The organism is Pseudomonas sp. FFPRI_1, from assembly GCF_055384485.1.
Map to the genome: position 1 here is coordinate 6,330,350 of NZ_AP029168.1, position 222,678 is coordinate 6,553,027.

A 222,678-nucleotide genomic window follows, 5' to 3' on the forward strand; every position below is an offset into this window, starting at 1 on the left:
CAGATCGCCGTTGTGCAGTACTGGCACACCGGAAATGTTGTGCATGCTGGTCAGTTCCAGCAGGTCACGCACGGTGGCGTCGGCTTCGATGGTGATGGGGTCTTTGACCACACCGGCTTCGAAACGCTTGACCTTGCGCACTTCGGCAGCCTGCTGCTCGATGGTCATGTTCTTGTGGATGATGCCGATGCCGCCTTCCTGAGCCATGGCAATGGCCAGACGGGCTTCAGTGACGGTGTCCATGGCGGCGGAAACCAGTGGAATATTCAGCTCGATGCCACGGGTCAAACGGGTCTTTAGACTGACTTCATTGGGCAGTACTTCGGAATAACCGGGCACTAGGAGAATGTCGTCGAAGGTGAGGGCTTCTTGGCTGATACGCAGCATCGCGGGGGCTCCCGGGCGGGAAAATGGAAGCGCGCCATTATACTCAGACACCTACCCGGGCTCAATGTAAAACTCTGCCTAATCGCGCTTGAGTGATAGATGGATATCTCACTGCTATCTATAGCAGTCCACTTGCCAGCGAAATGCGCGCCTGAGGCCACTGCTCGGGGGCTTTCGCCGACACACCAGCTCCTAGAGTTCGACCTTGACCCAACTCACCGGCTGATCCAGCCAGTCGGCGAACTCATCGATAAAGCTCTGCTTGAAGCCCGCCTCAGCCCAGTTGTTGAAGATGAACCCCAAGTTGGAAAAACCACACGCCTGCAGGAACAGAAACCCATTGATGTCGTCTTCATGACCGCATTCGGGACAGGTGAAGTTGTCGGTACGTCCTGGCATCCAGTCTTCCAGGCTCTCGAACAGCGCTTCGCCCACTTCCTGGCGGCACTCGGCGCAACCGGCCTCTTCAAGAAAGCCTTTGGCCGGGGTATAGATGCAGCGCTTGGTGATGATCTCCAGGCCATTGATCGGCTCGCCAAAAGGCAGCGCCTCCGGGCGCAGCACCACGTCCCGGGCACCGGCGGCAATGGCATGCCCCATGCGATTGCCGGTACGTCCGCAGGTGCTCAGGGTTTCCTCGACGATGTTCTTGCGCACCAGCCAACGCACAATGGCCCGAGCCCGGGGCTCGTGCACCGGCAAGGTGGAAATTTTCGGGACGAGGATGCTTTGCGAATTCATGGATAGGCCTGAAACCTGTGGGGACAGTACGAACGCTTTCGCCGGCAAGCGGGCGCCTACAGTCAATTGTAGGAGCCGGCTTGCCGGCGAATGGATTTAAAAGGCCCGCAGCTTAATCCCTGAACCTCACAGGTCAAGTGCTCAGGTAGCGCCCGATCAAGGCAACACCACTGGCCAGCACCAACCAGGTCACCAGGCGCACGAAAGCTTCCCGAGACAGCCTCATGGTCAAGCGCCGCCCCACCCACAACCCCAGCGCCATCGCCGGCAACAGGCACACCGCCAACAGCAACAGCGGTAGCTCGGCATAAACCCCAGCCAGGGCGAACAAGCTCAGGCGCACCACGGTGCTGCAACTGATCAAGGCACTCTGGGTGGCTCGCGCCGGGTCCTTGGGCAAACGGCTGTTCAGGTAAATGGCATATAGAAAGCCGCCACTGCCGAACAAGGCGCCAAACATCCCGCCGACAATCCCCATGGGCACCGACCACCCCACTGCCAAGCGGGTGGGACGCGCCTTAACCCACAAGCTGTAAACGGCGTAAGCGCTGATGAACAGCCCCATTAACAGCAACAACAGGTCGGACTTGAGGTTGAGCAGAAAGATCACCCCCAAGGTACAACCCAGCGCCATGCACGGCAGCAAGCGCAACAGCTCGGGCTTGGCCACGTCCTTGCGCGACGGCAGCAGGTTGCCGAAAGCGGCGACGAAATCCAGCAATACCAGCAGTGGCACTATCTTCGACAACGGCATGAACAGAATCAGGACAGGCCCGGCCACCAGTGCCGTGCCGAAACCGGCAATGCCAAACACGATATAGGCCAACACGATGCCCAGGCCGATTGCCAGCCAAGCGCCGGCTCCGAAAGACCACTGGTTCAAGCCTTCGATAAACACACTCATCAGCGCGACATCCTCGATCCAATACGCGATGACTTTAGCCAGCCGCGAGCCTTGCGACTAATATCGTCAAAGCCGTCAACTCATCTCAAAAAGGCATACCTAGTGATTTCGACCCGCCAACTGCGCTACTTCGTGGAGATCGCCGAGTGCGGCAGTTTCAGTGCAGCCGCAGAACGCTTGTTCGTCGCCCAGTCAGCCCTCAGCCGGCAGATCAAGGAACTGGAAAGCCAACTGCAAACCCCACTGTTCGAGCGCACCGCGCGCCTGCCCCGGTTGACTGCTGCCGGTGAGGCGTTTTTCCCCAAGGCGCGCAACCTGCTGAACGAGTTGCACAAGGCCAGTGAGCAGGCGACCCAGGTCGGCCAGGGGCAACTGGGCACCTTGCGCCTCAGCCACTCCAGCACCGTGCCCATGAGCGGCCGCCTGCTCAGCGGCATCAGCGAATACCTGCAGCGCTGCCCCGGGGCCTCGATGGACATCGCCAAGCTTTCTTCCGAGGCGCAATTGGCCGACCTTGCCGAGGGCCGTCTGGATGTCGGCCTGCTGCGCCTGCCGGTTCTGCGCCAACGAGAAGGGGTACAGATCGTGCCGCTGTTCAACGAACCCCTGCTGCTGGCAGTGCCACCGAAACATCCACTGGCACTGGACCCACCGCCCGGGGGGGTCGACCTGTCCCGGCTCAGGGAAGAAGCCTTTATCTCGATCCCGCACCCACAACGGGGCGGCTTGAGCTACCTGTCTGCGGAGCTGTGCATGCGCCAGGGATTCTTTCCCAAGGCCGCACGGGTGATGTCGCGCAAGACCACCCAATTGCAGTTGATCCAGGCCGGCTTCGGTATCGCTCTGCTGCCCGAGTCGATGCAGGACATCGCTCCGCCCAGCATCCGCTTCCTGCCCCTGGCCGACGGTGATTGCCAGAGCACTGTGGCGCTTGCCTGCCGGCAGGACCCGACGCCGCTGGTGGCACAGTTCGTCGAGCATTTCTGCAATGCCCTGTAGCCAGCGCAACAGCTCAGGAACCTGGTACCGGGCGTGCACGCTCTTGGCCTCACAGAGCCATTTCACCCGAGCCAGCGACGAGGGCGGCGGCCACAAGCTTTTACCAATTTGCGTTGTTCCATTCAGAGACAGGCCTTTAAACTGCGCCCCATGATTAAAGATCCCTTTGCACGACTCGGCCTGGATCGCGAGGTCCTCACCGTCACCCAGCTCAACGGCCGCGCCCGGGTGCTGCTCGAGGACGTGTTCAGCAATATCTGGGTCGAAGGCGAGATCTCCAACCTCGCCCGCCCGGCTTCCGGCCATGTGTACTTCACCCTCAAGGACAGCGGCGCCCAGGTACGCTGTGCGCTGTTCCGACAGAACGCCGCGCGGGTCCGCCAGGCGCTGAAGGACGGCCTGGCGGTCAAGGTCCGGGGCAAGGTCTCGCTGTTCGAGGGCCGCGGCGACTATCAGCTGATTCTCGACACTGTGGAGCCCGCCGGTGACGGCGCCCTGCGTCTGGCCTTCGACGCACTGAAGGAAAAGCTCAGCGCCGAAGGGCTGTTCAGTGCCGAACGCAAAGTACCGTTACCGGCCCATCCGCAACGCATCGGCATTATCAGCTCGCCCACCGGCGCGGTGATCCGCGACATCATCAGCGTATTCCGCCGCCGGGCGCCCCAGGTCTGCCTGACCCTGATTCCCACTGCGGTACAAGGCCGCGAGGCCACGGCACAGATCGTCCGCGCCTTGCAACGGGCCGATGCCCGGGGCTTCGATGCCTTGATCCTGGCCCGAGGTGGCGGCTCTCTGGAGGACCTCTGGTGCTTCAACGAAGAAGCCGTGGCCCGTGCCGTGGATGCGTGCGTGACGCCTATCGTCAGTGCGGTCGGGCACGAAACCGACGTCTCCATCAGTGATTTCGTCGCCGACGTCCGCGCACCTACGCCCTCCGCCGCTGCCGAATTGCTGGCCCCGGATTCCAGCGACCTGCAACGCCGGGTCGACAGCCTGCATCGGCGCCTGGTCATGCGCATCCGTGATCGGTTGATGCGCGAGCGCCTGCGCCTGGATGGCCTGGCCCGGCGCCTGCGCCATCCCGGTGAGCGACTGCGCCAGCAAGCACAACGCCTGGATGATCTGGACATGCGCCTGCGCCGGGCTTTCGAGCGCAACCTGAACACCCGCCGCGAACGCCTGATCCGTCTGGAAACCCGCCTCGGCGCCCAGCATCCGGGACGACAGCTGGCGTTGCTGCGCCAACGCCTCGACAGCCTCGCCGAGCGCTTGCCCCGAGCCATGGGCGAAGGTTTGAAAGCCCGACGCATGCAGTTGCAGGCACAGATGCAGACCCTGCACGTGGTCAGCCCCCTGGCCACCCTGGGCCGGGGTTACAGCATTCTGCTGGATGACCGTGGCCAGGCCATCCGCTCGGCCGGGCAGACCCGCAACGGTCAACGCCTCACCGCGCGCCTGGGCGAAGGCGAGCTGCAAGTCCGGGTCGAAGACAACCACCTGACGCCTGTCACCCTTTCTCTACTGGATTGATCCATGCCACGTTTTCTCTGTTCCCTGCTGTTGCTGTGCCTGGCCTGCAACGCCAATGCCGACAGCTACATCACCCGCCAACTGAACAAACCCGTGCCCGGGGGCGTAGCGGTCGTGGATCTGGGCAGCGCCGCCCAGGCACCCAAGGCCAGCTACCTGGGCAAGCCGGTACTGGTGGTGAAAGAACAGAACAACTGGCTGGCGATTGTCGGCATTCCCTTGACGGTCAAGCCCGGAGCCCAGCAGATCAGCGCTGGGGCGCGCAACCTCGGCTTCACGGTCGGCAACAAGAAGTACCCCGAACAGCGCATCACCCTGAAGAACCAGCGCCAGGTCAACCCGAACCCGGCCGACCTCAAGCGCATCGACGGTGAACTGGCAGAGCAACTGCGCGCCTATCGCAGTTTCAGCGCCAACACGCCCAGCAACCTGCTGTTGGACAAGCCGGTGAACGGCCCGCTGTCGAGCAAGTTCGGGGTGCGTCGCTTCTTCAATGGAGAAGAGCGCAACCCTCATTCAGGCCTGGACTTCGCCGTGCCGGCAGGCACCCCGATCAAGACTCCGGCCGCAGGCAAGGTGATCCTGACCGGCAACTACTTCTTCAACGGCAACACCGTGTTCGTCGATCATGGCCAAGGTTTCATCAGCATGTTCTGCCATATGTCGAAGATCGACGTGAAGGTCGGTCAGTCCCTGGCTCGCGGCGCCGTGGTAGGCAAGGTGGGCTCCACCGGACGCGCCACCGGCCCCCACATGCACTGGAACGTCAGCCTGAATGATGCACGGGTCGATCCGGCGATCTTCATCGGTGCCTTTCAGCCCTGACCCGCCGGCACCCGCCCCTCAATAAGCCCCTCACCGACAGGTCGCCCGGGTAGGTCTTGGCTACCTCCCGGCTCTTGACGGGATTGCGCAGGCCATCACGACTGCGCAATCGCTGATATTCTTTCGGGTAATACCCAGCATAAAATCTCGATATGGTTTCCATTTCGAGTATTCCTCTCAATTTTTTTCGACTGCTTGCCATCTCCGACCTCAGTGGTTAGGGTTGAGCACATGAAAACCTCTCACACCCTCATTCAGCGTCGTCAACACCGGAGCCTCTGCCTCGTCAGCGCACGACTGCCAGGCTGAATCGCGGTGCCTCATCCCCCTGCGTCAACACCTCACTCTTGACACACCGGCAGGCCGCCTCTTTTCGGCCCGGACAATAAGGATTTCTCCATGACCATGCTCAAAGACCCCTCGTCCAAGTACCGCGCGTTCCCGACCATCAACTTGCCGGACCGGACCTGGCCGTCGAAAACCATCACCAGCGCGCCGATCTGGTGCAGCTCGGACTTGCGTGATGGCAACCAGTCGCTGATCGAACCAATGGACGCGGTGAAGAAGCTGCGCTTCTGGAAAACCCTGGTCGCCGTGGGCGTGAAAGAAATCGAGGCCTCGTTCCCAGCCGCCTCACAGACCGACTTCGACTTCGTGCGCACCTTGATCGAAGAAGGCCACATCCCGGACGACACCACCATCCAGGTGTTGACCCAGGCCCGTGAAGACCTGATTGCCCGTACCTTCGAATCCCTGCGCGGGGCGAAGAAAGCCATCGTGCACCTGTACAACGCCACCAGCCCGTCGTTCCGTCGCATTGTCTTCAACCAGGACAAGGCCGGTGTGAAAGAGATCGCGGTGAATGCGGCCAAGCTGTTCGTCAAATACGCCGCCCAGCAGCCGGAAACCCAGTGGCAGTTCGAGTACTCGCCAGAAACCTTCAGCGCCACGGAGCTGGAGTTCGCCAAGGAAGTCTGCGACGCCGTGGTGGAAGTCTGGAACGCCACGCCGGCCAACAAGGTGATCCTCAACTTGCCGGCCACCGTTGAAGTGGCAACACCGAACATCTACGCCGACCAGATCGAGTGGTTCTGCCGCAACATCAACCGTCGTGACAGCGTGCTCATCAGCCTGCACACCCACAACGACCGTGGCACCGGCGTGGCCGCCACCGAACTGGGCCTGATGGCCGGTGCCGACCGTGTCGAAGGCTGCCTGTTCGGCAACGGCGAGCGTACCGGCAACGTCGACCTGGTCACCGTGGCCTTGAACCTCTACACCCAGGGGGTGAATCCGGAACTGGATTTCTCCGACATCGACGGTGTGCGCAAAGTCGTGGAAGAGTGCAACCAGATTGCCGTGCATCCGCGTCACCCTTATGTCGGCGACCTGGTCCACACCGCCTTCTCCGGCTCCCACCAGGATGCGATCCGCAAGGGCTTTGCCCAGCAGAAATCCGATGGCCTCTGGGAAGTACCGTACCTGCCGATCGACCCGGCCGACATCGGCCGCAGCTATGAGGCGGTGATCCGCGTCAACAGCCAGTCGGGCAAGGGCGGTATCGCCTACCTGCTGGAACAGGAATACGGCATCAGCTTGCCGCGCCGCATGCAAATCGAATTCAGCCAGGTCGTACAGCGCGAAACCGATCGCCTGGGCCTGGAGATGACTGCCCAGCAGATTCACGCCTTGCTCCACAGCGAGTACTTGCAGGCCAACACCCCGTACGCGCTGGTCAGCCATCGCCTGCAGGAAGAAAACGGCCACAGCGCCGTGGAAGTGGAAGTCTCGAGCAAGGGCCAGGGCGAGACCAACCTGCATTGGCGCGGCAAGGGCAACGGTGCTTTGGAAGCCCTGGTGGCCGGCCTGCCGATCCCGGTGGAGATCATGGACTACAACGAACACGCCATCGGCGCCGGGACCAACGCCAAGGCGGCGGCCTACATCGAACTGCGGGTCAATGGTGAGCGTGCTGTGCACGGCGTGGGCATCGACGAAAACATCACCACCGCCAGCTTCAAGGCTCTGTTCAGCGCCCTGAACCGCTCCCTGAGCGAACAGGAAGCCAAAGCAGCCTAACGGCAACGGTGCAAAAAAAGGCCCCGAGGTGTGAACACCTCGGGGCCTTTTTGCATTCAAGCTATAAGCGCTGCGATTGGCTTGCAGCTAGCAACCTGCCGCTCACCTCTGCCCTTCAAGCATGTACATCGACGCTGAACATCGCCTGCAACAGGGCCGCCTGCAACACCTGCAAAGTGGTGCTGGTGGTGGTGATCTGTGCCTGCATCTCCATCACTTGCTGGGCTTTCTGCTCATCAGTGGCTTGCTGGCCCTTCTCGATACTCGCCAATTGCTGCTGTTGTTGGGCGAGGAGTTTCTGGGTCTGCTCGATCTGCTTTTGCAGCGCCTTGACCGGGTCGCCTCCGGACTTCACCGCATCGATACTGGCGTCTGCTGAGTTGACGCGCAGCTCCTTGCTGTCCTTGTCCTTGCTCTCGCTCACCGGCGCCAGCGGACTGCTGTCGGTGTCGTCGGCAGCTGCGGTAGCGGCTTTCGACGTGGCAAGCGGATAAGGGTTGATGGCAACGGCGTTGATGGTGGTCATCGGATATTCCTCCTGAACTGTTTGTCCTATCGGCCCTCAACGCCAGACCTTGATATGGCTGAACTGTAAAAAAGTGTAGGGGGTCGCGGCCGCTCTCAAGTGAACATGAAGGTATCGGCGTCAAGGTTGGCCGGGAAACGAGCCCTGTAAGCCGCCAACTCTCCCGCATTCAGGCACACCTGGAAAACACCATCCGCCTCTCCGGCGCTGAGCAGGGTTTCCCCCTGGAAATCCAGTACCTGGCTGTCACCGGTATAGGCAAAGCCCTTGCCATCGGTCCCTACCCGATTCACCGCCGCGACGTAGCACAGGTTTTCAATGGCCCGGGCCGGCAGCAGACGATTCCAGTGCAGGCGCCGGGCGCCTGGCCAATTGGCGGTGTACAGCAACAGGTCAGTGTCCTGGGCGTCACGGCTCCACACCGGGAAACGCAGGTCGTAGCAGATCAACGGACGAATACGCCAGCCCTTGAGCTCGAACTGAACCTGGCGCTCGCCCGGTGTGTAGTGGTTATGTTCGCCAGCCATGCGAAACAGATGACGCTTGTCGTAGTGCCAGACTTCACCGTCGGGGCGGGCCCACAGCAGACGGTTGCGATGGCTGCCATCCGCCGCCTGGATGATCACGCTACCGGTGATCACCGCATCGAACTTCTTCGCCTGGATCCGCAGCCATTTGCTGGTAGGGCCATTCTCCGGCTCTGCCAGGGTCGCGGATTCCATGGAGAACCCGGTGGTGAACATTTCTGGGAGGATCATCAGATCGGCCCCACGAGACTGCTCCAGCAACTGCTCGAAATGCTCGAAGTTGGCCTGGCGATCGTGCCAGGCCAGGGTGGTCTGAATCAGTGCCAGATTCAGATCGGGTAGTGCACTCAGATCACGCATAGTTTCTCCGCTGCCTGACGCAACGTCTCCTCGCGCTTGGCAAAACACAGGCGTACCAGGCGCTGTCCCTCGGGCGGGTGCTGATAGAACACCGACACCGGGATTGCCGCCACGCCATGTTCACGGGTCATCCAGATCGCCATGTCGACGTCATTCAGGTCCGGACGAATCCGCGAATAGTCCACCAGTTGAAAGTAAGTGCCGGCCACCCGGGTGAAACTGAAGCGTGAAGCGCTCAAAAGGTCGCAGAACAGGTCACGCTTGGCCTGGTAAAAACCAGGCAACTCCTCGACATGCTCCGGGTGCTCGGCCATGAAGTCGGCCAGAGCGTACTGCAAAGGGGTCACTCCGCAGAAGCTGACATATTGATGCACCTTGCGCAGCTCCGCGCTCAGGGCGGGCGGCGCCACCACGTAGCCGGTCTTCCACCCGGTGACGTGGTAGGTCTTGCCAAAGGAGCTGACCACGAAAGCCTTCTGGTACAGCTCTTCATGGGCCAGCAGGCTGACATGGGCCACACCGTCGAACACCAGGTGTTCGTAGACTTCGTCACTGACCAGGTAGATGTCGCGATCACGGATCAGGGCGGCCAACTGGTCCAGCTCGGCACGGCTGATCAGGGCTCCACTGGGGTTGTGCGGGGCATTGAGGATGATCATCCGCGTGCGCGGACTCAGGGCGTCACCGAGTTTCTGCCAATCGATGGCAAAGCCCTGCCCTGCCAACGGCACATGCACACAACGCCCACCGGCCAGCTCCACCGACGGCTCATAGCTGTCGTAACTGGGGTCGAACACAATGACTTCGTCACCGCGCTGGATCACCGCCTGGATGGCACAGAAGATGGCCTGGGTCGCACCGGGGGTGATGGTCACCTCAGCGTCCGCATCAACCTGGACGCCATAGCTGCGGGCGATTTTCGCGGCGACCTGCTGGCGCAGTGCCGGTAAACCGGTCATGGGTGCGTACTGGTTATGGCCATTGGCGGTATGCCAGCCAAGCGCATCACGCAGGGCTTGCGGGCCATCGAAATCAGGAAAGCCCTGGGACAGGTTGAGCGCTCCGGTTTCCACCGCGAGCTGGGACATTTGCGTGAAGATGGTGGTGCCGACATTCGGCAACTTACTGATGATCATGAGGATTCCCTGCTGAGCAGTCCGCACTACGGCGGCGCGGAGGTCCCCGAGAATAGCCCAAACGCCAGGCATGAAAAAGGGCGCCCGGGGGCGCCCTCTTATCCACACAAACCCGCTAGGAACTGGCTTGCCAGCAAAGCACTGAAGCAGATCCAGCGCTTCGCCAGCACGCCGGCCCCAAGCCGATCAGCGCTTGTCGCGGCGCTTCTTGTCGGCCTTCTTGTGGTGCGACATCAAGCGACGCTTCTTGTTGACCTGGCGGTCGGTCAGGGTGTTCTTGTTGCCTTCGTACGGGTTGTCGCCGCCCTTGAACTCGATGCGGATCGGCGTACCCACCAGCTTCAGCACCCGGCGGTAGGTGTTCTCCAGGTAGCGCACATAGGACTTGGGCACCTTCTCCACCTGGTTGCCGTGAATCACGATCAGCGGCGGGTTGGCCCCACCCAAGTGGGCGTAGCGTAGTTTGATCCGACGGTTGTTGACCATCGGCGGCGCATGCTCGCCCACGGCGTCTTCGAGGATCTGCGTCAGGCGGCTGGTCGGCCAGCGGGTGACCGCCGACTTGAAGGAGTTCTGCACCGACTGGTAGAGGTTGCCCACGCCGGTACCGTGCAGTGCCGAGATGAAGTGGATGTCGGCGAAGTCGACGAAGAATAACCGGCGTTGCAGCTCGGTCTTCACGTAGTCGCGCTCGCTCGGCTGCATGCCGTCCCACTTGTTCAGGGCAATCACCAGGGCCCGGCCGGCTTCCAGGGCAAAGCCCAGCAGGTTCAGGTCGTGATCCACCACGCCTTCCCGGGCGTCCATGACGAAGATCACCACGTTGGCATCCTTGATCGCCTGCAGGGTCTTGACCACCGAGAACTTTTCGACTTCCTCGTGGATCTTGCCGCGCTTGCGCACACCGGCGGTGTCGATCAGCGTGTACTTCTCGTCGTTACGCTCGAACGGGATGTAGATGCTGTCGCGGGTCGTACCGGGCTGGTCATAGACGATCACCCGGTCTTCACCGAGCATGCGGTTGACCAGGGTCGACTTGCCGACGTTCGGACGGCCGATGATGGCGATCTTGATCCCGTCCTTTTCGCTCGGGCCCGGAATGCGCTTGGCTTCCTCGCCTTCGGCAACGATCTCTTCTTCACCTTCTTCCGGCTCGTCGGCGTCATCCTTGGGGAATTCGCGCAGGGCGATTTCCAGCATCTGGGTGATGCCACGACCGTGGGCACCGGCGATCGGGATCGCGTCGCCCATGCCCAGCGGGGCGAACTCGGCGCGAGCCATGTCCGGGTCGATGTTGTCGACCTTGTTGGCCACCACGTAGGAAGTCTTGTTACGTTTGCGCAGGTGTTCGCCGATCATCTGGTCGGCTGCGGTAAAGCCGGCCTTGGCGTCTACCAGGAACAACACCACATCGGCTTCTTCAATGGCCAGCAGCGACTGCTCGGCCATCTTCTCGTCCATGCCATGCTCGTCACCGGAGATACCGCCGGTGTCGATGAGAATATAGGTACGCCCTTGCCACTTGGCCTCACCGTATTGGCGATCACGGGTCAGACCGGACAGGTCGCCGACGATGGCGTCGCGAGTCCGAGTCAGGCGGTTGAACAAGGTGGACTTGCCGACGTTAGGTCGGCCCACCAGGGCGATTACGGGAACCATGCGGCTCTCCACTGCGTTAATTGCGAAAATACAAAAGCCGCTGCGAGGCAGCGGCTGGTGCTCGGGGCAGCACCTTGAAGTGCTGCGAACCTTGTCGAGACAAGGCCGCTTGGGGAATCAACCCCAAGCATAGTCAAAGCCTTACTTGATGGTCAGGGCGACCAGTTTGCCGCTGTTGCCATACACGTAGATCATGTCACCCACCACCAGCGGACGGGCCCGCAGGCCATCGCTGTCGATGCGCTCACGACCGACGAAACGACCATCGACCTGGCTCAGCAGGTGCAGATAACCTTCCAGGTCACCCACGGCCACGTAGCTGGAGAAGACTTCCGGTGCCGACAGTTGACGGCGAGCCAGGGAATCATTGCTCCACAAGGCGGTGGTCGAACGCTCGTCCACGCCTTCCACGGTGCCCGAGGACAGGCTCACGTAGACGCTGCCGAAACCCTGGGCCACACCGGCGTAGCTGGAAGCATCACGCTGCCACAGTGGACGACCGCTCTCCAGGTCCAGGGCCACGACACGCCCCTGGTAGCTGGCGACATACAAGGTACCACCGGACAGCAGCAGACCACCGTCGATGTCCACCACCCGATCCAGCTCGGAACGGCCTTGCGGAATCGCTACACGCTGCTCCCACACTGGCACGCCGTTGCGGATATCCAGCGCCACCACCTTGCCGGTGGAGAGACCGGCCAGGGCCAGACGATTGGTCGCCAGCGGTGCACTGGTGCCCCGCAGGGTCAGGACCGCCGGAGTGCTGTCGTAGAGCCAGAGCTGGTTACCAGTGCTGGCATCCAGGCCAATCACCCGATCATCCTGAGTCTGCACCACCACCACGTCACCGTTGGTGGCCGGCGGAGCCAGCACTTCACTGGTGACGCGGGCACGCCATTTCTCTTCGCCGCTGGAGGCGTCGAGGGCAACCACTTCGCCCTTCAGGGTGCCAATCATGACCAGCCCGTAACCCACGCCAACGGCGCCGGAAACAGGCAGCTCGAGATCTTTCTTCCATTTGACGTCGCCATTCATGCGGTCCATGGAAACCACCACACCGGTGACATCGGCCGCGTAGATGGTGTCACCATCGATGGCCGGGACCAGCATGTTGTAGGTTTCGCCCTGACCGTCACCGATCGAACGGCTCCACTGCTTCTGCAGGACCACTTCCTCTTTGAAGTCGACCAGCTCAGCCGGTGGCAGTTCTTTCTTGCTGTTGCTGCTGCAACCCGCGGCCAACAAGGCCAGAGCCAGCAATGCTGCATGTTTCCAACGGATCACGTCATGCATCCCCTTTGGCCAGGTCGTCCAGCTTGATTTGTAAGCCACCAACCGCCGCTTCATCCGACAGCGCCGCCTTGGCTTTTTGGTATGCAGCATGGGCCTCATCCACACGGCCCAGCTGGACCAGCAGATCACCCTTGAGCTCTTCACGGGTTGCCAGGAAGGCCTTGTCGGCATCGCCGTCCAGCAGCTTCAGGGCTTCATCGGCCTTGTTCTGCGCCGCCAGCACCTGAGCCAGACGCTGACGCGCCACTTCACCCAAGGTTGCGTTTGCCGGCTTGTCAGCCACGGCTTTGAGCTGCGCCGCAGCGTCGTCCAGCTTGCCAGTGTCCACGGCCACCTTGGCCACGAACAGGCTACCGTACTGGGCGTAGGCAGTGCCGCCGAACTCGCTGTTGAGCTTGCCCGCCAGGTCCGCGACACGCGCGGCATCCGGCTTGCCATCCGGCGTCAGGGTAGTTTCCAGCAGTTGCTGATAGAGCACCGAAGCGCCTTGCGACTGGTTGTTCTGATACTTGTGCCAGGCTTGCCAGCCGAACACGATAACCAGGGCCAGCAGGCCGCCAGTCACCAGGGGTTTGCCGTTACGCTGCCACCAGTCTTTCAATTCCGCCAGCTGTTCATCTTCGGTACTCGACACCCCAATACTCCTTATTCGCTAAATCGGCTGTTTGACAGCTTCAACCCTGCACGACGCAGGTGGCCAGGTGCGCAGCGAGCGCATCCCAGGCAATGCTTTGTTGTTCGCCCTGGCCACGCAGGGGTTTGAAACCTACCACTTGCTGGGCCAGTTCGTCGTCACCGAGGATCAGTGCGTACAGTGCACCGCTCTTGTCGGCCTTCTTGAATTGGCTCTTGAAGCTGCCAGCGCCGGCGTTGATTTGCAGGCGCAGGTTCGGCAATTGATCACGAACACGTTCGCTGAGGGCCAATGCGGCCAGCTCGGCGGCCTCACCGAAGGCACACAGGTACACGTCCACCTGGCGGGAAATCTCTTCCGGGACCTGCTCCAGGGTTTCCAGCAGCAGGACCAGGCGCTCGATACCCATGGCGAAACCAACGCCCGGGGTCGGCTTGCCGCCCATTTGCTCGACCAGACCGTCGTAACGGCCACCGGCACACACGGTGCCCTGGGCTCCGAGCTTGTCGGTGACCCACTCGAATACCGTCTTGCTGTAGTAGTCCAGGCCGCGAACCAGCTTGGGATTGATCACGTACGGAATACCCGCGGCGTCCAGGCGAGCCTTCAGGCCCTCGAAGTGCACGCGGGACTCTTCATCGAGATAGTCGGCCAGCTTCGGCGCATCCACCAGCACGGCTTGGGTTTCGGGGTGCTTGGTATCGAGCACTCGCAGCGGGTTGGTCTTCAAACGACGCTGGCTGTCTTCATCCAGCTGGTCCAGGCGGGCGGAGAGGAACTCCACCAGCGCCTCGCGATAGCGCGCGCGCGCTTCACTGGTGCCCAGGCTGTTGAGTTCGAGCTTGACTGCATCACGGATGCCCAGCTCGCCCCACAGGCGCCAGGTCAGCACGATCAGTTCGGCATCGATGTCGGGACCGTCGAGGTTGAACACCTCGCAACCGATCTGGTGGAACTGGCGATAGCGGCCCTTCTGCGGGCGCTCGTGGCGGAACATCGGGCCGATGTACCAGAGCTTCTGCACCTGGCCACCGCCCGTGATGCCGTGCTCCAGGGCTGCCCGTACGCAGGCCGCGGTGCCTTCCGGACGCAGGGTCAGGGAATCGCCGTTGCGGTCCTCGAAGGTGTACATCTCTTTTTCGACGATGTCGGTCACTTCACCGATGGAGCGCTTGAACAGCTCGGTGAACTCGACGATCGGCATGCGGATCTGCTTGTAACCGTAGTTATCCAGCAGGCGCGCCACGGTGCCCTCGAAATAGCGCCACAGGGGCGTCTGCTCGGGCAGGATGTCATTCATGCCACGAATGGCTTGCAGAGACTTGCTCACAAAAAATCCTTAATACGTTCGGTTAGCCGCGAGCGATCAGCGCTGCGTCGGCTTCGACCTTTTCGGCCGCCTTCTGCCGGATCAGCCTTTCGAGCTCTTCCACCAGATTGTCATTGGTCAGTTTCTGCGCTGGCTTGCCGTCAATGTAGATCAGGTTCGGCGTGCCGCCGGTCAGTCCGATGTGGGCCTCTTTGGCTTCACCCGGGCCGTTGACCACGCAACCGATCACCGCGACATCCATCGGTACCAGCAGGTCTTCAAGGCGCCCTTCCAGTTCGTTCATGGTTTTCACCACATCGAAATTCTGCCGCGAACAGCTCGGGCAGGCGATGAAGTTGATGCCACGGGAACGCAGGTGCAGGGACTTGAGAATGTCGTAGCCGACCTTCACTTCCTCGACCGGGTCGGCCGCCAACGAGATGCGAATAGTATCGCCAATCCCTTCGGCCAGCAGCATACCGAGGCCGACGGCGGATTTCACCGTGCCTGAACGCAATCCGCCGGCTTCAGTGATGCCCAGGTGCAGGGGCTGGATGATTTCCTTGGCCAGCAAACGGTAGGCTTCGACCGCCATGAACACGTCCGAGGCCTTCACGCTGACCTTGAAGTCCTTGAAATTAAGGCGCTCCAGGTGCTCCACGTGACGCAGCGCCGACTCGACCAGTGCGGCAGGGGTCGGTTCGCCGTATTTTTTCTGCAGGTCCTTTTCCAGGGAACCGGCGTTGACCCCGATGCGGATCGGGATCCCGCGATCACGGGCCGCATCCACCACCGCACGCACCCGGTCTTCACGACCGATGTTGCCCGGGTTGATGCGCAGGCAATCGACACCCAGCTCGGCCACACGCAGGGCGATCTTGTAGTCGAAGTGAATGTCGGCCACCAGCGGCACCTTGACCTGCTGCTTGATCCGGCCGAACGCCTCGGCGGCGTCCATGTCCGGCACCGATACCCGCACGATGTCGACGCCGGCTGCTTCCAGGCGGTTGATCTGGGCCACGGTGGCGGCCACATCGTTGGTGTCGCTGTTGGTCATGCTCTGCACCGCGATCGGGGCATCGCCGCCGACCGGTACCGAGCCGACCCAGATTTTGCGGGACTCGCGACGCTTGATTGGAGATTCACCGTGCATGACTTATTGACCTAACTTCAGGCGAGCAGTCTCGCCACTGGTGAACGGGGCGATATCCACCGCCTGCCCGTTGTACGTGATTTGTGCGCCACGGGCGTAGCCCAGACGCACGGCAAAAGGTGGCTTGCCGCTGACATCGACGACTTCGCCCTTGCGCTTGAGGGCGCTGAGCAGAATCTTGCCGTTGCCGTCAGTCACCTGGGTCCAGCAATCGGCGCTGAACTGGATCTGTACCTGGGCTGCGCCCGCTACAGGAGCGACGGTGGCCGAGTTGGCCGCAGCATTCGCCGCAGGAGCAGGTACCTGGGCCGCAGGCGCCACCGGAGCGGCGGCCACAGGCGCGGTCATCGCAGTGCCATGGGCAGGAGCCGCGGGTACCACAGGCGCTACAGCGGGAGCCGGAGCGGGTGCAGCAGGCGTCGCCGGGATGGCCGGCGCCTCGGCAGCTGCCTGCTCTTCGGCCTGAGCGGCGTTGGCCTGGGCTTCACTCTGGCCTTCGGCGACGGCCTGGTCTTCAGGCTCGTCGATCGGATGAATCTGCGTAGTACCGTCGGCGCCCTCAACCTCGACGTGCTCAGGAGTCAGCGACATCGGTTCCTTGCCTCGCTGGGAGGACTGATCCTGCCACCAGATGAAGCCGCCACCGACCACCGCCACCAGCAGCAGCAAGCTGACGATGCGCAGGATGGTGTGGGAGACGCGAACCGGCTCTTCGATACGGCCCAGGGCGTGAACGTTGCTGCCCTGGGAGTCGGTACCGGTGTACTGGTCGAATTCCTGGACCAATACCGCCTGGTCCATGCCCAGCAACTTGGCATAGGCACGGATATAGCCACGGGAAAAGGTATGCCCCGGCAGCTTGTCGAAGGCGCCGGCTTCCAGGTTGCTCAGGGAGCTCACCGTGAGATTGAGCTTGTGGGCCACTTCAGCCAGCGACCAACCATTGCTTTCGCGGGCCTGACGCAGGGTCTCTCCGGGGTTTACGCGAGTCACTGCTTGAACTTCGGGATGCGCCGCTTTCATCATTGCTCCGACAGGTATTGCTGATATTCCGGCGTACCGGGATAAAGTCGTTTTAGTTGCAGACCGTAACTGGCGGCCTTGTCGCGATCTTCGAACACCGTTGCCAGGCGAACACCGAGCAATAGACTACGTGCATTTTGCTCGCCGAGCAGGCTAAAACGATCGTAATAATCACGCGCGGGCACATAATGCCTGTCTTCGTAAGACAACTCAGCCATTTCCAGCAACGCGCGGGGCTGTTGGTGATTCAGACGCAGGGCTTTTTCCAGTTGCAACTGGGCCAGCTCACGCTGGCCCAGCTTCGAAGCGGTCATCCCGAGGCTTTCAAAGACCCGGGAACGTTCGGGGTACAGAGTATCAGCAGCGGCTTGCTCAAAACGCTGATAGGCCTCTTTGTAACGTTTTTCTTCGAACAGGAAGCTGCCGTAATTATTGAGGATCCGCGCACTGTCCGGACGCGCCGCCAGGGCCTGGCGAAAATGCTCGTCGGCCAGCGCCGGCTCCCTCTCGGCCTGGAACACCAGCGCCAGGGCAGCGTTGGCATCGGCATCGGCCGGGGCCAGTTCCAGGGCCTTTTTCAACGGCACCTTGGCCCGCTCGCTCATGCCCTGCTGCAGGTAGCCCAGGCCCAACTGCACATAAGCCTCACGCGCTTCGTCACGCCCCTTGCTGGTGCTCATCGGGTTGGCATCACCCGAAAGAACACAGCCAGCACCTAGGCTGGCAACAAGCAGGAGCAGCGCGAAGCGCAAGATCATGGAGATCCTCTCTCAGGTACGGGTCGCGGCGCTTTGCGGCATATCGGCGTCGGCGCTCAACTCGCGCACCGCGATATAGCGTTCGCTGCGACGGGTGCGGTCCAGCACCTGCCCTACCAGCTGACCACAAGCGGCATCGATGTCTTCACCGCGAGTGGTGCGCACGGTGACATTGAAACCGGCGTGATGCAGTTGGTCCTGGAAACGCCGGATGGCGTTGTTGCTTGGGCGCTCGTATCCGGAATGCGGGAACGGGTTGAAGGGGATCAGGTTGATCTTGCAAGGAATGTCCTTGAGCAACTCGATCATTTCGACCGCATGTTCCAGCTTGTCGTTGATGTCCTTGAGCAAGGTGTACTCGATGGTCAGCACGCGCTTTTCGCCCAGGGAGGACATGTAGCGCTGGCAGGACTCGAGCAGCATCTTCAACGGGTACTTCTTGTTGATCGGTACCAGTTGGTTGCGCAGCGCATCGTTGGGGGCGTGCAGGGACAACGCCAGGGAGACGTCGATGTGCTTGGCCAGCTCATCGATCATCGGCACCACGCCGGAGGTCGACAGGGTCACTCGGCGCTTGGAGATGCCGTAGCCCAGGTCGTCCATCATCAGGTGCATGGCCGCGATGACGTTGTCGAAGTTCAGCAGCGGCTCACCCATGCCCATCATCACCACGTTGGTGATGGCACGGTCGACGGTCGCCGGGACGCTGCCAAAGGATTTGTTGGCAATCCACACCTGGCCGATGACTTCGGCGGCGGTGAGGTTGCTATTGAAGCCTTGCTTGCCGGTGGAGCAGAAACTGCAGTCCAGGGCACAGCCTGCCTGGGACGAAACGCACAGAGTGCCGCGTTTGCCCTGGGGGATGTAAACGGTCTCGACGCAGCTGCCGGACGCCACGCGCACCACCCACTTACGGGTGCCATCGCTGGAGATGTCCTCGCTGACCACTTCCGGACCGCGAATCTCGGCAACAGCCTTGAGCTTCTCGCGCAAGGCCTTGCCGACATTCGTCATGGCGTCGAAATCATCGACGCCAAAGTGGTGAATCCATTTCATTACCTGACCGGCACGGAAACGCTTCTCCCCGATTGAGTCGAAGAATTTCTCCATTTCCGGTTGAGTCAGACCCAACAGGTTAGTTTTGCCGATCGATGCAGTCATGATTCACCCCTCACTCGCAAGCCTTACTCAGCGAGCGGTTACTTCAGTTGCGGCGAAGAAGTAAGCGATTTCGCGAGCAGCGGCAGCTTCGGAGTCCGAACCGTGAACGGCGTTGGCGTCGATGGACTCGGCGAAATCAGCACGGATGGTGCCAGCAGCAGCTTCTTTAGGGTTGGTAGCGCCCATCAGCTCACGGTTGCGAGCGATGGCGTTTTCGCCTTCCAGAACCTGAACAACAACAGGACCCGAAGTCATGAAGGCAACCAGTTCGCCGAAGAAGCCACGCTCGCTGTGCTCAGCGTAGAAGCCTTCAGCTTCAGCCTTGGACAGTTGCTTCATTTTCGAAGCTACAACGCGCAGGCCGGCTTCTTCGAAACGGGAAACGATCTTGCCGATAACGTTTTTTGCAACAGCGTCAGGCTTGATGATGGAGAAAGTGCGTTGAACAGCCATGGTGTAACTCCAGAAACGGTGATTAAAGCGAAAAATTAAACCCGCGAATTATACGCGGGTTTATAGGGATTGCCTAACTGCGTAGCCCGCGGATTCAGTCAGTTTCGTCGATCCAGGCAGCCTGAATTGCTTCAAGAACCTTCTCGCCTCCGCGAGCCGGATCGTCGCTGAACTCCGGCAGCGCCAGAACCCATTGGTGCAGATCGACAAAGTTCACATAACGCGGATCCACATCCGGCTTGGAATCAGCCAGCTGGATCGCGATTTCCAGTACATCAACCCACTTGAGGCTCATGCCAGTTCCTTGAAATCAGTGCGGCGCTTCGGCTGCATGGTTGAGCGAGTATTTGGGAATCTCGACGGTCAAATCTTCATCACCGACGATCGCCTGGCACGACAGGCGCGATTGCGCTTCCAGGCCCCAGGCCTTGTCCAGCAAGTCTTCTTCCAGCTCGTCAGCCTCGTTCAGCGAGTCGAAGCCTTCACGGATGATGCAGTGGCAGGTGGTACAGGCGCAGACGCCACCACAGGCACTCTCGATCTCGATGTGGTTGTCATGGGCGACGTCGAGTACCGAAACGCCGGGCTCGACCTCTACAACCAGGCCGTCCGGACAAAACACGGCATGTGGCAGAAAAATGATCTGCGGCATCAGTTATTCCTCGATTTCATTCAGGTTGCGCCCCGCCAACGCGGCTTTCACCGTCGAATCCAGGCGGCGGGCAGCAAAGGCGTCGGTCACTTGCGACAGACGCTTGGTCTGCTGCTCGATGGCATAACCATCGGTGCCACGCATCAATTCACTCAGTTCCTGCATCTGCAGCTCGATGACCATGCGCTCCTCGGCATCCAGCAGACGGTCACCGTCAGCGTCCAGGGCACCCTGAACCGCCTCGATCAGACGCTGGGCGTCGACCTGCTGCTCACGCAGCACGCGAGCCACCTTGTCGTCGCCGGCATACTGGAAGGAGTCCTTGAGCATCTTGGCGATCTCGCCATCAGTCAGGCCGTAGGACGGCTTGACCTGGATACTGGCCTCGACTCCCGAGCCCAGCTCCCGCGCGGAAACGCTGAGCAGGCCATCGGCGTCGACCTGGAAGGTCACACGAATCTTCGCCGCACCGGCCACCATCGGCGGAATGCCACGCAATTCGAAGCGCGCCAGGGAGCGACAGTCACTGATCAGTTCGCGCTCACCCTGCAGCACATGAATCATCATGGCCGACTGGCCATCTTTGTAGGTGGTGAAATCCTGGGCACGGGCCACCGGGATCGTGGTGTTGCGCGGGATCACCTTCTCCATCAGGCCACCCATGGTTTCCAGCCCCAGGGACAGCGGAATCACGTCCAGCAGCAGCAACTCGCCGCCTTCGCGCTTGTTGCCGGCCAGGGTATCGGCCTGGATCGCAGCCCCAATGGCCACCACTTGATCCGGATCGATTTCAGTCAGCGGCTGGCGACCGAACATCTCGGCAACGGCTTCGCGCACCCGCGGAACCCGGGTCGAACCACCGACCATGACCACGGCCCGCACTTCGTCGAGCTCGACATTGGAATCACGCACGGCGCGACGGCAAGCCTTGAGGCTACGGGCCACCATGGGTTCGATCAGCGCATCGAAGGTTGCGCGGGTCAGCGCTGCGCGCCAACTGCCGTACACCACTTCCACCGAATCGACGCTGGTCAGGGCTTCCTTGGCCGCACAGGCGGTTTGCAGCAGATTGCGCTGAGCGCCCGGATCCAGGTCGGCAGACAAGCCCGCGCCCTCAATGATCCAGTTGGCGATCGCATGGTCGAAATCGTCGCCACCCAGCGCGGTGTCGCCGCCGGTGGCCAGCACTTCGAACACGCCACCGGTCAGGCGCAGAATGGAAATATCGAACGTACCGCCACCCAGGTCATAGATCGCCACCACGCCTTCGGCGTGCTGATCCAGACCATAGGCCACAGCAGCCGCGGTCGGCTCGTTGAGCAGGCGCAGCACATTGAGGCCAGCCAGCTTGGCCGCATCCTTGGTAGCTTGACGCTGTGCATCATCGAAATAGGCCGGAACAGTGATCACCGCACCGACCAACTCGCCACCCAGGGTCGCCTCGGCTCGCTGACGCAGCACCTTGAGCACTTCGGCAGAGACTTCCACCGGGCTTTTTGGTCCCTGGATCGTCTCGATGAACGGCATGTGAGACTCGCCATCGACAAAGCGGTAGGGGAGCTGCTCACCCAACTGCTTGACGTCGGACAGGCCACGCCCCATCAGGCGCTTGACCGAGAGCACGGTATTCAGAGGGTCGGTAGGGGCCGCCAGGCGGGCAGATTCGCCGACCTCGACGTGATCGGCGTGATAGCGCACGGCAGACGGCAGGATCACCTGCCCCTGGGCGTCGGCCAGCGGTTCGGAAAGACCACTGCGCAAGGCAGCGACCAGCGAATTGGTAGTGCCCAAGTCGATCCCCACAGCCAGGCGGCGCTGGTGCGGTTGAGGACTTTGGCCGGGTTCGGCGATCTGCAGTAGGGCCATGCTTATCTGGACTTATCTGTATATCAGGCGTGCGACCGGAGCGGCACTGGGTTAATCGTCGAGGCGCTCTTCTAACTGGCGCACTTCGTAGGTGAGCTTGTCGAGGAACTGCATGCGTCGCATCAGGCGCTCGGCCTGCTCACGTTGCGCTGCATCATCCCAACAGGCTGCGAAGCTTTCGTTCAGTTCATCCTGGGCTACCTTGAGCCGGCGCTTGAAGGCCGCCACTCCAGCCAGGTCGGCGCTGTCCTGCAGGTCTTCGAGCTCTTCGCGCCATTGCATCTGCTGCAGAAGAAACTCCGGATCATGCACCGTGACTTCCAGCGGCAACTCGCCACCTTTCAAAGCCAACAGGTAACGGGCGCGCTTGGGCGGGCTCTTGAGGGTCTGGTAAGCCTCGTTGAGGCTCGCCGACTGCTCCAGGGCCAGACGCTGCTCGCGCTCGGAAGCATCGGCAAAACGGTCTGGATGAACCCCACGCGCCAACTCACGGTAGCGCGCGGCCAACTGCTCGAGATCCAGGCGGAAGCTCGGTTGCAGCTCAAATAAAGCGAAATGACAAGGAGTACCCACAAGAAGCCTCAGATGTTGAAGCTTTCGCCGCAGCCACATTCACCGCGCACGTTGGGGTTGTTGAACTTGAAGCCTTCGTTCAACCCTTCCTTGACGAAATCAAGCTCGGTGCCGTCCAGATAGGTCAGGCTTTTCGGGTCGATGATCACTTTCTCGCCGTGACTCTCGAACACCTGATCGTCCTCGCCGACCTCGTCGACGAACTCCAGCACATAGGCAAGGCCGGAACAGCCTGTGGTGCGAACACCCAGACGAATCCCATCACCCTTGCCGCGCCCATTGAGGGAGCGTCGCACGTGTTGAGCAGCCGCTTCTGTCATGCTGATAGCCATCGTGACTCCTTACTTGTCGCCAAATCTGTGAAAGCCGATCGATCAGATCAGGCCTTTCTTCTGCTTGTAGTCGCGAACGGCGGCCTTGATGGCGTCTTCGGCGAGTACCGAGCAGTGGATCTTCACTGGAGGCAGGGCCAGCTCTTCAGCCAGCTGGGTGTTCTTGATGGTTTCGGCCTCGTCCAGGGTCTTGCCCTTCATCCACTCGGTGGCGAGGGAGCTGGAGGCGATTGCCGAACCGCAACCATAGGTCTTGAACTTGGCGTCTTCGATGATGCCCTGCTCGTTGACCTTGATCTGCAGGCGCATGACGTCGCCGCACGCCGGAGCGCCGACCATGCCGGTGCCGACATCAGGGTCTTCCGCGTTCATCTTGCCGACGTTGCGCGGGTTCTCGTAGTGGTCGATGACCTTTTCGCTGTAAGCCATGATTCTTAATCCTCACTCATCAGAGAGTCGCTCTGGGGTTCTGCAAATCGCCGTTATCGGTACGCTCTACAGAACCCTGTGCGGCGACTTATATTCAGTGTGCCGCCCACTCGATCTTCGAGATATCGACGCCATCTTTGTACATGTCCCACAGCGGCGACAGAGCGCGCAGCTTGGTAACGGCTTCGCAGACTTTCTGCGCCGCGTAATCGATTTCTTCTTCAGTGGTGAAGCGGCCGAAGGTGAAGCGGATCGAGCTGTGGGCCAGTTCATCGTTGCGACCCAAGGCACGCAGGACGTACGAAGGCTCAAGCGAAGCCGAAGTACAGGCCGAACCGGAAGACACCGCCAGGTCCTTGAGGGCCATGATCAGCGACTCGCCTTCAACGTAGTTGAAGCTCAGGTTCAGGTTGTGCGGTACACGGGCGGTCATGCTGCCGTTGATGTACAGCTCTTCCAGGTGCTCGACCTGCTTGTAGAAGCGATCGCTCAGGGCCTTGATGCGTGCATTTTCGGCGACCATGTCTTCCTTGGCGACGCGGAAGGCTTCGCCCATGCCGACAATCTGGTGAGTGGCCAGGGTGCCGGAACGCATGCCGCGTTCATGGCCGCCACCGTGCATGGTGGCTTCCAGGCGCACACGAGGCTTGCGGCTGACGTACAGCGCGCCAATGCCTTTAGGGCCGTAGGTCTTGTGGGCAGAGAAGGACATCAGGTCGACTTTCAGGGCCTGCAGGTCGATTTCGACCTTGCCGGTGGACTGAGCGCCGTCGACGTGGAACAGGATGCCCTTGGAGCGGGTCAGCTCGCCGATGGCGGCGATGTCGTTGACGGTACCGATTTCGTTGTTCACGTGCATGATCGACACCAGGATGGTGTCGTCACGCAGGGCAGCTTCCACCATGGCCGGGGTGATCAGGCCGTCTTCGCCGGGCTCGATGTAGGTCACTTCGAAGCCTTCACGCTCGAGTTGGCGCATGGTGTCCAGGACAGCCTTGTGCTCGATCTTCGAGGTGATCAGGTGCTTGCCCTTGGTGTGGTAGAAATGCGCGACACCCTTGATGGCCAGGTTGTCGGACTCGGTAGCACCTGAGGTCCAGACGATTTCACGCGGGTCGGCGTTGACCAGGTCAGCCACTTGGCGACGGGCGTTTTCCACCGACTCTTCGGCCTTCCAGCCAAACACGTGGGAGCGGGACGCCGGGTTACCGAAGTTTCCGTCGACCAGCAGGCATTCACTCATCTTTTGCGCAACACGCGGATCGACCGGTGTGGTCGCTGAGTAATCAAGGTAAATCGGCAATTTCATGGACTCTCTCCTAAATCAGGCTGGCTGGCGTGCCGCTAGCTCTTTGGCTGTCATTCGACGGCGGACGCTTCAATCTTGTCCAGGCGCGGCGCCTTGCCATTACAACGGCGCTGGTCCTGACGCTGGGCTACTTCTTGCACCTCACGGCGAGTCACAAGGTCAGCCAAGCTGATACCGCTTAGAAATTCGTGGATCTGCAGGCTCAAGTCGCACCACAGGTGATGGGTCAGGCAGGTGTCGCCGGCGTGACAGTCACCCAGCCCCTGGCATTTGGTGGCGTCGACCGATTCGTTCACCGCATCGATCACCTGGGCTACCTGGATCCCCTGCATGTCGCGGGAAAGCTGATAGCCACCACCAGGCCCCCGCACGCTGGACACCAGATTGCTGCGGCGCAGCTTGGCGAAAAGCTGTTCGAGATAAGACAGGGAAATGCCTTGGCGCTCAGAGATATCGGCCAGGGAGACCGGGCCATGTTGTGCGTGCAACGCCAGATCGAGCATGGCGGTCACCGCGTATCGGCCTTTAGTAGTCAGTCGCATGGACAAGTACCACGGAGTTTCGGAATGGAGGCGAGTATGCAATACCCGAGTAATCGAGTCAACTATAAGACCAACTACTTTAGTCGGGTTTACCCGCAAAAGAGCGCGCGAATCATAGCAAAGTCTGCGACGTAATGGCACAGCGGATGGCAATAACTGACCTACGGACAGCTTGCTCCAGCAAGCCGCCTCCCCTACCAAGGAGCCGGCTGCCGGATATCAACCGACCTGACTGTCGCCCTTGCCCTTGACCTCGGCAAAGTCCTCTTCGCGCAGTACAGGCAGATCCTTGGCACAGTAATCGCTGCCCAGATCCTTCAGCGCGCCACACATATCTTCAAGACGACCATCGACCGCCTGCAGATGATCCAGTAGCTGGCCAATGGCCCGAGCGACCGGATCCGGCATGTCCTCGCTGACGCCGTAGGCATCGAAACCGAGCTTTTCCGCCATCGCCTTGCGCTTGGCTTCCTGCTCGTCGTTGGACTTCATGATGATCCGCCCCGGAATCCCGACCACCGTGGCGCCGGCCGGCACCGCCTTGGTCACCACGGCATTGGAGCCAACCTTGGCCCCCGCCCCCACCGTGAAGGGCCCCAGCACCTTGGCGCCAGCCCCCACCACCACACCATCCTCCAGGGTCGGATGGCGCTTGCCCTTGTTCCAACTGGTACCGCCCAGGGTCACCCCCTGGTAGAGGGTGACGTCATCACCAATCTCGGCAGTCTCGCCAATGACGATGCCCATGCCGTGATCAATAAAGAAACGACGCCCCACCTTGGCCCCAGGATGAATCTCGATCCCGGTCAACCAGCGCCCGAAGTTCGACACCAGGCGCGCCAGCCACTTCCAACCCATGCCCCACAGGGCACCGGACAGACGATGAATCCAGATCGCATGCATGCCCGGGTAGCAGGTCAGCACCTCGAAGGCATTGCGCGCCGCCGGGTCACGATGGAAAACGCTTTGGATATCTTCACGCAGACGCTCGAACATCATTGATCCTTCCGCTTCTGCAGCTCCCCACGGGCCGCTTTCTGGGTTTCCGTGAGGATGCCACGCAATATATTCATTTCCGCCCGGCTGACCGAGCTGCGACCGTACAACCGACGCAAGCGCGCCATCAAGTGCCGCGGCTTTTCGGGATCGAGGAAGTCGATGGCCACCAGAGTCTGCTGCAGGTGCTCGTAGAACCGCTCCAGCTCATCCATGGTGGCCAGCTCTTCGCTGCGTGGCGAAGCCACTTCGTCCTTCTCTACCTTGCTCGGCCGGCCCTGGGCTGCCAGCCAGGACATGCGCACCTCATAGGTCAACACCTGCACCGCCGTCGCCAGGTTCAGCGAGCTGAACGCCGGGTCCGAGGGGATATGCACATGGAAATGACATCGCTGCAGCTCATCATTGGTCAGGCCGGAATCTTCACGACCGAACACCAGGGCGATCTGCGCGCCCTGCCCGGCCTCCTCCACCACTTTCAACCCTGACTCACGGGGATCGAGCAGTGGCCAGGGAATCCGTCGATCGCGGGCACTGGTGCCGAACACCAGGGTACAGCCTGCCAACGCCTCTTCCAGCGTGGCCACGACCTGGGCGCTTTCCAGGATATCGGTAGCACCGGAAGCCCGCGCATCCGCCTCATGGGAGGGGAACACCCGCGGTTCCACCAGCACCAGCCGCGACAAGCCCATGTTCTTCATGGCACGCGCAGCCCCGCCGATATTGCCCGGATGACTGGTATTGACCAGGACGACACGAATGTTCTGCAGCAAGGGAGGCGCTCTCGGACACAGGAAAGGGGAGCAAATCTTACAGAACGGACACCACTCACGCCTTAAAAATAACCGCCAGAGGATTCCGGCACTTTATATAGAGGCGCTCCAGCACCCTTACAAACACTGCCGCTCAAGGAGCGCCGCACAGCGGATCGATGCAATCAAAGCGAACGCCGTCCTTCATCTGCAAAAGTTTTCTGCTAGAATGCTCGGCTTTCTTTAACAACCTTAGGTGACCTATCCATGCAGCCAATGCTGAATATCGCGCTGCGCGCCGCCCGCAGCGCCAGTGAATTGATTTTCCGCTCCATCGAGCGCCTGGATACCATCAAGGTCGACGAAAAAGACGCCAAAGACTACGTATCCGAAGTTGATCGCGCTGCCGAGCAGAAGATCATCGACGCGCTGCGCAAGGCCTACCCGACCCACGGCATTCTCGGTGAAGAAACCGGCCTGCACGCGGGCAGCGGCGAAGGCGAAGACTACCTGTGGATCATCGACCCACTGGATGGCACCACCAACTTCCTGCGCGGCATCCCGCACTTTGCCGTGAGCATCGCCTGCAAATACCGTGGCCGCCTGGAACACGCCGTGGTCCTGGACCCAGTGCGCCAGGAAGAATTCACCGCCAGCCGTGGCCGGGGCGCCCAGCTGAACGGTCGTCGCCTGCGCGTCAGCGGTCGCACCAGCCTGGACGGCGCCCTGCTGGGCACCGGCTTCCCGTTCCGTGACGACCAGATGGACAACCTCGACAACTACCTGGGCATGTTCCGCGCCCTGGTCGGCCAGACCGCCGGCATCCGCCGCGCCGGCGCTGCCAGCCTGGACCTGGCCTACGTGGCCGCCGGTCGTTTCGATGCATTCTGGGAGTCGGGCCTGTCCGAATGGGACATGGCCGCAGGCGCCCTGCTGATCCAAGAAGCCGGCGGCCTGGTGAGCGACTTCACCGGCGGTCACGACTTCCTGGAAAAAGGCCACGTAGTTGCAGGCAACACCAAATGCTTCAAGGCGGTACTGACCGCCATCCAGCCGCACCTGCCGGCCTCGCTGAAGCGCTAAGCAGCAGCGACAAAAAAAGCACCTCACGGGTGCTTTTTTTATGCCTGGGGATTGCCCCGCCTCTGAGCAACCTCAAAAAAGGCTGTCCCCAGCAAAAAAGCCGCCCTGAGGGGCGGCTTTTCATGCACATCGGGCTTATTGACCCGGCTGATTCTGGTTCTGACCGAGGATCAGGCGACCCTCCTTATCCACCGGAATCTGATTGCCCGGATCGCGATCCATACGCACCTGGCCCTGCTTGCCACCCAGGTCGTACTTCACGTCGTAACCCACGATCTTGTCGCTGATGTCATTGACCGTGTTACAGCGAGTCTGGGTCGTGGTGTAGGTATCACGCTCCTGCATGCCTTCCTGCACCTTGTTACCCGCATAACCACCACCTACAGCACCGGCCACAGTGGCAATCTTCTTGCCATTGCCATTACCGATCATGCTGCCCAGCAGACCGCCGCCCACCGCACCGGCCACGGTCCCCAGGATCTGATGCTCATCCTTGACCGGACGCTGGCGGGTCACGGCGACATCCTTGCAGACTTCCCGCGGCGTCTTGATCTGTTGTTTCACCGGCTGCACAGCCAGCACTTGCGCATACTCAGGGCCGCTTTTAACCAGGCTGTAGGTGGCAACAGCACCCCCGGCGGTGACACCGACAGCACCCAATACCGCACCAACCAGCAACGACTTGTTCACGTGAACCTCCTGACCATACATGCGGGTCAAAGCCCGCGCTTCTCCCAGCCTTGGAGCAAAAAAAAAGGCGCGAGTTCAACACTCGCGCCTTTTTTACTGACAGCCGGAAGAGATCAGATCCTCAAGGACGGTCGTCCACTTCCTTCTCGGTATTGGCCGGAGGAATCAGGTCTTCACTGTTCAGGTTCAGCCAGATCAGCACCACGTTGGCGATGTAGATCGACGAGTAGGTACCCGCCAGAACACCGACGAACAGGGCGATAGAGAACCCCCACAGGTTGTCGCCACCAAAGAACAGCAGCGCAATGATCGCCAGCAAGGTGGAAATCGAGGTCGCCATGGTCCGCAGCAGGGTCTGGGTAGTCGAGATGTTGATGTTCTCGATCAGGCTGGCCTTGCGCAGCACACGGAAGTTCTCACGCACCCGGTCGAATACCACGATGGTGTCGTTGAGCGAGTAGCCGATGATCGCCAGCACCGCCGCCAGCACCGTCAGGTCGAAGGTGATCTGGAAGAACGACAGGATACCCACGGTCACGATCACGTCGTGGATCAGCGAGACAATCGCACCGACCGCGAACTTCCACTGGAAGCGGAACGCCAGGTAGATGAGGATGCCGCCCAGGGCCATGAGCATGCCGAGGCCGCCCTGGTCGCGCAGCTCTTCACCCACTTGCGGGCCGACGAACTCGACGCGCTTGACCTGCGCCGGGTTGTCGCCGCCGACCTTCTGCAACGCAGCCGCCACCTGATGGCCCAGCTGCGGGTCTTCGCCCGGCATCCGCACCAGCAGGTCGGTGGTTGCACCGAAGCTCTGCACGATGGCTTCGTGATAACCGGCGTCGTTCAGTTGCGAACGCACCTTCATCACATCCGCCGGACGCTCGTAGGTCAGCTCGATGAGCGTACCGCCGGTAAAGTCCAGACCATAGTTCAAGCCCTTATGGAACCAGCTGAACAACGCCAGGACGGTAAGGAGCACAGTGACGCCGAACGCAACGTTGCGCACGCCCATGAAGTTAATAGTACGTAACATGGCAGCCCCTTAAATCCACAACTTCTTGAAGTCACGACCGCCGAAGATCAGGTTGACCATCGCGCGGGTCAGCCAGATGGCCGTGAACATCGAGGTAAAGATCCCGAGGGACATGGTCACTGCAAAACCCTTGACCGGGCCGGTGCCCATGGCAAAGAGGATGCCACCCACCAGCAACGTGGTCAGGTTGGAGTCCAGAATCGCAGTGAATGCCCGGCCGAAGCCTTCGTTGATTGCCCGCTGCACGGTCATGCCAGCGGCGATTTCCTCACGTATCCGCGAGAAGATCAGCACGTTGGCGTCCACCGCCATACCCATGGTCAGCACGATACCGGCGATACCCGGCAGGGTCAGCGTAGCCCCCAGCAAGGACATCAGGGCCAGCAGCAGGACCATGTTCAATGCCAGCGCCACGGTGGCGATGAGGCCGAAGAAGCGGTAGATGGCAATGATGAACAGCGACACGAACAGCATGCCCCACAGGGAAGCATCGATACCCTTGGTGATGTTGTCAGCACCCAGGCTTGGACCGATTGTGCGCTCTTCAGCGAAGTACATCGGTGCCGCCAGACCACCGGCACGCAGCAGCAGCGCCAGCTCGGAGGACTCGCCCTGGCCGTTCAGGCCGGTGATGCGGAACTGGCTGCCCAGTGGCGACTGGATGGTCGCCAGGCTGATGATTTTCTTCTCTTCCTTGAAGGTCTGCACCGCCACGTCTTTCTCGACGCCGTCCACCATTTGCTTGGTGTAGGTGGTGGTCGGCTTCTGCTCGATGAAGATCACCGCCATGCTGCGACCGACGTTGGTCCGGGTCGAACGGTTCATCAGCTCGCCACCGTGACCATCCAGCTTGATGTTCACCTGGGGACGGCCGTGCTCGTCGTAACCGGCCTGGGCATCGGTCACCTGGTCACCGGTGATGATCAGGCCACGCTCGATCTGCGCAGGAGGACGGTTGCCCTCACGGAATTCGAAGGACTCGGAAGTCGCCTTGGAAGCACCCGGCTCGGCGGCCAGACGGAATTCCAGGTTGGCGGTCTTGCCCAGGATCCGCTTGGCTTCAGCGGTGTCCTGCACGCCTGGCAGTTCAACCACGATGCGGTTGGCGCCCTGGCGCTGAACCAGAGGCTCGGCTACACCCAGCTCGTTGACCCGGTTACGCACGGTGGTCAAGTTCTGCTTGATGGAGTATTCGCGGATTTCCGCCAGCTTGGCCGGGGTCATCGCCAGACGCAGCACCGGTTGGCCATTGAGGTCGGCCGGTACGATGTCGAAATCATTGAAGTTCTTGCGGATCAGCGAACGGGCCTGTTCACGGCTGTCTTCGTCGCTGAAGCCCAGCTGGATGGCACCATTGAGCTGCGGCAGGCTGCGATAGCGCAGGCGCTCTTTGCGCAGCAGGCTCTTGACATCGCCTTCATAGACTTTCAGGCGGGCGTCGAGGGCTTTGTCCATGTCCACTTCCAGCAGGAAGTGCACACCACCGGACAAGTCCAGACCCAGTTTCATCGGGTGCGCACCGAGGTTGCGCAGCCATTGCGGGGTGGTTTGCGCCAGGTTCAACGCCACCACATAGTCATCGCCCAGCGCCTTGCGCACTACATCCTTGGCCGGAAGCTGGTCTTCCTTGTTGATCAAGCGCAGCAGGCCGCCCTTGCCGTTGGCGGCAATGGAAGCAGCCTTGACGTTGATGCCGGCGTCGGTGAGCGCTTTGCTCGCACGATCCAGATCCGCCTGAGTGACCTGCAACGCGGTACTCGCGCCGCTGACCTGAATGGCCGGATCATCAGGGTATAGATTGGGAGCGGAATAAATAAAACCGATCGCCAGCACCGCCAGGATCAGTAGGTACTTCCACAGAGGATATTTGTTCAGCATCACGCCGCCCGTTTATGACGCGGGGCGCCTTGCGCGCCCCGTCGATTGGTAAAAGATGAAACTTAGATGGCTTTCAGCGTGCCTTTTGGCAGCGTGGCAGCGATCGCGCCCTTCTGGAACTTCAGTTCAACGGAGTCCGACACTTCCAGTACCACGAAGTCGTCGGTCACTTTGTTGATCTTGCCGGCGATACCACCGGTGGTCACAACTTCGTCGCCTTTTTGCAGGCTGCCCAGCAGGTTCTTCTGCTCTTTGGCGCGCTTGGCCTGTGGACGCCAGATCATCAGGTAGAAGATGACCAGGAAGCCGACCAGGAAAATCCACTCGAAACCAGTGCCAGCAGGACCGGCAGCAGCAGGTGCAGCGGCGTCCGCATACGCGGCAGGGATCAAAAAGCTCATATAACACTCCGATAATTTCAGAATTAGTGTCTTAACGTCTTTAGAACTTATTCTAAAGGCGGCACGGGTAACCCGCGTTTGGCATAGAAGGAATCGACAAAGGCGGCCAATGTACCTTGTTGAATAGCCTCGCGCAAACCAGCCATAAGACGCTGGTAATGGCGCAAATTATGGATGGTATTGAGCATACTCCCGAGCATTTCCCCGCACTTGTCCAAGTGATGCAGATAGGCACGGGAGAAGTTCTGGCAGGTATAGCAATCACAAGTCGGATCCAGCGGCGAATCATCATGGCGATGGAACGCGTTACGGATCTTCAGCACGCCGGTATCGATGAACAGATGCCCATTGCGGGCATTGCGGGTTGGCATCACGCAATCGAACATGTCCACACCGCGGCGCACACCCTCAACCAGATCCTCTGGCTTGCCAACTCCCATAAGGTAACGAGGTTTGTCGGCCGGCATCTGGCCTGGCAGGTAGTCCAGGACCTTGATCATTTCATGCTTGGGCTCGCCCACCGACAGGCCGCCGATGGCCAGGCCGTCGAAGCCGATCTTGTCCAGGCCTTCCAGGGAACGCATGCGCAGATCCTGGTGCATGCCACCCTGAACGATACCGAACAGCGCCGCCGTGTTGTCGCCATGGGCGTTCTTCGAGCGCTGGGCCCAACGCAGGGACAGCTCCATGGAGATCCGCGCCACGTCTTCATCGGCCGGGTACGGGGTGCATTCATCGAAGATCATCACGATGTCCGAACCCAGGTCGCGCTGCACTTGCATCGACTCTTCCGGGCCCATGAACACCTTGGCGCCATCCACCGGCGAGGCGAAGGTCACCCCCTCTTCCTTGATCTTGCGCATGGCTCCCAGGCTGAACACCTGGAAACCGCCGGAGTCGGTAAGAATCGGGCCGTTCCACTGCATGAAGTCATGCAGGTCGCCGTGCTTCTTGATCACTTCGGTGCCCGGACGCAGCCACAGGTGGAAGGTGTTGCCGAGGATGATCTCGGCGCCCGTGGCGACGATATCCCGCGGCAGCATGCCCTTGACCGTGCCGTAGGTGCCCACCGGCATGAAGGCCGGGGTTTCCACCGTACCGCGGGGGAAGGTCAGGCGACCGCGACGAGCCTTGCCATCAGTGGCCAGCAGCTCGAACGACATACGACAGGTGCGACTCATACAGTTTCCTCTGGGGCCGATTCCCGGGGACCGGTGGGCGCCGGATTACGGGTGATGAACATCGCATCACCGTAGCTGAAAAAGCGGTATCCATTTTCCACCGCGGCGCGATAGGCGGCCATGGTCTCGGGATAACCGGCGAACGCCGAAACCAGCATCAACAGCGTGGACTCCGGCAAGTGGAAGTTGGTCACCAGGGCATCGACCACATGGAAGGGCCGCCCTGGGTAGATAAAGATATCGGTGTCGCCGCTGAACGGCTTGAGCACGCCATCGCGGGCCGCGCTTTCCAGAGAGCGCACGCTGGTGGTGCCCACCGCCACTACCCGGCCACCACGGGCCCGGCACGCGGCCACGGCATCCACCACGTCCTGGCCGACTTCCAGCCATTCGTTGTGCATATGGTGGTCTTCGATGCGCTCCACCCGCACTGGCTGGAAGGTTCCGGCACCGACGTGCAGGGTCACGAAAGCGGTCTCGACGCCCTTGGCAGCGATCGCCTCCAGCAGCGGCTGGTCGAAATGCAGGCCGGCGGTCGGCGCTGCCACCGCGCCCAGGCGCTGGGCGTACACGGTCTGATAGCGCTCGCGATCCGCGCCTTCGTCCGGGCGGTCTATATAAGGAGGCAACGGCATATGCCCGACCCGGTCCAGCAGCGGCAGCACCTCTTCGGCAAAACCCAGCTCGAACAGGGTGTCGTGGCGGGCCAGCATCTCGGCCTCGCCGCCGCCCTCGATGAGGATCTTCGACCCCGGCTTGGGCGACTTGCTGGAGCGCACATGGGCCAGCACGCGATGGCTGTCCAGCACCCGCTCGATGAGGATTTCCAGCTTGCCGCCGGAGGCCTTCTGGCCGAACAGACGGGCCGGAATCACCCGGGTATTGTTGAACACCATCAAATCGCCCGGGCGCAAATGCTCAAGCAAATCAGTGAATTGACGGTGGGCCAAGGCGCCGGTTGGCCCATCCAGGGTCAACAGACGGCTGCCGCGACGCTCGGCCAATGGGTGGCGGGCGATCAGCGAATCAGGAAGCTCGAAGGTAAAGTCAGCAACGCGCATGATGGGGTTCGTCTAGCAGGGCCGGAAAGTTTAGCGGAATAAGTAAAAATTGACCATGAAAGCCGATTGACCAACGGTAACCGCCTCTCTATACTTCGCCGCCATTGAGCCCTGATGGCGGAATTGGTAGACGCGGCGGATTCAAAATCCGTTTTCGCAAGAAGTGGGAGTTCGAGTCTCCCTCGGGGCACCAAACATGAAAAAAGACCTTGAATTTCAAGGTCTTTTTTTTCGTCCGCAGAAAAGTGCCGGCACCACGCCCCACTCCAGGCCTGGCCGCTCCCCCTCCTGATCAGTCGTACAGATCTTCCGCGTAATACTCGTAGTTATCAGCATTCTCCACCGCGTCGCTCGGACGATTGGCTGCCAGGTTCTGCGCGCCAGCCACGCCATAGCCGCCGGCAATATCGTCCGTATGGCCAATGGAGTGGGTCAGCTCATGCACCACGCTGCCCGCCTGGGTGTCAAACCCCACCCGCGGCGGCAAGGCAAAGAACGCGGTACAGAACCAGGCCTCCACGTCCCCGCGGACATTGACGAAGGTGGCCGCGATATCCCCAGCCGCATCGCATGGATCATTCGGGTTGACCCGGCAATAAGCGGTCAGGGTGCTGCCGCTGTTGAGCTTGAAGCGCACGCCGTCGAGCACCGCACGCACTCGCTGGTAGCGGTCCTGATTGAAGGTGCCGAACCAGGTCCGGTAGGCCAGGTTCTGATTGTTGCGAAAGGCCGCCTCATTGTTGTTGACCTGGTTGTAGGCATTGCTCGACCAGGTGGTGGCGACGGCCACGGCATTGCTCACAGCGGTGCGATCGGCCTGGGTGGCGCAGGACCCGTCAAACGCCACATTGATCGCCAGCGCCGATTGCGCCAGCGCGCCCAGCCCCAGCAGCAACAGCAGGCTTTGCAGCCGAAGCGCCAGGCGGCGGGTTGAACGGACAACAGTATCAGTATCCATATTCAGCATCCTTCCATGCAGGTTCCGAGGAATGTCGCTCCCCCTGCCAGGGGCGACACCTGCATTGGAGTCCCGAGTTCTCCGGCACATCAGCAGGAATTGCTTCCGTGGCCAGGGCCCTGGAGCCCGCGCGCCCGATACAAGCTTCTCTCGGGCACAACCTTGACGGAGGTCAAAGACCCGACGTTTGAGGGCCATACACTTGTAAACGAACATTTGAACAAGACGCATAGGCCCTCCTTATATGAGTGAAGAATCCACCCTCCGCCCCCAACCCAAAGCCTTGCCGGAGGCCACCACCAGCCCCACCAAGAGCACCCCGCGCAAACCTGCAACACCCCGTCCGCGCCGCTCACGTACCGCCAAGGCGGCCCCGGTAAAGGCCGCCGAAGCCGAGATCAGCGCCATCAGCCAGAAACCCATGGCCCTGCAAGTGGCCAGCGCGCCCCGCGGCTCCAACGAAGACAGCGTGTCGGCCGTGCTGCCGGGCAACTACCCGTACCGCAGCCGGATGCGCCGCGCCGAATACGAAAAAGCCAAGAACGAATTGCAGATCGAACTGCTCAAGGTGCAAAGCTGGGTCAAGGAAACCGGCCAGCGCATCGTGGTGCTGTTCGAAGGCCGTGACGCCGCCGGCAAGGGCGGCACCATCAAGCGCTTCATGGAGCACCTCAACCCTCGCGGCGCGCGGATCGTGGCCCTGGAAAAACCCTCGGAACAGGAAAAGGGCCAGTGGTACTTCCAGCGCTACATCCAGCACCTGCCCACTGCCGGGGAAATGGTCTTCTTCGACCGCTCCTGGTACAACCGCGCCGGGGTGGAACGGGTGATGGAGTTCTGCTCGCCCCTGCAATACCTGGAGTTCATGCGCCAGACCCCAGAGCTGGAACGCATGCTGTGCAACAGCGGCATCCTGATGTTCAAGTTCTGGTTCTCGGTGAACCGGGAAGAGCAGCTGCGACGCTTCATCTCCCGTCGGGACGACCCGCTCAAGCACTGGAAGCTCTCGCCCATCGACATCAAGTCCCTGGACAAGTGGGACGAGTACACCGCCGCCAAGCAGGCGATGTTCTTCCACACCGACACCGCCGATGCGCCGTGGACGGTGATCAAGTCCGACGACAAGAAACGCGCACGGATCAACTGCATCCGGCACTTCCTGCACGAGCTGGACTACCCGGGCAAGGACTTGAAAGTCGCCCATGCACCGGACCCGCTGCTGGTGGGCCGCGCTTCGCGGGTGGTGGAAGAGGATGATCGGACCCAGGCCCAGGCCGCGGCCGATGCCGGGGCGACGAGGCTGGCCTTGTCCGCCTGATTTACCGGCAAAAAAAACTGCGCGCAGGCCAGGCGGGTCTACGCGCAGAAAGTGGAGCGGAACAATAGCTTTGGCCGGGGCCTCAGGCGGCCTCGGTCACTGGTGCGACCTTCTCCGGCGGCTTGATCGAGCCGATGTACACCGCAAAGATGGTCAACAGCGCGCCGCTGATCTGCATCACCGAGCTGGCCTTGCCGAGGAACGCCACGTCGACGAAGTAGGTGATCACCGGCTCCAGCAGCAGGATCAACCCCGCCAGCCCGAGGCTGATGGCGCCGATGGAACGGTTGACCAGCAACCAGCCGACAAACTGCACCATCACCCCATAGATGATCAGCATCACCAGGGTCTGGCCGTCGACGATCGCCAGGCTTTCACCCATGGCCAGGGCGTACACCAGCAGCACCAGCGCAGCCCACAGGCTCAGGTTGAGCATCTGTGCGATTTTGTCACCTCCGCCATCAGGCAACTGCGTGTTGACCTTGAGGAAGTACACACAGATGGCATAGGCCAGGCCCGACAGCACACCGTACACCACGCCCTTGATGCCTATCGCACTGGTCATTTCCGGCAGCAGCAACAGGTACAGGCCGACAAACGCCAGGGTGATGGAGATCAGGAAGTAGATCGACGGCTTCTCCTTGAGCAGGTACAGGCCCAGCAGGGTCATGAAGAACACCTGGCAGTTGGTCAGGATCGAGCCGATGCCCGGGCCGACGATGTAGATGCTCTGGTGCCAGAGCACCAGGTCGATGGCCAGGAACACCCCGGCCAGGGCCGTGTACAGCTGCGCCTTGGTGCTCTTGAGCAGCACCGGGATACGCCGCACCTTGAGCAGCAGGAAGAACAGGATCGAAGCAAACAGCATCCGGTAGAAGCCGGCACCGCCGGCACCGATGTTGGCAAAGGCCACGGCCAGCGCCGACAGGCTGAGCATCAGCCCGCCGATGGTCAGCTCGATGATGGCGCGGTTGGTATTAGTCGACATGCGCGACTCCATTAATGAACACCAGAGGATCGACGTCCTGGACCGGGTCACTCAAGGTGCCCTGCTCCAGCACTTGTTGCATGGCATCGAAGATGCTCGCCAGACCGGCCTGCAGCGTTTCACTGCTGATGGTCAGCGCCGGCATCAGCTTGAGCACCTGGTCCACCGGGCCGCAGCGCTCGATGATCAGGCGCCGGGCGAAACAGGCACGCATCACCCCGGCGGCCAGGGCCGGGTCATGGAACTCGATCCCGTAGAACAACCCACGCCCGCGCACATCCTTGATGTGCCCGCCAAAGCGCTCAGTGACCTCGCTTAACCATTCCTTGAGCTGCGCCTCGTTGGCCTGGATGTGCTTGACCAGGCGGTCATCGCTCCAGAACTCCTGCACCGTCTTGGTGGCGGCGACAAACGCCAGGCTGTTGCCGCGGAAGGTGCCGTTGTCCTCGCCGGGGGCCCACTGATCCAGCTCCGGGCGATGCAGCAACAGAGCGAACGGCAGGCCATAGCCGCTGAGGGACTTGGACAGGCAGACCATGTCCGGGGTGATGCCCGAGGGCTCGAAGCTGAAGAAGGTCCCGGTACGGCCACAGCCGGCCTGGATGTCATCGACGATCAGCAGAATGCCGTGCTCGGCGGTCAGTTGGCGCAGGCGCTGCAGGAACTCTGCCGAGGCCACGTTGATTCCGCCTTCACCCTGGATGGTTTCCAGGATCACCGCCGCCGGAATGTCCATCCCCGAGCTGTTGTCCTTGAGCAGGCGCTCGAAGTACTCGATGGAATCGAGCCCCGAAAGGTAGCTATCGAAGGGCAGGCGAAACACATAAGGGTCGACCCCGGGCTGGCGGTTGTCGCGATTGCCGGTCAGGCCCAGGGAGGTGTTGGACATCCCGTGGAAACCGTTGGTGAACGCCACGATGTGTCGGCGCCCGGTGATCTTGCGCGCCAGCTTGACCGCCGACTCCACCACGCTGGTGCCGGTGGGCGAGGTGAACTGCATTTTGTAGGACAGAGCCCGTGGCGCCAGGATGATCTTGCGGAAGTTGTAGATGAACTCCTGCTTGGCCCGGCTGTGCATGTCCAGGGCGGCCTGGATGCCGTCCCGTTGCAGGTAGTCGATGACCGCGGCCTTGACCGCCTTGGGATTGTGCCCGTAGTTCACCGACCCGGCACAGCTGAGGAAGTCGATGTAGGCCTGGCCTTTCAGGTCATAGAGGTAACTGCCCTGGGCCTGGTCGAAGACCACCGGAAAACTGCGGCAATAGCTGCGCGCCGAGGATTCCACATCAGCAAATACGCCCAACTCATCCATTTCTGAAATATCCATTACTGCCTGCTCACATAAAGGGGTCGAGGTTCAGGATTCGAGGTGACTGTGGTTCAGGCGATCTTTTCCGCCGCCTGGGCCAGGCCCAGTTGCTGGTTCAGCGAGTTGAAGATCTCCCTTGAGCGCAGCGACAGCAGGCTGAAAGAGCCGGCGTCACCGTAGCCATGGGAGGATTCGCACAGGCCATTGAGGTACAGCGCCGGCAAGTGACTGCCCTTGGCCGCTGCCAGGCTGTAGTCACGGCCGATGCGGATCACGCCCTGGGCATCGCAGTCCAGGTGCTCGGCCAGGTCCTTGAGGATCGCCGGGTAGCGCTCCTCCTGAGGGCCGGTGCCGAGGTTGCGGAAACCGGTGGCCAGGACAATGGCGTCCAGCCCGCCCAGTTCCTCGGTGATCTGGGTATGGGTGTTGAGCAGCGTCAGGCGATAGCCCTCGCCCTCCGGCGTACAGCCCTGGATATCGTTGAGGCCCTTGATGACCACCCGCTCACGGCCCTGCAACTTGTCCTCATACATGCCCACGTAGAGTTCCTTGATCACGTCGGCATCGGCAGCGGAGTAGTTGGTGTAGTGCAAGTGGCGGTTGATGTTCTTCTTCGCCTCGGCGGAGCTGTTGTAGTACTGGTCGACAAAGGATGGGAAGTACACGTGCTCGCTGAACTGGCTGGTGTCCTTGAGGCGGAAACCGTAGCCGCGCTGCAGGTTGACGATTTCCAGGGTCGGGTAGGTGTGGCGCAGGTGCAGGATGATCTCGATGGCGCTCTGGCTGCCGCCGACCACCGCCACGCGCTTGAGCTCGCCCTTTTGCGCCAGCTGGGCCAGGCGCCCCAGGTACTGGGTGAGGTGGAACACCCGGTCCGGTGCGGCGTTGGCGAACACCTGCGGAATCACCGGGGTACGGCCCGGGGCCAGGACCACGGCACGCGCCTGGTACTGCACACCGGCCTGGGTGGTGATGGTGTAGAGGTTGCTGAGCGGGTCGACCTGGATCTGCGCCACGCTCTGGTTGTAGGCCACGTCCCGGGCGAAGAACCCGGCCACCCAGCGCACGTACTCGGCGAACTCGCTGCGCAGCGGGAACTCCAGGCCCAGGTTCAGGTGTTCGAACAGGCGATCGTTTTCGAACAGGAAATTGGTGAAGGTGTAGCGGCTGCGCGGGTTGCGCGGGGTCACCAGGTCGCGGCTCGGGTGATTCTGGATATCACTGCCGGACAGCATCATCTCCGGCTGCCATTGAGTGCTCGGGTGACGTTCGAGAAACAGCCGGGTTCCGGCAAACTCCATTTCTTCCATGGCGATGGCCAGGGCGATGTTCGCCGGGCCAAAACCAATGCCAATCACGTCGTAGATTTGCCCGTCACGGCCAACATCCTTGGCAGTCACTTTATGAACACTCATAAACTCCCCTCCCTGAAACAAAAGTCAGACTCGAAAAAGCAGAAAAAACACCAGGGTCTTTTCTGCCTTCAGTCAAAGATTCATTAATTTTTAGTTAGCGTTATTCGTTATAAGTAACTGGCTCTTTTCAAACTTCCGCTGCGGCCAACTTCAGCCACTTCTGCACGGGCGGATAAGCCAGAACTTGTTCGACATAAGCTTGCAGTTGCGCCGGTACTGCCACGCCATAACGGCGGAAGCGGAACACCACCGGTACGAACATCGCATCGACAATGCCGAAGTCGCCGCACAGGAACTGCTTGGAGCCGCTGGCCTGGCGCAGGTTGTTCCAGATGGCGAAGATCCGCTGGATCTCTTCCTGGGTATCGGCGGTCAGCGGCTCGGGGGTATCGCCAGTGTTCAAGCCGAAGGACATCTGCGTGCGCAGGTTGACGAAACCCGAGTGCATCTCGGCCGCAGCGGCGCGGGCCTGAGCCTTGACCAACGGGTCCTGGGGCCACAGGTTGGCCGACGGATAGGCCCCGGCAACGTACTCGCAGATGGCCAGACTGTCGTTGATCACCACCTTGTCCAGCAGCAGCGCCGGCACCTTGCCCGAGGGCGAATGGCGCAGGATCTGCTGACGGGTATCGTCCTGTTCCAGCTTGACCTGAATGGTCTCGAAGGAAACGTCTGCCGTTACAAGAACCAGCCATGCACGCAATGACCATGAAGACTTTTTGTAATCGCCAATAACTAGTTTTGTAGGCATCACTTTCCCTAGCTTGCGTAATGAAATGGGTGCTAAATTTAGCGGCTCTGTTTTCCACCGTATTGCACAAAACTGGACAAACTCATGGATGAGCACGGACGCGGTAAAGTCCCCCAGAAAGACAAGAACTTCGTTCAGTTCTGGCGAATACCCGAAGGCGATTGCGAGTTGTTGTCCGCGCGTTACAGCAACCAGTCTTTCGGCAGGCACTCCCATGATCGTTATGCAGTCGGGGTTATAAGCAGCGGGGTGGAAAAACTGTTTTATCGCGGTGACTACTACTTGGGCAGTGCCGGTAGCGTGGTCACCATCACCCCTGGGGAAATTCATGACGGCTTGCCCGGGCATGACCAGGGCTGGATGTACCGCATGCTTTACCTGGACCCTGGCTGGGTCAACCGCACGATCTTCCAGGGACGCTTCGGCGCCGAGCACATCCATCTGTTCCAGAGTGCGTTGAACCTGGATCCGGGTTTTGCCCTGACATTCCTCCAGCAGCACCAGATCATCGAGAACTCCCCGCCCAGCCTGGAGCGCGAATCCATCCTCCTGGACCTGGTGACCCAGCTTTTCGAGCGCAGCGGCGCGCCCATTGCCGCCATTGCCAGCGCCGAACGCAGCGCGATCAAGTTCATCAAGAAAAAACTCGAAGACGAATACGCCCGGCACATTCCCCTGGAGGAACTGGCGCAGCTGGTGGACATGGACCCGCTGTACCTGATCCGCGTGTTCAAGAAGACCGTGGGCGTGTCGCCCCACAGCTATCAGATCCAGAAACGCGTGGCCCAGGTGCAGAACCTGCTGCGCACCGGATCCAGCCTGGCCGAAGCGTCCTTCAGCTGTGGCTTTTTCGACCAGAGCCACATGACCCGCGCCTTCAAGAAGGTGGTGGGCATCACCCCTGGCAGCTTCCGCAACAGCCGCGCCTGAATCGCGCGCCCCGCCTCCCCCTTTGAGCCTCAACCCAAGGACCGCTTCATGCCTACCGTTGCAACCCCGGAACTCACCCAACTGCCCGCTGGCGCCGTGGCTTTTCCCGACGCCCGTGACCTGTTCGTCGCCGACCAGCAGGAACTGGCCGAACACCTGCTGCCGCTGCTGTCCATCGATGCCAGCCTGATCAATCCCGAATGGTCCGGGCGCCTGCACCTGCTGAGCCCCATCGAACCGTCCGAAGGGTTGGTGGGGCAGCTGACGGAAAACTGCGGCTTCGACACCGAGCTGCTCAAGACCAACTGGATCGGCCTGAAGCTCGAAGACGGCCGCTACCGCCTGTGCGGCGACCCACGCTACTTCTTCCTGCACCCGGACAATGCCCAACTGCCCGAGCCACCCTACAACGGGCGCGCCGATCTGCAGCGCCATTACGCCGAAGAACGCGCGGCCTATCAGGCAGCGCGCCAGCGCTATCAGGAACGCGGTTACCTGAGCTGGGCGCAGGATGCCGAGCAGCGCCTGACCTTTATCGATGAGATGGGTGGCGTGGCCGAAGGCTACGGCAACTGGGTGGAAACCGTGGAGTTCCCCATGGACATCGTCGAAGCCACCGACGACAGCGGCGACATCGATATCTGGCCCCTGAGCCCGGCGGGCCGGCGTTTCCAGCACGCCCTCAGCGTGCCGGCCAGCCACTACGGCATCAGCGGCGCCGACCTGATCGTGATGTTCTACGAGCCCGTGGAAGGGCTGGTGCTGTTCTGCTTCGACTGGTCCTGAGGCCAGGCTCCTGCTGAACCCCGCCTTGGCCGTTGCCGGCGGGGTCTACAGCGGCAACTCCACCCGGGCCTCCAGCCCCCCGCCTGCGCGGTTGAACAGGCGCAACTCACCGCCATGCTCACGCACGATCGCCCGAGCCGATGACAGCCCCAGGCCCACACCGCCTGTGCTCTTGTTGCGTGAGCTCTCCAGGCGGAAGAACGGCGTGAACACCTGTTCCAATGCCTGCGATGGAATGCCCGGTCCACGATCCAGCACCCGCACCCGCAGTTGATCCGGGCCCTGCTCCAGCAGGATCACCGGCTCGGCACCGTACTTGAGTGCGTTATCCAGCAGGTTGGTCATCACCCGCTTCAGTCCCAGGGGCCGGCCGCAATACACCAGGCGCGGCGGGCCGCTGAAAACGATCGGAATCGACTGGTCGCGGTAGTCGTCCACCAGGGTCTGCAGCAGCTCCGCCAGATCGAACTGCGTGGCCTGCTCCAGCCGCGCATCATCGCGAAAGAACTCCAGGGCCGAGTTGATCATCGCCTGCATCTCGTCGACATCGCGAAACAGCCGTTGCTGCTGATCCTCGTCCTCGATGAACTCCCCGCGCAGGCGCATGCGGGTCAAGGGTGTGCGCAGGTCATGGGAAATCGCCGCGAGCATCTGCGTGCGGTCCTTGATGAAGTGCTGCAACTGCGCCTGCATGGCGTTGAAGGCGAGGATCGCCTGGCGGATTTCATGGGGCCCCACCGGTTCGATGGGCGGTGCGCGAAAGTCCACGGCAAAGCGTCGGGCTCCCTGGGCGAACTGCTGCAGCGGCTTGGCCAGGCGCCGGGTGGCGATCAACGCCACCAGACCGGTGGAGATCAGCACCAGGACAATCACGATCAGGTTGCGCGTGCCTTCCTCCAGCCCCCAACTGCGGGAAGCCGAGGAAAACATCAGCCAGGACTGATCGGTCAATTGCACCAGCAACGCGTAACGCCCGTCTGGGCCCGGCCAGTCGCTGGGCTGGTAGGCCTCGATGTGCCGCATGGGGGGTTGCAGCAAGGCACGAATGGCCTCCGATCCAGTGCCGTATTCCGGATCGTCCACCGGCGGCAGATAGAGCCCCTGGCGCTCCTGCTGCCAGGTGACGCCCAGGCGCTCGCTGCTGACCGCCGCCGCCAGCCGCGGGCGCTGCGCCGGCTCCGAGGCCTCGATCATGTGCACGATGGCGGAAGATTTTTCCAGCAGCCCGGTTTCCGCCAGCGGCGGATAGGCCCAGACCCCGGCCAACTGCACGAACAGCGCGTTGAAGGCCAGGGCGGTGAGCATCGCCATGATGATGGTCAGGGCGATCCAGCGCGCCACCGTGTCCCGCAGGCGGTAGCGCCACAAGGGCCTGATCAGTTTCATTGACGGCTCACGCTGGGGGTGAACAGGTAGCCGCCATTGCGCACGGTGCGAATCATCGCCGGGCGCTTGGTGTCGAACTCCAGCTTGCGCCGCAGGCGGCTGACCTGCACATCGATGCTGCGATCGAAGGCGTCATGGGCCTGGCCACGAGCCAGGTCGAGCAACTGCTCGCGGGTGAGGATGCGCTGCGGGTGCTCGACAAACACCAGCAGCAGGTCGAACTCCCCCGCCGACAACGGAATCATCACCTGGTCCGGGGAGCGCAATTCGCGGCGGGTCAGGTCCAGTTGCCAGTCGGCAAAGCGAATCAGCGGCCTGGGCAGCTCGCCGCTCACCGGCCGGTTTTCACCCGCACGGCGCAGCACTGCCCGTACCCGCGCCAGCAGCTCACGGGCATCGAACGGCTTGCTCAGGTAATCGTCGGCGCCCATCTCCAGGCCCACCACCCGGTCGCTCAACTCGCCCATGGCGGTCAGCATGATCACCGGTGTGGCGTAGCGCTGGCGCAAGCGCTGGCACAGGGTCAGGCCGTTGTCGCCGGGAAGCATCAGGTCAAGGATGATCAAGTCCGGCGCTTCGCGCTCCATGGCCGCCCACAGTGAAGCACCATCAGTGGCCACCGTGACCTGATAGCCCTGTTGGACAAAAAATTTCTTCAGCAGCGCGAGGACTTCAAGGTCGTCGTCCACGATCAAAAGACTGCTCACCAGAGGCATCACTTAAGAGGTTCAGGACAGGTTATTCAAAACCATTCGACGCACCCCGTCATTTATTTCAATACCGCAACAAACCTTCAACCACGCAATAAAGAGGAAATCTTTGCGCAAAATGCGCATGCCAGCATCGGCCTCCCCCTTTGGAGCCCTGCCGTTCATGCCCGTCCTCAACCGTCGCGCCGCCCTTGTCCGTCACACTGCCCTGCTGCTGAGTGCAGCCTATCTGGCGGGCTGCAGCAGCCCTCCCCCGCGCGAGGCCAGCCTCTGTGCCCCGGTCAGCGATGCGGTGCACGACCCGGCGCAATCCTTCAACCGCAGCGTGTTCGCCTTCAACCGCACCGTCGACGACTACGCCCTGGCCCCGGTTGCACGCGGCTACCGCCACCTGCCGGACTTCATGCAACAGGGCGTACACAACTTCGCGAGCAACTTCGGCGAGCCCAAGGTCTTCATCAACGATGTGCTGCAAGGTAATGCGCAGCGCTCGGTCAACACCCTCGGGCGCTTTGCCCTCAATACCACGGTGGGCGTGCTGGGGTTGATCAACGTGTCCGACCCGGCGGGCATCCCGCGCCACACCTCCGACTTCGGCCAGACCTTCGGCGTCTGGGGTATCGGCGACGGCCCCATCGTCGAACTGCCGCTGCTGGGCAACGGCAACAGCCGTGACTCGGTGGGCAAGGTGCTGAACCTGGTGGTCGACCCGTTCGGCGACCACAGCGACACCCTGCGCACCCTGAACACCGTGGCCCTGGTCGGCGGCACCATCGATGGCCGCGCCACCCTGCTGCCGCTCACCGACAGTTTGCAGCAACTGCCCGACTACTACGGCGCGATGCGCAGCGTCATTGCCGAACACCGCGCGGCCTTCGTGCGTGAAGGCCAGTTGGGCCTCACCGAACCCGCCAAACACCACTGCGAGGGCTCCACCCATGATGACTTCTGAACACCCGGCGCTGATCCTGCTGCAACGCGTGGCCAAACAGGGCGACAACGCCCTGCACTGCCGCGAAGTCAGCCTGCAGTTGTCGATCGATCAGCAGCACCTGATCCTCAGCCGCTACACCGAACGCTACAGCCCCGAAGGCCGGCACTGGGTGGAGCGCAAGCACCGGGTCAGTGTGACGGAGCTGATGCGCTGGGTAATCGAGCAGGGAGAACCGCAGGCACTGGTGCAGAGTACAGAACCGCGAAAGGCAATGGCCTAGGGATCAGCGTATCCAGGACGCCACCTGAATCCTGGCTTTCGAGCGGATAACTCTGAAAAAGCCAACGATGAATCTGACCTGTATTGTTTTACAAAAATGCAGCGCCATGTCCTTTCTGTCACTCATTTCGGTGACCTGCCAAAGGAGATTCACAATGACTGCAATCACAGCAAAAGTGGGTGAAAAATGCCCACAAGGTGGTACCTGGCATCCTGTTGGCAATACCCGCGACACCCGCTCGATCGGCGTTAATAACATCATGCCTCCCACGCCTAATGGTGAAGCCCACTGGGTACTGCAAAAGGCCACTGGCGATCATTGATATCGAGTAGCTCCATCATGCTTTGCGCGCAAGCCCTCCCCCCAGTTTCTGGCGGAGGGCTTTTTACCTGGCGAGGAATGTCCCGGTACGACGCGTCATTGCACGGGCACTCAATGCACCGTCGCCCCGGCCACCAGTTCCAGACCGCCGTTGATGACGAACTGCACACCCATGCCCACCAGCAGAAAACCCACGACCCTGGAGATCGCATCGATCCCCGATTCGCCGAGCACCTTCATGATCTGCCCCGAGCAGCGCAGGGCCACCCAGAAGATCAGCGCCGTCAACAGGGTCACGGTGACCACCGCACCGTGGATCACCCAGGGAATTTCACCGTAGGTCGATTGCAGGGTCGAGGCCGAACTGACAATCAAGGCAATGGTCCCGGGCCCGGCGGTGCCCGGCAGAGCCAGGGGCACGAAGGACAGGTCGCGGTAGTTGGGCAGGACCTTGTCCTGGTCCGACAGCAGGTCATGCTGCAGTGCGGTTTCATCAAGGTTGTTCTTGGGGAACAGCATGGTGAAGCCCAGGTAGGTCACGATCAGCCCACCGGCAATCCGCAACCCGGGAATGGAGATGCCGAACACCTTCATCACCAGGCTGCCACCGTAGAAACTCACCAGCATGATCAGCGCGACATACAGGCTGGCCTTGAAGATCTGCCGGTTGCGCTCTGCCACCGACAGGCTGGAACCGAGCCCCAGCAGCAGGGAAATGCTGGTCAGCGGGTTGGCCACCGGCAACACGGCCACCAGGCCGATTGCCACGTTATGCAGGTACTCATTCATCAACACACCCCAAGGCTCATGACGATCGAGCGCAGGTCGCCGTCGTCGTTCCAGTGTTTGCCCGTGCCCCTGCCGGACCTTGCAGGCGCAGCCGCAAGGCAGTCAGGACACGGCTGCGTTGCCGAATCCTAACTGAGACATTCTGTCGCATTGTTGCAAAAGCGGAGAAAGACTCTCACAAATCGTTAGCTAGCTAACGAAAAAACCGATTGTTAGACTCAGCGCCACGGCCTGACCACTGGCGCAAAGTATCAGGCTAGAGCCATTCCTGCGGTACTGCGAGGAAACCGGTGCAAACCGCTCCTGCATGCCCGAAGGGGCGACAGACCACCCACAACGCTCCACTGATGGCATGAGGAACACCATGGAACCTGGCAGCTATCAATTGACCATGAGCGTGCTCATGACCCCGGACAAGGCCAACTTCTCCGGCAATGTCCATGGCGGCGCCCTGCTCAAGATGCTCGACGAAGTGGCCTTTGCCTGCGCCAAGCGCTATGCCGGGCGCTACGTGGTGACCCTCTCGGTGGACCAGGTGATGTTCCGCGAACCGATCCGCATCGGCGAACTGGTGACCTTCCTCGCCTCGGTCAACTACACCGGACGCAGCTCCATGGAAGTCGGGCTCAAGGTGATGACCGAGAACATCCACGAACGCAGCGTGCGCCACACCAACAGCTGCTACTTCACCATGGTCGCGGTGGATGAAAACGGCACGCCGGTGCCGGTTCGCCCATTGACCCCGGAAACCGCCGTGGAAAAACGCCGCCATGCCAAGGCCCAGCAGCGGCGCCTGCAACGCCAGGAACTGCAGGCCCGCTACGACGCCCTGAAAACCCTTCCCGCCTGACATCCGCACCCGCCTGCGCGCCGCAGCCGCTCTGAACATGGCCCACCCACGCCACCGTGATAAGGAAACCCTGCATGAAACTGTCGTTATTGAGCCGTTACTCATGCTTCACCCTGTGCATTGTCCTGGCCCTCGGCGGCCTGCTGCTGGCCTCGCGTGTTCCCGGTTGGTGGCCGCTGACCCTGGTGGCCACCGCCCTCAGCCTGCTGGGCCTGTATGACCTGCGCCAGACCCGGCACGCGGTGCGCCGCAACTACCCAGTGATCGGCAACATCCGCTACCTGGTGGAACGGGTGCGCCCGGAGCTGCGCCAGTACCTGCTCGAAGGCGATGACGAACAACTGCCCTTTTCCCGCACCCAGCGTTCCCTGGTGTATGCCCGGGCCAAGAACCAGAGCGCGGAAAAAGCCTTCGGCACCCTGCGCGACGTGTACCAGACCGGCTTCGAATTCATCGGCCACTCCATGACCCCGGCCGAACCGCGCGACCCCATGGAGTTTCGCATCACCGTCGGCGGCCCGCAGTGCAGCCAGCCCTACAGCGCTTCGATCTTCAATATCTCGGCGATGAGCTTCGGCGCCCTCAGCGCCAACGCCATCCGCGCCCTGAACAAGGGCGCCAAGCTCGGCGGCTTCGCCCACGACACCGGCGAAGGCAGTATCAGCCCCTACCACCGCGAGCACGCCGGCGACCTGATCTGGGAACTGGGCAGCGGCTACTTCGGCTGCCGTGATGAGCAGGGGCGGTTTGATCCCGAACGCTTCACCACCCAGGCCCAGAGCCCCCAGGTGCGGATGATCGAGATCAAGCTCAGCCAGGGTGCCAAGCCCGGCCACGGCGGGATTCTGCCCAAGCACAAGGTCACCGCCGAAATCGCCAGCACCCGCGGCGTATCCATGGACCAGGACTGTGTCTCGCCGGCTCGCCACAGCGAGTTCTCCACGCCCTTGGAACTGCTGCGCTTCGTCGCCCGGCTGCGCGAACTGTCCAGCGGCAAGCCGGTGGGCTTCAAGTTGTGCCTGGGCCAGCCCTGGGAATTCATGGCCATCGCCAAGGCCATGCTGCAGAGCGGGATCCTGCCGGACTTCATCGTGGTCGACGGCAGCGAAGGCGGTACCGGCGCCGCGCCCCGCGAATTCAGCGACAACATCGGCATGCCCCTGCGCGAAGGCTTGCTGTTTGTCCACAACACCCTGGTGGGCCTGAACCTGCGGGACAAGATTCGCCTGGGGGCCAGCGGCAAGATCATCAGCGCCTTCGACATCGCTGCGGTGCTGGCCCTGGGCGCCGACTGGGCCAACTCGGCGCGTGGCTTCATGTTCGCGGTGGGCTGCATCCAGTCGCAGTCCTGCCACACCAACAAATGCCCCACCGGGGTAGCCACCCAGGACCCGCTGCGCCAACAGGCGCTGGTGGTGCCGGACAAGGCGGCGCGGGTCTACAACTTCCACCGCAACACCCTGATCGCCCTCTCGGAAATGATCGCCGCCGCCGGCCTGCAGCACCCTTGGCAACTGAATGCCGAACACCTGGTACGGCGAGTGAGCGATACCCAAGTGCGCCTCTACTCCCAGACCCACGTGTTCCTCAAGGCCGGTGAACTGCTCAACGGCCGCTGCAGCAGCGAGTTTTACCTGCGCATGTGGGCAACAGCCCAGGCCGAAAGCTTCGAAGCCGCGCGGCCGGAGCAGCAACGGCAATTGCTGATTGAACCTGCAGAGACTGAAGTGGCGTGAGAGGTCGCGGTCACCAGTGCGGGCAGCGTTGTGTTCAGGATCAGGAGCCCCGGTCCGATTGGATCGGGACTTCTTATTGATGCCGGGAAAGTACCGACGAAGCGGCGGACGCGGCCGACTAGATCGGCTTATCCGCCTCATAAGCGTGAAGGCCCCAAAGAGCCCTCAGGCCTATCACCTCAAGATCGACAAGCTGCCTCGTCTGGCCACTCGCCCAGGCACAGATCGTCCACCACCGCCTTGCCCATCTCGCTGAAATAATGTGCCGCCCAGGCGTAGCGATCGTCCCGCTCCAGAGCGGCCTCCCGCGCCAGATGCTTGGCCTGGAACAGCAACTGCGACACCTGTTCCAAGGCATCACGCAGCGGCACATCCGGATTGACCCGGAACAGCGAATGCCCGGTTTCGCCACAAGGGGCGAAGGCGACATGGCCGAGGGTCTTGATGGTCATTGCGCACCTCCGGCGTGGGCCTGGGTGCAAGGGCGAATGGGGTGAAGATATTGAGTTGAAACGTCCATGCGACTAACTCCTATACCTGATGAAGAGCTGCCACATTCGTTTCCAAGCGAAAGGGTGGCAGCTGTACGCAGGTTGGAAAACCGGGGGTATAGGACCCGGCAGGACCGAAGTCCTCCCGCGCACAGCCGCCATGACACGAAAAACTGCAGGCAAAAAAATAGCGCCTGCAATCGTGATCTGGGCGCTTATGCGCCTATACCTATGCGGGTTTCCAAGCCCGGTCGCTGAGTTTGCAGCGACTGACAAAGAGTAGGGATATATTTGTGTCTACGCAATAGTTTCTAGACCTAATTAATGTCATAAAAATTCAATCCTATCTAAACAAATCAAATTACAAAACCCACATCTGAAATGTGGCTCTCTATATCATCAACCACAACCAACTTAAACTCATAATTCCGCTCAAGACGATCACGAAAAGTCAAGTTCAAAGGCGTCAGCCTCGAATAAATAAACTTATACTCCCCTTCACCCAAGCAAGGTAGTTTTATGCTTTTAAGAGCAAAACTATTTTCATCATCAAGAACTTGCGGCGGCGCCATTAAATACTTAAAGAAATTCGCCTGCATTTCATCAAATGAAGTGTAGAGCTCAAACCAAGCCAAATGCCTAGTTCGCCCGCCAGTGTTAATTGAAAACATAGGAAACTCATTGCTATCAAAATAACGCTCTATAATTTTTTCATCTACGACTGGTACATCAAGAATCGGAAAGCCTGAATGTATCTTATTACTACCAATCACAACTGGCAAAAACTCATACTCTTGACCAGCGTCAAAAGACCAACCTAAAGACTCAAATACAGCCTCTATATTGCTTTCAAAAAACAGAGCCTTTCTTTTAGCCTGTTCTGCCGCACCCTTTAATATACCTAATGTCCGATAATAGGATATTGGTGAATCAGTAGTAACTATAGACTTAGCCTCACCAACCAGTATTACCCTACCAATCCTGAGCAATACATCAATTTCTTCCTCTTGACCACCACGCAACTTTATACGCTTCGAAACAGCCTTATCTTTATCCAGAACCAACTTATTACCAAATAAGCTTTCATTAATTCCCTCAAGTGCGCTTTCTTCAAAAGCTGCACCTTTCTCTTGCAAATCCACATTCAATTCAACTAACCAGTGCTCTACAACTCTAGTCAATACAGGATGAGAAAGGGCACTAATCAAAAGACACAACTCATTATTTCCAGTCTCAACTATTGGATGACACCACAAATCATTACCAGAGTGCTTGTATGCAAAAAAATTAATTATTTTTCGACACTTCAAAAAACTAAATTTTGTTGTTTTTTGCAGAGCAATCAACAAATCCTGTTTATTCACTCTGACACAAAATTCTTGGAGTTTGCTTGAATTAAAAAAGCTGTCATCTTTCGGAAATCTCTCCATATATTGATGACTAAGTAAAACCAAGACCCTAAAAACTTCCAACGCTTCAGATATAGAGAAACCAGCCTCATGCTCAACATCGAGAAATTTTTTTGGAAATTCGTCAAAAAGAAGCAAAGATGTAGCTTTAAATTTTGAATTCATCGCCTGCAGACGTTCAGAGGCTTTCCCAACCGCCTTTACTGAGAAATTCTTTTTCCTCCCACTACCAGACAATTCCGCATAAAACCCACTTTTATAAAACTCAGCAACCCCAAGAGAAGACAGCATAGCTCCAGCATGGGCGCTCAAACGAATCTTTCTAATTTGAGAGACTTCATGCGCCACTTCATCACGACTAGAAGTCTGTCGAACCTCATAAATTTTATTCGCCTCATCCACCACTAAAAACTCAAACCCACCCCACAATAAAGCTTGCCAATACGCTTCATACATACCATATAACTGGGAGAGATAAACCTCTCTTTCTATAAATTCAAGTATATTCTTTGGCTCCTCCCCTACCGGCACTTCCCTTCCTAAATTAATTCTACCAACACACGAGGAAATCGCCTTCTCCAACCCATCTACCACGCCATGCGCCACTTCATCCAAGGTAATTTCATTACCCATCTTATTATTATCAACAGTCAAACTAAATAAATTAGCAGCCTTATCAATCTTTAAGGCTTTAATCCTATTCAAAACAGCAACATCGCGATTAGACAGAGAAAATAAAAGCTCTAGGTATTTTTTATTGTCAACTCTTGGAAAATGCTTTTTATACAACTCACCTAGAGCAACTCTAATCCCTCCTAAAACCTCATGAAAAACTCTCCCTGCCAAATAGAAACTTTTATCTTCATCAGTCTCCTCATTCACCTCCACCCAAGCACTATCCCACTTACCTAGGTCAAACTTTCGATGAGTAGGAGAAAAGACCCTACCCTTTCTAACCTCTTCTTTAAACATCCGAGTCATAAAATAGCTCCACAATAATAAAAACCACCACCAACAAAAAATAATTAAAACATAAAAACCAGTCGACAGCATTACAACAAAGACACCTCACCGCCCCTCCACCCGCCAATTTTCACCTAGTCAATGGTGAACTATAGCTAAATAAAAAATTTTCAAATCAGTGAACTCTATATTCTAGCTTTACTGGCAGGTCATACATCACCACACGCCAAACACCCCACCTCCACCGAATACACCCGAAACGTTAACGCCGCCGGCAGTGTCACCCCAGCAATCAACGGTCCGATTCCGGCTCCGAAATCCCGTCACACCGCATTAGCCGCCAAGACCCTGACCCGCCCTGGGTCGGGATGACGCTGCATCACCACCAACGGCAATTCAGCACCAGGGCACCACCCACCATCAGCCAGTGCCAACCCAATCTAGGCCTCGCAGGTCAGCAGGGCGAAGATGCAACATCCGTGTCGCACCTCAATGTTTCGCAGCGATGCCATCCAGCGGGCTGAGACATAGCGCAGGGCCAGCAGCACACCAGAATCGCATTACCCGCATCAGTCGTTCGGCCAGCAGTAATGAACAGGTCCTCAGATAAGGACCACACCGCCACACTGTCGGGCTTTTGAAAGCTCCGAGGCGAGCGGACCAGCGGCCGCTTGATCATCCCTTGCCCGAACTGCACAAATACTACGCGGCCAGCAATACCGCGCCCGAGGCTCAAGTATTTATCGAGTGGATGCTGACGCAGATTCAGCAGGATGGTGTGGATAACCTGGCGCAGCTAACTCGTAGATAAAAATACCGCCACGGATTTTCAACTCAGCCACTCAGAGTGGCAGCCTCGTAAACCTCATCACTGCGCCAGGCACCCACGCACAGGATCAAGAAGATCTCAGTGCCAGTAATGCGGTAGAGGACTCGTCTCCCTCAGCCGCTCCCAATCATCCAAGGTATTGTTCTACTTCGGGTTGAAACAGCAGGTTCCACTTCCTTGTAATTACCTACTTGAAACGAGCCTCCATGCCTTCAAGGCTCACGGTATCCCTCTTACCCAAGGTGGACAGACGCTCAATGGCCAAGCGTTCGGCGCGAAGGTCTTTGAGTTCGTCTTTCAGGGCTTGGTAGGCGTCAACACCAAGCAGCACAGCCGCCGGTTCGTTGTCCTTGAAAATCACCAGATGCGTGACCGCTCCGCTGGTGACCTCCTACTATTTCGCGCTGAAACCGCGAGCCATTGCGCTGGCAGACACGGCCTGCTCTGCGCGATCTAGAAGTGCGCTCATGGGTTTAATGCCTCGCTTGAGTAGTCAGGTATCAACGGGGTCGTTCGGATTCAGGAACGACTGATAAAAGAGCACTTCAAATAAACGTAACTTCATGGCTAAAACAATACGTACAACCTGACTATGACAAACGGTCGCCTCCAAACGCTGCGGGCCTGCGCCGAATCTGCCCTTCTGGGGGTTGAGCGCAAATGACGGCCAAGACCAATAAACAATCGGATACAAAAGCCCTGATCCAATGCTCACCGCCGACATTTCTTCAACATCGACCGCGCTACTATTGCGCCCCTTTCGAACCGCTAGAGTCCCCATTGCACATGCGCCTGACCACACCCGATGCCGCCCTGCCCCCTGTTCTCGCCGGTCCGCTGCTGCGCCGCCTGGAACCGACGCGGCTGGTGTTGTGGCTGGTGGGCTCGCGGCCGTTGGCGCTGACTCTGCGGCTGCAGCCTGCCGCTAGCCCGGCGCTGGACATCCCCCTCGACAGCCAGCAGTGCCAGGTCATCCCCGTGGGGCTGCAGGCCTTTGTCCACCTGATCGACGTGCCCCTGGACCACGCCCTGCCCCAGGACGTGGCGATTGCCTATGACCTGCTGCTCAGCGAGGCCGATGGGCGTGCCTGCGCCATGGCCGAGTGGGCGACACACCTGCTGTACAACGGCAAGCGCCAGCCCGAGTTCGTGCTCCATAGCCGTATCGACAACCTGCTCCACGGTTCCTGCCGCAAGCCTCATCACCCGGCCAATGACGGCCTGCTCTGCGCCGACCGCCTGCTGGCGCAAACCGCCGAGCCTACGGCCCGCCCGGCATTGCTGATGATGAGCGGCGACCAGGTGTATGCCGATGACGTGGCCGGGCCGATGCTGCGGGCGATTCATGCCTTGATCGAGCGCCTGGGCCTGTTCGACGAACACCTGGAAGGCGCGGTGGTGGACAACAGCGCCGCGCTCTATCGGCATCGCGCCAGCTACTACCAGCGCGCCGAATTGCTCCCGGCCCTCAAGAGCAACGAAACCCTGCGCGAGCGGTTTTTTGGCGGGGTGAAAAAACCGATCTTCACCAGCAGCAATGCCGACAACCACCTGGTGACCTTCGCCGAAGTGCTGGCCATGTATCTGCTGGTCTGGTCGCCGCTGCCCTGGACCCTGATCACCCCCACACCGCCGCGACTGTCGCCGGAACAACAGGCACGCTACCGCAAGGAACAAGGGCATATCGACGCCTTCGTCAGCGGCCTGGAAGGCGTGGCCCGGGTCTGCGCGCACCTGTCATGCCTGATGATCTTCGACGACCACGACATCACCGATGACTGGAACCTCAGTGCCCAATGGGAGGAAACCGCCTACGGCCATCCGTTTTCCAAGCGCATCATCGGCAACGCCCTGCTGGCCTACCTGCTGTGCCAGGGCTGGGGCAACAACCCGGATGCCTTCGGCCCGCTGCTGGAACAGACCCGGGCCTTGAGCGCCACCGCGCACCACCGACAACAACTGGACTGCCGCGCCCAGGATGAATTGATCGACCAGCTACTGCGCTTCCAGCAATGGCACTACGTACTGCCCAGCACCCCGGCGCTGGTGGTACTGGACACCCGCACCCGACGCTGGCGCAGCGAGTTCAACCTGTCCCAGCCCTCGGGGCTGCTGGACTGGGAAGCCCTGAGCGAGTTGCAGCACGAACTGCTGGACCATCCCTCGGCGATCATCGTCTCCCCGGCGCCGATCTTCGGCGTCAAGCTGATCGAGACGGTGCAGAAAGTCTTCAGCTGGTGCGGCTACCCACTGCTGGTGGACGCGGAAAACTGGATGGCCCACCGCGGCTCGGCCCAGGTGATCCTGAATATTTTCCGCCACTCACGCACCCCGGGCAGCTACGTGATTCTCTCCGGCGATGTGCACTATTCCTTCGTCTACGAAGTACTGATCCGCCATCGCCAGGGCGGCCCGCGGATTTGGCAGATCACCAGCAGCGGCATCAAGAACGAGTTTCCCGCGGCGCTGCTGGAATGGTTCGACCGCCTCAACCGCTGGCTCTACTCGCCACGTTCGCCATTGAACTGGTTCACCAAGCGCCGGCGCATGAAGGTGATCCCCCATGTGCCCGAGCACGCGGAGGCCGGGGAGCGATTGTGGAACTCGGCGGGAATCGGTCAGGTGTTTTTCAACCCGCAGGGCCAACCGGAAGCGATCTACCAACACAATGCCAATGGCACCCAGCCGACGCGGATGATTGCCCCGAGATAGAATCCACGGTCACCGGCAATCAGGAAGATGAGCCCATGGCAAAGCAACCGCTGTTTCGCAAGGTCAACACTCGAACCCGAGGCGTATGGCACAAGCTTCACCCGCCCTACGCCCGGCAGCGCCACAGCAAATCCCTGGCCGCCAGCGAACACCTGCGCGCCAGCATGCACTCGGGAAAGCACCTGGGGCTGGACTACACGCCACTGTTTCGCTTTCTGCTGAGCCGGGTAGGCCAACCGTGGGATGCCGTATTCAGCGAAGCAAAAAGCCGACTGGATCGGGAGGATCCGATTTTCTGGCTGGTCGCCCTGCATGAGCACCAACAGAAGGACTATGTGAGGATCGGCGGCTACAGTTTCTTCAGCGGCTTGTACGTCGATGCCCAGGGCCGACTGCAGAAGGTCGACCCCGATCTGCACGCAGCGACCATGAGTCCTGATTGCCGCTGCTGCACCCATACCTTGAATGGGATCCCGTTCGGCCAACCCTGTTAGCCTCCTCAAGGAGCCCAGCCCGCCATGCCTTGCAGCCCGATCACTGGGCAACAGCTTGCCGATATCCGCTACGCGCTGTCGGACGCCTTTGTCGATAACGCGGTGGACTACGCCCATATTGCCCGGCAAACCCAGGCCTACGACCGGGCGCTAGTGCAGCGCATCCTGTACGACGAAGTGGCGCCGGTGTGCTATGGCAACCTGATGGCGGTGATCCCGGAGGTCTGGATGGGCTTCGATCGCGACTCGTTGCTGGAAGACATCGAGCAGCGCCTGGAGCGCCGACGCAACAGCCGTGTGCAAGCGTTGCGCGACCGTCTGTTCATCCGCTGGATCCGCTTTCGTGGCGCCTATATCTGGGAGCAGATCTGCCGGCACTACGAGCGCTGAACAGCTTACCTTGAGTCGTTCAACCGGGCATCGGCGGAACAGTAGTCACTGGGCTTGAGGCCCACCTGCCCCGGCTGCATTCGTCCCTGGTCGTCGATCTTGCGCAGCAGCGCCGTGCACATGCCGTCCTGGAGAAACACCATCTGATAGGTAGCGCCAGGCTCAGGGATGAAGGTCACGCTCTGTTCGCACACGGCCCTGTAGTCCCGGTTCATTCCCGGCTCGGTGTTGTAGAACTGGAAAGCAAAGGGACGATTGGCCGGGAGCCGCAGTTCGTTGGCGCCAAAACCCTCCTGGCGACGCATGCGGTCGGTCTCGGCCGTCATCGCAATGCCCAGGTTGCGAAAGTTGGGGTTAGCGATGCCTCGGTGAGGCCTGACCATCAGCCCCGAGCCGGGCTTGCGCCAGTCGATGCAGTCGCTGTCGGGCACGCCACGCACCAGCCCCTGGGCAACGATACGGATAAGCGCGGTATCCGCAGCAGCGGCCGGCCCCCGGTAACTCACGGCGGTGGCCTTGAGAGTCGAGAAGTAGGTGCAACCACCCAGCCCCAGGGTCAGGCCCAGCAACAAAAGCGAGTGAAACCTCATGATTCATCCTTGATGGGTCGACTGCGAAGGGAGTCGGGGCAATGCAAAAAATGGCAATCTTACAGCAGCCCAACAGGACGACCGGAGATTTTTCTCCACCCCTTTACCCAGCTCGCAAGGAGCACTGATGCAAACCGACTGGCAGCAAATCCGCGACATGATGAACACGGTGATCGACAGCTGCGAACAGATCGAAAGCGCCGGCTATGGCGAGGCATATCGCTCGGCCAGGGTCTCGATCGACGGGCGCGACTATTCAGTCCATGAGTTCCTGATCAGCGCCTGGACCCTGCCGGAAAACATTCGCTACCAGATCATCCAGGAACGCCACGATCAGGGCGCCTCACTGCCCTATGTACCCGAGTCTGCACGGGCGCTGGTGGCCATGGCCCAGGCCTGCGCCGAGTTGATCGGTGCCGGTGAGAAGGCACCAGCGCAACAGGCGATCAAGGGGATGAACCATTGGTACCGCCAGTACGCCGTCCCCCATATCAGGTCGGCGCTCGAGCAGGCAAAAAACACGGCGCCTGATCACTGGCAGCCTGGGCTCGCTCTACCTTCATAACCCCAGGCCATGTTTCCGACAGCCAGCTCCCAAGAACCTTTTCAGGTCCTTGGGAGCGGTGAACGCCGGGCTCGCTCACGCCGCCGACAGTGGCTAGCGGCGGCAGTGAAGCCCCTCAGTAGCGCGCATCCACCGGACGCCCGCCGTTAGGCCAGTCCTTGACCTTGTCGGGGAAGTCCGGACGCGGTTGGTGGGAGAAGTACTCGGCCACATCCAGGGCTTCCTGGTCCGAGAGGCCGCCCTGGCCCAGGGGGAATTTTTCGTGGAAGCCAATGGGCATGTTGCGTTTGACGAAGGCTGCCGCGGTGTAGGTGCGGGCCATGCCGGCGCCGATGTTGAACGACTGGTCACCCCACAGCGGCGGGAAGATCAGGCTGCCGTCGGCGCGCTTGAGGCCTTCGCCATCGGCACCGTGGCACACCGCGCATTGCTTGGCGTACACCTGCTTGCCGTTGTCGGCATTGGGCTTGAGGGCCGGGTCGATCTTGCCCACGCCGCGTCCGGCGACCTTGTCTTCGGGGCGGGTGTTCATCTTCATCCACTCGAAGTAGGCGACCATGGCTTGCATGTCGGCACCGTTCACCGGCAGCGGCTTGCCGTGCATGGAGCGGCGGAAGCAGCCGTTGATGCGCTCTTCCAGGGTGATGGTCTCGCCCGCCCGCGGCGCGTAGCCGGGGAAGAACGCCGAGACACCGACAAAGGGTGAGCCGTCGGCCACGGTGCCGGCATTGAGGTGGCAGCTGGTGCAATTCAGCGAGTTGCCGACGTTGTCCGGCAGCAGGGCCTTGGTCTCCAGGTGCAGGCGCATGCCGCGCACCACCTGTTCGGCGTTCGGCGCGGCCAGCAGGTTGGCCAGGCGCGGGGTTTCGAACAGGGTGCTTTCCACTTGCGGGCTCAGCTGCGCACGCATTTTCTTCACCTGCGCGGCAGTGATGGCCGAACCGTTGTTGCCCCAGCTGCTGCGCACAAAACTGAGGATCTCGGCGATCTCGCCATCCGCCAGTTGGGCGAAGCCGGGCATGGTGTAGACCCGTGGATGGGCAGCGGTCTGAGCGGTCTGCCAGCCGGTCAGGGTAATGTGCAGCAACGAGGTCGGGTTGGCCGAGGCCACGCTGGGGTTGCCCGCCAGGGACGGGAACATCTGCGGCACACCGGCACCGTCCTGGCGATGGCAGTCGGAGCAGAACTGCGCATAACCCAGGCCGCCACGGGAGGTGAACAGGTTGTTCGGTGGCGCCGCCGGGGTCAGGGCCACGGCGGGCATGGGCAGGTCATCCTTGCCCGCCGGCAGCGACTTGAGATAGGCGGCGATGGCGGTCAGGTCGGCATCGGTGAAGTGCTGGGTGCTGTGGTGGATCACATCGGCCATGTTGCCGGACACCGTGGCAAAGCGGTTCTGCCCGGTCTTGAGCAGTTGTACCGTGTCTTCCACAGTCCACAGGTTACGCAGGCTCAGGGCCCGCCACTCTTCCACGGTCTCGCCGGCCAGGTAGTGCTGACCGCCGGACTCGGTGTCGCTCATGGCCTTCTCCTGGAAGGCAATGCCCCGCGGGGTATGGCAGGAGCCACAGTGGCCCAGGCCCTGGACCAGGTAGGCACCGCGATTGAGCTGCTCATCCTTGTTCGGGTCGGCCTTGAACGGCTGCTTGTCGACGAACACCAGGTTCCAGAACCACAGGCCCCAGCGCTGGTTGAAGGGGAACCCCATGTCGGCTTCCAGGTTGCCCTGGGCCACGGGCTCCACGCCGTGCATCAGGTAGGCGTAGAGCGCGCGCATGTCTTCTTCGGTCATCTTGGCGTAGGACGGATACGGCATGGCCGGGTACAAATGGCTGCCGTTCGGGGTCACGCCTTCACGCATCGCACGATCGAATGCGTCGAAGCTGTAGTTGCCGATACCGGTGTCCTTATCCGGCGTGATGTTGCTGGAGTAGATGGTGCCCATGGGCGTCTTCAACTCCAGACCGCCGGCCATGGTGGCTCCACCCTTGGCGGTGTGACAGGCAATGCAGTCGCCGAGCTGGGCCACGTACTGGCCACGCTGGATCAAGTCGGAATCAGGGCTGGCAGTTGCCGGGGTCGGCTCACTGCCTTGGGCGGGATGTATGCAAAGCAACGCGGCGCCCAGCAGGCACAGGCGGGACAGAGATAAAGCCATCAGGTTATTCCTTTAAAATCCGCCTGGGGTGGTCCCCTCGGCCGATGTCCACAAAGGTTTTTATTAATTGTCTCGGGCCTTCACGGTGCAGGCCCGGGCCCCGATACCTTGTGAGTTCGAGGCTGCTTCCCTTGTAGCGGATTTTTCTGAAAAGCCCGTTGATATGGATCATGGCCCTGTGGGCAATGTCCTGTATGTCGGGTTCTGCGACACTTTTACTCGGTACTCTCCACCCCCAGCCCCGCCGCTTGCCAGTCGCTGAATCCATCGTCCAGCCGACGCACCTTGAAGCCCTTGGTGCGCAGCAAGGCCGCGGCATGCTGCGACAGCACGCAATAGGGCCCGCGGCAGTACGCCACCAGCTCCTGGCCGGCAGGCAGTTCCGCCAGGCGCTGCTCGAGTTCCTCCACGGGAATGTTGATCGCCCCCGGCAAATGCCCCCGGGCGAACTCTTCAGGCGCACGCACGTCCAGCAGGGTCATGCCGCCCTCTTGCAGACGCTGACGCAGCTCATCCCGGGAAATGCCTTCCAGTCGCGTCGGTTGCTGCGCGCTGTCGGCCAGCAGTTCACGGATCTGCCCGTGGTTGTGGTCGACGTACTGGCGCAAGGCACCGAGCAGCGGCGCCAGCGGGCCCTGGGCCAGGCTGTAGAGCACGCGCTTGCCATCCCGCCGGGTCTGCACAAAGCCACCTCGGCGCAGTTGCTGCAAGTGCTGGGACGTATTGGCCACTGAAAGACCTGAGGCCTCCACCAGGCGCTCCACCGGCTGCTCACCGCGAGCGATGTGCTCCAGCAGGATCAAGCGGTGATGGTGCCCGAGAATACGTGCCAGCTCGGCCATGTCGGCCAGGGGCAATTGAGGGGACAGCGAATCGCTCATTGACAGCTCCTGCTGATTTATTGATCATTCAATCATTAAATTGAATGAAAGCTTAACACGGCAATACACTCAACAGAACCGCAGTGCATCACACTTGAAGGAGTTCTTATGCAAGACCTCATGAGGTTGATTTTACCGGCCGTGCTGATCGGCGCCGGTGCCACCCTGATCCTCGACCTTTGGACACTGTTTCTGGCGCGAGCCTTGAACATCCCCGGGCTCAACTGGGCCATGGTCGGACGCTGGATCGGCCATTTTCCCAAGGGACAGTTCAGGCACCAGAACATCGCCGCAGCCGCACCGGTGGCAGGGGAAAAAGCCTTGGGCTGGCTGGCCCACTACCTGATCGGCGTAATCTTTGCGGCACTGTTGCTGCTGATCTGTGGCCCTGGCTGGGCCCACCAGCCGACGTTGGCTCCGGCCCTGATCATTGGCGTACTGACGGTAGCGGCGCCGTTCTTGCTGATGCAACCGGGCATGGGCCTGGGGGTAGCCGCGAGCAACACGCCCAAGCCCCATACCGCCCGGCTGCGCAGCCTGCTGTCCCATTCGGTGTTCGGGCTGGGACTGTATGGCGCAGGAATGTTCTGGGCGTGGCTGCTGGGGCAGACTGTATGACTTCGGCGCAATGAGACCACGCGTTCAAATACGCAGGAAGTGATCAGCTGCCGAAGCGGGCAAACTGCCCCATTGTCTACGCTGGGTGCCGATGACATGACCTCGCTCCATGGTTCTACCTCCCGATGAATATCCTGGGCACTTGTGCCTGCGGATGGAATCAGAGTTCTTTGTCGCATCATTGTCGCGCTGCTTGCGTTCGCGCCCAGTCCAGAAGGCCCTGCCCATGCTCGAACACCTCGACCTCAACGCGCTGATCGCCGCCTACGGCTACTGGGTGATCTTCATCGGTTGCCTGCTGGAGGGCGAAACCGTATTGATCCTCGGCGGCATGGCCGCGCACCAGGGCGCCCTGCAGTGGGCTCAAGTGGTGGGCTGGGCCACCCTCGGCGGAATCCTCGGTGACCAGTTGCTGTTCTGGACCGGGCGCTATTGCGGCGCGCGCCTGCTGCCCCGGCTCAAGCGCCATCAGGCAGCCATCGAACGGGTCCAGGGGCTGATCCAGCGCTACCCCTCGACCTCGGTGTTCGCCGTGCGCTTTCTCTACGGCATGCGCCTGGTGGGCCCGATGGTGATCGGTGCCAGTGGCCTGGCGCCCTGGCGCTTTGCTTTGCTCAATGTGCTGGGCGCTGCGGTCTGGGCGAGCCTGTTCGTCGGCGCCGGGTACTGGGCCGGTGAGGCCTTGCAGCAGTTGTTCGGCGACCTGAAGCCCTATCGCCTGCCGATCGTGATCGCGGTGGTGACGCTGGTGGCTGTGGCCGCACTGATCCGCCATTGGCGGGCCCGGCGCAAGGCGCCCCCGTCACAGGGGCACTGAGTCGCACTCGGCCGGTGCTTGCCGGGCTGCACATCGGGAATTTTCATACTGACCCGGCGACTTTATTTCGTTTGTCGCCAGCCTGCCGGGCCGGCTTAGATAGGCGCTCGTTTCCGGCAGACAGAGCCCGTCCCCATGAACCACGAGAACATCAGCCGCTCGATCTCCACCGTTCACCCGATCTGCCTCAGCCACGGCCGCAATGCCGAAGTCTGGGACAGCGACGGCAAGCGCTATATCGACTTTGTCGGCGGCATCGGCGTGCTCAATCTCGGGCACTGTCACCCGCGCATCGTCGCCGCGATCCAGGAACAGGCAACCCGCCTCACCCACTACGCCTTCAATGCCGCGCCCCACGCTCCCTACATCGAATTCATGCAACGCCTGGCGGCCTTCATCCCGGTCAGCTACCCGGTCAGCGGCATGCTCACCAACAGCGGCGCCGAGGCTGCGGAGAATGCCCTGAAGATCGTCCGCGGCGCCACCGGGCGCAGTGCCGTGGTCGCCTTTGACGGCGGCTTCCACGGTCGCACCCTGGCCACCCTCAACCTCAACGGCAAGGTCGCGCCCTACAAGCAGAAGGTCGGTGTCTTGCCCGGCCCGGTGTACCACCTGCCCTACCCCAGTGCCGACAACGGGGTCAGCTGCGACGAAGCCTTGAAGGCCATGCAACGGTTGTTCAGCGTGGAGATCGATGTCGAGGAGGTGGCCTGCTTCATCCTCGAACCGGTGCAGGGCGAAGGCGGTTTCCTGGCCCTGGACGCCTCGTTCGCCCGGGCCTTGCGCCAGTTCTGCGATGCGCATGGAATCCTGTTGATCGCCGACGAGATCCAGTCCGGCTTCGGTCGTACCGGACAGCGCTTCGCCTTCTCGCGACTGGGCATCGAGCCGGACCTGATCCTGCTGGGCAAGAGCATTGGCGGCGGGGTGCCGCTGGGCGCCGTGGTTGGTCGCAAGGCCCTGCTCGACGTGTTGCCCAAGGGTGGCCTGGGCGGCACCTATTCGGGCAATCCGATGGCCTGCGCGGCCGCCCTGGCGACCCTGGAAGAGATGACCGACGAGCACCTGCAACAGTGGGGCGAGCTTCAGGAGCGGATGATTGTCGAGCGTTATCAGGCGTGGAAAGAGCGCGGACTCACAGCTGCTCTCGGCCGCCTGACCGGGGTCGGCGCCATGCGCGGCATCGAGTTGGTGAATGCCCAGGGCGAACCGGCACCGGAACACCTCGGCAGCCTGCTGAACAGCGCCCGGGAAGCCGGCCTGCTGCTGATGCCCAGCGGCAAGTCGCGGCATATCATTCGCCTGCTCGCCCCCCTGACCACCGAGCCTGAGGTGTTCGAAGAGGGGTTGGATATTCTGCAGGAGTGCCTGGCGCGCCTGTGACCCCAGGCACGCCGGAAGGGACGGCTAGAACAGATAGCCCATGTAGACGGCTGCACCACCGCCCGCCTGTACGCCGGCATTCATGCCGGCCATCACCAGTGCGCCCTTGGCCGAGCGCAGCAGTTGCTCGTTGACCCGGGACGACGCAAAGGCCGAAGCCAGCGGGTTGCTACTGAGGGCTACCGACAGCGCCAACAGCTTGGGGTCCAGGCCGAACAGCAGGGCCGTGGCCGAACCGCCCACCACCAGCCCGGCTCCGACTTCGGTGTACAGGCAAGGACCGGTAACGTCGTCTTCGGTCAGGTCGCGGCTGACCAGGGCATCGCTGACAAACACCTTGCCAGTGCTGGGAAAGGCCTCAGCCGCGCCGGCGCCAGCAACGCTCTTGCCCTTGACCTGGATATTGACCTTGCCGAAACGCGGCAAGCGCGCGCCAAAACCGACGCCCACGCCCAGGCCGCCATAGCGATAGCTGATGTCCTTGCCCTGGGGCGAGCGCAGGATGATCGAACCGCCGCTGCCGGCCACCAGGGCCACGGTCAAGCCACCGCCGCTGGCGGTCTGGTACAGCCATTTACTTTCGTTGACCGGAATCGGAATGCTCAGGGTCATGGTTCAAAGTCCTTTTGCGCGTTGCGAGGTTCGCCCACGCTGGCTGATGACACCCAGCAGGCCGGCGATGGTGAATATCAGGCCGATGAAACCCAGGACGCCCGAGGTGCCCCAGAGTGCCGCCGGATCATCGATGATGGCGCTGTTGGCCGGTTGCTGGGGCAGGTAGTACACCCGCACCGGCTGGTCCTTCTGATAGCCGAAGATAAAGCCGCCCTGAGGGTAGGAAATCTTCTCGCCAGTGCCGGTGGTAAAGGCGATCTCGGGGTGCGAGCCTCCGGCGTTCAGGTCGCTGACGATGCCGTCGGCGGTCTGCGCGCTGGCGAGGAATTCGCGGCGGTCGAGGCTGAGGTTGACGGCGATGACCAGCAGGCCGATGCCGATCAGGGCGAACAGCAGGCCCTGGAAGACCTTGCCGAGGCGTGACGGGGTGGAGTTAGCCATGGGCTGTCTCGATATTCGTCCGTGAAAGAGGGAGGCCACGATAGCAAGAAACCTCCGCCTGGAAAAACCATTGCCAGGGTGTGGATACCCGTCGGCAACAGCGTTCAGGTCCCCCATGACTGCCGGCAAGCGCCTGTTGAAGCACGTGCGGGTCAATCACTAGACGGGCGATACCTTGGTGAGATTTGTCTGCCATAGTCGACGGAAGTTCCTAAACCAGTGCCGGATTCAGCTGTTTTTTTCAGCACACACTGGGGAGGGCCACAGGCGAACAGCGTGCAGCAGCACAAACAATCCACACAACTACTGTTGACCCGGGCCCAGGGGCGATGGATAAGATTGCCCCGCACAAAACACACCGCAAGGACGCTGCATGACCGACCTCCCCCCTTCCGAGCAATGGCCCCCTGCCGGCTGCCCGCCCCTGGCCTGGCCGGCTCTGCCCGATCAGGCCGCACGACTGAGTTGGTATCTGGCGGTGATCGGCGCCTATGGCGCCTTGTGGGAAGGCCACGTCAACGAGCCGCAATTGACCCCTGTCAGCGAAGCGGCCTTGTTGGCACTGGAGCAGCGCCTGGGCTGTCGGTTGCCGGCGTCACTGCGCGACTACCACCGGCAACTGGGGGTCCTGTCCCTGGCGGAAACCCTGTGCAGCGTCGAACCCGGCAGCGTTGCGATCCAGCCACTGCTGGAGGCCTACCCCGGGATTGTCGATATCTCCGGGATCGACCTGGACCTGCCACTGGCTCGACGGTTGATCGCATTCGGCGACTACCTGGGCAACGGCAACCTGTTCTGCTTTGAACGGGATAGCGGCGCGGTCTACTACTTCGACCACGACACGGGCATAGCGCTGACACGCTTCTTCGAGTCTCCCGAAGACTACCTGGACGCGTTGATGCTGCTGACACTGGGCGAGGTCTACGACGACGATGACGGCGTCGAGGCGCTGATCAGCCAGCGCTATGGCGAGGAGCTGATACGCAAGTGGCGCTATTGAACGCGCATCAGTAGCCTCTTTTCTGAAGCTCCTGCTCCCGCATCCTCTCGCAGGCGCCTGCGTCACCCTTGGCGGTATTGATGTTGATGCAGGGGCCTGCCCATCCACTTACGGCCACCGCCGCGACCACCACGACAGCCAGCACGACCCCAACAGCCACGATCACCACCACGTCCCCCACCGAGGAATGGGCAGCCTCGACCTTGCCCGGCGAACCTGGCTCAGCCTCCGGGGCTTGGCTTTGCATGGTGGCCCACAGGGTATAGCGCAAGGCCTCAGCCTCCGAACCTGGCCCTCCCATACGCTGGCAGGCCTGCAACGCCTGGTCGACGTAGACATCGCCCTCTTGGCGCGGCGCGCCGTCAGCACGCGCCTGCCGGGCATTGAACTCATCGATCAGGGTCTTGAGTTGCATTTCGTCTGCCTGCTGGGCAGCCAGGCACTCGCTCTGGGTGTCGAACCGCCGGCTGGTTCTGCTCAGCGCCTCCAGCCATTGGCCGGCATCCAGGTAGAAGCCGAACTGACTGCCATCCGGCAAGACCTGCTGATACAGCCTGAGGCTGCCGTCAAAATGCTTTCCGGTGTAGCTCAGCCGCCGCATCTGCTCCTCGGGCAGCGGTTGATTGAGGGGATAGCCATACACCTGAGGCCCGGTGACTGTCGGTCTGGGTTTGACCGGCGTCGCGGTACAACCGTCGAGCAATGAAACCACCATCACCAGACTCAAGACACTGCACAGCATCCTTTGCATGAAATGCCCCGGGCACGGCGGACGGCTCAACAGCCAGGCGCGAGATTACGCCTTGTTCCTGTCGCTGTTTCGGCCACCTGGGGCAAAGCCTTAGCGCCCGGTTTTCACCAATACCGGCTGCTGCTGATATCGCTCTGGAAACAGCTGTTTGAGGTGCGCGACCTTGGGCAGGTCGTTGATCACGATGTAGGGATAAGTGGGGTGTTCAGTTAGAAAGTCCTGGTGATAATCCTCTGCCGGGTAAAACGTCTGGCCAGTTTCCAGACGGGTGACAATGGGTTTGTCGAACCCGTGGGCCGCATCCAGCTGGGCGATATAGGCCTGGGCCACCCGCTGTTGCTCGGCCGATTGAGGGAACAGCGCCGAGCGATACTGGGTGCCGCTGTCCGGCCCCTGGCGGTTGAGCTCGGTGGGGTTGTGGGCCACCGAGAAATAGATCTGCAGCAAACTGCCGTAGCTGACCTGGGCCGGATCGAAGGTCACCTGCACCGATTCGGCATGGCCAGTGTCACCGTCGCTGACCCGCTCGTATTGCGCGGTGTCTGCCGAACCTCCGGCGTAACCTGAAACCGCGCGCTGCACACCCTTGACGTGGGCGAACACGCCTTGCACGCCCCAGAAACAGCCTCCGGCAAACACCGCCGTTTCACTGCTGGCCTGATTGGTTTCATCCAGCACCGGAGGGGCGAGCGCCACGGCCTCTTCGGAGCCGCCGAAGGAGAAAGCCTGGCTCTGCCCTGCTCCGCCCAGCGCCATCAATGTCATCAGTACCGCCCAGAAACGCTTCATGCCTGCGTGCTCCTGTTGTCGCTGTCGCAGGTTCTGGGGGCGCCCGGATATCCAGGCCCGCGAGGGTTTCGCGGTGAGTCCGGACGCCACCAGCCTGCCTGGCTCTAGGGTTTTTCAACCAAAGGTAAAGGCGTAAGCCGCCACGCCCGGGTCGAGAAATTCGATGCTGAAGCTGTGATCGGTGATGTCCCCCGACTGACGCACCAGTTGATACAAACGTTGCTCGGTGACCTGGCCGCTGCCGTCGGGAGCCACATCCACACCGTGGGCCGGGCCCGGCGCCTGGCCATCGATCAGCACCTTGAAGCGCACCGGCTTGCCATCGGCCCCCGGCCCCAGCACCAGGTGCAGGTCACGGGCATGGAAGCGATACACCACCGCAGCTCCCGGCGCTGTGGCGAGGGCGCTCTCGGCCCCGACCTTCCATTGCCCACGCAGGCCCCAGTCGTTCAACGCCAGATCACGGGGTACGCTGTACGCGGCCACGGTGTCCGGGGCCAGGCTGGCCTGGGGCACGAAATTCTCCGCGCGTTGGTAACCCAGGTAGGTTTCCGGCGATTGCACCTCGCCCATGTCCGCCGCCTGTTGCACACCCTGGGCGTCGGCCTGGATCAGGCCGCCGGCCACCTTGGCATTGCCGGCCTCGCGCAGCAGTTGCTGGATCACCCGCTCCGACTCGGCGTACTGCCCCTCGCCGAAGTGGTGATAGCGAATCCGCCCCTGGGCATCGGCGAAGTAGTGCGCCGGCCAGTACTGATTGTTGAAGGCGCGCCAGATCCGGTAGTCATTGTCGATCGCCACCGGGTAACTGATGCCCAGGTCCTCCATGGCCTTGGTGACATTGGCCACGTCCCGTTCGAAGGCGAACTCCGGTGCGTGCACGCCGATCACCACCAGCCCCTGGTCGCGGTACTTCTCGGCCCAGGCCTTGACGTAGGGCAGGCTGCGCAGGCAATTGATGCAGGAGTAGGTCCAGAAATCCACCAGCACCACCTTGCCCTTGAGTGCCTCGGCGCTCAGGGGCGGCGAGTTCAACCATTGCACCGCGCCGTCCAGGGCTGGTAGTTGGCCTTGCACCGGTAACTGCGAAGCTCCCGCGGCCCTGTTCATCGCGCCGCCAGCCGCCAGCATTGCGGCATCTGGCTGATCGGCGGCAGGCAGGTTCTGCGCCACCATCGCTCCACCCTGGTCTTGTGGAGCACCCAGCAGGCGCCCCACCAGGGCCTGCTCCAGGCCACCGGTGGACGCCGTGGAGACTCGCGCCAGAATTCCCGTGTCCCAGCCCATGGCAATCGCCACCACGCCCACCAGCATCGCCGCCCCCAGGCCCTTGCGCAGCCATTCACCGGCGCCGAGGGAACGCTTCATGGCGGTCAATAGCTTGCCGCCCAGCAGCAGGGCCACGGCCAGCGAGGTAGCAGCCCCGGCGGCGTAGGCCAGAAGCAGCAGGCTGGTACCGATGTTGGCCCCCTGCAGCGCGGCGCCGGTCAGCAGCAAGCCGAGAATCGGCCCGGCGCAGGGTGCCCACAGCAGGCCCGTGGCGACGCCGATCAATAACAAAGCGCCGGGCCGCGGCCGTGGGTCGTGGCCGGCAGCCTCCGACAGCCTTGCGCCCATGGCCACCAGGGGCCGGGTCAGCCTTTCGGCCAGCCGCGGCAGCAGCAGCGTCAGCGCGAATAGCGCAACGAACAGCAACGCGAGCCAGCGACCGTACTGATTGACTCGCACCACCCAGCCGCCGCCCACTGCCGCCAGGGTGGCGACCACGGCAAAGGTCAGGGCCATCCCCAGCAGCAGCGGCAAGCCACTGCGCAAAAACGGCTGCCCGGTGCGAGCGAAGACAAAGGGCAATACCGGCAGAATGCACGGGCTGAGAATGGTCAGTACACCGCCCAGATAAGCGAGTAGCAGTAGCCACATGACGTCGTCCTTAAGTAATTGAAAAACAAGCCTGGGACCCGGCCTCAGGCCGCTTGCGCGATGAAGTTCATGGCCAGCCCGTTCATGCAGTAGCGCAGGCCGGTGGGCGCCGGGCCATCGTCGAACACATGCCCCAGGTGGCCGCAACAGCGCCGGCAATGCACCTCAGTGCGCTGCAGGCCGAAGGCCCGGTCGGAACGCTCGGCCACCGCGTGTTCCAGGGGGGCCCAGAAACTCGGCCAGCCGGTGTGGCTGTCGAACTTGTTGGCAGATGGAAACAACGCTAGCTGGCAACCGGCACAACTGAAGGTGCCGGCGCGATGCTCATCGTTCAGCGGGCTGCTGTAGGCCCGTTCGGTGCCTTGCTTGCGCAGTACCTGGTACTGCTCGGCGCTGAGCAGGTCGCGCCACTCGCGGTCGCTGTGGCTGACCTCGAAGGCCTCCTCGGCAACCGCCGGCTCGATCAGCGAGGCATCGCCCCCCAGGCGTGGCAGAACCTCAAGGGCCAGGGCGGCAAACCCGAGGCTGCCCCCTGCCAGCAGAAACTGTCGCCGTGTGAACATCAGCGTCTCCCGAAATCGACGTCGTGGGTTTGAACAGAGCCTAAGCTTCGGGTGATCGCCAAATCCTCACGCGCAGTTAAACAATTCGTGATAACTGGCCGCGGTAAAACACCGCACAATGCGCCCATTGCCCCCTGTGAGGCCGAGTGTCGATGGAACAAGCCAAACGCGTGCTGGTGGTCGAGGACGACCAGCACATTGCCGACCTGATCGCCCTGCACCTGCGGGACGAGCAACTGGATGTGGTGCACAGCGCCGACGGCAACGAAGGCCTGCGCCTGCTGGAACAGGGCGGCTGGGATGCGCTGATCCTCGACCTGATGCTGCCCGGGGTCGACGGCCTGGAGATCTGCCGCCGGGCCCGGGCCATGGCCCGCTATACGCCGATCATCATCACCAGCGCGCGCTCCAGCGAGATGCACCGCATCCTCGGCCTGGAGCTGGGGGCCGACGACTACCTGGCCAAGCCGTTCTCCGTGCTCGAGCTGGTCGCCCGGGTCAAGGCCCTGCTGCGCCGGGTCGACGCCCTGGCGCGCAACCTGAAGCTGGACAGCGGCAGCCTGGACATCGACGGTCTGGCCATCGATCCCCTGACCCGCGACGTCGCCCTTGAGGGACGGCGCCTGGAACTCACGCCGCGGGAGTTCGACCTGCTGTACTTCTTCGCCCGCCAGCCGGGCAAGGTGTTCTCGCGCATGGACCTGCTCAACGCCGTATGGGGCTACAACCACGAAGGCTACGAGCACACGGTCAACACCCACATCAATCGCCTGCGGGCCAAGATCGAGCACGACCCGACGCAACCGGCGCGGATCCTCACGGTCTGGGGCCGCGGCTACAAGTTCGCCGTCCAGGAGCCGGCATGAGGCTGACCCTGACCCAGCGCCTGTCCCTGGTGTTCGCCCTGCTGTTGCTGGTGTGCTGCTCCACCTCGGCCTGGCTGCAGGTACGCGCCAGCCGCATGCACGAACTGGAAGTGGTGCAGGGCCTGTCCCGGGACCTGGCGGCGCACATTGCCCAGGACACCCAATTGATGGACGCCAACGGCCTGATGCCCAACGCCCTGCGGGAGCTGTTCAGCCAGCTGATGCTGGTCAACCCCAGTGTCGAGGTGTACCTGCTCGATCCCCAGGGGCGGATCGTCGGCAACGCCGCCCCGGCCGGGCGTCTGCGCCGCCAGCAGGTGGACCTGGCCCCGGTACAGCGCCTGCTCAAGGGCGACCCGTTGCCGATCCTCGGCGACGACCCGCGCAGCCCGGACGGACGCAAGGTGTTCAGCGCAGCGCCCTTGATGGTGGGCGGCCAGCAGGCCGGCTACCTGTACGTGGTGCTGCTCAGTGAAGCGCACGACCGCTTCGCCGAGCGTGGCGCCACCAGCGCGGCGCTGAACATTGCCCTGTGGTCCATCGCCCTGGTGGCCCTGCTGTGCCTGATCGCCGGCCTGACCGCCTTTGCCCTGATCACCCGGCCATTGCGCACCCTCACCGAGCGGGTCAGCGGTTTCGATATCGACGGTGCCCCGGCCATCGATGATCCGCTCCCGACACAGACCCTGACCGAGGCGCCAAAAGACAGCAGCAGCCACGACGAGATCGCCGTGCTCGACGCCACCTTCCGCCAGATGCAGGCCCGCCTCAATCAGCAATGGCGCTCCCTGACCCGCCAGGACCAGGAGCGCCGGGAACTGGTGGCGAATATTTCCCACGACCTGCGCACGCCACTGTCGTCGCTGCACGGCTACCTGGAAACCCTATCGCTCAAGGACGCCAGCCTGAGCCCCGAAGAGCGCCGGCGCTACCTGGGCATCGCCCTCGACCAGAGCCGCAAGGTCAGTGGCCTGGCCCAGGCGCTGCTGGAGCTGGTACGCCTGGAGCATGGTTTCGTCGAGCCGGTGCTCGAGAGGTTTTCCCTGAGCGACCTGGTGCAGGACATCTTCCAGAAATTCGAACTGGGGGCCGAAGCGCGGCAGGTGCGGCTCAAGGCGCAATTCGCCCCGGGGGCCTGGGGCGTGTGCGCCGACCTCGGGCTGATCGAGCGCGTGTTGACCAATCTGTTCGACAACGCCCTGCGCCATGTCCCCGCCGGAGGCGAGATCGACATCAGCCTGCAGGCGGATGGTTCCCAGGTGCTGGTGATCGTCAGCGACAACGGCCCGGGCATTGCCCCGGAGCTGCGGGAGGGACTGTTCCTGCGGCCATTCACTATCGGTGGTGCGCGCCGCGACGGCGGCCTCGGGTTGCGCATCGTGCACCGTATCCTGCAACTGCACGGGGTGACCATCGAGCTACTGGATGTGCCCGGGCGCGGCGCGAGCTTTCGCTTTGCCTTGCCGCAGGATCTGCCTACGGCCAAGGCCTGGGCCGGACAATCCCGGGGCAATCCGGCCCATTCCGGCACAACCTGAGTGGCACCTGAAGGCGACCGAACATGGCGATGTATCGACCGATACCCGCCATCGTGCGCCGGTCCGCGCCGACCCTGAAGGGCCGCGTTCAGGATTGCCCTCCGCTGCCCTGCACCGCTGTTTACCGATAACCGCCCGGGCGTACACTGGCCGCCCGCTTTGTCGCCGAACAAGGATGCTCCATGCTGCGCCCTGCCCTGTCTGCCACCCTGCTGCTGATCGCCTTGCCCACCGTTGCCGCACCGGCCAAGGTCGAACGCCGCTGCGGCTGGTTCGAAAACCCGACGCCCGCCAACGCCACCCTCACCGATCGCGACGGCACCTGGGAAATCGCCAGCCAGGGCGGTTACCAGGCCCAGGGCGACTGGCCGGCGTTCAATGGCCAGCAGTGGGTCCAGACCCACAATCATTATGGCTACGGCTGTGCCTGCATCACCGCCAGCGCCAACCGCAAGACCGCACGCCTGGACAACCTGACCCAGGCCAAGGTACAGCCGCTGGCGACCTGTCGTGCCGATCCACGGCTGGAAGAACCGGCACACCCGGCGGCCAGCTTGCCGCCGTTGCCCAAAGGTTCTCCCTGGTATCAGGGCCAGGGCTTCGGCCTGCACTATCCCAAGGGCTGGAAGCTGAGCAAGAGCGAGCACTGCATCACCCTGGATCACCCCAAGAAACCCCGGATCGAGGAGTACACCCTGCACCTGTGCCGGCACCAGGACAGCCTGGAGCAGGCCGCCGACAGCCTGGTGTTCTATCAGGATCACGGGGTATGGATGCGCAGTGCCGGAAAGAGCCCGCCAAGCCCGGTTCAGACCCTGGACGGCCCAGGCTGGCAGGGCCTGGTGGCCTACCAGAGCTGCGGCGTGGGCGATGCACTGACCGGCTACCACGCCGCAGGGGGCAATTGCCTGATGGCGCTCATCTATGACCAACGCAACCAGGTGGTGATCGAGAGCGCCGGGGTCTACCAGGACTTCACCACCCTGCACGGGATCATCGGCTCGATTCGCTTCGATGCCGATTCCGCCGCGCCGCAGGACTAAGGCACGGCCGCGAGCCGATACAGGCTCTGTGCATGGGACAGCTGCAGGCCGCAGTGCTGCAGATTGCGCCGGCTCTGGGAACTGGCCAGGGCCGTGGCCGCCACCTGCTGGCAACCCCAGGCCCGGGCCTGGTGGATGCGCTGGGCAATCAGCAGGCGGTGGTAACCCCGACCACGGGCAGCCTTGCTGGTGAAGGCCGTGCCCAGGTACGCCACGCCATTGCTGGCGGCGAACAGGGCCGCGCCAGCAACCGCCACACCCTGCTCGCGGAGCAGATACAGCGCCGCTCGCGAATCCTCCAGCAACGCCCCGAACGCCGCCTGGTTGAGCTGCCGGGCTTCGTGGTTCTTGGCGAAGCCTTCACCGTGCAGCCGGGCAAAGTCCCCCAGGGTTGCGGCCGTCACCAGTTCGATCTCGCCAGGCACAACACTGCCGGGAAGGCTGTCGAGCGACGCAGTCATTTGCACATGGGTCCAGCCCCTGAGCTTGCACAGCGGTTGCCCCGCCAGTTCCAGGGTGTCGGGAACCTTGGTAGAGGCGCCGATCAGCGCCACAACCGGGGAATATGCCGCGTACTGGCCCAGAAGTGCCGCCAGCGCCGCACCATCCTGCACGCCATCACCCTGTACTCGATTCAACATCGGGCTGTTGCTGGCACCCAGCACGAAGGCACCGCAACGGTCGCTGCCACTGAGCAGGGCCCGATAGGGGTTGCCCGGCAGCGCTGCCAACCCGGCCACCCGGGAACGCAAGTATTGCTGTTCGGCGAACTCGATCGCCTGGGCATTGCGGTGTTGCATGTCGATCCACTCCTTGGGCAAAAGACTCAGCGCGCTCCGGCCGGTGTTTCATTGACCCAGGGCACCCGCACCTGCTCGGCAATCGCCTCGGCCTGGGCCTGCAGCAGCTCGAGCCGGGTGCGACGGCCGAAGAGCCCGGTGAAATGCAGCAACAGGCGCCCGGCAAAGCCCAGGGCATCGCCGCGACGACGGGGAATCAGGTGCAGGTGGGCGTGGGGAATGTGCTGGTTGGTGGCCCGACCGTCGTTGACCAGCAGGTGAGTACCTTCGATGCCGTAGCCGGCACGGCGTTGCGCGGCCACCAGGCCGTCGTACACCTGGTACAGGTGCTGGCGGACGAAGCCGGGCAACTGATCGAGTTTTTCCACATGGGACTGGGGAATCAGCAGAACATGGCCCTCCCCCAGCGGATGCACGTCCATGAAGGCCATGCAGTGTTCGTCGCGGTAGACCACCGCGGCTGGCAGGGCTCCAGCAATAATCTGGCAGAAAATGCAGCTCATCCTTGAATCCTCGAGTGGCAAGGTCGGTCCTGACGGGCGCCGCCAATGTAACCTACCTTGCCCCTTGAGCGAGTCTTCGGATCAGTCCAGGGCCAGATAGGCTCCGGCGTCGACCTCGATCATCACCGGCTGCCGGGTCTCCTGCAGGGTCAGCAGCAGGTCCTGCAACTGTGCCGGCGAATCAGCGCGGTGGTGCGCCACATGGCAACTGCGCGCCAGGGCCTGGAAGTCCGGAGTGAGGATGTCCACCCCCAGCGGCTCGATGTCCCGGGCCAGCATGTAGTCGCGGATCTCGCCGTAGCACTGGTTGTTCCACACCAGCAGGATCACCCCGATCTGTGCCTCGCGGGCCGCGATCAGCTCGCCACTGGTGAACTGCAGCCCACCGTCGCCCACCAGGGCCACCACCGGACGCTCGGGCCGCGCCAGCTTGGCGCCCATGGCGGCCGGCAAACCATAGCCCAGGGTGCCGTAGCCGCTGCCGGCGTTGAACCAGCTGGCCGGCGCCGGGGCCTGGTAGCCGCTGGCGCCCTGATACACCGGCTGGGTCGAGTCCCCCACCAGGATCGGCGTGTCGAGGGTGTCGCGCAGCAGGTCCAGCAGGCCCTGCAAGCCGTGCTGCTTGGGGCTCCAGCCCGCGCGTTCGGCCTGGTTTACCCGCTGCACGCTGTCCACTGCCCAACGCCCGCGAGAACTGGCTGGCGGGGCTTTTTCCAGCAGGGCCTGCAAGCCTTCCCGGGCATCGCCCACCAGGCCGACATGGGCCCGCTGCACGCCCATGACCTGCATCGGGTCGATGTCCAGGCGAATCAATGAGCCCTTGAAGCGCAATGGCCCCAGACCAAAGAAGTCGTAGTCGGTTTCCCCCAGTTCGGTGCCTACGGCCAGCACCACATCGGCTTCGTCGATCAGTGCCCGGCCATGGCTCGAAGACTGTACCCCGTCCAGCAGCAGCGGGTGGCCGCAGGGCAGCAGGCCGCGGGCGTTGGTGGTCAGGGCCACCGGTGCCTGCAGGCGCTCGGCCAGTTGGCGCAGCACTTCGGCGCAGCCCCGGGCGCCACCACCGGCCAGAATCAGCGGGCGGTGGGCACTGTTGAGCAGGACCGCCGCCGCCTCGATCGAGACGCCTGCCGGTGCCGGTGCACCGGGCAGGCTGCGGGGCATCAGGTTAAGGCTGTCGGCCGGCATTTCCAGCACGTCCAGGGGGATCTCGATATGCACCGGCCGCGGTCGTGCGCATTTGAACACGGCAAAGGCCCGAGCCAGGAGTTCCGGCAGCTCGGCTGGCGCCTGCAGGGTGTGACTGAAGGCACAGACCCCGGCCACCATCGCCCGTTGATCCGGCAGCTCATGCAGATGGCCGTGGCCCAGGCGCAGGTGCTCGCGCCGGTTCACGGTGGAGATCACCAGCATCGGCACCGAATCGGCGTAGGCCTGGCCCATGGCGGTGAGGATATTGGTCATGCCTGGGCCGGTGATGATGAAGCACACACCGGGCTTGCCACTGGCACGGGCATAGCCGTCGGCCATGAATCCCGCGCCCTGTTCATGCCGCGGGCTGACGTGCCGCAGGCGGCTGCCATGCAACCCGCGATACAGCTCAACCGTGTGCACGCCGGGAATCCCGAACACCGTGTCCACGCCATAACCTTCCAGCAAACGAACCAGCGACTGCGCACAGGTGGTCATCGACTACTCCTCTTGTTCTTATAGGCGGACGACACCCTGCGCCCGGCTGATGTCGAGGGACATTAGTCGCTGCACCCAGGCTGCAACAATCGAAATAAATCGCGGCCATTGCTCAATAAAATTCACGCTTTGCCGTTGCGCCGCGGCTCCGGGTGGAGCCGGGTGATGCCCTGCAGCTGGGACTTGACCCATTCGCTGAAGGCCTGCACCACCGGGCGCTCCGCCTTGAGCAGGTCCGTCACCAGGTAGTAGCCGCGGTTGGACTCGATCTCGGTGCCGAAGGGCTGCACCAGTTGCCCCCTGGCCAGGGCCTCGCCACTGATCAGGTTGTCGCCCATGGCGATGCCCTGGCCGGCGATGCACGCCGACTGCACGAAGTGCGCATCGGCAAACACGATGCCCCGCCGCACCTCCACATTCGGTGCCCCGGCAGCGGCCAGCCAGACCCGCCAATCGGAGTAGTCGATCATGTGCAGCAGCAAGGCATGATCCAGGCTGTCGAGGGTCTTCAGGCCCCCCATGGCATTCACCAGGCTCGGGCTGCACACCGGGAAATAGCGCAGAGAGACGATCTTCTGCACGTGCTGGTTGGGCCAGTCGCCCATGCCGTAGGCAACGAACAGGTCGACGCTGCTGTCGCTGGTATCGCCGGGGCTGCGGGGCGACACCAGTTGCAGTTCCACCTGGGGATACAGCGCCTGGAATTCGGCGATGTGGGTGCACAGCCAGTAGGTGGCGAACCCCGGCGGACTGCTGATGCACAGGCGCCCGCTGACCTGCTGGCCATCGGAGCGCTGGCCGGCCTCGAGGATGTTGGCCAGCAGCAGGTGGATGTCCCGGGCGTAGCGTTCACCCTGGTAGGTGATGCGAATGCTGCGCCCCATGCGCTCGGTCAGGGCGAACCCCAGGGTCTGTTCCAGGCTCTTGATCTGGTGGCTGATGGCGCTGGGGGTCAGGTTCAGCTCGTTGGCGGCGTCGGCGACACTGCCCAGGCGCGCCACCGCGTCCAGTGCACGCAGCGCTGTCATGGAGGGATAACGCATACCGATCACGCCTCGACTACAAAAAACAGGTGGCAGCACCATAGCCGCAATCGGCGTCCGGCAATAGCCTCGCCTGTCGCTGAGAAAAAACCTCATTGCTGAAAAAAATTACCGGGTCCGGCTAAAAATGCTCGATTGACCCCACGCCTGTGATGGCTAATTCTCGACCCCTACCCTGTGCCGGGTCTTGCCCGGCCATCGCACAATAACAAGAGGGTCGACCCTTGCAATCGCAGCCCAACTCCATCAATCCCGTGGTGGCGATCGACGATCTGCACAAGAGCTACGCCGATCACCACGTACTCAAGGGCATTGCCCTGCGCGCCAACGAAGGCGAAGTGGTGTCGCTGATCGGCTCCAGCGGCTCGGGCAAAAGTACCCTGCTGCGCTGCATCAATCTGCTGGAGATTCCCTGCAGCGGCAGCCTGCGCATCAATGGCGAGGAAGTGCGCCTGAAGACCGACCGCGCCGGCAACCCGCAGGTCGCCGACCCGGCCCAGGTCGCACGCCTGCGCACCCAACTGAGCATGGTGTTCCAGAGCTTCAACCTGTGGCCCCACCGCACCGTGCTGGAAAACGTCATCGAGGCCCCGGTGTATGTCCTTGGCGAAGACCGCAAGGACGCCATCGCCCATGCCGAGCACCTGCTGGAAAAAGTCGGCCTGGCCAACAAGCGCGACACCTTCCCGTCCTTCCTCTCCGGCGGCCAGCAACAGCGGGTGGCCATTGCCCGGGCCCTGGCCATGCGCCCTCGGGTGCTACTGATGGACGAGCCGACCTCGGCCCTGGACCCGGAACTGGTGGGCGAAGTGCTCAAGGTCATCCAGGGCATCGCCGAAGAAGGCCGTACCATGATCCTGGTGACCCACGAAATGGCCTTCGCCCGCGACGTGTCGAGCAAGGTGATGTTCCTTCACCAGGGCCTGGTGGAAGAAGAAGGGCCCCCCCAGCAAGTGTTCCTCAACCCGGTCAGCGAGCGCTGCCGGCAATTCGTCATGGCTCAGGAAAACCGCGTCTGACGTTTCGCTTCAATCCTTGAAAACAACAACTTCGATAAAGGGTAAAGCCATGAAAAACCTGCTCAAGGTGCTTGCCACCGGTTGCCTGTTCAGTGCCCTGGCCAGCCACGCCGTGGCCGCCGACAAGATTGTCTTCGGCATCGCCCTGGAACCCTACCCGCCGTTCTCGATGAAAAGCGGCGGCGGTGCCTGGAGCGGCTTCGAACCCGAACTGATCAAGGCCCTGTGCGAACGCATGCAGGCCGACTGTCCGCTCAAGGAGGTGGCCTGGGACGGCCTGATCCCGGCGCTGCAGTCGAGCCAGATCGACGCCATCCTCAACTCCTTGAGCATCACCGAGGAACGCCAGAAGGTCATCGATTTCTCCGCCCCCTACTACCAGACCCCGGCCATGTGGGTGGCCGACCAGAGCCTGGAACTGACGCCCACCCCCGAAGGCCTCAAGGGCAAGCTGATCGGTGTGCAGGGCTCGACGTCCAACGCCACCTTCGCCAAGGCCTACTACGGCAAGACCTCGACCCTGCGCTACTACACCACCCAGGACGACATGCTCGCCGACCTGCAGAGCGGACGCATCGACGTGATGCTGGCCGATGCCCTGACCATCGAGCCGATCCTCAAGACCGCAGCCGGCGCCGGCCTGGCGGACAAGGGCCTGGCGCCCAAGGACCCGCTGTTCGGTTCCGGCATCGGCGTCGGCCTGCGCAAGGGCGACAGCGCCCTGCAACAGCGGATCGACACCGCCCTGGCCGCGCTCAAGGCCGACGGCACCTACGACAAGATCCGCAGCCGCTACTTCAGCGTCGACATCTCTGCCAACTAAGCCGTCCGGCCGGCCCGTTGCGACGGGCCGCCGGCGTTGACTGGATACGTCATGATTTCTCTGTCCGACCTTTCCCAACTGTTCGTCGCCGACGGTTGGCTCGGCGCCCTGGCCCAGGGTGCGCTGGTGTCCCTGCAGATTTCCGCCGGGGCTTTCGTCCTGGGCCTGGGCATCGGCCTGCTGGTGGCGATGATCAAGCTCAAGGGCCCGCGCTGGCTGGTGAAGCTGGCCAACGTCTACACCACCCTGTATCGGGCCATGCCCGAGTTGCTCTTGATCCTGCTGCTGTACTACGCCGGCACCGACCTGCTGAACATGGCCATGGCGGCCATGGACCGGCCAAGCGTCACGGTCAACGGCTTCATCGCCGCAGTGCTGGTGCTGGGCATCGTCCAGGGCGCCTATTCGGCGGAGATCATCCGCGGCGCGATCCAGGCCATTCCCCATGGCCAGATCGAAGCGGCCCGGGCCTACGGCATCGAGCGCTGGCTGCTGGTGCGGCGCATCCTGCTGCCGAGCATGTTGCCCTACGCCATGGCCGGGCTGTCGAACCTGTGGCTGGTGCTGGTCAAGGACAGTGCGCTGATCAGCATCGTCGGCTACAGCGAACTGCTCTCGGTGGGCAAGCAGGCGGCCGGTTCCACCAAGCATTACCTGGTGTTCTACCTGGCGGTCGCGGCCTTCTACTTCGTCATCACCCTGGTGTCCGGCAGCGTGTTCCGCGTGCTCGAACGACGCACCAACCGCTGGCTGCCCCAGCACTAGGAGGCTCGGATGGATTTTTCCTGGATCAACGGTTTCTCCAACGAACTGCTTCGCGGCCTGGGCATCACTCTCAAGCTGCTGGCCTTGAGCGGCGCCTGCGGCTTTGCCCTGGCGGTGGTGGTGGGCCTTGGGCGGGTATCGCGCAACCCGCTGATCCGCGCGCCCATGCAGTTCTACATCAGCGTATTTCGCGGCACGCCGCTGCTGGTGCAGATCTACATCCTCTATTACGGGGTCGGCAGCCTGTTCGCCGCCTACCCGCCGATCCGCGGCAGCTTCCTCTGGCCCTACCTGCGCGAGGGCTTCTGGTACGTGGCCCTGGCGCTGACCCTGAGTGTCGGTGCCTATGTCGGTGAAGTGCTGCGCGGTGGTTTGCGTGCGGTGCCCAAGGGCGAGCTCGAAGCCGCCCGCGCCTACGGCATGGGCTACTGGCTGACCCTGCGCCGGGTCTGGCTGCCCCGGGCCCTGGAACTGGTGCGCCCGACCCTGGTGGGGGAATGCGTCTTGCTGCTCAAGGCCACGGCCCTGGCCTCCACCGTGGCGGTCACCGACCTGCTCGGGGCTGCCAACCTGGTGCGGGCCCAGACCCTGAAAGTCTACGAGCCGCTGCTGGCGGTCGCGGTCATCTACATCATCCTGGCCTTTGTCATCGAACACCTGTGTGCGCGCCTGGGCCAACCCTCGCCCAGCCGAGCTCCCCAGCGCCAGGCCTGAACCCATTGATTACCCGGGCGGTGACGCCCGTGAGGAGAACAGCATGCGTTACTCACCCTTCGTTCAGCGCATCAGCGGCGAATCCGTCAGCGCCTGGGATATCCATTACGCGGCCATCGATGCCCGGGGTCGCGGCGAGGACGTGATCGTCCTCAGCGTCGGTGACCCGGACTTCGCCACCGACGCCCGCATCAGCGATGCCGCCAGCGCCGCCCTGGAACAAGGCGACACCCATTACACCCACGTGCTCGGCCGGCCGGCACTGCGCGAGGCCATCGCCGCCAAGCAGCGACGCCTGCTGGGCATCGACGTCAGCGCCGACAACGTGGCCCTGGTGGCCGGGGCGCAGAACGGTTTGTTCGCCACCGCCCTGTGCCTGTTCAGCAGTGGCGACGAAGTGCTGGTGCCCGAGCCCATGTACCTGACCTACGAGGCGTGCATGCACGCCTCGGGTGCGAGGATCGCCTGCGTCGAGCAACCGGCCGCCAACGGCTTTCGCCTGACCGTGGCGGCCCTGGAAGCCGCGCTCACCGACAAGAGCCGCGGCATCGCCCTGGCCACCCCGTGCAACCCCACCGGCAACGTCTACAGCCGCGAAGAGCTGGAAGCCGTGGCCGAAGTGGCACGCAAGCACGACCTGTGGGTGATCTCCGATGAGGTCTACGGCCAGCTGACCTATGACCGCGAACACCTGAGCATCGCCTCGCTGCCGGGCATGGCCGAACGCACGGTGATCCTCAACAGCCTGTCCAAGACCCACGCCATGACCGGCTGGCGCGTTGGCTGGGTGATTGCCCCCCCGGCCCTGGTCGGGCACCTGGACAACCTGCTGCTGTGCATGCTCTACGGCCTGCCGGGGTTCATCCAGGAAGCCGCGCTCAAGGCCCTGGAACTGGACGAGGAAGTGGTGGGCAGCGCCCGCGAGGTCTATCGCCGCCGGCGCGACCTGGTGGTGGCCGGCCTCAAGCAGGTGACGCTGCTGGACTGCCGCGTGCCCGAAGCCGGGATGTTCATGCTGGTGGACGTGCGCCGCACCGGGCTGTCGAGCATGGACTTTGCCTGGCAGCTGTTCCGCGCCACCGGGGTCTCGGTGCTCGACGCCCAGGCCTTTGGCGCCAGTGCCGAAGGCTTTGTACGGATTTCCTTCACCGTTGCCGACGAAGTGTTGAAGGACGCTTGCCAACGCATTGCCAGCTTTGTCGAAACCCTGGGTGCACAACGCTGAACAACCGCTCGATGGTGGCCAGGGCGCGTGCTCCCGCTCGACCGCGACGCGGGCCTGGAGGCTCGCTCGTCAACGTCGAGGCCTGTGGGGGGCTATGCCCCCCAGCGCGAGCCCGCGCCCTCGCCACTGGGCATTTGCCACAACGATCTCGTCATGCCCCATGACAACACCCTTGCAACTGAGCTTGTCGCCCATTTTTTTGCCCACCTTTGAAGGGCCCCCTGCTTGAGAGGTTGACCCCCGTGACCGCTTCCGACCAATTCAATTCCACCCATAGCGCCGTCGATCAATATGCCGAACTGGTGCTGCACAACGGCCGGATGTATACCCTGGATCCGGCTCAGCCCTGGGCCGAGGCCGTGGCCATCCGCCAGGGCAAGCTGATCGCGGTCGGCAGCCTCGCGTCCCTGGCCTCGCTGATCGGTCCCCACACCCGTCAGCATGATCTGGACGGGGCCTTCTGCATGCCCGGCCTGCACGACATGCACACCCACCCGGACCTGGCCCTGGCGCCGCGCTATGCCGACGACCTGGACGTGGGGATCGAGGACCCGACCCCGGAACAGTTGGCGGCGGCGATCCACGCCTATGCCGACAGCCACCCGGGCGATGGCTGGATCTACGGCCAATACTGGGTGCGCTACACCTTCCGCGAAGCCGGCCTGACCCCGGGCCGCGAGTGGCTCGACAGCGTCATGCCGGACCGCCCGGTGGCCCTGCTGGACCGCATGTGGGGCACCATGATGGTCAACTCCAAGGCCCTGGAACTGGCTGGCATCGACCGCCACACCAGCGACCCGCGCAACGGCTACCTGGAGCGTGACGAACTGAGCGGCGAGCCCAACGGCCTGCTGATCGACGGCGCCTACGCTCTGATCCACGCCGCCATGCCGCCGACCCCGGTGGCGGTGCTGCGCCGCGCCTATCGCGATGGCGTGCACTTCCAGACCTCTCGCGGGGTCACGGCGACCAAGTACGTGCACGTCTGCGAAAACCGCCTGCAGGCCCTCAAGGAACTGGACGATGCCGGTGAGCTGACCCTGCGGGTGGAAGCCGCCATCAGTTGGCAGGACGATATCTTCCCGGTGCGCCGGCGCTGGGAGCTGCTCAGTGGCGAACGGCATTTCTATCGCAGCGCACGCCTGAACGCCAACGCGGTGAAGTTCCACTTCGACGGCACCGTGGAGCCCAAGTCCTCCTACCTGCTGACCCCCTGGCCCGAAGAGTCGAGCTGGCGCGGCAAGCTCAACCTGACCCCGGAACACATCACCGACATGGTGGTGGACATGGACAAGCGCGGCCTGCGGGTGATCGCCCACTGCACCGGCGACGGCGCCTCCGACGTGTTCCTCGACGCCGTGGCCGAGGCTCGGCGGCGCAATGGCAACAGCGGCATTCGTCACCAGTGCGCCCACAGCACCCTGCTGCACCCGGGCAACCTCAAGCGTTTCCAGAGCCTGGACGTGATCGCCGAATTCTCCCCGGCCGCCTGGTACCCGACGCCCTTCGCCAGCGGCGCACGCTCGGGTTACGGCCAGGAGCGCCTGAAGCGCATCTACGACTTCAAGGGCGTGCTGGCCGCCGGTGGCATCGCAGTGTTCGGCACCGACTGGCCGGTGGCGTCCATCGACCCCTGGCTGGCCCTGGAAACCATGGTCACCCGGCAGAACCCGTGGAACCAGGAACCCGACACCTTCGGCGACCCCATCAGCCTGGAACAGGCGCTGCAAGTGGCGACCCTCAATGGCGCCCACGCCATGGGCCTGGAACACCTGACCGGCAGCCTGGAAGCCGGCAAGTCGGCGGACCTGATCGTCCTTGACCGCGACCTGTTCGCTCAAGCCTCACGCAACTACATCCACCACACCCAGGTGCAACTGACCTTCGTCGAAGGGCAACTGGTCTACGACCGCCAGGGCACCTTCAGCGACACCCCGCTTGAAGCAGTGTGGCAAGGCCTGCCACCGGTGATCGAGGGCAAGGAACAATGAACAGCACCCCGAGCATTCCGGTCACCGTGGTCGCAGGCTTTCTCGGCGCCGGCAAGACCACCCTGCTCAATCGCATGGTGCAGCGCGCCGACAGTGGCCGGTTGGCGGTGATCGTCAACGACTTCGGCGAGCTGAACATCGATGCGGCGATCATCGCCGAGGTCACCGACGCGGTGTACAGCCTGCAGAACGGCTGCATCTGCTGCACCGTGCAGGAAGACCTGCTGGCGCAACTGGTGAGCCTGTCCAAGCTGCGCCCGGCCCTGGAGCGGATCGTCATCGAGTGCAGCGGCGTCTCCGACCCGCAGCGCATCGTGCAGACCATCGGCTACCCGCAGTTGCGCAACCGCCTGCACCTGGACGCGGTGATCACCCTGGTGGACGCCAGCGGCTACCAGGCCCTGGAAGGGGAAATGGCCCGGCTGTCACGGGCCCAGGTGGCCTGCGCCGACTGGGTGCTGCTGAACAAGGCCGACCTGGTCAGCCCGGAGCAGTTGCAGAGTATCCGTGCCAGCCTTGGTGGTCGCGCGCCGGTGTTCGACACGGTGCAGGCCGAACTGCCGGCAGAGCTGTTGCTGGCACCACCGGTGCGCTCCACCGAGGTGCTGTTCAAGGCCCTGCCCCAGGCCCACGACGAGCTGTTTGAAAGCTGGGTCTGGAAGAGTTCGCGCCCCTTGCAGCCCAAGGCGCTGCGGGACTGGCTGGGGCAACTGCCGGCCGACCTGCTGCGCCTCAAGGGCCTGGTGCGCCTGGAAGGCAACGAGCAGCCCTATTGGTTGCAGCACGTGGGCAACCGCAGCCAGTTCACCCTGGCCACCGGACAAGCCACCGAGCATGCCGCGCAACTGGTGTTCATCGCTCGCCGGGGCAGCGACCTGCGCCAGGAACTGGAAGCGGGAGTCGCCGATACCCAAGCGCTGTAAGCGGCAAGCGGCATGCGGTGACTACAGGGCGCTTCACGGGGCTGCCGGCGAAGCGCACTATAGGTCGCCATTTTTTTGCTGAAGCAAGGACGCCGCAGATGCTGGATATCCTCCAAGGCACGCCCCTGTGGGTGTATGCCGTCTTCGCCCTGGTCTGCTATTACGGCCTGCGCGCCCTGTCCACCACTCGCGAAAGCCGCCGCTCGCTGCTGCTGACGCCGGTGATCCTGCTGGTCTGGTCGCTGTGCTCAGTGAGCCTTGGCGACTACCCATGGCTGGCGCTGGGGGCCTGGGCCAGCGGTGCTGCATTGGGCAGCCTGCTGGCCATGCTGCTGTTCTCCAACGCCGGGGTCCTGCTGGAGTCGGGCGGCGAGGCGCTTCTGGTCCCCGGAACCCTGAAGATCCTCGGCATCTCGTTGCTGTTCTTCGCCGTGAAATACTGGATCGGCTACCAGAGCGCCGTGCATCCCGAGCACGCCAGCAGCATCCAGATGCTGGGGATCAGCGGCGCCGCCGCGGGCTTTACCGTTGGTCTGTTCTGCGGCCGGGCGCTCAAGCTGTACCGCCACTTCCTGCAACTCCAGCTCAAGGCCTGAAAGCCCCACGGCCGCGCCCTTCAGTCAGAGGGGAATCTTCATCGCGATTGCCGGTCTGTAGGGACGGTCCGGCAGCACCGGCGCTTGGTCCGTGACAATAGCGCCCGGGTCCAATAGATTAGGCGCCCCCCGAAAATCCCCCCGGGCTTTTCGCGCCTCAAACCCGTTAAACCAAGTAGTGGATGTTCCATGCCTGATTCCAAGCCCGAAGAATCCGTCGTCGCCTTGTCCAACAAGACCGAATACGAAAACGCCATTCATCTTTCCCAGCACGTGTCCCAGGCCAAGACCATCAGCGAGATGGTGCTCGACGCCTTTCACTCCTCGAAAGAAAGTGACCAGATTCGCGAACTGCGCGCTGCAATTCGCCAGGCCCACGACCGCTTCGACGACGACACCGCCTATGAACTCATGGGCCAGCTCAAGCAATTGAAGGATGCCGAGGCCGCTGACCTCACCGCCCTCGAAGACCTGAGCAAGAAATTCCCCATCAGCCGGATCCTCTCCAGCTACAAAGACGACCCGGACTTCCAGGAGCTGGTCTACGGCCTGGCGCTGAAAGTGCTGAACCAGACCCACCAGGCCATCAGCAACCCGAGCGGTGGCAAGGGCAAGGCCTCGCGCCCGAAGAAAGAAATGGAAGTGTTCGCCATCAGCAAGGACGGCATCAGCGTCACCCTGCCGATGCGCCCGCGCTCCAAGGCCAACGTCGACCGCGAAGCCTTCGAGTTCCTGGGTTTCAGCTTTGTTGGCGAAGGTGACGAGGCCGAGCTGGAAAGCGAGATCTTTGTCGACAACAACGGCAGCGAACAGCCGGCGACCCGCAAGAACATCGTGACGGCAATCCAGCAACAGACCGCGTTCGAAGGCTACAGCGTCGCTCAACAGTAAGCCTGTTCTCCGCCGACAGCCCCATCACCCGCCCCGCACTTCACTCCGAAGTCGGGGCTGACCCGCCCCTCAACTGTCCCTGTAGTCGGCAATGGGATAGATCGCGCACAAGGCTTCGACCTGTCGCCGGAACTGCTCCTGCAGCCCGGGCTCCAGGCTGTACTTCTGTTCGCTCAGAGGGGTCACCTTGTCGAGAATCCGGCACAGCAGGTCCACCACCTGGCGACACCCCTGGGGATCGAAGTAGCGCTGGGCAATGGATCCTGTGCCGATACACAGGCCATTGGCGACAAATGACGAGCGAGTCTCTCCCTGCGCGCGCTTTTTGCTCACGATGATGCCGCACTGTTCCAGGGCCGATTCGGCAATGGAGCCGGTGATGCCCCCGCGCAGGCGAAGCAGGATCGAGTGGTTGTCCGTGCCCCCTCCCACCACTTCGTAATCCTGGGCCATGAACGCCTTGGCCATTTCATCTGCGGTGCTACGAATCCGTCCCATGTAGGCATCGAACGCCGGAGACATGGCGTAGCCCAGCGCCGCCGCCTTGGCCGCGATCATGTTGACCGCCGGTGCGCCCTGCATCCCGGGGAAGACGGCTTGATCGAGAATGCGGCGAAAGGTCGACCTCAGCCCGGGCACCTTGGTGTCGGCGTCCCGGCCGGACAGGATCAGGCCACCGCGTGGCCCCGCGAGCTGCTTGTGGGTACAGACCGTGGTGACGTGCGCCAGGTCGATCGGGCTCGGGTGTCGCCCGGTGGCCACCAGCCCGGCGATATGGGAGATGTCCGCGAGCAGGATGGCCCCGGCTTCGTCGGCAATCGCGCGAAACCGCTGGAAGTCCAGGACCTGCGAATAGGCCGTTGCCCCACAGATGATGATGCGCGGACGATGGGCCAGCGCCAGATGGCGCACCTCTTCGTAGTCGATCAGGCCCTGGGCCGTGGTGCCGTAGCGGATCGCCTTGTAGTTGGCCCCGGTGAAGGCCACGGGGCTGCCATGGGTGAGGTGGCCGCCATGATCGAGGGCCATTCCGAGCAGCGTATCCCCAGGCTCGAGCAAGGCGCACAGCACCTGGTAATTGGCGTTCGAGGCCGAGTGCGATTGCACTCCGGCGTATTGGGCAGCGAACAGCGTCTTCGCCCGGCGAATCGCCAACGCCTCGACCCGATCGACGTTCTCGCACCCGGCCTGGTGACGCCGGCCCGGGGCCCCTTCTGCCGTGATGTTGACCAGCGCCGAGGCTGACACGGCCAGGCTCCGGGGGTTGGCCGCGCAGGATGACGAAACCAAGGACAGGGTGCGGTGTTGACGCGTGACCTCAGCGTCGAGGATGTCCGCAAGTTCCGCGTCTTGTGCTTGCAGATCCGCCAGGCCGCGTCGCAGCAGGTCGGCCTGGTTCCTGAGTCGAGCAGTATCAGCTGTCATCATTCTGTGTCCCTTCCTTGAGTGTTGCGTGCCACGAACGACAGCACGCTTCCTGTTTTTCCCGTTCGTGTTGCACATCGAGCTGAGCCGAACCTTGGCGCAGGCGGTACGAGGCGCAAGTCAATTAACCAAAGAATTGAACATATTCCAAATTAAATGATGCTTTTTTGCCAAATCCGGGAAACACCAGCCCTGCGTCGACGGCGGATGCGCACCGAGGTAGACCATGAAACCGAGCATCTGGGGCTTTATTGTCATGGCGGGTGCATGCAACACTCCGCCGCGCGGCGCAACCCGAATCGAACCTTCCCGAGGATTTGATCGCCGCAGATACCGACAGCGAAATATCCCAGGACGGATGCAGGCTGGCTAAAGGAGCATTAGCAAGTTGGTACAGGCTACGCGAGAGCCGGAAACATTCTTGGCGCAATGATTTCACTGAGCACGCCCCGGGCGTCGAGCAGTTGAACGCCGTGCGCGGCATAATTTCAAAGCAGTACTCGATGTGTGACGACTATAAGGAAATGGTGGGCATTTGATGCACAGAAGAGAAAGGACAGAGTATTTAAAGAGCAATATTAAATACCTGATAAAAAGCCGTGGTGAGACGCAACTGTCTTTATGTAACGCCAGTGGACTGACCCGCACGACCATCTACAACATTCTGGAAGGCAAGGTTACCAACGTCCAGCAGTCGACCATTCGCAAGATCTCCGATTTCTTCGGCATCTCCTACGAAGAAATTGAAACAGTCGACTTTGAAGAAAAAGAGATCATCGACAGCAGTATATCTCCCCAAGGAAACATGAACCCGGCAGCCGTTCCGATCATCAAGGAGAGCCTGTTGCTGGCCAACATCGACAAGCGCATTGGTGAGTTGGCGACGATCTTCCCGCTGACCTACTACTTCGGCACTTCCTACAACCTGATAGCGGTGCGGCTGGAGAAGGGAATCAATGGCCTCAACGAGCCCGGTGATTTGCTGATCATACAAAAGGGCTCCTCGACCGATGACAAAGAAAAACTGGTGTACGACCGACTGGGCAAAAAACTGCTCATCATGAACACCCCGTGCTCCGACTCGGATCGCCTGCAGGTAGTGGGCGATATCATCGAGGAACGATTCAATGACAGCCTATGAAGGTGAGTTGGAGAACAGCAAGTACAAATTGCTGGGGTTTGAAAATGACAAGAGCCTGGCCGTGATCATGGTCATTGCCACTGGCAAGGTCATCAGGATCAAGCTGAGTGAAGTGCTGAACAGCGAAATAATGGACAATTTGAACAAAATGGAAATCAAGAACCTGTACAAGAAATTCTATTCCCAAGGAGGAGCGCTGACTGCATACGACTTGAATGATCGTCACGAAAACTCTTGGATGATCTACATCATCCTGAACTTGCTGCTGTTTACCTTTTACATCTTCACCAGCATTGCCGCGACAAAACCTATCTATCTGGAACAGCTTGGCATCATCGTCACTCCAGGCACCTTCCTCTACCCGCTGACATTCTTGATTGTCGACTTGTTGAACGAAAACTTCGGATTAAGGCTGGCAAGAAGAGCCATTCTGTTTGCATTCGCAAGCAATGCCATGATCATCATCCTGCTCTACGGCTCGACTTTTCTTCCAGGGCTGCCAGGTTGGAAACTCGACACCCCGTACAACGACGTCATCATTCAAGTTTCATCGGTGCTGGTAGCATCTTCGGTCTCGTTCCTGGTGTCCGAGAACATAAACTCTTACTTGCTATGCAAGATAAAAGAGCTGACCAACTCCAGGTTCCTGTTCCTGCGAATATTCCTCAGCACCCTGTTCGCAGTGATTATCGACAGCTTCGTGTTCTGCTACATCGCCTTCTACGGCGCGATGCAGAACAGCGACATCCTGAACATGATTTATGTCCAGATCGCGATCAAAGTGTGCTTTGCGTTTTTCAACATCCTGCCGGCCTACGGCGCAAGATCGTTGTTCAAGAGATACATAACCGACGGCCAGGGAAGGTAATCACCCGACGGTTTAGCGCCCGCAAATGGATTCAACACTCGCTGTTCAAGCAACGGCGGTGTTGAACTCCATTGGCCAGCAGTCGTTCACCCGCTCACTGGAGACCCAGTTTGCCTTTCAAGCTGTGCATGACCTCGGCTTTATTACCCAGGTAATCATTCAGCCCTCGCGTGCGAAGGTTGCAAGCGTCGCAGTTGCCACAGCCACTGCCGATGATCCCGTTGTAGCAGGTCAGTGTCTGTTCGCGAATCAGCTGCAGTTGATGGTGGTAATCCGCCAGCGCCCAAGTCTCCGCCTTGTTCAACCACATCAGTGGCGTTTCAAGGCGCAACTTGTATTCCATACCCAGTTCAAGGGCCTTGTTCAGTGCCTTGACGAACTCGTCCCGGCAATCGGGATACCCGGAGAAGTCCGTCTCGCACACACCGGTAATGACGGTTTCGGCCTTGACCTGGTAGGCATAGATAGAGGCCAGGGTTAAGAACAGAATGTTCCTGCCGGGCACGAAGGTGCTTGGCAGACTTTCACCTGAACTGTTCACTGTCGGAACCGGAATATTGTCCCGGGTCAGACTGCTGATCGCCAGTTCGTTGAGCAACGACGCATCCAGCACTTTGTGAACTGTCGCCCCCAGCTGTTTTGACAGCTGTTGCGCAACTTCTATTTCCGCGTGATGGCGCTGACCATAGTCAAAGGTGATGCAGTGCACTTCATCATAGTGCGGCAATGCATGGATCAGACAGGTTGTCGAATCCTGCCCGCCACTAAAAACGATAACGGCTTTCTTCTTCATTATTCTGCTTCCTGCAGGAGTAGAGTCATTTCAATATTTTAAACGGCCCGCTGACGGGCACTCAATAAAAAACCCCGCACCTCTCTCGAAGGCGGGGCTTCGCATGGCTTCAGGCCTTGGCCCCACTCCCGGCCATGCGCCGCAGGATCTCCCACTGGCCTTTGCTACAGTGCAGGATCACCGCCGCGACATGGCCGACGATCAGCACCGCCAGGGTCCAGCCCAGCAGGCTGTGGAAGCTGTTGCCCAGGTCGGTCATCCACTGGATCTTCGGGCCCTCGAACCCGGACATCACCGGCAAGCCAAAAGCCGTGAACGCCCGACCCGAGCCGTACTGGCGCAGCAGCCCGAGAAACGGAATGGCAAACATCCCGGCATACAGCAGCCCGTGCCCCAGGCGCGCGGCAAGGTTGAAGCTCGGGGGACGGCGGTGACGGTTCACCAGGCTCCAGATCACCCGCAGCACCAGCAGCGACATCAACAGCAGGCCCACTGACTTGTGGGTCGGCCAGAGGAACTCGTCCAGGGCCGAGTCGGCCAGCAGGTAGTGTGCACCGGTGCTGCAGTAGATCCAGGCAAAGGCCAGTGCCATGGCCCAGTGCAGTCCGCGACTGACGGCGCCATAGCGCGCCTTCGAATCGTACATATCAATACGGCTTTCCATTACATCCACTCAGGTTCATCCACGAGCGACGCATTTTACCTGGGGATAAAAGCCCACAGGATTCAAAAGGTTTAAATGATGTGACGGTGCCGATGCCCAATAAAAAAGCCCCGCGCTTCTCTCGAAGGCGGGGCTTTTCTGTGGCCTGGACAGCTTAGTGCGCGTAGGTCAGCAACAGCTCGGTCGGGGCCTTGAAATCCACCGACATCATCACGCTCAGCGCGGTGATGGTGAAGATCGAGAACACGAACAGCTTGCGTGCCCACACGGTGTCATCCACCGCCTTGTAGCCGGTCCAGGCCATGTACAGCCAGTACATGCCCATCGCCGCCGCTACCGCCAGGTAGCTCATGCCGGCGTAACCGCTGAAGGTCAGCATCAGGGTCGCCACCAGGAACGCCAGGATGTAGAGCAGGATGTGCTTCTTGGCCACGCGAATCCCGCGCTTCACTGGCAGCACCGGAATCGATGCGGCCAGGTAATCGTTGAAGCGAAAGATCGCGATGGCGTAGGAATGCGGCATCTGCCACAGGCTGAACATCACCAGCAGGGTCAGTGCGGCCATGTCGAAGCTGTTGCTCACGGCCACGTAACCGATCACCGGCGGCATGGCCCCGGACAGACTGCCCACCAGCGTGCCGTGAACCGACTTGCGCTTGAGGTACAGGCTGTAGAAGCCGACGTAGATGACAAAGCCGATTACCGCGAACAACGCGGCCAACGGGTTGGCCACGTAGTACAGCAGGGCCACGCCGGCGACGCCGAGGACGGTGGCATAGACCAGCGCCGCTTCCAGGGAGATGAGCCCCTGGACCAGCACGCGGTTCTTGGTGCGCTCCATCTTCAGGTCGATGTCACGGTCGATGCAGTTGTTGAACACGCAACCGGACGCTACCACCAGCGAGGTGCCGATCATCGCGGCCAGGAAGATGGCCAGATCGACATGCCCTTTCGAGGCCAGGAAAAACCCGCCTGCCACAGAAAGCACGTTACCGAAAATGATCCCCGGTTTGGTGATTTGGATAAAGTGCTTGAGCGACATCGGGTCTACCTCACTTCGCCATCATGACGGTGTGGATGCTGAACATGATCCACAACGACAGACCAACCAGCAGAACAATGACCAACGCGGCGAAGATGAACGCGACGACGTTGTTGCGCTGGGCTTCGGAACGGTCCAGGTGGAGGAAGTACACCAGGTGAACGATCACCTGGATCACCGCGAACGCCAGGACGATCCACAGGGTCACGTCCTTGGGCAGCGATGGGTACATCACCAGGCCGAACGGAATCAACGTCAGGATCACCGACAGGATGAAACCGATGGCGTAGGACTTGACGCTGCCGTGACCGGCTTCGTCGTGGGAGTGTGTGTTAGCCATTTACATAGTCCCCATCAGGTAAACAACGGTGAATACGCAGATCCACACCACGTCCAGGAAGTGCCAGAACAGGCTCAGGCAGCTCAGACGGGTCTTGTTGGTCGCCGTCAGGCCGTTTTTCTGCACCTGGTACATCATGATCGCCATCCAGATCAGACCGCTGGTCACGTGCAGACCGTGGGTGCCGACCAGGGTGAAGAACCCGGACAGGAAGCCGGAACGGCTAGGGCCATAGCCTTCGGAGATCAGCAGGTGGAACTCGTTGATCTCCATGCCGATGAAGCCCAGGCCGAACAGGAAGGTCATGCCCAGCCAGCCCAGCACCTGCTTCTTGTTGCCCCGGAAGAACGCCAGCATGGCGAAGCCGTAGGTGATCGAACTGAACAGCAGCAGAGCGGTTTCGCCCAGTACGTAAGGCAGTTCGAAGATGTCGTGGCCCGACGGGCCACCCGCTACGTTGTTCACCAGTACCGCGTATACCGCGAAGATCGACGCAAACAGAATGCAGTCGGTCATCAGGTAGAGCCAGAAACCGAATACGGTCATCTCGCCCGAGTCGTGGTGATGGTCATCGTGCCCATGGTCATCGACATGGGCGTGTCCAGCATTGGTCACTAAGTTCGACATGGATTAAGCCTGTTCCAACGAGGTTTCAACACGGGTAGCCGGAATCTTGTTCTCCGATACCAGGCGCTTGTGCTGTTCGGCTTCGATGCGTTCGATCGTCTCGACCGGCACCATGTAGCCTTGATCATCACGGGCAGCGTGGATCGCGAAATAGATCACGGTGCCGGCCAGGCTTGCGATGGCCAGCCACCAGATGTGCCAGATCATGGCGAAACCGAACACGGTCAGCAGAGCCCCCATGACCACACCGGTAGCAGTGTTGTTGGGCATGTGGATCGGCTGGTAGCGGCCAGGCTGCGCGTAGGCAGTGCCGTTTTCCTTGGCTTCGGTGAACGGGTCGATGCCTTCGGCTTTGGGCAGTACAGCGAAGTTGTAGAACGGAGGTGGCGACGAGGTCGACCATTCCAGGGTGTGGGCATTCCATGGGTCGCCGGAGACGCACATGTTCTGCTTGCGATCACGCACGCTGACATACAGCTGGATCAGCTGGCAGGCGATACCCACGGCGATCATCACGGCACCCACCATGGCGACGTACAGGTACGGCACCCACTCAGGGTTGGTGGTGGCGTTCAGACGACGGGTCATGCCCATGAAGCCCAGTGCATAGAGCGGCATGAAGGCGACGAAGAAGCCCGAGATCCAGAACCAGAACGCAGCCTTGCCCCAACCTTCATGCAGCTTGAAGCCGAAGGCTTTCGGGAAGTAGAAGCTGAAGCCGGCGATGTAGCCGAATACCGCGCCGCCGATGATCACGTTGTGGAAGTGAGCGATCACGAACAGGCTGTTGTGCAGCACGAAGTCCGCACCCGGGATGGCCAGCAGTACGCCGGTCATGCCGCCGATGGCGAAGGTCACCATGAAGCCCAGGGTCCACAGAACCTGGCTGGTGATGCGCAGGCGGCCGTGGTAGATGGTGAACAGCCAGTTGAATAGCTTCACCCCCGTCGGGATCGAGATCAGCATGGTCGCCAGGCCGAAGAAGGCGTTGACGCTGGCCCCCGAACCCATGGTGAAGAAGTGGTGCAGCCAGACCATGAAGCCCAGGATCGAGATCGCGCCGGATGCGTAGATCATCGAGTGGTGGCCGAACAGGCGCTTGCCGGAGAAGGTCGAGATGACTTCGGAGAAGATACCGAACGCCGGCAGGATCAGGATGTACACCTCGGGGTGACCCCAGGCCCAGAACAGGTTCACGTACATCATTGGATTGCCACCAAGTTCATTGGTGAAAATGTGGAAATCCATGTAACGGTCAAGCGTCAGCAGTGCCAGGGTAGCGGTGAGGATCGGGAACGAAGCGACGATCAGCACGTTGGCCCAGGTGCAGGTCCAGGTGAAGATCGGCATGTCCATCATCTTCATGCCCGGGGTACGCATTTTCAGCACGGTGGCCAGGAAGTTGACCCCCGTCAGCGTCGTCCCTAGACCCGATAGCTGTAGCGCCCAGATGTAGTAGTCCACACCCACGCCCGGACTGTATTGCAGGCCCGACAGCGGCGGATAGGCAACCCAGCCGGTCTTGGCGAATTCGCCGACGCCCAGGGACAGGTTGATCAGCACCACGCCCGATACCAGCAGCCAGAAGCTCAGGGAGTTGAGGAATGGATAGGCCACGTCACGCGCGCCGATCTGCAGCGGCACGACAAGGTTCATCAGGCCGGTGAAGAATGGCATCGCCATGAAGATGATCATGATCACACCGTGAGCGGTGAAGATCTGGTCATAGTGTTCAGGTGGCAGGTAGCCAGGCGAACCCTCGGTGGCCATGGCCAGCTGGGTACGCATCATGATGGCGTCGGCGAAACCGCGCAGCAGCATGACCATGGCGACGATGATGTACATCACGCCGATTTTCTTGTGGTCGACCGACGTCAGCCACTCGGTCCACAGATAGGTCCACTTCTTGAAGTAGGTGATTGCCGCGACAAGCGCCAGACCACCGAGCGCGATCATGGCAATGGTCACCATGACAATCGGCTCGTGGAACGGAATCGCTTCCAGACTTAATTTACCAAACATCGTTTACTCCTCTGCCCCGGCAGCTGAATGCGAACTCACGTCCATCCCTTGCGTTGCAGCCACTTCCTTTTCTTTCTTCTCGTGCTTGAGCGGCGCGCCCGGTTTCATGCCTTCGTACTTGTCGACGATGGTCTGGAACAGGTTCGGCGCGTAAGCGGAGTAGAGCTCTACAGGATTGTTCTGGCTTGGCTTGGAAAGGGCTTCGTATTCAGCGGTGTCCAGCTGTTTAGGTGCCTTCTTGACTTCGTTTACCCAGGCGTCGAAATCTTCCTGACTGGTTGCGATCGCTTTGAATTTCATGCCGGTAAAGCCCGCGCCGCTGTAGTTGGCGGAGATACCTTCAAGTTCGGTGTTCTGGTTGGCGATCAGGTGCAGCTTGGTGGTCATGCCCGCCATCGCGTAGATCTGGCCGCCCAGGCCCGGGATGAAGAACGAGTTCATCACGGTGTCGGAGGTCACGCGGAAGTTGACTGGGGTATGGGCCGGGAAAACGATCTTGTTGACAGTGGCGATCCCTTGGTCGGGATAGATGAACAGCCACTTCCAGTCCATGGCGACCACTTCGATGGTGATCGGCTTGACCTCGGAATCCAGCGGACGGTACGGGTCCAGGGCGTGGGTCGACTTGTAGGTGACATAACCCAGGGCAATGATGATGAGCACCGGAACCAGCCACACCGCGATCTCGATCTTGGTGGAGTGGGACCACTTCGGCGCGTAGGTCGCTTCGGTGTTGGAGGCGCGATATTTCCAGGCGAAGGCGAAGGTCATGATGATGACCGGTACCACCACCAGCAGCATCAGGATGGTTGCCGTGATGATCAGGTTGCGTTCATCCAGACCGACCTGACCCTTGGGGTCGAGCAAGGTCCACTTGCAGCCTCCCAGCATCAACATGCTGAGCAGCGGCAATAAGCCTAGTAATCGGGGGTACCTGTTTTTACTCATCTCACGACCTCTAAAGCAGCTTGCGCAATGCAGTTGGGTTTTGATCGCCAACACTTCACCCTGCCAAGGGTTGGCATTTTTCTTCAATTGAATAAGGGCCTGCCCGTTGCGTTAAACGCTCAACGACACATCCCGGGCTAGCAGTGGTTCTTATTCGATCTCGTGGTCAAAGGCCTTGTTACAGACCAATTCCATTTGGTGCGGAAGTTTGGAAGGTGCCGACACCCGCAGTCGCATGGAGCACTCAATCCGCCCCTCGACCGTCCTCGTGTGCTCAGGGATGAGCAGCGCCGGTAATTTCAGTGCGGGCGATTGTAGATATGTCGCGTTTCATAAACCATGTCTTATCCCGAAATAATTTTTATCGCTGGGCGCAACAATCCTTAACGATTGTTGCGAAGGATCGCAATCATATCGATTTTCATTCGCAACAAAAAGCCCTAAAAAGACCTCTCCGCCCCACTCTCACCAGGCAGGCAAAAGCCTCTCAAGGCCACCTTTCACCGGGCTTCACCCCTTATAAAACGGGGTCTGTGAAGATTTGTATAGATAGCAGGCTATGGTTCTTGCCCAGCAGGTCGGCATACACAAACTGACAGGCTTCAATTGAACCCATCTGGCTGATTGCAGTCTGTTGAAACCCCTCGACCGCCTCTCTGCGACCGCAGCAGTGTGACAACATGTCGCACTTTTGCCGCGCCCTCGCTTGCTGCAAATCACGGACTTTTCAGGTGCCTAATGAACGGCATGAAAAAGCCCCGGCCCCCTGTTGGGGAACCGGGGCTGTTCCGGGTGGATCAGGAGGTTTGCTTACGATTGCGAATGACCCCCAGGGGCACCAGGATCACTGTCAGGACGAACGCCACCAGGGCCCATTGGGCCAGGGACAGGCCGAGGATCGGCGGGTACGGCGTGGAGCAGAAACCGTCGACCTGAAAGCCCAGGGGAAAGATCGTCGCCAGCGGCAGGCTGTCGACAATCGGCTGCAGCACATCGATGCCACAGCTCACCGCCGGATAGAACTGGGTGTACACGTGGTGCCCGGCCACTGCCGCGCCAAACAGTGCACTGATGACCACCAGGCTCTCCATGGCCGTGACCCCGCGACGCGAGCTCAGGGCTGCGCCAATGAAGGCAAAGAGCGCAATCAACAGCAACGCATAGCGCTGCAGGATGCACAGCGGGCAAGGCGCCTCGCCCAACACCACCTGCATGTACAGGGCTCCGCCGATCAGCGCCAGGCAGATCACCCCCAGCAGCACCAGGAAGCGTCGTTCACGTCCCAAACGCAGTCTGTCGTCACTCATCCCTATTCCTTTCCTGTTGTCTGTTCAGCCTGCCACCGGCACTCGCGACGCCAGGCTGGATTGTCTTCAATGAACCCATGGACCGTGGCCCGGCCCATGCTCGCAGTGGCGTCCTCGGCTGCCGGGAAGTCTACACGTTGAACATGACCTTTGAATGCAGGGGGCATGGCGTTCGGCTGCACTGCCCCGGAGCAAAGCCGCCCGGACCGCGGTCCAGGGTTCTACTCAAGTGGCGGACAATAACGAGAAACGGGTTAAGAGTGGATTAACCGTTGTACGAAATGTACTGAAAAACGGCAATTTCAAACAAAACGCCCCGCAAATCCAAGATCTGCGGGGCGTTCAGGGCAGCTCAGGGCCGGGCCGCAAACAGGACCGGCCGAGCGGTCACTCCAGGGCCGCGGCGGGACCGAAGAACTCGTAGCGACTTTGCTGCTCGGGGATGCCCAGGGCCTTCAGGTGGCGCTTGATGGCCGCCATGAAGCCTTTGGGCCCGAGGAAGTAGGCATCCAGGTCGCGTTGTTCCGGCAACCACTCGGCCAACTGCTCGCGAGTCAGCATGCCCAGCTTGTCTGCCGATGGGCTGACACCGTCGTCCTCGGCGTAGCAGTAGAAACGCTTGAGCTGCGGATGACGCTGGGCCAGTCCATCGACCCAGTGGCGGAACGCATGCACCTGGCCGTTGCGCGCGCAGTGGATGAAGTGCACCGGGCGCTGGGTCGCCAGGGCGGCTTCCAGCATCGGCAGAGTCGGGGTGATGCCCACGCCGCCACTGATCAGCACCAGGGGCTTGTCGCTGGCCGCCAGGGTGAACTCGCCGGCGGGCGGGAACAGCTGGATGGTGCTGCCCACCGAACACTGGTCGTGCAGGTAGTTGGAGGCCACGCCACCCACTTCGCGCTTGACGCTGATGCGGTACTGGCCCTGGTCAGAGAGCGCCGACAGGGAATAATTGCGGCGGATTTCCTCACCGTCGATAAAGAGCTGCAAGCCGATGTACTGCCCAGGCTCGGCGGCCAGGATCGGACCCTGGTCCAGTGGCTCGAAGTAGAACGAGGTGATTTCCGCGCTCTCCTCCACCTTCTGCACCAGCTTGAACGCCCGCGCTCCACGCCATCCGCCTGGCGCCTGGGCCTTCTCGTCGTAGATCGCGGCCTCGGCGCCGATCAGGATATCTGCCAACTGGTTGTAGGCCGCAGCCCAGGCGCTGATCACTTGCTCGGTGGCGATGTCTTTGCCCAGCACTTCCTCGATGGCCCGCAACAGGCACGCACCAACGATCGGGTAGTGCTCCGGCAGAATCTGCAGGGCCACATGCTTGTTGATGATCTTGGCCACCAGGTCCCCCAGTTGGTCCAACTGGTCGATGTGCCGGGCGTACATCAATACGCCATTAGCCAGGGCCCGAGGCTGGTCACCGCTGGCCTGGTGCGCCTGGTTGAACAGCGGCCGCACCTGGGGATACTCGGACAGCATCATTCGGTAGAAGTGGGTAATCAAGGTTTCTCCACCGCTTTCCAGCAAGGGCACAGTGGATTTGATGATGGCGCGATCTTGAACGCTTAGCATAAGGACAACTCCTGGACTTTATGACTGCTTGCAGGTTTCCTTTGACTAATCAGTTTTCATGCCAATAAATAAATCCTTTAAATTCAATAGATTAAAACAAATATGGTCAAAAAGACCCTTATGCATTTATAGTCATTATGACCATATGGAGTCCTTATGACTGCAAAATCCCTGCTGACGACCTTGCTGCCCCTGGTCACCGACCTGTCCCGGGAACTGCCCGAAAGCGAGCGATATCGTCGCCTGCTGGAAGCCCTGCGCGCGCTGCTGCCCTGCGACGCCGCCGCGTTGTTGCGCCTGGATGGCGAGTGGCTGGTGCCCCTGGCCGTCAACGGCTTGAGTACCGATACCCTGGGGCGCCGCTTCAAGGTCAGCGAACACCCGCGCTTCGCTGCCCTGCTCGCCAGCCCGGGACCCACCCGTTTCGCCAGCGACAGTGAACTGCCCGACCCTTACGACGGGCTGGTGGAAGGCCTCGACAATCACCTGGAAGTGCATGACTGCATGGGCTGCCCGCTGTTCATCGATGAGCGCCCCTGGGGCCTGCTGACCCTCGACGCGCTGGACCCACAGCGCTTCGAGCCCATCGAGCTGGACGCCCTGCAAGCCTTCGCCAGCCTCGCCGCCGCCACTGTCAGTGCCGCGCAGCGCATCGAACGCCTGGCTCAACGCGCGGAAAACGAGCACCAACGGGCCGAGGTCTACCGCCAGGCCAGTGGACAGAACCGCGAAATGATCGGGCAGAGCAAGGCCCACAAGCGCCTGCTGGAGGAGATCAACCTGGTGGGAGGCAGCGACCTGACGGTGTTGATCACCGGTGAAACCGGAGTTGGCAAGGAACTGGTGGCCCAGGCCATCCATGGCGCCTCGCCCCGGGCCGAACAGCCGATCATCAGCCTCAACTGTGCCGCCCTGCCCGACACCCTGGTGGAGAGCGAACTGTTCGGCCACGTGCGCGGGGCGTTTACGGGAGCCACCCAGGATCGCCGGGGCAAGTTCGAACTGGCCAACGGCGGCACCCTGTTTCTCGATGAAGTGGGCGAGCTGTCACTGACCGTGCAGGCCAAGCTGTTGCGGGTGCTGCAAAGCGGCCAACTGCAACGCCTGGGCTCGGACAAGGAACACCAGGTCGATGTGCGCCTGATCGCCGCCACCAACCGTGACCTGGCACAGGAAGTGCGCAATGGCCGCTATCGCGCCGACTTCTATCACCGCCTCAGCGTCTACCCCCTGCCAGTGCCGGCCCTGCGCGATCGTGGTCGCGACGTGCTGTTGCTCAGCGGCTACTTCCTCGAGCAGAACCGCTCGCGCATGGGCCTGGGTAGCTTGCGTCTCAGCGCCGAGGCCCAGGCGGCGCTGCTGGCCTACGGCTGGCCGGGCAACGTCCGTGAGCTGGAGCACCTGATCGGGCGCAGCGCCCTCAAGGCCCTGGGCCACTGCCGAGAACGGCCGAAGATCCTCACCCTCGATGTCGCGGACCTCGACCTGCCGCGGGCCATTGAGCAACCCGCCACAAACGCCCTACCACCCAGCCCGGAACTGCCAGCCGCCGCGATCCAGGGCGACTTGCGCGAAGCGACAGAAAGCTACCAGCGTCAGCTGATCAGCGCCTGCCTGGAACGCCACCAGCACAACTGGGCCAGCGCCGCCCGGGAGCTGGGCCTGGACCGCGCCAACCTCGGCCGCCTGGCCAAGCGCCTGGGCCTGAAATAACCCCGCCCAGCCACCGCCGCCCGCGGCCAGCGCACCGCCCCCAGAGCCTCGGCCGGCAGCTGGCTATCCGCTGTGCGGCCGATCATCGCCCGGGACAGCGGCTATACAGAACACAGGGGCCGACAAGACCTCGATCAGGCTAAAGCCAGCCCTGAACAAGTCGATAACCCGTTATCAATGGTTGTCCGTGGTTCGCACCACGAGCCAATTCTTTCCAGAGAAGGTTTTTATGTCCTCCAACAAAGCCCGCGCAGATTCGCTTTCGCTTCTGCTGTTTACCTTGCGCAGCGGCAAGCTGATGGCAATCAACCTGCTTAAGGTCAGTGAAATCATCCCCTGCCCGCCGCTGACCAAGCTGCCGGAATCCCATCCCCACGTAAAAGGCATCGCCACCCTGCGCGGCAATTCCCTGTCGGTGATCGATCTCAGCCGGGCCATCGGCGAACGGCCCCTGGCGGACCCGGACAGCGGCTGCCTGATCGTCACCGATGTCAGCCGCTCCAAGCAGGGCCTGCATGTGCAGGCGGTGAGCAAGATCGTGCATTGCCTGACCACCGACATCCGCCCCCCGCCCTACGGCTCCGGCGGCCTCAAGTCCTACATCACCGGGGTGACCCAGGTCGACGGCACCCTGGTGCAGGTCCTCGACATCGAGAAAGTGATCCACGGCATTGCCCCGGCGCAGATCGAGATGGCGCCTACCGAACTGAGCATGGAAGACGCCGAAGCCCTGGGCAACGCCCGCATCCTGGTGGTCGACGACAGCCAGGTGGCGTTGCAGCAGTCGGTGCACACCCTGCGCAACCTCGGCCTGCAATGCCACACCGCCCGCAGCGCCAAGGAAGCCATCGACTGCCTGCTGGAACTGCAAGGCACGGCCAATGAGATCAACCTGATCGTCTCCGACATCGAAATGTCCGAGATGGATGGCTACGCCCTGACCAGGACCCTGCGGGAAACCCCGGACTTCGCCCATCTGTACGTGTTGCTGCACACCTCCCTGGACAGCGCCATGAACAGCGAAAAGGCTCGACTGGCCGGAGCCAACGCGGTACTCACCAAGTTCTCCTCGCCGGAATTGACCCGCTGCCTGATCGACGCGGCCAAGGCCATTGCGACCCAAGGAGCCTGAGGCATGAGCGAGATCCACTGCCTGCTGCTGCGCCGCGACCTGAGCCTGCCCCAGGCAGCCCCCCAGTGGCCGGACGGGGTCACCGTGCAGCCCTACAGCCCGGAACAGGCCGAGGCCGTGCACCAACTGATGCACCTTGGCTATCTGGACGGTGGCGGCCGGGTGCCAGCACTGGACACCTGGCGCCAGGCTTTCGAAACCGATGCCGAATACGACCCCCAGCTGTGCCTGGTAGCCCGCGATGGCGACGGGATCGTCGGCGTCGCCCAGTGCTGGACCAGCGCCTACATCAAGGATTTGGTGGTGCATCCCCGTGCCCGTGGCCAGGGCCTGGGGCGTGCCTTGTTGCAGCAGGCCTTCATGCTGTTCGCCGAGCGCCGGGAAGGCTTTGTCGATCTGCGGGTACTGGAAGGCAACCTGCCAGCCCGCTGCCTGTACGAAAGCGCCGGCATGCAGCTCGTCCGCCGCGAGCTACTGCCTTAGGCGCCGGGCCTGCTGACATTTCCAGGCCGATACCGCACCCTTTAGCCGCTGGCGAAGGCGGCGTTCGATCACCGCGCGCGCCGTGGTCTCACCGCCCCTGAGGAGCCGTGCCCATGAATACAAAGATCCTGAGCCTGATAGTACTCGCCGCCCTCGCCTGCCAGGCCCGGGCCTCCAGCGACGAAGCCTGGGCAGCCCTGGACAGAGCCGTGCTCGAGAGCTGCACCCGGGCCAGCGGCCTGAACCATCCCCAGCCCGTGGGCAAGGCCGCGCAATTCGACGATCAACTGGCCTATACCGCCCTCCTGCTGCAAGGCCAGTACCCACAAAAGCAGCTGCGCGGCCAGTCCGGCATCGAGCTCTGCCTGTACAACAAACGGACCCGCACTGCGGCGGTCACCGAGTGGGACTCGATCCGCCCGGTAATCAAGCGCCCGTAAATGGCGTACAACTTGCTTCGATGTTCTCCCTGGCCGCGTCGTTGACGGTATTTACGACGCACTTCCTGTCGACCCGTAATGGTTTCGCGCTCCATGAACACTCAGTTTTCCTGTGTAGGCTGCGGCAAGTGCTGCAACGACCATCATGTGCCCCTGACCCTCACGGAAGCCCGTGCCTGGGCGGCCGACGGCGGTCAGGTGATCGTTCTGGTGGAGGCCTTTCTCGGCAATGGCCTGGGGTTGCCGGCGCAACAGCGCGAACATGCCGAGCGACGCTCCTGCCGAGTGCCCAGCGGCAGTACCGAGGCCTACGTGGCGATTACCTTCGCCGCTTACAACGTCGGCCCGTGCCGGAATCTTGACGAAGAACAGCGGTGCCGCATCTATGAGCGGCGACCATTGGTGTGCCGCATCTATCCGATGGAGATCAACCCGCACATCCCCCTCAACCCACAGGCCAAGGAATGCCCAACGCAATCCTGGGAACAGGGACCGCAGCTGATTCTCGGCGGCGAGCTGGTAGACCTTGAACTGGCCGAGCTGATCCGCCGCTCGCGCCAGGCCGACCGCGACGATATCCCGACCAAGACCGCGATCTGTGCCTTGCTGGGGATTCGCACCACGGCACTCAAGGGCGATGGTTTCACTGCCTACCTGCCCGACATGACAGCCCTGGCCAGAGCCATCGATCAAATCCAGGCTCAACCACCGGAGGCGTCGAGCCAATCCTGGCGCTTTCATCTGTCCGGGGAAGACATCGCCAGCCAGGTCCAGGCCGCCGGCGCCCAGGTGGTCAGCGATACGCCCCTGGACTACGCCTTCATTTCCCTGCGCGCCGCCTGAGCCGCGAGCAACGACGCGCCGGCGAACAGCCCTAGCCGCGCTTGTGCCAGAACTCCAGCGCCAGTTGCCGCAAGTCGCCTGCCAGCCCGGCCACGTCGCCCGAGTTAACGTGGCTCAACTGGCCGGCACTGACCGTGACCTCGCACGCATTGCGGATGCCGATGATGTTGCGGTTGATGTCTTCGCTGACCGCACTCTGCTCTTCCACCGCGGCGGCAATCTGCAAGCTCATCTCGGTGATCTGGTTGACCCGCTGGCTGATGCCGTCCAGGGCCACCGCGGCGCGCTGAGCCTGATCGACGCTGCTCTCCACGTGCTGGCTGCTGTGCTGCATGGCCTCCACCGCGTTGCGCGCGCCGTTCTGCAGGGTGCTGATCATGCGCTGGATTTCGTTGGTCGAATCCTGGGTGCGCTGGGCCAGCCCGCGCACCTCATCCGCCACCACCGCAAACCCTCGCCCTTGCTCCCCGGCCCGGGCCGCCTCGATCGCCGCATTCAAGGCCAGCAGGTTGGTCTGTTCGGCAATGCTGCGGATCACCTCCAGCACCCCGGAAATGTCGCTGCTGTGGCTTTCCAGTTGATGGATGACCTCGGTCGCCCGCTCCAGCTCACTGGCCAGGCGCAGCACCGCACTGCGGCTCTCGCCCACCAGCAGATGGCCCTCACGGGTTTCGCTTTCCGCCTGGTCCGCCGCCACCGAGGCCTGCTGGGCATGGGTGGCGACCTCGGCGACGCTGGCCGCCATCTGGTGAATGGCCGCCGCCACCTGATCGGTTTCCGCCTGCTGTTCCAGGGTGCTGTTGTGGCTGCTGTGCAAGTGCTCCACCAGTTCGGCGGCATGCCCCTCCAGGCGCTGGGACGCATCGCCGATGCGCCCCACCACCGCGCCCACCTGGGCTTCGAGCATCTGCAGGGCGAACTCGATGCGCCCGAACTCGTCGGCACGGCCGGTATAGATGCCCTGGCTCAAGGGGTTGTCACCGATCTGCCGGGCGCGCTCGGCCAATCGATCCAGTGGCCGGGTTTGCACGCCGACCGCCGTCAGGCTCAGGCACCACCCCATGGCCATCACGGCCCCCTGGACCATCCAGGATTCGGGCAGCAGCCACACTGAAACGCCGTAGCTGCCGATGAAGCCGGCGCTGATGGAGGTCCAGAGACGCAACCGCAGGCTGATCACCGGCAACAGGCTCCACCACGAGGGGCCGCCAGCGTTGAGCTGGGCATAGGCCCGCTCTGCCGCCTCGATCTGACGCACGCTGGGTTTGGTACGCACCGACTGGTATTCCACCGCCTGGCCATCGCGGGTCACGGGCGTGACATAGGCACTGACCCAATAGTGATCGCCGTTCTTGCAACGGTTCTTCACCATGCCCATCCACGAACGGCCGCGCTTGAGGGTGCGCCACATGTGGGCGAAGGCCGCGGAGGGCATGTCCGGGTGGCGCAACAGGTTATGCGGCGAGCCCAGCAACTCCTCACGGTTGTAGCCACTGATCCTGATGAAATCAGGGTTGGCGTAGGTGATCGCGCTAGTCAGATCAGTGGTCGAAAGGATATTCGCATCAGGGGCAAAGTCCACGTTTCGCCCAGTAACCGGAAGGTTGATCTTCATGGATAGCGCGCTCGTCTGTGTTGGGTGGAGTCGGCAGGGCTGCTGACTCTAAGCGCACTGATGCCACAAATACTGATCCAGCTCAGGTTTAAAGCAATTAGCCATCATTGCGATTAAAAAGCGCAAATCAGGGCTTTGTCTTCGATTGTCGGCGATATCAACGCTTGCCCATGGAGCGACGGGTACCGGGAGGCGCTGCGCCGGGGGTCTTGGTGTGGCCATTGCTGGCGCCGTTCTTGTACCAGGGCTGCTGGGCGTTCTTCGCCGGGGCGAATTCGGACGGCTTGAACGGAAACTTGAATGCCGGGATCGCGGCCTTGTCCTCGGTGACGGTCGACTCGACCGCAGGATCGACGCTCACGGCGTCATCCGCAGGGGGCTGTACAGGGGAAGTCATGAAAACTCCAGGGGGAAAAAGGAATCCGGGCCAAGGGACAGGCCACAGTGGACGGCAGTATACCCGTGTGCCAGCGATCTTTAACCTAGGTTGCCGGGGTGGGCCGGGGCTTTTCTGACAGCGCCGACAGCTGGCCGTCACCTTGCTGACCGGGTTGCCGGACTATAACTGTCCTCAGATCATGGCCATCTTTCCGACATCATTGCCCCCGGCGCTCTCATCCCATGCCCATTGCCAAGAAAACCGTCGTGACCGTAGCGCTACTCGTGGGCCTCAGTGCCGTGGCGCTGTGGCTCCTGAACAAACCGGCGACCGCCAAGCTGGCCGCCCCTACGGCAATTCCGGTGCGGGTAGTGGACGTGATCCGCCAGGACGTGCCGCGCTATGCCAGCGGCATTGGCTCGGTGCTGTCGCTGCACAGCGTGGTCATTCGTCCCCAGGTGGACGGCATCCTCACCAGGCTGCTGGTCAAGGAGGGACAACTGGTGAAGGCCGGCGACCTGCTGGCCACCCTCGATGACCGCTCGATCCGCGCCAGCCTGGATCAGGCCCGGGCCCAACTGGCGCAGAACCAGGCCCAGTTGCAGGTGGCGCAGATCAACCTCAAGCGCTACAAGCTGTTGTCGGTGGATGACGGTATCTCGAAGCAGACCTATGACCAGCAAGTGGCCCTGGTCAATCAGCTCAATGCTACGGCCCAGGGCAACCAGGCCGCCATTGACGCCGCCCAGGTGCAACTCTCCTACACCCAGATCCGCTCTCCCGTCACCGGTCGGGTAGGGATTCGCAGCGTGGATGAAGGCAACTTCCTGCGCATGAGCGATACCCAGGGCCTGTTCTCGGTGACCCAGATCGACCCCATCGCCGTGGAGTTCTCCCTGCCCCAGCAAATGCTGCCGACCTTGCAGCAACTGATTCATGCCCAGTCCCCCGCCGCGGTCAAGGCCTACCTGGGAGCCGACAGCAATAGCGCCGGGGCCTTGCTCGGCAACGGTCACCTGACCCTGATCGACAACCAGATCAACGCGGGCACCGGCACCATCCGCGCCAAGGCGGAGTTCGACAACGCCCAGCAGAAGCTCTGGCCCGGCCAACTGGTCACGGTGCAGATCCAGACGGCCCTGGACCAGGGTGCACTGACCGTGCCGCCGACGGTGGTCCAGCGCGGCCTGGACCAGCACTTCGTCTACCGGGTCAAGGACCAGCAAGTGGAAGCCGTGCCGGTGCAGGTGGTGTATCAGGACAGCGACCTGAGCATCATTGCCGGGGTCCAGGCCGGTGACGTGCTGGTCAGCGATGGCCAGTCGCGGCTCAAGCCCGGTTCCCAGGTCCAGGTACTCAGCGATCCGCCCCAGGTGGTCCAGGCCTCGGAGCCCAAGCCATGAAGGGGCGCGGCTCGGTATCCGCCTGGTGCGTCGACCATCCGGTCGCCACCGTCCTGCTGACCTTCGCCCTGGTGCTGCTGGGGCTGATTGCCTTTCCGCGCCTGCCGGTGGCACCGCTGCCGGAAGCCGAGTTTCCCACCATCCAGGTATCGGCGGCCCTGCCCGGCGCCAGCCCGGACACCATGGCCTCATCGGTAGCCACGCCCCTGGAAGTGCAGTTCAGCGCCATCCCCGGCATGACCCAGATGACCTCCAGCAGCGCTCTGGGTTCGTCGCTGCTGACCCTGCAGTTCACCCTGAACAAGAGCATCGATACCGCGGCCCAGGAAGTGCAGGCGGCGATCAATACCGCGGCCGGCAAGCTACCCAAGGACATGCCCACACTGCCCACCTGGAAGAAGGTCAACCCGGCGGACAGCCCGGTGCTGATCCTCAGCATCAGTTCGACGCAGATGCCCGGCACCGAGCTCAGCGACTACGCGGAAACCCTGTTGGCCCGGCAGATCAGCCAGATCGACGGGGTCGGCCAGATCAACATCACCGGCCAGCAGCGCCCGGCGATTCGGGTCCAGGCCTCGGCGGACAAGCTGGCGGCCATCGGCCTGACCCTGGCCGACATCCGCCTGGCGATCCAGCAGACCAGCCTCAACCTGGCCAAGGGTGCGCTGTACGGTGAATCGAGCATCTCCACCCTGTCCACCAACGACCAGCTGTTCCACCCCGAGGAATACGGCCAGTTGATCGTTTCCTACAAGGATGGGGCACCGGTGCACCTGCAGGACGTGGCGCGGGTGGTCAACGGCTCGGAAGATGCCTACGTCCAGGCCTGGTCCGGCGATCAACCCGGGGTCAACCTGGTGATCTCGCGCCAGCCCGGGGCCAACATCGTCGACACCGTGGATCGCATCCAGGCCGCCCTGCCGGGGCTTGAGGCGATGCTGCCGGCCTCGGTACAGGTCAACGTGCTGGTGGACCGCACCCAGACCATCCGCGCCTCGCTGCATGAGGTGGAAATCACCCTGCTGATCGCGGTGCTCCTGGTCGTGGCGGTGATGGCGCTGTTCCTGCGCCAGTGGTCGGCAACCCTGATCGTCTCTGCGGTGCTCGGCGTGTCACTGATTGCCAGCTTCGCCCTGATGTACGTCATGGGCTTCAGCCTGAACAACCTGACCCTGGTGGCCATCGTCATTGCCGTGGGCTTTGTGGTGGACGATGCCATCGTGGTGGTGGAGAACATCCACCGTCACCTGGAAGCCGGTGACGGCATGCGCGAGGCGGCAATCAAGGGCGCCGGCGAGATCGGCTTCACCGTGGTCTCCATCAGTTTCTCCCTGGTGGCGGCGTTCATTCCCCTATTGTTCATGGGCGGCGTGGTCGGCCGGCTGTTCAAGGAGTTCGCCCTGACCGCCACTTCCACCATCATGATTTCGGTGGTGGTCTCGCTGACCCTGGCCCCCACCCTGGCGGCCCTGTTCATGCGCGCCCCGGTGCACCCGGCCCATGCCAAGCCAGGCTTCGGCGAGCGCCTGCTGGCGGTCTACGAGCGCGGCCTGCGCAAGGCCCTGGCCCATCAGAAACTGATGCTGGGGATCTTCGGCCTGACCCTGAGCATGGCCATTGCCGGCTATGTTCTGATTCCCAAGGGCTTCTTCCCGGTGCAGGACACCGGCTTCGTCCTCGGCACCACCGAAGCCGCCGCGGACATTTCCTACCCGGACATGGTGAAAAAGCACCAGGCCCTGGCCGAGATCGTCGCCGCCGACCCGGCGGTACAGGCCTTCTCCCATTCCGTGGGGGTATCCGGGAGCAACCAGACCATCGCCAACGGACGCTTCTGGATCTCGCTGAAGGGTCGCGGCGACCGGGATGTCTCCGCCAGCGCCTTTATCGACCGCATCCGCCCGCAGCTGATGAAGGTGCCCGGCATCGTCCTCTACCTGCGGGCCGGCCAGGACATCAACCTCAGCTCCGGCCCGAGTCGCGCCCAGTACCAGTACGTGCTCAAAAGCAACGACGGCCCGACCCTGAGCACCTGGACCCAGCGCCTGACTGAGAAGCTGCGCAGCAACCCGGCCTTCCGCGACATCTCCAACGACCTGCAACTGGGCGGCAGCATCACCCACATCAACATCGACCGGGTCGCCGCCGCCCGCTTCGGCCTCACCGCCAGCGATGTCGACGAGGCGCTGTACGATGCCTTCGGCCAGCGCCAGATCAACGAGTTCCAGACCGAGATCAACCAGTACAACGTGATCCTCGAACTCGACACCCAGCAACGCGGCAAGGCCGAAAGCCTCAACTACTTCTACCTGCGCTCGCCGCTGACCGGGGAGATGGTGCCGCTGTCGGCCCTGGCGCGCTTCGATGCCCCCACCATCGGCCCGCTGTCGATCGCCCACGACGGCATGTTCCCGGCCGCCAACCTGTCGTTCAACCTGGCCCCCGGCGTGGCCCTGGGTGACGCGGTGGTCCTGCTCAACCAGGCCAAGGCCGAGATCGGCATGCCGGCGGCCATCAGCGGCAACTTCCAGGGCGCGGCCCAGGCCTTCCAGAGTTCCCTGGCCAGCCAGCCATACCTGATCCTCGCGGCGCTGGTGGCGGTCTACATCATCCTCGGGGTGCTGTACGAAAGCTTCGTGCACCCGCTGACCATCATCTCCACCCTGCCCTCGGCCGGTCTCGGTGCCCTGTTGATGCTCTGGCTCTGTGGCCAGGACTTTTCGATCATGGCGCTGATCGGCCTGGTGCTGTTGATCGGCATCGTCAAGAAGAACGGCATCCTGATGATCGACTTCGCCCTGGAAGCCCAACGCAATGGGGGCCTGGCGCCGGAAGAGGCGATCTACCAGGCCTGCATCACTCGGTTCCGGCCAATCATCATGACCACCCTCGCCGCCCTGCTCGGCGCCCTGCCGCTGATGCTCGGCTACGGTGCCGGCGCCGAACTGCGCCAGCCCCTGGGCATCGCCGTGGTCGGCGGCCTACTGGTGAGCCAGGCGCTGACGCTGTTCACCACACCGGTCATATACTTGTGGCTTGAGCGGCTGTTCCACCGGCCCCAGCCGGCGCTGTCGCCGGCCACCAATACCTGAGGCGGGTCATGCGCGTTCTGATAATCGAAGATGAAGAAAAAACCGCGGACTACCTGCACCGCGGCCTGACTGAACAGGGCTACACCGTGGACCTGGCCCGGGATGGCGTCGAGGGCCTGCATCTGGCCCTGGAAGGCGACTATGCGGTGATAGTGCTGGACGTGATGCTCCCCGGCCTGGACGGTTTTGGCGTGCTGCGGGCGCTACGGGCGCGCAAACAGACCCCGGTGATCATGCTCACCGCCAGGGAGCGCGTGGAGGATCGGATCAAGGGCCTGCGCGACGGCGCCGACGATTACCTGGGCAAGCCGTTTTCCTTCCTTGAGCTGGTGGCTCGCCTGCAGGCCCTGACCCGTCGCAGCGGCGGCCACGAGCCGGTGCAGATCAGCATCGCCGACCTGTGGATCGACCTCATCAGCCGCAAGGCCAGCCGCTCCGGCACCCGCCTGGACCTGACCGCCAAGGAGTTTTCCCTGCTCAGTGTACTGGCCCGACGCCAGGGCGAGATCCTGTCCAAGACCTCGATTGCCGAGATGGTCTGGGACATCAATTTCGACAGCGACGCCAATGTCGTCGAGGTGGCGATCAAGCGCCTGCGGGCCAAGCTCGACGGCCCCTTCGAGCAGAAGCTGCTGCACACCATTCGTGGCATGGGCTATGTGCTGGAGAACCGCAGTGCGCAGTAATTCCATTGCCCTGCGCCTGAGTGGGCTGTTCACCCTGGTGGCGCTGCTGATCTTCCTGCTGATCGGCGGTGCGCTCTATCAGCAGGTGGACAAGGGCCTGGGCCTGTTGCCCGAAGCCGAGCTGGATGCGCGCTACAGCGTGCTGGAATCGGCCCTGACCCGCTACGGCAATCCCGAGCACTGGGGCAAGATCACCAGCAAGCTCAAACTGCTGAGCGAGGAAGACAAGCGCATCCGTTTCTGGGCGGTGAGTGGCGACGAGGCCTATGAATACGGTAATCCTGATCCACAGATCCGTGCATTCGCCCAAGGCCCGCTGGGCATGCGCGACCTGAACCTGGCCGATCATCCCTACCCGCTGAAGGTGCTGGTCAGCCAGTTGCCGGCCAAGGAGCAGCGTCCGGCCCTGCGCTTTCTGATCGCCATCGATACCGACACCTTCCACCAGACCCAGCACCAATTGCTCATGGCCCTGATCGGCCTGGCCATCGTCGGCGTGCTGCTGGCCTCGGCCCTGGGCTACTGGGTCGCGCGGATCGGCCTCAAGCCGCTGATCAAGCTGTCCCAGGAAGCCCAGCGCCTGGCTCCGCCGCGTCTCTCCGGCCGCCTGCAACTCTCGCCCTTGCCGCCGGAGCTGAGCCAGTTCGTCAATTCCTTCAACTCCACCCTGGAACGGGTCGAGCATGCCTACTCACGCCTGGAGTCGTTCAACGCCGATGTCGCCCATGAACTGCGCTCGCCCCTGACCAACCTGATCGGCCAGACCCAGGTGGCCCTGACCCGGGGCCGTTCGGCAGAGCACTACTTCGAGGTACTGCAATCCAATCTCGAAGAACTGGAACGGCTGCGCTCGATCGTCAACGACATGCTGTTCCTGGCCAGCGCCGACCAGGGCAGCAAGGCCACCAAGCTCACCAGCACCTCCCTGGCCACGGAAGTGGCCACCACCCTGGACTACCTGGACTTCATTCTCGAAGACGCCCAGGTCAGGGTCGAGGTCCAGGGCGATGCCCAGGTGCGGATCGAGATCGCCCACCTGCGCCGGGCGCTGATCAATCTGCTGAGCAACGCGGTACAGCACACCGCGGCCGGTGAAGTGATCCAGGTACGGATCGAGGTGCAGGAACAGCAGGTGGCGATCGCCGTCAGCAACCCGGGACAAGGCATCGCCAGCGAACACCTGCCCAGGTTGTTCGAACGCTTCTACCGGGTCGATGCCTCACGCAGCAACAGCGGCGCCAACCATGGCCTGGGGTTGGCCATCGTCAAGGCCATCGCCCTGATGCACGGTGGCGACGTGTTCGTGCGCAGCGACCAGGGCATCAACACCTTCGGCCTGTACCTGCCTCGCTGACTCGGGATTCTCGGATTCGGTAGGAGCCGGCTTGCCGGCGCAAGCGCCAACACATCCGGCGCAAGACGATATGACGCGTTCGCTGGCAAGCCAGCGCCTGCAAGACGGCGCCCACTATTGTTTTTTTTGTAACAGTCCTTATCCTGTTCGGCTCTTTTTCCGGACTCGTCGTGGTTATATTTTTGTCGCACCGAATTGAACTTGCTCTGCAAGAAGGTCTTCAGAAATGTCCAACAGTATGGGTATTGCCAGCGCGTTTGTTTTGTCTTCCCTGTTCGTGGCGCCTCTCGCCATGGCCGAAGAGTCCCAGGCTTTCGTGGCGCAGAATGCCGCCCGAGCCGCCGCCTTCGAACAAGCGCAGATCGCCCAGGCCGCCCAGCAGCAAGACAGTCAGCAAGCCCAGAAGATCACTGCCGAGCACAGCAAGAGCGACGCTCAGAAAGACAGTTGATCCGCGCCACCGACTCGTTTCCCTCGACAACTTCTCTGCGTTCAACCCGGGAGTAAGTTGTCTTAAAGCCGCTGACTTCAGCGGCTTTTTTTTGCCGTGGAGAAACCCTCGGCAAATTCGTCATGTACAGAATAAGAAACAACCGAATTCACAATAAAAAACCATGTTCACTCACCAAAGGAGCTACACGTTGTTCAGGACCACGCTGAAAATCAGCCCGCTATTCATTGCAATCGCTGCAACTATTCCGGCCTTGGGCCAGGCCGCTGAAGAACCCAATGACGAGGGCTTCGTCGCCGGTTCGAGCCTCAAGCTCACTGCCCGCAACTACTACATGAATCGCAACCGGCATCAGCAAACCAACGACAATATCGAGTGGGGCCAAGGTTTCCTCGGGGTCTTCGAGTCCGGCTACACCCAGGGCACCGTAGGCTTCGGCCTGGATGCCAACGCCATGCTCGGCCTCAAGCTGGACGGCGGAGGCGGCACCAGCAAATCGAGCATCCTGCCCGTCAGTGATGATGGCCAGCACAAGGCGCCCGGCTCGTTCTCCACTACCGGTGCCACCTTGAAGATGCGAGCCTTCGATACCGAGCTCAAGGCCGGCGATCTGTTTCTCAACAACCCAGTGATCGCCGGGGGCATGAGCCGCATGCTGCCCCAGACTTTTCGTGGCGTGAGCCTGACCAACCACAGCTTCGATGGCTGGTTGATCGAAGGCGGCCAGGCCAGTTTCACCAAGCTCTACAACCAGAGCGGCCACAAGCGCATCGGCACCTCCTACGGCAACCTGCCAAAAGGTGATGAAAGCCTGCACCTGAATTGGGCCGGGGTGGCCTGGAGCAGCGTCCCGGGGCTGACCAGCAGCCTTTATGCCTCCGAGCTCAAGGACATCTGGAATCAGTATTACTACGACCTGGACTACACCTACGCGGTCAACGACCTGGTCAGCCTCAATCCGGGCCTGCACTTCTATCACACCCAGGACACCGGCCAGGCCCTGCTGGGCAACATCGACAACAACACCTACAGCCTGCACTTCACGGTCGGCGTTGGCAGCCATAGCGTCACCGCGGCCTACCAGCGGGTCAACGGCAACACGCCGTTCGACTACATTGCCCAGGGCGACAGCATCTACCTCGACAACTCCCAGCAATACTCGGACTTCAACGGTCCCAACGAGCGCTCGTGGAAGCTCAAGTACGCCTACGATTTCGCCGGAGTCGGCCTGCCGGGCCTGACCTCGGCGCTGTCCTATTCTCGCGGCGAACTGGACCTGACCAAGGTCGACCCGGCCAGCCGTGGCTACTCCAGCTGGTACAGCGCCGACGGCAAGCACGCCAAGCACTGGGAACGCGACCTGGACCTCAAGTACGTGGTGCAGGGCGGCAAGGCCAAGGACCTGTCGGTCCGCCTGCAGTGGGCCACCAACCGCGGCGGCAACGGCTACGGTGCGGTGGACAACGACACCGATGAATACCGAGTGATCGTCGACTACCCGATCAACGTTTTCTAAACCGATATAAGCAAAAGGCCAGCATGTTTCGCTGGCCTTTTTTTGGCCCCGGATTTATACAGGCTCGAAGGCGTGACCGATTCCTGCAGCCCGCGTCCATAAGAAGAAACTGAAATCTCTCCGTAGCAGAAGCCGGAATCATGAGCCTGAGCAGTGCGCCCCCCCTCCCGACAAACTCCGAACGCCTGTTGATCCTGGCCAGTTCACTGATAGTCGCGGCCATTCTCAGCATCGTCGCCTACCTGCTGATCCGCGAGCACGCTGCTGCCGAGCAGGCGGCCACCCGTGCCGCAAGCAATATCGTGCAACTGATCGACTCCGACGTGTTGCGCAATGTCGAGCTCTACGACCTGTCCCTCAAAGGCCTGATCAGTGCCGCACAACGCACCGACCTGCGCCAGGTGCCTGCGCCGATCCGCCACCTGGCACTCTTTGATCGCGCCACCGCGGCCCCCTTTAAGGGCAACATCCTGTTGCTGGACCCCCATGGCGACGTGATCGCCGACTCCGCCTCGGTACAACCACGCACCGACAATTTCGCTGACCGCGAATATTTTCAGTCCCATGTCGACAACCCGGACCCCGGGATGCTGATCAGCCGCCCGTTCCGGGCCCGCAATGCCGAGCAGGACTGGCGCATCAGCTTCAGCCGCAGGCTCAGCGACGCCGATGGCCGCTTCCTCGGAGTGGCCGAAGCCGCCCTGCGCCTGGATTATTTCAACGAATTGTTCAAGGGCCTGGATATCGGCCACAACGGCTCGATCAACCTGGTGAGCCGCGACGGTATCCTGCTGGCGCAACAACCGCCCCTGGCCGACAACCTGATCGGCAGGGATTTCAGCCAGCGTCCCAACTTCGTGCGTATCCTGCGCGAAGGCAACGGCAGTTTCAGCGGCATCTCCAGCGTCGACCAGCAACAAAGGCTGTACACCTTTTCCCAGGTCGGCGACCTGCCCTTGATCGTGATCGTTGCCTTATCCACCGACGAGGTCTTCGGCTCCTGGCAACGTACTGCGTTGCTGATCAGCAGCGCCACGGGGCTGCTGTGCATCGCCCTCCTCTGGATGACCTGGCTGCTGTGCCGCGAACTGCGACGCCGTCACAGCGCCGAGCAGGAGCTGGCGCGCCTGGCAGCCGTCGACGCCCTCACTGGCCTGGCCAATCGTCGCACCCTGGATCAGGCCCTGAACAGTGAATGGGCACGGGCCCAGCGCACACTGCTGCCACTGTCGCTGCTGATGATCGATGTCGACCACTTCAAGAATTTCAACGACCGCTTCGGCCACCCCCTGGGTGACCAGGCCTTACGTGCAGTGGCGCAGAATATTGCCGCCTGCGCCGGGCGCCCCACGGATATCACCGCTCGCTACGGTGGCGAAGAGTTCGCCGTGGTGCTTCCCGGCACCGACAGCGCCGGCGCCTCGATGCTTGCCGAGAAGATCCGCGCCAGCATCGAAGCCTTGCCGGCCGTCAGCGAACAGGCCACGCCCCTGACCGTCAGCATCGGCATCAATACCTGGTCAGGCAACCCTGAGACCTGCCTCGAAGATTGGCTCGGCAGTGCCGACAAGGCTCTGTACCTGGCCAAGTCCAGTGGTCGCAATCGGGTGGTTTCCAATATGTCCCAGGGCCGCTGCAAGCACGGCGCTTGAGTATCCAGGCATAAAAAAAGGCCATCCGGGGGGATGGCCTTCAAAAACAAAAGGAAAGAGAGAGTGACTTACACGGCCGCAACCGGACGCATGTAAGAGATCGGTGCAGTGCTGGCATCTTCGAAGGTCACGACTTCCCAGGCATCTTTCTGCTCAATCAACTTGCGCAGTAGCTGGTTGTTCAGTGCATGGCCCGACTTGAAGCCTTTGAACTCGCCTATCAGGCTGTTGCCCAGCAGGTAGAGGTCGCCAATTGCATCCAGGATCTTGTGCTTGACGAATTCGTCTTCGTAGCGAAGACCGTCTTCGTTCAGTACGCCATCCGAATCGACCACAATTGCGTTTTCCACGCTGCCGCCGAGTGCGAGGTTGTGCTTGCGCAGGTACTCGATATCACTCATGAAACCAAAGGTACGGGCGCGGCTGACTTCTTTAACGAACGAAGTACTGGAGAAGTCCACGCTTGCACTCTGGGTGCGGTCACGGAAAACCGGGTGATCGAAATCGATCTCGAAGCTCACTTTAAAACCATCGAAAGGCACGAAAGTGGCGCGCTTGTCGCCGTCTTCCACGGTCACTTCACGAAGGATGCGGATGAACTTTTTAGCTGCGTCCTGTTCTTCGAGGCCAGCAGATTGAATCAGGAATACGAAGGGTCCGGCGCTACCATCCATGATCGGGACTTCAGACGCGGAGAGCTCGACGTAGGCGTTATCGATGCCCAGGCCAGCCATGGCCGAGAGCAAGTGCTCCACCGTGTCTACTTTGACGTCACCGTTGACCAAGGTGGTCGACATCGTGGTTTCGCCAACATTTTCCGCGCGAGCAGGAATCTGCACCACAGGGTCCAGGTCGGCACGACAAAACACAATGCCGGTGTCGACAGGCGCAGGCTTGAGGGTCAGGTATACCTTCTCCCCGGAATGCAGGCCTACACCTGTGGCACGGATAATATTCTTCAGGGTGCGTTGTTTAATCATGGCTTGGGCCGCTTCAGCGCAAATTGCGAACTGGTATCAACAAAGGCTGGCGATAATAGCAGACCATGCCTTTGCTGAACACCAATCACCCTAATACCCCTGATACATTCCATCAATCGGCCTGACGACGCAGGAATGCCGGGATGTCCAGGTAGTCCAGATCATCTTGCGGATTCAGCTTCGCCGCGGTCGCCGCGTTCGACTGTGCCTGATTGCGCATCACGGTCGGACGATCCAGGTCACGGTAGTTCACCGACGGCAGTTCCTGACGAGCAGCAACTGGCGCTTGCGACTGCGCGGACATGGAGGTCTGAACGGTGTTGTCGATGACCTTCACAGGCTTCTCGATCTTCGCGCCCAGGCCGGTGGCCACTACGGTGACATGCAGCTCGTCACGCATGTCCGGATCGATAACGGTACCGACCTTGACCATCGCGTGTTCCGAAGCGAAGGCCTCGATGATGCTACCCACGTCGGAGTACTCGCCCAGGGACAGGTCGGGACCCGCGGTGATGTTCACCAGGATGCCGCGCGCGCCTTCCAGGTTCACGTCTTCCAGCAACGGGTTGCGGATCGCCGCTTCAGTGGCTTCACGTGCACGGTTCGGACCGCTGGCGCAGCCAGTGCCCATCATCGCCATGCCCATTTCGCTCATCACGGTACGCACGTCGGCGAAGTCGACGTTGATCATGCCCGGACGCTTGATGATGTCGGAGATACCGCGAACGGCGCCAGCCAACACGTCGTCGGCCTTGGCGAAAGCCGACAGCAGGCTGGCGTCCTTACCGAGGATGGTCAGCAGCTTTTCGTTGGGAATGGTGATCAACGAATCGACGCTTTCGCTCAGCGCGCGGATGCCTTCATCGGCGATCTGCATGCGCTTGCGGCCTTCGAACGGGAACGGACGAGTCACCACCGCAACGGTGAGGATCCCCATTTCCTTGGCGACTTCAGCAATGATCGGCGCCGCACCGGTACCGGTACCGCCACCCATGCCAGTGGTGATGAACACCATGTTGGTGCCCGCCAGGACCTCGGCGATCCGCTCGCGGTCTTCCAGTGCGGCCTGACGACCGACTTCAGGATTGGCACCCGCGCCCAGGCCCTTGGTCACACCCGTCCCCAGTTGCAGGATGGTTTTGGCACCAATGCTTTTCAGCGCTTGAGCGTCAGTGTTGGCGCAGATGAACTCGACGCCTTCAATGTTGCTCTTGACCATGTGATTGACTGCGTTGCCGCCGCCACCGCCAACACCGATAACCTTGATTACCGGACTCTGCGGGATGTTGTCTACGAGTTCGAACATTTTCCCTCTCCTTTCATTTCTCTAGTTTTTCGCCTACTGCCTACTGCTTGAAACGTGTTGCTTGAAACTGATTCTTAGAAGTTGCCCTGCACCCAGCTCTTGATGCGATCGAGCAGCGCCGCCTTGGGCTCGTCGCTGCTGTAGCTGTCGCGGCTGCCGATGCCGGAGAAGGAGATGCCGTCGGATTGCTTCTGCAACCCGTACAGCAGCAAGCCGACGCCGGTGGAATAGATCGGGTTGCGCACCACGTCGGACAGGCCCCTGACACTGTGGGGTACGCCCAGGCGAACCGGCATGTGGAAAATTTCCTCTGCCAGTTCCACTGCGCCTTCCATCTTCGCGGTGCCGCCAGTGAGCACGATGCCGGCCGGGATCAGGTCTTCGTAGCCACTGCGACGCAACTCGGCCTGGATCAGGGTGAACAGTTCGTCATAGCGCGGCTCGACCACTTCGGCCAGGGCCTGGCGCGACAGCTCGCGCGGTGGACGGTCGCCGACACTCGGCACCTTGATGGTTTCGCCGGCACCGGCCAGCTTGGCCAGGGCGCAGGCGTAGCGGATCTTGATTTCCTCGGCGTACTGGGTCGGAGTGCGCAGGGCCATGGCAATGTCGTTGGTCACCTGGTCGCCGGCAATCGGGATCACCGCGGTGTGACGGATCGCGCCTTCGGTGAAGATCGCCATGTCGGTGGTACCGCCACCGATATCCACCAGGCACACGCCCAGCTCTTTCTCGTCGTCGGTGAGTACCGAATAGGCCGAGGCCAGTTGCTCGAGAATGATGTCGTCGATTTCCAGGCCGCAGCGACGCACGCACTTCTCGATGTTCTGGGCCGCGTTCACCGCACAGGTCACCACGTGCACCTTGGCTTCCAGACGTACGCCAGACATGCCCAGGGGTTCGCGCACGCCTTCCTGGTTGTCGATCACGTAGTCCTGCGGCAGGGTGTGCAGAACCCGCTGGTCCGCCGGGATCGCCACGGCCTGGGCCGCATCGAGAACCCGCTCCAGGTCCGCCGAGCTGACTTCACGATCACGGATCGCCACGATGCCGTGGGAGTTCAGGCTGCGAATGTGATTGCCCGCCACACCGACGAAGGCCGAGTGGATACGGCAGCCCGCCATCAGTTGTGCTTCTTCTACCGCGCGCTGGATCGACTGCACGGTGGACTCGATATTCACCACCACGCCCTTCTTCAGGCCGCGGGAAGGATGGGTACCAATACCGACGATTTCCAGCGAGCCATCGGCCGCGACTTCGCCCACCAGCGCCACCACCTTGGAGGTGCCGATATCCAGGCCGACGATCATTTTGCCGCTTTGCACATTTGCCATGGTCCTGCCTCTTCTTAATTCTTCGCGACGGCAGGTTGCGCCGTCGTGGGTGCCGCTGGATCGCGCCAGCCGACGGCCAGGCCGTTGGCGTAGCGCAGATCGATGCGCGCGATGTTCGTAATCTGTTCTTTCAGCGTTTTTTCATAAATGGCAATGAAGCGGCGCATCTTTTCCACCAGATGATCGCGTCCCAGCAGCAACTCGATACCCGGGCCGGCACTGCCGGCACCGGTGGTCAGGAACCAGCTGCCGCGCTCGCGCAGCTCCAGACGGGCAATCGAGAAGCCCAGGGGCCGCAGCATCTGGCTCAACACCTGATACTGCTGCATCACTTGCTGCTGGGCCCGCTGAGGCCCGAACAACTGCGGCAAGTGTTCATAGTTCGCCAGTTCACGCGGGGTGAAGGCCTGTCCCTGGTTGTTCAACAGTGCCTCGTCGCCCCAACGGGCCACCGGCAGCTGTTCTTCCAGGCGAATCACCACCTGGTCCGGCCACACCCGACGCACTTCGGCGTGGGCGATCCATGGCATCTGCTCAAGCTCCGTGCGCATGCTCGCCAGGTCGATGGTGAAGAAGCTCGCCGCGACGTAAGGCGCGATCCGCTGCTGCACCGCCTGCTGGCTGATGTAGCTCAAGTCGCCCTGTACGGCGATCTTGGTAATCGGACGGTCGGCATAGGGCAACAGGCGTTGGGCACCTTCATAGGTACCAAAGCCCAATGCCACCAGCAGCACCGGCCAGAACAGGCTTTTCAGAAAGCCGAAGTTGGCTTTCGGCAGGCGCACCGACATCGGCTCTTTGGCCACCATCCGGCTGGCACCCCGCGGCACCGGCTTGCGGCCGGGTGCAGGTGGCTGATGACGAAGCGACGCGCCTTGCATGGACTTAACCTCTCGCCTCAAGACTGGCTGCCAGGATGGCCACGACCAACTGCTGGAAATCCAGGCCCGCCGCACGGGCGGCCATCGGCACCAGACTGTGGTCGGTCATCCCCGGAGCGGTATTCACTTCCAGGAACCAGAACTGCCCTTGAGCGTCCTGCATCACATCGGCACGTGCCCAACCGGCGATACCGAGTGCCTCACAGGCTTTCGCCGTGAGGTCCATGAGTTCCTGTTCCTTGGCGCTGTCGAGCCCGCACGGAATCCGGTACTGGGTATCGGAAGCCAGGTACTTGGCGTCGTAGTCGTAAAATGTGTGGGGGGTACCCAGGGCGATCGGTGGCAACACCTGATCGCGCAGGGTCGCGATGGTGAACTCAGGACCCTGGATCCATTGCTCGACCAACACTTGCGAATCGTAGGTACTGGCCGCCTTCCACGCGTCGATCAATTCGGAGGCGGAAGTCACTTTGGCCATACCGATACTGGAGCCTTCATGAGCCGGTTTGACGATCAAAGGCAGGCCCAGTTCCGCCACCGCGGAAATACAGTCGGCTTCGCTGGTCAATACGGCGTGGCGCGGCGTCGGAATGCCCAGGCTGTGCCAGACCTGCTTGGTGCGCAGCTTGTCCATGGCCAGGGCTGAGGCGAGTATGCCGCTGCCGGTGTAGGGAATGCCCAGGCACTCCAACAGACCTTGCATGCTGCCGTCTTCACCACCACGGCCGTGGAGAATGATGAAGGCGCGATCGATCTTCTCGTTCAGCAGGCGCTGCAGGAAGTCATCACCGACGTCGATGCCGAACGCATCCACTCCCGCACTCAGCAGCGCATCGAGCACCGCATTGCCGGATTTGAGGGACACCTCGCGCTCGGCGCTCTTGCCGCCGAACAGCACGGCGACACGCCCGAAATCCTGCGGTGCGATCGTCGAGATCAGGTTGGCGTAGGCCGCAGTCATTTGGCTTTCCCCTGGCCGGCCGCTACAGCGCCGGCAAACAATGGACTGCTCAACAGTTTCGGGGCCAGGCCGCCGATATCACCAGCGCCCTGGCACAGCAGAATGTCGCCCGCGCGCAGCAGTGGCTTGACCAGGGGCGCGAGATCGACCCCACGTTCGATGTAGATCGGATCCAGTTGGCCACGCTGCCGAATGCTGTGGCACAGCTGGCGGCTGTCGGCACCGGGAATCGGCTCTTCGCCGGCCGGGTAGACCTCCATCAACAGCAGTACGTTGGCATCGGCCAGCACTTGCACGAAGTCGTCGTACAGGTCCCGGGTGCGACTGAACCGGTGCGGCTGGTAGACCATTACCAGGCGACGCTCCGGCCAGCCACCACGGACAGCCTTGATCACCGCGGCGACCTCGGTCGGGTGGTGCCCGTAGTCGTCCACCAGCATCACGTTGCCGCCTTCCACCGGCAGTTCGCCGTAGACCTGGAAGCGCCGGCCCACGCCCTGGAAGCCCGACAGCCCCTGGACGATGGCTTCATCGCTGATGCCCTCGTCGGTGGCGATGCAGATGGTCGCCAGGGAATTGAGCACGTTGTGGTTGCCCGGCATGTTCACCGACACGTCCAGCGGCTCGCGGTCGCGACGCAGCACGGTGAAGAAGGTCTGCATGCCTTGCTGGCGAACATTGATCGCGCGCACGTCGGCTTCTTCGCTGAAGCCATAGGTCACGGTCGGACGCTTGACCTGGGGCAGGATCTCACGCACCACCGGGTCGTCCAGGCACATTACCGCCAGCCCGTAGAACGGCAGGTTGTGCAGGAAGTCGACGAAGGTCTTCTTCAGCTTGTTGAAGTCACCGTCGTAGGTCGCCATGTGGTCGGCGTCGATGTTGGTGACCACGGCCACCAGCGGCTGCAGGTGCAGGAAGCTGGCATCGCTTTCATCGGCTTCGGCGATCAGGTAGCGGCTGGTACCCAGCTGGGCATTGGTGCCCGCTGCATTCAGCCGGCCACCGATGACGAAGGTCGGGTCCAGGCCGCCAGCGGCGAATACCGAAGCCAGCAGGCTGGTGGTGGTGGTCTTGCCATGGGTACCGGCCACGGCCACGCCGTGGCGGTAGCGCATCAGTTCGGCGAGCATCTCCGCCCGCGGCACCACCGGAATACGCCGCTCCAGTGCGGTGGCGACTTCCGGGTTGGAGGTATTCACGGCGCTGGACACCACCAGCACATCGGCATTGGCGGCATTCTCGGCACGGTGACCGATGAAGATCTGCGCACCAAAAGACTCCAGGCGCTCGGTGACTGGCGACGCCTTGAGGTCGGAGCCGGACACCTGATACCCCAGGTTCAGCAGCACCTCGGCAATCCCGCACATGCCCACGCCGCCGATGCCGACGAAGTGGATACGACGGATACGGCGCATTTCCGGTTGCGGCATGGCTTTCTGATTCTCAACCATGGGCCACCTCCAGGCAGATATCCACCACGTTGCGGGTGGCGTCGGGCTTGGCGAGACGGCGCGCGGCCTGGGCCATGTTGTCGAGTCGTTCTGGTTGCATCAAAACCTCTGTCAGGCGAGCGGCAAGGTCCGCTGCACCAGTCGTTCTTTGCGGCATCAGGAAGGCGGCGCCTTCACGAGCCAAATAGTCGGCATTGCGGGTCTGGTGATCGTCGATCGCATGGGGCAGCGGCACCAGCATCGAGGGCAGACCGGCGGCAGCCAGTTCACTGACGGTCAACGCACCTGCGCGACAGACCACCAGGTCGGCCCAGCCATAGGCTTGGGCCATGTCTTTGATAAAGGGCTGCACCTGCGCCTCGACGCCGGCGGCGCGATAACGCTCTGCAGTGACTTCATCGTGGTTTTTACCGGCCTGATGGAACACCTCCGGACGCAGCTCGGGGGCGACCTGTGCCAGGGCTTCCGGCAGTAGCTTGTTCAGCGGCTCTGCCCCCAGGCTTCCACCCAGGATCAGTAAACGTGCCTTGCGTCCGGCCAGGGCCTCGCGCGGTGTTTCGAGGAACAGTTCGGTGCGTACCGGATTGCCCGTGGTGCGGCGGCTGTCGGACGCCCCGAAAGTGTCCGGGAAAGCTTCGCAGACTCGGGCGGCCAACGGCACCAGCAGCCGATTGGCGGTACCGGCCACGGCGTTCTGCTCGTGAACGATGACCGGCACTCCGGACAATTTGGCAGCGACCCCACCAGGACCGGTCACATAACCGCCAAAACCCAGCACACAGACCGGCTTCAACTGGCGAATGATCCGCCGGGCCTGGAGCACGGCCTTGACCAGCACGAACGGCGCCTTGAGCAGGGACAGCTTGCCCTTGCCCCGCAGCCCGGTGACGTTGATCAGGTGCAAGGGCAGTCCGGCCGCGGGAACCAGGTCGTTCTCGATCCCCCGGGGCGTACCCAGCCAATGCACGCTGTAGCCGCGAGCCTGGAACTCACGGGCACAGGCCAGCGCCGGGAACACATGGCCACCGGTGCCGCCCGCCATGATCAGCACGTTAGCGCCCATGGGTCGGCTCCTCGGCAAAGTCACTTTCACTGAACTCCATCTCTTCACTGCCCAGGTGGGTCCTGCTCTCCCACTCGATGCGCAGCAACAACCCGAGACAGGCGCAGCAGATCACCAGCGAGCTGCCGCCATAACTGAGGAAGGGCAAGGTCAGGCCCTTGGTCGGCAGCAGGCCGACGTTCACCCCGATATTGATCAGGAACTGGCCGATCCACAGGAACGACAGCCCGTAAGCGACATAGGCGGCGAAGAATTGCTTGGCCTTCTCGGCCCAGAGGCCGATGTACATGCCACGGATACAGACGAAGACGAACAGGGCCAGGGTCAACAGAGAACCCACGGCGCCCAGCTCCTCGGCCAGTACCGAGAACACGAAGTCGGTATGGGCTTCAGGCAGGTAGAACTGTTTCTGCACGCTGTTGCCCAGGCCAACGCCCAACCATTCCCCGCGACCAAAGGCGATCAACGCCTGGGACAGCTGGTAACCGGCACCGAACTGGTCTGCCCAGGGATCGGCGAAGTTGGTCAGGCGCGCCATTCGATAGGGCTGCATCTGGATCAGCAACACCACCGCCGCCACTGCCAGGACCACCATCAGGGAGAAACGGAACAGCCCGACCCCGCCCAGGAACAGCATCGCCGCAGCGGCCCCCATCATCACCACGGTGGCGCCAAAGTCCGGCTCCATCAGCAGCAGGCCGGCCATGGGCAGCAGCACGATGAACGGCTTGAAGAAACCCATCCAGCTTTCACGCACTTCTTTCTGGCGCCGCACCAGGTAGCCGGCGAGGTAGATCACCACGAATACCTTGGCGATCTCGGAAGGCTGGACGTTGAAGAAACTGAAACCGATCCAGCGCATCGAGCCGTTCACTTCACGGCCGATGCCCGGGATGATCACCATCACCAGCAAACCGAATGCCCCGATCAGCAGCAACCAGCCCAGGCGTTGCCAGGTGGCGATCGGAATCATCATGGTGACAATGCAGGCCCCCAGGCCCAGCAGGATGTAGATCAGGTGGCGAATCATGTAGTACAGGGCGCTGCCCGACTGCGCCGCCGCCACCTCGGTGGAAGCCGATGCAATCATCACCAGCCCCAGGCCGAGCAGGGTCAGGCACCCGGCGAGCATCGGAAAATCGAGGTCGATCCCGCGCCCGGTGATGATCGGCGAAGGGTAAGGCTTGATGATATTTCTCAGGTTCATGCCAATTCCTCCACGACGCGGACGAACTGGTGACCACGGTCTTCGTAATTCTTGAACATGTCGAAACTGGCACAGGCGGGCGACAGCAGCACCACATCGCCTGGCTGGGCCGCAGCGCGGCATTGCTCCACGGCCTCGACCAGCGAACCGACGCGAATCAGCGGTGCGGCGTTGCCAATGGCCTCACCGATCTTGTCGGAGTCGCGGCCCATCAGGATCACCGCGCGGCAGTTGGCAGCCACCGGGTCGCGCAGGTCCTTGAAGTCGGCGCCCTTGCCGTCGCCGCCGGCAATCAGCACGATCTTGCCGTCGATGTCAGCGCCCAGGCCTTCGATGGCCGCCAGGGCGGCACCGACATTGGTGGCCTTGGAATCGTTGTAGTAACCCACGCCATCCAGGTCGCGTACCCATTGGCAGCGGTGCTCGAGACCGGAGAACGTGCGCAGGGCCGAAAGCATGGCGTCGAACGGCAACCCGACCGCATGCCCCAGGGCCAGTGCCGCCAGGGCATTGGACTGGTTATGGGCGCCCCGCACCTTCAGCTCGCGCACCGGCATCAGATTCTGAAATTCGAAGGCCAGGTATTTTTCGCCGTCTTCTTCACGCAGGCCGAAAGCCTTGAAGTCGGGCTTGCTCAGACCGAAGGTCCAGCACGGCAGGCCTTCGCCGATCAGCGGCCGGGTCAGGGCATCCTGGCGGTTGAACACCACCTGCCGGGCGCCACGGAAGATCCGGTGCTTGGCCAGGTGATAGGCCGGCAGGCCGCTGTAGCGGTCCATGTGGTCTTCGCTGATGTTCAGCACGGTGGCCACTTCGGCGCCCAGCTGGTCGGTGGTTTCCAGCTGGAAGCTGGACAGTTCCATCACGTACAGCTCGACGTCGTCACTGAGCAGGTCCAGCGCCGGGGTGCCGAGGTTGCCGCCCACCGCCACACGCTTGCCGGCGGCCGCTGCCATCTCGCCCACCAGGGTGGTCACGGTGCTCTTGGCGTTGGATCCGCTGATGGCGACGATCGGCGCCTTCGCGTTACGCGCGAACAGCTCGATATCACCGGACAGTTTCACCCCACGGGCAGCAGCGGCCTGCAGGGCCGGGGTCGCCAGGGCCAGGCCGGGGCTCACGTAGAGCTCGTCGGCACGGCACAGGAAATCGACATCCAGCTCGCCACAACGCACTTCCACCTGGGGATAGTCACGCCGCAGCGTGGCCAGCTCAGGTGGATTCTCCCGCGTATCGGCCACCGCAAAAGCGACGCCCCGGCTCGCCAGGAAGCGAACCAGGGACATGCCGCTCTTGCCGAGGCCGACAACGATGCGGAAGTGGTCAGAAGCGATCAGAGACACTCGTTCTACCTCAGCTTCAGGGTGGCAAGGCCGATCAACACGAGAATCACGGTGATGATCCAGAAACGGACGATCACCCGTGGCTCGGGCCAGCCCTTGAGTTCAAAGTGGTGGTGAATCGGCGCCATGCGAAAGACCCGGCGGCCGGTCAGCTTGAAGGAGGCCACCTGGATCACCACGGACAGGGTTTCCATCACGAACACGCCGCCCATGATGAACAGCACGATTTCCTGGCGCACGATCACCGCGATGGTGCCCAGGGCCGCGCCCAGCGCCAGCGCGCCGACGTCACCCATGAACACTTGCGCCGGATAGGTGTTGAACCACAGGAAGCCCAGCCCCGCACCGATCAGCGCGCCACAGAACACAATCAGCTCGCCCGCCCCCGGTACATAGGGAATCAGCAGGTATTCGGCGAACTTCACGTTACCCGACAGGTAGCAGAAGATGCCCAGCGCACCGCCCACCATCACCGTTGGCATGATTGCCAAGCCGTCGAGGCCATCGGTGAGGTTGACCGCGTTGCTCGAACCGACGATGACGAAGTAGGTCAGGACCACGAAACCGATACCCAGGGGAATGCTCACGTCCTTGAGCATCGGGATCAGCAGAGTGGTTTCCACCGGGCTCTGGGCCGTCATGTAAAGGAAGATCGCAGCGCCGAGGCCGAACACCGACTGCCAGAAATATTTCCAGCGGCTCGGCAGGCCCCGGGAGTTCTTCTCGATCACCTTGCGGTAGTCGTCGACCCAGCCGATGGCGCCAAAGGCCAGGGTCACTATCAGCACCACCCAGACATAGTGGTTGCGCAGGTCGGCCCAGAGCAGGGTGCTGATGCCGATGGCCGAAAGAATCAGCGCGCCGCCCATGGTCGGCGTACCCGACTTGGACAGGTGCGACTGCGGGCCGTCATTACGCACGGACTGGCCAATCTGTCGGTTTTGCAGAGTACGGATCATCCACGGACCCAGGCACAGCGCCAAAGACAGCGCAGTCAGTACCCCGAGAATCCCGCGCAGGGTCAGGTACTGAAAGACCGCGAAGCCTTTGTAGAACTGTTGCAGGTACTCCGCTAGCAGCAGCAGCATTAATGTTTCACTCCGTCTTTTTCTTGAAGAGCGGAACCGCACAAAGCCGCGACGATGTTTTCCATCACCGCGCTGCGCGATCCCTTGATCAAAATGGTGGTATTCGGGTCTTGCTCGACGTCCAGGGCCGCAATCAGGTCAGCCTGGCTGGCGAAGTGGCGGGCGTGTTCGCCGAAGGCGGCGACGGCATGGGCCATCATCGGGCCAACGGCGTAGAGGGCCGAAACCTTGCCAGCGGCATATGCACCTACTTCGCGGTGCCCCTGCTCCGCCCACTCGCCCAACTCGCCGATGTCTCCGAACACCAGGACGGTGCGACCGGAAAAGCCGGCGAGTATATCAACGGCCGCGCACATTGAGGTGGGGTTTGCGTTGTAAGTGTCATCAATGACGCGCATGCCGTTCTTCGCCAATTGGGCAACGGTGCGGCCCTTGACCGGCTGCACCGCATTGAGCCCGGTGGCGATGCCGAACAGCGATACGTCCATGGCATAGGCCGCCGCCGCCGCGGCCAGCGCGTTGGCGACATTGTGGGTGCCCAACAGATTCAGCTGGACCCGCTCCGACCCCTTGGGGCTGTGCAATATAAAGGAAGGACAACCGCGGGCATCGCGACCGATGTCGCTGGCATGGAAGTCCGCGGCGCTGTCGATGAGGGCGAAGGTCAGCACCTGACGGCCGCCAGCACGGGTCTTCCAGATCGGGAACGCCTTGTCATCCAGGTTGAGCACGGCAATCCCGGTGGCATCGAGGCCTTCAAGGATCTCGCCCTTGGCTTCGACAATCTTCTCCGGGCCACCGAACTCACCGACATGGGCGGTACCGGCATTGTTGATGATCGCCACATGGGGCCGGGTCATGGCCACGGTGTAGGCAATCTCACCGATTCGCGAGGCACCCAGCTCGATCACCGCAGCGGTGTGTTCGGGAGCCAGCTCGAGCAAGGTCAAGGGTGCTCCCAGGTCATTATTCAGGTTGCCGCGCGTGGCCAGCACCGGCCCGCGGGTACGCAAGATGCTCGCGAGCATTTCCTTGACCGTGGTCTTGCCGCTGGAGCCGGTTACCGCAGCAATCGGCCGAGTGAAACCGCCACGATTGAGCGCACCCAATTGCCCCAATGCCAGGCGAGTGTCCTTGACCAGCAGTTGCGGCAGCGTGCTGTCAGGCACCTCCCGCTCCACCAGTGCAGCTACGGCGCCCTTGGCTGCCACCTCATTCAAATAGTCATGACCATCGAAACGCGGACCGGTCAGCGCGATGAACAGTTGCCCGCCCTGAATCGCCCGGCTGTCGATGCTGACACCACTGAAACGGGCATCGCCCGCGATCAGGCGGGCGTTCAAAGGGGCTGCGACCTCACTGAGTTGCAGGGTTTTAAGCATGCCCCACCTCCCAGGCGGTCAGGGCCTTGTCGGCTTCGGCCAGATCGGAAAAGGCCTGGCGCTGGCCGTTGATTTCCTGATAGTCCTCATGCCCCTTGCCGGCCAGTACCACCACGTCATCCGCCGATGCCGAAGCGATCAACCGGGTGATCGCAAGACCGCGACCGGCGACAAACTCGACCTTGTCCACCGCATTGAAGCCCGCGCGAATGTCATCGAAAATCTGCACCGGGTCTTCGCTGCGTGGATTGTCATCGGTGACCAGCACGCCATCGGCCAGGCGCTCGACCACTTCGGCCATCAATGGACGCTTGCCACGGTCACGATCGCCACCACAACCAAACAGGCACAACAGACGGCCCTTGGTATGGGGGCGCAGAGCCAGCAGGACTTTTTCCAGGGCGTCGGGGGTATGGGCGTAGTCCACCACCACCAGCGGCTGGGTACCACCGCCCAGGCGCTGCATGCGTCCGGCGGGGCCTTCAAGCTTGGGCAGCACAGCGAGGATTTCATCCAGCGCGTATTCCAGTCCCAGCAACGCCCCCACGGCCGCCAGCACGTTGCTCAGGTTGAAGCGTCCGAGCAGGCTGCTGCGCAAATGATGCTCGCCCTGTGGAGTAACCAGGGTCGCGCGTACGCCATCGTCGTCAAAACGGGCTTCGCGGCAATACAGGTAAGCCGCAGAATCCTCGAGGCTGTAGGTGATCAGCCGCGACTCGCGCTTGTCTGCCGCCAGTTGCCGGCCAAAATCGTCGTCGAGGTTGATCACCCGGCAACGCAGGTCAGGCCAGCCGAACAGCTTGGCCTTGGCCGCGCCATAGGCTTCCATGGTCCCGTGGTAATCCAGATGGTCACGGGACAGATTGGTCAGCACCGCCACATCGAAGGCCAGGGCTGCCACGCGCCCTTGGTCCAGCCCGTGGGAGGAAACCTCCATGGCCACAGCCTTGGCGCCGGCATTCTTCAGATCGGCCAGGGTCGCCTGGACGGCAATCGGGTTCGGCGTGGTGTGCAGGCCGCTTTCCAGTGCGCCATGGAAACCTGTGCCCAGGGTACCCACCAGCCCGCAACGCTGGCCGAGCAGGTCAAGGGCCTGGGCCACCAGTTGGGTGACGCTGGTCTTGCCATTGGTACCAGTCACGCCCACCAGGTTCAACTGGCGGCTCGGGTCGCCATAGAAGCGTCCGGCGATATCCGAAAGCTGCGCCGCCAGCCCCTTGACCGGAATCAACGGTACATCGGTCAACGGCAGCACCGTTGCCCCTTCCACTTCATAGGCAACCGCCGCAGCGCCGCGCTGCAAGGCATCGGCAATGTGCGCACGGCCATCGAACTTGGCCCCAGGCACCGCCAAGAACAAATCGCCAGCGCGAACATTGCGGCTGTCCAGGGTCAACTCGCGGATCAGCAGGTCACGACCGGCGTGGGCGAAAATCTTGTTCAGGCTAAGAGACATTAGCCGCGCCCTCCATTGGCTCGTACTGGGGTACCGGATGCCGCATTGGCCTGCTGCGTGGTCGGCAGGTTATCGGGGGTGATGTTCATCAGGCGCAGGGTGCCGGACATGACCTTGCTGAATACCGGCGCCGATACCAGGCCGCCGAAGTAGCCAGCCTTGCTCGGCTCATCGATCACCACCACGATGGCGTAGCGCGGATCGCTCATCGGGCCGAAACCGGCAAACAGCGAGCGATAGGAGTTCTCCGCATAGCCCTTGGTGCCCACGGAGGTTTTACGTGCGGTACCACTCTTGCCCGCCACGTGATAAGCCGGCACCTGGGCACGGAACACACCACGCGGGGCCTCGATCACTTGCTGGAGCATGCCCTGCATGGTCTTGGCGACGTTTTCCGGGATCACCTGGGCAGTCTGCGGCGCCTTGTCGGCCTTGATCAGCGTCAGTGGCGCGATGCGTCCGTTATTGGCCAGCGCAGAGAACGCGTGCACCAGCTGGATAGCGGTCACCGAAAGGCCGTAGCCATAGGACAGGGTGGCGGTTTCAGCCTTGCGCCACTCACGGTAGTTCGGCAGGTTGCCAACCCGCTCGCCCGGGAAGCCAAGGCCGGTGTCCTGACCCAGGCCGATTTTCTGCGCGAGACGGAAGATGGTTTCGCCGCCGATATCGAAGGCGACCTTGCTCATGCCGACGTTACTGGAGTTGATCAGGATGCCGGTCAGATCCAGTACCGGGCCTTCGGTCTTGGACACGTCACGAATGGTGTACTTGCCCAGTTGCAGGGTGCCCGGATAGACCTCGACGGTATCACTGGGCTTCCAGCGCCCGGTTTCCAGGGCGGCACTCATGGAGATCGCCTTCATGGTCGAGCCGGGCTCGAACACGTCGATCATCGCGCGGTTGCGCATCATTGCCGGCTGCAGGTTGCGGCGGTTGTTCGGGTTGTAGGTCGGCTGGTTGACCATGGCCAGGATCTCGCCGGTCTTCACATCCATGATCACCAGGCTGCCGGCCTTGGCGCCGTTCTCGACGATGGCGTTACGCAGTTCACGGTTGGCCAGGTATTGCAGGCGCAGGTCAATCGACAATGCCAAGGGCTTGCCGGCCTTGGCATTCTTGGTGACCTGGACATCCTTGATCAGTCTGCCGCGCCGATCCTTGATCACCTGACGCTTGCCGGCAACTCCGGCGAGCCATTCGTCATAGGCCAGCTCGACCCCTTCGCGGCCACGATCATCGATATCGGTGAAGCCCACCATGTGCGCAGTTACTTCGCCAGCCGGGTAGAAGCGACGGAATTCCTCGATGCCATAAACGCCCGGGACCTTCAGATCGAGCACGGCCTGGCCCTGCTCCGGAGTCAGGCCCCGAACCAGGTAAATGAATTCTTTATTGGCCTGGGCTTCCAGGCGCTCGGCCAGGGCCTTTGGCGACTGGCCGAGAGCCATGGCCAATGCCGGCCAACGATCCTTGGCCAACTGCATTTCCTTGGCATTGGCCCACAGGGTGGTTACCGGCGTACTGACCGCCAGAGGCTCGCCATTGCGATCAGTGATCAGGCCACGGTGGGCCGGAATCGGAATGTGCCGGACGCTGCGAGCGTCGCCCTGCCCCTTGAGGAAGTCGCGATCGACCACCTGCAGGTCGACAATGCGCCAGGCAATCGCGGCGACCATGATCGCCAGCAAACCCAGCACCACACGAAAACGCCAGGGATAGAGCGCACCTTCAAGTTTCATGGCGCCACCATTCGAACTTCAGCCGCACCGGGGATGCGCATTTTCAGTTGCTCGGTGGCCAGCACTTCGATCCGACTATGGGCGGTCCAGGTACTTTGCTCGAGAATCAGACGCCCCCACTCAGCCTGCGCCTTGTCACGCACACTCAACTCGCCGTACAGCGTATTGAGCAGCTGACGGTTCCAGTGGGTGCTGTAGGAGACCGCAATCGCGGACACCAGTACGCCGACAAAGAGCAAAAGCATGAAAAAGCTTCCGCCGGGAAGTGGCTTGGCGAAAAGCTTGTTCACCGAAGCTTCTCCGCAACACGCATGACGGCACTACGGGAGCGAGGGTTGGCTTTGAGTTCGGCCTCGGAGGCGAACTGCGCTTTGCCATGGATCTTGATTTTCGGCACGAAGGCTTCGAAACGTACCGGCAGATTACGCGGCAGATTGTCGCTCTCGCCTTTCACCAGGCGCCGCATGAACAATTTGACAATGCGGTCTTCCAGGGAATGGAAGCTGATCACCACCAGGCGACCGCCCACTTCCAGGGACTCCAGGGCAGCCTCAAGGCCGGCCTCCAGGTCACCCAACTCATTGTTCACGTGGATACGCAGGCCCTGGAAGGCACGGGTTGCCGGGTTCTTGCCTTTTTCCCAGGCGGGGTTGGCAACCTTGAGTACTTCGGCCAGATCCGCGGTACGGGTAAAAGGCTGGATTTCACGACGCTCGACCACGGCGCGAGCCATGCGGCCGGAGAAACGCTCTTCGCCGTATTCCTTGAACACCCGGGCAATTTCTTCCACAGGCGCTGTGGCAATGAACTCTGCGGCGCTGATGCCCCGCGTCGGATCCATGCGCATGTCCAGCGGGCCATCGTTGAGAAAACTGAAACCGCGCTCCGGGTCATCCAGCTGCGGCGAGGACACACCAAGATCCAGCAGGACACCACTGACCTTGCCGCCCAGCCCACGCTCGGCGACTTCCGAACCCAGCTCGGCAAAACTGCGCTGTACAACGACAAAGCGGCCGTCTTCGGCCGCTAGCGCTTGCCCGGTGGCAATCGCTTGGGGGTCCTTGTCGAATCCGAGGAGCCGGCCCTCCGTCCCAAGCTTGCTGAGAATCAGCCGGCTATGCCCGCCACGGCCGAAGGTGCCATCCAAATAGCAGCCATCAGGGCGTACGGCGAGAGCCTCGACGGCTTCGTCAAGCAGTACGGTGATGTGGTTAAAGCCGCTATCAATAGTCACAGGATCAAATCACGCAGTTCATCAGGCATCGCGCCCGGTTGTTGAATAGCTGCCAGGTCCGCTGCAGAAACAGCATTCCAGGCATCCTCGTCCCACAATTGGAACTTGTTCAGTTGGCCCACCAACATTGCGCGCTTATCCAACTTGGCATATTCACGCAGGCGCGGCGGCACCAGAAAACGACCACTGCCGTCGAGTTCGAGATCGACGGCATTACCAATCAGCAAACGCTGCAAGCGACGGTTTTCTTCGCGCAGCGAAGGCAGTGCGCGCAGTTTGGTTTCTATCAACTCCCACTCATCGAGGGGGTAAACGCACAAACAAGGATCAACAGCGTCGATCGTGACGATTAACTGTCCGGAACTTCGCGAAACGAGCTCGTCACGATACCGGCTCGGCATGGCGAGACGGCCTTTTGCATCGAGACTGATAGCGTTAGCTCCGCGAAACACGTCAGCGTTTCTCCAAATTTTAGCGTTTTGCGCTCAAAAAACCCACTTCATGCCACTTTCCGCCACTTGCGCACACTATAGGAATGCGCCCACACCACCGTCAAGGCGCGCAGCGACGGAAAAGCCTTATAGAACGGAGATTTAGGACGCTAAAAGGAGAGGTAACGGGAATTCGAGGGGTGTTTCGAAGCATTAACTTCAAACAGCTCATTGAGCTACAGCACGAAGTTAAAGTGATTTGTTAAGAGTAAGAATTTTTCGGTATTACCAGAACGCTTCTGCTATTGATTCAAGCAGGGAGGGAAAAGGTGGAGAGTCGATCTGTAAGCCGGGTTCTGTCGAGGACAGTCATTCCTCTACGATGGCCATCACTGGACATCTTTAGCAACCTACCCGGTTCCAGCGCGGGCCACGCCTTGGAACCCTATTTGGTCTTGCTCCGAGTGGGGTTTACCTAGCCACGAACTGTTACCAGACGTGCGGTGCGCTCTTACCGCACCTTTTCACCCTTACCGGCACCGAAGTGCTTAGGCGGTTATTTTCTGTGGCACTTTCCGTAGGCTCACGCCCCCCAGGCATTACCTGGCACTCCGCCCTATGGAGCCCGGACTTTCCTCCCCCCTCTAATTTTCATAGAGGGCAGCGACTGTCCAATCGACTCTCCGCCGCGCAGGTTAACGGCAGAGCGGCCTAAGAACAAGCGCTAAAAGCCTTTGGCCACCCTGCTACGCAATTTATTGTTCTTTCTGTTTATTCAAGGCCACCTGGTACAACACATTCTTGCGCTCACCGGTGATTTCCGCCGCCAGCGCCGCGGCCCTCTTGAGGGGCATTTCCTTGAGCAGCAGATCAAGCACACGCATCGATTCGCTACTGATCGCCTCATCACTCTCCGGCGCCGTCCAGCCCGCCACCAGCACCACGCACTCGCCGCGCTGCTGATTGCTGTCGGACTCGACGAACTGACGCAACTCGGAAAGCGGCAAGCCCTTCAGGGTCTCGAAGGTCTTGGTCAACTCGCGCGCCAGCAGAGCTGGCCGCTCGCCACCAAACACCAGCTCCATATCCTGCAGACACTCGAGGATTCGATGCGGCGCCTCGTAGAAAATCAGCGTGCGCGGCTCTTCCTTTACCTGCTCCAGACGAGCCCGACGCCCAACCGCCTTGGCCGGCAGAAACCCCTCGAAGATGAATCGATCAGACGGCAGCCCCGCCGCCGACAATGCCGCGATCAGCGCACAGGCGCCTGGGACCGGCACCACATTGATCCCTGCCGCCCGCGCCTGGCGCACCAGGTGATAACCCGGATCGGAGATCAACGGGGTTCCGGCATCGGAGATCAGCGCCACGTCATCCCCCGCCAATAGGCGAGTGATGAAACGACTGCCTTCATCACGCTCGTTGTGCTCATGGCAGGCCGCCAAAGGCGTGGAGATACCGAAGTGCTGCATCAGGCGCTGGGAGTGCCGAGTATCCTCGGCAGCGATCAAGGACACCTCACGCAACAACTTCAGGGCCCGGGCGCTGATGTCGTCCAGGTTGCCGATGGGCGTCGCCACCACATAAAGCGAACCCGCAGCGGAATTCAAAGGACCTGGAGCAGTCAAAGCGCACACCTCTTGATCGGCAAAAGCGCCATTGTAGCGCGTTGAGGCACCCACAAGACGCGTCACAATCGCTCAACCTCCCAAGCCTTTGTGGCCTTTTATGCGCCACGGCAACATTTGCAGCCGTTAAATAGACGGTTTATCACCAGCAACATCGCGCCCCGGCCAGCGCTTGGGTACAATTCCACGCTCATTTGATCGAGTATCAGGAACACTTACATGATCGCTTGCCTGCGGCTGTTTCTCGCCCTCTGCCTGGCTACCCTTCTGGTGGCTTGCGCCAGCTCGCCCTCTTCCAGCCTTGGCGAACTTCCACGGACACCGGATGCCAGCATCGAGCAACTGCTCGAGCAGGCCGCCACCAGCAAAAGCCCGGACAAGGCGGCCTTGCTGCGCTTGAGCGCCGCCGACCTGGCCTATCGCCAAGGCAACGCCGGGCGCGCCGGACAAATCCTCCAGCAAGTACCACTGGATTCACTCAAACCTGCCCAGCAGATCTTCGCCAGCACTCTCTCCGCAGAACTGGCCATGGTGCGCAATCAACCCAAGGCCGCACTGACTGCGCTGAGCCACCCCAGCCTGCAACACCTGGGCGAACTGCCGGCAGGCCAGCAGATCCGCACTGGCAGCGTCCAGGCCCGCGCCCTGGAGGCCGACGGCCAGACACTGGCAGCCGCCAAGGCACGGATCCTGCTCGCGCCCCTGCTCAAAGATGATGCCGCAGCCAAAAACCACGAAGCGATCTGGGCCCTGATTGCTGCATTACCCACCGATCAACTGCAGCCCACCGGGAACGACAACCTGGCCGGTTGGATGAGTCTGGCCCTCGCCGTCAAGACCGCAGGCACCCTGGAACAGCAACAAGCAGCCATCGATAGCTGGCGCGCACAAAACCCTGCGCACCCTGCTGCCGTGCAACTGCCACAACCCCTGATCAAGCTCAAGGAACTGGCCAGCCAGCCAGTGTCGAAAATCGCTTTGCTGCTGCCACAGGACGGCCCTCTGGCCTCGGTATCGAAGGCCCTGCGTGAAGGCTTCATGGCCGCTCACTACCAAGCCCAGCAAGCCGGCCAGAACCCGCCAAGCATCGAGTTCTATGACAGCTCGCGCCTGACCTCTGTGGATGACTTCTACCGCAAGGCCCAGGCCGCCGGCGTTCAACTGGTAGTCGGCCCACTGGAAAAACCACTGGTCAAGCAACTTGCCGCCCGCCCGCAACTGCCCATCACCACGCTGGCCCTGAACTACAGCGAGGGCGAACAAGGCCCCGCGCAACTGTTCCAGTTCGGCCTGGCTGCCGAAGACGAGGCTCGTGAGGTGTCCCGCCGCGCCCGCGCCGACGGTCTGCATCGTGCAGCAGCGCTGGTCCCTCGAGGCGAATGGGGCGATCGCGTGCTCAAGGCCTTCCGCCAGGACTGGGAAGCCAACGGTGGCAGCGTGATTGGCATTGAACGGGTTGACCAACCCGTTGCCCTGGCCCAGCAGATTGCCGACCTGTTCCAGCTCCGCCAGAGCGAAGGTCGCGCCAAGAGCCTGCAGAGCACCGTAGGCACTCAGGTTGCTGCGCAGCCGGCACGCCGCCAGGACATCGAGTTCATCTTCCTCGCTTCCACGCCGCAACAGGCGCAACAGATCAAGCCGACCCTGAACTTCCAGTACGCTGGCGACGTTCCGGTGTACGCCACCTCCAACGTGTTCAGCGCCAGCGGCGATGTGAACCAGTACAACGACATGAACGGCGTGATGTTCTGCGAAACTCCGTGGCTGCTGGATGCCAACAGCCCGCTGCGTCGCCAGGTCACCGCACAATGGCCCCAGGCCGGCGGCAGCCTCGGCCGCCTGTATGCCATGGGTGTCGACGCCTACCGCCTGGCACCACGCCTGGGCCAGCTCAAGGCCCTGCCAGACAGCCGGATCGAAGGCGAGTCCGGCAGCCTGGGCATGGCTGCAGGCCAGCGGATCGAGCGCCAGCTGCCCTGGGCCAAGTTCGTCAGCGGCCAGGTCACTCGCCTGCCCGACACGCCGCGCTAATGCCTCAGGGATCAAGCCAGCAAAGCGGACGAGATGCCGAAAGCCAAGCGCTCAGGCATCTCCAACAGCAAGGACTGCGCCTACTGGCGCAGAACTGGTTGTGCAAACGCGGCGAGCTTGATCTGGTCATGCTTGACGGCGATACAGTAGTATTCGTCGAAGTCCGCTACAGACAACACAGGCAATGGGGTGGCGCTCTGGACAGTATCGATGGGCGCAAACGCCAAAAACTGATCCTTGCCGCGCAGATCTTTCTGCAAAGCGAGTCACGCTGGTCAAACCACCCCTGCCGTTTCGACGTGGTCGCCATTGACGGCGCCGCAGGTGCGCAAGCCCGCTTGAACTGGCTACGCAATGCCTTTGACAGCTGAAAGACGCCCTCAGGCCGCACCTACTTTCACTCAACTTTTTTGCTCTTTGCTTTGCGGGCTGCACATTTACGTGCCACCAAGCCGCGCTACTTAAGGTCACACAGATGGACATGCAATCCCGAATTCGCCAGCTTTTTCAGGCCAGTATCGACACCAAGCAACAGGCGATGGACGTACTTGCACCGCACATCGAGCAAGCCAGCCAGGTCATGGTCAACGCCCTCCTCAACGAGGGCAAGATGCTTTCCTGCGGCAATGGCGGCTCCGCCGGCGACGCCCAGCACTTCTCCTCAGAACTGCTCAACCGCTTTGAGCGCGAGCGCCCGAGCCTGCCGGCCATCGCCCTGACCACCGACAGCTCCACCATCACTTCGATCGCCAACGACTACAGCTACAACGAAGTGTTCTCCAAGCAGATCCGCGCCCTGGGGCAACCCGGCGACGTGCTGCTGGCGATTTCCACCAGCGGCAACTCGGCGAACATTATTCAAGCCATCCAGGCCGCACATGATCGAGAAATGATTGTCGTAGCATTGACCGGTCGCGATGGCGGGGGCATGGCCTCTCTGCTGCTACCCGAAGATGTCGAGATTCGCGTACCGGCCACCGTCACCGCACGTATTCAAGAAGTCCACCTGCTGGCGATCCACTGCCTCTGCGACTTGATCGACAGCCAATTGTTCGGGAGTGAAGAATGACCCCTAATCGCCTTGGCCTGCTGGCCTTGACCCTCTGCCTGAGCATCACTGGTTGCAGCTCGGTGATCACCGCCACCCGCGACAAACCCATCGACGACGATCGCGGCACCCGTACCTTTGGCAGCAAGATCGACGATTCGCTGATCGAAACCAAAGTCGCGGTCAACGTTGCCAAAGCCAACCCGGACCTGGAAAACGCCTCGCACATCGTCGTCACCAGCTTCAACGGCATCGTGCTGCTGGCCGGACAGACCCCACGCCCCGACCTCAAGGCCATGGCCGAGCAGGCCGCCAGCGAGGTCCAGCGCGTCAAGAAGGTGCATAACGAGTTGCAGGTCCTGCCGCCGTCAGGCTTTCTGGCACGCCAGAACGATGGCTGGCTGACCACCAAGATCAAGACCCAGATGCTCACCGATGCCAGCATTCCCGCCTCGCGCATCAAGGTCGTGACCGAGAACGGCATCGTGTACCTGCTGGGCCTGCTGACCCAACAGGAAGCCGCCCAAGCCACCAACCTGGTGCAAGGCGTCTCCGGCGTACAGAAGATCGTCAAACTGTTCGAGTACATCGACTGACATCAGGCGCAGCCAGAGACAAAAAAAGGCGACCCATCCGGATCGCCTTTTTTATTACTTGACCACCTTCAAACTGGGCCGACCGCTAGGGCGCGGCGGCTCATTATCAGGCGGTAGATCGTCATCGGTTTCGATCTCGTCTTCCTCATCAAGAGGCGACTCCAGATCAAAGACCATGCCCTGACCATTTTCCCGTGCGTAGATCCCGAGGATCGCCGCAACCGGTACATGCAGGCTGTGAGGCACGCCACCAAAGCGCCCCTCGAACGTCACTGAATCGTTATCCATGTGCAGATGACGAACGGCACTGGGAGAAATGTTCAGGACAATCTGTCCGTCACTGGCAAAACCCTGGGGCACCTGCACCGCCGGGTAATCGGAATTGACCAGCATGTGCGGGGTGCAATCGTTGTCCACAATCCACTCATAGAGCGCGCGGACCAGATAAGGTCGACTGGAGTTCATAGCGGCTCCTTAAGCCTCAGCGCATATCGCGTTCGACGCCAGACAGACTTGCCTGGAAAGCCTCACGCGCAAATTGGCGTTCCATATAATCAAGCAGCGGCTTGGCCTGCCGCGGCAACTCGATACCCAGGATCGGCAATCTCCAGAGTATGGGGAGTAGGCAGCAGTCCACCAGGCTTTGTTCCTCACTGAGGAAAAATGGCTTGTCGGCGAACAAGGGTGAAACCCCGGTCAAGCTCTCACGCAATTCCTTGCGCGCCTGCACCCGTGCTGCTTCCTTGGTCCGAGAATCAAGGATCAGGTCGACCTGACCACACCAGTCACGCTGGATCCGGTGTATCAGCAAACGGCTGTTGGCTCGCGCCACAGGATAAACCGGCAGCAGTGGCGGATGCGGATAACGCTCATCCAGGTACTCCATTACCACTGTCGATTCCCACAACGCCAGGTCACGATCGACCAGCGTAGGCAGACTCCCATAAGGGTTCACTTCGATCAGCTTCGGCGGCTGACGCCCCGCCTCCACACTGATGATCTCGGCGCTGACACCCTTCTCCGCGAGCACGATGCGCACTCGATGGGAATAGTGGTCGGCGGGGTCGGAGTAACAGGCCAACCGATTGGTCACGCCCATGGCGATCCTCCTCGCTTGTTGAAATTATCGGAAGCAGAAAAAACGAGCGCGCCCTGAAGGCGCCTCTGGTAACAACCCCCGAATGATACAGGGTTGTTACAGTTTCAGAGACGCCCTTGGGCGCGCACGTTCAACAACTGATGCTTAAAACGCTATCAATGCACATCCTTCCAGTATTCGCGCTTGAGCAGATAGGCGAAGACGAAGAAGAAGGCCAGGTACAACAGTACGTAAGTACCGATGCGCTGGTGCTGCAGCTTGACCGGGTTGGCCGAGTAGGCCAGGAAAGTCACCAGATTCTTGACCTTCTCGTCGAACTGCGCCTCGTTGAGGGTACCGGTGTTTTCCTTGATGGTCAGCTGATCGCAAGCCTCATGAGTCAGCGGCGTGCCAGTCAGCGGATCGTATTGCTTCTTGCCGTCCTCGACGATCTGGACCTGCTTGCAACCGATCACCTGGCGACCCTGCAGCCCCACCAGAACGTTAGGCATGCCCACGTTCGGGAAGACCTTGTTGTTCACGCCCCAAGGGCGCGCCGGGTCTTCGTAGAAGGACTTGAGGTAGCCATAGAGCCAATCGGTACCGCGAACGCGAGCCACCAGGGTCAGGTCAGGAGGAGCGGCACCGAACCAGTTCTTCGCGTCTCCGGGCTGCATGCCGATGTTCATGTGATCGCCAATCTTGGCACCAGTGAACACCAACTTGCTCATCATCAAGTCGTGAGGGATACCCAAGTCATCGGCAACCCGCTCATAACGCTGGAACTTGGCGCTGTGACAGCCCATGCAGTAGTTGGCAAAGGTACGCGCACCATCCTGCATGGCCGCCTTGTCAGACAGATCGATGTCGACCTTTTCCAACTCGGCGCCGTGCTCGGCCGCGAAAGACAATACAGGCATAGCAGCAAGAATCAGTACAGCAAATAACTTTTTCATCAGCCAGTCACCCTTTCCGGAACCGGTTTGGTCTTCTCGAGCCTGGTGTAGAACGGCATCAGAATGAAGTAGGCGAAGTACAGGAAGGTACATACCTGCGACAGCAACGTACGGCCCGGAGTCGGTGCGAGCACGCCCAGCACGCCCAGGATCACGAACGAGATGCAGAACACCACCAGCCAGATCTTGCTCAGCCAGCCTTTGTAGCGCATGGACTTGACCGGACTGCGGTCCAGCCAGGGCAGGACGAACAACACGGCAATGGCAGCACCCATGGCGACAACGCCCATGAGCTTGTCTGGAATCGCACGCAAGATTGCGTAGAACGGAGTGAAGTACCACACCGGGGCAATGTGTTCAGGCGTCTTGAACGCGTTAGCTTGTTCGAAGTTCGGCTTCTCGAGGAAGTAACCGCCCATTTCCGGGAAGAAGAACACGATCGAGCAGAAGATGAACAGGAACACCACCACACCAACGATATCTTTCACGGTGTAGTAAGGGTGGAAAGGAATGCCGTCCAGCGGAATGCCGTTCTCGTCCTTGTTCTTCTTGATGTCCACGCCATCCGGGTTGTTCGAACCCACTTCGTGCAGCGCCAGGATGTGCAGCACCACCAGACCGAGAATCACGATCGGCAGGGCCACGACGTGCAGGGCGAAGAAGCGGTTCAGGGTGATTCCGGAAATCAGATAGTCACCACGAATCCACTGGGTCAGGTCGTCGCCGATGACCGGGATCGCACCGAACAGCGAGATGATCACCTGGGCACCCCAGTAGGACATCTGGCCCCACGGCAGCAGGTAGCCCATGAAGGCCTCGGCCATCAGCGCCAGGTAGATCAGCATGCCGAACAGCCACACCAGCTCACGTGGCTTCTGGTACGAACCGTAGAGCAGGCCACGGAACATGTGCAGATAGACCACGATGAAGAATGCCGAAGCACCCGTGGAGTGCAGCAGACGCAGGATCGCGCCGTACTCGACATCACGCATGATGTATTCAACGGAAGCGAACGCCTCTTCCGCCGACGGGGTGTAGCTCATGGTCAGCCAGACACCGGTAACGATCTGATTGACCAGAACCAGCAGCGCCAGGGAGCCAAAGAAATAGAAGAAGTTGAAGTTCTTCGGAGCGTAATACTTGCTGAGATGGTCTTCCCACATTTTGGTCGCGGGGAAGCGCGCATCAACCCAATCCATGAACTTGCTCATCACGCTTTCTCCGTGTCGACGCCAATGACAATGAGGTCATCCGACTCATAGGAATGCGGGGGTACTGGCAGGTTCAAAGGCGCAGGTTGCGACTTGTAGACGCGACCAGCCAGATCGTAGTGGGAGCCGTGGCAAGGGCAGAAATAGCCACCTACCCAGTCCTTGCCCAGATCGGCGGGTGCCACTTCAGGACGGAAGGTCGGAGAACAGCCCAGGTGAGTGCAGATACCGATCAGCAGAAGGATCTCTGGCTTGATCGAACGCACTTCCGGATCAACGTAGGTTGGTTGTACCGAGTTCTTGGAGTCAGGGTCAGACAGCTGGCCCTCGATCTTTTTAAGATTTCCCAGGATCTCCTCGGTACGGCGGACGATGAACACCGGCTGACCGCGCCACTCAGCAATCATCTGCTGGCCTGGATCGATCTTGCTGATATTCACTTTCACCGGTGCCCCTGCGGCTTTCGCCTTGGCACTGGGAAACCATGACCCCACGAACGGGACCGCAGCCCCCACCGCTCCAGCAGCACCCACCACGGATGTGGCTGCTACCAAGAAGCGACGCCGGCCTGCATTCACGCCGTCATTGCTCATTCAGTCCTCTCCCATCAGCTTTGTGGCCTGTTAAATCAGGCATCTACTAAGTAAAAATCTGAACTTATAAAAATTTTGCCGAATGGTAATGAAAAGCCCCTATTCTGACAAGGTAATTACCAAGCCGGCCAAGCCCGAAGCCTTGCAGTATAGGGCCTCCGCGGATGTGGCAAGTTGTCACAGAGCAAATTCTAGACAATAAAAAACGCCCAGCTCCGCAAGGAGGCTGGGCGTTTTTTGGAACGCAGTAGCGAATTAACGCTTGGAGTATTGCGGACGCTTACGCGCTTTACGCAGACCCACTTTCTTACGTTCAACTTCACGGGCGTCACGAGTAACGAAGCCAGCTTTGCGCAGAGCGCTGCGCAGGGTTTCGTCGTAGTCCATCAGAGCACGAGTGATACCGTGGCGGATTGCGCCAGCCTGACCACTTACACCACCGCCGATGACGGTAACATAGATATCGAACTTCTCAACAGTCTCGGTCAGCTCCAGCGGTTGACGAACTACCATGCGGGCAGTTTCGCGACCGAAGAAGTTTTCCAGAGTGCGGTTGTTGATGGAGATGTTGCCAGTGCCCGGACGCAGGAAAACGCGTGCGGTTGCAGTCTTGCGACGGCCAGTGCCGTAATTTTGAGTCGCCGACATAATGAACTATTCCGTTAAATCTTCAGTTCTTGGGGCTGCTGAGCAGTATGAGGGTGTGCAGCGCCCGCATAGACTTTCAGCTTACGGTACATGTCGCGACCCAGCGGGTTCTTAGGCAGCATGCCTTTTACCGCGGTCTCGATCACGCGCTCAGGGGCCTTGGCGATCAGTTTTTCGAAGTTGATCGACTTGATACCGCCCGGGAAACCGGAGTGGGAGTAGTACATTTTGTCAGTGGTTTTAGCGCCAGTAACACGTACCTGCTCGGCATTGATCACGACGATGTAGTCGCCGGTGTCAACGTGAGGAGTGTACTCAGGCTTGTGCTTGCCACGCAGACGGCTCGCGATTTCGGTGGCCAGACGACCCAGGGTCTGACCAGCAGCGTCGACGACGAACCAGTCGCGCTTTACTGTTTCCGGTTTAGCAGTAAAAGTTTTCATTCTTTATAGCCTCAGGGGCCGCCCAGCAAAATAGACGGCGGATCTTACTGAATAGTGCTTACTTTGACAAGGTCAAAGGCAGCCGGACACAGACGCTATCGGGGGCTCGGGTCAGCGCGTCTCGTATACGGCAAGATTCTTCGGCAGGCGGCGCATCACTTCCACTGCAGAAAGAGCTGCCGAATTATGCAGATTGCGAAAAAAATTTCAACCTGCTTTTATGATTGTTTTGCCAAGGGAGCACCCGATGGACTATCGCCAGCTGGGCCGAACCGATCTGAATGTGAGTGCGATTTGCCTGGGCACCATGACCTGGGGCGAGCAAAACACCGAGGCTGAGGCCTTCGCTCAGATCGAGCGGGCCAAGAATGCCGGAATCAACTTCATCGACACCGCCGAGATGTACCCGGTGCCGCCCAAGGCCGAAACCTATGCCACCACCGAGCGCTACATCGGCAACTGGTTCAAGCAGCGTGGCGACCGTGCGGACTGGATCCTGGCCAGCAAGATCGCCGGCCCCGGCAACACCATCGACTACATCCGCGACAAGCAGCTCAAGCACAACCGCCAGCATATAGTCCAAGCCGTGGATGCCAGCCTCAAGCGCCTGCAGACCGACTGGATCGACCTGTATCAACTGCACTGGCCCGAGCGCAGCACCAACTTTTTCGGCCAACTGGGTTACAAGCACCAGGCCGACGAAGACTTCACCCCACTGGAGGAAACCCTCGAAGCCCTGGACGAACAGGTCAGGGCCGGCAAGATCCGCCATATCGGCCTGTCCAACGAAACGCCATGGGGCACCATGAAGTTCCTGGCCCTGGCCGAGAGCCGGGGCTGGCCACGGGCCGTGTCCATCCAGAACCCCTACAACCTGCTCAACCGCAGCTTTGAAATAGGGCTAGCGGAAATCGCCATTCGCGAACAGTGCGGCCTCCTGGCCTATTCTCCCCTGGCGTTTGGCTACCTGTCCGGTAAATACCAAGATGGCGCCCGCCCGGCCAAGGCGCGCCTAAGCCTCTACAGCCGCTTCAGCCGCTACTTCAACCCACAGTCGGAAGCGGCCTGCAGCCGTTATGTAGCCCTGGCCCGTGAACACGGCCTGGACCCGGCACAGATGGCCTTGGCGTTCGTCACCCAGCAGCCCTTCGTGACCAGCAACATCATCGGCGCCACCACCCTGGAACAACTGGACAGCAACATCGCCAGCGCCGCCGTGAAACTGTCGGAAGAGGTCCTGACAGGCATTGAGGCGATTCACAAGGACCACCCCAACCCCGCCCCTTGAAACCGCCAGGCGCCGTACCACCGGCAAATGAGGCAGCTCCGACTCCGGACTGCCTCTGCAGCCACAGGCAGAACTCCAGTTGACCGCGACTACAGCGAGCGAGCGATGATTTCCTTCATGATCTCGTTGGTCCCGGCATAGATCCGCTGCACCCTGGCATCCGCCCAGGCCCGGGCCACCGGGTACTCCCACATGTAGCCGTAGCCACCGTGCAACTGCACGCACTCATCGAGCACCTGGCACTGCAGGTCGGTCCCCCAGTACTTGGCCATGGCCGCCGTCGGCACGTCGAGCTTGCCCTGCAGGTGCAACTCCAGGCAGCGATCGACAAACACCCGACCGATCTGGATCTGCGTGGCCATTTCCGCCAGCTTGAAACGGGTGTTCTGAAAGTCGGCAACCGCCTTGCCGAACGCCTTGCGCTCCCGGGTGTATTCCAGGGTCCACTGCAGCGCCGCTTCGGCACTGGCCAAGCCGCCAAGGGCAACGGTCAGGCGTTCCTGGGGCAGCTCCTGCATCAGGTAGGCGAAGCCCATCCCGGCCTGCCCCAACAGGTTTTCCCTGGGCACCCGCACATCCTGGAAAAACAGCTCAGAGGTATCCTGGGCCTTCATCCCGACCTTCTCCAGGCGTTTGCCCTTGGAAAACCCGAGGGTAGCCGCTTCCACCAGGAACAGGCTGGTGCCCTTGGCCCCGGCCTTGGGATCGGTCTTGGCCACCACGATCACCAGCTCTGCCAGAAAGCCATTGGTGATGAAGGTCTTGGAGCCATTGATCACGTACTCATCACCGTCGAGCACCGCTGTCGTCTTCACCCCTTGCAGGTCGGACCCTGCCCCCGGCTCGGTCATGGCAATCGCGGTGACCATCTCGCCCGAAACCAGCTTGGGCAAGTACTTCTGCTTCAGCGCCTCACTGCCGTAATGCAGGATATAGGGCGCGACAATGTCCGAATGCAGGGAAAAACCAATACCGCTCAGGCCCAGCCGGCTGATCTCTTCGATCACCACCGCACTGTAGAGAAAATCCGCACCCAGGCCGCCGTACTCCTCCGGGATATGCGAGCACAGCATCCCCGCCTCCCCGGCCTTGCTCCACAGCTGACGGTCGATATAGCCCTGCTTTTCCCAATCGCCATGGAAAGGTACCGCCTCCTTTTCAAGGAAGGTGCGCACGCTGTCACGGAAAAGCTCGTGCTCGGAACTGAACAAGGTTCTGGGAATCATGCGGACACCTGCAGTTGTTGTAATTGGGGATTGGCTGCCAGAGCCTAAGCCCAGCCACCTTCACGGGACACTGGACACATCCGACAAAAAATAAGACGATCCAGCCGTCTGGTGACCACTTTCCCCTATAAGAACAATTGAATTATGTCTAACCAAACTTCCACGCCCTTGCGGCGCGTCAGCATCCTGGCTATCGACCGGGTTTTCGCCTCCACCCTCATGCAAGCCAAGGATTTCTTCCATCTGGCCAGCCTGCGCTATGGCAAACAGCTGGGCCATGGCCTGACTCCGGCATTCGAGACCCGCCTGGTCAGCCCCGACGGCCAGCCCGTCTGCAGCTTCAGCAACGTGATCATGCCGGTAGACGGCCCGCTGGAAGATGCCGATGTCATCATCCTCCCGGCCTTCTGGGACGACTTCGACACCTTGTGCCTGCGTTACCCGCAGATTCTTCCCTGGCTGCAGGCGCAACATGCCCGCGGCGCTGTACTCTGCGGCGAAGCCACCGGAGTGTTCTGGCTGGCTGAGGCCGGCTTGCTCGACGGCAAGGAGGCCACCACCTACTGGCGCTTCTTCAGCGCCTTCAGCGAACGCTTCCCCAAGGTCCAACTCAATCAGGACAAGCACCTGACCGATGCCGACAACCTCTACTGCGCCGGCGGCACCACCTCCGCCTGTGACCTGTACATCTACCTGATCGAGCGCTTCTGCGGCGCCAACGTGGCCCAGGCCGTGGCACGGGACATTCTTTACGAAGTGCAGCGCAGCTACGCCCCGGGACGCATTGGCTTCGGGGGCCAGAAACTGCACCAGGACGTGATCATCCTGCAGATCCAGCACTGGCTCGAAGAACACTTCGCCGACAAGTTCCGCTTCGAGGACGTGGCCCGCGAACACGGCATGAGCATTCGCAATTTCATGCGTCGCTTCCAGACCGCCACGGGTGACAAGCCCCTGCACTACCTGCAGCGCCTGCGCATCGAGACTGCCAAGGGCCTGCTCTCGGGCACGCGCAAGAGCATCAAGACCATCAGCTATGAAGTTGGCTACGACGACGCCAGCTTCTTCGCCCGCCTGTTCCGCCAGCACACCGAACTCTCTCCCAACCAGTACCGCCAGCAGTTCCAGCAACAGGCGGCATAAAAAAAAGGGCCTGCAATGCAGGCCCTTTTTCATTCGATCGACGTTACGGTCTGTGCGCCCGCGAGAGGAACTCGTGGGACTGCATCTCCAGCAGGCGACTGAGGGTACGCTGAAACTCGAAGGTCAGACGACCGCCGGTGTACAAGTCCTTGAGCTCAACTTCGGCAGAGATGATCAGCTTGACGTTGCGGTCATAGAACTCATCGACCATGTTGATGAAGCGCCGGGCGATATCGTCAGTGGTGACGCTCATCTGTTCGACGCCACTGAGCAGCACCGCATGGAAGATCTTGCCCAGTTCGATGTAGTCATTCTGGCTGCGCGGCCCGTCGCACAAATCCCGGAAGTCGAACCAGGCCACGTCATCGCAGGTACGCAATGCACGGATCTCGCGGTTCTCGATCATCAGCACATCGTTTTCCACCGCCTGGGTACACTCCGGCGTCAACGCCCGGAAGCTCTTGCGCAGGCTTTCCTGGGACGCTTCGTTCAACGGGAAGTGAAACAGCTCTGCCTGCTCCAGGTGACGCAGGCGATAGTCCACGCCACTGTCGACGTTGACGATCTCAGTGTTCTGCTTGATCAAGGCAATTGCCGGCAGGAAGCGGGCACGTTGCAAGCCATCCTTGTACAGACCGTCCGGAACGATGTTGGAGGTGGCCACCAGGGTCACGCCGTTCTTGAACAACTCTTCCATCAGGGTGCCAAGAATCATCGCGTCGGTGATGTCGGACACAAAGAATTCGTCGAAACAGATCACCCGCGCCTCCTGGGAGAAACGCTTGGCGATGATGACCAGCGGATTCTTTTCGCCGCCCAGGGTCTTCATTTCTTCATGCACACGCTTCATGAAGCGGTGAAAGTGTGTACGAACCTTTTCCTTGAAGGGCAAGGCTTCGAAGAAGGTGTCGACCAGATAGGTCTTGCCGCGCCCTACGCCACCCCAGAAGTACAGGCCCTTGACTGGCGTCTGATCCTTCTTGCCAAACAGTTTGCCGAGCAGGCCCGGCTTGTGTTGGTCCGCGGCGACCAGGTCGTCGTACAGGCGCTGCAGATGACGCACAGCCGTTTCCTGTGCCGCGTCATGGAAGAAGTCCGGGCGTTTCAGATCAGCTTGGTATCGTTCTAGGGGCGTCATAATTCGTTAGCAAGGCAACAAAAACGGGCCGTCACTTTAGCGACGGCCCTGGGGAATGGCAATCAGCCCTTGGTCGGGAAGATTCCGCTTAGTCCTGGGCCGGAGCCAACGCCAGTCGCAGCGCGTCGATTGCCGCGTCACGGCTGGCAGCGTCGGCGAACTCGGGACTGTCAGCCACGCATGCACCGTCCAGCCAGATGCTGAAACTACCGGCCGCGCTACGCAGGTCCAACTCCTGACCGGCCTGCAACTGCTTGGTCACCACACCAGCGGCCTTGCCGTCGGCAAAGTTGCGCGACAACAACAGTTGCTCGCCCTCGGCAGACAACAGACGGAAACGGAAGCTGCCATCGTCTTCACGGAAGCTGATGAAGCGCGCCGCCTTGACGGCCTTTTTCTTGGTATTGGCCGCCGCCTGCACCTGGCTGGCGAAGGAGCGCAGGCCGACCGCCTCACGCAGCTCGGCGAGGAATGGCGTGGCCACTGCACGGGCCTTGGTGGCGCCGACGCGCAGGATGTCTTCCAGGTCCGAGGGACGAGCGATCAATTGGTGATAACGCTCGCGGGCCTCGCCCAGCTCGCCGTCCAGCAATTGGAACAGGCGATTCTTGGCTTCGCCCCAGCCCAGGCCCTGCAGCAGTTCAGTACGGAACTCCGCGGCTTGCGCCGGGGTGGAGAAGGCCTGGAACAGGGTGAACAGGTGCGAGTTATCAGGGTCCTTGGCTTCGCCAGGCGTCTTGGAGTCAGTGACGATCCGCGAGATCGCGTCCTTCATGTCCTTGGCACTGGTAAACAGCGGAATGGTGTTGTCATAGCTCTTGGACATCTTGCGACCATCCAGGCCAGGCAAGGTGGCGACACTTTCCTCGATCAGCGCCTCGGGCATGGCAAAGAACTCCTTGCCCTGACCGAACAGGTGGTTGAAGCGCTGGCCGATATCCCGGGCCATTTCCACGTGCTGGATCTGGTCGCGTCCCACCGGCACCTTGTTCGCGTTGAACATCAGAATGTCCGCAGCCATCAGCACCGGATAGCTATACAAGCCCATGGTAATGCCAGCGTCCGGGTCTTCACCGGTCTCGACGTTCTTGTCCACCGAGGCCTTGTAGGCGTGAGCACGGTTGAGCAGCCCCTTGGCGGCCACGCAGGTCAGCAGCCAGGTCAGTTCGGGAATCTCCGGGATATCCGACTGGCGATAGAAGGTCACGCGCTCCACATCCAGGCCACCGGCCAGCCAGGTCGCGGCGATCTCCAGGCGCGAACGCTGGATGCGCAGCGGGTCATCGCACTTGATCAGTGCGTGATAGTCGGCCAGGAAGTAGAAGGAGTCGGCATTGCTGTCGCGGCTGGCGATGATCGCCGGGCGAATCGCACCGGCATAGTTGCCCAGGTGCGGCGTGCCGGTGGTGGTGATGCCGGTGAGGATACGCGTACGAGTAGTCATGGGTAATCGCTTATCAGACTGCTATCAATTCGAAAGTCGTGGCAGCACCAGATCCTTCAGATCGGTGAGCTTGCCATGAAAAAAGTGTCCGCATTCTGCCACTTTCAGCAGCTCATGGGGGCGAACAAGCGCATCGGACCAGTCATAGACCGCCTGAGGATCAATGACCTCATCGGTTTCCGGCTGGATCAGGGTCAGCGGACAGCGCTCGGGCAAAAGATCGCTATCGCGCAGGCGAGTCACCGCCGCCGCCACCATGAACAAGTGCTTGAGCTGCACACCCTGGGCCTCCAGACGACCACCCAGGCTTGCCGCGACAAAGCCGCCAAAGGAGAACCCGAGCAAGGTCAGCGGCAGATCCGGGTGCTGGGCCAGCAGCCACTGCGCAGCCGCCAGGGCATCGTCGACCTCGCCACTGCCCATGTCATGGCTGCCTTCGCTGGCACCCACGCCCCGATAATTGAAGCGCAGGGTGATCAGGCCTGCATCGCGCGCGGTGCGCTGCAAGGTGGAAACCACCTTGTTGAGCATGGTGCCGCCCTGCACCGGATTGGGGTGGCAGATCAGCGCCACGCCGCGGGCGTCGGGCACCTCCAGATACAGGGCTTCCAGTTGGCCTACCGGGCCGGAAATCACTACAGGGGTTTCACGCATTAGCAAGGAAGGAACTCCGTGACCTCGAAGGGGGTCGACTCGTCTAGCAAATGGTCTGTGCCAATCTATTGCGAGTGAATCGCGGTATACAGCGCAGGTTCGAGCCGTTAACGTAAAGCAAAGCCGTTTATAGAGGAAGGACTCGTGGAACACTCGCTCTTAGTTTGGTTGTTGCCGACTCTTGCCCTGGTCGCGGGTGTCGCCATTGGATTCCTGGTTGCTCGCCTGCTGCCCAATGCCGCGCCTAACCGCACGCAGCGTCAGTTGGACGATATTCAGGAACGTTTCGACAATTACCAGAATGAAGTGGTCACCCACTTCAACAGCACCGCAACCCTGGTGAAGAAGCTCACCCAGAGCTATCAGGAAGTACAGGATCATCTCGCCGAGGGTGCCAACCGCCTGGCCCTGGACGAACTGACCCGTCAGCGCCTGCTGGCTGCACTGCACTCTGAATCGGTACAGACTCCGCGTGAACGCCTGACACCACCGCGGGACCAGGAGCCACCACGGGACTACGCACCCAAGACGCCGAATGCCCCTGGCATGCTCGACGAACAATATGGCCTGAAGAAGTAAGAATCTTCAGCCATTAAAAAGCCCGCCCGATTTGCATCGGGCGGGCTTTTTTGTGCCTGGGGTTCAGCCAGGTGGGTCAAGCGTACTGCTTAGTATTGCTGGCCTTGCTGTTGGTAAGGTTGCTGATACTGCTGACCGGGTTGTTGATATTGCTGGCCTGGAATCGCCTTGAGGTTGACCTCTACCCGACGGTTCTGGGCGCGACCGTTGACGTCGGCGTTGCTGGCGATCGGGTTATCCGGACCGGCACCGCGGGCAGACAGGTTGGCACTGCTCACGCCCTGGGAAGTCAGATAGGTCGCCACGCTTTGCGCACGGCGCTGCGACAGGTCCATGTTGTGCTGGCGGCTGCCAGTACTGTCGGTGTAGCCGACGATTTCAATCTGGTTCTGGTTGAACTCACGCAGGGAGTTGGCCAAGTTGTTCAGCGGCTGGTAGAAGCTTGGCGCGATGTTCGCCGAGTCGGTGGCGAAGGTGATGTTGCCGGGCATGATCAGCTTGATCTGATCACCCTGGCGCTGCACCTCGACTCCGGTATTGGCCATGCTGGCCCGCAGCTTTTTCTCCTGCTGGTCGGCGTAGTAGCCATAACCAGCGGCGGATGCCCCCACCACGGCAGCGCCGATCAAGGCACCCTTGCCACGGTTGTTGTGGTCGATCGCGGCACCGGCCAGCGCACCGGCCAAGGCCCCGAGGCCACCGTATTTTGCAGTTTTGCTCATGCCCGACGAGCCGCCGTCAGCCTGCCCCTGATTGTCATAGGGGTTAGGCGAAGCGCAGCCGGACAACAAGGCCACAGCAGAAGCGACAACAATCAAACGACGCGAGGTGAACATGGAAAACTCCTACATTTTGCATTCTGTGGTGCAGCGGACGTTGGCAATAGACCTTTGCTGGCGTTGGAACACAGGGAACGGTAAAAATTCCATGAGTTTCAGAGCGATCAGTCAGGCCCTCACGAACGGGTTCTGCCGCATCTCATCGCCAAGCCGGGTGTCTGGCCCGTGGCCGGCAACCACGATCGCGTCTTCATCCAGGGTATAAAGACGCTGCTTGATCGAGCGTACCAGGGTGGCCTGGTCGCCGCCCCACAAGTCCGTGCGCCCGACCCCGCGCTTGAACAGCGTGTCACCGGCAATCAGAAGCTTAGCTTCGGAAAACCAAAAGCTCATGGAACCGGGAGTATGTCCCGGAGTGTGCAAGGCCACACCACAACCGCAGGCCAGCTCTTCTTCATGATCCAGCCAACGGTCCGGGGATGGGACAGGGGTGTAAGGCACGCCAAACATGCTGCACTGCATCTCCAGGTTGTCCCAGAGAAACTGATCGTCCTTGTGCAAGTGCAGGGTCGCCCCGGTCTTTTCCTTCATCTGCCCGGAAGCAAGAAAGTGATCCAGGTGAGCATGGGTGTGAATGATGCTCACCACCTTCAGACCCAGGGCATCGAGGCGCGCCATGATCAGGTCCGGATTGCCTCCCGGATCGACGACTATGGCTTTGTGGGTCAATGGATCGCCGATGATCGTGCAATTGCACTGCAAAGGGCCGACGGGGAAGGTTTCGCGAATGAGCTCGTTTTTTAAGGGTTTCATATAAAACTCTCTACAGAATCGAATTGCGGCATGCTTTTCATATGGGGAAGAGAACCCTAGGAAAACTGAATCCCGCCCTCAAAACCTGAGGAAAAACAAAGGCAACGAGAAGGGCGTCCGGTGAGCTAATCAAACCTCTCGGCACCGTAACCGCTCTTCAGCGATAGTCCCGAAACACTTTGGAATAGCTGCCCTCCCCCTGCCAGCCAAATCTGATCAGGCGGAAAAGGCTATAAGGTTGGCACCAAGATGACTACCATGTCTGGCTCCAGCGCCTGTCCCACTTGAAATCCAGAACAGATCGATCAACCAATGGGCCGACTAAATACGTGACATGCCTAAGTGCGGATGAGCGGCTCGCAGGGTACAATGCGCGGCATGAAATCACGCTACTCATAACCTTAAAGTCGCCACTCCATAGCGTACCGCGACCTATTGCAATAATGAATGTGATCGCACTGCTACCAGAGTGGCAGCGCGTGTATTAGAGACTGTTGACTCAATGGCTACGTATCAACCAGACAGCTCTACCGCTTGGTACCTGGTGCAATGCAAGCCACGACAAGACCAGCGAGCCGAAGAAAACCTGCAGCGCCAGGGCTTCCACTGCTACCGCCCCCAGCGCGAATGTGAACGTATTGTCCAGGGGCGTCGACAAAGCGGTACTGAGTCCCTGTTTCCAGGTTATCTGTTTATCGCACTTGAACATGACGCCAACTGGGCACCGCTACGGTCGACACGAGGGGTGAATCGACTAGTTGCCTTCAATGGCCATCCGTTGGCGGTCCCGGCAAGTTTGATAGAGGAATTGCGACAACGTGTGACAGAGGTGGGCACGGCGGTGCCGCACAAGGGAGCCCGAGTCTGTATCACTGAAGGCTGCTTTGCCGATCTGGAAGCCATATTCGAAAGCTGCCTTGGTGATGAACGCGTTGTATTGCTGCTCACTCTGCTCAATCAGCAGCAACGAATTGAGCTCCCTCTGTCTAGTGTTCGCAAGATCTAGGCTCCTTCAGCCTGAATGAAGGCATTTCCACTGGGCAATGAGCGCCAATGAAAAGCCTCTAGCGCCAGCGGAAGAACATTGTTAAGAATCGTTCTCAGGAATCGACGCTAAATCCTGGGGCGGTAGCGTGTCGAAACGCCAGAAAAGCTCATCATTTCAAGCAGATTAGCAGCGCTATCGATCAAGCTAACCCGAAGAAAGAGGCGCAGATGCCTTGACTAATGATTATCGACAACAGCGCCCAGGCCACCTCTGCTCCACGGCCCCTGCGAAGGCAGTCTTCGACGCTGTGCTGGAAACCTTCATAACGTTTGACAGTACCAACTTAAAATACAGAAAAAATGTCGTAATCGAGAGTGATGTTTAAAGCATGCACACTATAACTTTATCCAATCAAAAAAGTTTTGGTGCAGAGCAGGAAAAAAGCCTGCTTGATAATGGCAAGTCTCAAAATGTCATACTGGAATACAGTTGCCGAACTGGCCGATGTGGAGTTTGCAAGTGCAAGCTTCTGAAAGGCACCACAACCCTTCTTCAGGAAGAGCTGGCCCTTAGTGAAACTGATCTGGCAGCTGGCTACATTCTGACTTGCTGCCGAGCGCCTTCCAGCGACATTGAACTTGATATTGAAGACCTGGGCCAACTTGCAGATATCAAGATCAAAACAATACCCTGTCGACTCGACTCTATCGACCTCATGAACAATGATGTCGTGCGTGTAGTACTGAGAACTCCACCTGCAAGTGCATTATTCTATCTCGCCGGGCAATATGTCGATATTATTGGCAAGGAAGGTATACGTCGCAGCTATTCAATCGCCAATGCCCATCGTGAAGACGCAAAGCTCGAGCTTCACATAAAACAAGTTGCAGAAGGCGTCATGAGCCAATACTGGTTCAGCCAGGCTCAGGTGAATGATCTATTGCGACTGGAGGGCCCGTTGGGAACCTTCTGCCTGCGCAACTCGACAGCGACCCATCTTGTATTTTTGGCGACAGGGACCGGAATAGCTCCGGTAAAAGCCATACTAGAATCGTTGGCAGCTAATCCAGGTCAATTGACCGGTAAGTGCGTTCATGTCTACTGGGGCGGAAGGACCGAATCAGATATTTACTGGCGCCCAGAGCTTCCCGGAATCGACATGACCTTTACCCCGGTGTTGTCACGCGCGCCCACGCAATGGTCAGGAAGCAGAGGCTACGTTCATAATGCCCTGATTGCAGATGCTATCGAACTGAATGATGCCGTGGTCTATGCCTGTGGCTCCGAAGCGATGATCCACTCTGCGCATGAAGCATTGACGACAGCTGGCCTACCTGTAAAAAACTTCTATTCCGATGCTTTTGTAAGCTCAAACTAATCCGGAGAAAGCATGAAAGCAGTTATTTTGGCCGGTGGCCTGGGAACTCGTTTAAGTGAAGAAACCAGTGTCCGTCCAAAGCCAATGGTGGAGATTGGAGGCAAACCCATTCTCTGGCACATCATGAAGATGTACTCCGCTCATGGAATTAACGACTTTATTATTTGCTGTGGTTATAAGGGATATGTAATCAAGGAATACTTCGCCAACTACTTTCTGCACATGTCAGACATCACCTTCAACATGCGTGACAATGCAATGGAAGTCCACGACAAACGAGCCGAGCCTTGGAACGTAACGCTGATTGACACAGGTGATAACTCCATGACTGGAGGACGCCTAGGGCGCGTGGCTGAGTATGTAAAAGATGAAGAGTCGTTCTGCTTCACCTACGGAGACGGCGTCAGCGATCTGGACATCAGGGCGTCAATCGACTTTCACAAGAAACATGGCAAGGCTGCCACCTTGACCGCAGCGTTCCCCCCGGGTCGCTTCGGTGCTCTGGATATTAAGAAAGGACAAGTTCTTAACTTCAAGGAAAAGCCGAAGGGTGACGGCGCGATGATCAATGGTGGCTTCTTTGTCTTGAGCCCCAAAGTCCTTGACTACGTGATTGACGATAGCACCACCTGGGAACAAGAGCCTCTTATGAGACTTGCCGAAGAGGGTGAACTGATGGCTTACGAACATCCCGGCTTCTGGCAACCCATGGATACGCTACGCGACAAGCATTTGCTGGAAGAACTTTGGCAATCAGGCCAAGCCCCGTGGAAAAACTGGGACTAAAGATGAAGTCAAAAGTGAACCCTGCGTTCTGGCAAGGTAAAAAAGTCTTCTTGACCGGCCATACAGGCTTCAAAGGCAGCTGGTTGGCGCTTTGGCTTCAAAGCATGGGCGCACAGGTACAGGGCTTTGCGTTAGCCCCCCCTACAACACCAGCGCTGTTTGATGTAGCTCGTGTCGCCGAAGGCATGCAGTCGTGTATTGATGACATTCGCGATCTGCAAGCCGTCACTCAAAGCATGTTGAGCTTCAATCCAGATGTACTGATCCATATGGCGGCCCAGCCCTTGGTGCGCCTGTCCTATCGCGATCCGGTGGAAACCTACTCCACCAATGTGATGGGAACCTTGCACGTACTGGAATCCGCTCGCCAGTGCCCGAACCTACGGGCAATAGTCAACGTCACCACTGACAAGTGCTATGAGAATCGCGAGTGGGAGTGGGGTTATCGTGAAGATGAACCCATGGGTGGCCATGACCCCTATAGCAACAGCAAAGGTTGCGTAGAATTAATGACGGCCTCCTATCGCAACTCATTCTTCAACACTCCGCAAACAGCAGCACTGGCGAGTGCTCGCGCAGGTAATGTCATAGGAGGCGGGGACTGGGCAGAAGACCGTCTGATCCCAGATATCCTGCGAGCATTCGAGAAGAATCAGCCTGTAATTGTGCGCAATCCGCAAGCAACTCGTCCCTGGCAACACGTACTCGAACCCTTAAGCGGTTACCTGGTACTAGCAGAGCATCTATGGAATAACGGACACGCTTTCGCACAAGGTTGGAACTTCGGCCCGAAAGATGAGGATGCTCGTCCTGTTGAGTGGATACTCGACCACCTGGTCGATTCCTGGGGAGATGGTGCTCATTGGCAGCTAGATTGCGATCCTCAGCCTCATGAAGCCAACTACCTCAAACTGGATATCTCCAAGGCTCGTGCTCGGCTGCACTGGTCGCCAACCTGGGACCTAGAAAAAACCCTCTCACGTATCGTCCACTGGCACCGAGCCTTTTTAGCGGGCGCAGACATGCAAGCACAGTGCCTCGATGAAATTCATGCATACATGGCTGACATGCATGCCACTGGTAACTAATTAATTTTTTCAAGCAGGAACGTTCATGACTCCCGATATGCTTCGCCAGGAAATCAGCAAACTCGTTGAGCAATATGCACAGGTCGCCTTGGCGAGCAAACCTTTCGTGGCAGGCGAAACAGTCATTCCACCATCGGGTAAAGTGATTGGCGCACGCGAATTGCAACTGATGGTCGAAGCCTCTCTTGATGGTTGGCTGACCACCGGCCGCTTCAACGCTGAGTTTGAAAAAAAGCTCGCTGAGTTCATAGGGGTAAAGTTTCTCCTGTCTGTGAACTCAGGCTCATCGGCCAACCTAGTCGCCTTCAGCACCCTGACTTCGCCAAAACTTGGTGAGCGCGCGATCAAAAAAGGCGACGAAGTCATTGGAGTAGCCGCTGGTTTTCCAACCACCGTCAATCCCATTGTCCAGTTTGGTGCGGTACCCGTATTCGTCGATGTCGACATGGCCACCCACAATATCAATGCCGACTTGATAGAAGCTGCGATCACGCCAAAGACCAAAGCGATCATGCTTGCCCACACTCTGGGGAACCCGTTCAACCTGGGCAAGGTCAAGGCCTTGTGCGAAAAATACAACCTGTGGCTTGTGGAGGACTGCTGCGACGCATTGGGAGCCACTTACGATGGCAAGCTGGTGGGAACCTTCGGCGACATCGCCACCCTCAGCTTCTACCCCGCACACCACATCACTATGGGTGAAGGTGGAGCAGTCTTCACCAATAACCCATTATTGAAAGTGATTGCCGAATCCTTTCGTGATTGGGGTCGTGATTGCTACTGCGCCCCAGGTTGCGATAATACTTGTGGTGATCGTTTTGGGCAGCAATATGGCAGCCTGCCTCAGGGTTACGACCACAAGTATGTATATGCACACTTGGGCTACAACCTGAAGATTACTGACATGCAAGCAGCCTGCGGTCTTGCCCAACTTGAGCGGGCCCAAGACTTCATCGACACCCGCAAGCGTAACTTCAAATTACTCAAGGATCGCCTGGCCAGCCTGTCGGAGTTCCTTGAAATTGCTGAAGCCACACCTAACAGTGAGCCTTCCTGGTTCGGCTTCCCAGTCACCCTCAAGGAAAGCAGTGGCGTCAAGCGGGTGGACTTGCTCAAGTTCCTTGATCAAAACAAGATTGGCACACGACTGCTATTTGCCGGCAACCTGACTCGCCAGCCCTACTTCCAAAATATTGAATACCGGATCGTTGGGGATTTGACCAACACGGATCGCACGATGAATCAGACCTTCTGGCTGGGTGTACAACCTGCATTGGGCCAAGAGCACTTTGAATTTGTTGGTGAAAAGCTGGAAGAGTTTTTCGGAATTGGTTTCTAAAATATGAAAGCCTCGGATGCAGTAGCAAAAATTCTTGCAGACAACGATGTTCTGTATGGTTTTGAGTTGATTGGTGGAATGATTACTCACCTGGTGGATAGTATTAATCTACTAGGCAAGACTAAACTGGTTTCAATGCACCATGAACAAGGCGCCGCCTTTGCTGCATCCGCAGTATCCCGTGTGACCCACCACAAAACTCTTGGGGTTGCTCTTGCAACCAGCGGTCCCGGTGCAACCAACTTGATCACAGGCATTGCTGACTGCTGGCTTGATAGCCACCCGTGTATTTTCCTTACAGGTCAGGTCAACACCCATGAGTTGAAAGGCAACAGGGATATTCGCCAGCAGGGTTTTCAGGAACTTGATAGCGTTGCCTTGGTCACGAGCATCACTAAGTATGCCTATCAGATTAAAAGTCCAGACGAGCTGATACCTTGTTTGAGAAAAGCGATCCGAATCGCTAAAGAAGGTCGTCCCGGACCAGTATTACTTGATATTCCGATGAATATACAAACAGCGGATATCGACGAGGCCTTACTCGACGCCTCTATGTCTACAGAAGCGGAAACTCAACCCACCGCTATAGCCATGAGTGATCTGGAGTTTATAAAAAGGAAACTCGAGAACGCAAAAAAGCCGCTTCTGTTGATCGGAGGGGGGGCGGTCAACACTTCAGAATTTCAAGGGTGGATAAAGCAGATTGAATACAAAGGCATCCCGTATGTTGCCAGCTTGAAGGGAGCCGAAAAAATACACTCCAGCGAACTATACCTGGGAATGTTAGGTGCCTATGGCACTAGGGCGGCTAACTACGCAGTACAAAACTGTGACCTCCTGCTGGTGCTGGGAAGTAGAATGGATGTGCGTCAGACTGGAGCACAATCAGAAGATTTCGCTCGGAACGCAGAAATCATCCAGATAGACTTGCAAGAAGGACAATTGAACAATCGGGTTATTGCTGATTTTTCATATCAATTTGAACTGAGCGAGTACTTCTCAAAGTTCTCTCCACTGCAAATAGCCAACAGCATCGACTGGGGCGATTGGGCAGCTGCATTGAAAGAGAAATTCAAAAAAACCTTTACTGACGAATACTCAGGTTGGAGCCTCAGCCCCTTTGGCTTGTTTACTCAGTTAAATAAACTAACTGAGAACATCGCACTGGACTATATTCTGGATGTTGGTAACAACCAGATGTGGGCCGCACATACATTACGCCTCAGCCCACACCAAGCCATGCATAATTCTGGCGGCCTAGGCAGCATGGGATTTGCAATACCTGCAGCGATTGGCGCGTGCTATGCGGGGAAAAAGCCAATCATTGTCATTACAGGTGACGGTGGAGCCCAGCTCAACATCCAAGAACTGGATATCATTGCAAGAGACAAGCTTCCAATCCTGACTATCGTTATGAACAACCAGTCCTTAGGTATGGTACGAGGCTTTCAGGAGATGTACTTCGAGGGAAGAAACTCTTCTACTTATTGGAACGGATACACATCACAATTCAAGGAAATTGGTGCGGCCTATCGCGTCGAGTCAAAAACAATAATAAATCTTCAATCTTTCAGCAGTGCACTGGAAAGCTTCCTGGAATCGCCCCGTCCGCTTCTATTGGAAGTATCCATGTCCGATGCCAGAGAATGTCGGCCAAGGCTTGAATATGGCCGTGCCATTGATCAGCAATTACCCATGCTCGATGAATAGCATCTAATGAATATTGCAATTTTAGGTGCCAGTAGCCAAATCGCCAAAGACCTCATTTTTTCATTCGCACAAAAGACGGATGCTCACCTGACTCTTTTTGTCAGGCACCTTTCCAGCATTGATCTCTCGACATTAAGAATCATCGAAGAAAAAGAGTACCAGGTACTGGAATACACGGAGTTCACCCACCAAATTAATTTCGACGTCATTTTAAATTTTGTTGGTGTAGGCGATCCCGCTAAAGCTGCAAATATGGGCGTAGAAATTTTTGAAATAACAGAGCGCTACGATTACCTGGCTATTGAGTACATAAAAAAACACCCTTCTTGCAAGTATATTTTCTTAAGCAGCGGAGCAGTGTATGGCGGTGAGTTTGAAACTCCTATTACTCACCACTCCACGGCGCAGGTCAACATTAACCATTTGAAAACTACAGATTGGTATGCCATTGCCAAGCTTTACGCTGAAGCAAAACATAGAGCCATGCCAAATCATCAGATCATAGACATTCGTATTTTCAACTATTTCAGCCATACGCTCGATATGCAATCGAGGTTTCTGATTACCGACCTGGTCAGAGCCATTCTACAAGATAGAACATTCAATACTTCGGCCCAAAATATTACACGTGACTTCATTACTCCCACAGACTTTTTCCAACTCATCCAGAAAATAATTTCCGCTACGAATTTTTTTAATGGACCTATTGATTGCTACACTAAATCGCCCATTGACAAATTTTCATTGCTAAATGAATTCCATAATCGCTTCGCATTGAACTACACACTACAAGATAGCTTCCAAAGCATCAATGCCACAGGTGTCAAACTGAATTATTACTCATTAAAAAAAGCACCAAGCGAGCTTATGTACGAACCTTCTTTCTCTTCCCTAGATGGGTTGTTTTATGAGTTCGAAAAAATCCCAGGAATAAAATGAACCTGAAGAGCCTCTTCAACAAAGACTTTCGCCACACCGCTATAAATCAGCTATGGCGGCTATTTTCTGGACCACTATTACTTATACTTCTACCTATATATCTAACACCAGAAGTTCAAGGCTATTGGTATACATTCATTAGCCTAGCCGCTTTGGCAATATTTGCAGATATGGGGTTTTCCGCCATATTATTGTTGTTCTCAGCACACGAATTTGCTCACCTCAGATTCAACAGCGATAAAACCATAACTGGGGATGAACACCACTTGATGCGTCTGGCGACACTTCTGCGCTTTTCAGTTAAATGGTCTTCACTGATGGCCTTGGTCGTATTCCCTATAGTTCTGATTATTGGCTACACGATTTTAAACACAAAAGACACAACTACTGATTGGAAACTCGCTTGGTTCATCTATGGAGCAGCATCAACCTTCGTTTTTATTAATAGCATGATGCTATCGTTTATCGAAGGTTGCGACTCGGTAGGTGATGTACAAAAAATTCGCTTTCATATCAGCGTAGTGACATTTATCACTACCTTGGCCCTACTCATTGGCGGGGCAAATCTTCATGCACTATCACTCTCTTTGTTGGTTGGCGCGCTGAGCGGAACTACAATCATCTTCTTTCGTTACCACCGAATGCTGCATCAACTTTTCCAGCAAGCGGCAAACAAACATCACCCTTGGTTTCAGGAAACCATGCCATTAATATGGCGCTTTGCTATAAGCTGGATCAGCGGATACTTTATTTTTTCCATATTCACTCCAGTGGCATTCCATTACTATGGAAGTACTGAGGCTGGAAAAGTTGGACTTTCAATATCAGCCTGCATGGCCATATTCAGCATCGCAAACATCTGGATTACAACAATAACGCCACGCATAAACATTTACGTCGCACAAAAAGACTATTCCAGACTTAACTCAGACTTTAAAAAACACGTCCTACTTTCAGCCCTAACTTACATCATAGGGATGTTAGCTTTATACATAGCGCTAACTATTTCAAAAGGCTACCTGCCAATTTCAAACCGCCTATTACCCATGTCTTCTTTTTTAATTGTTGCACTGGCCTATCTTGCACAACTTCTGATCAACTCCATGGCAACTTACATACGAGCTCACAAGCAAGAACCTTTAGTTCTGACATCCATGCTAAATGGTATTTATGTCGCTACCACGACAATATTAATCGCAATAAATATGCCATTCGAGTACCTGTTCATTGGTTTTCTATCAGCCTACGCCGTGACGCTACCTTGGGTCTATAACGTATTCAAAAGATATAACAGGGAATTTTCGTGATTATCAAACAAGCTTCAAAACTCTCCATTGTTATACCAACCTATAATCGCGCTGAGTTTCTTGAGCACCTGATTACAACTCACATCGCACTATTTGAAAAATACAACATAAACATTTTCATCTCCGACAATGGCTCAACAGACAACACGTTTGATATAGTCAAAAAACTAAGAGAGAGCCACCCATGCATAAGCTATCACAAAAACAATAAAAATCTTGGTGCAGACCTAAATATTGAAACAGCTCTAAAAGCCCCAGAAACCGACTACATCTGGCTACTAGGCGACACCTATTGTTTTAATGAATACGTACTTATCTACATCTTAAAGAACCTCGACCAGGGCTTTGATCACATTTTGCTAAATGTCGGAAATGAGGTCGAAACCGTACCTGGTCAAATATACACAGACCAAAACAAACTAGTAGATGATCTTTTCTGGCTAATGACATGCCTAAGCGTTCATATTTATAGTCGCAAGACAATTTCCGGCGCGAATTTCTATCGATATAGAGACTGTCATTTCCTGCAAACCGGAATACTTCTTGAGCATATAAACAAGCAAGATTTCAAGATACTCTGGTCCCCAGAGCACTCAGTTGACCGAATGCCGGAGATAAACGGAGCCAAGAAGGTCACTTGGAATGATAAGTTTTTTGATATATGGATTGAGTCGAGAGTAAACTTTGCACTTTCATTACCTCCTGGCTACAGATTAAGCTCCAAGCTTAGAGGTGCAAAGCGTGTCTCGGCAAAGCACGACACTCTCAGTGCAAAGCAAATTTTAGCATTTAGAGCAAACTCGATACTGAATTTAAAAACTGCTATAAAACACAAGCGCGCACTAATTTTTTGCTGCACTCCTCTCATTTATTTTTTCTTATTCTTCTGCGCAGCCATCCCAACCAAGTTTTTTTCATCAGCCCGATATCTGCACAGACTAGCAAAAAAAACATAGCGACTAATCGCTCCCATTCCATCCAAAAAATCACCACATATAAACCATCATCGATATCAATCTGAAAATTTCGAACCTACAATCTCCCAGAGCAATCCCGGTGAAATACTTAATCCTAGTAGTTATCTACAATAGATCCCTTAAGGACTCACAAAGCATTCGCTCACTAATTGAGTCCCTTTCGACGTTAGAAGGCTCAACGTTCTTTATTTGGGATAATAGTCTCGAGAGACAACCAGAAAACGAACTAGATTGGTTTCAAAAAGAAACGCACAAAAACAACTTCATCTACAAACACACATCACAAAACACAAGTCTTTCAGAAATATACAATACCTTTACAACGCTCACTCCACAAAAGCACGACTTCATCATACTGCTTGATCACGACACATCTTTCGATTCGCAGTTATTTGACGCCCACAAAAAAGCACTTAAATCCTGCGACCCCGTTAATCTTTACCTTCCCATCGTCAAATTCAAAGACAAGATCGTCAGCCCTGGCAAACAGCTTTTATTCAAGAGTCTCCCCTACAAACACTTGAACCCAGGCTTAACCGCGTCAAGGCATAATACTGCGATCAACAGTGGAATGATTATTCGATGGTCATACTTCACCGGAATCTTCAAGGGGTATGATAAAAGACTTAAGTTTTATGGAACCGATGACTACTTCATGATGGAGTATCGCAAAACCAACAAGTACTTCTATTTACTTGATTACACTATCCATCATGATCTGACCTGTAACCCGGACGCTGATGACATTTATAAATTCAAGGCTAGTTTTCAAGAAGCGCAGAAATCTTTTTTAATTTTGCACAGCAACGGCCGCCCCCTCTCAATGGCCGGCCTTGTAGTTTTTATTCGACGATTGAAGCACACGATAAAATTTAAAATCAGCTTTTTCAATTGATTGACTCTTAGTAAAAACACTCTGCTGCCTGTCAGCTCCATCAGAGTGCATAGGAACCTATATGGGATCTGATACAAATAACAAAATAAGGATTTTGACCTTTTTAGGTTACTATCTTCCAGGCTATAAGGCTGGCGGCCCACTGCGCACACTAGCCAACATGGCTGATCACCTCAGCGAGTTTTTTGAGTTCTGGATCATTACCCGTGACCGGGACCAAGATGAACCCTTGGCCTATGACTCAGTTTCCGTCAATACTTGGCAAAAAGTAGGTAATGCCAATGTCTACTATCTATCCCCAGAGTGTTGTACGGTACGAGGCATAGCCAGAGTAGTAGCTTCAACGCCTCATGATGTTGTTTACCTTAATAGTTTCTTCGATCCGAACTTCACGTTGAAGCCTTTACTGGGGTGGAAATTTCTAAAGTCGACTGACAAACCGATTATTCTGGCACCGCGTGGCGAATTCTCAGAGGGTGCTTTGAGTATCAAAAGCACAAAAAAGAGCCTATATATAAATACACTTTCCTGGCTATACCGAGGAATTACATTCCATGCGTCTAGCCAATATGAAAAAAATGACTCTTTACGTAGCCTACCGTGGCTATTGAGCGATGATATTTCTGTAGCGATCGATCTTTCAGCAAAGCCAGACCGGGCTATTCCAGTACCGCTAACAAACTCAGACGACTCGTTTATAAAAATTATTTTTTTATCTCGAATATGTCGAATGAAAAATCTGGACTATGCCCTATCTGTACTGAGCCAAGTTACCAAAACAATAAAGTTTGACATTTATGGTCCCAAGGAGGATCTGGACTACTGGACTGAATGTGAGTCTTATATTCGTCTGCTTCCAGCCAATATCCATGTCGAGTACCGCGGCAATGTAATGCCCGAAGACGTAAAAGAGACCTTCGCGGCCTATGATCTTTTTTTCTTCCCTACTAAAGGGGAAAATTACGGTCATGTGATCGCAGAATCTATTAGCGTAGGGACTCCCGTATTGCTGAGCGATCAAACGCCTTGGCGAAACCTTGAGGAGGAATGCCTGGGCTGGGATCTCCCGCTGGATGACCCTCTTCAGTTTGCAAAAACCATAGATAGATTCGCATCGATACCAAAAGATGAACGGCAGTCGCAACGAGTAACCGTCTATGAAAAGGCTCTTGAAAAACTCTCTGACAACACAGCCATCGAAGCAAATAAACAGCTGTTCCTTTCTGTTCTCAAAGACAGGAAGAACTGACAATGCGGATCTTGATGTTAAGTCAGTATTTCTACCCAGAAAGCTTCATCATTAACGACATCGTTTCGAACTTGGTGAAGCAAGGCCATGAAGTGACGGTTGCCACAGGCAAGCCTAACTATCCGGAAGGTAGGGTTTTCAACGGTTATACCGCACGCGGTGTAAAGCGTGAAAAATTCCAGGACACTGTAGAGGTGGTTCGAGTACCCCTATGGCCACGCGGCTCTGGCGGAGCCAAGAACCTCACACTCAATTACCTCTCGTTCATGTTCCTGGGGTTGATATGTTTTCCTTGGTTGCTGCGCAAGCGCCAATTCGACGCGATCCTGGTGTTCGCCCCCTCTCCGGTCACTCAAGCGGTTCCTGCGATTCTGCTCAAGTGGATCAAAGGTGCAAAACTGGCTCTATGGGTGCAGGACTTGTGGCCTGAAAGTCTCTCTGCTACGGGCTTCGTCAAAAATCGCTATTTGCTCAAAGCCGTGGGCTGGATGGTTAAGGCGATCTATCGTTGCTGCGACATTCTGTTGGTTCAATCAAAAGCCTTCATCAATCCGGTAGCGCAATACGTCGATAGAAAAAAAATCACTTACTATCCCAACTCTTTTGACCCGGGGACTGCCTCTACAGCCTTGATTCCCGACTCGCTTGGTCATTTGCTTGATCAACACTTCTGTGTGGTTTTCGCCGGTAACCTCGGAACAGCGCAAGCGTTAGACACTTTGCTGCAGGCTACGAGTGAACTACGCGACGACCCATCGATTCGTCTGGTCTTGATCGGCAGCGGCAGTCGTTTGGAGTGGCTCGAGAGTCAAAAAGAATCCCTTGGGCTGGACAATCTGGTCTTGCCCGGGCGCTTTCCTATGGAGAGCATGCCGCAGATTTTCGAGCGGGCCTCGGCACTGTTGGTTTCGCTGACGGATGAGCCCATCTTTGCCCAGACGATCCCGAGTAAGATACAGGCCTACCTGGCGGCCGGGCGGCCGATCATTGCCAGCATCAACGGTGAAGGGGCTCAGATCATCGTCGACTCAGGAGCAGGATTCGCCTCTGCGGCGGAGGAGGTGCAGCCATTGGTCGAGAACATAAGGCGCCTGAAGGCACTCCAGGTAGCCGATCGAGAGGCCATGGGCCATGCGGCACGAGCATATTTTGATGAACACTTCGACATGACTCGGCAGGTTTCAGCCTTGGTGGATCTGCTCGAACACGACTCAGAAAGTAAGGTTGGCTGAAATGAAAGTATTGGTTCTTGGCGTCACAGGTATGCTCGGACAAGCAGTGTTTCGCATATTCAACAGTGACACTGAGCACGAAGTCTGGGGCACCTTGCGTAACGCCTCAGCCCTTCGGCACTTTCCCGAACCCTGTTACTCGCATTTGATCACCGGAGTGGATGTACTGGACCAGGACGCCTTGGCCCTGACATTGGCGAAGATCCGCCCAGATGTAGTGATCAATTGCGTGGGCCTGATCAAACAACTGGCCGATGCCAATGACCCGCTGACAGCCTTGCCCATCAATGCGATGTTACCGCACCGGCTCGCGCGCTTGTGTGCCCTGGTGGGAGCACGACTGATACATGTAAGTACCGATTGCGTGTTCTCCGGACGCAAAGGTGGATACCTGGAATCAGACATCTCTGATGCTGAGGATCTGTACGGCAAATCCAAGTACATTGGCGAACTTCATGACGAGCCCCATGCGATCACTCTACGTACCTCGATTATCGGTCATGAACTGAGTTCGAATTACGCTCTAATTGATTGGTTCCTGAGTCAGCAAGGTAGCGTCAAAGGCTTTTCCAAGGCCATATTCTCTGGCCTGCCCACGGTGGAGCTGGCACGGCTGATGAAGGACTACGTTCTCCCCCACCCACAACTCTGTGGGTTGTATCATGTTGCCGCCGCGCCGATTAACAAGTTGGATCTACTGAAGATGGTGGCCAACGAATATGACCATCGGATAGAGATCCGCCCGGATGAGGCATTGGTTATCGACCGCTCACTCAATGCTCAGCGCTTCCATGAGGCTACCGGGTATGTTGCAGCCCCATGGCCAGAGCTGATCCAAGCGATGCACAGCCATCGCTAGGGCGATTGCAAAGATCACTCCCCCACGGGTAGTTGACCGATATTTTTTCCTGACCCATTCCTGGGTTTATACGATTTGGAAGGTTTTATGTTCAACGACAAGGTATTGATGATCACCGGTGGCACCGGATCATTTGGTCATACGGTGTTGCGACGTTTCCTCAATACCGACGTGCGCGAAATTCGTATTTTCTCCCGCGACGAGAAGAAGCAGGAGGACATGCGTATTGCCTTGGCCAATGACAAGGTCAAATTCTACATTGGCGACGTACGTGATCCGGACAGCCTGCGACAAGCCATGGTTGGCGTGGATTATGTCTTCCACGCCGCGGCGCTCAAACAAGTGCCTTCTTGCGAGTTTTATCCAATGGAGGCCGTACGCACCAACGTTCAGGGTACGGAGAACGTACTCAATGCCGCAATCGCCAGCGGCGTGAAGCGGGTGGTGGTACTGAGCACCGACAAAGCGGTATACCCGATCAACGCCATGGGGATCTCCAAAGCCATGGCCGAGAAGCTCATGGTTGCCAAATCGCGAATGATTCCCGAGGGCGGCACCGTCATCTGTGCCACCCGCTACGGTAACGTAATGGCCTCCCGAGGCTCGGTCATCCCACTGTTCGTCGAGCAATTGCGCAAGGGTGAACCCCTGACAGTGACGGACCCGCAAATGACCCGTTTCCTCATGTCCCTGGAAGACTCGGTGGACTTGGTGCTGCATGCCTTCGAGCACGGTTTGCAGGGTGATCTGTTCGTACAGAAAGCGCCCGCCTCGACCGTGGGCGAACTGGCCCAGGCACTCAAGGAGTTGTTTAGCCTCGACAGTCCAGTGCGAGTCATCGGTACTCGTCATGGCGAAAAACTCTATGAGTCGCTGGTTTCACGCGAAGAAATGGCCAAGGCTGAGGATATGGGCCGGTATTACCGGATTCCTGCAGACAATCGCGACCTGAATTACAAGAAGTACTTTGTCGAAGGTGAGGAAAAGATATCCGAACTCGACGATTACACCTCACACAACACAGAACGGCTGGACGTCCCCGGCATCAAGCAACTGCTGCTCAAACTGGACTACATCAAGGAGCAGCTCAATGCTTAAAGTCATGACGCTGGTCGGTACCCGTCCTGAGTTGATCAAGATGAGCCGGGTGATTGCTGAGCTGGATAAACAGGTCAATCACGTTCTGGTGCATTCAGGGCAGAACTACGACTACGAATTGAACCAGGTGTTTTTCGACGATCTGGAAATCCGTAAACCGGATCATTTCCTAGGTGCAGCAGGTGAAACGGCCGCACAGACCATCGCCGAGGTCATCGCCAAGGCCGATCAGGTGTTCGAGCTCGAGCAGCCCGACGCCTTGCTACTCTATGGCGACACCAACACCTGCCTTGCGGTGATTGCCGCCAAACGACGCAAGATTCCGGTGTTCCACATGGAAGCCGGTAACCGCTGTTTCGACCAGCGTGTACCCGAAGAGTTGAACCGCAAGGTGCTGGATCATCTTTCCGACATCAACATGGTGCTGACCGAACATGCCCGGCGCTATCTGATCGCCGAAGGCATCCGCCCGGAAACCATCATCAAGACCGGCTCGCACATGCAGGAAGTCCTCGACTACTACATGCCCAAGATCCTCACCTCAGAGGTACTTGAACGCAGCGGCCTGGAAGCCGGGAAGTTCTTTATTGTCAGCGCCCATCGTGAGGAGAATGTCGACACTCCAGACAACCTTCGTGATCTGTTGGCGAGCCTTCGGGCCTTGGCCGACGAATATGGCTACCCTCTGATCGTCTCCACCCACCCGCGCACCCGAAAACGCCTCGAGGCCCTGGGTGAATCGCTGGATCACCCGTTGATTCGCTTTGTCAAACCCTTCGGGCTATTGGATTACATCAAGCTGCAGATGTCGGCCTTCTGTGTCCTGTCCGACAGCGGCACTATCACTGAGGAAGCCTCGCTGCTCAATCTGCCGGCGGTGACGTTGCGCAACGCCCATGAGCGGCCAGAGGGAATGGATGAAGGGACCTTGATCATGAGCGGGCTGGACAAGGCATCGATACTGGCTGCGGTGAAGGTCATCACGGCACAGCACGATGGCCGTAAACGGACGATTCCCCTGGTCCCCGACTACCAGGGCGGCCCCGTGTCGCTGCAGGTGGTTCGAGTGGTGCTCAGCTATACCGACTACATCAATCGCACGGTCTGGCGTAAAGCCTGACGCCCGGCCACTGCAAGCTAGAGCCTTCGCTCGCAAACCAACTGTTGATGCCTGCCCCCATCAACAGTTGGATTGTCCCCTTCCTCAAAACGCCAGTTGCAGCGTTTCCTTACCCTCCAGCGCCAGCAGGAACTGCTTGGCCTCAAGCCCGCCGGCAAACCCGGTGAGGCCTCCCGAAGCACCAATCACCCGGTGGCAGGGAGCAACGATCGAGATTGGATTCCGGCCATTGGCTGCACCCACAGCGCGCACCGCACTGGGGTTGCCGATCTGCCGGGCAATCTGGCTGTAGCTTCGGGTTTCACCAAAGGGAATAGTCAGCAACGCCTGCCAGACCTTGCGCTGGAACTCAGTGCCGACAAAATCCAGCTCAAGATCGAAACGCTCGCGAGTGCCAGCGAAATACTCCCTGAGCTGGCGTTCGGTCTCCAGCAACTGTGGATGCTCGCCCCCTTCCTCGAGCGGGCCGAGACGTACCCGGTTCTGCCGTTCACGTTCCCAGAGAATCGCGGCCAGCTTCGCCCCCCGGGCAACCAGGGTCAGTTGGCCTACGGGCGACGCCATCAATTTGAATACACAGGACATACGGGGCCTCCTTCGAGCCGCCAAGGGTATCACCCGAACCTTGCGGTTCGTCGCCTCCCTTTCTTCTGTACGCCCTCACTTTAAAGGCAGATTCCAGCGCAAGAACCACGTTTCTTGCGCTGGAATTCATTGCAGGTCAATCCAGACGCTGGCGAAGCCTCAGGCTAGTCTTCGTCGTCGATCACATAGCAGTTGTCGCTGCTGCTACGCCGACCATAGGGATCGATGATAAACGCCCCACGCCCCTGGCCGCATTCAAGCAGGTACACCGGCGACAGCTCCCGCTGCCGATCGATCTGCGCATTGAAACGCACGATATAGGCACCCAGCGAAATCGACACACATAGAATCAGCACCAGGCACAGCACCAACTGATCGGTATAGCTGGAGCGACCCTCATCAGAACGCACTGGCGACATAATCCGATCCTGCCCGTTCAACACTTTGCCCCATCAGCAACAAGCTCATGAAGCCTCTTTCCCCCAGGCGCACCAGGGGCGCCCCGGAAGGCAGGATGCAGACCATCAGGCCGAGGAAAATCAGAACCAGCAAGGTTCCTTTGATCACCGAAGACAGGTTCATGGCTGCGCCACGCTGTGGAATAAGAAGGCCTCAAGCTTAGACAGGAATGGGTTAACACCAGGTAAACATCAGCAGAAAAGCACCCGACTCCGCTATTCTTCGGCCCATTGAGCGACAAGGGTCCAAGAGGACGTTCCCGTGCATATTCAACTGCTATTGGTCGAGGACAACCTCGACCTGGCCAACACCGTCATCGAGTACCTGGAAATCAGCGGCATCGTCTGCGACCACGCCAGCAACGGCCAGACCGGCCTTAACCTGGCCCTCAGCCAGCACTACGACGTCATCCTGCTGGACATCATGCTGCCGCGCCTGGACGGCCAGCAGCTGTGCGCGCAATTGCGCCAGCAGGGCAGCCAGACACCGATTCTGATGCTCACCTCCCTGGACGCTCTGTCGGACAAGCTCGCCAGCTTTTCCGCCGGGGCCGACGATTACCTGGTCAAGCCCTTCGAACTGGCCGAGCTGGTGGCCAGGATCCGCGCCTTGAGCATGCGTCGCAGTGGTCAGGCCAGCCGTCTCCAAGTGGCCGACCTGGTGATGGAGCTGTCCACCCGCAAGGTCAGCCGCGCCGGGCAGGAACTGCACCTTTCACCCATCTGCTGGACCCTGCTGGAATGCCTGATGCGTGCCAGCCCCGAGCCGGTCACCCGGGAGCGACTCGAAGCAACGATCTGGGGCGACGATCCACCCGACAGCAACACCCTCAAGGTGCACATGCATCGCCTGCGTAAGACCGTGGACAAAGCCTTCGGCCACCCCCTGATCCACACCCTTCCGGGCATTGGTATACAGCTGAGGTCACATGCGTAACGGTCTGGGACTGAAATGGGTGATCAGCGGCAGCTTCCTGTTGCTGATTGCCGTGGTGCTGCTGATCTACAGCCTGCTATTGCCGGAATACAGCGTGCGCGGCCTGCTCTATACCGCCAGCGCCATGATGGAGGAGGAAGCCCAGTACTTCGCCCGGCACTACGAGAAGGATCCGAACACGCCACCGCCACACAACTATTTCTATACCAGCGTCATCGGCAAGGAGGCGCTGCCCGAGAAGATCCGCCAGATGCTGGACACCCCTCCGAGCCTGTCCTTTGGGGCCGTGCAAGTGTTCGGCGACCTGGAATCCGATGATGAGGACGAGGGCCGGGCGATCCTGGCCCAGCCCCTGGGCGACGGCAAGACCCTGTACATGTACGACGTCGACCATGACAAGGAGGAAGGCGGTGAGGTCGAGACCCCGCTGTCCGACGCCTACCTCGATCGTGAGCTGCGCGGTGTCAACTTCATCAGCCTGGCGGTGTTCGTGCCGGCGCTGATCATCATCGCCCTGCTGGTCTGGTGGCTGGTTCGGCCACTGGGCCGGCTGGCCGAGTGGTCCACCACCCTGAAGGACCCCGAGGCGGTGTCCAGCAAACGACCGAATTTCAGTTTCAAGGAGTTCAATATGCTCGCCGATGCCCTGGCCCAAAGCGTGCAGCAGGTCCAGGCCGCCAGCCTGCGTGAAGGCCGCTTGCTGCGCTATAAGGCACGCCTGCTGCGCTATACCAGCCATGAGCTGCGCACTCCGCTGGCGGTGCTCAAGGCCAACATCGAGTTGCTGACCCTGCAATCCGGTGGCGTTCTGCCCCCGCCGCTGCAACGCATCGAGCGCTCGGTGCTGAACATGCAGCGCATTGCCGAAACACTGTTGTGGATGAGCCGCGAGTTGCCCGAGCCCTTGCCCGAGGAAGCCATCGACATCAGCGGACTGGTCAACGAATTGATCGAGGAGCATCGCTACCTGATCGGCAAGCGGGATATTGAACTGAGTCTCGACATCAGCAGCAAGCCCTGCCGTCTGCCCCTGACCGCCTGCCGTATCGTGGTCGGCAACTTCCTGCGCAACGCTCTGCAATATGCCGATGAAGGCAGTGTCGAGATCCACTTCGAGTACCCGCGCCTGCGCATCGTCAACCGCATCCGCGAAGCCAAGCAGGTAGAGCCCTCCGACGACTTCGGCTATGGCCTGGGCCTGGAGCTGATGCGCCAGTTGTGCGCTCGGCTGAATTGGCAAATTGTGGTGCTGGCAGAAGAACAGCACTTTACCGTTACCCTGGATTTCGAGGCCACATCCACCATCGAACAGCCGCCCGGCCCGCTGGACACTCCGGAGCCAAGCGTCTGAGACGCACCAGAATCGCGCCTGCCGCGAGCCACCCGGCAAGCACGCCCCCGGCGCCCGCCAATCTGCGGCGGCTCCAGGCGCGTGGCGCCAGAGCGAGGAAATATATGCTCGCAAGCGATGAAAAAGCTGCCTATCCGTCGCCACTCGGCCCGTCGCTTGCAGGTATTGTTGAGGAACAAAAAACCCGCAGGGGACGCCGCCGCTATGTCGCGTGCCTGCATTGAGCGGACTGCAGTCCCCGTGATGCGTTCAGGCCCCGGAGCACCGCGCCCCGAACCCATCCCCTGCCCAGGCAAAGAACGAGGTTCGCTGTGGCTGCCTACAATCTGCGTCAACTGAAGTACTTCATCACTACCGTCGAATGTGGCAGCGTCGCCGAGGCGTCACGCAAGCTGTACATCGCCCAACCGTCGATCTCCACAGCCATCAAGGGCCTGGAAGACAGCTTCGGCGTGCAGTTGCTGATCCGCCATCACGCCCTCGGCGTCTCCCTGACTCCCAGCGGTGCGCGCTTCTACCGCAAGGCCCAGGAACTGCTGCGCATGGCCAAGGAATTCGAGCAGAACGCCCTGGCGGACAACGACGTGGTAGCCGGCCAGATCGACATCGGCTGCTTTGAAACCGTGGCGCCACTCTACCTGCCCCAATTGATTGCCGGATTCAGTGCACTCTACCCCGGAGTGGAGATTCGCATCCGCGACGGCGAACAGCAGGAACTGGTGCAAGGCTTGACCGGTGGCGCTTTCGACCTGGCGATCCTGTACGAACACGATCTGGACGCGACCATCGAGACCGAACCGCTGATGCCACCGCAACGCCCCTATGCGCTGCTGCCCGCCGACCACCGTTATGCCCGACAGGCTCAGGTGTCGCTGCGCGACCTGTGCCTGGAGCCGATGATCCTGCTGGACGTGCAACCGAGCCGGACCTATTTCGTCAGCCTGTTCGAAGAGCTGGGGTTGACCCCGCAGATCGCCTTCAGCTCACCGTCGATCGAGATGGTGCGAGGGATGGTGGGCCAGGGTTTCGGCTTCTCGATTCTGGTGACTCGCCCCCACTCGCCGTTCTCCTACGACGGCAAGCCGGTGGTCTGCGTGGACATCGTCGAAGAGGTCACGGGTTCCGGGCTGGTGGCCGCCTGGCTCAAGCGCGGGCAACTGACCAAGCCGGCCCGCCTGTTTGCCGACTACTGCAAGCAGCACCTGGCCCGCTGACCCCGGCAGCGGGCCAGTCGCGGCGCCAGCCTGGCGTCCCAGGCGCTACCCGAGCAACCCCAGTTCCTGGGCCCTGGCCACCGCCTGGGTGCGACGCTCCACCCCCAGCTTGCTGTTGATATGGCTGGCGTGGGTTTTCACCGTGTGCAAGGAAATGAACAGGCGCTCGCTGATTTCCTGGTTGGAACAACCCTGGGCGATCAACTGCAGCACCGAAAGCTCGCGGGAACTCAATGATTCGTTATGAACCACGGTCTCAGGCAACTCCCGGGACGCCGTCGGCAAGCGCTCCAGCAAGGCCTGGGTCAACACGGTGGGCGGATTGTGCTGCAACTGTTCGCGCACCCAGCAAGGTTGGCCACGAATCAACCCCTCGAAAGGTTGCACCGCGCCCCCCACCGCCGCCTCCAGGGCCTGGGCAAAATCCTGGCGTGCCGCTTGGCCACGTCCATCGGCCAGGAGCAGCGCGGTTTTCTGGGTCAGGGCCATCACGCTCAGCAACTGCCGACCACTGTGCTGACCATGCTCCACCAGCCGGCTCAAACGCTGCTCGGCCTTGGCCGACTCGCCCTTGATGCTCTCCAGCTGGGCCTGCTGCAGCTCGATGTGCAACGGCAGTTGGGGATGGAACTCCGGTGGCGCCGCGGCCTGTTCACCCGTGTAGGTCTGGCCCAGGCGGGCCAGCCAGGCTTCGGCGAGGTCGGTGCGCCCCTGGGCCAGCCAGAGCTCGCATTTCACCAGGGTGATCATTGCCAGGTAGTAGATCGGCGGCACGTCCCAGATGTGCATCAGGCGCTCAGCCTCCGCCAGTTCGGCGAAGGCCCGGGAAAACTCGCCGCGCAGGCCCTCCTGCTTGGCAATCACGCAGTGGCCGATCAGCACGCTGATATCACGGCAGGCACGAGCCTCCACCAGACCGGCCTGCAATCGCGCCAGGCCGGCTTCGGGCTGGGCCCGCAGGGTCAGCAGATAACCTTCGTACAGGGTCAAGCGGGCCCGCGCCGCGTACAGCCGCTGGGCCGACAAGCCTTGCAGCCGGCGCAGTCCCTGATGCACTTCCTCCTGTGCCCGCAACACCTCGCCCCGAGCTTGCAGGACCCGCGCCCGATCGTAATGGGCCAGGGCCTCGAACAACGGATTGCCGACTCGCTGCGCCAGCTCCAGCGACTCGCGGTTGAGGCTGCGGGCCCGCCACAGGTCGGCGTCGGCAATGGCCAGGTTGGACAAGGTCGACAGGCACATCAGGCGCTGCCCGTAACGTTTGTGGGGCAGGCTTTCCAGGGCTTCGCTGCAATAGGCCAGGGTCATCTCCCGCTGGCCGCGACCACGGGCAATGATCGCGCTCAAGGCCAACCATTGCGCCAGCATCGACTTCTGCGCAGTGGCCGAGGGAGCCGGCAGGAAACGGCTCAGGTGACTCGCCAGCTCCTCTGCCGCATCCAGCTGGCAGGCCAGGCCCAGGGCCCAGCTGTAGAGCACGATCAGCCGCGGGGTGCTGATCAGCAGGCTGTCGGGCAAGTCCATCTTCCAACGCAGCAGCATCCCGACATTCTGCTCCGCCAGCAGTTGCTCCTCCGACAGGTTCTGCACCAGGTTGGCCGCCACGTCCAGGTGCCCGGCGCGCAACGCCTGCTCTACCGCCTCATCGAGCAGCCCCTGGGTATTGAACCAGCGACAGGCGCGCAAATGCAGGCTGGCGGCCGGTACCAGGGGGTTGGCCGTGGGCCGGGAGCGCAGCAGGTCGGAGAACAGGTGGTGATAACGGTACCAGTGCCCGTGCTCATCCAGGGGCACCAGGAACACCTGGTGGGCCTGCAGAAAGCCCAGGATCTGAGCACTGTCATGGGCTTCACGCAGGGCATCGCAGAGTTCGGCACAAAATCGTTCCTGGAGCGCGGTGTCATACAAAAAGGCCTGGACCTCAGTGGGCAGGCAGTCGATGACCTCTTCGAGCAGGTAATCGCGGATCAGCCCTTCGCCACCATGCAGCCCCTGGGGCAAGCCGCCCATAGCGCCAGCCTCCGAGGCTGCCAGCAGCCAGAAGCGCAATCCGGCGACCCAGCCCTCGCTGCGCTGGATCAGGTTTTCCAGGGCTTCGCCACGCAGCGAGCTGCTGTGGCGATCCAGCAGGCTCAGGGATTCGTCATGGGTCAGGCGCAGGTCCTGTTCATGCAACTCCAGCAACTGCCGGGACAACCGCAACCGGGCCAGGTGCCAGTCCGGGCGCTGGCGGCTGGTTACCAATACCAGCAGGCCGTCGGGCAAGTGGTTGAGGAAAAACTGCAGGCAGCGATCCAGGACCGGCCCCTGGGCCAGGTGATAGTCATCCAGTACCAGCAGCAGAGGCGTGGTCCCGGACAGGTGAACCGCCAGTTCATCCAGCAGGCCGTCCAGCCACTCTTCAAACGCAAAGGGCTGGTGACGCTGGCGCATTTTCAACAGGCCCAGGGATTGCCGGCCCAACTGAGGAAAGTATTGCTGCAGCCCGGCCAACAGGCGCTCGAGAAAGCGCCCCGGGTCACTGTCGCGGCGGCTCAGCCCCAGCCACAGGCTCTGCCAGTGCCCGGGCAGGCCCTGGCAGAACTCCACCGCCAGCGAACTCTTGCCGAACCCGGCCGGAGCACAAACCAGCAACAGCCGCCCCTGCAACCCGCCACTCAAACGCTCGCAAAGACGCGGCCGCGGCACGTATCCGTCAGGCAGGGGGGGTCGATAAAAACGCCCTTCCAGCGCGGGAACCACCGTGCCGGCAGAGCGTTGCAGGGGTGACAGGTCAGTCATGGCCAACTCTTATAGGTGTAGGGTTGTCGGCGTAGCAGATGTCCGCAGACTAGCGGTAAAAAACCGCCTGTTGAAGATTTTTGCGACTTTTCGGGCGAAAAGACTGCGACCAAATTAGTCGGATAGCTCTTGGTGATAATTCGATATTTCTTATTTTTATGGGCTAAGTGGCTAATCACATTAAAGAAACCAGAATGCTTTCCCCCTGATTTTTGTGTGATCCATCCGAGACAAATCCTTTCGGCAAAAAAAAGCCCCGAACCAGTCGGGGCGATTTCCGAGGATGCGGCCTCTATTTACAGCGGATCAGCGAACCCCATCCTGACGCAGGGCGGCCGGGGTGAAGTCGCTGGTGGTGGCAGTGAAGCCGAAGTCATACGCCTGTTTCTCTTCGTTCTTCATGCCCAGTGCCAGGTAACGGCCGGACTGCAGGTCGTAGAGGGTTTCCAGGGCGTACCACGGTACTTGCTTGTCGTAGTAGTTCTCGGCATGGGCCTCGGCCACGCGCCACAGTTGGCCACGACCGTCGTAGTGGTCGATCACCGCCGCCTGCCAGGTGTCTTCGTCGATATAGAAGTCACGCTTGGCGTAGATGTGGCGCTGGCCTTCCTTCAAGGTGGCGACCACATGCCAGACCCGACGCAGCTCGTAGCGAGCCAGGTCCTGGTTGATGTGGCCGGCCTTGATGATGTCGGCGTACTTCAGGGTCGGCGAATCGAGCTTGTAGCTGTCGGAGGCGATGTACATCTCCTTCTTGCCTTCCAGCTTCCAGTCGTAGCGGTCCGGGGCACCGTTGTACATGTCCAGGTTGTCGGAGGTACGCAGGCCGTCGGCAGCAGTACCCGGTCCGTCATAGGAGACTTGCGGGGCACGGCGCACACGGCGCTGGCCGGCGTTGTAGACCCAGGCCGAACGCGGCTCCTTCACTTGGTCGAGGGTTTCGTGGACCAGCAGCACGCCACCGGCCAGACGCGCCGGAGCAGTGACCTTCTGCTTGAAGTAGAACAGGATGTTGCCCGGGTTCTTCGGATCGTAGTCCTTCATTTTGTCGCGGAACACGAACTGGTCCTGGAAGTACACCAGGCTGTAGGAGCCGTTGGCCTGTGGCGTCGCCTGGGTCACCAGACGGGTCACGCTGCCCCCGCGATAGCGGGTGATGTGGTTCCAGATGACTTCCACACCGCTCTTGGGAATCGGGAACGGAATCGCAGTCTCGAAGTTCTCCAGGCCGTTGCCGCCGGACACCAGGTTGGTGTTGGTGGCATTGCGCTTGATCGCGGCGAACACGTCAGCCGGCACGGTGGCCCCGCGATGGGACGGGTAGACCGGCATCTTGAAGGTTTCCGGGTAGCGCTTGAACATCGCGTACTGCCCCGGCGCCAACTTGTCCTTGTACTGCTCGACGTTCTGCGCGGTGATGGTGAACTGCGGCTGCTCGCTGCCATAGGGGTTGGACAGGAACCCCTTGCTGTCCACGGTGCCGGCATTGGTCGCCAGGGGCTTCCAGGCCGGAATGGTGCCGGCGGCGTTGCCGGCCATTTCCGCGCCCATTGGCGTCAGGCTGGTGCCCAGCTTGGCCGCTTCATCGGCCGAGACCGCAGCCATGACCCCGGTGGCCAGCAGTGACAGTCCCAGCACACCGACGTGCAACAGACTCTTGGTTATTTTCATAGTGTCGTTCTTCCTGAAAATACAGTGTGCTTAGAAGTTCACGCCAACGCTCAAGGCGAGGAAGTCCCGGTCATCCACGGTGCTGTAGTCGCCACCAAAGAAGTTGGTGTAGGCCAGGCTCGCGGTGTAGGTGTTCTGGTACTCGGCATCCAGCCCCAGGCTGATGGCCTTGCGACCTTCTTCGAAGTTGCCGCCAGGACCTGGCGAGTACCCCTTGACGTCATGGGACCAGGCCACGTTCGGCTTGAGGTTCACACCAGCGAACACATCCGGGTATTCCCAGATGGCACGGCCGCGGTAGCCCCAGGAGGTGGCGGTGGTGAAGCCATCGTTGTTGCAGTTGCTGCTGAGGTTGCTGGCATCTGCGCCCGGTCCTGCACCGGCGATGGTGGTGGAGTTGAGCCCGCGGCAAGTGTTCTGCCCGCCCGTGGTAGGCAGGGCGCCAGGCCCGAACACCGGGTCACGGCCGTAACGGACATCCGACTTGCTCTCAAGGCCGCCGACGTGGGTAACCCCGACCTCACCCACCAGAGTCAGGCGGCTGGCGCCCATGACCTGATCGAAGAAGTGGGTGAAGGTGGTCTGGAACTGAGTGATTTCCTTGCGGCGATAGCCATTGAGGTCCTGCCCCGCCACGCCCTCCAGCAGGGAGGCGTTGGCGTATGCACCCTTCAAGGGGCGAACGGCGGAATAGAGAATGTCGGTGGAGTTGAGTTGCACCGGCGCATTCGGCCGGTAGCTGATTTCGCCGCTCCATGCCGTCCCCGTAGGCAGCGTGGTGGAGAAACTCAAGCCATACAGACGAATATCCTCTGGGTACTCAACGAAGTATTTCGAGTTACCGGCGATCCACACCGGTGCCAGACTGCCGAAACCAGGGGCTATGTTGTAAGCCGATTGCGGGGCCGCCGTGGCGCTGAAGATCGGCGCACGGCTGTGATAGTTCATGAAGTAGGCGCCGAACTCAGTGTCCAGCGGCTCGTAGTTGTAATGGAACGCGGCACCGAACTGACCGCTGTCACGGGCATCGCGGTCGCCACTGCGGCGGACCAGCGTCCCCTCTTCGTTGACGTCGACGCCCCGCGCCTGCATCGCAGCCAGGGCCGCACGGCCCGGGGCCGTGGCAGTGATGGTCGAACGCTTGGCCAGCAGTCGCAGGTTATCGTTGCAACCATCGGAAATATTGTCCGGCTGGGAGAAGAAGGTGCCGCAGTTATCGGTAACGGTCTGGTCCCACTCCAACTGGTAGAACGCTTCGGCCGACAGGTTCTCGGTGAGGTTCTGGGAGATGTAGAACATGTTGACCGGGATCAGGCCTTCCTTGACCTCGGCGCCAGGACGGCGGAACGCCGACACATCGATGGGGTTGATCGAGTTGATGCCGCCGCCGATGAAGGTACTTTCGCCCCAGCTCACCACCTGCTTACCGAAACGCACGGAGCCCGGCTCATCGGCAATGGAGTAGTTGTGATAGATGAAGGCATCGAGAATCTGCCCGCCGGACGACTTGGCGCCTTCCTTGCGGCCGTCATTGCTGACGTTCTTGAAGTCCAGGTCTTCGTCCTGGAGCTTGAAGTCATACCAGTACTTGCCACGGACAAACACACCGGTATCGCCGTACTTCAATTCCAGGTCATGGATACCCTTGAAGATCTTCGAGAAGGTCTGGCCCTTGTTGAAGTTCAAGTGGCCGTCATCGGTGGTCTGGGACAGGCCCTTGCCGCCGTTGTTGACCCCGATCAGGTCCTTGTTGCGCCCGGCGGTCGACCAACTGGCCCCCACCGACAGGGACGAATCGAAGCTGCCTTCGATTTCACCGATGTTGAAGCTGACGCCGAATGCCGGCCCGGCGAGCGTAGAGGCGAGACCGACGGCCAGGGGCAGTTTCGCCCGGCGCCAGAACTGGTTTGCTGATGTCATCGACGCTACTCCATGTGCATTATTGTTATGGCAGTACGTTCTTCTGAAAACGCCTCGAATACCGGGCTGCCAACAGCGACCCCAGGCCCGAAGTTGCGCGGCACTAGCCCCCCGCAATGCTCCGTTGTTCAGAAAAATCCGTGAACGGACTATATCCAGCAGGGATTACTGCTTGATCCCTCTAAAGTGTGATTTGCAGCCACCCACCGCACTGGAACAGCCCTTTGCCATAACCTTTGAAAAACGGCGCGGCAAGAATGACTGAAAAATCCATGAGCACAAGGCAAAGGCTTGCTGGGTGGGCATGCCGTGCCCGAGCGGGCACGGCCGGGGACGCTCAGAGCGTGGAGAGGAAGGTGCTGTTGCTGGCTTGCCACTCGCTGATGTCGACGCGGATGCGCTTCTTGTCGAGCTTGCCAACGCTGGTCTTGGGAATTTCCGTAACAAGGGCGATCTGGCTGGGGATCGCCCATTTGCTCAAGTGCCCCAGTTCGACGAACGGCTTGAGGTGTTCCTTGAGCTCGCGGGCGCCAATCTCATGGCCTTCGCGAATCACCAGCAAGGCGAACGGGCGCTCGCCCCATTGCGGATCGGCGATGCCCACCACTGCTACCTCACGTACCGCCGCGTGGCGGCTGATGAGGTCTTCCAGGTCCAGGGAGGAGATCCATTCGCCACCGGTCTTGATCACGTCCTTGATCCGGTCACGGATGTCGATCACCCCCATGCTGTCCAGGGTCGCCACATCGCCGGTATGTAGCCAACCGCCCTCCCAGAGCTCCGCGCCCTTTTGCGGTTCGTTGAAGTAGCCTTCGGTCAACCAGGGCGCCCGCAGCACCAGCTCGCCCTGGGACTCGCCGTCCGCCGGGAGGAAGTTGCCCTCGGCATCGACGATCGCCGCCTCCACCAGCGGGCCCGGTACCCCGGCCTTGATCCGGTAGGTGGTGCGCTCGTCTTCGCTGCCCGCCATCAACTCGTCGTTGAGGTGGGCGCAGGACACCAGCGGGCCGGTTTCCGACATGCCGTAGGCCGCCGTCAGTTGAATCCCCTTGGCCTTGGCGGCTTCGTACAGCCCGCGGTTCAGCGCGCTGCCGCCGATGACGATCTTCCAGCCACCGAAATCGGTGCCCTGGGCCGCCTTGGCATTGAGCACCATCTGCAGGATCGTCGGCACGCAGTGGGAAAAGGTGACCTTCTCCCGGCGCCACAGCTCCACCAGGTATTCCGGGTCGTAGCGCCCGGGATAGACCTGCTTGAGCCCAAGCATGGTGGCCACGTAAGGCAAGCCCCAGGCATGCACGTGGAACATCGGGGTAATGGGCATGTATACGTCGTTGGTGCCCAGCAGCCGCACGCTGTCGATCGAGCCCATGATGGTCGACACGCCCATGGTGTGCAGCACCAGCTGGCGGTGGGTGAAGTACACGCCCTTGGGATTGCCGGTGGTACCGGTGGTGTAAAACGTCGTGGCCACCGAGTTCTCGTCAAAATCCTCGAAGTCATACCGCGGGCTGGCCGCCGCCAGCAGGGTCTCGTACTCGCCCACGAGGTTCGGCAGGTCGGCGGTTTTCTCCGGAGCATCGGTGAGCAGCAGGGTCTTCTCTACCGTGGTCAGGTGCCCGGCGAGCGCCTGATACAGCCCGACAAACTCACTGTTGACCAGCACGAAGCGGTCCTCGGCGTGGTTCATGGTGTAGAGGATCTGTTCCGGCGAGAGGCGCACGTTGATGGTGTGGATCACCGCGCCGATCATCGGGATGGCGAACATGCACTCCAGATAGCGATGGCTGTCCCAGTCCATCACCGCCACGGTATCCCCGGCCTTGACCCCGGCCGCGGTCAGCACGTTGGCCAGGCGGGCCACGCGCTCGATCAGGGTCGGATAGGTGTAGCGCAACTGGTCGCGATAGATGATCTCGCGGGTTTTCTCGTAACGGCTGCCGGACATCAGCAGCCGCTTGATCAGAAGTGGGTATTGGTAGGCGCCTTCGGCGGGGGGAATAACGCGAGTCTGCAACATAAGAATCCCTTTTCTGACGGCTCGGTCGTGACTGGAGGATAACCACTCTAGAGCTCCCGTGCGCCCGCTAAATCAGCCAAAGGGATGATTTGCAGAGCCGTACAAATACTAGCTTCAGGCCAGCATTGTTACGGCCCTGCGAGACCTCAAGCGCTTTGCCCCACCGCCGCTTCCGCCGGGGTGCGGGGAAAGGCCAGCGCCGCGGCAAAAGTCAGTGCCGCGAACCCCGCCAGAATCAGATACAGGCCGTTCAGGCCCTGGCGCGGTTCCACCACAGCGATCAACGGAATCGCCGTGGCACTGGCGCCGAACGACAGGCAGTAACGCAAGGCGAAGACCCGCGACTGCCACTGGGGCGCAACGAAATTGGCGACCATGGCATCGTTTACCGTGACCTGGCCGAACACCACGAACATGAAGGCCGCCCCCAGGACGATCACACTCCAGCCCTGGCTGTCGGCCATCGCCAGCAGCAACGGGGCCTGGAGCAGGGTCAGGATGATGAACGGCCACTTCAGGCTGAAGCGGTGCAACACCCGGCCAATCAACAACTGCGCCACTGCACCGAAGGCGTAGGCCAGGCTGACCACCACCCCCAGTGTCTGTGGCGAGGTGAACAACTCATGCAGGCGTTCCTGGAACAGTTTCGGGTAGGTCATGGTGGTGGCGTTGAACACCACGCCGCCGGTAGCCGTGGCCAGGGCCAGCACGCCAAACACCAGGAACATGGAGATCTGCTGTCCGCCCTTGCCCTTGAGCGGTACATGGGCGCGCACGGGGATCGGCTCGTCACGCACCTGCAAGGCAAAACCAATGCCCAGAAGGATCGCCACGCTCCCCGGCAGGATGAACGCCGAGCGCCAGCCGAACTGCGCCACCAGCAAGCCGGTGATCAAGGCCGAGAAGGCCACGCCAAGGTTGCCCCACATGCCGTTGATACCGATCTCGCGCCCGCGATTCTGCGCATAGGCCACTAGCATCGCGGTGCCTACCGGGTGATAGATAGCGGCGAAGACCCCCATCAGGGTCAGACCGATCACCAGCATGGTCGGGCTGTTGCTGAGCCCCGTGAGGATCGAGGCGCCGCCAATGCCGAAGAAAAACAGCAACATCATCTGCCGCCGGCTCCAGTGGTCCCCCAGCCAGCCGGCGGGTAGCGAACAGGCGCCAAAAGCAATGAAACCGCCCAGGGACAGGCCGATCAGCGCCGCATAGTCCAGGCCAAAGGCCTGGGTCATGCCCAGCACAGCAGCGGGAAAGATCAGCATGAACATGTGATCGATGACATGGGCGGCGTTGACGTAGCGGATCACGTTGCGGGCTTGATTCATGGCGATACACCAAGGTGGGTTGTTGTGCCGCTTATGCTAATTTGGCAATCCATCGCATTCCTGACAACAAAGTCATCGGATCAGACATGTTAATTGACCACTTCCACCATGGCCCGGTCAGTGCCTACCCCCGGGATTACCCCAATACCGCGCATCAGCAACTGCACTGCCACCGTGAGGCGCAGTTTCTCTATGCCGCCTGCGGCACCATGCGCGTGGTCAGCGCTCAAGGCGCCTGGGTGATCCCGCCAAGCCGCGCGGTGTGGATCCCGCCGTTGGTGGAGCATGAGATTTTCATGGTTGGTGAAGTGCGCATGCGCTCTCTGTTCATCGACCCGGAACTGTCGCCACCCTCGTTACGCCAATGCTGTGTGCTGGCAGTCACGCCGTTGCTCCGGGAGTTGATCCTGCGAGCCGTGCAAGGTCCGCGACAGGCGGAGAACCCGTTGATCCAGCAATTGATGCTGGAAGAAATCGCCGCCCTGGAAAACCTTCCGCTGCACATTCCCATGCCCCAGGACCGGCGCTTGCAAGCCATCTGCCGAACCTTGCTACAGACCCCGGACCACCCCCATACCCTGGAAGACTGGGCGCAGCAGGTCGGCGCCAGCTCACGAACCCTGGCGCGGCTGTTCCAGCAGCAGATGCAGATGAATTTCAATGCCTGGCGCCAGCAGGTGCGCCTGATGGAAGCCTTGCCACGCCTGCTCGCCGGGGAAAGCGTGCACAGCGTGGCCGACTCGTTGGGATACGGCAGCACCCGGGCCTTCAGCGCGATGTTCTGCCGTTTGCTGGGGGACACGCCACGGCATTACGTGGCGACCCTGAATCAACTCAGCGAGATCAATGCATCTCGGTGAAGGCCAGCTTCACGCCGATGGCGATCAGCACGGCGCCCATGGTGCGGTCGAACCAGTGGCCCATGCGGGCAAAGCCGGCGCGCACCCGCTGCTGACTGAAGAGCATGGCCACCAGGCAGAACCACACGGCGGTGGCCACCGCCAGGTACACGCCATAACCGGCCTGAATCGCCAACGGCGTGTGCGGGTTGATCACTACGGTGAACAGCGAAAGGAAGAACAGGGTCGCCTTGGGGTTCAGGCCATTGGTCACGAAGCCCGAGGTGAAGGCACCACGCGCGGTGCGAATCCCGGCCTCCTTGTGCAGGTCGTCCGCCGCCGGTTTGGCTGGCTGGGCCCGCAGGGCCTTGTAGCCGATGTACAGCAGATACGCCGCCGCCAGCCACTTCAGAGCATTGAACAGCACGATGGACTGGGAAACGATCAGGCCAATCCCCAGCAGCGAATAACCCACGTGCAGGAAGATCGCGCAGCCCACGCCAAGGGCTGTCCAGGTTCCGGCGCGACGGCCGTGGGTCACGCTCTCGCGCACTACCACGGCAAAGTCCGGGCCCGGGCTGGCCACCGCCAGCAGGTGAATGAGGGCAACGGTCAAGAACTCGGTGAAGTACATGCAGGCTCCTGTGTATGTCTAATTATTTCATCTGTTAGGCTCGGCAGATTACGCCTTAGATCCTTCGTGCAAAAGGTACAGTTCATGACCAACAATCGCCGCGCCGTCTTCCTCGATCACCGCTCACTGGACCTGGGCGACCTGGATCTGGGGGCGCTGCATGACAGTTTCGACACCTTGCACCTGCATGCCCACAGCAGCACAGAGCAGGTCGCTGAACGCCTGCAGGGCGCCCAGATCGCCATCAGCAACAAGGTCGCACTGAACGCCGAGACCCTGGCCGCCTGCCCCGACCTGCGGCTGATCCTGGTGGCCGCTACCGGCACCAACAATATCGACCTGGCTGCGGCCCGCAGCCAGGGCATCATCGTCAGCAATTGCCAGGGCTACGGCACCCCATCGGTGGCCCAGCACACCCTGATGCTGCTGCTCAACCTGGCCACACGGGTCGCCGACTACCAGCAGGCGGTGGCAGCGGGCCGCTGGCAGCAAGCACAACAGTTCTGCCTGCTGGACTTCCCGATTATCGAGCTGGCGGGCAAGACCCTGGGCCTGCTGGGCAATGGCGAGCTGGGCGGCGCCGTATCCCGCCTGGCCGAAGCCTTCGGCATGCGTGTGCTGCTGGGGCAGATCCCCGGCCGCCCGGCCCGGCCGGATCGCGTTCCCCTGGAGGACCTGCTGCCTCAGGTGGATGCCCTGACCCTGCACTGCCCACTCAATGAACATACCCGCAACTTTATCGCGGCCCGGGAACTGGCCCTGCTCAAGCCCGGAGCGCTGGTGGTCAACACCGCCCGTGGCGGCCTGATTGACGAGCAGGCCCTGGCCGACGCACTGCGCAGCGGTCACTTGGGCGGTGCCGCCACCGATGTCCTGACGGTCGAGCCGCCTTCTGCCGGCAATCCGCTGCTGGCTAGCGACATCCCGCGCCTGATCGTGACCCCGCACAATGCCTGGGGCAGCCGCGAAGCCCGCCAGCGAATCGTTGGCCAACTGACGGAAAATGCCCGGGGGTTCTTCAGTGGTGCCCCGCTACGGGTCGTGAGTTGATAAACTTCGCCACTTTTTTCGGGTGCGGATCATGGACACACGCAGTGAAGTGCTGCTACGCCAGGCTGAATTGTTTCAAGGCTCACTGTTGCTGGCCGGCCTGGCCGCGGACGACTTGCTCGGCCGCCTGCCCAATGCCCGGGGCTGGAGCTGGCACGCCGGTGACCAGGCGGCCCTGGAAGCACGCTTTCCCGGACGCAGCCATTTTGGGGTGAACGCTCCGGCGCACGCCTTCGACAGTGCAGTGCTGTTCCTGCCCAAGTCCAAGGACCTTACCGACTACCTGCTCAACGCCCTGGCCTCGCGCCTGGCCGGCCGCGTGCTGTACCTGGTCGGGGAAAAACGCAGTGGCGTGGAAAGCGCCGCCAAGCAACTCAATCCCTTCGGCAAACCGCGCAAGCTCGACAGCGCGCGGCACTGCCAGTTGTGGCAGGTCACCGTGGCCAGCGCCCCCGAAGCGGTGCCTCTGGAAAGCCTGGCCCAGGAGTATGAGTTGCCCCTGGCCGAAGGGCCGTTGAAGGTCATCAGCCTGCCCGGGGTGTTCAGCCACGGACGCCTGGATCGTGGCACCGCGCTGTTGCTGGAGCACCTGGACCATCTGCCCGACGGTCATGTGCTGGACTTCGGCTGCGGCGCTGGAGTGCTGGGGGCCACCGTGAAACGCCGCTACCCGCACAACACCGTGACCTTGCTGGATGTCGATGCCTTCGCCGCCGCCAGCAGCCGCCTGACCCTGGCTGCCAACGGTCTGGAAGCCGAGGTGCTGACTGGTGACGGCATCGACGCCGCGCCCATGGGCCTGAACGGCATCCTGACCAATCCACCCTTCCATACCGGGGTCCACACCGACTACCAAGCCACGGAAAACTTGCTGCGAAAAGCAGCCAAACACCTGTTAAAAGGTGGCGAACTCCGGGTAGTCGCCAACAGTTTCCTGCGCTACCAGCCGCTGATCGAAGAGCACCTCGGCCCCTGCGCGATCAAGGCCGAAGGCCAGGGCTTCCGGATTTATCGGGCCAAGCGCGGCTGACAGGCTTTTTCACAAACAAGGCTTGCCGAAAGGATTTTGCCTAGGCAGAATCCGCTCCGTCCTAGGGGAGTAGTCTCCCACGAGCGCCACGCTCGTCCGGCATGCGTCAACATACTTGGTCAACAGACCATGGCGCATGCGACCCAAGAGTCCGCACAGACGGACCGCAGGGTTTGACAAGACCTATGACACGCACACCTTACCCGGGGCGGGAAGGCTGTACGTGTCATAGCCGTGTCGACCCGCCCCTTAGGAAAACCCTGATGATGCTGGACTCCCTACTCGTTCCCACCGCAATCGTTGCCTTGGCCGAAATCGGCGACAAGACGCAACTGCTTGCCCTGATTCTTGCCGCGCGCTTTCGCAAACCCTGGCCAATCATCGCCGGCATCGTCGCCGCGACCCTGGCCAACCATGCGGCCGCTGGCGCGGTAGGTGCCTGGTTTGGCAGCTTCTTCTCGGACGCGACCCTGCATTGGATTCTCGCCGCCAGCTTCACCGCCACTGCGCTGTGGACCCTGGTTCCGGACAAAATGGATGACGACGAAGCCACTACCGCCCGCAAGTTCGGCCCCTTCCTGACCACCCTGATCGCCTTCTTCCTGGCGGAAATCGGTGACAAGACCCAGGTCGCCACGGTGATGCTGGCCGCGCAGTATCCGGACCTGTGGCTGGTGATCATCGGCACCACCCTGGGCATGCTGATCGCCAACGTACCGGTGGTCCTGGCTGGCAACTTCGCGGCAGACAAACTGCCCCTGACCCTGATTCGTCGCCTGGCGGCATCGGCCTTTGTGATCCTCGCCGTGGTGGCGGTGTACAAGGCCATGCAGAGCAGCGGCTGGCTGTAAATGAAAACGCCGGCCAGCGGCCCCCTACGCAACCCGTAGGAGCCGGCTGGCCGGCGAAAGCGTCATTGACAATGACGCGAAGGGATCAAGACTTCTTGGCCGCCTCATACAACGGCATCACCTTGGGGATCGCCGCCTGCAAGGAGGCGATACGGCTGGTGGAAGCCGGGTGAGTGCTCATGAACTCGGGCGGTGCGGAACCTCCTGCAGCCTGGCCCATCTTGTTCCACAGGCTGATGGCCGCGTTCGGGTTGTAACCGGCACGGGCGGCCAGTTCCAGACCGATCAGGTCCGCTTCGTTTTCGTTCTCGCGGCTGTTGGGCAGGGTCATCAACAGGTTGACCCCGTTGTCGCCCAGGGCAACGGTCTCTTGCGGCACGCCGAACAGGGTCGCGATCTGTTTGCCGGCACCCACGGCGTACTGCTTGGACATCGCCTCACGACCATGCTCACGCAGGGCGTGGGCAATTTCATGCCCCATGACCGCAGCGATTTCATCATCGGTCAGCTTCAGCTTCTCGATCAGGCCGGAGTAGAAAATGATCTTGCCGCCAGGACCGCAGTTGGCGTTGAGCTCGTCGCTCTTGATCAGGTTGACTTCCCATTTCCACTGCGCGCAGTCGGGACGGAAGGTCGGTGCCTGGGCGATCAGGCGATTGGCAATGACCTGCAGGCGCTTGGCATTGGCGCTGGTCTTGTCCAGGACGCCCTGGCTGCTGGCCTCACCCAGGGTCTCCTGGTAGGACTGAGCGTAGGACTGATTGACTTCAGCGCTGGACACCATGCTGAACATGGACTGCTTGCGATCCACACCCACTACGCCACCGCTGGTGGTATTGACCGTTTCACAACCGCTGAGCAGTACTGCTGCACTCAATGCACAAACAACCAACGACTTCTTCATCATGAAACCTCCCTGAAAACGTGGCGCGTATCCTAAGGGCGGAACTGTATCCGCGCCAGATGCAAAACGGACTATTGGTCGCAATTGGGATACACACCCGCCCTGCAGCAAAAAATTCATATCCGCCTGCAACCCGCCCGCGACCAGCCCCTCCCCTCGCCAATAGCGACATCCACCTCTGCAAAACAGTCATTTTTCCAATCAAGGCTAATGGCCAGCGTGGCGGCGGCCGATACAGCTCGGCAGACCTAAATTCCTGCGCCGGAGCCTCTATGAAGTTCAAGTCGATCCAGTTTTCTGTGGCCGCACTGGCCGGAGCCATCGTCCTCAGCGTGGTTGCAGCCCTGGTGCTGTATGCCCTGTTCTCCGGGGCCAGGACCCAGGAAATGGTGCAACAACGGACCCAGACCCAGTTCGAGCAAGTCATCGAACAGCGCCTGAGCGGCCTGGCCCAGACCCAGGTCAGCCAGATCCAGCGGGAACTGGAAGCGCCATTGCTGATTGCCGGCGGCCTGGTGCGAGTCAACGCCCTGATGGGCAGCCAGGACTCCCGCGGCCAGGCGCAGCTGAACCTGAGCCGTGAGCAGGTGATCGCCCTGATCAAGGAAAACGTCACCCAGAACCCGAAGATCCTCGGCGCCTACATCGGCTGGGAACCCAATGCCATCGACCACAACGACGCCGCCTACATCGGCACTTCGGTGGTCGGTATCGATGCGGCCAACGGCCGCTTCCTGCCCTGGTGGTTCCGCAACCAGGACGCCAGCCTGGGCCTGGACAAGCTGGCCGACGTCAACGACCAGACGGTTCTGTCCACCGGCGTGCGAGCCAGCGAGTACTACCTGTGCTCCAAGGAAAGCCTCAAGCCCTGCGTGATCGACCCGGCGCCCTACAAGGTCGGCGACAAGGTGGTGATGCTCGCCTCCTTTATTCAGCCCATCCTGCTCGACGGCAAGTTCCAGGGCATCGTCGGTGCCGACCTCTCGGTGAACTTCATCCAGGACATGCTGGTGGCGGCCAATCAGAAGCTCTACAGCGGCGCCGGAGAAATGGCCCTGATCGGCGGCAATGGTCGCCTGGTGGCCTACACCAAGGATTCGAGCAAGTTCGGCGAAAAAGTCAGCGACGTGCTCAACAGCGACACCGTCGCCAAACTGTCCAGCCTCAAGCGCGGCGAAGTGACCTATGACGTCGATCAGGCCGACGACATCATCAGCCTGTACCTGCCCTTCGGCATCGGCCAGACCGATGCGCACTGGACCCTGATGCTGCAGTTGCCGCTGAACGCGGTGATGGCCGACTTGAACAAATTGCAGAGCGATCTGGCCGAGCAGCGCAAGGCTGACACCTTCGGCATGGCCATGGTCGGCCTGGTGATCGCCGGCATCGGCCTGCTGGTGATCTGGCTGGTGGGGCACGGCATTGCCCGGCCACTGCGGCAGATGGTGGCCATGCTCGACGATATCGCCCAGGGCGAAGGCGACCTGACCCGGCGCCTGAGCAGTGACCGTGCCGATGAACTGGGCTCCATCGCCAAGGGCTTCAACACCTTCCTGGCCAAGCTGCAGGCGATGATCAGCCAGGTGGTGACCTCGGTACAGAGCGTCAGCGACTCCTCGGAACACACCGCCGACATTGCCATCCGCACCAACCAGGGCGTGCACAAGCAGATGGTGGAAATCGACCAGGTGGCTACCGCGGTCCACGAGATGACCGCCACCGCCCAGGACGTGGCACGCAACGCGACCCAGGCCGCGCAAGCGGCCAGCCATGCCGACCAGGCTGCGAGCCAGGGCATGCAGATCGTGCGCGACACCTCCAGCGCCATTGGCGCCCTGGCCGAGGAAATCGGCCGTGCGGTGGGCGTGGTGCAGACACTCGCCAAGGACAGCGAGAACATCAACGCCATCCTCATTGCCATTCGCGGCATCGCCGAGCAGACCAACCTGCTGGCCCTCAACGCGGCAATCGAAGCCGCTCGGGCCGGCGAGCAAGGTCGGGGCTTCGCCGTAGTCGCTGACGAGGTGCGCAACCTGGCGCAGAAAACCCAGCAGGCCACCGAAGAAATCCAGTCGATGATCCAGCAGTTGCAACAGGGCACCCGGGAAGTGGTGCGGGTCATGGAGGACAGCCAGCACAAGACCGACCAGAGTGTGGAACACGCGGCCAAGGCAGCCCAGGCCCTGGAAACCATCACCCAGGCGGTGTCGGTGATCAATGACATGAATACCCAGATCGCCAGTGCCGCCGAGGAACAGAGCGCGGTGGCCGAGGACATCAACCGCAACGTGATCAATATCGGCCAGGTGGCCAACGAGGTGGCCGGCGGAGCGGATGAGTCCAGCGCGGCCAGCGCCGGGCTGACCAAGCTGGCGGAGCAGCAACGGCGCCTGATCAATCAGTTCAAGGTGTAATCAAGGAGCTGTAGGAGCCGGCTTGCCGGCGAAAGCGATCTTGGCCTGGGCAGGAAACCAGAGGGCCTCTTCGCTGGCAAGCCAGCTCCTACAGCCAGCTCCTGCAGCCAGCTCCTGCCGTTGATGCTTCAGGCGGGGGTCAGGCACTCGGGACCGTTGAGCTTGGGATCGTTCACCAGATTGGCCAGCACCCGCTCACGCAAGGTGGCAGGTGGACTGGCCAGCAGGGCTTGCAGTGCGTGCAGGGGTGTCTCGGGGTCGAGCCAGATGTCCTGGGCAGCGGCATCGAGAATCAGCGGGCGCCGCAGGTTCGATGCGGCCTGGGTCACCACCGCGGTGCTCAACCAGACCTGCTCTTGCACCGGATAGGCCTCCCAGATCGCCGCAAAGAAGATCGATGCCCCTTCTCCTGGCGTCAGCCAGTAAGGCCGCTTGCGGCTACCGCCGCGCCACTCGTAGAAACCATTGGCCGGCAACAGGCAGCGGCGCTCACGGAACGCCTGGCGAAACATCGGCTGCTCGGCCAGGGTTTCCGCCCGGGCATGGGCGGGGGTGCGCGACAGGTCCGTCAACCAGGGCGGGGTCAGGCCCCAGCGGGCCCGGGCCAAAGTCCGCTGGCCGTGCTCCGCGCGCTGGATCAGCACCGAATCATTGGGCGAGATATTCCACTGCGCCTGCTGGTCCGCGGGAAATCCCGGCAAGGCCGCAAACGCGGGGTTCCAGCGAAACAGCGCATAACGTCCACACATGGGGCAATACAACTCTCGGCAAATCGGCGCTCAGCCTAACAGACCAGCACCCCGGCAAAACTGTCCGGTTCTTCAAAGGGTAACGGCAGGGCGGCATTGTACGCAGCGATCAGCTCCCGCGCCTGTTGCGCCTGGTGATTTTCCACCGACAGTCCCAACAGCCCGAACAACGGCAACTCCCCTGCCCCACCCAGCAGGTCGCGCCCCTGCAGGTGGGCCTCGATGCCCTCACTGGCCAGCATGCTCTGGAGCAACTCGCCTTCCATCAGGTTTTCCGGCTCGTAGATGCGCTGCATAAAGGCCGCTCCCCTCAGTCGTTTTCACTGCGAACGTCGAGCATCCATTCCTGACCATCGGTTTGCAGGTGGAACACAATGGGCCGGCAGCACACCGGGCAGTCTTCGATATAGGTCTGATCGCCGGCGGACAGGTCGAGCACGGCTTCCGCCTGTTCGCCGCAGTAAGGGCATTGGTAATGGTCGGTTTCCAGCATCGCCGTCTCCAGAGTGACTTATGCGTATAATCGCCGGTCTATTTGCAGGGCTTTTTTTGTTTGAGCTGATTTTTCAGACCGTGCCCGGCCTTTTTTCGATCCGAACCTTTTCTTACCCTAGCCGTTTCTAACAAGAGAGCATGATGGGCGAATTCGATGCCATCCGACCTTACCACGACAGCGAAGTACCAGCGGTGCTGGCCCGGCTGCTCAGCGACAAGGCGTTTCTAGATATCCTCACCCACTTCCGCTTCCCGCGTTTTGCCAACACCCTGGGCTGGCTGCTCAAACCCCTGATTGCCCATCGCCTGCGCCGCGAGTTCGCCGGAGTGACTTCGGTGGCCACGCTGCAGGACAAGGTCGAGTTCTATGTCGATCACACCATCGAGCGGGCCACCGACGGCGTGACCTACACCGGCGTCGAGCAATTCAAGTCGGGGACCGCCTATTTGTTCCTGGCCAACCACCGCGACATCGTCATGGACCCCGCCTTCGTCAACTATGCGGTGTACCACGCCGGCCTGCCGACGCCACGCATCGCCATCGGCGACAACCTGCTGCAGAAGCCGTTCGTCAGCGACCTGATGCGCCTGAACAAGAGTTTCATCGTCCACCGCTCCATCAGCGGTCGACGGGAAAAGCTCGCGGCCTATCAACTGCTTTCGGCCTATATCAACCATTCGATCCGCAACGACGTCCAGTCGATCTGGATTGCCCAGGCCGAAGGCCGGGCCAAGGATGGCGACGATCGCACCGAGTCGGCGATCCTCAAGATGTTCCACATGAGCCGCAAGGACGAGCCCTTCGGCGAAGTCATCCAGTCGCTGAACCTGACTCCGGTGTCCATCAGCTACGAATACGACCCCTGCGACCAGGCCAAGGCCCGGGAGCTGTACATCCGCGCCACCACCGGCAGCTACACCAAGGCGCCAGGGGAGGATGACGTGAGCATCGCCAAGGGCATCACCGGGTACAAGGGTCGGGTCCACGTGAACTTCGCCGCCCCCATCAGCGAACTGTTCGAGGACACCAAGCAGTTGGCCGTGGAAATGGACCGGCAGATTCTCGGCGGTTATCGGCTGTTCCCGGTGCACTACCTGGCGTATGCCCAGTGGGACGCCGCCGACCCGCAACTGCAGGTGCCGACCGCAGCCCAAGTATTCCCGGCGCAAGAACTGGCCAAGGCCAAGGAAGAGTGGCAACGCCGGCTGGACGCCTGCCCAGCGGAGCATCGCCCCTACCTGGTGCTGCAATATGCCAATCCGGTACGCAATCAGTACCGGGTCAAGGCCGGCCTGCCCCTGTAACGGCAGCAGCACCTAGCACAACGGCGCCTTCGGGCGCCGTTGTCATATCTGTCGTACGGGACGGGATCAGAAACGCGTGCTGATCCAGGACACCAGCAACGCCAGCCCCAGGCAGGCAAAGCCAAAGCGGTAGAAGAACCGATTGATGCGCAGGGTGGCCGGATCGAGCATCAGCAGAGGCTGATCCATTGCCCGACCTTCGCTTTGCAGCGCCAGGTTGGCCAGGGCCCGGCGCTCACGACGGCGGGTGGCGTGCAGCAGCCAACTGCCCGGACAGGCGAGCAGCAAGGCGAGAAGATTGATCAGTTTGGCGGGGTGGGCGTTGAACATCGACCAGATCAGTTGCAGCGACATCATGAACCTCGAGTGAAACCTGTAGTCGGGCCATCGAGTGCACCCGCGGCGCGGATTCTACTCAATCCGCGGAAAATCACGCGGGCCTTTCCGACCAGTAACGAGGCGCCGGTCCATTAATTTAGAACGTCATCCTTTCGTCATCTAAACAGGACAGTCTGTCGCCCCTCGATGCCCCACGGAGCTTGTCATGCTGCACGCAGAAAACCAGGATCGCCTCTACCTGATCGCCCCCAGCGAGGAACAGCAGGCGCTGGTGGGCGCTCTGGCCTTCAACGTTCAGGACCGGCATTGGCTGGTGTATTGCGCCCTGGGCGGGCATCAGCACGCGGACCTGCCGGAGACCGATCTGCTGACGGGGGTCAGCATCCTGGACCTCTACGTCGAGGCGGCCTGAAACGCAGCCATGAAAAAGCCCGGCCGCCCATCAGCGAGCCGGGCTTTTTAGTGGCTGGGCGCAACGCCGGTCAACCCTGGCGCCTCCTCCCAGGCCTGGGCTTATTCGCCGAGGATCTGACCGACGGTCGGGTCCTTGAACAGACGGGTCAGCGCATCGCTGAGTACGTCACTCACCAGCTTGGTATTGGTGTCCTGGTTAGGCGCCATGCCGAAACGCTGGTCCAGGGAGGCGCCGTAACGGCCACTGTAGCGACGGTTGGCGTTCTGCACATCGGAGCGGAAGGTCGCGCCGATGGTCGCCTCGGTCACGTACAGGCCTTCCTTGGGCGACTGGTACTTGAGCTCGGCCAGGGTTACGGTCAACTGCGGAGCGTTGCCACCCGCGGCCGTCGGGGTGAAGCCCAGCAAGCGTACCGCTGCTTCGGCCTGGGCCTGCAGCTTGGGCAGGATTTGCGCGCTTTGCACGGTGATCGCGCTGGTTTCCGGGTACAGGCCACCGCGGGTCCCCAGGGTCGGCGATGGGCGGCCATCAACCACTTTCACCACCACCGGCTGCCCGTGCCCCACAGGCGCCAGCTGGGTCGTGAGCTTCGGCTCCGGGCTGAGTTGTTGCGGACTGTGGGCGCAACCCACCAGCGACAGGCTGGTCACAGTGATCAAACCGAACAACAGGCGTTGCAACATGCTCATCTCTCCAGGAATCAGGCACAAACCGGCCCGCAGTATAGCGGTGCACACCGGCGGCAAACCAGCATCAGGCAGGACTTAGTCACGACTCAGACAGGTCCCGTACAAGCGGGTTCCTGTAACCTGCCGTTCACTCGCAATACATCATGATGTAACGGCCCGAAGAGATCCTTATCGTCATTGATACAACCAGGTGCCTGGCCATGAACTTCCTTCGCTCCCTGTTCGCCCCGCGTCAGCCATTTCGCAGCTTCGCCCTGCTCGACAGCCAGGGCCGCTGCCAGGCCTTCAAGCACAGCCCGCTGCCGCCGGTGGGGGATGGCTGGGTGGAAATAGAGGAAATTCGCCTGAACTGGTTGCACCAGGCGCTGCCTGCCAATGCCCGTGTCAGTCCGACCTGCGCACTGCCCAGGGTGCAACCGATACTGGCCACCTGACCAAAAGCCTAATAAAAGTCGCGAAACAGGATCATTTCTGCGCATTTCTTCGTTACAATCTCCCCCCGATTATAAGGACGTCTCCTGATCGGGCCTCGCAGTACCGCCAACGCCACTGCTTTGGCACCCCGCACCGCCCACAGAGAGCCGCCCACACAGATCGAGTGAAGCTGGCGTGCTTGCTGTCCACCTTGCAAACCTCCACTTTTCGCGCATCTGCAGAGCTGCCATTGCTCGGACACTGAAACTGTTCGCCCGTTGTGCCTGCATGCCGTCATGCCGGCATCACCGCTCGGGCCAGGTGCCAGGCCGAGGCAGCCCTTTTTTGAGGTTCACGTCTTCAAAAGAGCGTGAAAAAACGGGTTTTCACAACTTCACAAGAGTGTGGCGAGCAAATGAATAGTTTTGCGTCTGAACTGGCACCATTGACCTCTACAACAGCCCGATTACACAGGACCGAGCACGCCTCAGATACATGCGCTTGATGCCTGTCCGCTGACGGATTTGGTTGCACGAACGGATGTATCGACCATAAGTCGAATTGCCCGGGGCTCCCCGAGATGCGTTCATACGCACCTTGAGGCCCGGTTGGCAGCGTCCGTAGTAGTTGCAAAAAATTGCGAAGATTCGGACATGGCGATCCTGGCCATGGGTAACCTGGGGCATCACGTGAACCGCCCCATCACTCCTGGCAGCCATGCCGTCAATTTGGTGCTGCAGATTTTGGAGACGCGTTAATGGCGCATAACGAAGCAGTCGACGTGGTATTGGTTGGGGCAGGCATCATGAGTGCCACCCTGGCTGTACTGCTCAAAGAGCTCGACCCCGCAATCAAGCTGGAAGTCGTCGAGCTGATGGATTCGGGTGCCGCGGAGAGTTCCAACCCGTGGAACAACGCCGGTACCGGCCACGCCGGCCTCTGTGAGCTGAACTACACGCCGCAGGCCGCCGATGGCAGCATCGACATCAAGAAAGCCGTGCACATCAACACCCAGTTCGAGGTGTCGAAGCAGTTCTGGTCCTACCTGACCAAGAAAGGCACGTTCGGCTCGTCCAAGTCCTTCATCAGCCCAGTGCCGCACCTGAGCTTCGTGCAGGGCGACAAAGGCGTGTCCTTCCTCAAGAAGCGCTTTGAAGTGCTGAGCCAGCACCACGCTTTCGCGGACATGGAATACACCGAAGACAAGGCCAAGATGGCCGAGTGGATGCCGCTGATGATGCCGGGCCGCCCAGCGGACGAAACCATCGCCGCCACCCGCGTGCTCAATGGCACCGACGTCAACTTCGGCGCCCTGACCAATCAGTTGCTCAAGCACCTGACCAGCGCTCCCGATGCCCAGGTCAAGTACTGCAAGCGTGTCACCGGCCTCAAGCGCAACAAGGCCAACGGCTGGACCGTGAGCATCAAGGACGTCAACAGCGGCAACAGCCGTGAAGTCGACGCCAAGTTCGTGTTCCTCGGTGCCGGTGGCGCGGCCCTGCCGCTGCTGCAGGCCTCGGGCATCGAAGAAAGCAAGGGCTTCGGCGGCTTCCCGGTCAGTGGCCAGTGGCTGCGTTGCGACAACCCGGAAGTGGTCAAGCAGCACCAGGCCAAGGTCTACAGCCAGGCGGCCGTGGGCTCGCCACCGATGTCCGTGCCGCACCTGGACACCCGCGTGGTCGAAGGCAAGAAGTCCCTGCTGTTCGGGCCTTATGCCGGGTTCACCACCAAGTTCCTCAAGCACGGTTCGTTCCTCGACCTGCCAATGTCGGTTCGCGCCGGCAACATCGGCCCGATGCTGGCCGTGGCCCGAGACAACATGGACCTGACCAAGTACCTGGTCAGCGAAGTCATGCAGTCCATGGAGCAGCGCCTGGAATCCCTGCGCCGCTTCTACCCCGAGGCCAAGGCCGAGGACTGGCGCCTGGAAGTGGCCGGGCAACGGGTGCAGATCATCAAGAAAGACCCGAAGAAAGGCGGCATCCTGCAGTTCGGCACCGAACTGGTGGCGGCCAAGGACGGCTCTCTGGCCGCCCTGCTCGGCGCCTCGCCAGGCGCTTCGGTGACCGTCTCGATCATGCTCGACCTGATCGAACGTTGCTTCCCGGCCAAGGCCAGCGGCGAGTGGGCTGCCAAGCTCAAGGAAATTTTCCCGGCCCGGGAAAAGATCCTGGAAACCGACGCCGCGCTGTACCACCAGATCAACAGCGAAAACAACCTGTGCCTGGAGCTGGTCGAGCCAAGAAAGGAAACCGAAACCTGCGCCTGATCTGCCGTGAATGAAAAACGCCCCGTCCTGCAAAGGACGGGGCGTTTTTTTATGCCTGCGAGTGAATCAGCCGCGGGCGTTGTCCATCAGCTCGATGTAGTCGGCGGCGTTGCGCTGATCGCGGATCAGGTCGACGAAGGTCTGGCCCTGTTCATCCTTGCCGTCCAGGTCGAGACCGGCAGCGACGAAGAAGGTCAGGAAACGTTCGAAGTCATCGATGCGCAGGCCACGGTAGGCCTTGATCAGTTTGTGCAGGGACGGCGAAGTCGCGTCGACCGGCTCGAAATCGAGGAACAACTTGATCTGCTCATCGGCGATCTCGTCACCAATCACTTGTTTCTTATCTTTACGCATTGCCGACTCCAGCTCGCAGACATTTCACGGGCGGGCAGTTTACCCTCAGGCCGCATCCTGCCTCAACGCGGACGCACGCTGCCGGTGTGCAAGTCGGCCCAGATATGGCCGTTGGCGTAGCTGAGGAACTGGCAATACACGGTGTCGTTGCGCAGCAGGTCCATCACCGCCCGGTATTGAGCCAGGGGGTAGTACAGGGTCAGGGTCCGACTCTTGGCGTCGTATTGCGGCTTTTTCAGGCTTTTGCTTTCACCGTCGAAATTCACCAGCACCTGGCTGATGGTGGCGCCCTTGTTCAGCGGCTTGCCCTTGAGCCGCACCCATACCGGCGAGGTCACGGGAATCGGCTGCTGGTTGGACTGGCGCTGGCTGCCGATCACCACGGAATACTCGGTAACCTGCAGCAACTGCTGCTGCTCAGGGACCGCGTCACGCAGGGTCAGGTCGTCTGGAGGCAGGAACTGCCCATGCAAGGGGGCCGGAGCGGCTGCCAGGGGCAGGCTCAAGCTCAGAAGAAGGACCGCGCTACTGCGAATCAACAGGCTCATGACAGGCTCCAGACAAGGGCCGAGCACTCTAGCACGGGTTTTTGCAGCAAATCTTCCACCACAGCCTCACGCGATCGCGGCAGGCTGCAGCGCCAAACAGCGAGCCGGGAAGTCAGTCGAACTGGGCGCGCATCCAGGCGTGATACTCGGCCACGCCGGGCTCGCCTTCGCGCGGCGCCCAACCGGCCTGCTCGCCCTCACCCACCGGACGATAAGGCCCGGCCTTGCACTCGAACATCAGGCTGTCGGGTTCCAGCACCACCAGGCCATGGAACACCCCGGCCGGCAGGTCCACCCCCACGCAGTCGCCACCGGCCTGCAATACCCGCTTGCCCAGCACCTGGCCCGCCTCATCGAAAATCAGCACACCCAGCCGCCCCTTGAGGACCAGCAGGGTCTCGGCCTTGTCGGCGCTCAGGTGGCGATGCGGAGGCACATAAGTCGAGGGTTGCAGGCCCACCGCCATGCGGTGGCAAGGCTCTTCCATGGCATGGAAGTTATGGTGCTGACGGCCACGGGGATTGGCCGCAGCTTTCTCGGCCAGTTCATTGAACAACGCTTGATCGAGAAAGCTCGGCTCGGACATGTCTTACATGCCCTTCACGGCGTAGATGCCGGCGGCGTTGCGCCAGTAGCCCTTGTAGTCCATGCCGTAGCCGAAAACATACCGGTCGACACAAGGCAGGCCCATGTAGTTGGCCTTCAGGTCAGGACGGGCCTTGCGGTCGTGATCCTTGTCGATCAGCACTGCGGTGTGAACGGCACGGGCACCGGCGTGCTTGCAGAAATCGATGATCGCGCCAAGGGTGTGACCTTCATCGAGGATGTCGTCGATGATCAGCACATCGCGATCAATAAAGGACACTTCCGGCTTGGATTTCCAGAACAGCTCGCCGCCGCTGGTTTCATTGCGATAGCGAGTCGCGTGCAGGTACGAGGCTTCCAGGGGAAACCGCAGGTGGGTCAGCAGCTTGCCCGCGAAGATCAGGCCGCCGTTCATGACGCAGAACACCACTGGATTGCGCTCAGCCAGTTCTTCAGTGATTTGTGCACCGACCCGGGCGATGGCCGCCTCGACTTCAGCTTCGGTGTACAGGCAGTCAGCCTCGCGCATGATTTGACGGATATGCTCGAGATCAGCGGACATGGCGCTCTCCAAGGGGTGGCAGTTTCGGAAAAGCGGGCAAAGGTACGCATCCCGCAGGGCCAGATCAAGCGTTTCTGGACTAACGTACTTTATGTCTATAGGACAACAACCCCGGATAGATTAATCTAGGCCGGTTTTTTTGCCCGCCGCCGGAGCCTTTCCCTATGCCCATCCGTGAGATCCGCCATCCGCTGATCCGACACAAACTTGGCCTTATGCGCCGCGCAGACATTAGCACGAAGAATTTTCGCGAGCTTGCTCAGGAAGTCGGTGCCCTGTTGACGTACGAAGCCACCAAAGACCTGCCCCTGGAAAGCTATGAGATTCCAGGCTGGTGCGGCCCTGTCCAGGTCGAGAAGATCGCTGGCAAGAAGATTACCGTGGTACCGATCCTGCGTGCCGGTATTGGCATGCTCGAAGGCGTGCTGAGCCTGATCCCGGGCGCCAAGGTCAGCGCCGTGGGCGTGGCCCGCAACGAGGAAACCCTGCAGGCCCACACCTACCTGGAGAAACTGGTTCCGGAAATCAACGAACGCCTGGCGATGATCATCGACCCGATGCTGGCCACTGGCAGCTCCATGGTCGCCACCATCGACCTGCTGAAGAAAGCCGGCTGCCGCGATATCCGCGCCATGGTCCTGGTCGCCGCCCCCGAAGGCATCGCCGCCGTCGAGCAGGCCCACCCGGACGTGACCATCTACACCGCGTCCATCGATCAGAAACTCAACGAGCATGGCTACATCATTCCAGGCCTGGGTGATGCCGGTGACAAGATCTTCGGCACCAAGCAGAAGGACTCCTGATCATGCAGGACGAGTTCAACGATCCGCTCTGGCGCCAGATACTGTCCGGCGCCCAGATGCTTTTCGTGGCCTTTGGCGCCCTGGTGTTGATGCCGCTGATTACCGGTCTCGACCCCAACGTGGCGCTGTTCACGGCGGGCCTGGGAACTCTGTTGTTCCAGATCGTGACCGGACGTCAGGTTCCGGTGTTTCTGGCTTCGAGCTTTGCCTTCATCACCCCGATCATTCTCGCCAAAGGCCAGTTCGGCCTCGCGGCGACCATGGGCGGAGTGATGGCGGCGGGCTTCGTCTATACCTTTCTGGGCCTGGCAGTGAAGATCAAGGGCACCGGTTTCATCGACCGCCTGCTGCCGCCAGTGGTCATCGGCCCGGTGATCATCTCCATCGGTCTGGCCATGGCCCCGATCGCCGCCAACATGGCGATGGGCAAGGCCGGTGATGGCAGCGAGTTGATCCATTACCAGACGGCGATGATGATCTCGATGCCGGCGCTGCTCACCACCCTGATCGTCGCGGTCTTCGGCAAGGGCATCTTCCGCCTGGTGCCGATCATCTCCGGCGTGCTGGTGGGCTTTGCCCTGTCGTTCTATTTCGGCGTGGTCGACACCGCGAAGATCGCCGCTGCGCCCTGGCTGGCGTTGCCGCACTTCACTGCACCGGAGTTCAACTGGCAGGCGATCCTGTTCATTGTCCCGGTCGCCCTGGCACCGGCCATCGAGCACATCGGCGGCGTGATCGCCGTGGGCAGCGTGACCGGTCGCGACTACCTGAAGAAGCCCGGACTGCACCGCACCCTGCTTGGTGACGGCGTGGCGACTACCGCTGCCGGCCTGTTCGGCGGCCCGCCCAACACCACCTACGCCGAAGTGACCGGCGCGGTGATGCTGACCAAGAACTACAACCCGAAGATCATGACCTGGGCGGCGGTCTTCGCCATTACCCTGGCGTTCATCGGCAAGTTCGGCGCCCTGCTGCAAAGCATCCCGGTACCAGTGATGGGCGGGATTCTCTGCCTGTTGTTCGGATCGATTGCCGCGGTGGGGATGAACACCCTGATCCGGCACAAGATCGACCTGGGCGAAGCCCGCAACCTGGTGATCGTCTCGGTGACCCTGGTATTCGGTATTGGCGGGGTTCTGGTGGGAACCGGGACTGGCCCGGATGATTTCGGCCTCAAGGGCATTGCCCTGTGCGCCGTGGTCGCCATCGGCCTGAACCTGATCCTGCCCGGCAATGACGGTTGGAAGAACAAGAAAGGCGATGAGCCGCTGATCTAGGTTTCACTCAAGGCTCGATACCGCATCGCCGGCCTGCCGGCTCCTGCCTCGTAACCGCAGGAGCCGGCAGGCCGGCGATGTCGTTTACAGCGCCAGGGGCGCGCGCTCGCACAGAGTGTTCAGGGCCTTGGCCCATTGCGGGTCGTCATTCAGACAGGGGATCAACAGCAACTCCTCACCCCCGGCCTCGCGGAACTGCTCGCGACCGCGATCACCGATCTCTTCCAGGGTTTCAATGCAATCGGCAACGAACGCCGGGCACATCACCAGGATCTTCTTCACCCCTTGCTTGGCCAATTCTTCAAGCCGCGCCTCGGTGTAGGGCTCGATCCATTTGGCACGGCCCAGCCGTGACTGGAACGACACCGACCATTGGCCGTCGGCCAGCCCCATCTGCCGGGCAAAGGCCTTGGCCGTCTGGAAGCACTGGCCGCGATAGCAGTTGGCGAGCACCTCGGGCGACGATCCCTCGCAGCAATCCCCCGCACCATCCAGGCGATGTCCCGGATTGAGCTTCAGCAGGTGCCGCTCGGGCAGGCCGTGGAAGCTCAGCAGCAGGTGATCGAAGGACTGCTGCAAGTGTGGCCTGGCGCTGGCCACCAGGGCTTCGATGTACTCGGGTTGATCGTAGAAGGGTTGCAACACACTGAGCTGCACATCCAGTTGGTGCTCGCGTACCACCCGCCGAGCCTCTTCGACCACCGTGGTCACCGTGCTGTCGGCAAACTGCGGATAGAGCGGCGCCAGGGTGATTTTACGCAGTCCCTGGGCCGTCAGCTTCAGCAACGCCGACTCGATCGAGGGCTCGCCGTAGCGCATCGCCAACTCCACCGGTCCCTGCTGCCACTGCGCACTCATCACCTGCTGCAGGCGACGGCTGAGCACCACCAGCGGCGAGCCCTCCTCCCACCAGATCGACGCATAGGCATGGGCCGATTGCTCCGGCCGCTTGATCAGGATCAGCGACACCAGCAAGCGCCGCACCGGCCAGGGCAGGTCGATCACATAAGGGTCCATGAGGAACTGATTGAGGTAGCTGCGCACATCCGCCACCGAGGTGGAGGCCGGCGAGCCCAGGTTGACCAGGAGCAACGCGTGATCGGTCATGCAACGTCCTATTTCAGGGGCGGCGGGACACATCGTCCAGGGCCGCAGGCAAATCAGTGAACTGGAAAGTGAAACCCGACTCCAGCAATCGAGCGGGAACCGCCCGCTGGCCACCCAGCAGCAGCACCGACAACTCGCCCAGGGCCAGGCGCAAGACAAAGCCGGGCAGTGGCAACAGGGCCGGTCGATGCAGGACCCGCCCCAGGCTCTTGGCAAACTCGCGATTGCGCACCGGTTTTGGCGCGCAGGCATTATAAGGACCCCGCGCCTCATCCTGATGCACAAGAAAATCAATCAGGGCTATTTGATCCTTGATATGAATCCATGGCATCCACTGGCGACCGTTACCAATCGGGCCACCCAGCCCCAGCTTGAATGGCAGCAGCAGGCGCGACAAAAAGCCGCCCTCGGCGGACAGCACCAAACCGGTGCGCACCAGTACCACACGCACACCCATGGACTCGGCGCGCAGGGCGGTTTCCTCCCAGGCAATGCACAGCTGGCTGGCAAAGTCCTCGCTGACCGGCGGCGAGTCCTCGCTCAGCTCTCGCTCTCCACCATCGCCGTACCAGCCGACTGCCGACCCCGACACCAGCACCCGGGGCTTGTGTTCACGACTTTCCATCCAGGCCAGCAGGGTTTCAGTCAGGGCAACGCGGCTGTTCCACAACAGCGCCTTGCGCTTATGGGTCCAGGGCCGATCGGCAATCGGTGCCCCGGCCAGGTTGACCACCGCATCCACCGGAGTCTGGTCCAGCTCTTGCAGCTCTTTGATTGCCCGTACCTGGGGACCGCACAAGCCGGCCACTTTTTCGGGTTGGCGAGTCCATACACTCAACTGATGACCTTGCGCCTGCCAGTGATGACACAGAGCACGCCCGATCAAACCAGTACCGCCGGTCAGCAATATATGCATGACATCTTCCTCGCGTGGCGTTTAACCCGAATCACTAGTCTATTTTTATAAGCAGGGATCTTTTCAATCGGACAGGCTGTGTTTTAACGATAGACAACCTGCCAAACCGATGACGCCGAAAGCTATACCAAAAAACAATATTGTACAGGTTTTGGCGGCGACGTAATCTGTACAGAAAGGTAAACGAGGCCCCTATGACAGTACCCATTGCAATCATTGGTACCGGCATCGCCGGACTCTCAGCCGCCCAGGCGCTGCGAGATGCCGGGCATCCCGTTGAACTCTTCGACAAAAGCCATGGCAGCGGCGGGCGCATGTCGAGCAAACGCAGCGATGCCGGCAGCCTGGACCTGGGAGCCCAGTATTTTACCGCTCGCGATCGCCGCTTTGTCACCGAAGTCCAACGCTGGCAAGCCAAGGGCTGGGTCGCCGAATGGGCGCCACAGCTCTACAACTCCCATGGCGGCCAGCTCAGCCCCTCACCGGATGAACAGACCCGCTGGGTCGGCACGCCACGCATGAGCGCCATCACCCGCGCCCTGATCGGCGATCTGGAAGTGCACTTTGCCTGCCGCATCACCGAAGTCTTCCGTGGCGAACAGCACTGGCACCTGCAGGACGCCGAAGGCTTCACCCACGGCCCATTCAGCCATGTGGTCATCGCCACACCGGCGCCCCAGGCCACTGCCCTGCTGGCCGCCGCGCCGAAGCTCGCCGGGGTGGCCGCGGGGGTGAAAATGGACCCGACCTGGGCCGTGGCCCTGGCCTTCGAGACGCCCCTGGAAACCCCGATGGAAGGCTGCTTCGTCCAGGACAGCCCCCTGGACTGGCTGGCCCGCAACCGCAGCAAACCAGGGCGCGATAGCCAACTCGATACCTGGATCCTGCACGCCACCAGCACCTGGAGCCGACAGCACATCGACCTGTCCAAAGAGGCCGTGACCGAGCAATTGCACGGTGCCTTTGCCGAGTTGCTGCACAGCAGCATGCCTGCCCCCGCCTTCAGCCTGGCCCACCGCTGGCTCTATGCCCGCCCGGCCACCAGCCACGAATGGGGCGCCCTGGCCGATGCTGACCTGGGCCTGTACGTGTGCGGCGACTGGTGCCTGTCCGGACGGGTCGAAGGTGCCTGGCTCAGCGGGCAGGAGGCTGCGCGTCGTCTGCACGAGAGCCTGCAGTGAATCGCATCAACCCGCGCAAACTGCTGCTGTCGAAGTGGACAGCAGCCCGCCCGCAACACCGCGAGAAACACTTCCTGGTCAGCCAACTGTTCCATGATGAGCAAGGCATAGTGCTGGACATCGAACTGCAGGCGGTACTGACCCGACGTTGCCAGCGCATGAGCTGGCAAGACCTGCAGAACGACAGCGACTGGCGAATGGGCTGGCAGTAGGCCGGCGCACCTGCCGAGGGAAATAGCTATACAAACAATTTGACTTGTACAACTTTAATCCTATGATGACGAAAAGTTGTACAGGTTTTATTTTTTGTATAGCCACCCCCCGGAGGTCGAATCATGCCCACCCAGCCGAAGATTGCCATCAGCGCCTGCCTGATGGGCGCCGAGGTCCGCTACAACGGTGGGCATAAAGAGTCCCGCCTGTGCAGCCGGGTATTGAGCGAACACTTCGACTTCGTGCCACTGTGCCCGGAAGTCGCCATTGGCCTGGGCACACCCCGCGAACCCATTCGCCTGGTGGGCGATCCTCGGCAACCCCGGGCCACCGGCACGCGGGACAATACCCTGGATGTCACCCTTGCCCTGGCGGAATACGGCAAACGCATGGCCGCGCAACTGGACGATATCTGCGGCTACATCTTCATGCAGAATTCGCCATCCTGCGGCCTGGAACGGGTCAAGGTCTATGAAGCCAACGGTATGGCCCATCGAAACGGCGGTCGGGGCATCTACGCCCAGGCAATCTGCGAGCGCCATCCAGAACTGCCGGTAGAAGAGGCCGGGCGCCTGAACGACCCGGTACTGCGGGAAAACTTCCTGACCCGGGTGTACATCTATCGCGACTGGCAGGCCCTGCTCAAGGAAGGCCTGAGCCGCCGCGGCCTGACCGACTTTCACTCGCGCTGCAAGTACCTGCTGATGGCCCATCATCCGCTGCAGTACAAGACCCTGGGCCATCTGCTGGGCAGCATGGGCAAAGGCGACCCGGCGCTGATCGGCCCGCAGTATTTTCGCGAGCTGATGGCGGCCCTGAGCCAATGCGCGACCCGCGGCACCCACAGCAATGTGCTGCAGCACCTCTGCGGTTACCTCAAGCAGGCCATCACCGCCGAAGACAAGCAGGAAATGCAGCATCTCATCAGCCAGTACCGCACCGGCGTGGTGCCGCTGGTCGTGCCGCTGACCCTGCTCAAGCACCACTTCCGCCAGCACCCCGATCCCTATATCGCCCAGCAGTTGTATCTGCAGCCCCACCCGGAAAGCCTCAGCCTGCGCAACGGGATCTGAGCCATGCAACAGCCCGCCCCCCAAGTCGAGCCCAACGCCCAGTACCAGCACTCCCTGGACGAAGGCTGGCTGCCGATTCGTGAAGTGGCTCGCCAGACCGGGGTCAACGCCGTCACCCTGCGAGCCTGGGAACGTCGCTACGGCCTGATCGTGCCGCTGCGTACGCCCAAGGGCCATCGCCTGTATTCCCCGGAACAGGTGCAGCAGGTGCTGGCCATCCTCACCTGGCTCAACCGCGGCGTTGCGGTGAGCCAGGTCAAGCACCTGCTGGGCAGCGCCCCGAAGGGCAGCATACCGGTCGAGAATGACTGGCAGCGACTGCGCCAGGCCCTGCGCCAGGCCATCAGCCAGTTGGCGGAACGCAAGGTCGACGACACCTTCAACCAGGCCATGGCGCTGTACCCGCCACGCACCTTGTGCGAACACCTGCTGATGCCATTGCTGGCAGAACTGGAGCGGCACTGGCAGGGCCAGTTCGGCAGCCAGATGGAGCAGGTGTTCTTCTATTCCTGGCTGCGCAGCAAGCTCGGTGCGCGGATCTACCACAACAACCGCCAGTTGCAGGGTCCCCCGCTGCTGCTGGTCAACCAGTCGGACCTGCCCCTGGAACCCCACCTCTGGCTGACCGCCTGGCTGGCCAGCAGCGCCGACTGCCCGGTGGAGGTCTTCGACTGGCCACTGCCCGGCGCCGAGCTGCTGCTGGCCACCGAGCGCCTGCAACCCAGGGGCCTGCTGCTGTATTCCAGCAAAGCCCTGAACCCTGCACAGCTGCCCAGGCTGCTGAATGGCATTGCCTGCAAAAAATTCATCGTCGGACCCGCGGTATGCATCCAGCCTGCCGAGTGGTCCGTATGTATCACTGAAATCGCTGATCTGTACCTGGCCCAGGACCCGATCTCGGCCTGCCAGGCGCTGCTTCAGCGAGGACTCTTCTAAATCCGGGAATCAGCATGCAATTGATCTGGCTGCGCAGCGACCTGCGCCTACATGACAACACCGCCCTGAGCGCCGCCGCACAACGAGGCCCGACCGTGGCGGTGTACCTGCTGAGCCCGGAGCAGTGGCAGGCCCATGACGACGCACCGTGCAAGGTCGACTTCTGGCTGCGCGCCCTGCAACCCTTGAGCGCAGCCCTGGGCCAACTGAACATACCGCTGCTGATTCGCAGCGCCACCACGTGGGACCAGGCGCCCAGGGTCCTGCTGGAACTGTGCGCACAACTGGGGGTGCGCACGCTGCACTTCAATCAGGAGTACGGCATCCACGAGAGCCGCCGCGACACGGCCGTGACCCAAGCCCTGGAAGCAGCCGGCGTGAGTGTCCAGGGCTACCTCGATCAACTGCTGTTCCAACCCGGCAGCGTGCTGACCGGCAGCGGTGGCTACTTCCAGGTCTTCAGCCAGTTCCGCAAGGTCTGCTACAGCCGCCTGAATACCGCCTTGCCGGCCCTGGTGAGCGCGCCCAAGGCGCAGTTGCCGCTGTCGCTCAACGCAGATCCACTGCCTCGTCACATCGACGGTTTCCCTTGCCCCAGCCAGGCGCTGAGGGAACTGTGGCCGGCCGGCGAGGATGAAGCCCGAAGACGCCTCGAACAGTTCACCGACGAACAGATCGCCTATTACCAGAGCGAACGCGACTTCCCGGCCAAGCCCGGCACCAGCCAGCTTTCGCCCTACCTCGCTGCCGGGATGATTTCGCCGCGCCAGTGCCTGCACGCGGCCTTGCGCTGCAACCAGGGAGAGTTCGAAAGCGGCAATCCCGGCGCCGTCACCTGGATCAACGAGCTGCTCTGGCGCGAGTTCTACAAACATATCCTGGTGGGCTACCCAAGGGTTTCCCGGCATCGGGCCTTCCGCGCGCACACCGAGGCGCTGGCCTGGCGCAACGCCCCCGAGGAGCTGGCGGCCTGGCAGGAGGCTCGCACCGGCCTGCCGATCATCGACGCAGCCATGCGCCAATTGCTGGAAACCGGCTGGATGCACAACCGTCTGCGGATGATCGTGGCAATGTTCCTGACCAAGAACCTGCTGATCGATTGGCGCGAGGGCGAGCGCTTCTTCATGCGCCACCTGATCGACGGCGACCTGGCGGCGAACAACGGCGGCTGGCAATGGAGCGCCTCCACCGGCACCGACTCGGCACCGTACTTCCGCATCTTCAACCCCGTGAGCCAATCGGAGAAGTTCGACAGCGAAGGGCGCTTCATCAAGCACTGGCTGCCACAGCTGGCGGGGCTCAGCAAAAAAGATATCCACAACCCCGCCGCCATGGGCGGGCTGTTCGGCATCGCCGATTATCCAGCGCCCATGGTCAACCTGCCGATGTCCCGCGAGCGCGCCCTGGCCGCCTTCAAGGCTCTGCCTGCACGCCAGGACGCGGGAGGGGCCCATGCCTGACTTCCTCGAGTGCTTCGCCCGGGAGTTTGCCAGCCTGGACCGCCACAACCTGAACCGCCTGGAGCAACTCTACAGTGCTGATATCCAGTTCTGCGATCCGCTGCATGAGATCCACGGGCTGGCGCGCCTGCACGACTATTTTGCCCAGCTGTACGCCAACCTCAGCGAGGTGCGCTTCGACTTCCACGGCGCCGACACCTGCGGCGAGGGCCAGGGCTACCTGCGCTGGACCCTGAACTACCGCCATCCGCGCCTCAACGGTGGCCGGTCGATCCGGGTGCAGGGCTGTTCGTACCTGCACTGGCGTGAGGGCAGGGTCTACCGCCACCGCGACTACTTCGACGCCGGTGCCCTGCTCTACGAACAAGTGCCCATCCTGGGTTCGGTCATCGCCTGGCTGAAAAGGAGGCTCGGATGAACTCGATACTTCCTCGCCGGGTCTGGCTCACCGGCGCCAGCAGCGGCATCGGTGCGGCCCTGGCCGAAGAACTGCTCAAGTCCGGCGCCCAGGTTGCCGTCAGCGCTCGCTCCCGCGAGCCGCTGGATGCGCTGGCCCTGCGTTACCCGGGGCGCGTGCTGGTGGTGCCCGGCGATCTTTGCGACGCCTTGCAGGTGCGCGAGATCGGCAAGCGCATCGCCCAGGCCTGGGGCGCCCTGGACACCGTGATCCTCAACGCCGGAACCTGTGAATACATCGACGTGCGGCAGTTCGACGCCGCCCTGGTCGAGCGGGTGCTGAGCACCAACCTGCTGTCCGCCGCCTACTGCATCGAAGCCGCGCTAGGGCTGTTGCGATCCGGCAACCATCCGCACCTGGTGGCTGTCGCCAGCTCGGTGACCTACTGGCCATTGCCCCGCGCCGGCGCCTACGGTGCCTCCAAGGCGGCTTTGCGCTACCTGCTGCAATCCCTGCGCATCGACCTGGCCGCCGAGGGCATCGATGTCACCCTGGTCAGCCCGGGTTTCGTCGACACCCCGCTGACCGCGGGCAACGACTTTCCCATGCCCCTGCGCTGGCCCGCCGGCAAGGCCGCCCGGCACATTCACCAACGCCTGCCGCGACGGCCGCTGGAGATTGCCTTCCCCACCCCGTTCATCATCGGCCTCAAGTTCCTGGCCTGGCTGCCCGGCCGGCTGCAATTGGCCATTGGCAAACGCTTGGCCCGCACGGGGGACACCGCATGAAAATCGCCATCATCGGCAGCGGCATTGCCGGCCTGACCTGCGCCTACCTGCTCGATCGCCGCCACGACATCCGTGTGTACGAAGCCGGCAGCTGGATCGGCGGCCACACCCATACCGTCGACGTGACCCTGAACGGCGAAACTCATGCGCTGGACACCGGCTTCATTGTCTTCAACGACTGGACCTACCCCAACTTCATGCGCCTGCTGGGGCAGATCGGGGTCAGGTTCAAACCCACCGAGATGAGCTTCTCGGTCTGCGACCCTGCCACGGGCCTGGAGTACAACGGCAACAACCTCAACAGCCTGTTCGCCCAGCGCCGCAACCTGCTGTCACCGGGGTTCTGGGGCATGCTGCGAGACATCCTGCGCTTCAACCGAGGTGCCCTGCGCGATCTGCAGCACCAGCGGATCGCCGCTGATACCACCCTGGGCGGCTACCTGAAAGACCAGGGCTACGGTGAACGCTTCATCCAGCACTACATCGTGCCCATGGGCTCGGCAATCTGGTCGATGTCCCGAGGGCAGATGCTCGGCTTCCCCCTGCAATTCTTCGTGCGTTTCTTCAAGAACCACGGCCTGCTGTCAGTCAGCAACCACCCTCAGTGGTGCGTGATCGAAGGCGGCTCCAGCCGCTACATAGAGCCGCTGACCGCCTCGTTCCAGCAGCACATCCGCCTCGACTGCCCGGTGCTGCGGGTCGAGCGCGACGAGCTGGGGGTGGTGATCCACAGTGCCGCGGGCAGCGAGCGTTTCGACAAGGTGGTATTCGCCTGCCACAGCGACCAGGCGCTGCGTCTGCTGGCCAGCCCAAGCCGCGCCGAACGGGAGATACTCCAGGCCCTGCCCTACGCCGACAACGAGGTGGTGCTGCACACCGACACCCGGCTGCTGCCCCGCAGCCCCCTGGCCTGGGCCAGCTGGAACTACCGCCTCGACGCCAGCGCCGAGAACGCTGCTGCGGTGACCTACGACATGAACATTCTCCAGGGGCTGCAGAGCGCCACCACCTTCTGCGTCAGCCTCAACCAGACCGCGGCCATCGAACCGTCGAAGATCCTCGCCCGCTTCAGCTACGCCCATCCGCAATACAGCCTCCAGGCCGTGGCGGCCCAGGCTCGCTGGGGCGAACTGCAAGGCGCCCAGCACAGCTTCTATTGCGGTGCCTATTGGGCCAATGGTTTTCATGAGGATGGGGTGGTCAGCGCCCTGCGAGTGGCCCAGGCCTTTGGGGAGCAATTGTGAACAGTGCCCTGTACAGCGGCTGGATCAGCCACCGGCGCTTTGTGCCCAAGGGCCACGCCTTTCGCTATCGCATCGGCCTGCTGTACCTGGACCTGGACGAACAACAAGCCGTGCTGGGGCTTTCACCCCTGGCCGGGCAGAGCCGCTTCGCACCGTTCGCCTTCCGGGAAAGCGACTACCTGACCAGCTTCACCGGCCAGGGCATGCGCCTGATCGATGCCGTGCGCCAGCAAGTGGCAGCAGCCATCGGCCATGCGCCGAGCGGCGCAGTGCGCCTGTTGACCCAGGTGCGCAGCTGGGGCCTGGCGTTCAACCCGGTGAGTTTTTTCTATTGCTTCGAGGCCAATGGGCAACTGGCGGCGATTCTCTGCGAGGTCACCAACACCCCCTGGCGCGAGCGTTATCACTATGTGCTGCCGGCCCGCCCCGGTAGCGCCGAGGCGGCAGAGCACCAGCATTTCGCCGTGGCCAAAGCCTTCCATGTCTCACCGTTCCTGCCCCGGGACCTGCAATACCGCATGAGCTTCAGCCCGCCCGCCGACCGACTCGGCGTGCACATGGCCGACTGGCAGGGCGAGCTCAAGGTATTCGACGCCACCCTCAATCTGCAACGCCAGCCCCTGGATCGGCGCAGCCTGCATCGCTACCTGCTGCGGTTTCCATGGATGACCGCCAAGACCTGCCTGGCGATCTACTGGCAAGCCCTGCGCCTGGCCGGCAAGGGCATCGAGTTTGTCCCCCATGAGGCCGCTGACGGGGCCTGTCGCACAGCCGCTGTTCAACCCAAGGATCGCCCCCATGAAATCCTCTAGCGTCTCGGCCAAAACCACGCTGTTGAGCACCCACAGCCTGACCGCCAGCCTGCTGCGCCGTGGCGTGCTGCGGCAACTGGCACAACTGCGCCACGGGCAACTGGTGATCTTCGAAGACGGCGAACGCCTGGTCTTCGGCAGCAGCGGCGCAACCCTGCTCGGGGAGATCCACATCCACGACAGCAGCGCCTGGGGCCTGGTGGCCAGCAGCGGCTCGATCGGTGCCGGCGAGGCCTTTATCCACGGTTACTGGAGCACCTCGGACCTGACCGCCGTGGTTCGCGTATTCGTCAGCAACCTGGAGGTGCTGGATGCGATGGAAGGTGGCCTGGCGAACATCGGCCGGCCGCTGATCCGCGGCCTGCACTGGCTCAACCGCAATACCCGCAAGGGTTCGCAGAAAAACATTGCCGCCCACTATGACCTCGGCAACGAGCTGTTCGAGCAGTTCCTCGACCCCACCATGATGTATTCCGCCGCGCAGTTTCGCAGCGACAGCGACAGCCTGGAACAGGCTCAGTTGAACAAGCTGCAGCGCATCTGCCAGAAACTCGCCCTGCAACCCGACGACCACCTGCTGGAGATCGGTACCGGCTGGGGCAGCATGGCCCTGTATGCCGCCCAACACTATGGCTGCCGAGTGACCACCACGACCCTGTCCAGGGAGCAGTTCGCCTTCACCCGGCAACGCATCGAAGCCGCCGGCCTGCAGGATCGAGTCACCCTGTTGCTGGAGGATTACCGCGACCTCACCGGGCAGTACGACAAGCTGGTGTCCATCGAAATGATCGAGGCTGTGGGCCATCGCTTCCTGCCCACCTACTTCAAGCAATGTGCGCAGCTGTTGAAAAACAACGGGCTGATGCTCCTGCAGGCCATCACCATTCGCGACCAGCGCTATGAACAGGCGAAGAAGGGCGTGGACTTCATCCAGCGCTACATTTTCCCCGGCGGTGCCCTGCCCTGTGTGCAGAAGATGCTTGAGGTGGTCAGCCGCGACACCGACATGAACCTGCTGCACATGGAAGATTTCGGCCTGCACTACGCCCGCACCCTGCGCCTGTGGCACGAGAACTTCCGCCGCGCCCACGGACGCCTGAGCGAACTGGGCTATGACGAGTACTTCCTGCGGTTGTGGGAGTTCTACCTGTGCTACTGCGAGGGCGGTTTCCTGGAACGCACCATCGGCACCGCGCAACTGCTGCTGGCCAAGCCCGCAGCGGCGCCGCAGCCACTGCTGGGCCGCTTCGATGCGTAGGCAACTGGCCAATGCCCTGCTGTTCCAAGCGGGCTGGTTCATCTGCGTGCTCAGTGGCGACAGCCTGTGGCTGCTGCTGGCAGTGGCGATCCTGATCGCACATTTGCGCTGGATCGGCAGGTGGGCCGACGAAGGCCGGATGATCGTCGGCATCGCCTCGATCGGCATCACACTGGACAGTTTCCTGCACTGGTTGGGGGTGTTCCAGTTCCAGCAAGTGAGCCTGTTGATTCCGTTCTGGCTGATGCTGCTGTGGGCACTGCTGGCAACCACCCTGCGCCACTGCCTGGCCTGGACAGCCCGGCCCTGGTGGCTGGCCTGTGCCCTGGGCGCCCTATGCGGACCGCTGTCCTATTACGCCGGCGGCCGGCTGGCCGGGGTGACCTTTGCCTACGGCACAGGGCCAACCCTGGTCGGCCTGGGGCTGCTGTGGGGCATGCTCCTGCCGCTGTTGCACGTGCTTGCGCGGCCGGCGCCACAAGCGCCGCAGCCGGCCATTGGAGACTGAGCGTCCGTCCGGGCTTTCACACAGCCCTGGCCCACTGCCTTACACTGCGCGCCTATGACAACTATCCCCATCACCGCCATTCCTGAACCCGCCATCAGTTGCTCGACCTGCGCCGCCTGCTGCTGCCAGCTGGAAGTCATGCTGATCACCGACACCGGGGTGCCCGAGCGTTTTATCGATACCGACGACTGGGGTGGGGAAGTCATGCTCCGCCTGGACGACGGCTGGTGCGCCGCACTGGACCGCGACAGCATGCGCTGCAGCATCTATGAGCTGCGGCCACTGATTTGCCGGGAGTTCGAACTGGGGGAAGCGGACTGCCTCAGCGAACGCCGGGGCATCGCCACGGCGTATCGCTGAGCCAGGGGCTTACAGCGGCATCGTGTAATGCAGGGCGTAGCTCTCGACACCGTCGTTGGGGGTTTGAATGCCGGCGTTGGAATAGTGAGTGGCGCGAATGCCGACCTCATGCCCACCGGCGAAACGCAGGCCGAAACCGATGCGGTCCTCGAACTGGAAGGATGAACCCAGCTTGTTGTCCTCGACCTCGGTGTGGGCAAAGGCTGCCACCCCGATCCCCGCCTCGATGTAAGGCTTGACGCTGGCCCCGGCAAATTCATAGACCAGCACCGGCGAGAACGACAGGCTGTGATTGCTCGACTTCTTGTCGCCATCCCAATAGGTGTAGGCGCCGCTCCAGTAGCCGGTCAGCCGACCGACATCGCTTTGCAGCCAGCTCTTGTCCCAATCCCATTGCATGCCCAGCCGATAGGTCTGGGTCGAATCGCTGGTTTGCCCCACCGAGAACTCGACACCGGCCGCCTGCGCGGAAAAACTGTGCCCCCAAAACGCGGCCGCCAGCGCAGCCAGACAGAACAATCGCTTCATCAGGAAAATCCTTTTTGAACGGTCTTGTATGCTTTTGTACAACCTCGTGACTTGGTTATAGAAGTCCGGGCCCGCTCGGAAGTTCAGCGCCAGCAGCGGGTATTTCACGTTTTTTTCACAATTCGAAAGACTGGACCCTGCCGGACTCTTTCCACAGTACTGGCAGGACCTTGGCGAAGTGCGTTACATCGCCGCTGGTCCAGAACCGGGTTTCCTGTGCCGGCCCCCGAGCGAGCAGATCGCCTTCGCCCAGCAGGCGCTGCAACTGACGGGCCACGGCGGCCCCGGTGTCGATCAGGCTGATGTGTCCGGGCAATATCTGCGCCAGCAGCGGCTTGAGAAATGGATAGTGGGTGCATCCCAGAATGATGGTGTCGCAGTCCGCGGCCAGCAACGGTGCCACATAACCCTGCAGCATCTGGCGCACAGCGGCGCTGTGCAGATCACCGTTCTCGATCATCTCCACCAGGCCCGGGCAGGGCTGGGTGACGACTTTCACGTCAGCGGCAAAACGATCCAGCAAGGCGGCGAACTTGGCGCTCTGCAAGGTGCCGGTGGTGGCCAGCACCCCGACCACACCGCTGCGGGTTGCAGCTGCCGCGGGCTTGACCGCAGGCTCCATGCCGACGATGGGCCAGTCCGGGTAATCCCGGCGCAAGTCGGCCACTCCGGCCACGGTGGCGGTATTGCAGGCCAGGACCAGGGCCTTGGCGCCCTGTTCGCGAAAGTACTGCGCCATCAGGGCACAGCGCTGGCGAATGAACTCCGGGGTCTTTTCGCCATAGGGGATATACCCGCAATCGCCAAAGTACAGCAGCGATTCGTTGGGAAGCCGTTGCTGTATTTCCGCCAGCACCGACAGGCCACCAACACCGGAATCGAACACCGCAATGGGCGCTTCACTCATGATGAACTCCGCAGACACGGCAACCGGGGTCACGCTTGACGCGCAGCTCACGAAAGCGCGTCCCCAGAGCGTCGATCAATAACAGTCGGCCCACCAGAGGCTCACCAAACCCGGCTAGCAACTTCAGGGCTTCCAATGCCTGCAGGCTGCCCACGGTGCCCACCAGCGGGCCGAGCACCCCGGCTTCACTGCAGCTCAGTTCCGCCTCGCTGCCGTGCCCGTACAGGCAGTGATAGCAAGGGCTTTCCGGGCGTCGCGGGTCGAACACCGACAACTGCCCTTCGAGGCGAATCGCCGCACCACTGACCAAGGGCTTGCCGGCCGCCACGCAAGCGGCATTCACCGCCTCGCGGGTGCTGAAGTTGTCAGAGCAATCGAGCACCAGGTCCACCGCGATCACCGCAGCGGCCAGGCTGTCGACATCCAGTGCCTGACGATGGGGCACCAAGTGGATTTCCGGGTTCAGGGCAGACAGGCGGCTGATGGCCGAATCCACTTTGCCGACCCCGACGCTGTGGCTGTCGTGGATGATCTGACGCTGCAGGTTAGTCAGGTCCACGCTGTCGAAATCCGCCAGGTGCAGCTCACCGACACCGGCCGCCGCCAGGTACAGGGCCGCAGGCGCCCCCAGGCCACCCAGGCCGACGATCAGTACCCGGCTCTGCTTGAGGCGCAACTGACCGTCGATATCGACGTGCTGCAACAGAATCTGTCGGCTATAGCGCAACAGCTCCTGATCGGTCAGCACGGCAGGCATCCGAGGCTGATGCGCTCATGCCCGCCGAGGTCGACCCGGCTGTGGACTTCGATGAAGCCCTGGGCGGCCAGCAATTGGCGGACCGCCGCGGCCTGGTCGTAGCCGTGTTCCAGCATCAGCCAACCACCGGCTTCCAGGTGTTGCGGGGCCTGGGCGACGATCAAGCGCAGGTCATCCAGGCCATCCTTGCCGGCCACCAGGGCGCTTTCCGGCTCGAAACGCACATCACCGGCCACCAGGTGAGGATCGGCCTCGGCAATGTACGGCGGGTTGCTGATGATCAAGTTGAAGCGCTGGGACTCGATGGAGCTGAACCAGTGGCTGCTGAGCACCGTGACGTTGTCCAGTTGCAGACGCTGACGATTGCGCTCGGCCAGGGCCACGGCTTCCAGCACCCGGTCCAGCGCCGTGACCTTCCAGGCCGGACGCTCGCTGGCCAGGGCCAGGGCGATGGCACCGCTGCCGGTGCCCAGGTCGAGCACCTTGGCTGGGGTGGCCGGCAACAGTTCAAGGGCCGCCTCCACCAGCAACTCGGTGTCCGGACGGGGGATCAGTGTGTGGGGCGCCACTTCCAGGTCGAGCTTCCAGAAACCCTGCTGGCCCAGGATATAGGCCACCGGCTCGCCGGCGCGACGCCGTTGCAGGTAGTCGGCAAACAGCAGCGCGGCCTCGCTGGGCACGATGCGCTCCGGCCAGGTGTGGAGAAAACTGCGAGGCTTGCCCAGCGCCGCGGCCAGAAGCAGTTCGGCATCCAGTCGCGGGGTGGGCGAATCGGGCAGTTGGGCGGCGCGCAGCAGGCTGGCAATAATGGTCATTTACTCACCCAATGCCGCAAGTTGATCGGCCTGATATTCCGCCAACAGCGGTTCGATCACCGCATCCACGCCCCCGGCAAGGATCTCGTCCAGGGAGTAGAGGGTCAGGTTGACCCGGTGATCAGTGACACGTCCCTGCGGAAAGTTGTAAGTGCGAATGCGCTCGGAACGGTCCCCCGAGCCCACCAGCAGCTTGCGCTCGCTGGCGATGGCATTGGCCGCGGCGCTGGTCTGCTGGTCGTTGAGCTTGGCCGATAGCCAGGACATGGCCCGGGCCCGGTTCTTGTGCTGGGAGCGCTCTTCCTGGCATTCCACCACGATGCCCGAAGGAATGTGGGTGATGCGGATCGCCGAATCGGTCTTGTTGACGTGCTGGCCGCCGGCCCCGGAGGAGCGATAGGTGTCGATGCGCAGGTCGGCCGGGTTGATCTCGATGGCTTCCTGCTCGTCCGGCTCCGGCAGCACCGCCACGGTGCAGGCCGAGGTGTGGATCCGCCCCTGGGATTCGGTAGCCGGCACCCGCTGCACGCGGTGCGCACCGGACTCGAACTTCAGCTTGCCGTAGACGTTTTCGCCTTCGACCCGGGCAATGACTTCTTTATAGCCGCCGTGCTCGCCCTCGTTCTCCGAGAGGATCTCCAGCCGCCAGCCACGTCGCTCGGCATAGCGCGAGTACATGCGGAACAGGTCGCCGGAGAAGATCGCCGCCTCATCACCGCCGGTGCCGGCACGGATTTCCAGGAACACGTTGCGCCCATCGTTCGGGTCCTTGGGCAGCAGCATGCGCTGCAGGCGGCTTTCCAGCTCGGCCAGTTGTTCCTTGGCCTCGCGCACTTCCTCGGCAGCCATTTCCCGCAGGTCCGGGTCGCTGTCCTTGAGCAGGGCCTGGGCGCCTTCGAGGTCCGCCTGGACCTTGAGCACTTGTTGATAGGAAGCCACGATCGGCTCGACTTCCGCGTACTCCTTGGAATAGGCGCGGAACTTGGCCTGATCGGCGATGACTTCGCCATCACCGAGCAAGGCGGTCAATTCCTCGAAGCGGTCCTGGAGAATATCCAGCTTATTGAGCAGTGACGCTTTCATTACGGGGTTTTATCCGAAGAGCCCTCACCGAGGGCAAAGAGTTCTTGGGCCATGGCCAGCGCATCGAGGCGGCCTTCGGCAGACAACTTTTTCAGCTGCACGCTCGGCGCATGCAGCAATTTATTGGTCAGGCCGCGGGCCAGTTGGGCCAGCACGTCCTCGGCACCACTGCCGTTGGCCAGCATGCGCAGGGCCTTCTGCAACTCTTCGTCGCGCAGGCGTTCGCTCTGCTGGCGATAGGCCTTGAGCACGTCCACCGCCGCCAGTTCCCGCAGGCGCACCATGAAGTCTTCGGCGCCGATGTTCACCAGCTCCTCGGCCGCCTGGGCCGCGCCCTGGCGGCTCTTGAGGTTTTCCGCGACCACTTCGTGCAGGTCGTCGACGGTGTAGAGATAAACGTCGTCCAACTCGCCGACTTCGGGCTCGATATCCCGGGGAACGGCGATATCCACCATGAAAATCGGCTTGTGCTTGCGCAACTTCAAGGCACTTTCCACGGCACCCTTCCCGAGAATAGGTAGCTGGCTGGCCGTCGAGCTGATGACGATATCGCTGTGCACCAGCTCCTGGGGAATCTCCGACAACAACACCGCGTGGGCACCGAACTGTTCGGCCAGGAGGCTGGCCCGTTCCAGGGTGCGGTTGGCTACCACGATACGTTTCACGCCCAGGTCATGCAGGTGCCGGGCGACCAGGGTAATGGTCTCGCCCGCACCGATCAGCAACGCCTGGCTGCGCTGCAGATCGCTGAAGATCTGTTTCGCCAGGCTCACCGCGGCGAAGGCCACGGAGACCGGGTTCTCGCCGATGGCCGTGTCAGTGCGCACTTGCTTGGCGGCACTGAAGGTCGCCTGGAACAGCCGGCCCAGCAGCGGGCCGACGGTGCCGGCCTCACGGGCCACAGCGTAGGCGGATTTCATCTGCCCAAGGATCTGTGGCTCGCCCAGCACCAGGGAATCGAGCCCCGAGGCGACCCGCATCATGTGACGAACTGCCGCATCATCTTCATGCACATAGGCACTGGCGCGCAGCTCGTCCAGGCTCAGATGGTGATATTCCGCCAGCCAGCGCAGCACCACATCCGCAGAAAGATGATCCTGTTCTATATAGAGCTCACTGCGATTGCAGGTGGAGAGGATCGCAGCTTCGCGGCTGTCGGTGAGTCGGCAGAGCTGCTGCAAGGCCTCAACCAGCTGCTCAGGGGTAAAGGCCACGCGCTCGCGGACGTCTACAGAAGCAGTCTTGTGGTTAATACCGAGTGCAAGGAAGGCCATTCAAGGTCGCTGATGATGTCGAGAAGCCGGCAATTGTCCTACTTCGACCGACGCAGAACAACTCCCGCCGACTATTGTCCTAGTTTTGTGCCAAAACTCGCCGAGCGAAGATCAGGCAAGGCGAAAACAGGCAAGGAAGCGGAGTTTAGGGGCCTAAATGAGCATTCCGAGCCTGTTTCTGCGTAGCGCCAAGGCCGCCCAGCGCGCAGCATGGTCGAAGCGCAGGCAGTTTTCGCGCAGAAACTAATAGACTGCCTCTGTTCTGGCATCCCGTTGAGTCTCGGTTATGTTTGGCCGAAGGCTTGTGTCATGATGATCCGACCGCAGGTTAGTCGCCCTCTTCCTATATGAATAGATCTTCCGCGTTGCTCCTCGCCTTTGTCTTCCTCAGCGGCTGCCAGTCCCTGGCCACCGTTTCATCGGACGCTCCGTCGCCGGTGGAAGACAGCACTCCCGCCCCTGAAAAGCCCAAGGTCTATTCCTCGTTCAGCGAAGACACCATCTTCAGCCTGCTGAGCGCCGAACTGGCGGGCCAGCGCAATCGTTTCGACATTGCCCTGGACAACTACGTGACCCAGGCCATCAACACCCAGGACCCGGGCATCTCCGAGCGAGCCTTTCGCATTGCCGAATACCTGGGCGCCGATCAGGCGGCCCTGGACACCTCGCTGATCTGGGCCAAGAACGCCCCCGACGATCTCGAAGCGCAACGGGCGGCCGCGATCCAGCTGGCCCGCGCCGGACGCTATGACGATTCCATGCTCTATATGGAGAAAGTCCTGCAGGGCAAAGGCGATACCCATTTCGACTTTCTCGCGCTGTCGGCCGCCGACACCGACCAGGACACCCGCAATGGCCTGATGAAAAGCTTCGACCGCCTGCTGCAGAAACACCCGCACAACAGCCAGCTGATCTTCGGCAAGGCCCTGTTGATGCAACAGGACGGCGACGCCAAGGAAGCCCTGACCCTGCTCGAGCAGAACCCGCCGGAAGACGGCGAAATCGCGCCCCTGCTGTTGCGCGCGCGCCTGCTGCAAAGCCTGAACCGGGGCAAGGAGGCCTTGCCGCTGCTGGAAAAAAGCATTCGCAAGTACCCGGATGACAAGCGCCTACGCCTGACCTACGCCCGCATGCTGGTGGAACAGGACCGCATGGAAGACGCCAAGACTCAGTTCTCCAGCCTGGTCCAGCAGTACCCGGAAGACGACGAACTGCGTTATTCCCTGGCCCTGGTATGCCTGGAAGCCAAGGCCTGGCAGGAAGCCAAGGGCTACCTGGAAGACCTGATCGCCCGGGAAAGCCACGAAGACTCGGCACACCTGAACCTGGGCCGCATCGCCGAAGAACTCAACGACCCGCAAGGGGCGCTGATCGAATACGCCCAGGTCGGCCCGGGTAACGATTACCTGCCGGCGCAACTGCGCCAGGCCGATATCCTGATGAACAACGGGCGCACCGACGAGGCCCAGAAGCGCCTGGTGGCAGCACGTGATGCCCAGCCCGACTACGCCATCCAGCTGTACCTGATCGAAGTCGAGACCCTGTCGGCGAATAATCAGGGGGAGCGCGCCTGGAAAGTCATCCAGCAGGCCCTGCAGCAATACCCCGACGACATGAACCTGCTCTACACCCGCGCCATGCAGGCGGAAAAACGCAATGACCTGGCACAGATGGAAAAAGACCTGCGCCTGATCATCCAGCGCGAACCGGACAACGCCATGGCGCTGAACGCCCTGGGCTACACGCTGTCAGATCGGACCACACGCTACGCCGAGGCCAAGGCGCTGATCGAACAGGCGCATCAGCTGACGCCGGAAGACCCGGCAGTACTCGACAGCCTGGGCTGGGTGAACTTCCGCCTTGGCAACCTCGACGAGGCTGAACGCCTGCTGCGCCAGGCCCTGGAGCGTTTTCCCGACCAGGAGGTCGCGGCGCACCTGGGTGAAGTGCTGTGGCATAACGACAAGCAACGCGAAGCGAAGCAGATCTGGAGCAAGTTCATCAAGGACCAGCCAGACAGCCCCGTGCTGCGTGACACCATCAAACGCCTGACCGGATCAGAGACTCTTTAAGATTATGTTTTTGCGCCACCTTATCGTTTTCAGTTTCATCGCCCTGCTCGCCGGCTGCGCCGG

The 222,678-nt window shown here is 60.9% G+C and carries 222 protein-coding genes, 1 tRNA gene, 1 other RNA gene, 2 pseudogenes and 1 riboswitch (2 of these 227 only partly in view); of the genes and pseudogenes, 99 read left to right on the top strand and 127 right to left on the bottom strand.

The window, feature by feature from the left end:
• From guaB to ACZ5BO_RS28220, 3 genes are all read right to left on the bottom strand, one after another.
• Window positions 1-387, bottom strand: partial view of an IMP dehydrogenase gene (gene guaB, locus ACZ5BO_RS28210; protein ID WP_025129573.1) — the 5' end (the start) only. It extends 1,083 nt beyond the left edge of the window; the window shows 387 of its 1,470 coding nt (coding positions 1-387); its start codon is at window positions 385-387; its stop codon lies beyond the left edge, outside the window.
• Window positions 388-579: 192 nt separating this feature from the next.
• Window positions 580-1,128, bottom strand: a complete 549-nt coding sequence (locus tag ACZ5BO_RS28215; protein WP_025129572.1) for a hypothetical protein — start codon at window positions 1,126-1,128, stop codon at window positions 580-582.
• A 133-nt stretch (window positions 1,129-1,261) separates the two neighbouring features.
• Window positions 1,262-2,032: a sulfite exporter TauE/SafE family protein gene (locus ACZ5BO_RS28220; protein ID WP_025129571.1), complete on the bottom strand. Its 771-nt coding sequence runs from the start codon at window positions 2,030-2,032 to the stop codon at window positions 1,262-1,264.
• 102 nt (window positions 2,033-2,134) lie between these two features.
• On the opposite strand from ACZ5BO_RS28220, the gene ACZ5BO_RS28225 reads away from it, so the two are divergent.
• From ACZ5BO_RS28225 to leuA, 4 genes are all read left to right on the top strand, one after another.
• Entirely contained in the window at window positions 2,135-3,031 is an 897-nt protein-coding gene (locus ACZ5BO_RS28225) for a LysR family transcriptional regulator (RefSeq protein ID WP_464697106.1), read from the top strand.
• A 150-nt stretch (window positions 3,032-3,181) separates the two neighbouring features.
• Window positions 3,182-4,561, top strand: a complete 1,380-nt coding sequence (gene xseA, locus ACZ5BO_RS28230; RefSeq protein WP_464697107.1) for an exodeoxyribonuclease VII large subunit — start codon at window positions 3,182-3,184, stop codon at window positions 4,559-4,561.
• Between the two features lie 3 nt (window positions 4,562-4,564).
• Window positions 4,565-5,386 carry a M23 family metallopeptidase gene (locus ACZ5BO_RS28235; protein ID WP_025129568.1) on the top strand — a complete coding sequence of 274 codons (822 nt, stop codon included), beginning with the start codon at window positions 4,565-4,567 and terminating at the stop codon, window positions 5,384-5,386.
• A gap of 399 nt (window positions 5,387-5,785) precedes the next feature.
• Complete coding sequence (gene leuA, locus ACZ5BO_RS28240; protein WP_025129567.1) at window positions 5,786-7,465, top strand: 2-isopropylmalate synthase; 1,680 nt, start codon at window positions 5,786-5,788, stop codon at window positions 7,463-7,465.
• A 115-nt stretch (window positions 7,466-7,580) separates the two neighbouring features.
• Here the strand turns inward: leuA and ACZ5BO_RS28245 are convergent, their stop codons facing one another.
• The 22 genes from ACZ5BO_RS28245 to trmJ all read right to left on the bottom strand — a co-directional run bounded on the left by ACZ5BO_RS28245 (window position 7,581) and on the right by trmJ (window position 26,929).
• Window positions 7,581-7,991: a hypothetical protein gene (locus ACZ5BO_RS28245; RefSeq protein WP_464697108.1), complete on the bottom strand. Its 411-nt coding sequence runs from the start codon at window positions 7,989-7,991 to the stop codon at window positions 7,581-7,583.
• Window positions 7,992-8,086: 95 nt separating this feature from the next.
• Window positions 8,087-8,878, bottom strand: a complete 792-nt coding sequence (locus ACZ5BO_RS28250; RefSeq protein ID WP_029978492.1) for an amidohydrolase — start codon at window positions 8,876-8,878, stop codon at window positions 8,087-8,089.
• A complete protein-coding gene (locus tag ACZ5BO_RS28255; protein ID WP_025129565.1) occupies window positions 8,866-10,014 on the bottom strand; it encodes a pyridoxal phosphate-dependent aminotransferase in 1,149 nt (382 codons plus the stop codon). Before ACZ5BO_RS28255 ends, ACZ5BO_RS28250 begins: the two co-directional genes overlap by 13 nt.
• 186 nt (window positions 10,015-10,200) lie before the next feature.
• Window positions 10,201-11,673, bottom strand: a complete 1,473-nt coding sequence (der, locus tag ACZ5BO_RS28260) for a ribosome biogenesis GTPase Der (RefSeq protein WP_025129564.1) — start codon at window positions 11,671-11,673, stop codon at window positions 10,201-10,203.
• 141 nt (window positions 11,674-11,814) lie between these two features.
• Window positions 11,815-12,966 (bottom strand): outer membrane protein assembly factor BamB, encoded by a 1,152-nt coding sequence (bamB, locus tag ACZ5BO_RS28265; protein WP_025129563.1) that lies wholly within the window; start codon window positions 12,964-12,966, stop codon window positions 11,815-11,817.
• Window positions 12,959-13,600 (bottom strand): tetratricopeptide repeat protein, encoded by a 642-nt coding sequence (locus ACZ5BO_RS28270; RefSeq protein ID WP_025129562.1) that lies wholly within the window; start codon window positions 13,598-13,600, stop codon window positions 12,959-12,961. Before ACZ5BO_RS28270 ends, bamB begins: the two co-directional genes overlap by 8 nt.
• 40 nt (window positions 13,601-13,640) lie before the next feature.
• Window positions 13,641-14,930 (bottom strand): histidine--tRNA ligase, encoded by a 1,290-nt coding sequence (gene hisS / locus ACZ5BO_RS28275; RefSeq protein WP_025129561.1) that lies wholly within the window; start codon window positions 14,928-14,930, stop codon window positions 13,641-13,643.
• Between the two features lie 22 nt (window positions 14,931-14,952).
• On the bottom strand, window positions 14,953-16,062 hold the full coding sequence (gene ispG, locus ACZ5BO_RS28280; protein ID WP_025129560.1) for a flavodoxin-dependent (E)-4-hydroxy-3-methylbut-2-enyl-diphosphate synthase: 1,110 nt from the start codon (window positions 16,060-16,062) through the stop codon (window positions 14,953-14,955).
• 3 nt (window positions 16,063-16,065) lie between these two features.
• The gene (locus ACZ5BO_RS28285) at window positions 16,066-17,085 is read right to left on the bottom strand and encodes a RodZ domain-containing protein (RefSeq protein WP_464697109.1); all 1,020 of its coding nucleotides are present in this window, start codon (window positions 17,083-17,085) and stop codon (window positions 16,066-16,068) included.
• Complete coding sequence (gene pilW, locus ACZ5BO_RS28290) at window positions 17,085-17,843, bottom strand: type IV pilus biogenesis/stability protein PilW (protein ID WP_025129558.1); 759 nt, start codon at window positions 17,841-17,843, stop codon at window positions 17,085-17,087. Before pilW ends, ACZ5BO_RS28285 begins: the two co-directional genes overlap by 1 nt.
• Window positions 17,844-17,855: 12 nt before the next feature.
• Window positions 17,856-19,004: a dual-specificity RNA methyltransferase RlmN gene (gene rlmN, locus ACZ5BO_RS28295; RefSeq protein WP_025129557.1), complete on the bottom strand. Its 1,149-nt coding sequence runs from the start codon at window positions 19,002-19,004 to the stop codon at window positions 17,856-17,858.
• A gap of 27 nt (window positions 19,005-19,031) precedes the next feature.
• Complete coding sequence (gene ndk / locus ACZ5BO_RS28300; RefSeq protein ID WP_025129556.1) at window positions 19,032-19,457, bottom strand: nucleoside-diphosphate kinase; 426 nt, start codon at window positions 19,455-19,457, stop codon at window positions 19,032-19,034.
• A 94-nt stretch (window positions 19,458-19,551) separates the two neighbouring features.
• Complete coding sequence (gene iscX / locus ACZ5BO_RS28305; protein ID WP_025129555.1) at window positions 19,552-19,752, bottom strand: Fe-S cluster assembly protein IscX; 201 nt, start codon at window positions 19,750-19,752, stop codon at window positions 19,552-19,554.
• A 15-nt stretch (window positions 19,753-19,767) separates the two neighbouring features.
• Window positions 19,768-20,109 carry an ISC system 2Fe-2S type ferredoxin gene (gene fdx, locus ACZ5BO_RS28310; protein WP_025129554.1) on the bottom strand — a complete coding sequence of 114 codons (342 nt, stop codon included), beginning with the start codon at window positions 20,107-20,109 and terminating at the stop codon, window positions 19,768-19,770.
• Between the two features lie 3 nt (window positions 20,110-20,112).
• Window positions 20,113-21,975 carry a Fe-S protein assembly chaperone HscA gene (gene hscA / locus ACZ5BO_RS28315; protein WP_464697110.1) on the bottom strand — a complete coding sequence of 621 codons (1,863 nt, stop codon included), beginning with the start codon at window positions 21,973-21,975 and terminating at the stop codon, window positions 20,113-20,115.
• A gap of 51 nt (window positions 21,976-22,026) precedes the next feature.
• Window positions 22,027-22,548 (bottom strand): co-chaperone HscB, encoded by a 522-nt coding sequence (hscB, locus tag ACZ5BO_RS28320; RefSeq protein WP_025129552.1) that lies wholly within the window; start codon window positions 22,546-22,548, stop codon window positions 22,027-22,029.
• A gap of 8 nt (window positions 22,549-22,556) precedes the next feature.
• Window positions 22,557-22,880, bottom strand: coding sequence for an iron-sulfur cluster assembly protein IscA (gene iscA, locus ACZ5BO_RS28325; RefSeq protein ID WP_020298469.1), 324 nt, complete (start codon window positions 22,878-22,880; stop codon window positions 22,557-22,559).
• A 42-nt stretch (window positions 22,881-22,922) separates the two neighbouring features.
• Window positions 22,923-23,309 (bottom strand): Fe-S cluster assembly scaffold IscU, encoded by a 387-nt coding sequence (gene iscU / locus ACZ5BO_RS28330; protein ID WP_007929523.1) that lies wholly within the window; start codon window positions 23,307-23,309, stop codon window positions 22,923-22,925.
• 94 nt (window positions 23,310-23,403) lie between these two features.
• On the bottom strand, window positions 23,404-24,618 hold the full coding sequence (locus tag ACZ5BO_RS28335; protein ID WP_025129551.1) for an IscS subfamily cysteine desulfurase: 1,215 nt from the start codon (window positions 24,616-24,618) through the stop codon (window positions 23,404-23,406).
• A gap of 50 nt (window positions 24,619-24,668) precedes the next feature.
• Entirely contained in the window at window positions 24,669-25,160 is a 492-nt protein-coding gene (gene iscR, locus ACZ5BO_RS28340) for a Fe-S cluster assembly transcriptional regulator IscR (RefSeq protein ID WP_011063217.1), read from the bottom strand.
• A 219-nt stretch (window positions 25,161-25,379) separates the two neighbouring features.
• Complete coding sequence (gene cysE / locus ACZ5BO_RS28345) at window positions 25,380-26,156, bottom strand: serine O-acetyltransferase (RefSeq protein WP_025129550.1); 777 nt, start codon at window positions 26,154-26,156, stop codon at window positions 25,380-25,382.
• The gene (trmJ, locus tag ACZ5BO_RS28350; protein ID WP_464697112.1) at window positions 26,156-26,929 is read right to left on the bottom strand and encodes a tRNA (cytosine(32)/uridine(32)-2'-O)-methyltransferase TrmJ; all 774 of its coding nucleotides are present in this window, start codon (window positions 26,927-26,929) and stop codon (window positions 26,156-26,158) included. The genes cysE and trmJ overlap by 1 nt, the downstream gene beginning before the upstream one ends.
• A 246-nt stretch (window positions 26,930-27,175) precedes the next feature.
• On the opposite strand from trmJ, the gene suhB reads away from it, so the two are divergent.
• Complete coding sequence (gene suhB, locus ACZ5BO_RS28355) at window positions 27,176-27,991, top strand: type III secretion system regulator SuhB (RefSeq protein WP_007929514.1); 816 nt, start codon at window positions 27,176-27,178, stop codon at window positions 27,989-27,991.
• Between the two features lie 135 nt (window positions 27,992-28,126).
• Here the strand turns inward: suhB and ACZ5BO_RS28360 are convergent, their stop codons facing one another.
• The 6 genes from ACZ5BO_RS28360 to queA all read right to left on the bottom strand — a co-directional run bounded on the left by ACZ5BO_RS28360 (window position 28,127) and on the right by queA (window position 34,238).
• Window positions 28,127-28,681 carry a glycine zipper 2TM domain-containing protein gene (locus tag ACZ5BO_RS28360; protein ID WP_025129548.1) on the bottom strand — a complete coding sequence of 185 codons (555 nt, stop codon included), beginning with the start codon at window positions 28,679-28,681 and terminating at the stop codon, window positions 28,127-28,129.
• A 121-nt stretch (window positions 28,682-28,802) separates the two neighbouring features.
• Window positions 28,803-29,717, bottom strand: coding sequence for a protein translocase subunit SecF (secF, locus tag ACZ5BO_RS28365; protein ID WP_025129547.1), 915 nt, complete (start codon window positions 29,715-29,717; stop codon window positions 28,803-28,805).
• Between the two features lie 9 nt (window positions 29,718-29,726).
• Complete coding sequence (gene secD / locus ACZ5BO_RS28370) at window positions 29,727-31,595, bottom strand: protein translocase subunit SecD (RefSeq protein ID WP_025129546.1); 1,869 nt, start codon at window positions 31,593-31,595, stop codon at window positions 29,727-29,729.
• A 62-nt stretch (window positions 31,596-31,657) separates the two neighbouring features.
• Window positions 31,658-31,996: a preprotein translocase subunit YajC gene (gene yajC, locus ACZ5BO_RS28375; protein ID WP_011063224.1), complete on the bottom strand. Its 339-nt coding sequence runs from the start codon at window positions 31,994-31,996 to the stop codon at window positions 31,658-31,660.
• Between the two features lie 47 nt (window positions 31,997-32,043).
• Window positions 32,044-33,159 carry a tRNA guanosine(34) transglycosylase Tgt gene (tgt, locus tag ACZ5BO_RS28380; RefSeq protein ID WP_177330287.1) on the bottom strand — a complete coding sequence of 372 codons (1,116 nt, stop codon included), beginning with the start codon at window positions 33,157-33,159 and terminating at the stop codon, window positions 32,044-32,046.
• 14 nt (window positions 33,160-33,173) lie between these two features.
• Window positions 33,174-34,238 carry a tRNA preQ1(34) S-adenosylmethionine ribosyltransferase-isomerase QueA gene (gene queA / locus ACZ5BO_RS28385; protein ID WP_025129544.1) on the bottom strand — a complete coding sequence of 355 codons (1,065 nt, stop codon included), beginning with the start codon at window positions 34,236-34,238 and terminating at the stop codon, window positions 33,174-33,176.
• Between the two features lie 108 nt (window positions 34,239-34,346).
• Between queA and ACZ5BO_RS28390 the strand changes: the two genes are divergently transcribed.
• Window positions 34,347-34,431: transfer RNA gene (locus ACZ5BO_RS28390), tRNA-Leu, on the top strand.
• 99 nt (window positions 34,432-34,530) lie between these two features.
• Here the strand turns inward: ACZ5BO_RS28390 and ACZ5BO_RS28395 are convergent.
• Entirely contained in the window at window positions 34,531-35,196 is a 666-nt protein-coding gene (locus ACZ5BO_RS28395; protein WP_025129541.1) for a M35 family metallo-endopeptidase, read from the bottom strand.
• Window positions 35,197-35,617: 421 nt separating this feature from the next.
• On the opposite strand from ACZ5BO_RS28395, the gene ppk2 reads away from it, so the two are divergent.
• Entirely contained in the window at window positions 35,618-36,514 is an 897-nt protein-coding gene (gene ppk2, locus ACZ5BO_RS28400; RefSeq protein WP_177330286.1) for a polyphosphate kinase 2, read from the top strand.
• Between the two features lie 82 nt (window positions 36,515-36,596).
• Here ppk2 and ACZ5BO_RS28405 read toward each other — a convergent pair whose 3' ends face one another.
• The 4 genes from ACZ5BO_RS28405 to ACZ5BO_RS28420 all read right to left on the bottom strand — a co-directional run bounded on the left by ACZ5BO_RS28405 (window position 36,597) and on the right by ACZ5BO_RS28420 (window position 40,977).
• Window positions 36,597-37,502 carry a DMT family transporter gene (locus ACZ5BO_RS28405; protein ID WP_025129539.1) on the bottom strand — a complete coding sequence of 302 codons (906 nt, stop codon included), beginning with the start codon at window positions 37,500-37,502 and terminating at the stop codon, window positions 36,597-36,599.
• A complete protein-coding gene (gene ectB, locus ACZ5BO_RS28410) occupies window positions 37,492-38,814 on the bottom strand; it encodes a diaminobutyrate--2-oxoglutarate transaminase (RefSeq protein ID WP_464701397.1) in 1,323 nt (440 codons plus the stop codon). The genes ACZ5BO_RS28405 and ectB overlap by 11 nt, the downstream gene beginning before the upstream one ends.
• A gap of 68 nt (window positions 38,815-38,882) precedes the next feature.
• The gene (locus ACZ5BO_RS28415; RefSeq protein ID WP_025129537.1) at window positions 38,883-40,226 is read right to left on the bottom strand and encodes a SidA/IucD/PvdA family monooxygenase; all 1,344 of its coding nucleotides are present in this window, start codon (window positions 40,224-40,226) and stop codon (window positions 38,883-38,885) included.
• A gap of 127 nt (window positions 40,227-40,353) precedes the next feature.
• A complete protein-coding gene (locus ACZ5BO_RS28420) occupies window positions 40,354-40,977 on the bottom strand; it encodes a glutathione S-transferase family protein (RefSeq protein ID WP_464697113.1) in 624 nt (207 codons plus the stop codon).
• Between the two features lie 84 nt (window positions 40,978-41,061).
• On the opposite strand from ACZ5BO_RS28420, the gene ACZ5BO_RS28425 reads away from it, so the two are divergent.
• Together ACZ5BO_RS28425 and ACZ5BO_RS28430 are read left to right on the top strand one after the other, a co-directional pair.
• Complete coding sequence (locus ACZ5BO_RS28425) at window positions 41,062-41,907, top strand: AraC family transcriptional regulator (protein ID WP_464697115.1); 846 nt, start codon at window positions 41,062-41,064, stop codon at window positions 41,905-41,907.
• Window positions 41,908-41,955: 48 nt separating this feature from the next.
• Window positions 41,956-42,693 (top strand): hypothetical protein, encoded by a 738-nt coding sequence (locus tag ACZ5BO_RS28430; protein ID WP_025129534.1) that lies wholly within the window; start codon window positions 41,956-41,958, stop codon window positions 42,691-42,693.
• Between the two features lie 45 nt (window positions 42,694-42,738).
• On the opposite strand, the gene ACZ5BO_RS28435 is transcribed toward ACZ5BO_RS28430, so the two are convergent.
• The gene (locus tag ACZ5BO_RS28435) at window positions 42,739-44,079 is read right to left on the bottom strand and encodes a sensor histidine kinase (protein ID WP_025129533.1); all 1,341 of its coding nucleotides are present in this window, start codon (window positions 44,077-44,079) and stop codon (window positions 42,739-42,741) included.
• Window positions 44,076-44,786, bottom strand: a complete 711-nt coding sequence (locus ACZ5BO_RS28440) for a response regulator (protein ID WP_025129532.1) — start codon at window positions 44,784-44,786, stop codon at window positions 44,076-44,078. Before ACZ5BO_RS28440 ends, ACZ5BO_RS28435 begins: the two co-directional genes overlap by 4 nt.
• 166 nt (window positions 44,787-44,952) lie before the next feature.
• Between ACZ5BO_RS28440 and ACZ5BO_RS28445 the strand changes: the two genes are divergently transcribed.
• From ACZ5BO_RS28445 to ACZ5BO_RS28455, 3 genes are all read left to right on the top strand, one after another.
• A complete protein-coding gene (locus tag ACZ5BO_RS28445; protein ID WP_025129531.1) occupies window positions 44,953-45,741 on the top strand; it encodes an MlaA family lipoprotein in 789 nt (262 codons plus the stop codon).
• Window positions 45,728-46,003: a hypothetical protein gene (locus ACZ5BO_RS28450; RefSeq protein WP_464697116.1), complete on the top strand. Its 276-nt coding sequence runs from the start codon at window positions 45,728-45,730 to the stop codon at window positions 46,001-46,003. The genes ACZ5BO_RS28445 and ACZ5BO_RS28450 overlap by 14 nt, the downstream gene beginning before the upstream one ends.
• A gap of 154 nt (window positions 46,004-46,157) precedes the next feature.
• Window positions 46,158-46,325, top strand: a complete 168-nt coding sequence (locus tag ACZ5BO_RS28455) for a hypothetical protein (protein WP_464697117.1) — start codon at window positions 46,158-46,160, stop codon at window positions 46,323-46,325.
• A 110-nt stretch (window positions 46,326-46,435) separates the two neighbouring features.
• On the opposite strand, the gene ACZ5BO_RS28460 is transcribed toward ACZ5BO_RS28455, so the two are convergent.
• On the bottom strand, window positions 46,436-47,113 hold the full coding sequence (locus tag ACZ5BO_RS28460) for a MarC family NAAT transporter (RefSeq protein WP_025129529.1): 678 nt from the start codon (window positions 47,111-47,113) through the stop codon (window positions 46,436-46,438).
• Window positions 47,114-47,477: 364 nt separating this feature from the next.
• Between ACZ5BO_RS28460 and ACZ5BO_RS28465 the strand changes: the two genes are divergently transcribed.
• Entirely contained in the window at window positions 47,478-47,963 is a 486-nt protein-coding gene (locus ACZ5BO_RS28465; protein ID WP_025129528.1) for an acyl-CoA thioesterase, read from the top strand.
• A gap of 74 nt (window positions 47,964-48,037) precedes the next feature.
• Entirely contained in the window at window positions 48,038-49,699 is a 1,662-nt protein-coding gene (locus ACZ5BO_RS28470) for an FMN-binding glutamate synthase family protein (RefSeq protein WP_464697118.1), read from the top strand.
• Window positions 49,700-49,878: 179 nt separating this feature from the next.
• Here the strand turns inward: ACZ5BO_RS28470 and ACZ5BO_RS28475 are convergent, their stop codons facing one another.
• The 4 genes from ACZ5BO_RS28475 to ACZ5BO_RS28490 form a co-directional block, all read right to left on the bottom strand.
• Window positions 49,879-50,151, bottom strand: a complete 273-nt coding sequence (locus ACZ5BO_RS28475; RefSeq protein WP_464697120.1) for a DUF3077 domain-containing protein — start codon at window positions 50,149-50,151, stop codon at window positions 49,879-49,881.
• A gap of 395 nt (window positions 50,152-50,546) precedes the next feature.
• A complete protein-coding gene (locus tag ACZ5BO_RS28480; RefSeq protein WP_464697121.1) occupies window positions 50,547-52,580 on the bottom strand; it encodes a hypothetical protein in 2,034 nt (677 codons plus the stop codon).
• 998 nt (window positions 52,581-53,578) lie between these two features.
• Window positions 53,579-53,752, bottom strand: a complete 174-nt coding sequence (locus ACZ5BO_RS28485) for a type II toxin-antitoxin system Phd/YefM family antitoxin (RefSeq protein ID WP_464697123.1) — start codon at window positions 53,750-53,752, stop codon at window positions 53,579-53,581.
• Window positions 53,753-53,884: 132 nt separating this feature from the next.
• A complete protein-coding gene (locus ACZ5BO_RS28490; protein ID WP_464697124.1) occupies window positions 53,885-54,172 on the bottom strand; it encodes a hypothetical protein in 288 nt (95 codons plus the stop codon).
• A 5-nt stretch (window positions 54,173-54,177) separates the two neighbouring features.
• Between ACZ5BO_RS28490 and ACZ5BO_RS28495 the strand changes: the two genes are divergently transcribed.
• The 3 genes from ACZ5BO_RS28495 to ACZ5BO_RS28505 are packed head-to-tail and all read left to right on the top strand — an operon-like array spanning window position 54,178 to window position 56,987.
• Complete coding sequence (locus tag ACZ5BO_RS28495; protein ID WP_464697125.1) at window positions 54,178-56,103, top strand: alkaline phosphatase D family protein; 1,926 nt, start codon at window positions 54,178-54,180, stop codon at window positions 56,101-56,103.
• 35 nt (window positions 56,104-56,138) lie between these two features.
• Window positions 56,139-56,597 (top strand): hypothetical protein, encoded by a 459-nt coding sequence (locus ACZ5BO_RS28500; RefSeq protein ID WP_464697126.1) that lies wholly within the window; start codon window positions 56,139-56,141, stop codon window positions 56,595-56,597.
• 24 nt (window positions 56,598-56,621) lie between these two features.
• Window positions 56,622-56,987 carry a DUF7079 family protein gene (locus ACZ5BO_RS28505; RefSeq protein WP_464697127.1) on the top strand — a complete coding sequence of 122 codons (366 nt, stop codon included), beginning with the start codon at window positions 56,622-56,624 and terminating at the stop codon, window positions 56,985-56,987.
• A 5-nt stretch (window positions 56,988-56,992) separates the two neighbouring features.
• On the opposite strand, the gene ACZ5BO_RS28510 is transcribed toward ACZ5BO_RS28505, so the two are convergent.
• A complete protein-coding gene (locus ACZ5BO_RS28510) occupies window positions 56,993-57,577 on the bottom strand; it encodes a hypothetical protein (RefSeq protein ID WP_025129523.1) in 585 nt (194 codons plus the stop codon).
• A 127-nt stretch (window positions 57,578-57,704) separates the two neighbouring features.
• On the opposite strand from ACZ5BO_RS28510, the gene ACZ5BO_RS28515 reads away from it, so the two are divergent.
• Window positions 57,705-58,142, top strand: a complete 438-nt coding sequence (locus ACZ5BO_RS28515; protein ID WP_464697128.1) for a hypothetical protein — start codon at window positions 57,705-57,707, stop codon at window positions 58,140-58,142.
• Window positions 58,143-58,257: 115 nt separating this feature from the next.
• On the opposite strand, the gene ACZ5BO_RS28520 is transcribed toward ACZ5BO_RS28515, so the two are convergent.
• A complete protein-coding gene (locus tag ACZ5BO_RS28520) occupies window positions 58,258-60,300 on the bottom strand; it encodes a c-type cytochrome (RefSeq protein ID WP_464697129.1) in 2,043 nt (680 codons plus the stop codon).
• A 215-nt stretch (window positions 60,301-60,515) separates the two neighbouring features.
• Window positions 60,516-61,181, bottom strand: coding sequence for an ArsR/SmtB family transcription factor (locus tag ACZ5BO_RS28525; RefSeq protein WP_025129520.1), 666 nt, complete (start codon window positions 61,179-61,181; stop codon window positions 60,516-60,518).
• Window positions 61,182-61,289: 108 nt separating this feature from the next.
• On the opposite strand from ACZ5BO_RS28525, the gene ACZ5BO_RS28530 reads away from it, so the two are divergent.
• From ACZ5BO_RS28530 to ACZ5BO_RS28540, 3 genes are all read left to right on the top strand, one after another.
• Window positions 61,290-61,799 carry a DUF2938 domain-containing protein gene (locus tag ACZ5BO_RS28530; protein ID WP_464697130.1) on the top strand — a complete coding sequence of 170 codons (510 nt, stop codon included), beginning with the start codon at window positions 61,290-61,292 and terminating at the stop codon, window positions 61,797-61,799.
• A gap of 226 nt (window positions 61,800-62,025) precedes the next feature.
• On the top strand, window positions 62,026-62,616 hold the full coding sequence (locus ACZ5BO_RS28535; protein ID WP_464697131.1) for a DedA family protein: 591 nt from the start codon (window positions 62,026-62,028) through the stop codon (window positions 62,614-62,616).
• Window positions 62,617-62,751: 135 nt separating this feature from the next.
• Window positions 62,752-63,999 (top strand): 2-aminoadipate transaminase, encoded by a 1,248-nt coding sequence (locus ACZ5BO_RS28540; RefSeq protein ID WP_464697133.1) that lies wholly within the window; start codon window positions 62,752-62,754, stop codon window positions 63,997-63,999.
• Window positions 64,000-64,023: 24 nt separating this feature from the next.
• Here the strand turns inward: ACZ5BO_RS28540 and ACZ5BO_RS28545 are convergent, their stop codons facing one another.
• Both ACZ5BO_RS28545 and ACZ5BO_RS28550 read right to left on the bottom strand, forming a co-directional pair.
• On the bottom strand, window positions 64,024-64,611 hold the full coding sequence (locus tag ACZ5BO_RS28545) for a hypothetical protein (RefSeq protein ID WP_025129516.1): 588 nt from the start codon (window positions 64,609-64,611) through the stop codon (window positions 64,024-64,026).
• A 3-nt stretch (window positions 64,612-64,614) separates the two neighbouring features.
• Window positions 64,615-65,055 carry a DUF3592 domain-containing protein gene (locus ACZ5BO_RS28550; RefSeq protein WP_025129515.1) on the bottom strand — a complete coding sequence of 147 codons (441 nt, stop codon included), beginning with the start codon at window positions 65,053-65,055 and terminating at the stop codon, window positions 64,615-64,617.
• Between the two features lie 373 nt (window positions 65,056-65,428).
• Between ACZ5BO_RS28550 and ACZ5BO_RS28555 the strand changes: the two genes are divergently transcribed.
• Complete coding sequence (locus ACZ5BO_RS28555) at window positions 65,429-66,055, top strand: SMI1/KNR4 family protein (RefSeq protein ID WP_464697134.1); 627 nt, start codon at window positions 65,429-65,431, stop codon at window positions 66,053-66,055.
• Between the two features lie 7 nt (window positions 66,056-66,062).
• Here ACZ5BO_RS28555 and ACZ5BO_RS28560 read toward each other — a convergent pair whose 3' ends face one another.
• The 4 genes from ACZ5BO_RS28560 to msrB form a co-directional block, all read right to left on the bottom strand.
• Complete coding sequence (locus ACZ5BO_RS28560) at window positions 66,063-66,806, bottom strand: hypothetical protein (RefSeq protein ID WP_464697135.1); 744 nt, start codon at window positions 66,804-66,806, stop codon at window positions 66,063-66,065.
• A 90-nt stretch (window positions 66,807-66,896) separates the two neighbouring features.
• A complete protein-coding gene (msrA, locus tag ACZ5BO_RS28565) occupies window positions 66,897-67,595 on the bottom strand; it encodes a peptide-methionine (S)-S-oxide reductase MsrA (protein WP_464697136.1) in 699 nt (232 codons plus the stop codon).
• Window positions 67,596-67,709: 114 nt separating this feature from the next.
• Window positions 67,710-69,515, bottom strand: coding sequence for a cytochrome c biogenesis protein DipZ (locus tag ACZ5BO_RS28570; protein ID WP_464697137.1), 1,806 nt, complete (start codon window positions 69,513-69,515; stop codon window positions 67,710-67,712).
• A 44-nt stretch (window positions 69,516-69,559) separates the two neighbouring features.
• On the bottom strand, window positions 69,560-70,078 hold the full coding sequence (gene msrB / locus ACZ5BO_RS28575) for a peptide-methionine (R)-S-oxide reductase MsrB (protein WP_464697138.1): 519 nt from the start codon (window positions 70,076-70,078) through the stop codon (window positions 69,560-69,562).
• A gap of 152 nt (window positions 70,079-70,230) precedes the next feature.
• On the opposite strand from msrB, the gene ACZ5BO_RS28580 reads away from it, so the two are divergent.
• From ACZ5BO_RS28580 to ACZ5BO_RS28590, 3 genes are all read left to right on the top strand, one after another.
• Entirely contained in the window at window positions 70,231-70,944 is a 714-nt protein-coding gene (locus ACZ5BO_RS28580; protein WP_464697140.1) for a response regulator transcription factor, read from the top strand.
• A complete protein-coding gene (locus tag ACZ5BO_RS28585; RefSeq protein WP_464697141.1) occupies window positions 70,941-72,482 on the top strand; it encodes a sensor histidine kinase in 1,542 nt (513 codons plus the stop codon). Before ACZ5BO_RS28580 ends, ACZ5BO_RS28585 begins: the two co-directional genes overlap by 4 nt.
• A gap of 182 nt (window positions 72,483-72,664) precedes the next feature.
• Window positions 72,665-73,525 (top strand): DUF4087 domain-containing protein, encoded by an 861-nt coding sequence (locus ACZ5BO_RS28590; protein ID WP_464697142.1) that lies wholly within the window; start codon window positions 72,665-72,667, stop codon window positions 73,523-73,525.
• On the opposite strand, the gene ACZ5BO_RS28595 is transcribed toward ACZ5BO_RS28590, so the two are convergent.
• The 4 genes from ACZ5BO_RS28595 to ACZ5BO_RS28610 form a co-directional block, all read right to left on the bottom strand.
• A complete protein-coding gene (locus ACZ5BO_RS28595; RefSeq protein ID WP_464697143.1) occupies window positions 73,522-74,325 on the bottom strand; it encodes a GNAT family N-acetyltransferase in 804 nt (267 codons plus the stop codon). The two genes, ACZ5BO_RS28590 and ACZ5BO_RS28595, sit on opposite strands and share 4 nt — an antisense overlap.
• 26 nt (window positions 74,326-74,351) lie before the next feature.
• A complete protein-coding gene (locus ACZ5BO_RS28600) occupies window positions 74,352-74,828 on the bottom strand; it encodes an HIT family protein (protein WP_464697144.1) in 477 nt (158 codons plus the stop codon).
• A gap of 81 nt (window positions 74,829-74,909) precedes the next feature.
• On the bottom strand, window positions 74,910-76,517 hold the full coding sequence (locus ACZ5BO_RS28605; protein ID WP_464697145.1) for a 5-guanidino-2-oxopentanoate decarboxylase: 1,608 nt from the start codon (window positions 76,515-76,517) through the stop codon (window positions 74,910-74,912).
• 122 nt (window positions 76,518-76,639) lie between these two features.
• Window positions 76,640-77,560, bottom strand: coding sequence for a LysR substrate-binding domain-containing protein (locus ACZ5BO_RS28610; RefSeq protein WP_025129503.1), 921 nt, complete (start codon window positions 77,558-77,560; stop codon window positions 76,640-76,642).
• 224 nt (window positions 77,561-77,784) lie between these two features.
• Here ACZ5BO_RS28610 and ACZ5BO_RS28615 point away from each other — a divergent pair, with 224 nt between their 5' ends.
• The 9 genes from ACZ5BO_RS28615 to ACZ5BO_RS28655 all read left to right on the top strand — a co-directional run bounded on the left by ACZ5BO_RS28615 (window position 77,785) and on the right by ACZ5BO_RS28655 (window position 86,507).
• Window positions 77,785-78,579, top strand: coding sequence for an ABC transporter ATP-binding protein (locus tag ACZ5BO_RS28615; RefSeq protein ID WP_025129502.1), 795 nt, complete (start codon window positions 77,785-77,787; stop codon window positions 78,577-78,579).
• Window positions 78,580-78,628: 49 nt separating this feature from the next.
• Window positions 78,629-79,402, top strand: a complete 774-nt coding sequence (locus ACZ5BO_RS28620) for a transporter substrate-binding domain-containing protein (protein ID WP_025129501.1) — start codon at window positions 78,629-78,631, stop codon at window positions 79,400-79,402.
• Between the two features lie 51 nt (window positions 79,403-79,453).
• Complete coding sequence (locus ACZ5BO_RS28625) at window positions 79,454-80,167, top strand: ABC transporter permease (RefSeq protein ID WP_011063272.1); 714 nt, start codon at window positions 79,454-79,456, stop codon at window positions 80,165-80,167.
• A 9-nt stretch (window positions 80,168-80,176) separates the two neighbouring features.
• The gene (locus ACZ5BO_RS28630; RefSeq protein ID WP_025129500.1) at window positions 80,177-80,881 is read left to right on the top strand and encodes an ABC transporter permease; all 705 of its coding nucleotides are present in this window, start codon (window positions 80,177-80,179) and stop codon (window positions 80,879-80,881) included.
• Window positions 80,882-80,924: 43 nt separating this feature from the next.
• On the top strand, window positions 80,925-82,106 hold the full coding sequence (locus ACZ5BO_RS28635; RefSeq protein ID WP_025129499.1) for a pyridoxal phosphate-dependent aminotransferase: 1,182 nt from the start codon (window positions 80,925-80,927) through the stop codon (window positions 82,104-82,106).
• 242 nt (window positions 82,107-82,348) lie between these two features.
• Entirely contained in the window at window positions 82,349-84,097 is a 1,749-nt protein-coding gene (locus ACZ5BO_RS28640) for an amidohydrolase (protein WP_025129498.1), read from the top strand.
• A complete protein-coding gene (locus tag ACZ5BO_RS28645) occupies window positions 84,094-85,020 on the top strand; it encodes a CobW family GTP-binding protein (protein ID WP_025129497.1) in 927 nt (308 codons plus the stop codon). Before ACZ5BO_RS28640 ends, ACZ5BO_RS28645 begins: the two co-directional genes overlap by 4 nt.
• 98 nt (window positions 85,021-85,118) lie before the next feature.
• Window positions 85,119-85,616 carry a DUF6622 family protein gene (locus ACZ5BO_RS28650; RefSeq protein ID WP_029978480.1) on the top strand — a complete coding sequence of 166 codons (498 nt, stop codon included), beginning with the start codon at window positions 85,119-85,121 and terminating at the stop codon, window positions 85,614-85,616.
• Between the two features lie 189 nt (window positions 85,617-85,805).
• Window positions 85,806-86,507, top strand: a complete 702-nt coding sequence (locus ACZ5BO_RS28655) for a hypothetical protein (RefSeq protein ID WP_025129496.1) — start codon at window positions 85,806-85,808, stop codon at window positions 86,505-86,507.
• Between the two features lie 69 nt (window positions 86,508-86,576).
• Here the strand turns inward: ACZ5BO_RS28655 and ACZ5BO_RS28660 are convergent, their stop codons facing one another.
• Complete coding sequence (locus ACZ5BO_RS28660; protein WP_464701399.1) at window positions 86,577-87,932, bottom strand: serine hydroxymethyltransferase; 1,356 nt, start codon at window positions 87,930-87,932, stop codon at window positions 86,577-86,579.
• A 538-nt stretch (window positions 87,933-88,470) separates the two neighbouring features.
• Here ACZ5BO_RS28660 and ACZ5BO_RS28665 point away from each other — a divergent pair.
• Window positions 88,471-89,073 carry a helix-turn-helix transcriptional regulator gene (locus ACZ5BO_RS28665; RefSeq protein ID WP_029978477.1) on the top strand — a complete coding sequence of 201 codons (603 nt, stop codon included), beginning with the start codon at window positions 88,471-88,473 and terminating at the stop codon, window positions 89,071-89,073.
• On the top strand, window positions 89,060-89,941 hold the full coding sequence (locus ACZ5BO_RS28670) for a queuosine precursor transporter (protein ID WP_025129492.1): 882 nt from the start codon (window positions 89,060-89,062) through the stop codon (window positions 89,939-89,941). Before ACZ5BO_RS28665 ends, ACZ5BO_RS28670 begins: the two co-directional genes overlap by 14 nt.
• A gap of 94 nt (window positions 89,942-90,035) precedes the next feature.
• On the opposite strand, the gene queC is transcribed toward ACZ5BO_RS28670, so the two are convergent.
• The 9 genes from queC to hmpA form a co-directional block, all read right to left on the bottom strand.
• Window positions 90,036-90,734 carry a 7-cyano-7-deazaguanine synthase QueC gene (queC, locus tag ACZ5BO_RS28675; protein WP_025129491.1) on the bottom strand — a complete coding sequence of 233 codons (699 nt, stop codon included), beginning with the start codon at window positions 90,732-90,734 and terminating at the stop codon, window positions 90,036-90,038.
• A 109-nt stretch (window positions 90,735-90,843) separates the two neighbouring features.
• A complete protein-coding gene (locus tag ACZ5BO_RS28680; protein ID WP_025129490.1) occupies window positions 90,844-91,398 on the bottom strand; it encodes a cytochrome b in 555 nt (184 codons plus the stop codon).
• Window positions 91,399-91,552: 154 nt separating this feature from the next.
• Entirely contained in the window at window positions 91,553-92,440 is an 888-nt protein-coding gene (gene cyoE, locus ACZ5BO_RS28685) for a heme o synthase (protein WP_025129489.1), read from the bottom strand.
• Window positions 92,441-92,450: 10 nt separating this feature from the next.
• Window positions 92,451-92,780: a cytochrome o ubiquinol oxidase subunit IV gene (gene cyoD, locus ACZ5BO_RS28690; RefSeq protein WP_025129488.1), complete on the bottom strand. Its 330-nt coding sequence runs from the start codon at window positions 92,778-92,780 to the stop codon at window positions 92,451-92,453.
• Window positions 92,781-93,407, bottom strand: coding sequence for a cytochrome o ubiquinol oxidase subunit III (locus ACZ5BO_RS28695; RefSeq protein WP_025129487.1), 627 nt, complete (start codon window positions 93,405-93,407; stop codon window positions 92,781-92,783).
• Between the two features lie 3 nt (window positions 93,408-93,410).
• Window positions 93,411-95,429, bottom strand: coding sequence for a cytochrome o ubiquinol oxidase subunit I (gene cyoB, locus ACZ5BO_RS28700; protein ID WP_025129486.1), 2,019 nt, complete (start codon window positions 95,427-95,429; stop codon window positions 93,411-93,413).
• A 3-nt stretch (window positions 95,430-95,432) separates the two neighbouring features.
• Entirely contained in the window at window positions 95,433-96,377 is a 945-nt protein-coding gene (gene cyoA, locus ACZ5BO_RS28705) for a ubiquinol oxidase subunit II (protein WP_025129485.1), read from the bottom strand.
• Between the two features lie 797 nt (window positions 96,378-97,174).
• Entirely contained in the window at window positions 97,175-97,684 is a 510-nt protein-coding gene (locus tag ACZ5BO_RS28710; RefSeq protein WP_464697146.1) for a disulfide bond formation protein B, read from the bottom strand.
• 387 nt (window positions 97,685-98,071) lie between these two features.
• The gene (gene hmpA / locus ACZ5BO_RS28715; RefSeq protein WP_464697147.1) at window positions 98,072-99,253 is read right to left on the bottom strand and encodes an NO-inducible flavohemoprotein; all 1,182 of its coding nucleotides are present in this window, start codon (window positions 99,251-99,253) and stop codon (window positions 98,072-98,074) included.
• A gap of 156 nt (window positions 99,254-99,409) precedes the next feature.
• On the opposite strand from hmpA, the gene norR reads away from it, so the two are divergent.
• The 5 genes from norR (at window position 99,410) to ACZ5BO_RS28740 (ending at window position 103,864) form a co-directional block, all read left to right on the top strand.
• The gene (gene norR / locus ACZ5BO_RS28720; RefSeq protein ID WP_464697148.1) at window positions 99,410-100,966 is read left to right on the top strand and encodes a nitric oxide reductase transcriptional regulator NorR; all 1,557 of its coding nucleotides are present in this window, start codon (window positions 99,410-99,412) and stop codon (window positions 100,964-100,966) included.
• Window positions 100,967-101,195: 229 nt separating this feature from the next.
• A complete protein-coding gene (locus ACZ5BO_RS28725; protein ID WP_025129481.1) occupies window positions 101,196-102,098 on the top strand; it encodes a chemotaxis protein CheV in 903 nt (300 codons plus the stop codon).
• 3 nt (window positions 102,099-102,101) lie between these two features.
• Window positions 102,102-102,581, top strand: coding sequence for a GNAT family N-acetyltransferase (locus tag ACZ5BO_RS28730; protein ID WP_464697149.1), 480 nt, complete (start codon window positions 102,102-102,104; stop codon window positions 102,579-102,581).
• A 113-nt stretch (window positions 102,582-102,694) separates the two neighbouring features.
• Window positions 102,695-103,021: a hypothetical protein gene (locus ACZ5BO_RS28735; RefSeq protein ID WP_464697151.1), complete on the top strand. Its 327-nt coding sequence runs from the start codon at window positions 102,695-102,697 to the stop codon at window positions 103,019-103,021.
• A 93-nt stretch (window positions 103,022-103,114) separates the two neighbouring features.
• Complete coding sequence (locus ACZ5BO_RS28740) at window positions 103,115-103,864, top strand: YkgJ family cysteine cluster protein (protein ID WP_025129478.1); 750 nt, start codon at window positions 103,115-103,117, stop codon at window positions 103,862-103,864.
• A gap of 31 nt (window positions 103,865-103,895) precedes the next feature.
• Here ACZ5BO_RS28740 and ACZ5BO_RS28745 read toward each other — a convergent pair whose 3' ends face one another.
• The 3 genes and pseudogenes from ACZ5BO_RS28745 to ACZ5BO_RS28755 all read right to left on the bottom strand — a co-directional run bounded on the left by ACZ5BO_RS28745 (window position 103,896) and on the right by ACZ5BO_RS28755 (window position 105,876).
• The gene (locus tag ACZ5BO_RS28745; protein WP_464701401.1) at window positions 103,896-104,933 is read right to left on the bottom strand and encodes a methyl-accepting chemotaxis protein; all 1,038 of its coding nucleotides are present in this window, start codon (window positions 104,931-104,933) and stop codon (window positions 103,896-103,898) included.
• Window positions 104,934-105,197: 264 nt separating this feature from the next.
• Window positions 105,198-105,479, bottom strand: a pseudogene (locus tag ACZ5BO_RS28750) (PAS domain-containing protein); the annotation flags it as partial.
• Between the two features lie 157 nt (window positions 105,480-105,636).
• Window positions 105,637-105,876, bottom strand: a complete 240-nt coding sequence (locus ACZ5BO_RS28755; RefSeq protein WP_025129476.1) for a hypothetical protein — start codon at window positions 105,874-105,876, stop codon at window positions 105,637-105,639.
• Window positions 105,877-106,100: 224 nt separating this feature from the next.
• Between ACZ5BO_RS28755 and ACZ5BO_RS28760 the strand changes: the two genes are divergently transcribed.
• The 7 genes from ACZ5BO_RS28760 to ACZ5BO_RS28790 all read left to right on the top strand — a co-directional run bounded on the left by ACZ5BO_RS28760 (window position 106,101) and on the right by ACZ5BO_RS28790 (window position 116,012).
• Window positions 106,101-107,261 carry an efflux RND transporter periplasmic adaptor subunit gene (locus ACZ5BO_RS28760; RefSeq protein WP_464697152.1) on the top strand — a complete coding sequence of 387 codons (1,161 nt, stop codon included), beginning with the start codon at window positions 106,101-106,103 and terminating at the stop codon, window positions 107,259-107,261.
• Window positions 107,258-110,353, top strand: coding sequence for a multidrug efflux RND transporter permease subunit (locus tag ACZ5BO_RS28765; protein ID WP_025129474.1), 3,096 nt, complete (start codon window positions 107,258-107,260; stop codon window positions 110,351-110,353). The genes ACZ5BO_RS28760 and ACZ5BO_RS28765 overlap by 4 nt, the downstream gene beginning before the upstream one ends.
• 8 nt (window positions 110,354-110,361) lie before the next feature.
• The gene (locus ACZ5BO_RS28770; RefSeq protein ID WP_025129473.1) at window positions 110,362-111,039 is read left to right on the top strand and encodes a heavy metal response regulator transcription factor; all 678 of its coding nucleotides are present in this window, start codon (window positions 110,362-110,364) and stop codon (window positions 111,037-111,039) included.
• Window positions 111,029-112,393: a heavy metal sensor histidine kinase gene (locus ACZ5BO_RS28775; RefSeq protein WP_464697155.1), complete on the top strand. Its 1,365-nt coding sequence runs from the start codon at window positions 111,029-111,031 to the stop codon at window positions 112,391-112,393. Before ACZ5BO_RS28770 ends, ACZ5BO_RS28775 begins: the two co-directional genes overlap by 11 nt.
• A gap of 226 nt (window positions 112,394-112,619) precedes the next feature.
• Window positions 112,620-112,844 carry a hypothetical protein gene (locus tag ACZ5BO_RS28780; protein WP_025129471.1) on the top strand — a complete coding sequence of 75 codons (225 nt, stop codon included), beginning with the start codon at window positions 112,620-112,622 and terminating at the stop codon, window positions 112,842-112,844.
• Between the two features lie 163 nt (window positions 112,845-113,007).
• Window positions 113,008-114,360 (top strand): OprD family porin, encoded by a 1,353-nt coding sequence (locus tag ACZ5BO_RS28785; RefSeq protein ID WP_464697156.1) that lies wholly within the window; start codon window positions 113,008-113,010, stop codon window positions 114,358-114,360.
• A gap of 140 nt (window positions 114,361-114,500) precedes the next feature.
• The gene (locus ACZ5BO_RS28790) at window positions 114,501-116,012 is read left to right on the top strand and encodes a sensor domain-containing diguanylate cyclase (protein WP_025129469.1); all 1,512 of its coding nucleotides are present in this window, start codon (window positions 114,501-114,503) and stop codon (window positions 116,010-116,012) included.
• A gap of 68 nt (window positions 116,013-116,080) precedes the next feature.
• Here ACZ5BO_RS28790 and lpxC read toward each other — a convergent pair whose 3' ends face one another.
• The 18 genes from lpxC to rsmI form a co-directional block, all read right to left on the bottom strand.
• Entirely contained in the window at window positions 116,081-116,992 is a 912-nt protein-coding gene (gene lpxC / locus ACZ5BO_RS28795; protein ID WP_011063304.1) for a UDP-3-O-acyl-N-acetylglucosamine deacetylase, read from the bottom strand.
• 112 nt (window positions 116,993-117,104) lie between these two features.
• Window positions 117,105-118,298 carry a cell division protein FtsZ gene (gene ftsZ / locus ACZ5BO_RS28800; RefSeq protein ID WP_025129468.1) on the bottom strand — a complete coding sequence of 398 codons (1,194 nt, stop codon included), beginning with the start codon at window positions 118,296-118,298 and terminating at the stop codon, window positions 117,105-117,107.
• A gap of 74 nt (window positions 118,299-118,372) precedes the next feature.
• On the bottom strand, window positions 118,373-119,632 hold the full coding sequence (gene ftsA / locus ACZ5BO_RS28805; RefSeq protein ID WP_025129467.1) for a cell division protein FtsA: 1,260 nt from the start codon (window positions 119,630-119,632) through the stop codon (window positions 118,373-118,375).
• Window positions 119,633-119,646: 14 nt separating this feature from the next.
• Window positions 119,647-120,513 (bottom strand): cell division protein FtsQ/DivIB, encoded by an 867-nt coding sequence (locus ACZ5BO_RS28810; protein WP_025129466.1) that lies wholly within the window; start codon window positions 120,511-120,513, stop codon window positions 119,647-119,649.
• A 4-nt stretch (window positions 120,514-120,517) separates the two neighbouring features.
• Complete coding sequence (locus ACZ5BO_RS28815; protein WP_025129465.1) at window positions 120,518-121,474, bottom strand: D-alanine--D-alanine ligase; 957 nt, start codon at window positions 121,472-121,474, stop codon at window positions 120,518-120,520.
• The gene (murC, locus tag ACZ5BO_RS28820; RefSeq protein WP_464697159.1) at window positions 121,471-122,928 is read right to left on the bottom strand and encodes a UDP-N-acetylmuramate--L-alanine ligase; all 1,458 of its coding nucleotides are present in this window, start codon (window positions 122,926-122,928) and stop codon (window positions 121,471-121,473) included. The genes ACZ5BO_RS28815 and murC overlap by 4 nt, the downstream gene beginning before the upstream one ends.
• Window positions 122,921-123,991: an undecaprenyldiphospho-muramoylpentapeptide beta-N-acetylglucosaminyltransferase gene (murG, locus tag ACZ5BO_RS28825; protein ID WP_025129463.1), complete on the bottom strand. Its 1,071-nt coding sequence runs from the start codon at window positions 123,989-123,991 to the stop codon at window positions 122,921-122,923. Before murG ends, murC begins: the two co-directional genes overlap by 8 nt.
• Complete coding sequence (gene ftsW / locus ACZ5BO_RS28830; RefSeq protein ID WP_025129462.1) at window positions 123,981-125,198, bottom strand: putative lipid II flippase FtsW; 1,218 nt, start codon at window positions 125,196-125,198, stop codon at window positions 123,981-123,983. The genes murG and ftsW overlap by 11 nt, the downstream gene beginning before the upstream one ends.
• Window positions 125,195-126,541 carry a UDP-N-acetylmuramoyl-L-alanine--D-glutamate ligase gene (murD, locus tag ACZ5BO_RS28835; protein WP_025129461.1) on the bottom strand — a complete coding sequence of 449 codons (1,347 nt, stop codon included), beginning with the start codon at window positions 126,539-126,541 and terminating at the stop codon, window positions 125,195-125,197. Before murD ends, ftsW begins: the two co-directional genes overlap by 4 nt.
• Before the next feature lie 5 nt (window positions 126,542-126,546).
• The gene (mraY, locus tag ACZ5BO_RS28840; RefSeq protein WP_025129460.1) at window positions 126,547-127,629 is read right to left on the bottom strand and encodes a phospho-N-acetylmuramoyl-pentapeptide-transferase; all 1,083 of its coding nucleotides are present in this window, start codon (window positions 127,627-127,629) and stop codon (window positions 126,547-126,549) included.
• Window positions 127,629-129,011 carry a UDP-N-acetylmuramoyl-tripeptide--D-alanyl-D-alanine ligase gene (locus ACZ5BO_RS28845; RefSeq protein ID WP_464697160.1) on the bottom strand — a complete coding sequence of 461 codons (1,383 nt, stop codon included), beginning with the start codon at window positions 129,009-129,011 and terminating at the stop codon, window positions 127,629-127,631. The genes mraY and ACZ5BO_RS28845 overlap by 1 nt, the downstream gene beginning before the upstream one ends.
• Window positions 129,004-130,467 (bottom strand): UDP-N-acetylmuramoyl-L-alanyl-D-glutamate--2,6-diaminopimelate ligase, encoded by a 1,464-nt coding sequence (locus ACZ5BO_RS28850; protein WP_025129458.1) that lies wholly within the window; start codon window positions 130,465-130,467, stop codon window positions 129,004-129,006. The genes ACZ5BO_RS28845 and ACZ5BO_RS28850 overlap by 8 nt, the downstream gene beginning before the upstream one ends.
• On the bottom strand, window positions 130,467-132,206 hold the full coding sequence (locus ACZ5BO_RS28855) for a peptidoglycan D,D-transpeptidase FtsI family protein (RefSeq protein ID WP_464697161.1): 1,740 nt from the start codon (window positions 132,204-132,206) through the stop codon (window positions 130,467-130,469). The genes ACZ5BO_RS28850 and ACZ5BO_RS28855 overlap by 1 nt, the downstream gene beginning before the upstream one ends.
• On the bottom strand, window positions 132,203-132,496 hold the full coding sequence (gene ftsL / locus ACZ5BO_RS28860) for a cell division protein FtsL (RefSeq protein ID WP_025129456.1): 294 nt from the start codon (window positions 132,494-132,496) through the stop codon (window positions 132,203-132,205). The genes ACZ5BO_RS28855 and ftsL overlap by 4 nt, the downstream gene beginning before the upstream one ends.
• Complete coding sequence (rsmH, locus tag ACZ5BO_RS28865) at window positions 132,493-133,440, bottom strand: 16S rRNA (cytosine(1402)-N(4))-methyltransferase RsmH (protein WP_464697162.1); 948 nt, start codon at window positions 133,438-133,440, stop codon at window positions 132,493-132,495. Before rsmH ends, ftsL begins: the two co-directional genes overlap by 4 nt.
• A complete protein-coding gene (mraZ, locus tag ACZ5BO_RS28870) occupies window positions 133,437-133,892 on the bottom strand; it encodes a division/cell wall cluster transcriptional repressor MraZ (protein WP_011063319.1) in 456 nt (151 codons plus the stop codon). The genes rsmH and mraZ overlap by 4 nt, the downstream gene beginning before the upstream one ends.
• 308 nt (window positions 133,893-134,200) lie before the next feature.
• Window positions 134,201-134,554, bottom strand: an RNA gene (gene rnpB, locus ACZ5BO_RS28875) — RNase P RNA component class A.
• A 72-nt stretch (window positions 134,555-134,626) separates the two neighbouring features.
• Window positions 134,627-135,481 carry a 16S rRNA (cytidine(1402)-2'-O)-methyltransferase gene (rsmI, locus tag ACZ5BO_RS28880; protein WP_177330284.1) on the bottom strand — a complete coding sequence of 285 codons (855 nt, stop codon included), beginning with the start codon at window positions 135,479-135,481 and terminating at the stop codon, window positions 134,627-134,629.
• Between the two features lie 237 nt (window positions 135,482-135,718).
• Here rsmI and ACZ5BO_RS28885 point away from each other — a divergent pair, with 237 nt between their 5' ends.
• The 4 genes from ACZ5BO_RS28885 (at window position 135,719) to ACZ5BO_RS28900 (ending at window position 139,174) form a co-directional block, all read left to right on the top strand.
• The gene (locus ACZ5BO_RS28885; protein WP_464697163.1) at window positions 135,719-137,530 is read left to right on the top strand and encodes a penicillin-binding protein activator; all 1,812 of its coding nucleotides are present in this window, start codon (window positions 135,719-135,721) and stop codon (window positions 137,528-137,530) included.
• A complete protein-coding gene (locus ACZ5BO_RS28890; protein ID WP_464697164.1) occupies window positions 137,530-137,901 on the top strand; it encodes a YraN family protein in 372 nt (123 codons plus the stop codon). Before ACZ5BO_RS28885 ends, ACZ5BO_RS28890 begins: the two co-directional genes overlap by 1 nt.
• A gap of 104 nt (window positions 137,902-138,005) precedes the next feature.
• The gene (locus tag ACZ5BO_RS28895) at window positions 138,006-138,599 is read left to right on the top strand and encodes a phosphoheptose isomerase (protein ID WP_015636934.1); all 594 of its coding nucleotides are present in this window, start codon (window positions 138,006-138,008) and stop codon (window positions 138,597-138,599) included.
• The gene (locus tag ACZ5BO_RS28900; RefSeq protein ID WP_025129451.1) at window positions 138,596-139,174 is read left to right on the top strand and encodes a BON domain-containing protein; all 579 of its coding nucleotides are present in this window, start codon (window positions 138,596-138,598) and stop codon (window positions 139,172-139,174) included. The genes ACZ5BO_RS28895 and ACZ5BO_RS28900 overlap by 4 nt, the downstream gene beginning before the upstream one ends.
• A 54-nt stretch (window positions 139,175-139,228) precedes the next feature.
• Here the strand turns inward: ACZ5BO_RS28900 and ACZ5BO_RS28905 are convergent, their stop codons facing one another.
• The 7 genes from ACZ5BO_RS28905 to rplM all read right to left on the bottom strand — a co-directional run bounded on the left by ACZ5BO_RS28905 (window position 139,229) and on the right by rplM (window position 144,103).
• Window positions 139,229-139,639: a ClpXP protease specificity-enhancing factor gene (locus tag ACZ5BO_RS28905; RefSeq protein ID WP_464697165.1), complete on the bottom strand. Its 411-nt coding sequence runs from the start codon at window positions 139,637-139,639 to the stop codon at window positions 139,229-139,231.
• 16 nt (window positions 139,640-139,655) lie between these two features.
• Entirely contained in the window at window positions 139,656-140,273 is a 618-nt protein-coding gene (locus tag ACZ5BO_RS28910; RefSeq protein ID WP_025129449.1) for a glutathione S-transferase N-terminal domain-containing protein, read from the bottom strand.
• A gap of 155 nt (window positions 140,274-140,428) precedes the next feature.
• Window positions 140,429-141,208: a cytochrome c1 gene (locus tag ACZ5BO_RS28915; protein ID WP_025129448.1), complete on the bottom strand. Its 780-nt coding sequence runs from the start codon at window positions 141,206-141,208 to the stop codon at window positions 140,429-140,431.
• Window positions 141,208-142,419, bottom strand: a complete 1,212-nt coding sequence (locus ACZ5BO_RS28920) for a cytochrome b (protein ID WP_025129447.1) — start codon at window positions 142,417-142,419, stop codon at window positions 141,208-141,210. The genes ACZ5BO_RS28915 and ACZ5BO_RS28920 overlap by 1 nt, the downstream gene beginning before the upstream one ends.
• Window positions 142,419-143,012 (bottom strand): ubiquinol-cytochrome c reductase iron-sulfur subunit, encoded by a 594-nt coding sequence (petA, locus tag ACZ5BO_RS28925; protein WP_025129446.1) that lies wholly within the window; start codon window positions 143,010-143,012, stop codon window positions 142,419-142,421. The genes ACZ5BO_RS28920 and petA overlap by 1 nt, the downstream gene beginning before the upstream one ends.
• Window positions 143,013-143,267: 255 nt before the next feature.
• A complete protein-coding gene (rpsI, locus tag ACZ5BO_RS28930) occupies window positions 143,268-143,660 on the bottom strand; it encodes a 30S ribosomal protein S9 (protein ID WP_025129445.1) in 393 nt (130 codons plus the stop codon).
• Between the two features lie 14 nt (window positions 143,661-143,674).
• Window positions 143,675-144,103 carry a 50S ribosomal protein L13 gene (gene rplM / locus ACZ5BO_RS28935; RefSeq protein ID WP_007928449.1) on the bottom strand — a complete coding sequence of 143 codons (429 nt, stop codon included), beginning with the start codon at window positions 144,101-144,103 and terminating at the stop codon, window positions 143,675-143,677.
• A gap of 247 nt (window positions 144,104-144,350) precedes the next feature.
• Here rplM and ACZ5BO_RS28940 point away from each other — a divergent pair, with 247 nt between their 5' ends.
• Window positions 144,351-145,391, top strand: coding sequence for an NADP(H)-dependent aldo-keto reductase (locus tag ACZ5BO_RS28940; RefSeq protein WP_464697166.1), 1,041 nt, complete (start codon window positions 144,351-144,353; stop codon window positions 145,389-145,391).
• Window positions 145,392-145,480: 89 nt separating this feature from the next.
• Here ACZ5BO_RS28940 and ACZ5BO_RS28945 read toward each other — a convergent pair whose 3' ends face one another.
• Entirely contained in the window at window positions 145,481-146,617 is a 1,137-nt protein-coding gene (locus ACZ5BO_RS28945) for an acyl-CoA dehydrogenase family protein (protein WP_025129443.1), read from the bottom strand.
• A gap of 243 nt (window positions 146,618-146,860) precedes the next feature.
• Here ACZ5BO_RS28945 and ACZ5BO_RS28950 point away from each other — a divergent pair, with 243 nt between their 5' ends.
• A complete protein-coding gene (locus tag ACZ5BO_RS28950; RefSeq protein WP_177330283.1) occupies window positions 146,861-147,760 on the top strand; it encodes a GlxA family transcriptional regulator in 900 nt (299 codons plus the stop codon).
• 43 nt (window positions 147,761-147,803) lie between these two features.
• Here ACZ5BO_RS28950 and zapE read toward each other — a convergent pair whose 3' ends face one another.
• The 3 genes from zapE to ACZ5BO_RS28965 all read right to left on the bottom strand — a co-directional run bounded on the left by zapE (window position 147,804) and on the right by ACZ5BO_RS28965 (window position 150,996).
• Window positions 147,804-148,898 (bottom strand): cell division protein ZapE, encoded by a 1,095-nt coding sequence (gene zapE, locus ACZ5BO_RS28955; RefSeq protein WP_025129441.1) that lies wholly within the window; start codon window positions 148,896-148,898, stop codon window positions 147,804-147,806.
• Window positions 148,899-148,986: 88 nt separating this feature from the next.
• On the bottom strand, window positions 148,987-150,342 hold the full coding sequence (locus ACZ5BO_RS28960) for a tryptophan--tRNA ligase (RefSeq protein WP_464697167.1): 1,356 nt from the start codon (window positions 150,340-150,342) through the stop codon (window positions 148,987-148,989).
• A gap of 24 nt (window positions 150,343-150,366) precedes the next feature.
• Window positions 150,367-150,996, bottom strand: coding sequence for an alpha/beta hydrolase (locus ACZ5BO_RS28965; RefSeq protein ID WP_025129439.1), 630 nt, complete (start codon window positions 150,994-150,996; stop codon window positions 150,367-150,369).
• A gap of 144 nt (window positions 150,997-151,140) precedes the next feature.
• Between ACZ5BO_RS28965 and ACZ5BO_RS28970 the strand changes: the two genes are divergently transcribed.
• Window positions 151,141-151,575, top strand: coding sequence for a Z-ring associated ZapG family protein (locus ACZ5BO_RS28970; RefSeq protein WP_025129438.1), 435 nt, complete (start codon window positions 151,141-151,143; stop codon window positions 151,573-151,575).
• Window positions 151,576-151,664: 89 nt separating this feature from the next.
• Here ACZ5BO_RS28970 and ACZ5BO_RS28975 read toward each other — a convergent pair whose 3' ends face one another.
• Both ACZ5BO_RS28975 and ACZ5BO_RS28980 read right to left on the bottom strand, forming a co-directional pair.
• Complete coding sequence (locus ACZ5BO_RS28975; protein ID WP_025129437.1) at window positions 151,665-152,411, bottom strand: OmpA family lipoprotein; 747 nt, start codon at window positions 152,409-152,411, stop codon at window positions 151,665-151,667.
• Window positions 152,412-152,522: 111 nt separating this feature from the next.
• On the bottom strand, window positions 152,523-153,167 hold the full coding sequence (locus tag ACZ5BO_RS28980) for an MBL fold metallo-hydrolase (protein WP_464697168.1): 645 nt from the start codon (window positions 153,165-153,167) through the stop codon (window positions 152,523-152,525).
• A gap of 502 nt (window positions 153,168-153,669) precedes the next feature.
• Between ACZ5BO_RS28980 and rfaH the strand changes: the two genes are divergently transcribed.
• The 15 genes from rfaH to wecB all read left to right on the top strand — a co-directional run bounded on the left by rfaH (window position 153,670) and on the right by wecB (window position 170,132).
• Entirely contained in the window at window positions 153,670-154,173 is a 504-nt protein-coding gene (gene rfaH / locus ACZ5BO_RS28985) for a transcription/translation regulatory transformer protein RfaH (protein ID WP_464697169.1), read from the top strand.
• 370 nt (window positions 154,174-154,543) lie between these two features.
• On the top strand, window positions 154,544-155,533 hold the full coding sequence (locus ACZ5BO_RS28990; RefSeq protein ID WP_464697170.1) for an FAD-binding oxidoreductase: 990 nt from the start codon (window positions 154,544-154,546) through the stop codon (window positions 155,531-155,533).
• A gap of 12 nt (window positions 155,534-155,545) precedes the next feature.
• Window positions 155,546-156,319, top strand: a complete 774-nt coding sequence (gene rfbF, locus ACZ5BO_RS28995) for a glucose-1-phosphate cytidylyltransferase (RefSeq protein ID WP_464697171.1) — start codon at window positions 155,546-155,548, stop codon at window positions 156,317-156,319.
• 2 nt (window positions 156,320-156,321) lie between these two features.
• On the top strand, window positions 156,322-157,407 hold the full coding sequence (gene rfbG / locus ACZ5BO_RS29000) for a CDP-glucose 4,6-dehydratase (protein WP_464701403.1): 1,086 nt from the start codon (window positions 156,322-156,324) through the stop codon (window positions 157,405-157,407).
• Between the two features lie 25 nt (window positions 157,408-157,432).
• Window positions 157,433-158,746 (top strand): lipopolysaccharide biosynthesis protein RfbH, encoded by a 1,314-nt coding sequence (gene rfbH / locus ACZ5BO_RS29005; RefSeq protein WP_464697172.1) that lies wholly within the window; start codon window positions 157,433-157,435, stop codon window positions 158,744-158,746.
• A gap of 3 nt (window positions 158,747-158,749) precedes the next feature.
• Window positions 158,750-160,456, top strand: coding sequence for a thiamine pyrophosphate-binding protein (locus tag ACZ5BO_RS29010; RefSeq protein WP_464697173.1), 1,707 nt, complete (start codon window positions 158,750-158,752; stop codon window positions 160,454-160,456).
• A gap of 6 nt (window positions 160,457-160,462) precedes the next feature.
• Window positions 160,463-161,395: an NAD-dependent epimerase/dehydratase family protein gene (locus ACZ5BO_RS29015; RefSeq protein ID WP_464697174.1), complete on the top strand. Its 933-nt coding sequence runs from the start codon at window positions 160,463-160,465 to the stop codon at window positions 161,393-161,395.
• Window positions 161,392-162,702, top strand: coding sequence for a hypothetical protein (locus tag ACZ5BO_RS29020; protein ID WP_464697175.1), 1,311 nt, complete (start codon window positions 161,392-161,394; stop codon window positions 162,700-162,702). Before ACZ5BO_RS29015 ends, ACZ5BO_RS29020 begins: the two co-directional genes overlap by 4 nt.
• Window positions 162,699-163,658: a glycosyltransferase family 2 protein gene (locus tag ACZ5BO_RS29025; protein ID WP_464697176.1), complete on the top strand. Its 960-nt coding sequence runs from the start codon at window positions 162,699-162,701 to the stop codon at window positions 163,656-163,658. Before ACZ5BO_RS29020 ends, ACZ5BO_RS29025 begins: the two co-directional genes overlap by 4 nt.
• A 100-nt stretch (window positions 163,659-163,758) precedes the next feature.
• Entirely contained in the window at window positions 163,759-164,574 is an 816-nt protein-coding gene (locus ACZ5BO_RS29030) for a glycosyltransferase family protein (RefSeq protein ID WP_464697177.1), read from the top strand.
• 61 nt (window positions 164,575-164,635) lie between these two features.
• Complete coding sequence (locus ACZ5BO_RS29035) at window positions 164,636-165,823, top strand: glycosyltransferase family 4 protein (RefSeq protein WP_464697178.1); 1,188 nt, start codon at window positions 164,636-164,638, stop codon at window positions 165,821-165,823.
• Between the two features lie 2 nt (window positions 165,824-165,825).
• A complete protein-coding gene (locus tag ACZ5BO_RS29040; protein WP_464697180.1) occupies window positions 165,826-167,055 on the top strand; it encodes a glycosyltransferase family 4 protein in 1,230 nt (409 codons plus the stop codon).
• A 1-nt stretch (window position 167,056) separates the two neighbouring features.
• A complete protein-coding gene (locus tag ACZ5BO_RS29045; protein WP_464697182.1) occupies window positions 167,057-167,914 on the top strand; it encodes a dTDP-4-dehydrorhamnose reductase family protein in 858 nt (285 codons plus the stop codon).
• Window positions 167,915-168,001: 87 nt separating this feature from the next.
• Window positions 168,002-169,012 carry a polysaccharide biosynthesis protein gene (locus ACZ5BO_RS29050; protein WP_464697184.1) on the top strand — a complete coding sequence of 337 codons (1,011 nt, stop codon included), beginning with the start codon at window positions 168,002-168,004 and terminating at the stop codon, window positions 169,010-169,012.
• The gene (gene wecB / locus ACZ5BO_RS29055) at window positions 169,005-170,132 is read left to right on the top strand and encodes a non-hydrolyzing UDP-N-acetylglucosamine 2-epimerase (protein WP_464697186.1); all 1,128 of its coding nucleotides are present in this window, start codon (window positions 169,005-169,007) and stop codon (window positions 170,130-170,132) included. The genes ACZ5BO_RS29050 and wecB overlap by 8 nt, the downstream gene beginning before the upstream one ends.
• An 84-nt stretch (window positions 170,133-170,216) precedes the next feature.
• On the opposite strand, the gene ACZ5BO_RS29060 is transcribed toward wecB, so the two are convergent.
• The 3 genes from ACZ5BO_RS29060 to ACZ5BO_RS29070 form a co-directional block, all read right to left on the bottom strand.
• Window positions 170,217-170,717 (bottom strand): methylated-DNA--[protein]-cysteine S-methyltransferase, encoded by a 501-nt coding sequence (locus ACZ5BO_RS29060; protein ID WP_025129435.1) that lies wholly within the window; start codon window positions 170,715-170,717, stop codon window positions 170,217-170,219.
• Window positions 170,718-170,881: 164 nt separating this feature from the next.
• A complete protein-coding gene (locus ACZ5BO_RS29065; protein WP_464697188.1) occupies window positions 170,882-171,136 on the bottom strand; it encodes a hypothetical protein in 255 nt (84 codons plus the stop codon).
• Window positions 171,117-171,299: a hypothetical protein gene (locus tag ACZ5BO_RS29070; protein ID WP_464697189.1), complete on the bottom strand. Its 183-nt coding sequence runs from the start codon at window positions 171,297-171,299 to the stop codon at window positions 171,117-171,119. Before ACZ5BO_RS29070 ends, ACZ5BO_RS29065 begins: the two co-directional genes overlap by 20 nt.
• A 138-nt stretch (window positions 171,300-171,437) precedes the next feature.
• On the opposite strand from ACZ5BO_RS29070, the gene ACZ5BO_RS29075 reads away from it, so the two are divergent.
• The 3 genes from ACZ5BO_RS29075 to ACZ5BO_RS29085 all read left to right on the top strand — a co-directional run bounded on the left by ACZ5BO_RS29075 (window position 171,438) and on the right by ACZ5BO_RS29085 (window position 174,677).
• Window positions 171,438-172,112, top strand: a complete 675-nt coding sequence (locus tag ACZ5BO_RS29075) for a response regulator transcription factor (RefSeq protein WP_464697191.1) — start codon at window positions 171,438-171,440, stop codon at window positions 172,110-172,112.
• Window positions 172,105-173,463 (top strand): sensor histidine kinase, encoded by a 1,359-nt coding sequence (locus tag ACZ5BO_RS29080; protein WP_464697193.1) that lies wholly within the window; start codon window positions 172,105-172,107, stop codon window positions 173,461-173,463. Before ACZ5BO_RS29075 ends, ACZ5BO_RS29080 begins: the two co-directional genes overlap by 8 nt.
• A 311-nt stretch (window positions 173,464-173,774) precedes the next feature.
• Window positions 173,775-174,677 carry a LysR substrate-binding domain-containing protein gene (locus ACZ5BO_RS29085; protein WP_025129430.1) on the top strand — a complete coding sequence of 301 codons (903 nt, stop codon included), beginning with the start codon at window positions 173,775-173,777 and terminating at the stop codon, window positions 174,675-174,677.
• 45 nt (window positions 174,678-174,722) lie between these two features.
• Here the strand turns inward: ACZ5BO_RS29085 and ACZ5BO_RS29090 are convergent, their stop codons facing one another.
• The 5 genes from ACZ5BO_RS29090 to ACZ5BO_RS29110 all read right to left on the bottom strand — a co-directional run bounded on the left by ACZ5BO_RS29090 (window position 174,723) and on the right by ACZ5BO_RS29110 (window position 184,400).
• Window positions 174,723-177,458 carry a winged helix-turn-helix domain-containing protein gene (locus ACZ5BO_RS29090; protein WP_025129429.1) on the bottom strand — a complete coding sequence of 912 codons (2,736 nt, stop codon included), beginning with the start codon at window positions 177,456-177,458 and terminating at the stop codon, window positions 174,723-174,725.
• Between the two features lie 306 nt (window positions 177,459-177,764).
• The gene (locus ACZ5BO_RS29095; RefSeq protein ID WP_025129428.1) at window positions 177,765-179,129 is read right to left on the bottom strand and encodes a DUF1329 domain-containing protein; all 1,365 of its coding nucleotides are present in this window, start codon (window positions 179,127-179,129) and stop codon (window positions 177,765-177,767) included.
• 30 nt (window positions 179,130-179,159) lie between these two features.
• Entirely contained in the window at window positions 179,160-181,049 is a 1,890-nt protein-coding gene (locus tag ACZ5BO_RS29100) for a DUF1302 domain-containing protein (RefSeq protein WP_025129427.1), read from the bottom strand.
• Between the two features lie 337 nt (window positions 181,050-181,386).
• A complete protein-coding gene (locus tag ACZ5BO_RS29105; protein ID WP_464697196.1) occupies window positions 181,387-183,069 on the bottom strand; it encodes a fatty acid--CoA ligase in 1,683 nt (560 codons plus the stop codon).
• A gap of 146 nt (window positions 183,070-183,215) precedes the next feature.
• A complete protein-coding gene (locus ACZ5BO_RS29110; RefSeq protein ID WP_464697198.1) occupies window positions 183,216-184,400 on the bottom strand; it encodes an MFS transporter in 1,185 nt (394 codons plus the stop codon).
• A gap of 86 nt (window positions 184,401-184,486) precedes the next feature.
• On the opposite strand from ACZ5BO_RS29110, the gene ACZ5BO_RS29115 reads away from it, so the two are divergent.
• On the top strand, window positions 184,487-185,260 hold the full coding sequence (locus tag ACZ5BO_RS29115) for an AraC family transcriptional regulator (protein ID WP_464697199.1): 774 nt from the start codon (window positions 184,487-184,489) through the stop codon (window positions 185,258-185,260).
• Here ACZ5BO_RS29115 and ACZ5BO_RS29120 read toward each other — a convergent pair.
• On the bottom strand, window positions 185,244-185,873 hold the full coding sequence (locus ACZ5BO_RS29120; RefSeq protein WP_025129423.1) for a LysE family transporter: 630 nt from the start codon (window positions 185,871-185,873) through the stop codon (window positions 185,244-185,246). The two genes, ACZ5BO_RS29115 and ACZ5BO_RS29120, sit on opposite strands and share 17 nt — an antisense overlap.
• 84 nt (window positions 185,874-185,957) lie before the next feature.
• On the opposite strand from ACZ5BO_RS29120, the gene ACZ5BO_RS29125 reads away from it, so the two are divergent.
• From ACZ5BO_RS29125 to ACZ5BO_RS29135, 3 genes are all read left to right on the top strand, one after another.
• Window positions 185,958-186,923 carry a 2-hydroxyacid dehydrogenase gene (locus tag ACZ5BO_RS29125; RefSeq protein ID WP_464697200.1) on the top strand — a complete coding sequence of 322 codons (966 nt, stop codon included), beginning with the start codon at window positions 185,958-185,960 and terminating at the stop codon, window positions 186,921-186,923.
• Window positions 186,924-186,954: 31 nt separating this feature from the next.
• Window positions 186,955-187,953, top strand: coding sequence for a methyltransferase (locus ACZ5BO_RS29130; protein WP_464697201.1), 999 nt, complete (start codon window positions 186,955-186,957; stop codon window positions 187,951-187,953).
• Between the two features lie 51 nt (window positions 187,954-188,004).
• A riboswitch (yybP-ykoY riboswitch) is annotated at window positions 188,005-188,128 on the top strand.
• Between the two features lie 91 nt (window positions 188,129-188,219).
• On the top strand, window positions 188,220-188,804 hold the full coding sequence (locus tag ACZ5BO_RS29135; protein WP_025129420.1) for a TMEM165/GDT1 family protein: 585 nt from the start codon (window positions 188,220-188,222) through the stop codon (window positions 188,802-188,804).
• Between the two features lie 85 nt (window positions 188,805-188,889).
• On the opposite strand, the gene ACZ5BO_RS29140 is transcribed toward ACZ5BO_RS29135, so the two are convergent.
• Entirely contained in the window at window positions 188,890-189,708 is an 819-nt protein-coding gene (locus ACZ5BO_RS29140; RefSeq protein ID WP_025129419.1) for a M48 family metallopeptidase, read from the bottom strand.
• 1,361 nt (window positions 189,709-191,069) lie between these two features.
• Between ACZ5BO_RS29140 and ACZ5BO_RS29145 the strand changes: the two are divergent.
• Together ACZ5BO_RS29145 and ACZ5BO_RS29150 are read left to right on the top strand one after the other, a co-directional pair.
• Window positions 191,070-191,267, top strand: a pseudogene (locus ACZ5BO_RS29145) (HAMP domain-containing protein); the annotation flags it as partial.
• Window positions 191,268-191,378: 111 nt separating this feature from the next.
• Window positions 191,379-192,122, top strand: a complete 744-nt coding sequence (locus ACZ5BO_RS29150; protein ID WP_370059449.1) for a methyl-accepting chemotaxis protein — start codon at window positions 191,379-191,381, stop codon at window positions 192,120-192,122.
• A 128-nt stretch (window positions 192,123-192,250) separates the two neighbouring features.
• Here the strand turns inward: ACZ5BO_RS29150 and ACZ5BO_RS29155 are convergent, their stop codons facing one another.
• Genes ACZ5BO_RS29155 through ACZ5BO_RS29165 form a run of 3 tightly spaced genes read right to left on the bottom strand, consistent with a single transcriptional unit; the run spans window position 192,251 to window position 193,364 of the window.
• A complete protein-coding gene (locus ACZ5BO_RS29155) occupies window positions 192,251-192,871 on the bottom strand; it encodes an SOS response-associated peptidase (RefSeq protein ID WP_025129417.1) in 621 nt (206 codons plus the stop codon).
• 35 nt (window positions 192,872-192,906) lie between these two features.
• Window positions 192,907-193,167: a putative signal transducing protein gene (locus tag ACZ5BO_RS29160; RefSeq protein ID WP_025129416.1), complete on the bottom strand. Its 261-nt coding sequence runs from the start codon at window positions 193,165-193,167 to the stop codon at window positions 192,907-192,909.
• 14 nt (window positions 193,168-193,181) lie between these two features.
• Complete coding sequence (locus ACZ5BO_RS29165) at window positions 193,182-193,364, bottom strand: CPXCG motif-containing cysteine-rich protein (RefSeq protein ID WP_025129415.1); 183 nt, start codon at window positions 193,362-193,364, stop codon at window positions 193,182-193,184.
• Between the two features lie 140 nt (window positions 193,365-193,504).
• On the opposite strand from ACZ5BO_RS29165, the gene ACZ5BO_RS29170 reads away from it, so the two are divergent.
• Window positions 193,505-194,671, top strand: coding sequence for a 1-acyl-sn-glycerol-3-phosphate acyltransferase (locus ACZ5BO_RS29170; RefSeq protein ID WP_043274592.1), 1,167 nt, complete (start codon window positions 193,505-193,507; stop codon window positions 194,669-194,671).
• Window positions 194,672-194,737: 66 nt separating this feature from the next.
• On the opposite strand, the gene ACZ5BO_RS29175 is transcribed toward ACZ5BO_RS29170, so the two are convergent.
• A complete protein-coding gene (locus ACZ5BO_RS29175) occupies window positions 194,738-195,025 on the bottom strand; it encodes a hypothetical protein (RefSeq protein ID WP_025129413.1) in 288 nt (95 codons plus the stop codon).
• A gap of 190 nt (window positions 195,026-195,215) precedes the next feature.
• Between ACZ5BO_RS29175 and ACZ5BO_RS29180 the strand changes: the two genes are divergently transcribed.
• Entirely contained in the window at window positions 195,216-195,422 is a 207-nt protein-coding gene (locus ACZ5BO_RS29180; protein ID WP_170001500.1) for a hypothetical protein, read from the top strand.
• Between the two features lie 101 nt (window positions 195,423-195,523).
• Here the strand turns inward: ACZ5BO_RS29180 and ACZ5BO_RS29185 are convergent, their stop codons facing one another.
• Entirely contained in the window at window positions 195,524-196,108 is a 585-nt protein-coding gene (locus tag ACZ5BO_RS29185; protein WP_464697203.1) for a YajG family lipoprotein, read from the bottom strand.
• 206 nt (window positions 196,109-196,314) lie between these two features.
• Between ACZ5BO_RS29185 and ACZ5BO_RS29190 the strand changes: the two genes are divergently transcribed.
• Together ACZ5BO_RS29190 and mqo are read left to right on the top strand one after the other, a co-directional pair.
• Entirely contained in the window at window positions 196,315-196,548 is a 234-nt protein-coding gene (locus ACZ5BO_RS29190; RefSeq protein ID WP_025129410.1) for a hypothetical protein, read from the top strand.
• A 737-nt stretch (window positions 196,549-197,285) separates the two neighbouring features.
• Window positions 197,286-198,797, top strand: a complete 1,512-nt coding sequence (gene mqo / locus ACZ5BO_RS29195) for a malate dehydrogenase (quinone) (protein WP_464697204.1) — start codon at window positions 197,286-197,288, stop codon at window positions 198,795-198,797.
• Between the two features lie 66 nt (window positions 198,798-198,863).
• Here mqo and ACZ5BO_RS29200 read toward each other — a convergent pair whose 3' ends face one another.
• From ACZ5BO_RS29200 to ACZ5BO_RS29215, 4 genes are all read right to left on the bottom strand, one after another.
• On the bottom strand, window positions 198,864-199,151 hold the full coding sequence (locus ACZ5BO_RS29200; protein ID WP_025129408.1) for a PA4642 family protein: 288 nt from the start codon (window positions 199,149-199,151) through the stop codon (window positions 198,864-198,866).
• A gap of 62 nt (window positions 199,152-199,213) precedes the next feature.
• Window positions 199,214-199,699, bottom strand: a complete 486-nt coding sequence (locus ACZ5BO_RS29205; RefSeq protein WP_025129407.1) for a hypothetical protein — start codon at window positions 199,697-199,699, stop codon at window positions 199,214-199,216.
• 112 nt (window positions 199,700-199,811) lie between these two features.
• The gene (locus tag ACZ5BO_RS29210) at window positions 199,812-200,285 is read right to left on the bottom strand and encodes a WbuC family cupin fold metalloprotein (protein ID WP_464697205.1); all 474 of its coding nucleotides are present in this window, start codon (window positions 200,283-200,285) and stop codon (window positions 199,812-199,814) included.
• 3 nt (window positions 200,286-200,288) lie between these two features.
• Window positions 200,289-200,846: a hypoxanthine-guanine phosphoribosyltransferase gene (locus ACZ5BO_RS29215; RefSeq protein WP_025129405.1), complete on the bottom strand. Its 558-nt coding sequence runs from the start codon at window positions 200,844-200,846 to the stop codon at window positions 200,289-200,291.
• A gap of 164 nt (window positions 200,847-201,010) precedes the next feature.
• Here ACZ5BO_RS29215 and upp point away from each other — a divergent pair, with 164 nt between their 5' ends.
• The gene (gene upp / locus ACZ5BO_RS29220) at window positions 201,011-201,649 is read left to right on the top strand and encodes a uracil phosphoribosyltransferase (protein ID WP_025129404.1); all 639 of its coding nucleotides are present in this window, start codon (window positions 201,011-201,013) and stop codon (window positions 201,647-201,649) included.
• Between the two features lie 2 nt (window positions 201,650-201,651).
• Window positions 201,652-202,926, top strand: a complete 1,275-nt coding sequence (locus ACZ5BO_RS29225) for a uracil-xanthine permease family protein (RefSeq protein WP_025129403.1) — start codon at window positions 201,652-201,654, stop codon at window positions 202,924-202,926.
• 84 nt (window positions 202,927-203,010) lie between these two features.
• Here the strand turns inward: ACZ5BO_RS29225 and hemH are convergent, their stop codons facing one another.
• Together hemH and ACZ5BO_RS29235 are read right to left on the bottom strand one after the other, a co-directional pair.
• On the bottom strand, window positions 203,011-204,033 hold the full coding sequence (gene hemH, locus ACZ5BO_RS29230; protein ID WP_025131850.1) for a ferrochelatase: 1,023 nt from the start codon (window positions 204,031-204,033) through the stop codon (window positions 203,011-203,013).
• Window positions 204,034-204,046: 13 nt separating this feature from the next.
• Window positions 204,047-204,949 carry a TIGR01777 family oxidoreductase gene (locus ACZ5BO_RS29235; RefSeq protein ID WP_025131849.1) on the bottom strand — a complete coding sequence of 301 codons (903 nt, stop codon included), beginning with the start codon at window positions 204,947-204,949 and terminating at the stop codon, window positions 204,047-204,049.
• Window positions 204,950-205,143: 194 nt separating this feature from the next.
• Between ACZ5BO_RS29235 and ACZ5BO_RS29240 the strand changes: the two genes are divergently transcribed.
• From ACZ5BO_RS29240 to ACZ5BO_RS29295, 12 genes are all read left to right on the top strand, one after another.
• Window positions 205,144-206,130 carry an NAD(P)/FAD-dependent oxidoreductase gene (locus ACZ5BO_RS29240; protein ID WP_025131848.1) on the top strand — a complete coding sequence of 329 codons (987 nt, stop codon included), beginning with the start codon at window positions 205,144-205,146 and terminating at the stop codon, window positions 206,128-206,130.
• Window positions 206,127-206,342, top strand: coding sequence for a TIGR02450 family Trp-rich protein (locus tag ACZ5BO_RS29245; RefSeq protein WP_025131847.1), 216 nt, complete (start codon window positions 206,127-206,129; stop codon window positions 206,340-206,342). Before ACZ5BO_RS29240 ends, ACZ5BO_RS29245 begins: the two co-directional genes overlap by 4 nt.
• Window positions 206,343-206,465: 123 nt before the next feature.
• Window positions 206,466-207,416, top strand: coding sequence for a YbgA family protein (locus tag ACZ5BO_RS29250; protein ID WP_464697207.1), 951 nt, complete (start codon window positions 206,466-206,468; stop codon window positions 207,414-207,416).
• A gap of 3 nt (window positions 207,417-207,419) precedes the next feature.
• Window positions 207,420-208,352, top strand: coding sequence for a MerR family transcriptional regulator (locus tag ACZ5BO_RS29255; protein ID WP_464697208.1), 933 nt, complete (start codon window positions 207,420-207,422; stop codon window positions 208,350-208,352).
• 14 nt (window positions 208,353-208,366) lie between these two features.
• Window positions 208,367-209,812 (top strand): deoxyribodipyrimidine photo-lyase, encoded by a 1,446-nt coding sequence (phrB, locus tag ACZ5BO_RS29260; RefSeq protein ID WP_464697209.1) that lies wholly within the window; start codon window positions 208,367-208,369, stop codon window positions 209,810-209,812.
• On the top strand, window positions 209,805-210,230 hold the full coding sequence (locus ACZ5BO_RS29265; protein WP_025131843.1) for a nuclear transport factor 2 family protein: 426 nt from the start codon (window positions 209,805-209,807) through the stop codon (window positions 210,228-210,230). The genes phrB and ACZ5BO_RS29265 overlap by 8 nt, the downstream gene beginning before the upstream one ends.
• A complete protein-coding gene (locus ACZ5BO_RS29270) occupies window positions 210,227-210,997 on the top strand; it encodes an SDR family NAD(P)-dependent oxidoreductase (RefSeq protein ID WP_464697210.1) in 771 nt (256 codons plus the stop codon). Before ACZ5BO_RS29265 ends, ACZ5BO_RS29270 begins: the two co-directional genes overlap by 4 nt.
• Window positions 210,994-212,241, top strand: coding sequence for an NAD(P)/FAD-dependent oxidoreductase (locus tag ACZ5BO_RS29275; protein WP_464697211.1), 1,248 nt, complete (start codon window positions 210,994-210,996; stop codon window positions 212,239-212,241). Before ACZ5BO_RS29270 ends, ACZ5BO_RS29275 begins: the two co-directional genes overlap by 4 nt.
• Entirely contained in the window at window positions 212,238-213,053 is an 816-nt protein-coding gene (locus ACZ5BO_RS29280; RefSeq protein ID WP_464697212.1) for a DUF1365 domain-containing protein, read from the top strand. The genes ACZ5BO_RS29275 and ACZ5BO_RS29280 overlap by 4 nt, the downstream gene beginning before the upstream one ends.
• Window positions 213,040-214,311 carry a class I SAM-dependent methyltransferase gene (locus ACZ5BO_RS29285; RefSeq protein WP_464697213.1) on the top strand — a complete coding sequence of 424 codons (1,272 nt, stop codon included), beginning with the start codon at window positions 213,040-213,042 and terminating at the stop codon, window positions 214,309-214,311. Before ACZ5BO_RS29280 ends, ACZ5BO_RS29285 begins: the two co-directional genes overlap by 14 nt.
• Window positions 214,304-214,819 (top strand): DUF2878 domain-containing protein, encoded by a 516-nt coding sequence (locus ACZ5BO_RS29290; RefSeq protein ID WP_025131838.1) that lies wholly within the window; start codon window positions 214,304-214,306, stop codon window positions 214,817-214,819. The genes ACZ5BO_RS29285 and ACZ5BO_RS29290 overlap by 8 nt, the downstream gene beginning before the upstream one ends.
• Before the next feature lie 54 nt (window positions 214,820-214,873).
• Window positions 214,874-215,179 carry a YkgJ family cysteine cluster protein gene (locus ACZ5BO_RS29295; RefSeq protein WP_025131837.1) on the top strand — a complete coding sequence of 102 codons (306 nt, stop codon included), beginning with the start codon at window positions 214,874-214,876 and terminating at the stop codon, window positions 215,177-215,179.
• Window positions 215,180-215,188: 9 nt separating this feature from the next.
• On the opposite strand, the gene ACZ5BO_RS29300 is transcribed toward ACZ5BO_RS29295, so the two are convergent.
• The 6 genes from ACZ5BO_RS29300 to hemA all read right to left on the bottom strand — a co-directional run bounded on the left by ACZ5BO_RS29300 (window position 215,189) and on the right by hemA (window position 220,543).
• A complete protein-coding gene (locus ACZ5BO_RS29300) occupies window positions 215,189-215,707 on the bottom strand; it encodes an acyloxyacyl hydrolase (RefSeq protein WP_025131836.1) in 519 nt (172 codons plus the stop codon).
• A gap of 115 nt (window positions 215,708-215,822) precedes the next feature.
• Window positions 215,823-216,614, bottom strand: coding sequence for a glutamate racemase (gene murI / locus ACZ5BO_RS29305; protein ID WP_464697214.1), 792 nt, complete (start codon window positions 216,612-216,614; stop codon window positions 215,823-215,825).
• A complete protein-coding gene (locus ACZ5BO_RS29310; RefSeq protein ID WP_025131834.1) occupies window positions 216,607-217,362 on the bottom strand; it encodes a molybdopterin-synthase adenylyltransferase MoeB in 756 nt (251 codons plus the stop codon). The genes murI and ACZ5BO_RS29310 overlap by 8 nt, the downstream gene beginning before the upstream one ends.
• Window positions 217,356-218,186 carry a peptide chain release factor N(5)-glutamine methyltransferase gene (gene prmC, locus ACZ5BO_RS29315; RefSeq protein ID WP_025131833.1) on the bottom strand — a complete coding sequence of 277 codons (831 nt, stop codon included), beginning with the start codon at window positions 218,184-218,186 and terminating at the stop codon, window positions 217,356-217,358. The genes ACZ5BO_RS29310 and prmC overlap by 7 nt, the downstream gene beginning before the upstream one ends.
• Window positions 218,187-219,269, bottom strand: coding sequence for a peptide chain release factor 1 (gene prfA / locus ACZ5BO_RS29320; RefSeq protein ID WP_025131832.1), 1,083 nt, complete (start codon window positions 219,267-219,269; stop codon window positions 218,187-218,189).
• Window positions 219,269-220,543 (bottom strand): glutamyl-tRNA reductase, encoded by a 1,275-nt coding sequence (hemA, locus tag ACZ5BO_RS29325; RefSeq protein WP_025131831.1) that lies wholly within the window; start codon window positions 220,541-220,543, stop codon window positions 219,269-219,271. Before hemA ends, prfA begins: the two co-directional genes overlap by 1 nt.
• Window positions 220,544-220,890: 347 nt before the next feature.
• Here hemA and ACZ5BO_RS29330 point away from each other — a divergent pair, with 347 nt between their 5' ends.
• Both ACZ5BO_RS29330 and lolB read left to right on the top strand, forming a co-directional pair.
• The gene (locus ACZ5BO_RS29330) at window positions 220,891-222,615 is read left to right on the top strand and encodes a tetratricopeptide repeat protein (RefSeq protein WP_464697215.1); all 1,725 of its coding nucleotides are present in this window, start codon (window positions 220,891-220,893) and stop codon (window positions 222,613-222,615) included.
• Window positions 222,616-222,619: 4 nt separating this feature from the next.
• Window positions 222,620-222,678: the start of a lipoprotein insertase outer membrane protein LolB gene (gene lolB / locus ACZ5BO_RS29335; RefSeq protein ID WP_025131829.1), read on the top strand. 559 nt of this gene lie beyond the right edge of the window; only the first 59 of its 618 coding nucleotides appear in the window; its start codon is at window positions 222,620-222,622; its stop codon lies beyond the right edge, outside the window.

What these genes read in the sequence shown, in the direction of transcription:
- ACZ5BO_RS28215 (WP_025129572.1), bottom strand. Translation starts at nt 1,128, where the DNA reads ATGAATTCGCAAAGCATCCTCGTCCCGAAAATTTCCACCTTGCCGGTG.
- ACZ5BO_RS28220 (WP_025129571.1), bottom strand. Translation starts at nt 2,032, where the DNA reads ATGAGTGTGTTTATCGAAGGCTTGAACCAGTGGTCTTTCGGAGCCGGC.
- xseA (WP_464697107.1), top strand. Translation starts at nt 3,182, where the DNA reads ATGATTAAAGATCCCTTTGCACGACTCGGCCTGGATCGCGAGGTCCTC.
- ACZ5BO_RS28235 (WP_025129568.1), top strand. Translation starts at nt 4,565, where the DNA reads ATGCCACGTTTTCTCTGTTCCCTGCTGTTGCTGTGCCTGGCCTGCAAC.
- leuA (WP_025129567.1), top strand. Translation starts at nt 5,786, where the DNA reads ATGACCATGCTCAAAGACCCCTCGTCCAAGTACCGCGCGTTCCCGACC.
- ACZ5BO_RS28245 (WP_464697108.1), bottom strand. Translation starts at nt 7,991, where the DNA reads ATGACCACCATCAACGCCGTTGCCATCAACCCTTATCCGCTTGCCACG.
- ACZ5BO_RS28250 (WP_029978492.1), bottom strand. Translation starts at nt 8,878, where the DNA reads ATGCGTGATCTGAGTGCACTACCCGATCTGAATCTGGCACTGATTCAG.
- ACZ5BO_RS28255 (WP_025129565.1), bottom strand. Translation starts at nt 10,014, where the DNA reads ATGATCATCAGTAAGTTGCCGAATGTCGGCACCACCATCTTCACGCAA.
- der (WP_025129564.1), bottom strand. Translation starts at nt 11,673, where the DNA reads ATGGTTCCCGTAATCGCCCTGGTGGGCCGACCTAACGTCGGCAAGTCC.
- bamB (WP_025129563.1), bottom strand. Translation starts at nt 12,966, where the DNA reads ATGCATGACGTGATCCGTTGGAAACATGCAGCATTGCTGGCTCTGGCC.
- ispG (WP_025129560.1), bottom strand. Translation starts at nt 16,062, where the DNA reads ATGCACGGTGAATCTCCAATCAAGCGTCGCGAGTCCCGCAAAATCTGG.
- ACZ5BO_RS28285 (WP_464697109.1), bottom strand. Translation starts at nt 17,085, where the DNA reads ATGAAAGCGGCGCATCCCGAAGTTCAAGCAGTGACTCGCGTAAACCCC.
- pilW (WP_025129558.1), bottom strand. Translation starts at nt 17,843, where the DNA reads ATGATCTTGCGCTTCGCGCTGCTCCTGCTTGTTGCCAGCCTAGGTGCT.
- rlmN (WP_025129557.1), bottom strand. Translation starts at nt 19,004, where the DNA reads ATGACTGCATCGATCGGCAAAACTAACCTGTTGGGTCTGACTCAACCG.
- ndk (WP_025129556.1), bottom strand. Translation starts at nt 19,457, where the DNA reads ATGGCTGTTCAACGCACTTTCTCCATCATCAAGCCTGACGCTGTTGCA.
- iscX (WP_025129555.1), bottom strand. Translation starts at nt 19,752, where the DNA reads ATGAGCCTCAAGTGGGTTGATGTACTGGAAATCGCGATCCAGCTGGCT.
- fdx (WP_025129554.1), bottom strand. Translation starts at nt 20,109, where the DNA reads ATGCCGCAGATCATTTTTCTGCCACATGCCGTGTTTTGTCCGGACGGC.
- hscA (WP_464697110.1), bottom strand. Translation starts at nt 21,975, where the DNA reads ATGGCCCTACTGCAGATCGCCGAACCCGGCCAAAGTCCTCAACCGCAC.
- iscA (WP_020298469.1), bottom strand. Translation starts at nt 22,880, where the DNA reads ATGGCTATCAGCATGACAGAAGCGGCTGCTCAACACGTGCGACGCTCC.
- iscU (WP_007929523.1), bottom strand. Translation starts at nt 23,309, where the DNA reads ATGGCTTACAGCGAAAAGGTCATCGACCACTACGAGAACCCGCGCAAC.
- ACZ5BO_RS28335 (WP_025129551.1), bottom strand. Translation starts at nt 24,618, where the DNA reads ATGAAATTGCCGATTTACCTTGATTACTCAGCGACCACACCGGTCGAT.
- iscR (WP_011063217.1), bottom strand. Translation starts at nt 25,160, where the DNA reads ATGCGACTGACTACTAAAGGCCGATACGCGGTGACCGCCATGCTCGAT.
- cysE (WP_025129550.1), bottom strand. Translation starts at nt 26,156, where the DNA reads ATGTTCGAGCGTCTGCGTGAAGATATCCAAAGCGTTTTCCATCGTGAC.
- suhB (WP_007929514.1), top strand. Translation starts at nt 27,176, where the DNA reads ATGCAGCCAATGCTGAATATCGCGCTGCGCGCCGCCCGCAGCGCCAGT.
- secF (WP_025129547.1), bottom strand. Translation starts at nt 29,717, where the DNA reads ATGTTACGTACTATTAACTTCATGGGCGTGCGCAACGTTGCGTTCGGC.
- secD (WP_025129546.1), bottom strand. Translation starts at nt 31,595, where the DNA reads ATGCTGAACAAATATCCTCTGTGGAAGTACCTACTGATCCTGGCGGTG.
- yajC (WP_011063224.1), bottom strand. Translation starts at nt 31,996, where the DNA reads ATGAGCTTTTTGATCCCTGCCGCGTATGCGGACGCCGCTGCACCTGCT.
- tgt (WP_177330287.1), bottom strand. Translation starts at nt 33,159, where the DNA reads ATGTCGTTCGAGCTGCTGGCCACTGATGGCAAGGCTCGTCGCGGTCGC.
- queA (WP_025129544.1), bottom strand. Translation starts at nt 34,238, where the DNA reads ATGCGCGTTGCTGACTTTACCTTCGAGCTTCCTGATTCGCTGATCGCC.
- ACZ5BO_RS28395 (WP_025129541.1), bottom strand. Translation starts at nt 35,196, where the DNA reads ATGGATACTGATACTGTTGTCCGTTCAACCCGCCGCCTGGCGCTTCGG.
- ppk2 (WP_177330286.1), top strand. Translation starts at nt 35,618, where the DNA reads ATGGCCCTGCAAGTGGCCAGCGCGCCCCGCGGCTCCAACGAAGACAGC.
- ACZ5BO_RS28405 (WP_025129539.1), bottom strand. Translation starts at nt 37,502, where the DNA reads ATGTCGACTAATACCAACCGCGCCATCATCGAGCTGACCATCGGCGGG.
- ectB (WP_464701397.1), bottom strand. Translation starts at nt 38,814, where the DNA reads ATGGATGAGTTGGGCGTATTTGCTGATGTGGAATCCTCGGCGCGCAGC.
- ACZ5BO_RS28415 (WP_025129537.1), bottom strand. Translation starts at nt 40,226, where the DNA reads ATGAGTGTTCATAAAGTGACTGCCAAGGATGTTGGCCGTGACGGGCAA.
- ACZ5BO_RS28420 (WP_464697113.1), bottom strand. Translation starts at nt 40,977, where the DNA reads ATGCCTACAAAACTAGTTATTGGCGATTACAAAAAGTCTTCATGGTCA.
- ACZ5BO_RS28425 (WP_464697115.1), top strand. Translation starts at nt 41,062, where the DNA reads ATGGATGAGCACGGACGCGGTAAAGTCCCCCAGAAAGACAAGAACTTC.
- ACZ5BO_RS28430 (WP_025129534.1), top strand. Translation starts at nt 41,956, where the DNA reads ATGCCTACCGTTGCAACCCCGGAACTCACCCAACTGCCCGCTGGCGCC.
- ACZ5BO_RS28435 (WP_025129533.1), bottom strand. Translation starts at nt 44,079, where the DNA reads ATGAAACTGATCAGGCCCTTGTGGCGCTACCGCCTGCGGGACACGGTG.
- ACZ5BO_RS28445 (WP_025129531.1), top strand. Translation starts at nt 44,953, where the DNA reads ATGCCCGTCCTCAACCGTCGCGCCGCCCTTGTCCGTCACACTGCCCTG.
- ACZ5BO_RS28450 (WP_464697116.1), top strand. Translation starts at nt 45,728, where the DNA reads ATGATGACTTCTGAACACCCGGCGCTGATCCTGCTGCAACGCGTGGCC.
- ACZ5BO_RS28455 (WP_464697117.1), top strand. Translation starts at nt 46,158, where the DNA reads ATGACTGCAATCACAGCAAAAGTGGGTGAAAAATGCCCACAAGGTGGT.
- ACZ5BO_RS28460 (WP_025129529.1), bottom strand. Translation starts at nt 47,113, where the DNA reads ATGAATGAGTACCTGCATAACGTGGCAATCGGCCTGGTGGCCGTGTTG.
- ACZ5BO_RS28465 (WP_025129528.1), top strand. Translation starts at nt 47,478, where the DNA reads ATGGAACCTGGCAGCTATCAATTGACCATGAGCGTGCTCATGACCCCG.
- ACZ5BO_RS28470 (WP_464697118.1), top strand. Translation starts at nt 48,038, where the DNA reads ATGAAACTGTCGTTATTGAGCCGTTACTCATGCTTCACCCTGTGCATT.
- ACZ5BO_RS28475 (WP_464697120.1), bottom strand. Translation starts at nt 50,151, where the DNA reads ATGACCATCAAGACCCTCGGCCATGTCGCCTTCGCCCCTTGTGGCGAA.
- ACZ5BO_RS28480 (WP_464697121.1), bottom strand. Translation starts at nt 52,580, where the DNA reads ATGACTCGGATGTTTAAAGAAGAGGTTAGAAAGGGTAGGGTCTTTTCT.
- ACZ5BO_RS28490 (WP_464697124.1), bottom strand. Translation starts at nt 54,172, where the DNA reads ATGGGGACTCTAGCGGTTCGAAAGGGGCGCAATAGTAGCGCGGTCGAT.
- ACZ5BO_RS28495 (WP_464697125.1), top strand. Translation starts at nt 54,178, where the DNA reads ATGCGCCTGACCACACCCGATGCCGCCCTGCCCCCTGTTCTCGCCGGT.
- ACZ5BO_RS28500 (WP_464697126.1), top strand. Translation starts at nt 56,139, where the DNA reads ATGGCAAAGCAACCGCTGTTTCGCAAGGTCAACACTCGAACCCGAGGC.
- ACZ5BO_RS28505 (WP_464697127.1), top strand. Translation starts at nt 56,622, where the DNA reads ATGCCTTGCAGCCCGATCACTGGGCAACAGCTTGCCGATATCCGCTAC.
- ACZ5BO_RS28510 (WP_025129523.1), bottom strand. Translation starts at nt 57,577, where the DNA reads ATGAGGTTTCACTCGCTTTTGTTGCTGGGCCTGACCCTGGGGCTGGGT.
- ACZ5BO_RS28515 (WP_464697128.1), top strand. Translation starts at nt 57,705, where the DNA reads ATGCAAACCGACTGGCAGCAAATCCGCGACATGATGAACACGGTGATC.
- ACZ5BO_RS28520 (WP_464697129.1), bottom strand. Translation starts at nt 60,300, where the DNA reads ATGGCTTTATCTCTGTCCCGCCTGTGCCTGCTGGGCGCCGCGTTGCTT.
- ACZ5BO_RS28525 (WP_025129520.1), bottom strand. Translation starts at nt 61,181, where the DNA reads ATGAGCGATTCGCTGTCCCCTCAATTGCCCCTGGCCGACATGGCCGAG.
- ACZ5BO_RS28530 (WP_464697130.1), top strand. Translation starts at nt 61,290, where the DNA reads ATGCAAGACCTCATGAGGTTGATTTTACCGGCCGTGCTGATCGGCGCC.
- ACZ5BO_RS28535 (WP_464697131.1), top strand. Translation starts at nt 62,026, where the DNA reads ATGCTCGAACACCTCGACCTCAACGCGCTGATCGCCGCCTACGGCTAC.
- ACZ5BO_RS28540 (WP_464697133.1), top strand. Translation starts at nt 62,752, where the DNA reads ATGAACCACGAGAACATCAGCCGCTCGATCTCCACCGTTCACCCGATC.
- ACZ5BO_RS28545 (WP_025129516.1), bottom strand. Translation starts at nt 64,611, where the DNA reads ATGACCCTGAGCATTCCGATTCCGGTCAACGAAAGTAAATGGCTGTAC.
- ACZ5BO_RS28550 (WP_025129515.1), bottom strand. Translation starts at nt 65,055, where the DNA reads ATGGCTAACTCCACCCCGTCACGCCTCGGCAAGGTCTTCCAGGGCCTG.
- ACZ5BO_RS28555 (WP_464697134.1), top strand. Translation starts at nt 65,429, where the DNA reads ATGACCGACCTCCCCCCTTCCGAGCAATGGCCCCCTGCCGGCTGCCCG.
- ACZ5BO_RS28560 (WP_464697135.1), bottom strand. Translation starts at nt 66,806, where the DNA reads ATGCAAAGGATGCTGTGCAGTGTCTTGAGTCTGGTGATGGTGGTTTCA.
- msrA (WP_464697136.1), bottom strand. Translation starts at nt 67,595, where the DNA reads ATGAAGCGTTTCTGGGCGGTACTGATGACATTGATGGCGCTGGGCGGA.
- ACZ5BO_RS28570 (WP_464697137.1), bottom strand. Translation starts at nt 69,515, where the DNA reads ATGTGGCTACTGCTACTCGCTTATCTGGGCGGTGTACTGACCATTCTC.
- msrB (WP_464697138.1), bottom strand. Translation starts at nt 70,078, where the DNA reads ATGTTCACACGGCGACAGTTTCTGCTGGCAGGGGGCAGCCTCGGGTTT.
- ACZ5BO_RS28580 (WP_464697140.1), top strand. Translation starts at nt 70,231, where the DNA reads ATGGAACAAGCCAAACGCGTGCTGGTGGTCGAGGACGACCAGCACATT.
- ACZ5BO_RS28585 (WP_464697141.1), top strand. Translation starts at nt 70,941, where the DNA reads ATGAGGCTGACCCTGACCCAGCGCCTGTCCCTGGTGTTCGCCCTGCTG.
- ACZ5BO_RS28590 (WP_464697142.1), top strand. Translation starts at nt 72,665, where the DNA reads ATGCTGCGCCCTGCCCTGTCTGCCACCCTGCTGCTGATCGCCTTGCCC.
- ACZ5BO_RS28595 (WP_464697143.1), bottom strand. Translation starts at nt 74,325, where the DNA reads ATGCAACACCGCAATGCCCAGGCGATCGAGTTCGCCGAACAGCAATAC.
- ACZ5BO_RS28600 (WP_464697144.1), bottom strand. Translation starts at nt 74,828, where the DNA reads ATGAGCTGCATTTTCTGCCAGATTATTGCTGGAGCCCTGCCAGCCGCG.
- ACZ5BO_RS28605 (WP_464697145.1), bottom strand. Translation starts at nt 76,517, where the DNA reads ATGACCACCTGTGCGCAGTCGCTGGTTCGTTTGCTGGAAGGTTATGGC.
- ACZ5BO_RS28610 (WP_025129503.1), bottom strand. Translation starts at nt 77,560, where the DNA reads ATGCGTTATCCCTCCATGACAGCGCTGCGTGCACTGGACGCGGTGGCG.
- ACZ5BO_RS28620 (WP_025129501.1), top strand. Translation starts at nt 78,629, where the DNA reads ATGAAAAACCTGCTCAAGGTGCTTGCCACCGGTTGCCTGTTCAGTGCC.
- ACZ5BO_RS28625 (WP_011063272.1), top strand. Translation starts at nt 79,454, where the DNA reads ATGATTTCTCTGTCCGACCTTTCCCAACTGTTCGTCGCCGACGGTTGG.
- ACZ5BO_RS28630 (WP_025129500.1), top strand. Translation starts at nt 80,177, where the DNA reads ATGGATTTTTCCTGGATCAACGGTTTCTCCAACGAACTGCTTCGCGGC.
- ACZ5BO_RS28635 (WP_025129499.1), top strand. Translation starts at nt 80,925, where the DNA reads ATGCGTTACTCACCCTTCGTTCAGCGCATCAGCGGCGAATCCGTCAGC.
- ACZ5BO_RS28645 (WP_025129497.1), top strand. Translation starts at nt 84,094, where the DNA reads ATGAACAGCACCCCGAGCATTCCGGTCACCGTGGTCGCAGGCTTTCTC.
- ACZ5BO_RS28650 (WP_029978480.1), top strand. Translation starts at nt 85,119, where the DNA reads ATGCTGGATATCCTCCAAGGCACGCCCCTGTGGGTGTATGCCGTCTTC.
- ACZ5BO_RS28655 (WP_025129496.1), top strand. Translation starts at nt 85,806, where the DNA reads ATGCCTGATTCCAAGCCCGAAGAATCCGTCGTCGCCTTGTCCAACAAG.
- ACZ5BO_RS28660 (WP_464701399.1), bottom strand. Translation starts at nt 87,932, where the DNA reads ATGACAGCTGATACTGCTCGACTCAGGAACCAGGCCGACCTGCTGCGA.
- ACZ5BO_RS28665 (WP_029978477.1), top strand. Translation starts at nt 88,471, where the DNA reads ATGCACAGAAGAGAAAGGACAGAGTATTTAAAGAGCAATATTAAATAC.
- ACZ5BO_RS28670 (WP_025129492.1), top strand. Translation starts at nt 89,060, where the DNA reads ATGACAGCCTATGAAGGTGAGTTGGAGAACAGCAAGTACAAATTGCTG.
- queC (WP_025129491.1), bottom strand. Translation starts at nt 90,734, where the DNA reads ATGAAGAAGAAAGCCGTTATCGTTTTTAGTGGCGGGCAGGATTCGACA.
- ACZ5BO_RS28680 (WP_025129490.1), bottom strand. Translation starts at nt 91,398, where the DNA reads ATGGAAAGCCGTATTGATATGTACGATTCGAAGGCGCGCTATGGCGCC.
- cyoE (WP_025129489.1), bottom strand. Translation starts at nt 92,440, where the DNA reads ATGTCGCTCAAGCACTTTATCCAAATCACCAAACCGGGGATCATTTTC.
- cyoD (WP_025129488.1), bottom strand. Translation starts at nt 92,780, where the DNA reads ATGGCTAACACACACTCCCACGACGAAGCCGGTCACGGCAGCGTCAAG.
- ACZ5BO_RS28695 (WP_025129487.1), bottom strand. Translation starts at nt 93,407, where the DNA reads ATGTCGAACTTAGTGACCAATGCTGGACACGCCCATGTCGATGACCAT.
- cyoB (WP_025129486.1), bottom strand. Translation starts at nt 95,429, where the DNA reads ATGTTTGGTAAATTAAGTCTGGAAGCGATTCCGTTCCACGAGCCGATT.
- cyoA (WP_025129485.1), bottom strand. Translation starts at nt 96,377, where the DNA reads ATGAGTAAAAACAGGTACCCCCGATTACTAGGCTTATTGCCGCTGCTC.
- ACZ5BO_RS28710 (WP_464697146.1), bottom strand. Translation starts at nt 97,684, where the DNA reads ATGAGTGACGACAGACTGCGTTTGGGACGTGAACGACGCTTCCTGGTG.
- hmpA (WP_464697147.1), bottom strand. Translation starts at nt 99,253, where the DNA reads ATGCTAAGCGTTCAAGATCGCGCCATCATCAAATCCACTGTGCCCTTG.
- norR (WP_464697148.1), top strand. Translation starts at nt 99,410, where the DNA reads ATGACTGCAAAATCCCTGCTGACGACCTTGCTGCCCCTGGTCACCGAC.
- ACZ5BO_RS28725 (WP_025129481.1), top strand. Translation starts at nt 101,196, where the DNA reads ATGTCCTCCAACAAAGCCCGCGCAGATTCGCTTTCGCTTCTGCTGTTT.
- ACZ5BO_RS28730 (WP_464697149.1), top strand. Translation starts at nt 102,102, where the DNA reads ATGAGCGAGATCCACTGCCTGCTGCTGCGCCGCGACCTGAGCCTGCCC.
- ACZ5BO_RS28735 (WP_464697151.1), top strand. Translation starts at nt 102,695, where the DNA reads ATGAATACAAAGATCCTGAGCCTGATAGTACTCGCCGCCCTCGCCTGC.
- ACZ5BO_RS28740 (WP_025129478.1), top strand. Translation starts at nt 103,115, where the DNA reads ATGAACACTCAGTTTTCCTGTGTAGGCTGCGGCAAGTGCTGCAACGAC.
- ACZ5BO_RS28745 (WP_464701401.1), bottom strand. Translation starts at nt 104,933, where the DNA reads ATGGCCATGGGGTGGTGCCTGAGCCTGACGGCGGTCGGCGTGCAAACC.
- ACZ5BO_RS28755 (WP_025129476.1), bottom strand. Translation starts at nt 105,876, where the DNA reads ATGACTTCCCCTGTACAGCCCCCTGCGGATGACGCCGTGAGCGTCGAT.
- ACZ5BO_RS28760 (WP_464697152.1), top strand. Translation starts at nt 106,101, where the DNA reads ATGCCCATTGCCAAGAAAACCGTCGTGACCGTAGCGCTACTCGTGGGC.
- ACZ5BO_RS28765 (WP_025129474.1), top strand. Translation starts at nt 107,258, where the DNA reads ATGAAGGGGCGCGGCTCGGTATCCGCCTGGTGCGTCGACCATCCGGTC.
- ACZ5BO_RS28770 (WP_025129473.1), top strand. Translation starts at nt 110,362, where the DNA reads ATGCGCGTTCTGATAATCGAAGATGAAGAAAAAACCGCGGACTACCTG.
- ACZ5BO_RS28780 (WP_025129471.1), top strand. Translation starts at nt 112,620, where the DNA reads ATGTCCAACAGTATGGGTATTGCCAGCGCGTTTGTTTTGTCTTCCCTG.
- ACZ5BO_RS28785 (WP_464697156.1), top strand. Translation starts at nt 113,008, where the DNA reads ATGTTCACTCACCAAAGGAGCTACACGTTGTTCAGGACCACGCTGAAA.
- ACZ5BO_RS28790 (WP_025129469.1), top strand. Translation starts at nt 114,501, where the DNA reads ATGAGCCTGAGCAGTGCGCCCCCCCTCCCGACAAACTCCGAACGCCTG.
- lpxC (WP_011063304.1), bottom strand. Translation starts at nt 116,992, where the DNA reads ATGATTAAACAACGCACCCTGAAGAATATTATCCGTGCCACAGGTGTA.
- ftsZ (WP_025129468.1), bottom strand. Translation starts at nt 118,298, where the DNA reads ATGTTCGAACTCGTAGACAACATCCCGCAGAGTCCGGTAATCAAGGTT.
- ftsA (WP_025129467.1), bottom strand. Translation starts at nt 119,632, where the DNA reads ATGGCAAATGTGCAAAGCGGCAAAATGATCGTCGGCCTGGATATCGGC.
- ACZ5BO_RS28810 (WP_025129466.1), bottom strand. Translation starts at nt 120,513, where the DNA reads ATGCAAGGCGCGTCGCTTCGTCATCAGCCACCTGCACCCGGCCGCAAG.
- ACZ5BO_RS28815 (WP_025129465.1), bottom strand. Translation starts at nt 121,474, where the DNA reads ATGACTGCGGCCTACGCCAACCTGATCTCGACGATCGCACCGCAGGAT.
- murC (WP_464697159.1), bottom strand. Translation starts at nt 122,928, where the DNA reads ATGGTTGAGAATCAGAAAGCCATGCCGCAACCGGAAATGCGCCGTATC.
- murG (WP_025129463.1), bottom strand. Translation starts at nt 123,991, where the DNA reads ATGGGCGCTAACGTGCTGATCATGGCGGGCGGCACCGGTGGCCATGTG.
- ftsW (WP_025129462.1), bottom strand. Translation starts at nt 125,198, where the DNA reads ATGAACCTGAGAAATATCATCAAGCCTTACCCTTCGCCGATCATCACC.
- mraY (WP_025129460.1), bottom strand. Translation starts at nt 127,629, where the DNA reads ATGCTGCTGCTGCTAGCGGAGTACCTGCAACAGTTCTACAAAGGCTTC.
- ACZ5BO_RS28845 (WP_464697160.1), bottom strand. Translation starts at nt 129,011, where the DNA reads ATGCTTAAAACCCTGCAACTCAGTGAGGTCGCAGCCCCTTTGAACGCC.
- ACZ5BO_RS28850 (WP_025129458.1), bottom strand. Translation starts at nt 130,467, where the DNA reads ATGTCTCTTAGCCTGAACAAGATTTTCGCCCACGCCGGTCGTGACCTG.
- ACZ5BO_RS28855 (WP_464697161.1), bottom strand. Translation starts at nt 132,206, where the DNA reads ATGAAACTTGAAGGTGCGCTCTATCCCTGGCGTTTTCGTGTGGTGCTG.
- ACZ5BO_RS28885 (WP_464697163.1), top strand. Translation starts at nt 135,719, where the DNA reads ATGATCGCTTGCCTGCGGCTGTTTCTCGCCCTCTGCCTGGCTACCCTT.
- ACZ5BO_RS28890 (WP_464697164.1), top strand. Translation starts at nt 137,530, where the DNA reads ATGCCTCAGGGATCAAGCCAGCAAAGCGGACGAGATGCCGAAAGCCAA.
- ACZ5BO_RS28895 (WP_015636934.1), top strand. Translation starts at nt 138,006, where the DNA reads ATGGACATGCAATCCCGAATTCGCCAGCTTTTTCAGGCCAGTATCGAC.
- ACZ5BO_RS28900 (WP_025129451.1), top strand. Translation starts at nt 138,596, where the DNA reads ATGACCCCTAATCGCCTTGGCCTGCTGGCCTTGACCCTCTGCCTGAGC.
- ACZ5BO_RS28905 (WP_464697165.1), bottom strand. Translation starts at nt 139,639, where the DNA reads ATGAACTCCAGTCGACCTTATCTGGTCCGCGCGCTCTATGAGTGGATT.
- ACZ5BO_RS28910 (WP_025129449.1), bottom strand. Translation starts at nt 140,273, where the DNA reads ATGGGCGTGACCAATCGGTTGGCCTGTTACTCCGACCCCGCCGACCAC.
- ACZ5BO_RS28915 (WP_025129448.1), bottom strand. Translation starts at nt 141,208, where the DNA reads ATGAAAAAGTTATTTGCTGTACTGATTCTTGCTGCTATGCCTGTATTG.
- ACZ5BO_RS28920 (WP_025129447.1), bottom strand. Translation starts at nt 142,419, where the DNA reads ATGAGCAAGTTCATGGATTGGGTTGATGCGCGCTTCCCCGCGACCAAA.
- petA (WP_025129446.1), bottom strand. Translation starts at nt 143,012, where the DNA reads ATGAGCAATGACGGCGTGAATGCAGGCCGGCGTCGCTTCTTGGTAGCA.
- rpsI (WP_025129445.1), bottom strand. Translation starts at nt 143,660, where the DNA reads ATGTCGGCGACTCAAAATTACGGCACTGGCCGTCGCAAGACTGCAACC.
- rplM (WP_007928449.1), bottom strand. Translation starts at nt 144,103, where the DNA reads ATGAAAACTTTTACTGCTAAACCGGAAACAGTAAAGCGCGACTGGTTC.
- ACZ5BO_RS28940 (WP_464697166.1), top strand. Translation starts at nt 144,351, where the DNA reads ATGGACTATCGCCAGCTGGGCCGAACCGATCTGAATGTGAGTGCGATT.
- ACZ5BO_RS28945 (WP_025129443.1), bottom strand. Translation starts at nt 146,617, where the DNA reads ATGATTCCCAGAACCTTGTTCAGTTCCGAGCACGAGCTTTTCCGTGAC.
- zapE (WP_025129441.1), bottom strand. Translation starts at nt 148,898, where the DNA reads ATGACGCCCCTAGAACGATACCAAGCTGATCTGAAACGCCCGGACTTC.
- ACZ5BO_RS28960 (WP_464697167.1), bottom strand. Translation starts at nt 150,342, where the DNA reads ATGACTACTCGTACGCGTATCCTCACCGGCATCACCACCACCGGCACG.
- ACZ5BO_RS28965 (WP_025129439.1), bottom strand. Translation starts at nt 150,996, where the DNA reads ATGCGTGAAACCCCTGTAGTGATTTCCGGCCCGGTAGGCCAACTGGAA.
- ACZ5BO_RS28975 (WP_025129437.1), bottom strand. Translation starts at nt 152,411, where the DNA reads ATGTTCACCTCGCGTCGTTTGATTGTTGTCGCTTCTGCTGTGGCCTTG.
- ACZ5BO_RS28980 (WP_464697168.1), bottom strand. Translation starts at nt 153,167, where the DNA reads ATGAAACCCTTAAAAAACGAGCTCATTCGCGAAACCTTCCCCGTCGGC.
- rfaH (WP_464697169.1), top strand. Translation starts at nt 153,670, where the DNA reads ATGGCTACGTATCAACCAGACAGCTCTACCGCTTGGTACCTGGTGCAA.
- ACZ5BO_RS28990 (WP_464697170.1), top strand. Translation starts at nt 154,544, where the DNA reads ATGCACACTATAACTTTATCCAATCAAAAAAGTTTTGGTGCAGAGCAG.
- rfbF (WP_464697171.1), top strand. Translation starts at nt 155,546, where the DNA reads ATGAAAGCAGTTATTTTGGCCGGTGGCCTGGGAACTCGTTTAAGTGAA.
- rfbG (WP_464701403.1), top strand. Translation starts at nt 156,322, where the DNA reads ATGAAGTCAAAAGTGAACCCTGCGTTCTGGCAAGGTAAAAAAGTCTTC.
- rfbH (WP_464697172.1), top strand. Translation starts at nt 157,433, where the DNA reads ATGACTCCCGATATGCTTCGCCAGGAAATCAGCAAACTCGTTGAGCAA.
- ACZ5BO_RS29010 (WP_464697173.1), top strand. Translation starts at nt 158,750, where the DNA reads ATGAAAGCCTCGGATGCAGTAGCAAAAATTCTTGCAGACAACGATGTT.
- ACZ5BO_RS29015 (WP_464697174.1), top strand. Translation starts at nt 160,463, where the DNA reads ATGAATATTGCAATTTTAGGTGCCAGTAGCCAAATCGCCAAAGACCTC.
- ACZ5BO_RS29020 (WP_464697175.1), top strand. Translation starts at nt 161,392, where the DNA reads ATGAACCTGAAGAGCCTCTTCAACAAAGACTTTCGCCACACCGCTATA.
- ACZ5BO_RS29035 (WP_464697178.1), top strand. Translation starts at nt 164,636, where the DNA reads ATGGGATCTGATACAAATAACAAAATAAGGATTTTGACCTTTTTAGGT.
- ACZ5BO_RS29040 (WP_464697180.1), top strand. Translation starts at nt 165,826, where the DNA reads ATGCGGATCTTGATGTTAAGTCAGTATTTCTACCCAGAAAGCTTCATC.
- ACZ5BO_RS29045 (WP_464697182.1), top strand. Translation starts at nt 167,057, where the DNA reads ATGAAAGTATTGGTTCTTGGCGTCACAGGTATGCTCGGACAAGCAGTG.
- ACZ5BO_RS29050 (WP_464697184.1), top strand. Translation starts at nt 168,002, where the DNA reads ATGTTCAACGACAAGGTATTGATGATCACCGGTGGCACCGGATCATTT.
- wecB (WP_464697186.1), top strand. Translation starts at nt 169,005, where the DNA reads ATGCTTAAAGTCATGACGCTGGTCGGTACCCGTCCTGAGTTGATCAAG.
- ACZ5BO_RS29060 (WP_025129435.1), bottom strand. Translation starts at nt 170,717, where the DNA reads ATGTCCTGTGTATTCAAATTGATGGCGTCGCCCGTAGGCCAACTGACC.
- ACZ5BO_RS29065 (WP_464697188.1), bottom strand. Translation starts at nt 171,136, where the DNA reads ATGTCGCCAGTGCGTTCTGATGAGGGTCGCTCCAGCTATACCGATCAG.
- ACZ5BO_RS29070 (WP_464697189.1), bottom strand. Translation starts at nt 171,299, where the DNA reads ATGAACCTGTCTTCGGTGATCAAAGGAACCTTGCTGGTTCTGATTTTC.
- ACZ5BO_RS29080 (WP_464697193.1), top strand. Translation starts at nt 172,105, where the DNA reads ATGCGTAACGGTCTGGGACTGAAATGGGTGATCAGCGGCAGCTTCCTG.
- ACZ5BO_RS29090 (WP_025129429.1), bottom strand. Translation starts at nt 177,458, where the DNA reads ATGACTGACCTGTCACCCCTGCAACGCTCTGCCGGCACGGTGGTTCCC.
- ACZ5BO_RS29095 (WP_025129428.1), bottom strand. Translation starts at nt 179,129, where the DNA reads ATGAAAATAACCAAGAGTCTGTTGCACGTCGGTGTGCTGGGACTGTCA.
- ACZ5BO_RS29100 (WP_025129427.1), bottom strand. Translation starts at nt 181,049, where the DNA reads ATGACATCAGCAAACCAGTTCTGGCGCCGGGCGAAACTGCCCCTGGCC.
- ACZ5BO_RS29105 (WP_464697196.1), bottom strand. Translation starts at nt 183,069, where the DNA reads ATGTTGCAGACTCGCGTTATTCCCCCCGCCGAAGGCGCCTACCAATAC.
- ACZ5BO_RS29110 (WP_464697198.1), bottom strand. Translation starts at nt 184,400, where the DNA reads ATGAATCAAGCCCGCAACGTGATCCGCTACGTCAACGCCGCCCATGTC.
- ACZ5BO_RS29115 (WP_464697199.1), top strand. Translation starts at nt 184,487, where the DNA reads ATGTTAATTGACCACTTCCACCATGGCCCGGTCAGTGCCTACCCCCGG.
- ACZ5BO_RS29120 (WP_025129423.1), bottom strand. Translation starts at nt 185,873, where the DNA reads ATGTACTTCACCGAGTTCTTGACCGTTGCCCTCATTCACCTGCTGGCG.
- ACZ5BO_RS29125 (WP_464697200.1), top strand. Translation starts at nt 185,958, where the DNA reads ATGACCAACAATCGCCGCGCCGTCTTCCTCGATCACCGCTCACTGGAC.
- ACZ5BO_RS29130 (WP_464697201.1), top strand. Translation starts at nt 186,955, where the DNA reads ATGGACACACGCAGTGAAGTGCTGCTACGCCAGGCTGAATTGTTTCAA.
- ACZ5BO_RS29135 (WP_025129420.1), top strand. Translation starts at nt 188,220, where the DNA reads ATGCTGGACTCCCTACTCGTTCCCACCGCAATCGTTGCCTTGGCCGAA.
- ACZ5BO_RS29140 (WP_025129419.1), bottom strand. Translation starts at nt 189,708, where the DNA reads ATGAAGAAGTCGTTGGTTGTTTGTGCATTGAGTGCAGCAGTACTGCTC.
- ACZ5BO_RS29150 (WP_370059449.1), top strand. Translation starts at nt 191,379, where the DNA reads ATGGTGGAAATCGACCAGGTGGCTACCGCGGTCCACGAGATGACCGCC.
- ACZ5BO_RS29155 (WP_025129417.1), bottom strand. Translation starts at nt 192,871, where the DNA reads ATGTGTGGACGTTATGCGCTGTTTCGCTGGAACCCCGCGTTTGCGGCC.
- ACZ5BO_RS29160 (WP_025129416.1), bottom strand. Translation starts at nt 193,167, where the DNA reads ATGCAGCGCATCTACGAGCCGGAAAACCTGATGGAAGGCGAGTTGCTC.
- ACZ5BO_RS29165 (WP_025129415.1), bottom strand. Translation starts at nt 193,364, where the DNA reads ATGCTGGAAACCGACCATTACCAATGCCCTTACTGCGGCGAACAGGCG.
- ACZ5BO_RS29170 (WP_043274592.1), top strand. Translation starts at nt 193,505, where the DNA reads ATGATGGGCGAATTCGATGCCATCCGACCTTACCACGACAGCGAAGTA.
- ACZ5BO_RS29175 (WP_025129413.1), bottom strand. Translation starts at nt 195,025, where the DNA reads ATGTCGCTGCAACTGATCTGGTCGATGTTCAACGCCCACCCCGCCAAA.
- ACZ5BO_RS29180 (WP_170001500.1), top strand. Translation starts at nt 195,216, where the DNA reads ATGCTGCACGCAGAAAACCAGGATCGCCTCTACCTGATCGCCCCCAGC.
- ACZ5BO_RS29185 (WP_464697203.1), bottom strand. Translation starts at nt 196,108, where the DNA reads ATGTTGCAACGCCTGTTGTTCGGTTTGATCACTGTGACCAGCCTGTCG.
- ACZ5BO_RS29190 (WP_025129410.1), top strand. Translation starts at nt 196,315, where the DNA reads ATGAACTTCCTTCGCTCCCTGTTCGCCCCGCGTCAGCCATTTCGCAGC.
- mqo (WP_464697204.1), top strand. Translation starts at nt 197,286, where the DNA reads ATGGCGCATAACGAAGCAGTCGACGTGGTATTGGTTGGGGCAGGCATC.
- ACZ5BO_RS29200 (WP_025129408.1), bottom strand. Translation starts at nt 199,151, where the DNA reads ATGCGTAAAGATAAGAAACAAGTGATTGGTGACGAGATCGCCGATGAG.
- ACZ5BO_RS29205 (WP_025129407.1), bottom strand. Translation starts at nt 199,699, where the DNA reads ATGAGCCTGTTGATTCGCAGTAGCGCGGTCCTTCTTCTGAGCTTGAGC.
- ACZ5BO_RS29210 (WP_464697205.1), bottom strand. Translation starts at nt 200,285, where the DNA reads ATGTCCGAGCCGAGCTTTCTCGATCAAGCGTTGTTCAATGAACTGGCC.
- ACZ5BO_RS29215 (WP_025129405.1), bottom strand. Translation starts at nt 200,846, where the DNA reads ATGTCCGCTGATCTCGAGCATATCCGTCAAATCATGCGCGAGGCTGAC.
- upp (WP_025129404.1), top strand. Translation starts at nt 201,011, where the DNA reads ATGCCCATCCGTGAGATCCGCCATCCGCTGATCCGACACAAACTTGGC.
- ACZ5BO_RS29225 (WP_025129403.1), top strand. Translation starts at nt 201,652, where the DNA reads ATGCAGGACGAGTTCAACGATCCGCTCTGGCGCCAGATACTGTCCGGC.
- hemH (WP_025131850.1), bottom strand. Translation starts at nt 204,033, where the DNA reads ATGACCGATCACGCGTTGCTCCTGGTCAACCTGGGCTCGCCGGCCTCC.
- ACZ5BO_RS29235 (WP_025131849.1), bottom strand. Translation starts at nt 204,949, where the DNA reads ATGCATATATTGCTGACCGGCGGTACTGGTTTGATCGGGCGTGCTCTG.
- ACZ5BO_RS29240 (WP_025131848.1), top strand. Translation starts at nt 205,144, where the DNA reads ATGACAGTACCCATTGCAATCATTGGTACCGGCATCGCCGGACTCTCA.
- ACZ5BO_RS29250 (WP_464697207.1), top strand. Translation starts at nt 206,466, where the DNA reads ATGCCCACCCAGCCGAAGATTGCCATCAGCGCCTGCCTGATGGGCGCC.
- ACZ5BO_RS29255 (WP_464697208.1), top strand. Translation starts at nt 207,420, where the DNA reads ATGCAACAGCCCGCCCCCCAAGTCGAGCCCAACGCCCAGTACCAGCAC.
- phrB (WP_464697209.1), top strand. Translation starts at nt 208,367, where the DNA reads ATGCAATTGATCTGGCTGCGCAGCGACCTGCGCCTACATGACAACACC.
- ACZ5BO_RS29265 (WP_025131843.1), top strand. Translation starts at nt 209,805, where the DNA reads ATGCCTGACTTCCTCGAGTGCTTCGCCCGGGAGTTTGCCAGCCTGGAC.
- ACZ5BO_RS29270 (WP_464697210.1), top strand. Translation starts at nt 210,227, where the DNA reads ATGAACTCGATACTTCCTCGCCGGGTCTGGCTCACCGGCGCCAGCAGC.
- ACZ5BO_RS29275 (WP_464697211.1), top strand. Translation starts at nt 210,994, where the DNA reads ATGAAAATCGCCATCATCGGCAGCGGCATTGCCGGCCTGACCTGCGCC.
- ACZ5BO_RS29285 (WP_464697213.1), top strand. Translation starts at nt 213,040, where the DNA reads ATGAAATCCTCTAGCGTCTCGGCCAAAACCACGCTGTTGAGCACCCAC.
- ACZ5BO_RS29290 (WP_025131838.1), top strand. Translation starts at nt 214,304, where the DNA reads ATGCGTAGGCAACTGGCCAATGCCCTGCTGTTCCAAGCGGGCTGGTTC.
- ACZ5BO_RS29295 (WP_025131837.1), top strand. Translation starts at nt 214,874, where the DNA reads ATGACAACTATCCCCATCACCGCCATTCCTGAACCCGCCATCAGTTGC.
- ACZ5BO_RS29300 (WP_025131836.1), bottom strand. Translation starts at nt 215,707, where the DNA reads ATGAAGCGATTGTTCTGTCTGGCTGCGCTGGCGGCCGCGTTTTGGGGG.
- murI (WP_464697214.1), bottom strand. Translation starts at nt 216,614, where the DNA reads ATGAGTGAAGCGCCCATTGCGGTGTTCGATTCCGGTGTTGGTGGCCTG.
- prmC (WP_025131833.1), bottom strand. Translation starts at nt 218,186, where the DNA reads ATGACCATTATTGCCAGCCTGCTGCGCGCCGCCCAACTGCCCGATTCG.
- prfA (WP_025131832.1), bottom strand. Translation starts at nt 219,269, where the DNA reads ATGAAAGCGTCACTGCTCAATAAGCTGGATATTCTCCAGGACCGCTTC.
- hemA (WP_025131831.1), bottom strand. Translation starts at nt 220,543, where the DNA reads ATGGCCTTCCTTGCACTCGGTATTAACCACAAGACTGCTTCTGTAGAC.
- ACZ5BO_RS29330 (WP_464697215.1), top strand. Translation starts at nt 220,891, where the DNA reads ATGAATAGATCTTCCGCGTTGCTCCTCGCCTTTGTCTTCCTCAGCGGC.